The 230,686-nt window shown below is 68.0% G+C and carries 179 protein-coding genes, 1 pseudogene and 1 riboswitch (2 of these 181 only partly in view); of the genes and pseudogenes, 86 read left to right on the forward strand and 94 right to left on the reverse strand.

Translation table 11 applies throughout. The features are described 5' to 3' along the window. Both HAV22_RS03760 and HAV22_RS03765 read right to left on the reverse strand, forming a co-directional pair. Positions 1-219, reverse strand: the start of a protein-coding gene (locus HAV22_RS03760; RefSeq protein ID WP_166856661.1) for a sensor histidine kinase, YfiR-like protein-associated. Its footprint begins 1,671 nt before the window's first position; only the first 219 of its 1,890 coding nucleotides appear in the window; it begins with the start codon at positions 217-219; its stop codon lies off the left edge, out of view. Continuing rightward, on the reverse strand, positions 219-815 hold the full coding sequence (locus HAV22_RS03765) for a TOL_0243 family YfiR-like periplasmic protein (RefSeq protein ID WP_166856663.1): 597 nt from the start codon (positions 813-815) through the stop codon (positions 219-221). The genes HAV22_RS03760 and HAV22_RS03765 overlap by 1 nt, the downstream gene beginning before the upstream one ends. Before the next feature lie 775 nt (positions 816-1,590). On the opposite strand from HAV22_RS03765, the gene HAV22_RS03770 reads away from it, so the two are divergent. The 4 genes from HAV22_RS03770 (at position 1,591) to HAV22_RS03785 (ending at position 9,528) form a co-directional block, all read left to right on the forward strand. Then, positions 1,591-2,313 (forward strand): response regulator, encoded by a 723-nt coding sequence (locus HAV22_RS03770; RefSeq protein ID WP_371869524.1) that lies wholly within the window; start codon positions 1,591-1,593, stop codon positions 2,311-2,313. A gap of 230 nt (positions 2,314-2,543) precedes the next feature. After that, the gene (locus HAV22_RS03775; RefSeq protein WP_371869525.1) at positions 2,544-5,618 is read left to right on the forward strand and encodes a hybrid sensor histidine kinase/response regulator; all 3,075 of its coding nucleotides are present in this window, start codon (positions 2,544-2,546) and stop codon (positions 5,616-5,618) included. A gap of 157 nt (positions 5,619-5,775) precedes the next feature. Next, positions 5,776-6,801: a GGDEF domain-containing response regulator gene (locus HAV22_RS03780; RefSeq protein WP_166856667.1), complete on the forward strand. Its 1,026-nt coding sequence runs from the start codon at positions 5,776-5,778 to the stop codon at positions 6,799-6,801. 420 nt (positions 6,802-7,221) lie between these two features. Further along, positions 7,222-9,528 (forward strand): TonB-dependent receptor, encoded by a 2,307-nt coding sequence (locus tag HAV22_RS03785; RefSeq protein WP_166856669.1) that lies wholly within the window; start codon positions 7,222-7,224, stop codon positions 9,526-9,528. 114 nt (positions 9,529-9,642) lie between these two features. Here the strand turns inward: HAV22_RS03785 and HAV22_RS31050 are convergent, their stop codons facing one another. Then, the gene (locus tag HAV22_RS31050) at positions 9,643-10,089 is read right to left on the reverse strand and encodes a hypothetical protein (protein WP_229421059.1); all 447 of its coding nucleotides are present in this window, start codon (positions 10,087-10,089) and stop codon (positions 9,643-9,645) included. 260 nt (positions 10,090-10,349) lie between these two features. Between HAV22_RS31050 and HAV22_RS31770 the strand changes: the two genes are divergently transcribed. Further along, complete coding sequence (locus HAV22_RS31770) at positions 10,350-12,005, forward strand: response regulator (RefSeq protein WP_166856671.1); 1,656 nt, start codon at positions 10,350-10,352, stop codon at positions 12,003-12,005. Between the two features lie 12 nt (positions 12,006-12,017). Here the strand turns inward: HAV22_RS31770 and HAV22_RS03800 are convergent, their stop codons facing one another. Beyond that, positions 12,018-12,524, reverse strand: coding sequence for a hemerythrin domain-containing protein (locus HAV22_RS03800; RefSeq protein ID WP_371869527.1), 507 nt, complete (start codon positions 12,522-12,524; stop codon positions 12,018-12,020). Positions 12,525-12,669: 145 nt separating this feature from the next. Between HAV22_RS03800 and HAV22_RS03805 the strand changes: the two genes are divergently transcribed. Then, the gene (locus HAV22_RS03805; protein ID WP_166856673.1) at positions 12,670-13,383 is read left to right on the forward strand and encodes a sensor histidine kinase; all 714 of its coding nucleotides are present in this window, start codon (positions 12,670-12,672) and stop codon (positions 13,381-13,383) included. 40 nt (positions 13,384-13,423) lie between these two features. On the opposite strand, the gene HAV22_RS03810 is transcribed toward HAV22_RS03805, so the two are convergent. Together HAV22_RS03810 and HAV22_RS03815 are read right to left on the reverse strand one after the other, a co-directional pair. Further along, entirely contained in the window at positions 13,424-14,728 is a 1,305-nt protein-coding gene (locus tag HAV22_RS03810) for an NAD(P)/FAD-dependent oxidoreductase (RefSeq protein ID WP_166856675.1), read from the reverse strand. A gap of 65 nt (positions 14,729-14,793) precedes the next feature. Further along, complete coding sequence (locus HAV22_RS03815) at positions 14,794-15,303, reverse strand: hypothetical protein (protein WP_166856677.1); 510 nt, start codon at positions 15,301-15,303, stop codon at positions 14,794-14,796. Positions 15,304-15,491: 188 nt separating this feature from the next. Between HAV22_RS03815 and HAV22_RS31470 the strand changes: the two genes are divergently transcribed. The 4 genes from HAV22_RS31470 to HAV22_RS03830 all read left to right on the forward strand — a co-directional run bounded on the left by HAV22_RS31470 (position 15,492) and on the right by HAV22_RS03830 (position 19,554). After that, the gene (locus HAV22_RS31470) at positions 15,492-15,620 is read left to right on the forward strand and encodes a hypothetical protein (RefSeq protein ID WP_267874748.1); all 129 of its coding nucleotides are present in this window, start codon (positions 15,492-15,494) and stop codon (positions 15,618-15,620) included. 120 nt (positions 15,621-15,740) lie between these two features. Then, a riboswitch (TPP riboswitch) is annotated at positions 15,741-15,846 on the forward strand. Positions 15,847-15,979: 133 nt separating this feature from the next. Next, positions 15,980-17,230, forward strand: coding sequence for a D-amino acid dehydrogenase (locus tag HAV22_RS03820; protein WP_166856680.1), 1,251 nt, complete (start codon positions 15,980-15,982; stop codon positions 17,228-17,230). A gap of 165 nt (positions 17,231-17,395) precedes the next feature. Continuing rightward, complete coding sequence (locus tag HAV22_RS03825) at positions 17,396-18,154, forward strand: PEP-CTERM sorting domain-containing protein (protein ID WP_166856682.1); 759 nt, start codon at positions 17,396-17,398, stop codon at positions 18,152-18,154. Between the two features lie 134 nt (positions 18,155-18,288). Beyond that, complete coding sequence (locus HAV22_RS03830; RefSeq protein ID WP_166856685.1) at positions 18,289-19,554, forward strand: DEAD/DEAH box helicase; 1,266 nt, start codon at positions 18,289-18,291, stop codon at positions 19,552-19,554. Positions 19,555-19,556: 2 nt separating this feature from the next. On the opposite strand, the gene HAV22_RS03835 is transcribed toward HAV22_RS03830, so the two are convergent. Together HAV22_RS03835 and HAV22_RS03840 are read right to left on the reverse strand one after the other, a co-directional pair. After that, positions 19,557-19,997 carry a hypothetical protein gene (locus HAV22_RS03835; protein WP_166856687.1) on the reverse strand — a complete coding sequence of 147 codons (441 nt, stop codon included), beginning with the start codon at positions 19,995-19,997 and terminating at the stop codon, positions 19,557-19,559. A gap of 43 nt (positions 19,998-20,040) precedes the next feature. Continuing rightward, complete coding sequence (locus tag HAV22_RS03840; protein ID WP_166856689.1) at positions 20,041-22,731, reverse strand: bifunctional acetate--CoA ligase family protein/GNAT family N-acetyltransferase; 2,691 nt, start codon at positions 22,729-22,731, stop codon at positions 20,041-20,043. Positions 22,732-22,819: 88 nt separating this feature from the next. Between HAV22_RS03840 and HAV22_RS03845 the strand changes: the two genes are divergently transcribed. Further along, the gene (locus HAV22_RS03845; protein ID WP_166856691.1) at positions 22,820-23,791 is read left to right on the forward strand and encodes a cation diffusion facilitator family transporter; all 972 of its coding nucleotides are present in this window, start codon (positions 22,820-22,822) and stop codon (positions 23,789-23,791) included. A gap of 13 nt (positions 23,792-23,804) precedes the next feature. Here HAV22_RS03845 and HAV22_RS03850 read toward each other — a convergent pair whose 3' ends face one another. Beyond that, positions 23,805-24,140, reverse strand: a complete 336-nt coding sequence (locus HAV22_RS03850) for a hypothetical protein (RefSeq protein ID WP_166856693.1) — start codon at positions 24,138-24,140, stop codon at positions 23,805-23,807. A gap of 128 nt (positions 24,141-24,268) precedes the next feature. Here HAV22_RS03850 and HAV22_RS03855 point away from each other — a divergent pair, with 128 nt between their 5' ends. From HAV22_RS03855 to HAV22_RS03875, 5 genes are all read left to right on the forward strand, one after another. After that, a complete protein-coding gene (locus HAV22_RS03855) occupies positions 24,269-24,628 on the forward strand; it encodes a hypothetical protein (protein WP_166856695.1) in 360 nt (119 codons plus the stop codon). 85 nt (positions 24,629-24,713) lie between these two features. Further along, positions 24,714-25,184, forward strand: coding sequence for a hypothetical protein (locus tag HAV22_RS03860; protein ID WP_166856697.1), 471 nt, complete (start codon positions 24,714-24,716; stop codon positions 25,182-25,184). Next, positions 25,184-26,587, forward strand: coding sequence for a TolC family protein (locus HAV22_RS03865; RefSeq protein WP_166856699.1), 1,404 nt, complete (start codon positions 25,184-25,186; stop codon positions 26,585-26,587). The genes HAV22_RS03860 and HAV22_RS03865 overlap by 1 nt, the downstream gene beginning before the upstream one ends. Next, complete coding sequence (locus tag HAV22_RS03870) at positions 26,584-27,960, forward strand: multicopper oxidase family protein (protein ID WP_166856701.1); 1,377 nt, start codon at positions 26,584-26,586, stop codon at positions 27,958-27,960. The genes HAV22_RS03865 and HAV22_RS03870 overlap by 4 nt, the downstream gene beginning before the upstream one ends. Before the next feature lie 103 nt (positions 27,961-28,063). After that, the gene (locus HAV22_RS03875; protein WP_166856703.1) at positions 28,064-30,142 is read left to right on the forward strand and encodes a TonB-dependent receptor; all 2,079 of its coding nucleotides are present in this window, start codon (positions 28,064-28,066) and stop codon (positions 30,140-30,142) included. Here HAV22_RS03875 and HAV22_RS03880 read toward each other — a convergent pair whose 3' ends face one another. From HAV22_RS03880 to tssF, 3 genes are read right to left on the reverse strand one after another with little or no spacing between them, the layout of a single operon-like run. Then, positions 30,143-32,647, reverse strand: coding sequence for a heavy metal translocating P-type ATPase (locus HAV22_RS03880; protein WP_166856705.1), 2,505 nt, complete (start codon positions 32,645-32,647; stop codon positions 30,143-30,145). A 51-nt stretch (positions 32,648-32,698) separates the two neighbouring features. Beyond that, the gene (gene tssG, locus HAV22_RS03885) at positions 32,699-33,700 is read right to left on the reverse strand and encodes a type VI secretion system baseplate subunit TssG (RefSeq protein WP_166856707.1); all 1,002 of its coding nucleotides are present in this window, start codon (positions 33,698-33,700) and stop codon (positions 32,699-32,701) included. After that, the gene (gene tssF / locus HAV22_RS03890) at positions 33,691-35,559 is read right to left on the reverse strand and encodes a type VI secretion system baseplate subunit TssF (protein WP_229421060.1); all 1,869 of its coding nucleotides are present in this window, start codon (positions 35,557-35,559) and stop codon (positions 33,691-33,693) included. Before tssF ends, tssG begins: the two co-directional genes overlap by 10 nt. A 103-nt stretch (positions 35,560-35,662) precedes the next feature. On the opposite strand from tssF, the gene HAV22_RS03895 reads away from it, so the two are divergent. Continuing rightward, positions 35,663-36,373 carry a glutathione binding-like protein gene (locus tag HAV22_RS03895; RefSeq protein ID WP_166856710.1) on the forward strand — a complete coding sequence of 237 codons (711 nt, stop codon included), beginning with the start codon at positions 35,663-35,665 and terminating at the stop codon, positions 36,371-36,373. Between the two features lie 6 nt (positions 36,374-36,379). On the opposite strand, the gene HAV22_RS03900 is transcribed toward HAV22_RS03895, so the two are convergent. Then, on the reverse strand, positions 36,380-37,108 hold the full coding sequence (locus tag HAV22_RS03900; RefSeq protein ID WP_166856712.1) for an SDR family oxidoreductase: 729 nt from the start codon (positions 37,106-37,108) through the stop codon (positions 36,380-36,382). A gap of 215 nt (positions 37,109-37,323) precedes the next feature. On the opposite strand from HAV22_RS03900, the pseudogene HAV22_RS03905 reads away from it, so the two are divergent. From HAV22_RS03905 to HAV22_RS03920, 4 genes and pseudogenes are all read left to right on the forward strand, one after another. After that, positions 37,324-37,833 (forward strand): annotated as a pseudogene (locus HAV22_RS03905) (SDR family NAD(P)-dependent oxidoreductase); the annotation flags it as partial. Positions 37,834-37,844: 11 nt separating this feature from the next. After that, positions 37,845-38,741 carry a LysR family transcriptional regulator gene (locus HAV22_RS03910; protein WP_166856716.1) on the forward strand — a complete coding sequence of 299 codons (897 nt, stop codon included), beginning with the start codon at positions 37,845-37,847 and terminating at the stop codon, positions 38,739-38,741. 70 nt (positions 38,742-38,811) lie between these two features. Beyond that, positions 38,812-40,731, forward strand: coding sequence for a putative bifunctional diguanylate cyclase/phosphodiesterase (locus tag HAV22_RS03915; protein ID WP_166856718.1), 1,920 nt, complete (start codon positions 38,812-38,814; stop codon positions 40,729-40,731). Between the two features lie 189 nt (positions 40,732-40,920). Then, positions 40,921-41,529, forward strand: a complete 609-nt coding sequence (locus tag HAV22_RS03920) for a TetR/AcrR family transcriptional regulator (RefSeq protein WP_166856720.1) — start codon at positions 40,921-40,923, stop codon at positions 41,527-41,529. 16 nt (positions 41,530-41,545) lie between these two features. Here HAV22_RS03920 and HAV22_RS03925 read toward each other — a convergent pair whose 3' ends face one another. Further along, complete coding sequence (locus HAV22_RS03925; RefSeq protein WP_166856722.1) at positions 41,546-42,535, reverse strand: aldo/keto reductase; 990 nt, start codon at positions 42,533-42,535, stop codon at positions 41,546-41,548. 115 nt (positions 42,536-42,650) lie between these two features. Here HAV22_RS03925 and HAV22_RS03930 point away from each other — a divergent pair, with 115 nt between their 5' ends. Together HAV22_RS03930 and HAV22_RS03935 are read left to right on the forward strand one after the other, a co-directional pair. Then, positions 42,651-43,547 carry a LysR family transcriptional regulator gene (locus HAV22_RS03930; protein ID WP_371869529.1) on the forward strand — a complete coding sequence of 299 codons (897 nt, stop codon included), beginning with the start codon at positions 42,651-42,653 and terminating at the stop codon, positions 43,545-43,547. A 9-nt stretch (positions 43,548-43,556) separates the two neighbouring features. Further along, positions 43,557-43,754, forward strand: coding sequence for a hypothetical protein (locus tag HAV22_RS03935; protein WP_166856724.1), 198 nt, complete (start codon positions 43,557-43,559; stop codon positions 43,752-43,754). Here the strand turns inward: HAV22_RS03935 and HAV22_RS03940 are convergent, their stop codons facing one another. The 3 genes from HAV22_RS03940 to HAV22_RS03950 all read right to left on the reverse strand — a co-directional run bounded on the left by HAV22_RS03940 (position 43,755) and on the right by HAV22_RS03950 (position 45,949). After that, positions 43,755-44,684 carry a pirin family protein gene (locus HAV22_RS03940; protein ID WP_166856726.1) on the reverse strand — a complete coding sequence of 310 codons (930 nt, stop codon included), beginning with the start codon at positions 44,682-44,684 and terminating at the stop codon, positions 43,755-43,757. A gap of 1 nt (position 44,685) precedes the next feature. Next, on the reverse strand, positions 44,686-45,069 hold the full coding sequence (locus HAV22_RS03945) for an OsmC family protein (protein ID WP_166856728.1): 384 nt from the start codon (positions 45,067-45,069) through the stop codon (positions 44,686-44,688). Positions 45,070-45,247: 178 nt separating this feature from the next. Continuing rightward, positions 45,248-45,949, reverse strand: coding sequence for a pirin family protein (locus tag HAV22_RS03950; protein ID WP_166856730.1), 702 nt, complete (start codon positions 45,947-45,949; stop codon positions 45,248-45,250). 238 nt (positions 45,950-46,187) lie between these two features. On the opposite strand from HAV22_RS03950, the gene HAV22_RS03955 reads away from it, so the two are divergent. The 4 genes from HAV22_RS03955 to HAV22_RS03965 are packed head-to-tail and all read left to right on the forward strand — an operon-like array spanning position 46,188 to position 48,731. Further along, positions 46,188-47,870 carry an AMP-binding protein gene (locus tag HAV22_RS03955; protein ID WP_166856732.1) on the forward strand — a complete coding sequence of 561 codons (1,683 nt, stop codon included), beginning with the start codon at positions 46,188-46,190 and terminating at the stop codon, positions 47,868-47,870. Beyond that, a complete protein-coding gene (locus tag HAV22_RS03960) occupies positions 47,867-48,253 on the forward strand; it encodes an NAD(P)H-dependent oxidoreductase (protein ID WP_208296044.1) in 387 nt (128 codons plus the stop codon). The genes HAV22_RS03955 and HAV22_RS03960 overlap by 4 nt, the downstream gene beginning before the upstream one ends. Further along, positions 48,250-48,402 (forward strand): hypothetical protein, encoded by a 153-nt coding sequence (locus tag HAV22_RS30775; protein ID WP_208296045.1) that lies wholly within the window; start codon positions 48,250-48,252, stop codon positions 48,400-48,402. Before HAV22_RS03960 ends, HAV22_RS30775 begins: the two co-directional genes overlap by 4 nt. Continuing rightward, entirely contained in the window at positions 48,399-48,731 is a 333-nt protein-coding gene (locus HAV22_RS03965) for an MmcQ/YjbR family DNA-binding protein (RefSeq protein ID WP_166856734.1), read from the forward strand. Before HAV22_RS30775 ends, HAV22_RS03965 begins: the two co-directional genes overlap by 4 nt. 294 nt (positions 48,732-49,025) lie before the next feature. Here the strand turns inward: HAV22_RS03965 and HAV22_RS03970 are convergent, their stop codons facing one another. The 3 genes from HAV22_RS03970 to HAV22_RS03980 all read right to left on the reverse strand — a co-directional run bounded on the left by HAV22_RS03970 (position 49,026) and on the right by HAV22_RS03980 (position 52,236). Then, entirely contained in the window at positions 49,026-50,072 is a 1,047-nt protein-coding gene (locus tag HAV22_RS03970) for a nitroreductase family protein (RefSeq protein WP_166856736.1), read from the reverse strand. A gap of 132 nt (positions 50,073-50,204) precedes the next feature. Next, entirely contained in the window at positions 50,205-51,008 is an 804-nt protein-coding gene (gene pepA, locus HAV22_RS03975; protein WP_166856738.1) for a flocculation-associated PEP-CTERM protein PepA, read from the reverse strand. 805 nt (positions 51,009-51,813) lie between these two features. Further along, entirely contained in the window at positions 51,814-52,236 is a 423-nt protein-coding gene (locus HAV22_RS03980; protein WP_166856740.1) for a toprim domain-containing protein, read from the reverse strand. A gap of 161 nt (positions 52,237-52,397) precedes the next feature. Here HAV22_RS03980 and HAV22_RS03985 point away from each other — a divergent pair, with 161 nt between their 5' ends. From HAV22_RS03985 to HAV22_RS04005, 5 genes are all read left to right on the forward strand, one after another. Then, positions 52,398-53,345 carry a LysR substrate-binding domain-containing protein gene (locus tag HAV22_RS03985; RefSeq protein WP_166856742.1) on the forward strand — a complete coding sequence of 316 codons (948 nt, stop codon included), beginning with the start codon at positions 52,398-52,400 and terminating at the stop codon, positions 53,343-53,345. Positions 53,346-53,464: 119 nt separating this feature from the next. Next, the gene (locus HAV22_RS03990) at positions 53,465-54,304 is read left to right on the forward strand and encodes an alpha/beta fold hydrolase (RefSeq protein ID WP_229421061.1); all 840 of its coding nucleotides are present in this window, start codon (positions 53,465-53,467) and stop codon (positions 54,302-54,304) included. 177 nt (positions 54,305-54,481) lie between these two features. Next, on the forward strand, positions 54,482-56,494 hold the full coding sequence (locus tag HAV22_RS03995; RefSeq protein ID WP_166856746.1) for a sensor histidine kinase: 2,013 nt from the start codon (positions 54,482-54,484) through the stop codon (positions 56,492-56,494). Between the two features lie 61 nt (positions 56,495-56,555). Further along, positions 56,556-58,418: an amidohydrolase gene (locus tag HAV22_RS04000; RefSeq protein ID WP_166856748.1), complete on the forward strand. Its 1,863-nt coding sequence runs from the start codon at positions 56,556-56,558 to the stop codon at positions 58,416-58,418. A 12-nt stretch (positions 58,419-58,430) separates the two neighbouring features. Continuing rightward, on the forward strand, positions 58,431-59,132 hold the full coding sequence (locus HAV22_RS04005; protein ID WP_229421062.1) for a YoaK family protein: 702 nt from the start codon (positions 58,431-58,433) through the stop codon (positions 59,130-59,132). Between the two features lie 444 nt (positions 59,133-59,576). Here HAV22_RS04005 and HAV22_RS04010 read toward each other — a convergent pair whose 3' ends face one another. The 4 genes from HAV22_RS04010 to HAV22_RS04025 form a co-directional block, all read right to left on the reverse strand. Then, positions 59,577-60,200, reverse strand: coding sequence for a response regulator transcription factor (locus HAV22_RS04010; protein ID WP_166856750.1), 624 nt, complete (start codon positions 60,198-60,200; stop codon positions 59,577-59,579). A gap of 62 nt (positions 60,201-60,262) precedes the next feature. Next, positions 60,263-60,658, reverse strand: a complete 396-nt coding sequence (locus tag HAV22_RS04015; RefSeq protein WP_166856752.1) for a response regulator — start codon at positions 60,656-60,658, stop codon at positions 60,263-60,265. Further along, the gene (locus HAV22_RS04020; protein WP_166856754.1) at positions 60,642-60,917 is read right to left on the reverse strand and encodes a XapX domain-containing protein; all 276 of its coding nucleotides are present in this window, start codon (positions 60,915-60,917) and stop codon (positions 60,642-60,644) included. Before HAV22_RS04020 ends, HAV22_RS04015 begins: the two co-directional genes overlap by 17 nt. A gap of 91 nt (positions 60,918-61,008) precedes the next feature. Then, positions 61,009-61,695, reverse strand: coding sequence for a hydrolase (locus HAV22_RS04025; protein WP_166856755.1), 687 nt, complete (start codon positions 61,693-61,695; stop codon positions 61,009-61,011). A gap of 171 nt (positions 61,696-61,866) precedes the next feature. Between HAV22_RS04025 and HAV22_RS04030 the strand changes: the two genes are divergently transcribed. Together HAV22_RS04030 and HAV22_RS31775 are read left to right on the forward strand one after the other, a co-directional pair. Then, the gene (locus HAV22_RS04030) at positions 61,867-62,739 is read left to right on the forward strand and encodes an AraC family transcriptional regulator (RefSeq protein ID WP_166856757.1); all 873 of its coding nucleotides are present in this window, start codon (positions 61,867-61,869) and stop codon (positions 62,737-62,739) included. A 145-nt stretch (positions 62,740-62,884) separates the two neighbouring features. Then, positions 62,885-63,013, forward strand: coding sequence for a DUF1993 family protein (locus tag HAV22_RS31775; RefSeq protein ID WP_208296046.1), 129 nt, complete (start codon positions 62,885-62,887; stop codon positions 63,011-63,013). Between the two features lie 8 nt (positions 63,014-63,021). On the opposite strand, the gene HAV22_RS04040 is transcribed toward HAV22_RS31775, so the two are convergent. After that, on the reverse strand, positions 63,022-63,357 hold the full coding sequence (locus HAV22_RS04040) for a hypothetical protein (protein WP_166856761.1): 336 nt from the start codon (positions 63,355-63,357) through the stop codon (positions 63,022-63,024). A 186-nt stretch (positions 63,358-63,543) separates the two neighbouring features. On the opposite strand from HAV22_RS04040, the gene ppk1 reads away from it, so the two are divergent. Both ppk1 and HAV22_RS04050 read left to right on the forward strand, forming a co-directional pair. After that, on the forward strand, positions 63,544-65,703 hold the full coding sequence (ppk1, locus tag HAV22_RS04045; protein ID WP_166856762.1) for a polyphosphate kinase 1: 2,160 nt from the start codon (positions 63,544-63,546) through the stop codon (positions 65,701-65,703). Continuing rightward, positions 65,669-66,142 carry a SixA phosphatase family protein gene (locus HAV22_RS04050; RefSeq protein ID WP_166856764.1) on the forward strand — a complete coding sequence of 158 codons (474 nt, stop codon included), beginning with the start codon at positions 65,669-65,671 and terminating at the stop codon, positions 66,140-66,142. Before ppk1 ends, HAV22_RS04050 begins: the two co-directional genes overlap by 35 nt. A 128-nt stretch (positions 66,143-66,270) precedes the next feature. Here HAV22_RS04050 and HAV22_RS04055 read toward each other — a convergent pair whose 3' ends face one another. Continuing rightward, the gene (locus tag HAV22_RS04055) at positions 66,271-67,491 is read right to left on the reverse strand and encodes an MFS transporter (protein WP_166856766.1); all 1,221 of its coding nucleotides are present in this window, start codon (positions 67,489-67,491) and stop codon (positions 66,271-66,273) included. 91 nt (positions 67,492-67,582) lie between these two features. Between HAV22_RS04055 and HAV22_RS04060 the strand changes: the two genes are divergently transcribed. Further along, positions 67,583-68,374 (forward strand): AraC family transcriptional regulator, encoded by a 792-nt coding sequence (locus HAV22_RS04060; RefSeq protein WP_166856768.1) that lies wholly within the window; start codon positions 67,583-67,585, stop codon positions 68,372-68,374. Between the two features lie 6 nt (positions 68,375-68,380). Here the strand turns inward: HAV22_RS04060 and HAV22_RS04065 are convergent, their stop codons facing one another. Both HAV22_RS04065 and HAV22_RS04070 read right to left on the reverse strand, forming a co-directional pair. Beyond that, the gene (locus HAV22_RS04065; protein ID WP_166856770.1) at positions 68,381-68,860 is read right to left on the reverse strand and encodes a RidA family protein; all 480 of its coding nucleotides are present in this window, start codon (positions 68,858-68,860) and stop codon (positions 68,381-68,383) included. Then, on the reverse strand, positions 68,850-69,512 hold the full coding sequence (locus HAV22_RS04070; RefSeq protein WP_166856772.1) for a GNAT family N-acetyltransferase: 663 nt from the start codon (positions 69,510-69,512) through the stop codon (positions 68,850-68,852). Before HAV22_RS04070 ends, HAV22_RS04065 begins: the two co-directional genes overlap by 11 nt. 156 nt (positions 69,513-69,668) lie before the next feature. Here HAV22_RS04070 and HAV22_RS04075 point away from each other — a divergent pair, with 156 nt between their 5' ends. Continuing rightward, entirely contained in the window at positions 69,669-70,310 is a 642-nt protein-coding gene (locus HAV22_RS04075) for a hypothetical protein (RefSeq protein WP_166856774.1), read from the forward strand. Positions 70,311-70,385: 75 nt separating this feature from the next. Here the strand turns inward: HAV22_RS04075 and HAV22_RS04080 are convergent, their stop codons facing one another. The 4 genes from HAV22_RS04080 to HAV22_RS04095 form a co-directional block, all read right to left on the reverse strand. After that, a complete protein-coding gene (locus tag HAV22_RS04080) occupies positions 70,386-70,838 on the reverse strand; it encodes a nuclear transport factor 2 family protein (protein WP_166856775.1) in 453 nt (150 codons plus the stop codon). Between the two features lie 85 nt (positions 70,839-70,923). After that, a complete protein-coding gene (locus HAV22_RS04085) occupies positions 70,924-72,369 on the reverse strand; it encodes a Ppx/GppA phosphatase family protein (RefSeq protein ID WP_166856778.1) in 1,446 nt (481 codons plus the stop codon). Positions 72,370-72,443: 74 nt separating this feature from the next. Continuing rightward, on the reverse strand, positions 72,444-74,123 hold the full coding sequence (locus HAV22_RS04090) for an alkaline phosphatase family protein (RefSeq protein ID WP_166856780.1): 1,680 nt from the start codon (positions 74,121-74,123) through the stop codon (positions 72,444-72,446). Between the two features lie 95 nt (positions 74,124-74,218). Next, complete coding sequence (locus HAV22_RS04095; RefSeq protein ID WP_166856782.1) at positions 74,219-75,142, reverse strand: LysR family transcriptional regulator; 924 nt, start codon at positions 75,140-75,142, stop codon at positions 74,219-74,221. A 110-nt stretch (positions 75,143-75,252) separates the two neighbouring features. On the opposite strand from HAV22_RS04095, the gene HAV22_RS04100 reads away from it, so the two are divergent. Then, positions 75,253-75,999, forward strand: coding sequence for an SDR family oxidoreductase (locus tag HAV22_RS04100; RefSeq protein WP_166856784.1), 747 nt, complete (start codon positions 75,253-75,255; stop codon positions 75,997-75,999). Positions 76,000-76,006: 7 nt separating this feature from the next. Here the strand turns inward: HAV22_RS04100 and HAV22_RS04105 are convergent, their stop codons facing one another. The 5 genes from HAV22_RS04105 to HAV22_RS04125 form a co-directional block, all read right to left on the reverse strand. Then, positions 76,007-76,735: a sterol desaturase family protein gene (locus HAV22_RS04105; RefSeq protein ID WP_166856785.1), complete on the reverse strand. Its 729-nt coding sequence runs from the start codon at positions 76,733-76,735 to the stop codon at positions 76,007-76,009. A 239-nt stretch (positions 76,736-76,974) separates the two neighbouring features. Beyond that, on the reverse strand, positions 76,975-77,418 hold the full coding sequence (locus HAV22_RS04110; protein ID WP_166856787.1) for a hypothetical protein: 444 nt from the start codon (positions 77,416-77,418) through the stop codon (positions 76,975-76,977). A gap of 128 nt (positions 77,419-77,546) precedes the next feature. Further along, positions 77,547-78,323 (reverse strand): hypothetical protein, encoded by a 777-nt coding sequence (locus tag HAV22_RS04115; protein WP_166856788.1) that lies wholly within the window; start codon positions 78,321-78,323, stop codon positions 77,547-77,549. A gap of 161 nt (positions 78,324-78,484) precedes the next feature. Beyond that, positions 78,485-79,060 (reverse strand): DUF6985 domain-containing protein, encoded by a 576-nt coding sequence (locus tag HAV22_RS04120; RefSeq protein WP_166856790.1) that lies wholly within the window; start codon positions 79,058-79,060, stop codon positions 78,485-78,487. Positions 79,061-79,729: 669 nt separating this feature from the next. Beyond that, positions 79,730-80,749, reverse strand: coding sequence for a LacI family DNA-binding transcriptional regulator (locus tag HAV22_RS04125; RefSeq protein ID WP_166856792.1), 1,020 nt, complete (start codon positions 80,747-80,749; stop codon positions 79,730-79,732). Positions 80,750-80,980: 231 nt separating this feature from the next. Here HAV22_RS04125 and HAV22_RS04130 point away from each other — a divergent pair, with 231 nt between their 5' ends. The 3 genes from HAV22_RS04130 to HAV22_RS04140 are packed head-to-tail and all read left to right on the forward strand — an operon-like array spanning position 80,981 to position 84,758. Then, positions 80,981-82,318 (forward strand): GH1 family beta-glucosidase, encoded by a 1,338-nt coding sequence (locus tag HAV22_RS04130; RefSeq protein WP_166856794.1) that lies wholly within the window; start codon positions 80,981-80,983, stop codon positions 82,316-82,318. A gap of 48 nt (positions 82,319-82,366) precedes the next feature. Then, the gene (locus tag HAV22_RS04135) at positions 82,367-83,407 is read left to right on the forward strand and encodes a glucokinase (protein ID WP_229421063.1); all 1,041 of its coding nucleotides are present in this window, start codon (positions 82,367-82,369) and stop codon (positions 83,405-83,407) included. Continuing rightward, entirely contained in the window at positions 83,394-84,758 is a 1,365-nt protein-coding gene (locus HAV22_RS04140; protein WP_166856798.1) for an MFS transporter, read from the forward strand. The genes HAV22_RS04135 and HAV22_RS04140 overlap by 14 nt, the downstream gene beginning before the upstream one ends. 216 nt (positions 84,759-84,974) lie before the next feature. Here HAV22_RS04140 and HAV22_RS04145 read toward each other — a convergent pair whose 3' ends face one another. After that, on the reverse strand, positions 84,975-85,742 hold the full coding sequence (locus HAV22_RS04145; RefSeq protein WP_166856800.1) for a hypothetical protein: 768 nt from the start codon (positions 85,740-85,742) through the stop codon (positions 84,975-84,977). A 125-nt stretch (positions 85,743-85,867) separates the two neighbouring features. Continuing rightward, positions 85,868-87,478 (reverse strand): MFS transporter, encoded by a 1,611-nt coding sequence (locus HAV22_RS04150; protein WP_166856802.1) that lies wholly within the window; start codon positions 87,476-87,478, stop codon positions 85,868-85,870. A gap of 187 nt (positions 87,479-87,665) precedes the next feature. Here HAV22_RS04150 and HAV22_RS04155 point away from each other — a divergent pair, with 187 nt between their 5' ends. The 5 genes from HAV22_RS04155 to HAV22_RS04175 all read left to right on the forward strand — a co-directional run bounded on the left by HAV22_RS04155 (position 87,666) and on the right by HAV22_RS04175 (position 94,122). After that, the gene (locus HAV22_RS04155) at positions 87,666-89,081 is read left to right on the forward strand and encodes a circularly permuted type 2 ATP-grasp protein (RefSeq protein WP_166856804.1); all 1,416 of its coding nucleotides are present in this window, start codon (positions 87,666-87,668) and stop codon (positions 89,079-89,081) included. After that, the gene (locus tag HAV22_RS04160) at positions 89,081-90,028 is read left to right on the forward strand and encodes an alpha-E domain-containing protein (protein ID WP_166856806.1); all 948 of its coding nucleotides are present in this window, start codon (positions 89,081-89,083) and stop codon (positions 90,026-90,028) included. The genes HAV22_RS04155 and HAV22_RS04160 overlap by 1 nt, the downstream gene beginning before the upstream one ends. Position 90,029: 1 nt before the next feature. Then, the gene (locus HAV22_RS04165) at positions 90,030-90,842 is read left to right on the forward strand and encodes a transglutaminase family protein (protein ID WP_166856808.1); all 813 of its coding nucleotides are present in this window, start codon (positions 90,030-90,032) and stop codon (positions 90,840-90,842) included. Positions 90,843-90,897: 55 nt separating this feature from the next. After that, positions 90,898-91,773 (forward strand): proteasome-type protease, encoded by an 876-nt coding sequence (locus HAV22_RS04170; protein ID WP_166856810.1) that lies wholly within the window; start codon positions 90,898-90,900, stop codon positions 91,771-91,773. 288 nt (positions 91,774-92,061) lie between these two features. Next, complete coding sequence (locus HAV22_RS04175) at positions 92,062-94,122, forward strand: glycoside hydrolase family 43 protein (protein ID WP_166856812.1); 2,061 nt, start codon at positions 92,062-92,064, stop codon at positions 94,120-94,122. An 86-nt stretch (positions 94,123-94,208) separates the two neighbouring features. Here the strand turns inward: HAV22_RS04175 and HAV22_RS04180 are convergent, their stop codons facing one another. From HAV22_RS04180 to HAV22_RS04190, 3 genes are all read right to left on the reverse strand, one after another. Beyond that, positions 94,209-96,551, reverse strand: a complete 2,343-nt coding sequence (locus HAV22_RS04180; protein WP_208296047.1) for a glycoside hydrolase family 31 protein — start codon at positions 96,549-96,551, stop codon at positions 94,209-94,211. A gap of 274 nt (positions 96,552-96,825) precedes the next feature. Further along, positions 96,826-98,235 (reverse strand): M20/M25/M40 family metallo-hydrolase, encoded by a 1,410-nt coding sequence (locus HAV22_RS04185; RefSeq protein WP_166856814.1) that lies wholly within the window; start codon positions 98,233-98,235, stop codon positions 96,826-96,828. A gap of 138 nt (positions 98,236-98,373) precedes the next feature. Further along, positions 98,374-101,418: a TonB-dependent receptor gene (locus HAV22_RS04190; RefSeq protein ID WP_166856816.1), complete on the reverse strand. Its 3,045-nt coding sequence runs from the start codon at positions 101,416-101,418 to the stop codon at positions 98,374-98,376. 504 nt (positions 101,419-101,922) lie between these two features. Between HAV22_RS04190 and HAV22_RS04195 the strand changes: the two genes are divergently transcribed. Both HAV22_RS04195 and HAV22_RS04200 read left to right on the forward strand, forming a co-directional pair. Continuing rightward, positions 101,923-103,182, forward strand: coding sequence for an ROK family transcriptional regulator (locus HAV22_RS04195; protein ID WP_166856818.1), 1,260 nt, complete (start codon positions 101,923-101,925; stop codon positions 103,180-103,182). Positions 103,183-103,204: 22 nt separating this feature from the next. Continuing rightward, positions 103,205-104,269 carry an oxidoreductase gene (locus HAV22_RS04200; RefSeq protein ID WP_166856819.1) on the forward strand — a complete coding sequence of 355 codons (1,065 nt, stop codon included), beginning with the start codon at positions 103,205-103,207 and terminating at the stop codon, positions 104,267-104,269. 12 nt (positions 104,270-104,281) lie between these two features. Here HAV22_RS04200 and HAV22_RS04205 read toward each other — a convergent pair whose 3' ends face one another. Next, on the reverse strand, positions 104,282-104,755 hold the full coding sequence (locus HAV22_RS04205; protein WP_166856824.1) for a MarR family winged helix-turn-helix transcriptional regulator: 474 nt from the start codon (positions 104,753-104,755) through the stop codon (positions 104,282-104,284). Between the two features lie 36 nt (positions 104,756-104,791). Between HAV22_RS04205 and HAV22_RS04210 the strand changes: the two genes are divergently transcribed. Then, positions 104,792-105,526 carry a siderophore-interacting protein gene (locus tag HAV22_RS04210; RefSeq protein WP_166856826.1) on the forward strand — a complete coding sequence of 245 codons (735 nt, stop codon included), beginning with the start codon at positions 104,792-104,794 and terminating at the stop codon, positions 105,524-105,526. A gap of 90 nt (positions 105,527-105,616) precedes the next feature. Here the strand turns inward: HAV22_RS04210 and HAV22_RS04215 are convergent, their stop codons facing one another. From HAV22_RS04215 to HAV22_RS04225, 3 genes are all read right to left on the reverse strand, one after another. Then, the gene (locus tag HAV22_RS04215) at positions 105,617-106,180 is read right to left on the reverse strand and encodes a PEP-CTERM sorting domain-containing protein (RefSeq protein WP_166856828.1); all 564 of its coding nucleotides are present in this window, start codon (positions 106,178-106,180) and stop codon (positions 105,617-105,619) included. A gap of 11 nt (positions 106,181-106,191) precedes the next feature. Beyond that, positions 106,192-108,537 carry a family 43 glycosylhydrolase gene (locus HAV22_RS31615; RefSeq protein ID WP_308789192.1) on the reverse strand — a complete coding sequence of 782 codons (2,346 nt, stop codon included), beginning with the start codon at positions 108,535-108,537 and terminating at the stop codon, positions 106,192-106,194. A 321-nt stretch (positions 108,538-108,858) separates the two neighbouring features. After that, positions 108,859-109,824, reverse strand: a complete 966-nt coding sequence (locus tag HAV22_RS04225; protein ID WP_166856832.1) for an MBL fold metallo-hydrolase — start codon at positions 109,822-109,824, stop codon at positions 108,859-108,861. 181 nt (positions 109,825-110,005) lie between these two features. On the opposite strand from HAV22_RS04225, the gene HAV22_RS04230 reads away from it, so the two are divergent. Both HAV22_RS04230 and HAV22_RS04235 read left to right on the forward strand, forming a co-directional pair. Continuing rightward, positions 110,006-111,115, forward strand: a complete 1,110-nt coding sequence (locus tag HAV22_RS04230) for a sensor histidine kinase (RefSeq protein ID WP_166856834.1) — start codon at positions 110,006-110,008, stop codon at positions 111,113-111,115. After that, positions 111,112-111,912: a LytR/AlgR family response regulator transcription factor gene (locus tag HAV22_RS04235; protein ID WP_166856836.1), complete on the forward strand. Its 801-nt coding sequence runs from the start codon at positions 111,112-111,114 to the stop codon at positions 111,910-111,912. Before HAV22_RS04230 ends, HAV22_RS04235 begins: the two co-directional genes overlap by 4 nt. Before the next feature lie 55 nt (positions 111,913-111,967). Here HAV22_RS04235 and HAV22_RS04240 read toward each other — a convergent pair whose 3' ends face one another. The 6 genes from HAV22_RS04240 to HAV22_RS04265 form a co-directional block, all read right to left on the reverse strand. Further along, positions 111,968-114,271: a beta propeller repeat protein gene (locus tag HAV22_RS04240; RefSeq protein WP_208296048.1), complete on the reverse strand. Its 2,304-nt coding sequence runs from the start codon at positions 114,269-114,271 to the stop codon at positions 111,968-111,970. Positions 114,272-114,409: 138 nt separating this feature from the next. Beyond that, the gene (locus HAV22_RS04245) at positions 114,410-116,749 is read right to left on the reverse strand and encodes a dockerin (RefSeq protein WP_208296049.1); all 2,340 of its coding nucleotides are present in this window, start codon (positions 116,747-116,749) and stop codon (positions 114,410-114,412) included. A 564-nt stretch (positions 116,750-117,313) separates the two neighbouring features. Beyond that, positions 117,314-119,617, reverse strand: coding sequence for a WD40/YVTN/BNR-like repeat-containing protein (locus HAV22_RS04250; RefSeq protein ID WP_166856838.1), 2,304 nt, complete (start codon positions 119,615-119,617; stop codon positions 117,314-117,316). A 379-nt stretch (positions 119,618-119,996) separates the two neighbouring features. After that, complete coding sequence (locus HAV22_RS04255; protein WP_208296050.1) at positions 119,997-122,297, reverse strand: dockerin; 2,301 nt, start codon at positions 122,295-122,297, stop codon at positions 119,997-119,999. A 539-nt stretch (positions 122,298-122,836) separates the two neighbouring features. After that, on the reverse strand, positions 122,837-123,736 hold the full coding sequence (locus tag HAV22_RS04260; protein WP_166856840.1) for an alpha/beta hydrolase: 900 nt from the start codon (positions 123,734-123,736) through the stop codon (positions 122,837-122,839). A gap of 289 nt (positions 123,737-124,025) precedes the next feature. Further along, positions 124,026-125,324, reverse strand: coding sequence for an ABC transporter substrate-binding protein (locus HAV22_RS04265; protein WP_166856842.1), 1,299 nt, complete (start codon positions 125,322-125,324; stop codon positions 124,026-124,028). Positions 125,325-125,456: 132 nt separating this feature from the next. Here HAV22_RS04265 and HAV22_RS04270 point away from each other — a divergent pair, with 132 nt between their 5' ends. From HAV22_RS04270 to HAV22_RS04280, 3 genes are all read left to right on the forward strand, one after another. After that, the gene (locus HAV22_RS04270) at positions 125,457-126,149 is read left to right on the forward strand and encodes a response regulator transcription factor (protein ID WP_166856844.1); all 693 of its coding nucleotides are present in this window, start codon (positions 125,457-125,459) and stop codon (positions 126,147-126,149) included. After that, entirely contained in the window at positions 126,133-127,638 is a 1,506-nt protein-coding gene (locus tag HAV22_RS04275; protein ID WP_166856846.1) for a sensor histidine kinase, read from the forward strand. Before HAV22_RS04270 ends, HAV22_RS04275 begins: the two co-directional genes overlap by 17 nt. A 76-nt stretch (positions 127,639-127,714) precedes the next feature. Further along, entirely contained in the window at positions 127,715-130,261 is a 2,547-nt protein-coding gene (locus HAV22_RS04280; RefSeq protein WP_166856848.1) for a putative bifunctional diguanylate cyclase/phosphodiesterase, read from the forward strand. Here the strand turns inward: HAV22_RS04280 and HAV22_RS04285 are convergent. Beyond that, positions 130,250-131,140, reverse strand: a complete 891-nt coding sequence (locus tag HAV22_RS04285) for an SDR family NAD(P)-dependent oxidoreductase (protein WP_208296051.1) — start codon at positions 131,138-131,140, stop codon at positions 130,250-130,252. The two genes, HAV22_RS04280 and HAV22_RS04285, sit on opposite strands and share 12 nt — an antisense overlap. A 292-nt stretch (positions 131,141-131,432) precedes the next feature. Between HAV22_RS04285 and galB the strand changes: the two genes are divergently transcribed. From galB to HAV22_RS04330, 9 genes are all read left to right on the forward strand, one after another. Next, complete coding sequence (gene galB / locus HAV22_RS04290) at positions 131,433-134,156, forward strand: beta-galactosidase GalB (protein ID WP_371869530.1); 2,724 nt, start codon at positions 131,433-131,435, stop codon at positions 134,154-134,156. A gap of 109 nt (positions 134,157-134,265) precedes the next feature. Next, positions 134,266-135,267 (forward strand): SDR family oxidoreductase, encoded by a 1,002-nt coding sequence (locus HAV22_RS04295; protein ID WP_166856851.1) that lies wholly within the window; start codon positions 134,266-134,268, stop codon positions 135,265-135,267. Positions 135,268-135,292: 25 nt separating this feature from the next. Continuing rightward, positions 135,293-137,080, forward strand: a complete 1,788-nt coding sequence (locus HAV22_RS04300; RefSeq protein WP_166856853.1) for a thiamine pyrophosphate-requiring protein — start codon at positions 135,293-135,295, stop codon at positions 137,078-137,080. Positions 137,081-137,343: 263 nt separating this feature from the next. Next, complete coding sequence (locus HAV22_RS04305; RefSeq protein ID WP_371869549.1) at positions 137,344-138,288, forward strand: hypothetical protein; 945 nt, start codon at positions 137,344-137,346, stop codon at positions 138,286-138,288. After that, a complete protein-coding gene (locus HAV22_RS04310) occupies positions 138,285-138,902 on the forward strand; it encodes a gluconate 2-dehydrogenase subunit 3 family protein (protein ID WP_166856855.1) in 618 nt (205 codons plus the stop codon). Before HAV22_RS04305 ends, HAV22_RS04310 begins: the two co-directional genes overlap by 4 nt. Beyond that, a complete protein-coding gene (locus HAV22_RS04315; protein WP_166856857.1) occupies positions 138,899-140,536 on the forward strand; it encodes a GMC family oxidoreductase in 1,638 nt (545 codons plus the stop codon). The genes HAV22_RS04310 and HAV22_RS04315 overlap by 4 nt, the downstream gene beginning before the upstream one ends. A gap of 11 nt (positions 140,537-140,547) precedes the next feature. Beyond that, the gene (locus HAV22_RS04320) at positions 140,548-141,705 is read left to right on the forward strand and encodes an alpha-hydroxy acid oxidase (RefSeq protein WP_166856859.1); all 1,158 of its coding nucleotides are present in this window, start codon (positions 140,548-140,550) and stop codon (positions 141,703-141,705) included. After that, positions 141,705-142,907, forward strand: a complete 1,203-nt coding sequence (locus HAV22_RS04325; protein ID WP_166856861.1) for a family 1 glycosylhydrolase — start codon at positions 141,705-141,707, stop codon at positions 142,905-142,907. The genes HAV22_RS04320 and HAV22_RS04325 overlap by 1 nt, the downstream gene beginning before the upstream one ends. Before the next feature lie 73 nt (positions 142,908-142,980). Continuing rightward, positions 142,981-143,790, forward strand: a complete 810-nt coding sequence (locus tag HAV22_RS04330; protein ID WP_229421064.1) for a YdcF family protein — start codon at positions 142,981-142,983, stop codon at positions 143,788-143,790. A gap of 1 nt (position 143,791) precedes the next feature. On the opposite strand, the gene HAV22_RS04335 is transcribed toward HAV22_RS04330, so the two are convergent. The 12 genes from HAV22_RS04335 to HAV22_RS04390 are packed head-to-tail and all read right to left on the reverse strand — an operon-like array spanning position 143,792 to position 155,617. Beyond that, positions 143,792-144,118, reverse strand: a complete 327-nt coding sequence (locus HAV22_RS04335) for a cytochrome C oxidase subunit IV family protein (RefSeq protein ID WP_166856863.1) — start codon at positions 144,116-144,118, stop codon at positions 143,792-143,794. 1 nt (position 144,119) lies between these two features. Beyond that, positions 144,120-144,785: a cytochrome c oxidase subunit 3 gene (locus HAV22_RS04340; RefSeq protein WP_166856865.1), complete on the reverse strand. Its 666-nt coding sequence runs from the start codon at positions 144,783-144,785 to the stop codon at positions 144,120-144,122. Next, on the reverse strand, positions 144,782-146,428 hold the full coding sequence (ctaD, locus tag HAV22_RS04345; RefSeq protein WP_166856867.1) for a cytochrome c oxidase subunit I: 1,647 nt from the start codon (positions 146,426-146,428) through the stop codon (positions 144,782-144,784). The genes HAV22_RS04340 and ctaD overlap by 4 nt, the downstream gene beginning before the upstream one ends. Beyond that, on the reverse strand, positions 146,409-147,353 hold the full coding sequence (gene coxB, locus HAV22_RS04350) for a cytochrome c oxidase subunit II (protein WP_166856869.1): 945 nt from the start codon (positions 147,351-147,353) through the stop codon (positions 146,409-146,411). Before coxB ends, ctaD begins: the two co-directional genes overlap by 20 nt. Then, the gene (locus HAV22_RS04355) at positions 147,350-148,123 is read right to left on the reverse strand and encodes an SCO family protein (protein ID WP_166856871.1); all 774 of its coding nucleotides are present in this window, start codon (positions 148,121-148,123) and stop codon (positions 147,350-147,352) included. The genes coxB and HAV22_RS04355 overlap by 4 nt, the downstream gene beginning before the upstream one ends. Then, positions 148,120-148,521 (reverse strand): hypothetical protein, encoded by a 402-nt coding sequence (locus tag HAV22_RS04360; RefSeq protein WP_166856873.1) that lies wholly within the window; start codon positions 148,519-148,521, stop codon positions 148,120-148,122. Before HAV22_RS04360 ends, HAV22_RS04355 begins: the two co-directional genes overlap by 4 nt. After that, a complete protein-coding gene (locus tag HAV22_RS04365) occupies positions 148,514-149,539 on the reverse strand; it encodes a hypothetical protein (RefSeq protein WP_208296052.1) in 1,026 nt (341 codons plus the stop codon). The genes HAV22_RS04360 and HAV22_RS04365 overlap by 8 nt, the downstream gene beginning before the upstream one ends. Continuing rightward, complete coding sequence (locus HAV22_RS04370; RefSeq protein ID WP_166856875.1) at positions 149,536-150,135, reverse strand: c-type cytochrome; 600 nt, start codon at positions 150,133-150,135, stop codon at positions 149,536-149,538. The genes HAV22_RS04365 and HAV22_RS04370 overlap by 4 nt, the downstream gene beginning before the upstream one ends. Beyond that, the gene (locus tag HAV22_RS04375) at positions 150,132-150,668 is read right to left on the reverse strand and encodes a DUF3341 domain-containing protein (RefSeq protein ID WP_208296053.1); all 537 of its coding nucleotides are present in this window, start codon (positions 150,666-150,668) and stop codon (positions 150,132-150,134) included. Before HAV22_RS04375 ends, HAV22_RS04370 begins: the two co-directional genes overlap by 4 nt. Further along, a complete protein-coding gene (gene nrfD / locus HAV22_RS04380) occupies positions 150,665-152,062 on the reverse strand; it encodes an NrfD/PsrC family molybdoenzyme membrane anchor subunit (RefSeq protein ID WP_166856877.1) in 1,398 nt (465 codons plus the stop codon). The genes HAV22_RS04375 and nrfD overlap by 4 nt, the downstream gene beginning before the upstream one ends. Next, positions 152,059-154,923, reverse strand: coding sequence for a 4Fe-4S dicluster domain-containing protein (locus HAV22_RS04385; protein ID WP_166856879.1), 2,865 nt, complete (start codon positions 154,921-154,923; stop codon positions 152,059-152,061). Before HAV22_RS04385 ends, nrfD begins: the two co-directional genes overlap by 4 nt. A gap of 10 nt (positions 154,924-154,933) precedes the next feature. Then, the gene (locus tag HAV22_RS04390; RefSeq protein ID WP_371869531.1) at positions 154,934-155,617 is read right to left on the reverse strand and encodes a cytochrome c3 family protein; all 684 of its coding nucleotides are present in this window, start codon (positions 155,615-155,617) and stop codon (positions 154,934-154,936) included. Positions 155,618-155,842: 225 nt separating this feature from the next. On the opposite strand from HAV22_RS04390, the gene HAV22_RS31620 reads away from it, so the two are divergent. From HAV22_RS31620 to HAV22_RS04460, 14 genes are all read left to right on the forward strand, one after another. Further along, on the forward strand, positions 155,843-157,444 hold the full coding sequence (locus HAV22_RS31620) for a methyl-accepting chemotaxis protein (protein ID WP_166856881.1): 1,602 nt from the start codon (positions 155,843-155,845) through the stop codon (positions 157,442-157,444). Between the two features lie 342 nt (positions 157,445-157,786). After that, a complete protein-coding gene (locus tag HAV22_RS04400; RefSeq protein ID WP_166856883.1) occupies positions 157,787-159,466 on the forward strand; it encodes a sodium:solute symporter family transporter in 1,680 nt (559 codons plus the stop codon). 268 nt (positions 159,467-159,734) lie between these two features. Further along, positions 159,735-161,597, forward strand: a complete 1,863-nt coding sequence (ilvD, locus tag HAV22_RS04405; RefSeq protein WP_166856885.1) for a dihydroxy-acid dehydratase — start codon at positions 159,735-159,737, stop codon at positions 161,595-161,597. 338 nt (positions 161,598-161,935) lie between these two features. Further along, a complete protein-coding gene (locus tag HAV22_RS31780) occupies positions 161,936-163,069 on the forward strand; it encodes a methyl-accepting chemotaxis protein (RefSeq protein WP_371869532.1) in 1,134 nt (377 codons plus the stop codon). An 8-nt stretch (positions 163,070-163,077) separates the two neighbouring features. Next, positions 163,078-163,446, forward strand: coding sequence for a response regulator (locus HAV22_RS04415; RefSeq protein WP_166856887.1), 369 nt, complete (start codon positions 163,078-163,080; stop codon positions 163,444-163,446). Positions 163,447-163,484: 38 nt separating this feature from the next. Further along, on the forward strand, positions 163,485-163,784 hold the full coding sequence (locus tag HAV22_RS04420; RefSeq protein WP_166856889.1) for an STAS domain-containing protein: 300 nt from the start codon (positions 163,485-163,487) through the stop codon (positions 163,782-163,784). Further along, positions 163,781-165,937 (forward strand): chemotaxis protein CheA, encoded by a 2,157-nt coding sequence (locus tag HAV22_RS04425; protein ID WP_166856891.1) that lies wholly within the window; start codon positions 163,781-163,783, stop codon positions 165,935-165,937. The genes HAV22_RS04420 and HAV22_RS04425 overlap by 4 nt, the downstream gene beginning before the upstream one ends. A gap of 38 nt (positions 165,938-165,975) precedes the next feature. Beyond that, positions 165,976-167,616, forward strand: coding sequence for a methyl-accepting chemotaxis protein (locus tag HAV22_RS04430; protein ID WP_371869533.1), 1,641 nt, complete (start codon positions 165,976-165,978; stop codon positions 167,614-167,616). A gap of 11 nt (positions 167,617-167,627) precedes the next feature. Continuing rightward, on the forward strand, positions 167,628-169,568 hold the full coding sequence (locus HAV22_RS04435) for a HAMP domain-containing methyl-accepting chemotaxis protein (RefSeq protein ID WP_166856893.1): 1,941 nt from the start codon (positions 167,628-167,630) through the stop codon (positions 169,566-169,568). A gap of 38 nt (positions 169,569-169,606) precedes the next feature. Continuing rightward, a complete protein-coding gene (locus tag HAV22_RS04440) occupies positions 169,607-171,769 on the forward strand; it encodes a HAMP domain-containing methyl-accepting chemotaxis protein (RefSeq protein ID WP_166856895.1) in 2,163 nt (720 codons plus the stop codon). A 15-nt stretch (positions 171,770-171,784) separates the two neighbouring features. Next, the gene (locus HAV22_RS04445) at positions 171,785-172,300 is read left to right on the forward strand and encodes a chemotaxis protein CheW (protein ID WP_166856897.1); all 516 of its coding nucleotides are present in this window, start codon (positions 171,785-171,787) and stop codon (positions 172,298-172,300) included. Positions 172,301-172,307: 7 nt separating this feature from the next. Beyond that, on the forward strand, positions 172,308-173,129 hold the full coding sequence (locus HAV22_RS04450) for a CheR family methyltransferase (RefSeq protein WP_166856899.1): 822 nt from the start codon (positions 172,308-172,310) through the stop codon (positions 173,127-173,129). Beyond that, positions 173,126-174,211 carry a protein-glutamate methylesterase/protein-glutamine glutaminase gene (locus tag HAV22_RS04455; RefSeq protein WP_166856901.1) on the forward strand — a complete coding sequence of 362 codons (1,086 nt, stop codon included), beginning with the start codon at positions 173,126-173,128 and terminating at the stop codon, positions 174,209-174,211. Before HAV22_RS04450 ends, HAV22_RS04455 begins: the two co-directional genes overlap by 4 nt. 57 nt (positions 174,212-174,268) lie before the next feature. After that, positions 174,269-174,889 carry a hypothetical protein gene (locus HAV22_RS04460; RefSeq protein WP_166856402.1) on the forward strand — a complete coding sequence of 207 codons (621 nt, stop codon included), beginning with the start codon at positions 174,269-174,271 and terminating at the stop codon, positions 174,887-174,889. On the opposite strand, the gene HAV22_RS04465 is transcribed toward HAV22_RS04460, so the two are convergent. The 4 genes from HAV22_RS04465 to HAV22_RS04480 form a co-directional block, all read right to left on the reverse strand. Beyond that, positions 174,876-176,123: a cytochrome P450 gene (locus tag HAV22_RS04465; RefSeq protein ID WP_229421065.1), complete on the reverse strand. Its 1,248-nt coding sequence runs from the start codon at positions 176,121-176,123 to the stop codon at positions 174,876-174,878. The genes HAV22_RS04460 and HAV22_RS04465 overlap by 14 nt on opposite strands. Before the next feature lie 117 nt (positions 176,124-176,240). Beyond that, the gene (locus tag HAV22_RS04470) at positions 176,241-177,131 is read right to left on the reverse strand and encodes an aldose epimerase family protein (protein WP_166856905.1); all 891 of its coding nucleotides are present in this window, start codon (positions 177,129-177,131) and stop codon (positions 176,241-176,243) included. 118 nt (positions 177,132-177,249) lie between these two features. Further along, entirely contained in the window at positions 177,250-178,449 is a 1,200-nt protein-coding gene (locus HAV22_RS04475) for a XylR family transcriptional regulator (RefSeq protein WP_166856907.1), read from the reverse strand. Between the two features lie 527 nt (positions 178,450-178,976). After that, complete coding sequence (locus tag HAV22_RS04480; RefSeq protein ID WP_208296054.1) at positions 178,977-180,200, reverse strand: helix-turn-helix domain-containing protein; 1,224 nt, start codon at positions 180,198-180,200, stop codon at positions 178,977-178,979. Between the two features lie 436 nt (positions 180,201-180,636). Between HAV22_RS04480 and HAV22_RS04485 the strand changes: the two genes are divergently transcribed. Next, entirely contained in the window at positions 180,637-182,763 is a 2,127-nt protein-coding gene (locus HAV22_RS04485; RefSeq protein WP_166856911.1) for a beta-galactosidase, read from the forward strand. A gap of 88 nt (positions 182,764-182,851) precedes the next feature. Then, positions 182,852-184,594, forward strand: coding sequence for a DUF1444 domain-containing protein (locus HAV22_RS04490; RefSeq protein WP_166856913.1), 1,743 nt, complete (start codon positions 182,852-182,854; stop codon positions 184,592-184,594). A 4-nt stretch (positions 184,595-184,598) separates the two neighbouring features. Here HAV22_RS04490 and HAV22_RS04495 read toward each other — a convergent pair whose 3' ends face one another. The 7 genes from HAV22_RS04495 to HAV22_RS04525 form a co-directional block, all read right to left on the reverse strand. Then, positions 184,599-185,519: an alpha/beta hydrolase gene (locus HAV22_RS04495; RefSeq protein ID WP_166856916.1), complete on the reverse strand. Its 921-nt coding sequence runs from the start codon at positions 185,517-185,519 to the stop codon at positions 184,599-184,601. 19 nt (positions 185,520-185,538) lie between these two features. Continuing rightward, positions 185,539-188,004, reverse strand: coding sequence for a glycoside hydrolase family 31 protein (locus tag HAV22_RS04500; RefSeq protein ID WP_166856919.1), 2,466 nt, complete (start codon positions 188,002-188,004; stop codon positions 185,539-185,541). A gap of 2 nt (positions 188,005-188,006) precedes the next feature. Continuing rightward, the gene (locus tag HAV22_RS04505; RefSeq protein WP_166856921.1) at positions 188,007-189,644 is read right to left on the reverse strand and encodes an alpha-L-fucosidase; all 1,638 of its coding nucleotides are present in this window, start codon (positions 189,642-189,644) and stop codon (positions 188,007-188,009) included. A 142-nt stretch (positions 189,645-189,786) separates the two neighbouring features. After that, the gene (locus HAV22_RS04510) at positions 189,787-191,316 is read right to left on the reverse strand and encodes a tryptophan halogenase family protein (protein ID WP_166856923.1); all 1,530 of its coding nucleotides are present in this window, start codon (positions 191,314-191,316) and stop codon (positions 189,787-189,789) included. A gap of 78 nt (positions 191,317-191,394) precedes the next feature. After that, positions 191,395-194,442 carry a TonB-dependent receptor gene (locus HAV22_RS04515; RefSeq protein ID WP_371869535.1) on the reverse strand — a complete coding sequence of 1,016 codons (3,048 nt, stop codon included), beginning with the start codon at positions 194,440-194,442 and terminating at the stop codon, positions 191,395-191,397. 213 nt (positions 194,443-194,655) lie between these two features. Next, positions 194,656-196,167: a tryptophan halogenase family protein gene (locus tag HAV22_RS04520; RefSeq protein ID WP_166856927.1), complete on the reverse strand. Its 1,512-nt coding sequence runs from the start codon at positions 196,165-196,167 to the stop codon at positions 194,656-194,658. Between the two features lie 125 nt (positions 196,168-196,292). After that, on the reverse strand, positions 196,293-197,501 hold the full coding sequence (locus tag HAV22_RS04525; protein ID WP_166856929.1) for an AraC family transcriptional regulator: 1,209 nt from the start codon (positions 197,499-197,501) through the stop codon (positions 196,293-196,295). A gap of 244 nt (positions 197,502-197,745) precedes the next feature. Between HAV22_RS04525 and HAV22_RS04530 the strand changes: the two genes are divergently transcribed. Beyond that, positions 197,746-198,645, forward strand: coding sequence for an alpha/beta hydrolase (locus HAV22_RS04530; protein WP_166856931.1), 900 nt, complete (start codon positions 197,746-197,748; stop codon positions 198,643-198,645). A gap of 111 nt (positions 198,646-198,756) precedes the next feature. On the opposite strand, the gene HAV22_RS04535 is transcribed toward HAV22_RS04530, so the two are convergent. From HAV22_RS04535 to HAV22_RS04550, 4 genes are all read right to left on the reverse strand, one after another. Next, positions 198,757-201,525: a TonB-dependent receptor gene (locus HAV22_RS04535; protein WP_166856933.1), complete on the reverse strand. Its 2,769-nt coding sequence runs from the start codon at positions 201,523-201,525 to the stop codon at positions 198,757-198,759. A 291-nt stretch (positions 201,526-201,816) separates the two neighbouring features. Next, positions 201,817-203,079 (reverse strand): DUF2264 domain-containing protein, encoded by a 1,263-nt coding sequence (locus HAV22_RS04540; RefSeq protein ID WP_166856935.1) that lies wholly within the window; start codon positions 203,077-203,079, stop codon positions 201,817-201,819. Positions 203,080-203,089: 10 nt separating this feature from the next. After that, on the reverse strand, positions 203,090-205,438 hold the full coding sequence (locus HAV22_RS04545; RefSeq protein WP_166856937.1) for a beta-galactosidase: 2,349 nt from the start codon (positions 205,436-205,438) through the stop codon (positions 203,090-203,092). 26 nt (positions 205,439-205,464) lie between these two features. Continuing rightward, positions 205,465-208,344 (reverse strand): TonB-dependent receptor, encoded by a 2,880-nt coding sequence (locus HAV22_RS04550; protein ID WP_166856939.1) that lies wholly within the window; start codon positions 208,342-208,344, stop codon positions 205,465-205,467. A 294-nt stretch (positions 208,345-208,638) separates the two neighbouring features. Between HAV22_RS04550 and HAV22_RS04555 the strand changes: the two genes are divergently transcribed. Continuing rightward, on the forward strand, positions 208,639-209,730 hold the full coding sequence (locus HAV22_RS04555) for a LacI family DNA-binding transcriptional regulator (protein WP_166856941.1): 1,092 nt from the start codon (positions 208,639-208,641) through the stop codon (positions 209,728-209,730). Here HAV22_RS04555 and HAV22_RS04560 read toward each other — a convergent pair. The 4 genes from HAV22_RS04560 to HAV22_RS04575 all read right to left on the reverse strand — a co-directional run bounded on the left by HAV22_RS04560 (position 209,672) and on the right by HAV22_RS04575 (position 215,814). Further along, positions 209,672-211,021, reverse strand: coding sequence for an MFS transporter (locus HAV22_RS04560; RefSeq protein WP_166856943.1), 1,350 nt, complete (start codon positions 211,019-211,021; stop codon positions 209,672-209,674). The genes HAV22_RS04555 and HAV22_RS04560 overlap by 59 nt on opposite strands. 363 nt (positions 211,022-211,384) lie before the next feature. Then, a complete protein-coding gene (locus HAV22_RS04565) occupies positions 211,385-212,560 on the reverse strand; it encodes a glycoside hydrolase family 88/105 protein (protein ID WP_229421066.1) in 1,176 nt (391 codons plus the stop codon). A gap of 22 nt (positions 212,561-212,582) precedes the next feature. Then, positions 212,583-214,634 carry a heparinase II/III domain-containing protein gene (locus HAV22_RS04570; protein WP_166856945.1) on the reverse strand — a complete coding sequence of 684 codons (2,052 nt, stop codon included), beginning with the start codon at positions 214,632-214,634 and terminating at the stop codon, positions 212,583-212,585. Positions 214,635-214,797: 163 nt separating this feature from the next. Further along, positions 214,798-215,814 (reverse strand): LacI family DNA-binding transcriptional regulator, encoded by a 1,017-nt coding sequence (locus tag HAV22_RS04575; protein ID WP_166856948.1) that lies wholly within the window; start codon positions 215,812-215,814, stop codon positions 214,798-214,800. A gap of 337 nt (positions 215,815-216,151) precedes the next feature. Here HAV22_RS04575 and HAV22_RS04580 point away from each other — a divergent pair, with 337 nt between their 5' ends. From HAV22_RS04580 to HAV22_RS04595, 4 genes are read left to right on the forward strand one after another with little or no spacing between them, the layout of a single operon-like run. Then, on the forward strand, positions 216,152-216,823 hold the full coding sequence (locus HAV22_RS04580; RefSeq protein WP_166856950.1) for an ABC transporter ATP-binding protein: 672 nt from the start codon (positions 216,152-216,154) through the stop codon (positions 216,821-216,823). Further along, positions 216,820-218,766 carry an HlyD family secretion protein gene (locus HAV22_RS04585; RefSeq protein WP_166856952.1) on the forward strand — a complete coding sequence of 649 codons (1,947 nt, stop codon included), beginning with the start codon at positions 216,820-216,822 and terminating at the stop codon, positions 218,764-218,766. Before HAV22_RS04580 ends, HAV22_RS04585 begins: the two co-directional genes overlap by 4 nt. Before the next feature lie 8 nt (positions 218,767-218,774). Then, the gene (locus HAV22_RS04590) at positions 218,775-220,010 is read left to right on the forward strand and encodes an efflux RND transporter periplasmic adaptor subunit (protein ID WP_229421067.1); all 1,236 of its coding nucleotides are present in this window, start codon (positions 218,775-218,777) and stop codon (positions 220,008-220,010) included. Then, a complete protein-coding gene (locus HAV22_RS04595; RefSeq protein WP_166856956.1) occupies positions 220,007-221,242 on the forward strand; it encodes an ABC transporter permease in 1,236 nt (411 codons plus the stop codon). The genes HAV22_RS04590 and HAV22_RS04595 overlap by 4 nt, the downstream gene beginning before the upstream one ends. 26 nt (positions 221,243-221,268) lie before the next feature. Here the strand turns inward: HAV22_RS04595 and HAV22_RS04600 are convergent, their stop codons facing one another. The 10 genes from HAV22_RS04600 to HAV22_RS04645 form a co-directional block, all read right to left on the reverse strand. Next, positions 221,269-221,583, reverse strand: coding sequence for an L-rhamnose mutarotase (locus HAV22_RS04600; protein ID WP_208296055.1), 315 nt, complete (start codon positions 221,581-221,583; stop codon positions 221,269-221,271). A 26-nt stretch (positions 221,584-221,609) separates the two neighbouring features. Then, entirely contained in the window at positions 221,610-222,437 is an 828-nt protein-coding gene (locus HAV22_RS04605) for an amidohydrolase family protein (RefSeq protein WP_166857269.1), read from the reverse strand. Positions 222,438-222,465: 28 nt separating this feature from the next. Then, the gene (locus HAV22_RS04610) at positions 222,466-223,380 is read right to left on the reverse strand and encodes a GntR family transcriptional regulator (RefSeq protein ID WP_166856961.1); all 915 of its coding nucleotides are present in this window, start codon (positions 223,378-223,380) and stop codon (positions 222,466-222,468) included. A gap of 91 nt (positions 223,381-223,471) precedes the next feature. Continuing rightward, positions 223,472-224,482: a zinc-binding alcohol dehydrogenase family protein gene (locus HAV22_RS04615; RefSeq protein WP_166856963.1), complete on the reverse strand. Its 1,011-nt coding sequence runs from the start codon at positions 224,480-224,482 to the stop codon at positions 223,472-223,474. A gap of 206 nt (positions 224,483-224,688) precedes the next feature. After that, complete coding sequence (lldD, locus tag HAV22_RS04620) at positions 224,689-225,819, reverse strand: FMN-dependent L-lactate dehydrogenase LldD (protein WP_166856965.1); 1,131 nt, start codon at positions 225,817-225,819, stop codon at positions 224,689-224,691. A gap of 7 nt (positions 225,820-225,826) precedes the next feature. Next, on the reverse strand, positions 225,827-226,591 hold the full coding sequence (locus HAV22_RS04625) for an SDR family NAD(P)-dependent oxidoreductase (protein WP_166856967.1): 765 nt from the start codon (positions 226,589-226,591) through the stop codon (positions 225,827-225,829). Next, a complete protein-coding gene (gene fucP, locus HAV22_RS04630; RefSeq protein ID WP_229421068.1) occupies positions 226,584-227,891 on the reverse strand; it encodes an L-fucose:H+ symporter permease in 1,308 nt (435 codons plus the stop codon). Before fucP ends, HAV22_RS04625 begins: the two co-directional genes overlap by 8 nt. Before the next feature lie 60 nt (positions 227,892-227,951). Continuing rightward, positions 227,952-228,818: a fumarylacetoacetate hydrolase family protein gene (locus HAV22_RS04635; RefSeq protein WP_166856969.1), complete on the reverse strand. Its 867-nt coding sequence runs from the start codon at positions 228,816-228,818 to the stop codon at positions 227,952-227,954. A gap of 42 nt (positions 228,819-228,860) precedes the next feature. Beyond that, positions 228,861-229,871 (reverse strand): aldo/keto reductase, encoded by a 1,011-nt coding sequence (locus tag HAV22_RS04640; protein WP_166856971.1) that lies wholly within the window; start codon positions 229,869-229,871, stop codon positions 228,861-228,863. Between the two features lies 1 nt (position 229,872). After that, a protein-coding gene (locus HAV22_RS04645) for a UxaA family hydrolase (protein WP_166856973.1) crosses the window boundary here: on the reverse strand, positions 229,873-230,686 show its 3' portion. Its footprint extends 416 nt past the window's final position; only the last 814 of its 1,230 coding nucleotides appear in the window; the start codon falls outside the window, past its right edge; its stop codon occupies positions 229,873-229,875.

Consider the following 230,686-nt stretch of genomic DNA (forward strand, 5'->3'; position numbering starts at 1 on the left):
CTGGCGCGCCGTCTCCTCGTCGTTGAATGCGAGCGCGGGCGCCGTCACGCGCGCCATGATGTCGGCCTGCGTCATCAGGTCGTCCGTCCAGTAGCGCTGGAACGCCCGCAGGTCGAACAGCAGCATCGCGACGGACGCCGCCAGCAATGCGACGAACGTCGTCGCGACCGCCATCAATATGAGTTTGCCGCGGACCGTGCCGCCGTCGCGCACCACCATCACTGCGCTCCTTTCTGCACCCGGTTCGCCACTGTCAGCAGGCGCGAACTGAGCTTGATGCCATTACGTTCCGCCGCATCGAGGGAGACGTCGAAGCGGACGCGCTCGTCGACGATGCGGAAATTGATCACACTGCCGAGCTGCAGGCCGTTCTCGCACTCGGTCACCACGAGCATCGCGCCGCTCGCCTGGCGCACGATGCGCCCCACGCGTTGCGGATCGCCACCGCCCACGAACAGCAGGTGCACGCGCGCGCCGGCGTCGGCTTCGCGCAGCTCGCGCACCTCGATGGGCCGGTTGTTGACGGTGCGTCCCGCGACGACGCGCGCCAGCTCGACGGCCAGGTCGTCCGCGCCGATCAAGCCGATCGTCAGCGGCACGGCCGCGTCGGCAAAGGCGCTGGCGGGAAAATCCGTGTAGCCGAGGAATTTATACAGGAAGGCCGCCTTCACGCGCCGCTCCAGCGGTACGGCGGGCACGGCGCTTTGCGCGCGCGCGGGCGGCACGAGCCCCCTGCCCACGCACAGCGCGGCCACGCAGGCCAGCGCCCAGGCGGCGACCGTGCGGCGCAGGCCGGGGTTCGTGGATCGGTTCAATGGAAGATGCATCGGCCGGTTGGCAAACCCACGGAAGTGAACGTTGGCAGGGCGCCCCCTGCGAAACGGCCGGATCGGACACGCCGCGCCTGCAGCACGCACGCCGGACGTGACGGCGGCGCCGCACATGGCCGGCGTCCGCCAGCGGGATGATAGCTGGGGAAGGTCGACAATGGCAACGCGCGGCAGGCCGGCGTGGATGGAAAATTCGGAAAGAACGTAAACGACAGCAAGGCGTCTTTAAACATTTTGCTATCGTAGAACATTTTCTTTTTTGCACCAAGAGCGTCCCGATCGGGATCGGCACTGCCGAGTCATTTATAAAATCAATGGCGGATATTGGAAATCTAAATTGGATTTCTTTTTTGCGATGCAGCATTATGAAGCTGTCTCCTCTATTCTCCTCCAAGGATAGATTCAGCCCGCTGCCAAAGCGGGCTTTTTTTTGCCCGCGCGCCGCGCCGGCGCCAGCGAGACATTTCAGCAGCGCATTTATACTGCACTGCACCATGGGCATGTCCGCATGTTGCTGTTTTGCGACCGCTCCTCTTGCCCCGTTTGCTTGTTTTTCTTCTGCGGAACGTATCCAGTCGTGCCGCCCCCGCCTTCCGATTTGGTGTACGATGCATCCTCTTTTCGTTTAGATAACATTATCGACTGCGCTATGCTTTTTCACGGCAGGTCCGCCCAATCCTCCAGTTCGTTCGACTGGTCCACTTCCCGGCTCGGCGATCCGCAGCAGTGGCCACAGGCGCTCCGGCTGGCAGCCGACTTGGTGTTCAATACCCCGCTCCCGCTGCTGCTCGTGTGGGGACGCGACATGACAATCCTGTTCAACGATGCCTACGGCGCGCTGGCCGGCCCCGCGTACGGACGGGTGCCGGGCGGGAACGTGCCGCCCGTGATGCCGCCGCCGCTGGCGGTCGGAGGCGCCGAACTGGAGCGGGCGTGGGACGGCGAAGCCACCTGCGCGGCCGATCGCGACCTCGCGTTCGCGGGCAGCGTGGGCGGCGGCCGCTACGACCTGCATTTCACGCCCGTGCGCGCGGACGACGGCAAGGTCGCCGGCGTGCTGTGCGCACTGGCGCCCGCCCCGGCCCCGGCGGAAACGGGCCTGGACGAAGCGGGCGGCCCCATGCGCATCCTCGTCGTCGAGGACAACGTCGATTCGCAATACCTCGTGTGCGAGATGCTGCGCGCCTTCGGCCACGAGGCGGACGGCGTGGGCCATCCGCACGACGCGCTGGCGCGGCTGGCGGCCGGCCGCTACGACGTGTTGTTCACGGACGTCAGCCTGCCCGGCATGTCCGGCGTCGAACTGGCGCGCCAGGCCGTCGCGCACGCACCCGACATGCGGGTCATCTTCGCGTCGGGCTACGGCGACACGCTGCTGCGCCACGTCGAATTCCCCTACCTGTCGCTGCAGAAGCCCTACGAGCTCGACCAGCTCCAGCAGGCCCTCGACAAGGTGGCGCACCCGCTGCCGGCGCGCACCTGAACGATGCGGCAAAGGTGTGCAACGCGGAGCCCGGGCTGGGCTAGAATCGATGTACGGCTCGTGACGCGCCGTGGCCCGACATACCCGCACGTTCCGCGCGGCGCGTCGGTGCTGCGCGCAGAGGCCGGACCAATGATCGAATTCGAGCCCACCGGCAACGCATCCCGCCCCTCCGAGCCAGGCGCGCTCGGCCTGGAGCCGTCCTCGGTGATCTCGCTGGGAGGCGTACGGTGAACGACGAGCGCGACGAGTTGCGGCAGCCGCAGGCGCAGCCCACTGCCGCCGTGTCCGCTGCCGCCTCCGATCCGACCACGGCCGCGCGCGAACTGCAGGAAGCGCGCGCCGCGCTGGGCCTGGCCAATGCGCGCATGGAAAACATGCTCGAGAGCCTGACCGACGGCTTCTGCGCCGTCGATCACCAGTGGCGCATCATGTACATCAACGGGCGCGCGCTGGAAATGCTCGCGCCGCTGCAAAAGACCCGCCCCAGCCTCATCGGCCACGACCTGTGGGCCACGTTCCCCGAACTGCGCGGCAGCCTGCTGGAAACCGTGTACCGGCGGGCGATGGTCAGCCGCGAGACCGCGATCCAGGAATTCTTCTGGCCCGCGCTGAAGCGCTGGTTCGAGGTGCGCGCCCATCCGTCGCCGGACGGCCTCACGCTGTACTTCCAGGACATCAACCGGCGCAAGGCCGACCAGCAAGCCCTGCAGCAAGGCAACAGCCGCCTGCAGGTGGCGCTGGCCGCGGGCCGCCTGGGCGACTGGCGCTGGGACGCCGCCAGCGACCGCGTGATGCTGGGCGAACGAGCCGCCGCCATCTTCGGCCTGCCCGCCGAGCAGCCGCTCGCGTGGAGCGAACTGCGCGCCCGCCTCGACCCGGGCGACCGCGAAAGCGTGCGCCGCGCCGTGCTGCAGGCGTTCGCCGGCCACAGCGACCTCGAACTCGAATGCCGCCTGCCGGGTACGCATGGCGAGGCGCGCTGGGTGGCGCTCGTCGGCCGCGCCGACTACGCCGACCCCGTGCGGCGCGAAGGCGTCCTGGGCATGACGGGCGTCGTGCAGGACATCACCGCGCGCCGCAGCGCCGCCGACGCCCTGCGCCAGAGCGAGGAAGTGCTGCGTGCCCTGGCCAACACGATCCCGCAGCTGGCCTGGATGGCGCAGTCCGACGGCGCCATCGTCTGGTTCAACGAGCGCTGGTTCGAATACACCGGCACGACCCCGGACCAGGTCGTCGGCTGGGGCTGGCAAACGACCGTCGAACCCAGCGTCCTGCCGGCCGTGCTGGAACGCTGGAACGCCAGCATCAAGACCGGGAATCCGTGCGAGATGGAATACCCGATCCGCGGCGGCGACGGTACGTACCGCTGGTTCCTGACCCGCGTGAATCCGGTGCGCGACCGCCACGGCAAGGTGTTGCGCTGGTTCGGCACGAATACGGACGTGGACGAGGTCAAGCGCGCCGAGCAGGCGCTGCGCGACGAGTCCCACGTGCTCGAGCTGCTCAACAGCACGGGCAGCGCGCTCACGTCCACGCGCGACCTGCGTTCCTTGCTGCAAGTCGCCACGGACGCCGCCTCCGGCATCGCGGGCGCACGCCAGGGCGCGTTCCTGTACCTGGGCCGCGACGACGGCATCGACGGCGACGGCAAGGGCGGCAGCCTGTTCACCCTGTACACCGTGTCGGGCGGCAGCCCGGCCGGCATCGAGGCGTTCGGCGCGGCGGGCCCCACCGGCCTGTTCGGGCCGGGCCTGGCCGACCGCCCCGCCGGCCTCGTGCGTTCGGACGACGTCACACACGATCCGCGCTTCCGCGAGGTGAAGCCGTTCGGCCTGCCCGCCGGCCACCCGGCCGCGCGCAGCTACCTGGCCGTGCCCGTCGTCGCCCACTCCGGCGAATTGCTCGGCATGATGTTCTTCGGCCATCCGGAACCGGGCGTGTTCGGCGAACGCACGGAACGCATCGTGAGCGGCATCGCGGCGCAGGCCGCCGTCGCCATCGACAACGTGCGGCTGTACGAAGCGGCGCAGCGGTCGGCCGAGGAACGCAAGGTCCTGCTTGAGAGCGAACGCCAGGCGCGTGCCGAGGCCGAGCGCACGAGCCAGATGAAAGATGAATTCCTCGCGACGCTGTCGCACGAGCTGCGCACGCCGCTGTCGGCGATCCTAGGCTGGGCGCAAGTGCTGCGCCGCGGAAGCCGCGACCAGAACGACCTGCAGAAGGGCCTGCAGACGATCGAACGCAATGCGCGCGCCCAGGCCCAGCTGATCGAAGACCTGCTCGACATGAGCCGCATCACGTCCGGCAAGGTGCTGCTCGACATGCAGTCGGTGGCGCCGGCCGGCTTCATCGACGCGGCCATCGAGACCGTCCGCCCCGCCGCCGACGCGAAGAACATCCGCATCGAGAAGCATTACGCGGCCGATCCGGGGCTCGTCGCCGGCGATCCGGCCCGGCTGCAGCAAGTGGTGTGGAACCTGCTGTCGAACGCGATCAAGTTCACGCCGCGCGACGGCCTCGTCAGCATCGGCCTGGACCGCAACGACACGAGCGTCGTCGTCACCGTGCGCGACAACGGCGTGGGCATCCGGCCCGAATTCATCACGCACGTGTTCGAACGCTTCCGCCAGGCCGACGCGTCGATGACGCGGCGCCACGGCGGCCTCGGCCTGGGTCTCGCGATCGTGAAGCACCTGATCGAACAGCACGGCGGCACGGTGCGCGCGGAAAGCGCCGGCGAAGGCAAAGGCGCCACGTTCACGATCGAATTGCCGCTCGCCAAGCAGCAGCCGGCCCCGTCGGGACGCAGCGCGCGCAGCGCCATGATCCTGCCCACGCCGGCCACGCCGGAAATGACGGTGCTCGACCTGGCCGGGGTCAACGTGCTCGTGGTCGACGACGATCGCGATGCGCGCGAACTGATGAAGCGCATCCTGAGCGACTGCGGCGCGTCCGTGCGCATCGCCGCGAGCGCGCGCGACGCGTTCGCGCTGTTCAAGGAGCGCGCGCCGGACCTCCTGATCAGCGACCTGGGCATGCCGGAAGTGGACGGGTTCGAGCTGCTCGACTGGGTGCGCCACCTGGGGCGCGAAGAAGGCAGCCATGTGCCGGCCATCGCCCTCACGGCGTTTGCCCGCTCGGAAGACCGGTTGAGTGCGCTGGAAGCCGGTTTCTCGGCACATATTTCCAAGCCGGTCGAGCCGAGTGAACTAATTGCAACAGTTGCATCGGTCGTCGGCCCATCCAGCCCCCTCGTTAATCGTGCTGCGGCCTCCGCTGCAGGCAGAAATGGCGTACGCTAGCGTCATGAAAAATAGTGAATAATGTTCCTACCCACGCACGCGGCGCTGTCCTACAAGAAATTCTTGGGGGTTTTGCTAGACTAAGGAATGTTGCGCTAGAGTCGGTTTATCGTTGAGAAATCAGCACAATGCCGGCCTTGATTTGATGAGATTACGCATGCCCAGCCGACAAGACATCCTGAACGCGAAGATCCTGGTCGTAGACGATTCCCCCGACAATATCGAGTTGATGGAAGAGATATTGCGCGAGGAAGGCTACACCGACGTCAGTTCGACGATGCTCCCGGAACAGGTATGCCCGCTGCATCGCGAACACAACTACGACCTGATCCTGCTCGACCTCCAAATGCCCGGCCTGAACGGCTTCCAGGTCATGAAAGGCCTGAAGGAAATCGAACAGGGCGGCTACCTGCCCGTGCTCGCGCTGACGGCGCAACCCAGCTTCAAGATCGCCGCGCTCGAAGCGGGCGCCCGCGACTTCATCAGCAAGCCGTTCGACCTGCTCGAGGTGCACAAGCGCATCCACAACATGCTGGAAGTGCGCCTGCTGTACAAGGAGCTGGCCCAGTACAGCCGCGCCCAGCAGGAGCTGGCGCTGCACGACGCCCTCACCGGCCTGCCGAACCGCCGCCTGCTGGAAGACCGCATCGAGACGGCACTGCAGCACGCCAACCGCAACCACCACAAGGCCGCGGTGATGTACCTCGACCTGGACGGTTTCAAGGCCATCAACGACACGTACGGCCACGCCTACGGCGACGAGATCCTCAAGATGGTGTCGCAGCGCCTCCTGTCGAATTCGCGCAAGGAAGACACGGTGGCGCGCCTCGGCGGCGACGAGTTCATCGTGCTGCTGGCCGACGTGCACAGCCTTGCCGACGCGCAAGGACCGGCCGCCAAGCTGGTCGAAGCGTTGTCCGAGCCGTTCTTCATCAACGACCTCACCCTGCAGCTGTCGACGAGCATCGGCATCAGCCTGTATCCGGACGATGCGGAGAACGTCGTCGACCTGATCAGCATCGCCGACTACGCGCTGTACGAAGCCAAGCGCGCCGGCAAGAACCGCTATTGCGCGAACGGCAGCGCCGCGCGCCAGGCCGCGCTGGCCGTCAAACCGGCCATCGCACCGTCGGCGCCCACGCCGGCCATCGTGCCGTCGCCGGAACTGGCGCAGCACCGCTGACAGCGTCGCTCCCACCCAGCGAACAGGGCTGCCGAGGCAGCCCTTTTTCATGTCCTTCGCCTGCCGCTTGTTGGGTATTAGCAACGCACCGTTTGTTGCTGAAAACATACGATATGTACAGACCGGATGCGCCCCGACTTCTTCGCAGACATTTCACGACCGTCTTGCCCCCTGACGCCCGACTGTGACACGGACTGACCGAACCGGCCACTATGCCCGAGCGCGCCATGAAATGGCAAATATCATTTACGTAAGTAATTTATCTGTTTTCCAAATAAATCCGCGGTAATCTTTTCCAAAACCTTTTGCTGTTAGGATGACTATTCTTTGCTAAAACACAAAGAAACAAAAACGAGAGAGTTTCGATTATCACAAGGTCGACTTACATCAATAGCTCCAACAAAGGAAGAGATGCGTAACATGCACGTACGTCCCAACAGACTGTTTGCCCGCACCCTGCTCGCTGCCGCGGTGACGAGCGCTTTCCCCCTGTACGCCCTGGCCGACGCGCCGGACCAGGCGACGGAACAGGATTCCACAGCCAAGCCCGTCCAGCGACTGGAAACGGTGATCGTGACCGCCCAGCGCCGCGCCGAGAACCTCAAGGACGTGCCGATGTCGGTCACCGCGATCAAGGGCGACAAGCTCGACGTGCTGACGTCCGGCGGCGCCGACATCCGCTTCCTGGCCGGCCGCTCGCCGTCGCTGAACGTCGAATCCGACTACGGCCGCTCGTTCCCGCGCTTCTACATCCGCGGCCAGGGCAATACCGACTTCGACCTGAACGCGTCGCAGCCGGTGGGCCTCGTCGTCGACGACATCGTGCAGGAAAGCCCGATGCTGAAGGGTTTCCCCGTGTTCGACGTGGACCAGGTCGAAGTGCTGCGCGGCCCGCAGGGCACGCTGTTCGGCCGTAACTCGCCGGCCGGCGTGATCAAGTTCGATTCCGCCAAGCCCGTGTTCAAGACGGAAGGCTATGCCGTCGTCGGCGCCGGCAACTACGGCACCGTGAACGCGGAAGGCGCGTACAACATGCCGCTGTCGGACACGATGGCGCTGCGCGTCTCGCTGCAATCGCAGCACCGCAACGACCGCGTGCACAACCCGCAGCCGAACGCGTACACGAAGGACTTCGAAGGCTACGACGACAACGCCGCCCGCGTGCAGCTGCTGGTCAAGCCGACGCGCGACTTCTCGGCCCTCTTCAACGTGCATGCGCGCGACATGAAGGGCAACGCGACCCTGTTCCGCGCCAACATCATCAAGAAGGGTACCAGCGACCTCGTCGACGGCTTCGACTACGGCAGCTACCCGACCGACGGCGGCAACAACCAGACCTTGCGCACGAGCGGCGCCAACCTGCGCCTGCGCTGGGACCTGGACGGCATGACGCTGCACTCGATCACGGGCTACGAGCACGCGTACTTCTACAGCCGCGGCGACGTCGACGGCGGCGTGGGCGCCGTGTACGCACCGCCGATGGGTCCGAACTATCCGGGCCAGCCGGCATTCATCCCGTTCACCGTCGAGACGGCGGACCTGCTGCCGGAACATCACCAGTACACGCAGGAAGTGCGCCTCGAATCGAACACGAAGGACCCGCTGCAGTGGATGGCCGGCGTGTTCTATTTCGACGAGCACATCCGCATCGATTCCATCAGCTTCAACACGCTGGCCCCGGGCAATCCGCAGAACGCCGCCTACGCGACGCAGACGCAGGACGCCAAGTCGTCGGCCGTGTTCGGCACATTGACGTACAAGCTGTCCGAGCAGCTGAAGGTCCGCGGCGGCCTGCGCTACACGAGCGACAAGAAGGACTTCGTGGCCCAGCGCTTCGAACCGCCGCAGACGAGCGGCCCGCTGCCGCTGCACAGCGATTCGCACAACATCAGCTGGGACGGCTCCGCCACCTATGCACTGGACGCCGACACGAATTTGTTCGCGCGCGTCGCCACCGGCTACCGTGCACCCTCGATGCAGGGCCGCCTGAACGGCCTGGCCGACAAGCCGTCGATGGCCGGCGCCGAGAAAGCGCTGTCGTATGAAGCGGGCATCAAGGCCGACCTGCTCGACCGCCGCGCGCGCGTGTCCGCGACCGCGTTCCAGTACCGCGTGAAGGACAAGCAGCTGACGGCCGGCAGCGGCACGATCAACATGAACCAGCTGATCAACGCCGACAAGGTCACGGGCCAGGGCGTGGAGCTCGACTTGCAGGCGATCCTGTCGGACGACTGGCGTGCGAGCCTCGGTGCCAGCTACAACGACACCGAGATCAAGGACGCGAACCTGTTCGTGCAGACCTGCGGCAACCAGCCCAACACGAACGGCGTGAACGGCTGCACCCCGACCGGCACGCCGGGCCCGTTCCCGTACACGCAGAAGCTGAATGGCCTGCCGCTGCCGCGTTCGCCGAAATGGCAGACCAACTTCACGCTGCGCTATTCGCACCCGCTGGCCGACGGCGAGCTGTACGCGTTCACCGACTGGTCGTACCGTACCGAGTACAACATGTTCCTGTACGAAGCGAAGGAGTACCGTGCGAAGGCCCTGCTGGAAGGCGGGCTGCGGGTCGGCTACAAGTGGGACAACGGCAAGTATGAAGTCGCCGCGTTCGCCCGCAACATCACTAACCGCATCCAGGTGGTGGCCGCGATCGACTTCGACAACCTGACCGGCATCGTCAATGAACCGCGCAACATCGGCGCGCAGTTCCGCGTGAACTTCTAAACCGCTCGGCACGCGCGAAGCACCGCGGGCCCGCGCCGGAATGTATCCGGACGGGCCCGCGGCCGTTAACGTGTCGTTGCGGGCACCCGGCCCGGCAATGCTTCCCGCGCGGGATCAGGCCGCGCCGGCCGTCTTCTCGCCGCCAGGGCCCAGCGCCCGGCAGCCGATCGCCTGCTCGTTGTGCGCCTCGATGGCGGCGGCGTTCTGGTGATCGGAACTCGCGTCCACTTTTTCCGGCGGCACCTCGATACGGGTGATGCTGGAGGTGACGGAGACGGGGTCGCTGGCCGGGAACGTCATTTCCACGGCGTCGTCCAGCAGCGTCTCCTTGGCGACGGCTTCGCGCGGCTCGGTCTCGGCGCTGGCCATCGTCCGGATCGCGCGCGCCCACTTGACCAGCTTCAGGTCGGCCAGCTCGGCGATGGTATTGATCCCGAACGCATCGCGCAGCGCATCGGCCTGCTGCTGGGTGACATGGCGCAGCGCCGTCACCGGCTCGTTGACCAGTTCGCGGAAACATTTATCGTGATGGGTGTCGTTGACAATGATCTGGATGTTCATGTCTGTCCTTTCAAGTTGGCGCCCGTCTTCCCTCGACACGGTCGTGCCGGACACGAACCCACTATCGCATAGGGCCTGGCCACGGTATGTGCGGCACCGAACGATGCCCTGACGGTTGCCCCGCACGATTGATTTTTGACGCCACCCGGGCCATGCTATCATGACGAATTGCAACAGTTTTTATTAACTTATTTTGCAAATCGGCATGCTCTGTTATTCTGAAGAGCTTGTGAATCGTGTCCCGACCCCGTACGAACGCCGTGTCCAACACCGACAAACCGAAGATTCTCGTCGTCAACGATGATGCCGCCAGCCTGCTTGCATTGACGAGCCTGCTGGAGCAATGGGCCGACGACAGCAACTACGAAGTCTTGTCCGCGCGCTCCGGGCAGGACGCGCTGCGCGAAGTGCTGCGCCACGATTTCGCCGTGATCCTGCTGGACGTGAACATGCCCGGCATGGACGGCTTCGAGACGGCCGAGGCGATCCACCAGCGTCCCCGCTCGGCCGACATCCCGATCATTTTCGTGACGGCGTTCCTCGCCGACGAGATCGACCGCCTGAAGGCCTACCAGCGCGGCGCCGCCGACTTCCTGTTCACGCCCGTCATCCCGCAGGTGCTGCGCGCGAAAGTGCAGGTATTCGTGGCGCTGGCAATGAAGAACGACCAGCTCAAGCGCCAGGCCGAGAAACTGTCGCAGCGCACGACCGAACTGGTCGCCACCAATAAACGCCTCGTGCGCGAGATGGAAGAGCGCCGCGCGGCCGAACGCACGAGCAGCGCGAAGGACGAATTCCTCGCGATGCTGGGCCATGAATTGCGCAACCCACTGTCCGCCATCAGCAGCGCGTCGTCGCTGCTGGGCATGCCCGGCGTCGGGCCCGATTCCGTCGGACGTGCCCGCGTCATCATCCAGCGCCAGAGCCAGCACCTGTCGCGCATCGTCGACGACCTGCTCGACCTGTCGCGCGCGATGTCGGGCAAGATCCTGCTGTCGCGCAAGCGCCTGGACATCGCGACGCTCGTATCGAGCTGCCTCGACACGTTCCGCGCCACGGGCCGCACGAAAGAGTACATCATCGATGCGCAACTGACGCCGGGCTGGGTCGACGGCGATGCGACGCGGCTGGAACAGATCGCGACGAACCTCATCGACAACGCGCTCAAGTACACACCGGCCGGCGGTCGCATCGAGATCACGGTGGCGGCGATCGGCACCGAGGTCGTGCTGCGCGTCAGCGATTCCGGCGTGGGCATCGCCCCCGACCTGCTGCCGCACGTGTTCGACGTGTTCGTGCAGGGCGCGATCTCGATCGACCGCTCGCAGGGCGGCCTGGGCATCGGCCTGTCGCTCGTGCGCCGCCTCGTCGAACTGCATGGCGGTACGGTGAGCGCGAGCAGCCCCGGCAACAGCAGCGGCAGCACGTTCGAGATCCGCCTGCCGCGCACGGAAGCCGCCGTGGCCGCGGACGCGCCTGCGCAGGCCGCGCAGGTCGACGCGGGCAAGCCGACCGTGCTGCTGATCGAGGACAACGACGACGGCCGCGAAATGATGGCGGCGATGCTGGGCACGTTCGGCTACCCCGTGCTGCAGGCCGGCGACGGACTCGAAGGCGTGCGCATGGCGTGCGCGCACATGCCGGACGTCGCGCTCGTCGACATCGGCCTGCCCGGCATCGACGGCTACGAGGTCGCGCGCCGCCTGCGCCAGGAAGCGGCGACGAGCGGCGTGCGCCTGATCGCGCTGACGGGATACGGCCTGGCCGAAGACCAGCGGCGCGTGCTGGAAGCGGGCTTCGACATGCACCTCGTCAAGCCCGTCGAATTGAACACCCTCCTCGACCAGCTGGCCGGCGTGACGGCCCGCCCGACGGGCCAGGGCTTGCCGCAAGCCCAGCCGGCAGCGGCCGGCTGAGCCGTCCCGGGCTTACAGCGTGTCCATCAATTCCTGCTTGCGCATGGCCATCTCCTGGCCCAGCGCGAGCAGGTCGAGGCCGCTCTTCTTCACTTTCGGGAACATTTCCTTTTCTTCTTCCTCGACGTGGTGGTCGATCTGCTCGCCGAGCACCTTCACCTTCGCATCGAACAGCTCGTCGTCCGGATCCATCTCCTGCAGCTGCTGGATGAGGTCCTTCGCCGCGGCGTGCTCGACGGTGGCCTCGTCGACCATGTCCTCGCCGTCCTCGATCTGTTCGCGCACGGCCGGATAAAAGATTTCTTCCTCGATCGTCGTGTGGGCGATCAGTGCCTTACAGATCTTTTCCTTCAGCTTTTCCTTGGTCGCGCGGGCGCGGTCGCCCAGCTGCTCGAACTGTTCGAACATCTCGTGGACTTCGCGGTGGTCCGCCGTCAGCAGGGCGACGGCATCCTGGCGCGCGGCCATGGCGTTCGACTGGGTGCCGGCCTGGGTGCCGGATTGCGATCTCGTGCTCATGTGAATCTCCTTGCGTGGGGGTTGTCAGCCTCCAGCTTCGCGCGAAATGCAACATCGGACTGTACGGGAACTCACAAAGACGATTCCTGCGCCGTCTTGGCGCAAGCTGTTGTATCATCCAGAGAAACATAAATTGGTTGCCTCCATGAAAGTTTCGGAACCTCATCCGCCGGATTCCGGAGAAGACAGCCAGCATGCGGCGCGCGCCGCCGAGCTGGCCGAACTCCTGGCCCACCTGACGACCTGTTGGGACGAAGAGCGGCGCCAGCTGGCCCGCCGACTGCACGACAGTCTGGGTTCGTCGATGACGGCGCTGACGATGCACCTCGGCCTGTTGTCGCAACACTTGCACGAACAGCCGCAGCGAGACCGCGCCGCGCAGATGAAGCAACTGCTCAACAACATCATCGAGACCAACCGCAAAATGCAGTTGGCGCTCTGGAACGACAAACTGGAATTCCTCGGCCCCAAGGCCGCCATTGCGGAACTCGTGCAGGACTGGGGCCGCGAACACGGCATCAAGGCCCGCGCCAGCATGCCTGACGACGATCCCGACTACACGCGCGCCCAGGGCGTCGCGCTGCTGCGCTGCGCCGAGGAAGGCTTGCGCAACGTCGCCAAGCACGCGCAGGCGAAGACCGTCGACGTCATCCTCGACGACGACGGCGACCAGGCCATGCTGACCGTCCGCGACGACGGCGTCGGCCCCGGCGCGGCCCCCTCCATGCCCGCGAGCTGCCACGGCTTGCGCATGCTGCGCGAACGGGCGCGCGTGCTGAACGGCACGCTCACGCTCGGCCCCGGCCCGGACGGCGCGGGGACGGCGCTGACATTGATCCTGCCGAAACAAGCCGCCTGAGCGCAGGCCGCCTGAACGACCTCTGCGCCGGCGCGCCGGCTCAATGGAGCTTCACGAGAGGTGTCGTCCTGCGGATCAGGAAACGCCCCATCACCATCAGCCCCGTGCGCAGCGCGCCGAGCACGGCCTGGTGATGCATCAGGTGCAGGCTCATGTACATGATGCGTGCCATGAACCCTTCGACGAACAGGCTCGCGCCGCGCAGCGAACCCATCAGGTTGCCGACCGTCGTCTCGCGGCCGATCGACACGAGCGAACCATAGTCGCGGTAGACGTACGGGTCCTTCTGCGGCGGCCGGCCGGCGGCCTCGCCCACGAATTCCTTGACGAGGTAGTCGGCCTGCTGGTGCGCCGCCTGGGCGCGGGGCGGGACGTGAGTGCCGTTGCCGTCCGTGCACGCGGCGCAATCGCCCAGCGCGTACACACCCTCCACGCCCGGCACGCGCAGGTGTGCGTCGACTTCGATCTGGCCGCCCTTGGCCAGCGGCAGGCCGAGCGAGCCGAGGAATTCGGGCGCGCGGATGCCGGCCGCCCACACGCACAGGTCCGCCGGATAGACATTGCCCTGGTTGTCGCTGACCTGTTTCTTGTCGATGCGGCTCACGCGGCAATCCGGCACGACGCGGATGGCGCGCTGGTCGAGCAGGCGCGCGGCCGCCGTCGACACACGTTCCGGCAACGGCGCCAGGATGCGCGATGCGCCTTCGAGCAAGGTGATGCGCACGTCGCGCTGTACGTGCAGCCGGCGAAAGCCATAGGCGGCGTAGGCGCCGGACGCCTCGCGCAATTCCGCCGCCAGCTCGACGCCCGTCGCGCCGCCGCCGATGATGACGATGTCGAGGCCGGACTCGGTCGCGCCGTCCTCCTTCTGCTGCTCGGCCTGGGCGAGCAGGCGCAACAGGCGCAGGCGGAACCGCTCCGCATCCTCGGTGGCATTCAGGGAAATCGTGTGCTCTTGCGCGCCAGGCACGCCGAAGTAGTTCGACGTGCTGCCGACGGCGATCACGAGGGAACGATAGCCGAGCGTGCGTTCGGGCAGCACTTCCTCGCCGTCGCCCGGTGCCGTCACGGGCGCGATCGTGATGTGCCGCGCCGCCGCGTCGAGCGCCGTCATGGCGCCGTACACGAAGGAAAAGCCGCGATCGTGCGCGAGCATCTGGTACGACAGGCCTTCCTGGTGAATGTCCAGCGTGCCCGCCGCCACCTCGTGCAGCGACGGCTTCCATACGTGGTACAGCCGGCTGTCGACGAGGGTCACTTTGTCCGGCCCCAATTTGCGGCCCAGCTTGCAGGCGAGCTCGAGCCCGCCCGCACCACCGCCCACGATCACGATATCGCTCTGCAATCCTGCCTCCGTCGGTCGCGCCCGCTGTCGGGCAAACGGAAACAGTCTACTACGGGGCGCCCGGATCAGTCGCGGTCGTGGCCGTGGCCATGGCCGTGACCGTGGCCCTCGCCATGGCCGGGGCCTTCGCCGCGGCCGTGCTCCCAGCCGTCGCGACCGCCGCGGCCCGGACCGTCACGATATTCCACACGCTCGACGACACGCACGTCGCGCGGTCCGCGGTATTCCTCGCGGTAGCCGACGTGCTCGCGGTAGCGCGGCACGTACGTGTTCGTATACCACTCGTCGCGCACGAACAGCACCGGACGGCCGCAGGCGCCGTAGCGACCGCAGAACTTGGCCCAGTGCTTGCGGTGGCCCGGCGGCACGCGCAGGTACACGGGTTCCGCGACGTATTGCGGCGCTGGCGTGATGATCACCGGCTGCGGCGCGTACACGACCGGACGGGGAACGTAGTCGCCGATGTCGATCCGGCCGTAGAAGCCGGGCTGGCCGACGCTGACGGAGACGTTTGTCTGGGCCAGCGCGGGGAACGCGGCGGCGCACAGGACTGCGCCGAAAATCAGGGATTTCATAGGATGACCTCGTTATAGTTCTATATGCACAGTAGTTTATCAAACGAAACGTTGCGCCCGATTGCCTGCAACAGTTCCTTACATTGTCGCCGACGCGGGAATGCGACAAACGCGGCGTGCGCGGGTGTCGTCCAGCGTGGCGCCGCCGGCGGCCATGTTGGGCTAAGCTGGCGCCAAAGGAGAGCGTCATGAAACATCGTGCACGCTGGAGCCTGCTCCTGCTGGCCTGCCTCATGCTAGTGGCCTGCCAGGACCGGCGCGAACCGGTGAAACCCACCGTCACCCTGGCCGCAGCCACTGCAGCCATCCCCGGCTGACGCGCACCGCGCGCGACCAGCCGCCCTGTTCCGGCCCGTCCGCGTGCCGGCGTCGTCGCACAGCCGTTCGACCGCGCTTTACCGCAACGCAGCGCAGCGGTTAGAATCGTCCCTGCCATAAGGCAACGCTAGGGGTCCTGCAGCCGCACACGCGGCCCGCGGGTGAGACACACCCTTCGAACCTGATCTGGGTAATGCCAGCGAAGGGAAGCATGCGGACACCGGTCACGTACCGGGTCCGGCCCTCCCTTGCCGGCTCCACCCGTCACCTAGACGCCAACGAGGAGCGGCATGCAGCACCACCCGGTTTCCACTGTTTCTACACGCGTACGCACACGCCCAGCCACGGTGGCGCGACCATGAACGTCATCGTCCTCGGTGCCGGCGTTGTCGGCACCGCCACCGCCTGGTACCTGAGCGAGGCCGGCCACGGCGTCACCGTCATCGAGCGCCAGCCCGGCCCCGCCCAGGAAACGAGTTTCGCAAACGGTTGCCAGATTTCCGTCTCGCATGCCGAGCCTTGGGCCACGCCGGCCGGCCTCGTCAAGGTGCTGCGGTCGCTGGGGCGCGAGGACGCTCCGCTGCTGTTCCGCCTGCGCGCCGATCCGCTGCAATGGCGCTGGTGCCTGCAATTCGTGCGCGAATGCGCGCCCGGGCGCGTGGCCGCGAACCTGCGGCAGATCGTCGCCCTGGCCGACTACAGCCGCCGCAGCCTGCAGGCGCTGCGCGTGCAGACGGGCATCGCCTACGACGATCTCACGCGCGGCATCCTGCATTTCTACACGGACGAACGGGAATTCGAGCACGCCAGCCGCGCCGCGGCCGCGATGCGCGAACTGGGTTGCCCACGCATGACGGTCGATGCCGACGAGGCCGTGCGCATCGAGCCGGCGCTGGCGTCCGTGCGCCGCCACCTCGTCGGCGCCGACTTCACGGCCAGCGACGAGTCCGGCGACGTGTACCGCTTCACGTCGCAACTGGCGGCCCGTGGCGCGGCGGCCGGCATCCGCTTCCTGTACAACACGACGGCGACGCGCCTGCGCGAGGCCGGGGGCTTTGTCGACGCCGTGGAAGTCATCGATGGGGCGGGCCGCCACAAGCTGCTGGAGGCCGACGCGATCGTCGTCGCGCTGGGCAGTTTTTCCGTGCAATTGCTCGCACCGCTGGGCATCCGGCTGATGATCTATCCGGGCAAGGGCTATTCCGCGACCTACCCCATCGTTGCCCCGGCCGCCGCCCCGACCGTGTCGCTGACGGACGACGGCCACAAGCTCGTGTTTTCCCGGCTGGGCGACCGCCTGCGCGTGGCCGGCACCTGCGAGCTGAACGGTTACACGCGCGACCTGAACCCCGTGCGCTGCGCTGCCATCACGCGGCGCGTGCGCGCGCTTTTCCCGGGCGCCTGCGACTACGACAATGCGACGTACTGGGCGGGCCTGCGGCCGCTGACGCCGTCGAACGTCCCGTACGTGGGCCGCACGCGCCTCGCGAACCTGTACCTGAACACGGGGCACGGCACGCTGGGATGGACGATGGGGTGCGGCTCGGGACGAGCGATCGCCGACATCCTGTCCGGACGCCAGCCGGAGGCGGATTTCGCGTTTTTGTGAACTAATGATTACTGGATATAACTTTCGGTATTTTTTACACCTCTTCCCGTCGTTACAAAGTGTGATGATCCAAGCCTTTGATTTATATCAAATCGTATGCGTTGGAACGCGACTTGCTTCACATAGGAATCGCACCGAATCCCGGTGTCTCTAGGAGCTAGCGCGATGAAATCAACAATACTGAAAGTGGCATTAACCACGGCAATCCTGACGGGAGCGTCACCGGCCTTCGCAGACCTCATCTACGCCGATGGCACGACAGTGAAGGGGACCGGCCTCGGCGCCGTCCAGACGGTCGTTACCGTCCAGGACAACAACCGCAAGGGCGGTACGGACAACGGCACCGAATCGGGCTGCGTAACCTACTCGGGCATTTTGGCCAACCCGACGTATGCCTGCCAGATGAGCTTGCAGGGCGGCGACAACACGGCCGGCAGCGCGGGCAACAACACGTACCTGCTCAGCAGTATCGCCGGCCTGACCAGCGCGGCGCAGCTCGGCCTCGTCGTCAACGTCAGCGAAGGCGCCCCGACCAATGACGCCACCCTGACCGACCTTTACCTCAGCTTGTACAACATGACGTTGGGCACGACGAAGTACTTCGCCTACACGGGGCCGGACCTGGTCCTCAAGGACACCGACGGCGTGGGCGTCTCCGGCAAGCACACGTTCATCCTGGACTCGACGCAGGCCCTGGCGGCCAAGGCGTTCTGCCCCGTGCTGAGCAATTGCGTGGTGGCGGGCGGCATCCAGTTCGCGTTCGGCACCACCCAGGCGACACCGGAGACGATGTACATCGGTGCGTTCAAGGGCGAAGGCGGTGGTGACAGCGGTGGCGGCGAAGCGCCCGAACCGGCCTCGATCGCCCTGTTCGGCGCCGGCTTGCTCGCCCTGCGCGGCATGCGCCGCCAGCCAAAGAAGTAACCGCGGCAGCGGCCACCACCAGGCGCCGTTCCGGCCAACACCGGACGGCGCCTGTTTTCCTTCGCTGAAGCGCATCTCGCGGCCAGGCGGCGCGGCAGGTTACACTGTCGCCTTTTACACACCGCCACCACGCCATGTCGTTCGCTTCGCTCGGCCTGATCGACCAGATCACGCGCACCCTCGCCTCGCTCTCGTACCACACGCCCACCGCCGTCCAGGCGCAGGCGATACCCGCCGTGCTGGCAGGGCGCGACGTCATGGCCGCCGCCCAGACGGGCACCGGCAAGACGGCCGGCTTCGCGTTGCCGCTGCTGCAGCGCCTCGTGATGGATGGCGGCCAGGTCGCGAGCAATGCGGCGCGCGCGCTGATCCTCGTGCCCACGCGCGAACTGGCGGAACAGGTGCACGAAAGCGTGCGCGCCTACAGTGCCGGCCTGCCGCTGCGCACGATGGTCGCGTACGGCGGCGTCAGCATCAATCCGCAGATGATGCGGCTGCGTAAGGGCGTCGACGTCCTCGTCGCGACGCCGGGCCGCCTGTTGGACCTGCAGCGCCAGAACGCGGTGCGCTTCAACCAGGTGCAGACGCTCGTCCTCGACGAGGCGGACCGCATGCTGGACCTCGGCTTTTCGCGCGACATCGACAACCTGCTCGCGCTGCTGCCGAAGCAGCGCCAGACCCTGCTCTTCTCCGCGACGTTCTCCGACCCGATCCGCGCGCTCGCCGCCAAGCTGCTGCACGACCCCGTCGGCATCGAGGCGGCGCCGCGCAACACGACGGTGAAGGCGATCCGCCAGTGGATCGTCCCCGTCGACAAGAAACGCAAGCCCGACCTGTTCCTGCACCTGCTGGCGCGCCACGACTGGCCGCAGGTGCTCGCGTTCGTGAAGACGCGCAAGGGCGTCGACCAGCTCGTCGAGCTGCTGGCGGCGCGCGGCATCGCGGCCGACTCGATCCACGGCGACAAGCCGCAGCCCTCGCGCCTGCGCGCGCTCGACCGCTTCAAGGCGGGCGAGGTGCGCGTGCTCGTCGCGACGGACGTCGCCGCGCGCGGCCTGGACATCGACGACCTGCCCGTCGTCGTCAACGTCGACCTCCCGATCGTCGCGGAAGACTATGTGCACCGCACGGGGCGCACGGGCCGCGCGGGGGCGTCGGGCGAGGCGGTGTCGCTCGTGTGCGCGGACGAGGTGCAGCAGCTCGCCGCCATCGAAGCGCTGACGAAACAGAGCCTGGCGCGCAACGAAGAAGCGGGCTTCGCACCCGAGCACCGCGTGCCGCAGACGACGGCGTCCGGCGCCGTCGTCAAGAAGCCCAAGAAGCCCAAGAAACCGAAAGGCGCCAGGGACGCCCGGGCCGATGCGCCCGTCGTGCAGGAAGACGTGCGCTTCCGGCGCTGACCCTACCAGTACGCCTGGACGAGGCGCCGGCCGGCGAGAATCACGAGCAGCGCGACGACGATGCCGCGCACGATCCACGTGCGTCGCTCCCGGCGGCGCCATCGGTCCGCCGAGGCGGCCGTCGCGCGGTGGTCGTCCTCGTCGTCGGGGTGGGTGTAAGCATCGTCCAGCGCCCGGTACGTCTCGCCTTCGTCGCCCCGCACGCGCGCACCCAGCGCATCGGCCAGCGCGATCATGCGGTCGAGCCCATCGTCGTCCGGGTTCTTCGTCCACAGCTGGCCATCCTGGTACCACAGCTGCAGCCCGCCATCCGCGTGGAGCGTACGCGCTGCGCGGTCGTGGCGCCCGCCGGGCAGCGTGGCCGCGGCCCTTTCGATCTCGTCTTCAATGATCGGAAGCGACGCCTTTCCCCGCGTGCGCAGGATCGTGACGTGGTAGCCCATGTAAGTTGCATCATTCGTCGGTTCGCACCGATTCTACGGTTTGTCACCGCAGGTCCAGCCAGAACTTGCGCACGCCCTCGTCCTCGTCGACGGGCCCCACCGTGAACCCGAGCTTCTTGACGAGGCCGATGACGGGCGCGTTCTGCGGCAGCGCCTCGCCGACGATCTCGCGGGTGCCGCGGGCGCGGCAATAGGCGATCAACTTATTCATCAGCATGACGCCGAGGCCCTTGCCCTTCAGGTCGGAGCGCACGGTGACGGCGAATTCCGCGCTCATGTTGTCCGGGTCGGCCACGACGCGGCTCACCGCGAGCGTTTCCGGGGCGCCGTCCGGCCCCGAGCGCGTGGCGATGAAGGCCATCTCGCGGTCGTAGTCGATCTGCGTGAAGCGCGCCAGCTGCGCCGGCTGCAGCTCGCGCACGCGCACGAACATGCGGTAGCGCACGTCGTCCGGCGTCAGGGCATTGAAGAACGCCACGTGCGCGGCGCCGTCCTCGGGGCGGATGGGGCGCAGCAGGATCGTCCCGCCCTGCCACGGCACCACTTCCTCCAGCTCGACCGGGTACGGACGGATCGCGAGCCGGTCGAGCGCATTGCCTGCGCGGTCGGGCGGCGCGACGCGCAGGCGCGCATCCAGCACGACGGCGCCGTTGCCGTCGGCCAGCAGCGGATTGATGTCCAGTTCGACGATCTCCGGCACCTCGGCCACGAGGCGCGCCACCTGCACGAGCACGGCGGCGATGGCGTCCAGGTCGGCGGGCGGATGGTTGCGATAGCCGGCCAGCTGGCGCGCCACGCGCGTGCGCGAGATCAGGTCACGCGCCAGCACCGTGTTCAGCGGCGGCAGCGCGACCGCGTGGTCGTTCACGGCTTCCACGGCGAGGCCGCCCTGTCCGAACAGGATCACGGGGCCGAACACGGAGTCCAATGCGGCTCCCGCGATCAGCTCGTGCGCTTCCGGATTCCGGGCCATCGCCTGCACGATGAAGCCGTCCAGGCGCGCGTCCGGCTTCAGTTCCGCGAGCCGCTTCGCCATCCGCTCCGTCGCGGCGCGCACGGCCTCCGGCGTGTCCAGGTCGAGCGAGACACCGCCCACGTCGGACTTCTGCACGACGTCCGGCGACAGGATCTTCACCGCCACCGGATAGCCGATCTCCGCGGCCATCGCCACCGCCTCGTCGGGCGTCGCGGCCGCGCGCGTGGGCACCGTCGGGATGCCGTAGGCGTCCAGGATGGCCTTCGTGTCCGGGTCGTCCAGCAGGTAGCGGCCGGTCCGGCGGCCCCGTTCCAGCGCGGCGCGCACGAGGGCGCGCGCCCGGTCGCGGTCCGGCTCGCCGTCGCCGATCGATGCCGGCACTTCCATCAGCAGCTGCTGGTTGCGGCGGAAGTGGACGATCTGCAGGAAGCCGTTCACGGCCGCTTCCGGCGTACGGTACGCCGGCATGCCGGCCTCGTACGCGATCGTGCGCGCCTCGCCGACGGACTGCAGGCCGAGCCAGCACGCGAGCACATTGCGCGACGACGCCTTCGCCAGCGGCGCCACGGCGCGCGCCACGTCGGCCGGATCGACGACGGCGTTCGGCGCGTGGATCATCACGACGGCATGCGCCTCGGGGTCGTGCAGCAGCACGTCGATCACGTCGCGGTAGCGCTCCGGCGGCGCGTCGCCGCGCAGGTTCAATTCGCCGCTGCCGCTCCACTCGGGCACGAGGTCGCGCAACCTTGCCACCGTCTCCGCCGCCAACACGGCCTGGTGACCGCCGCCGTATTGCAGCGCGTCCGCCGCGAGCACGACGGGCCCCGCGCCGTTGCCGATCAGCGCCAGGCGTTCGCCGAACAGTGGCTTGGCGCGCGCCAGCGTCTCGACGGCGGCGAACAGCTGGTCGGTCGTGTACACGCGCAGCATGCCGGCGCGGCGGATCGCGGCGTCGTACACGTCGTCCGGCCGCGCCAGCACGCCGGACAGGCAGGCGCCCGCCGTCGCCGCCTCCAGCGAGCGGCCCGCCTTCAGCATCAACGTGGGCTTGCTGCGGGCCGCGGCGCGCGCGGCGGACATGAACTTGCGGGCATGGCGCACGCTCTCCGCATGGACGAGTATCGCGGACGTGCCGGGGTCGCTGGCCAGGTAGTCCAGCACGTCGCCGAAGTCGACGTCGGCCGACTCGCCCAACGCGATGAACGTGGAAAAGCCCACGTTGCGCGTGCGCGCCCAATCGAGCACGCCCGCCATCAGCGCGCCCGATTCCGACACGAACGCGATCCGCCCCGCCGCCGCGCCGCCCACGGCGATGCTGGCGTTCAGGCCGATGCCGGGCGCCAGCAGGCCGGAGCTGTTCGCGCCCAGGATGCGCAGCAGGTACGGGTTGGCGGCATCCAGCATCGCCTGCTTGATGCTGCGCCCCCGCGCGTCGCGCGCCGTCGACACGCCCGCACTCATCACGATCGCGGCGCGCGTCCCCAATTCGCCCAGGCGGCGCACGATGGCGGGGATCGTCGCCGGTGGCGTGCAGATGATCGCGAGGTCCGGCGCCTGCGGCAGGTCGCCCACGTCGGCCCAGACCTGCAGGCCGTCCAAGGTGTCGTACTTCGGATTCACCGGGTACAGCGCGCCCTTGAAGCCGCCTTCGCGCAGGTTGCGCAGCATGGTCGCGCCCACGCTGCCCGGGCGCTCCGATGCGCCGACCAGGGCCACCGACGCCGGTGCAAACAGTTGCTTGAGATTACGTACGCTCATCGACGCTCCCAGCCGTGCAAGCCACCCGCGGCGGATTGGCTACACTTGGTTCGACATCCGGTTCGACATCCAACAACGACGACAGCCCATGACGGACACCGACAACGAACGAGGCGCCGACGCCGACGACAGCGGCAACAAGGAAAGCGGATCGCGCAAGGTGATCTACGCGGCCGTCCTCGCCAACCTGGGCATCGCCGTGGCCAAGTTCATCGTGGCCGCCATCACGGGCAGCGCCGCCATGCTCGCGGAAGGCATCCACTCCGCCGTCGACACGGGCAACGAGTTCCTGCTGCTGATCGGTGAACGTAACAGCGCCAAGCCCGCCGACAAGAGCCATCCGTTCGGGTACGGCAAGGCATTGTACTTCTGGGCGCTGCTCGTCGCGCTGTCCGTGTTCTCGCTGGGCGGCGGACTCTCGATCTACCACGGCATCAGCGCGCTGCGCCACCCGGATCCGGTCGAGGACCCGCTGTGGAACTACGTCGTGCTGGCCGTCTCCGCCTGCTTCGAGGGCTACAGCTGGAACGTGTCGCGGCGTGAACTGAACAAGCGGCGCAAGCCTGGCGCGTCGCTGTGGCAGACCGTCCATGCGAGCAAGGACGCGTCCGTGTTCACGGTCTTCATCGAAGACACGGCCGCGCTGCTGGGCCTCGCCATCGCGGCCGTGGGCATCACGCTGGGCTGGCTGTTCGACAGTCCCTACTTCGACGCGGGCGCGTCGGTCATGATCGGCCTGTTGCTCGTGGGCGCCGCGTTCGCCCTCGCGCGCGAGACGGGCGCGCTGCTCGTGGGCGAAGGCATCGGCACGGACGCCACGCGGCGCGTGTGCCAGATCCTGCGCGACGACCCGTCGATCGAGGACGTGGGCAAGGTGCTCAGCATGCAACTGGGGCCGGACGACGTGCTGCTGACGGCGGCCGTGCGCTTCAACCGCGGCATGCGCATCGACGAGGTGGAGGCCGCGATCGAACGGCTGGAAACCGCGGTGGCGGCCGCGTATCCGCCGATCCGCCACATCTATTTCGAATCGGGCGCGCTGCGCTCGGCGATGCGCTGACATCGGCCGGGTCCTAATCCGCGGACGCGGCGGGCAGTGCGCGAAAGCGCGCCGAACGGGCCTCGAACTCGCGCAGCAGGCCCGCAACGACGGCCGCCGTATGCGCCCGCAGCGCCTGCGGATCGGGATCGGCATGAGCGGCGGCCCGCAGCGCGGCGCATTCCGCCAGTTGTGCCAGCGCCACGACGACGTCGGCGCGGCCCCGGACGCCCTGCGCGCTGGAGTAATACGGGCGGCAGCGCCGGTCGAGCACGAACGTGCCCTGCACGAGGCGGTCGACCCCCATGTCGAAGATCACCCGCTCGATGACCTGCGCGGCACGTTCGCCCACCTGGCGGCGGCTGCGCATGGCCCGCGTCGCAAACAAGTGCCCCAAGATGCCCATACGGCGTCGTCCCTTTAGTCATTGTCGACATGCTACCACGCGCGTCGCGCCCGGCGCACTGCCAAGCAGCGGCACCGTGCTAGAATCGCGCCGTGAATACCGTCCTGCGCTCGCTGTTCGTCTGGTTGTTGTTGCTGGCCCTGCCCGTCCAGGGCGTGGCGGCGGCGGCGCGCATGCTGCCGTCCGTGGCTGCACCGGCCGCCATGGCGGCCGCGCACCATTGCCACGACACGGCACCTGCCGCGGATGCCGCCAAGGCCGCCGACGCGCATCACCCGGACAAGCATCACGGAGCGTGCGCCGACTGCTGCATCGCCGCAGCGCCCGTGCCGGCGACGGTCGTCGCGCCGGCGTGCGCGCCCCCGTCGGTCGCCATCCCCTTCCGCGCCGGCCACGTGCCCAGCGTCGACCCGGCGCTGCCCGAACGCCCTCCCCGCCTTTTCGTCGCCTGAACGGCGCGGCCACCGAGCCGCGTCCGCAGTCCGTCGCCCGCGCACTGAGCGCTGCGGCGTCCTTCACGCATTCGAACGAGACGATATGAAACGACACCACCTGACCTGTGCGCTGGCCTGCCTGCTGGCCGGCGCAGCCACGCACGCCGCCGCGCAGACCGCACCCGGCGGCGTCGCCGATCCGCAGGCACCGGCGCCCGCCACGCGCGCGCAGCCGGCCATCGACTACCACACCGAACCCGCGCCGGCCGCACGTCCCGACGAAGCCTGGCGCACCGCCAATACGACCGTCGGCGGACGCAATCCGATGCGACTGACCATGCCCGGCATGCAAGGCAGTCACGACCACCATGCCGGCATGGACATGGACGCGATGCAGTGCATGGGGGGCGGCGGCTGCGCGTGTTGCGACGGCAAGGACAAGATGCCGGCCCATGGCGACCATGGCGATCACGGCGCCATGCAGTGCAAACCGGCCGATGGCGGTTGCGGATGCTGCAGCGGCATGGCGATGAAGGACGGCGCCGGCTGCTGCGACCACAAGGAGGGCAAGTGATGCGGCGCCCTGGTCTCCGCACCGGCCCGCCCGCCGCGCTGGCCGCGCTCGCGCTGTTGTCCGGCTGCGCGACCGTCGCGCCGGATGGCGGCTTCGGCGACGTCGCGGCCACGACGCAGGCGCGCATCGGCGCGACGCCGGAACTCGCGCGTGACGGTGCCGGCGCCCTCGCCGCCTCGCTGCGCGACCTCCCGGTGTTCGCGCAAGGCGCGCCGCTCGACATGGACGCCGCGGTGCGCATCGCCGTCGTCAACCACGCTGGCCTGCAGGCCACGTACCGGAACGTCGGCGTCGCGCAGGCCGATCTCGTCACCGCGTCGCGGCCGCCGAATCCGAAGCTCGACTTCAAGCGGCTGGCGGGCGGTGGCGCCCTCGAGATCGAACGCGGCATCACGTTCGACCTCGTCGGCCTGCTGACGGCACCGCTGGCCGCGCGCATGGAAACGCGCCGCTTCGAACAGGTCAAACGCGACGTGGGTGCCGCCATCGAGCGGCATGCGCTGGAAACGCGCACGGCGTGGATCGAGGCCGTGGCGAGCCGGCAGGCGCTCGACTACGCGCGCCGCGTGCTGGCCGCGAGCGCCGCGGGTGCCGAACTCACGGGTCGCATGGCCAGCGTCGGTAACACGAACCAGCTGGAGCTGGCGCGCGAACAGGTCTTCCACGCCCAGGCCGCGGGCGACGTCGCGCGCGCGGCGCGGCGCGCGACGGCCGCGCGCGAACGCCTCACGCGCGCGCTGGGCCTGTGGGGCAAGGATGCAGATTATGCGTTGCCCGACCACCTGCCCGACCTGCCGGCCGCGCCGGCCGACCTGCCGGACGTCGAACGCCTCGCGCTGGCGCAACGCCTGGACGTGCAGGCGGCACGGGCGGACGCGGCCGCCACGGCGGCCGACCTGGGCCTCACGCGCACGACGCGCTTCATCAACGTGCTCGACGCGGGTTACGCAAACAAGTCGCAGACGGACGCGCCGACGGAACGCGGCTACACGCTGTCGCTGGAACTGCCGCTGTTCGACTGGGGCGGCGCGCGCGTCGCCCGCGCCGAGGCCACGTACATGCGGGCCGTGGACCGCGTCGCGCTCGCGGCCGTCACGGCGCGCAGCGAAGCGCGCGAGCGCTACCTCGCCTACCGCAACGCGTACGATGTCGCGCGCCACTACCGCGACACGATCATCCCGCTACGCAGGAAGATCGGGGACGAAGTCCTGCTGCGCTACAACGGCATGCTCGCGAGCCCGCAAGACCTGCTGGCCGACGCGCGCGCACAGGCCGAGGCGGTCACCGCCTACATCGAGGCGCAGCAGGCGTTCTGGGAAGCGCAAGCCGAACTGGAAGCCGCCCTGGGCATGCGGATCGCCCCGCAGGCCGCGCCCGCAACGCACAAGGAACACGCAGAATGACGAACCGCAGACATTTCATTACCGGCGCGGCCGGCGCCATGGTCGGCGCCTCGCTCGTGTCGAAGGCCGCCGCGGCCGCCATCCCGGAAGCGCCCGTGCAGTCGTCGCCCGCCACGCAGCCGCCGCTGCATCCCGCGAGCGGCCGGCCGTACAACCCCGTCGTCACGCTGAACGGCTGGAGCCTGCCGTGGCGCATGAAGGACGGCGTCAAGGAATTCCACCTGGTGGCCGAACCCGTCGTGCGCGAGATCGCGCCCGGCATGAAGGCGAACCTGTGGGGCTACAACGGGCAGAGTCCCGGCCCCACGATCGAGGTCGTCGAGGGCGACCGGGTGCGCATCTTCGTGACCAATAAACTGCCGGAGGCGACGACGATCCACTGGCACGGCCAGATCCTTCCCAGCGGGATGGACGGGGTGGCGGGTCTGTCGCAGCCCGCCATCGCACCGGGCAAGACGTTCGTCTACGAATTCGTCGCGCGCCACGCGGGCACCTTCATGTACCACCCGCACAGCGACGAGATGACGCAGATGGCGATGGGCATGATGGGCTTCTGGGTCACGCACCCGAAGGACCCGCGCCAGCACGCCGTCGACCGCGACTTCGTGTTCCTGCTGAACGCCTACGACATCGCCCCCGGCAACTACACGCCCAACGTGAACACGATGCTGGACTTTAACCTGTGGACCATCAACAGCCGCGCCTTCCCCGGCACCGACCCGATGGTCGTGCGCAAGGACGACCGGGTGCGCATCCGCATGGGCAACCTGACGATGACGAACCACCCGTTCCACATCCACGGCCACCGCTTCGAAGTGACGGGGACCGATGGCGGCTGGTTGCCGCCGGCCGCGCGCTGGCCCGAGGTGACGGTCGACATCGGCGTGGGCCAGATGCGCGCGATCGAATTCGTCGCGGACAATCCCGGCGACTGGGCGTTCCACTGCCATAAATCGCACCACACGATGAACGCGATGAGCCACGCCATGCCGAACCTCGTCGGCGTCGACCAGGCCGGCGTGGCGAAGACCATCAACGACCTCGTGCCCGGCTATATGGTCATGGGCGACAAGGGCGGTTCGATGGGCGGCATGCAGATGCCGCTGCCGGAGAACACGCTGCCGATGATGGCGGGCAGCGGGCCGTTCGGCGACATCGAGATGGGCGGCATGTTCACCGTCATCAAGGTGCGCGAGGGCCTGGCGCGGGGCGATTACCGCGACCCGGGCTGGTACGAGCACCCCGCCGGCACGGTGGCGCGCGAGTGGACGGGCGCGCTGCCCGACGCCCCGAGCGCGCCGCCCGCGCCCGCGCAGGGCGAGGTGATCGGCACCGCCAAGCGCGGCGGGCACGAAGGCCACGAAGGGCACTGAGCGCGCAGAGCCGTCACGCGCAACCGGCCGCCGGTCACACACCGTGACGCGGGCGGCCGCACCTCGCCGACAATCCCCTGCATCGGATTGAAAAGGACGTCACATGCAGAGGAAGATGGTGTGCGCGGCCGTGCTCGGGCTCGCGGCACGGGCGGCGCTCGCGGGCGACGGCGACGAACCGGCCGCGCCGACGGTGACGGTCACGGCGAAAAAAGAAGCCGTCGCGCGCAAGCTCGACCGCACGGTCTACGACGTGTCCACGCTGCCGCGCGCGGCCAACGGGTCCGCGCAGGACGTGCTGCAGGCGACACCCGAGCTTTCCGTCACGGCCGATGGCCGGATCGCCGTCAAGGGCAGCACGCAGGTCACGGTGCTGGTCGACGGCAAGCCGACGGCGCTGCTGGCGGGGTCCGCGGAAGACCGTGCCGTCGCGCTGCAGACGATGAGCGGTGCCGGCATCGCCAGCGTCGAAGTGATCACGAATCCGTCGGTGGCGCAGGACGCCAACGGCGGCGCGATCGTGAACATCGTATTGAAGCGCAACCGCAAGCCCGGTGCCCATGCGCAGCTGCGGTGCAGCGCGACGGACCAGGGCTTGTGGAATACTGGCGCATCGGGCGACATGACCCGCGGGCCGCTGAGCGTGCACGGCAGCATCGCGTACCGCCACGACGGCACGCTGAAAATCCGCGGCTCGGAGGTCGACTGGACCGACCCGCTGTCCGGGCTGCCCGCCCGCACGGTGCAGACGTCGCGCGTCTTCGTCCGCCGCGTCGTCGACAGCGCGGCGCTCGGTGCCGACTACGCGCTCGGTGCGGCGGACAGCGTGAGCGTCTCGGCCCGCCACAGCGGCCGCCACTCGCGCCCCCTGTTCGACGTGCTGTCCGCGGAGCGCACGGGCGCCGCCGACACGATCTACCACCGCATCTCCAACGGTCCCAACGAACAGTCCGACGACAGCGCGAGCCTGGCCTACAGCCGCCAGGGCAACGGCACGGCGCTCAAGGCCGCCTTCGAGCACAGCGCCACGCGCGCGCTGGTGGACAAATCGTATCGCGACGTGTTCGTCGAACCCCTGCGCGCGAGCACCTACAGCCACGGCGCGACGCGGTCGGCGCGCCGTCTCGACCAGGCCACCGTCGACTGGAGCGGCGCCGCGCCGCACGGCCAGTGGGGCGCGGGCCTCGACCTGCACGACCGGACGGACGACATCGGCAATGTCCAGGCGGAGCTCGATCCCGCGACCGGCGCGGAGAGGCCAGATCCCTCGACCACCAATGTCTACGCGGTGACGACGACCGTGCGCGCCGCGTACGTGACCGACAAGGTCCGGCATGGCGACTGGGAAGCCCTGCTCGGCGCGCGGGCCGAACGCATGGCGGTGCGCGTCGACGCGGTCCAGGGTGCCGCGCACACGGACCACTGGCAAGCCGTGAACCCGAGCGTGCACGTGCGGCGCGCGTTCGGGGACGACGCCGACGTGACCCTGTCCTATCGCGGCAGCCTGCAGATGCCCGACCCGCGCGACCTGAATCCGTTCACCACCTACGTCGACGCGCAGAACCGCAGCCGCGGCAACCCTGGCCTGCGGCCGCAGCGGCTCGGCGCCTGGGAACTCGGTGCCCACGCCCAGGGGGGCCGCGTGGATGGGACTGTCGGCGTGTTCTACCGGACGAGCCGCGACACGGTGGTCGCAGCGCACACCGTGTCGGACAACGTGCTCGTCACGTCGCAGCAAAACGGCGGACATGGCCGCTCGGTCGGCGTCACGGGCTCGCTCGACTGGACGCCGGCGGTAGCGCTGCACCTCGGTATCGACGGCGGCATGGTCCGCGTGGCACTCGACACGCCGGACGTGGCCGGCCCCGTGCGCCAGCGCGGCGCGGCGGGCTACCTGAACGTCAGGGCCGGTTACAGCGCCGGCCGCGACGACCTGTCGCTCGACGCGCACGCGCAATCGGCCGGCATCACGCCGCTCGGCCGCTACGGCCCGACGAGCAGCGTGAACGTGACGTGGAAGCATGCGCTGGGCAAAACACTCAGCCTGACCGTCAACGCCAACGACGTCTTCGACGGCAGCCTGCGCACCTACGGGACGGACACCGGCACGTTCCGCCAGGCCGGGTTCGACCACTTCGTCGCCCGGCGGGTCTACGTCGGCTTCGTCAAGACGATCGAGTGATCAGGCGCTTTTGGCCGTCACCGGATAGCCCGCCGCGTCGATCGCGCGTGCGATGGCGTCCAGGTCCGCCGTGCTGTCCACTTTGACCTTCTTCGTCGCCAGGTCGACGTCGACCTTCGCATTCTTGTCGACGGCCTGCACGGACTTCGTGACGCGGCCCACGCAGTGGCCGCAGCTCATGTCTTCGACGGTCAATTCATACATCGTGTGTGCTCCTTGTGCCGGGGCCGGTGCGGCCCCGTTGGTTGAGTGAGTGGCGAACAGCGGCACGTCCGGCATTGGGTCGGCCGCGACATCGACGGCGGGACGCGGTGCGGGCCGCCAGCGCCGCAGCAGCAGCGCGTTGGTGACGACGCTGACGGAACTGAGCGCCATCGCCGCCCCGGCCAGCACGGGGTTCAGCAGGCCCAGCGCCGCGACGGGAATGCCGACGACGTTGTAGACGAACGCCCATGCGAGGTTCTGGCGGATCTTGCGCCACGTGCGGTCCGAGATGTCGATGGCGTCCGCGACGAGCAGCGGATCGCCGCGCATCAAGGTGATGCCGGCCGTGTGCAGCGCGACGTCCGTGCCGCCCGCCATCGCGATCCCGACGTGGGCCGCGGCCAGCGCGGGCGCGTCGTTGATGCCGTCGCCGACCATGCCCACCTGGCGGCCCTCTTTCATCAGCCCGCGCACGACGTCCGCCTTGTCCTGCGGCTGCACGTGCGCGACCCAGCGGTCCAGGCCCAGCGCCCCGGCGACGGCACGGGCACTGCCGTCGTTGTCGCCGCTGAGCATCATGCTGTCCACCCCGAGCGCGCGCAGGCGGGCGATGGCGGCGGCACTCGTCGCCTTCACGCGGTCGCCGAACGCGAGCACGCCATCCACGACGACCTCCGCACCGCGCACGCGCACGAGCCAAGACACGGTGCGGCCATCCGCCTCGTGGCGCTCGGACGCCGCAAGCAGCGCGGCCGGCAACTCGACACCACCGCCGATGTCGTCCAGCAGGCGGCGGTTGCCGAGATAGACGACGTTGTCGCCCACGCGGGCGCGCACGCCGCGGCCGGGCAGCGCGGCGGCGTCGGCGGCCTTCGGCGCCACGACCTCGCGCGCCGCCGCCAACTCCGCCACCGCACGCGCCAGCGGGTGCGCGCTGCCCCGCTGCACGGCCGCTGCCAGTGCCAGCACGTTGGCTGGGTCATTGCCTTCCAGCGCGACGACACGCGGCCGGCCTTCCGTCAGCGTGCCCGTCTTGTCGAAGACGACCATGTCGAGCGCGTGCGCCGTCTCCAGCGCTTCCGCGTCCTTGATGAGGATGCCGTGGCGCGCGGCCGCGCCCGTGCCGACCATGATGCTCGTGGGCGTCGCGAGGCCCAGCGCGCATGGGCAGGCGATCACCTGCACGGCGACGGCGTTCAACAATGCCGCCTGCCAGTCGCCGGTCATGACGCCCCACGCGAGCAGGGTGACGAGCGAGATCGCCAGCACGACGGGCACGAACACGGCGCTGACCTTGTCGACGAGGCGCTGGATCGGGGCCTTCGCGGCCTGCGCGTCCTCGACCATGCGGATGATCCGCGCGAGCATGCTGTCCGCGCCGACGGCCGTGGCCTCGGCCAGCAGCAGGCCCTCGCCGTTGACGGCGCCGCCCGTCACCCGGTCGTCGACGCCTTTCGCGACGGGCAGGCTTTCACCCGTCAGCAGCGCCTCGTCGAGATGGCTTGCGCCTTCCACGACGCGGCCGTCGGCCGGCACGCGCTCGCCGGGCCGCACGACCATCAGGTCGCCGGCGCGCAGCGCGTCGAGGGCGATCGTCTCGTCGCGGCCGTTGCGGCGGACGATGGCGGTCGACGGACGCAGCGCTTCCAGCGCGCGGATCGCGGCGACGGTCTGGTGGCGCGCGCGTCCTTCCAGCCATTTGCCGAGCAGGACGAGCGTGATGACGACGGCCGCCGATTCGAAATACAGGTGCGGCATCGGGTGCCCGCCGCCCGCGCGCAGGAGCTGGTACAGCGACAGGAAGTACGCGGCCGACGTGCCGATCGCCACGAGCAAGTCCATGTTGCCGGCGCCGGCGCGCGCCGCCTTCCAGCCGGCGCGATAGAACCGGGCGCCGAGCCAGAACTGGACGGGCGTGGCCAGCGCGAGCTGCAGCCAGCCGGGCAGCATCCAGTCGATGCCAAACACGCGCAGCACCATCGGCGCGACGAGCGGTGCGCTCAGCACTGCGGCCGCCGCGACCGGCCACCAATCCGGAAGCGCACCCACCTGGACCGCCTCGCGCTTGCCCGCGCCCGACGGCCGCGCCTCGTAGCCGGCCTGCTCGACGGCAGCGACGATGGCCTGCAGGTCGAGCGCTGGCCCACGCACGGCCGCCCGTTCCGTGGCCAGGTTGACGCTCGCATCGACCACGCCCGGCACGGCCTTGATCGCCTTTTCGACGCGTGCGACGCAGGAAGCGCAGGTCATGCCCCCGATGTCGATGTCGAGGGCGGCATCGTCCGCCATTGTCGTGTCCATGGTTCCTCCTGTGATGACGACCACAGGATATGGCTTCCCACAATGGGAAGGTCAAGGGGATTGTAGCGCGGGCAGCGGATCCAGCGGGCGCAGTTCGTAACAGAGGTCGGCGCGGTCGGCCGGCGCCGGGGCGGAATAAAGATAACTGTCGAGGCCAAGGCGGCGGCCGGACGGGCCCAAATGCACGGCGCCGAGGTCCGCCTGGCGCAGCACGAGCACGACGTGGTAGGCGAGCGTCGGTACGGCAAACAGGCCAAGCAGGGTGCGCAGCGCGCGCGCGCCGGGCGCGCCGGGCAGGAAGCGGTCGTAGCGGGCACGGTCGAGGGGGCCGATGCGCACGCGCACGCGCAAGTCCGGCCGCCAGCTGCGCGCGCCCAGCAAGGCGCGCCGGCCGAGCTGGGAGTCCACGCCCAGCACGCTCTGTTCGCGGGGCGCGAGGCGGTCCCAGTGGCCGATGCCCTCTTCCACGCGCACCGCGACGCCGAAGTGACTGGACAGCACGCGCGCCAGCACGGCCGCCGACACGGGCCGCCGGCGCAGCAGGCCGGCGAAGGCGCCCAGCGCGGTGTCCGGGACGCCGTCCTGCGCGAACGCGTCGCGCGCGGGCAGGCCGGCCAGCGCCAGCAGCATGGGCAGGTAGGCGTCGCGCGGTCCGGCCACGAGATGCTCGACCCGGTAGATGCGCCACGCGCGGTACCACAGCGTGACCATGCGCGTGCTGAACATGTCGAGGAAGGCGCGGGCCGCCTGGCCCTCGGGCGCGTCGGCGGGAAGCGCGAGCAGGCGCTCCGTCACGTGCAGCGGCAGCGCGCCGTGCGCGCCCAGCAAGCCCATGAACGCGGGCGTGAGCCGATACGTGTCGCCGTCGCGCACCGCCGCCTCCAGCTGGCTGGGCGGGAACGCGAGCGCCACGCTGTTGGGAAAGCGCAGGTGGCGGTCGAGCGCGACCCGTTCGGGGATGCCCCGCTCGCCCAGCGCCAGCAGCAGCAGGCGCACGGCCTGGACGACGTCGAAGCGCTGGGGCTCGGCCAGCAGGCGGGCGATCAGGTCCATGGGCGGCCGGACTGCGCGCCGGACCCGCGCGGGGCGCAGGCGACGATTTCCCGGCCCGTCTGGTGCGACACGACCTGCAGCCGCGTGAAGCCGTTCAGTTGCCCATTCAGCGCGACGTAATGGTCGAGCACCTGCACGAACGGATACAGGCCCGTGCCCGCGAACGCGTCCTCGTCGACGGTGATCCGGATGCCGATGCCGGGGACCAGCGTGGCGACGGGCGCCGCGGCCAGCCACTCGCGCACGCTGCCGTGCTCCAGCCCCACGATGCCGGCGATCTGGCGCTGCGCGACGGGCGCGCGCGGCAGGTCGTACAGCGCGAGCATCCTGCGGAATTCGTCCAGGCCCGCCATCGACCACGCCGTGTGGTCCAGCGCCAGGTGGGCGATCACGCGCCAGTGCGTGCCGCGCGTGCCGGGGAAACGCCAGCCGGGCGACGGCTTGCGCAGCATGCGGACGGGCGCCAGGCCCGACAGCTCGTCGCTGCGCAGGTCGCCCTGCGGCTGGCCCCAGGCGAGGTGCGACGGCAGGTCGCGGTTGCTGCACGTGAGGTCCGTGGACAAGGTGGCGCCGGCCGCGTCGAGCGGGCGGAAATCGCCGTCGACGAGGGCGATGCGCATCTCGTGGCCTGGGCTGACGGCAGCCGTCGCCTCGTCGCGCCGCGCGACCCAGTAGTGCGCGGCGCCGGACGACGGGACGCCCGGCGTGGCGACGCCCGACGTGTACAGCGGCTCGAACGACGTGACGGTGCCCGTGTCCGCACGCACGAGGCGCACGGCGTCCACGCTGTGGATCTCGTATGCGGCCGCGTGCGCGCCGTCCGCCAGCAGCGGGTAGTCGGCGCTCGTGTACGCGAGCTGCAACGGCGCGCCCGCCTTGGGGAACAGGTTGACGACCGGGGTACAGCCGGGCAGCAGGTTGCTTGCATCCAGCCCGGCCAGCAGGCGCGCCGCGTCCGAGTCGGGCGCGATACCGGACAGCGCGACGTGCAACGTGAAGCCGCGGCAGCGCGGCGGCAGCAGGCCCGCGAGCGCCGCCAGGTCGACGTCGATGAAGTTGAATTTTTCCGGATAACAGAAATACTCGGTCAGCAGGCGCGGCGCGGGATGCGAGCGCGCGGGATACGGCAGCACCGCGTCCTCGTCTGCAAACCCCGCGAGACGCAGCGGCACGCGGGGCAGCGGCAGCCAACCCGTGTCGCCGTCCGGCTGCAGCCACGCGGCGGCGCAGCGCAGGAACAGCGCGTCGACGAGCATGGCGCGCAGCGACGCCTCGCCGTCGGCGAACAGGCGCAGCACGGGCGGGCAGTGCGGCGGCAGGCGGTCGAACGTGAAGCCCGAGCGGGTGGCCTCGACGGTGAGGCTGATGGTGCATGCGGCGCCGCGCGGCATCCTCTGCATGCGCGCGACGCCGTGCAGCGGCCCGAACGCCAGCCGCGTCACGGAGAGCGGTGCCAGCAGCACGTCGTAGACCGTGCGGAAGCGGCACGGGCTGTCGCTGCCGGCGCTCGTCCGCAGCATCGTGCCTCGTGCCAGCACGGACGGATGCGCGGGCACTTCGGCGGGCGCGCGGCCGCCGATCTGCACGATGGAATACGAGGGCAGCGGCCGCAGGTAATGGGGATACAGGCTGTCGAGCAGCGCTTCCGTGAAGCGGGGATAGTCGTCGTCGAGGCGCTTGTTGATGCGCGCGGACAGCAGCGCCACCGACTGCACGAGCCGGGCGACGCCGGGATCGTCCCACCCCTCGCCCGTCACGTGCAGCGCGCCGGCTGGCTTCGGATAGCGGGCGCGGAATTCGCGCGCGAAGTGGCCGAACAACCCCAGCTCTTCCTCGTAGTAGCGCAGCAGCTCGTCCATCGCTCCCCACCGATCGTTGCCCGAGACCAAGATGTATGCTCCCACCCTGCGCCGTCGCGTATCTTGAGTACAATCAACGCAATCCAACCGACAGGAGACGTCCGTGCCCGACCTGACCCCATTCCTCATCACGCAGCGATGGCCCGCGCAGCACCCCGACCGCCTGCAGCTGTATTCGCTGCCCACGCCGAACGGCGTCAAGGTGTCGATCATGCTCGAAGAGATCGGGCTGCCGTACGAAGTGCACCGCATCGCGTTCGACAAGAACGAGCAGACGACGCCGGAATTCATGTCGCTGAACCCGAACAACAAGATCCCCGCGATCATCGACCCCAACGGCCCGGGCGGCAAGCCGCTCCCGCTGTTCGAATCGGGCGCCATCCTGCTCTACCTGGCGGAGAAGACCGGCAAGCTGCTGCCCGCGGACCCGGCGCTGCGCTACGAGACGATCCAGTGGCTGATGTTCCAGATGGGCGGCATCGGCCCCATGTTCGGCCAACTGGGGTTCTTCCACAAATTCGCCGGCCGCGAATACGAGGACAAGCGCCCGCGCGACCGCTACGTGCACGAGGCGAAGCGCCTGTTGGGCGTGCTGGACGCGCACCTGAAGGGCCGCACCTGGCTCGTGGGCGACGAATACACGATCGCCGACGTGGCCACATTCCCCTGGGTGAACAACCTGGTCGGCTTCTACGACGCGGCCGAGATCGTCGGCTTCGACCGCTTCCCCGAAGTGGGCCGCGTGCTCGAGGCGTTCCGCGCCCGCCCCGCCGTCAAGGAAGGCCTGCAGATCCCGCGCGCGCCTGCCGCGTGACGGTGCTTACGACAGGGTGCGCAGGTCGGCGATGACCTCCGCACCGAAGCCCGCGCCGAGCAGGTAGTCGACGAGCTGTTCGGCGCACCTGTCCGGATCGAGCAGCGCCCCCGACTCCTTCAAGTCGATGAAGCGCTGGCGCATGGGGAAGCGTGACTCGGGCACGGCGCGGATCTCGGATTGCATCCCCGTGTCGATGACACCGGGCGCGAGGCTGCAGATGCGCACGCCCCGCTCGCGGTCGAGCGCGACGGCGCGCGCGTGCTGGTCGAGGGCGGCCTTGGTGGCGCAGTAGACGCTCCAGCCGGGATACGCGTTGCGGCCCGCGCCGCTGGAGATGTGCAGGATCCGCCGTTGCGCCCCATCGCTGGCGCGCACGACGGCCGCCGCCAGCGCCATCGGCGCCGCCACGTTCAGCTGCACGGCACGCAGCACGGCTTGCGGGTCCTGCGCGTCGAGCGGGCCGACGGGGCTCACCATGCCCGCGTTGTTCAACAAAAGGACGGCGCCCGTGCCGTCCAGGTAGTCGCCGAGCGCGCCGCCGGCCAGCCAGCCGGACAGCGCGACGCTGTCGGCCAGGTCCAGCTCGACTTCCTCGAACAGATCGGGATACGCGTCCGTCAGGTCGGCCGAACGGCTGCGCGCCAGGCCGAGCACGGGGACGCCGCGTGCCAGCAGGTTGCCGGCAAGCGCGGCGCCGAGGCCCTTGGTGTGGCCGGTCACTATCGCTTTCATGGTGGTCTCCAGGTGCCCGCCGCGGGCCGCTCACCCATGTTAGCGCAAGGCCGGGGCGCCAGCCAATCGTGCGCCGGGGACGGTGCGCCCGTCCGCCACCGCGCTTTGGGCCAATTGTTATTTCAAATGGAATTCATAAGCATTTTTAGCCTGGATTATCCGTAGAAAGAAATCAATCATCATGACCTCACCGTCAACCCATCCAGGAGATCACGATGACTACCCAAGCGAACCCCAGCACCCGCGTCGCCCTCGTCACCGGCGCATCGCGCGGCATCGGCGCCGCCGTCGCCGTCAACTACGCCGGCAATGAAGCCGCGGCGCACGCCACCGTCGCCGTCATCGCAGGGGCCGGCGGCCGCGCCATCGCCGTGCGCGCCGACGTGGCGGACGCCGCCGACGTGAAGCGCATGTTCACGACGATCGAAGAGACGCTCGGCCGCGTCGACGTCCTCGTCAACAATGCGGGCGTCCTCCCGTACGTGACCATCGCCGAGACGAGCGACGACGTGTTCGCCCGCGCGATGGCCATCAACGTCACGGGCACGTTCAACACGATGCGCGAGGCGGCCACCCGGATGAACGACGGCGGACGCATCGTCAACTTCTCGACGAGCGTGCTGCACATGGCGCCGCCCACCTACGGCGTGTACGTGGCCACGAAAGGCGCCGTCGAAGCGCTGACGCGCGTGTTCGCGAAGGAGCTGCGCGGCCGCGCCATCACCTGGCGACGCAGATGGATCGGTTCCAGGAGATGCAGATCTTCGTGCGCATCGTGGAGCGCAGGAGCTTCACGCAGGCCGCCGAGGACCTGTTGATCCCGCGCGCCACCGCCACCAATGCCATCAAGCGCCTGGAGAACCGCCTCGGCACGCGCCTGCTGGACCGGACGACACGCGCCGTCGCGCCCACGCAGGACGGCGCCGCGTACTACGAACGGTGCGTGCGCCTGCTGGCCGACCTCGACGAAGCGGAGGACGCGTTCCGCGGCAGCGAGCCCGCCGGCCTGTTGCGCGTGAACCTGCAGCCCACGCTCGCGCGCTACTTCGTGTTCCCCGCGCTGCCCGCCTTCCTCGCCCGCTATCCGCGCATCCAGTTGCACGTGGGGGAGGACGACCGCCTCGTCGACCTCGTGCGCGAAGGCGTCGACTGCGTGCTGCGCGCGGGCCAGCTGCACGATTCGTCGATGGTCGCGCGGCGCGCGGCCGACCTCGAACAGGTGACGGCCGCGAGCCCCGCGTATGTCGAACGCTTCGGCATGCCCGGGACGCTGGCCGATCTCGTGCATCACCAGGCCGTGCATTACGTGTCGACGGCGACGGGGCGCCCGTATCCGCTGGAATTCATGACGGACGCCGGCCTCAAGCTGGCGACGCCGCCGGGCGTCGTGTTCGTGACGGGCACGGAAGCCTATACGGCGGCCGCCCTCGCCGGCCTGGGTCTCGTGCAAGTCCCGCGCTACCGCATCGCCGACCGGCTGCAGGACGGGCAGCTCGTCGAAGTGCTGGCCGACGTGCCGCCGCCGCCGATTCCCGTCTCCGTGCTGTACCCGCGCGCGCGTCAGCTGTCCGCGCGGGTGCGCGTGTTCGCGGACTTCCTCGTGCAGCGGTTCCGCGACGCTGGGAGTGCCTAGCAGCAAGCTCGTGCCTCGGCTTTGCCGCCCGTGGCAGAATGTGTCTCAGCCGATCTCCACAAGACACGCCATGCAGACCCCATCGATTCCGCTCGACGAAGCGCGCCGGCTGACGGCGCTGCACGCCACGCGCCTCCTCCACACCGCCCCGGAAGACGCATTCGACCGCATCACCCGCATGGCCAGCCGCCTGCTCAAGATGCCGATCGCGCTCGTGTCGCTCGTCGACAAGGAAGACCAGTGGTTCAAGTCGCGCTGCGGCATCGACTTCACGGGGACGCGGCGCGCGGTGTCGTTCTGCGGCCATGCGATCCTCGACCGCGAACCGCTGATCGTCCCCGACGCCAAAGAGGATCCGCGCTTCGCCGACAACCCGATGGTCGTGAACCCGCCGCACGTGCGGTTCTACGCGGGCGTGCAGCTGTACTCGATCGACCGCATGCCGCTGGGCACCCTGTGCGTGCTCGACCGCGTGCCGCGCACGCTCGACGACGACGACCTCGACATCCTGCGCGACCTTGCGCGCATGACGGAACAGCTGATCCACTTCCGCCAGCTCGCGACGGCCGCGCAGTCGCTGCAGGCGCACGTGTACGTGGACAGCGACAATCCCGACCTCGCGGCGGCCGCGGGCCAGGTCGAGTTCCTGCTCACGCACGACGCGCTGACGGGGCTCGCGAACCGCCAGGTCCTCGTGCGCACGATCGGCGACAACCTGGAGACGTGGAAGCGCGACGGCCAGCACGTGCTCGTCGCGACGGTCAACGTCGACAAGTTCAAGCGCCTCAACGAACTGCTGGGCCACCACGCGGGCGACAAGGCCCTCGTGGACATCACGGGAAGCCTGCAGGCCCTGCTGCGCCCGGGCGACCTGCTGGCGCGCGCGGGCAGCGACGAATTCGTCCTGCTGCTGCCCGGCCTCGGCGACGACACCGTCGCGCGCGACCGCCTGCGCCAGCTGCTGCAGGCCGTCACGCGCGAATTCACAGCAGGCGGCGCCGGTGCCGGTGGGGCCGTCCCGCTCACGTGCAGCATCGGCTACGCCATCTTCCCGGAAGACGGCGCCGACGGCGACGTGCTCCTGAACGACGCGACGATGGCCGTGCGGCGCGCCAAGGCGCTGGGCGGAGGCCAGATCCAGCGCTATTCGGAAGAGCTGAGCCAGGCCATGCAGCGCAAGGTGACACTGGAAAATCAGCTCCGGCACGCGCTCGAACGGGGCGAGCTGTCGCTGAACTACCAGCCCAAGACCGACCTGCACGGCGGCGGCGTGGCGGGCCTCGAAGTGCTCGTCCGCTGGCAGCATCCGGAACACGGCGCGATCTCGCCCGCCGAATTCATCCCCATCGCGGAGGAGTCCGGCCTCGTCGTGCCGATCGGCGAATGGATACTGCGCACGGCCGTGGCGCAGCGCCGCGCCTGGAGCGACGCCGGTGTGCCCGACGTCCCGGTTGCCGTCAACCTGTCCGGCAAGCAGTTCCTGGGGACGGACGTCGTCGCGCTCGTCGACGGTGTGCTGCGCGAGTCCGGCCTGTCCCCGCGCCTGCTGGAACTGGAGCTCACGGAAAGCATCTCGATGGACGACCCGGCCCGCACGGCCGACCTGATGCGCCGGCTACGCGAGCTCGGCACCACGCTCAGCATCGACGACTTCGGCACCGGGTACTCGAGCCTCAGCTACCTCAAGCGCCTCCCGGTCGACAAGCTGAAGGTCGACCGCTCGTTCGTCCTCGACGTCCATCAAAGCGCCGATTCGCTGGCGATGGTCAAGGCGATCATCGGCATGGCGCACACGCTGCGGCTGGCCGTGATCGCCGAGGGCGTCGAGACGGACGAGCAGGTGGCCGTCCTGCGCAGCGCCGGCTGCGACCAGATCCAGGGCGATTACTTCAGCAAGCCGCTCGATGCCGACGCCTGCGCCGCCTACCTGCGCGAGCATGCGGCCCCGGCGGAAGTACCCCGGGGCGCCGCCGCCGGCGGGGCCGCGTAGCCGCTGTATGTACGGGAAGATGCAACACCAATTCCGGCAAATCGATGGCCGGAATTGTGGAATCCCATATGAAGGATTAAAATGATGACACGGGGCGTTGCCCAATTTCATTAAACGCACCGATGCCAGGCAGGTCCGTCGCACCCGGCCGCACGGACCGCATACAACAATTCCAAACCAACCAAGAGCATGCGTTACTCTAGTAACCATAAGGCCGAAACGCGGCAACGCATCATCGGCGAAGCCGCGCGCCGCTTCCGCAAGCACGGCATCGAAGGCACCGGTCTGGTGCCGCTGATGAAAGCGCTCGGCCTTACCCATGGCGGTTTCTACGCCCATTTCGAATCGAAGGATGCGCTCGTGCAGGCTTCGCTGGAAGCCGCCGCCGAGCAGACGCTGGAACGGTGGCAGGCGCCGCCTGCCGCCGCGCCTACCGCCGTGCCCATGCCCGAACCGGCCACCCCGGCCGGCGACGAACCCGTGCGCGCCGTCATCGACGACTACCTGTCCACGCGCCACCGCGACGAGCCGGGCGAAGGCTGCCCGCTGCCCACGCTGGCGGCGGAACTCGGCTTGCGCGGCCAGCCCAGCGCGACGGCGGACGCGATGATCGAGCACATGACGGCGCTGCTGGCCGATTGCCGCCTCGCGGCCGGCCCCGGCGACGGCGGCATCGTGGCGCTCGCCGCCATGGTCGGCGCCCTCACCCTGGCGCGCGCCGTGTCGGACCGGGCCGCGTCGGACGGCATCCTGGCCACCGTGCGCGCCGCGCTGCAGCCGGGGCCGCGGGAGGCGTGAGCGGCGGCAGGCTGCGTCAGCGGTCGACCATCGCCAGCGCCTTCTCCGTGTAGCGCGCACCCGCGACGCCGATCTCCTCGAGCGCCCCGTCGAGGCGGCGCATATCGTTGGCGTCGAGCCGCAGGTCGGCCGCGGCCACGTTCTGCTCCAGGTACGTGCGGCGCTTGGTGCCGGGGATCGGCACGATGTCGTCGCCCTTGGCCAGCAGCCACGCCAGCGCCACCTGGCCGGGCAGCGCGTGGTGCGCGGCCGCGATCTCCTTCACGAGGCCCGCAATGGCCTGGTTGCGGTCGAAGTTTTCCCCCTGCAGGCGCGGGTCGTTCTGGGCGCGGAAATCGTCCGCCGGATAGTCCTCGGCGCGCTTCGCGGTGCCGGTAAGGAAACCCCGGCCGAGAGGGCTGAACGGCACGAAGCCGATGCCCAGCTCGCGCAGTACCGGGAGCACGTCCGCCTCGATATTGCGCTCCCAGATCGAGTACTCGCTCTGCAGCGCCGTCACGGGCTGCACGGCGTGCGCCCGGCGGATCGTCGACGCACCCGCTTCCGACAGGCCGAAATACAGCACCTTGCCTTCGCGGATCAGGTCTTTCACCGTACCCGCCACGTCCTCGATCGGCACGGCCGGGTCGACGCGGTGCTGGTACAGCAAGTCGATGCGGTCCGTGCGCAGGCGTTTCAGCGACGCCTCGACCACCTCGCGGATGTGTTCCGGGCGGCTGTCGGCGCCGGCGAAGTGGCCCTTGCCGATGACGAAGCCGAACTTCGTCGCGATCTGCACCTGGTCGCGCCGGCCGGCCAGTGCGCGGCCCAGCAATTCCTCGTTCGTGAACGGGCCATACACTTCCGCCGTGTCGAGGAAGGTGCACCCCAGGCCGATGGCGCGGTGGATGGTCGCGATCGATTCCGCGTCGTCCGGCGTGCCGTACGCATGGCTCATGCCCATGCAGCCCAGGCCGATGGCGGAAACTTCCAGGCCCTGCATTCCAAGGCGTCGTGTCGTCAGCATGTCGTTGTCCTTTGCTCGTGATACCGCCCGCGGCGGCTTGATGACAATGTACGCGTTGCGTCTTGCAAAGAAAACACCAATAATCGGCGGATCATTTTCCAAAAATGGAAGACTCGTGGATTGGAACGACCTGAAATACTTCCTCGAAGTGGCGCGTGGCGGCAGCCTGACGCGGGCGTCGGACGTGCTGCGCGTGAGCCAGTCGACCGTGAGCCGGCGCATCGCCGAGCTGGAGACGCGCCTCGGCACCCGTCTGTTCGCCCGCCACCAGACGGGCTACTGCCTCACGGACGAGGGCCGCGAACTGCTCGGCCGCGCGGAAGCCGTCGAGGACAACATGCTCGCGTTCGAGCGGGGCGCGTCGGGCCTGGCGCCCGCCGTGTCGGGTCTCGTGCGCCTCGCCACGTCGGAAAACCTGGCGACGGACCTCGTGATTCCCGCACTGCCCGCCTTCGTCGCGCGCCACCCGCAGCTGCGCCTGGAAATCGTCACGACGACGGCCACCGTGGAACTGGGCCGGCGCGACGCCGACCTCGCGCTGCGCGTGGTCCGTCCCAGCCACGGCAACCTCAAGACACGCCGCCTCGGCGAGATGACGCACGGCGTGTACGGCAACCGCGACTATCTCGCGCGGCATCCGGCGCGCGGCGACGATCCGCTGGCCGGCCGCGCCGTCGTCACGTGGGACGAGGCGCACGCGCACCTGCCCGCGGCGCAATGGCTGGCGCGGCGCGCGCCGGACGCTCGCGTGGTGCTGGCCGCATCGACGTTGCGCGCGCAGATCGCCGCCGTGCGCGCGGGACTCGGGCTCGCCGTCCTGCCGGATTTCCTCGTCGCCGGGTCGGACCTCGTGCGCGTGCTCGCGCCGGACCAGGTGTTCAGCGACGGCGTCTGGCTCGTCATCCACGCCGACCTGGCGGCGTCCGCGCGCGTGCGGGCCGTCGCCGATTTCCTTGCGGAGGCGGTGGCGGGCAGCGCGCTGTCCGGCCGGCCCGTCGCGCCTTCGTGTTAGCATCTGGCGATGGAAAAACGAAGCGACTACAAGACCGCCTTGCTGATCGAGGCGGCAATCCACGAGGCCCAGGAAGAACGCCGCTCGCCCGCGCGCGCGCTGGCGGCCCTGGGCGTGCCGTTCGACGTCGCGATGCGCGTGCTCACACGCCCGGACGAGCGGCGCCACGTCGTCCCGCCGCCGCGCAGCGCGGGCGCGCAAGGATAGTCACGGATAGCGCACGGGCCGGCCCGGCAGGTCGGGCAGCGGGATGAATTCCGTCTCGCCCGGCACATGCGGGAATCGTTGGGCTTGCCAGTCTTCCTTGGCCTGCTCGATGCGGTCGGCGGAACTCGACACGAAATTCCACGTCAGGTAGCGCGGGCCGTCCATCGGTTCGCCGCCCAGCAGCATCACGCGCGCGCCGGCCTCCGCCGTCGCGGCCAGGGTCACGACAGCGCCCGGTTTCAGCACGAGTAGCTGGCCCTGTTCGAAGCGGCCATCGCGGCCCAGGTCGAGCGTGCCGGCGACGACGTACAGCGCCTGCTCCGGATACTCGGCCGGCAATGTGAGGCGCGCGCCCGGCTGCAGCGCCAGGTCGACGTAGAACAGCGGCGACTGCACGGGCACGGGCGACGTCTTGCCGAAATAGCTGCCGGCGATGATGCGCGCGGTGGCGCCGTCGCCGTCGAGGATCGGCAGTTGCTGCGCGCCCGTGTGCGAAAACGCCGGGTCGCATTCTTCCTTCGCCTGCGGCAGCGCCACCCAGCACTGCAGGCCGAACAGGTTGGAACCGGCGGCCCGGACGTCCGGCCCCGTGCGTTCCGAGTGAACGATGCCCTTCCCGGCCGTCATCCAGTTCACCTCGCCCGGCTTGATGTCCTGCACGGTGCCCAGGCTGTCGCGGTGGCGGATCTGGCCATCCAGCAGATACGTGACGGTGGCCAGCCCGATGTGCGGATGCGGACGCACGTCGATGCCCTCGCCCGCATGGAACACATGCGGCCCCATCTGGTCGAGGAAGACGAACGGGCCCACCATGCGCCGGTCCTTGTGCGGCAGCGCGCGCCGCACCTCGAAGCCACCGCCCAGGTCGTGCGTGCGCGGGATAACGACGGTGTCCAGGCCACTGCCGTACTCTTGGTCGAACGTGCTCATGTCAGCGTGCCTCCGTGGTGATCTGGATCGTGCCCGACAAGGTCTTGTGCACCGGGCATTTGTTGGCGATGTCGGTCAGGCGCGCCTTCGCATCACTATCCAGCGCGCCCACGTATTCGATCACGCGGTGCAGGCCGTACGCCGCGCCTTCCTGGCCGTGTTTGATGGACACCTTCACTTCGTCCAGCGCATAACCCTTGCGCTTCGCGTACAGGCTGACGGTGAGCGTCGTGCACGCGGCCAGCGCGGCCGCGAGGATGTCGTGCGGCTCGGGGCCGCTGTCCTCGCCGCCGAATTCCGGCTTCACGTCCGTCAGGATGCGGTGCTTGCCGATCTCGATCACCTGCTGCAGCGGCCCTTCGCCGCGATGCGTCGTCACTTCCATGGCTCGTTCTCCTCGTCTCTTTCGTTTGCGTGGATGTCCGCCACCCGTGCGCCAGGTCGCGGACTGATTGTACCCGTCTCAGGCCGTACGGCCGCGCAGCACGTCGACCCGTGCGGCGCCGCGTTCGCGCAGGCGCCCCGCAAAAATCGTCGCGTTGACTCGCTCATCGTTTGCCTGTTCAGGCCGGCAGATCGAACAGCAGCACTTCGGCGTCCTGTGCGTCCGACATAGTGACGACGGCTTCCTCGCCGATTTCGACGGCGTCGCCCGCGTCGAGGACGCAGCCGTTCACGGTCACGGTGCCGCGCGCCACCTGGACGTACGCCTGGCGGCCGGGCAGCAGCGCATGGTCGACGCGCTCGCTGCCGTCGAGGATCGTCGCGTAGATGGCGGCGTCCTGGCGCAGCGACACGGAACCGTCGCGACCGTCGTGCGACGCGATCAGGCGCAGCGCGCCGCGCTTGCTCGCCGTGTCGAAGTGCTTCTCTTCGTAGCCCGGCGCGCCGCCCGTCTCGTTCGGGATCACCCAGATCTGCAGGAAGTGCACAGGTTCCGTCGCCGAGTGGTTGTACTCGCTGTGCGTGACGCCCGTCCCGGCGCTCATGCGCTGCACGTCGCCATAGCGCAGCACGGAGCCGTTGCCCATGCTGTCCTTGTGCGCCAGCGCGCCGTCCAGCACGTAGGAGATGATCTCCATGTCCTTGTGGCCGTGCGGGTCGAAGCCGCGACCCGGGGCCACGCGGTCCTCGTTGATCACCCGCAGCGGGCCGACGTGCATGTGCGCCGGATCGTGGTAGTGGCCGAACGAGAAGGTGTGCTGCGAGCGCAGCCAGCCGAAACTGGCGACACCGCGATCCGCGCTTTTACGTACTTTCAGCATGTTGCTCTCCTTGTGATGGTGTTCGAACCGTTCGAACACGTTGCGCTCCACCGGCCTTGCGGCACCGCCGTCCCTGCCGGTGCAAGGGCGTTTCCATGGAAGGCATTATGGGTGCTGCTCAGCGAGAAGAAAAACGAGTTGTTTTATGGCCTGCGATCGATTTTTTCGATAATCGCGCAGCGCCTGGCGACGCTACACTGTGGCGAGAACGTCAACGCATCCGCAACGGGAGACCACCATGCAGCAGGCGAGCTACGTCCACGGGGCGCATCCGCTCCCCCTCATCGGCGACACGATCGGTGCCCACCTGGACCGCATCGCGGCGCGCTTTCCCGACCGCGACGCACTGGTCGTGCCGCACCAGGGCGTGCGCTGGACGTGGCGTGAGTTGCGCGAGCGCGTCGAGCGCCTGGCGGCCGGGCTGCTGTGCCTCGGGCTGCAGCCGGGCGACCGCATCGGCATCTGGTCGCAGAACCGCGCCGAATGGGTGCTCACGCAGTTCGCGACGGCGCAGGCCGGCCTCGTCATGGTCAACATCAACCCCGCGTACCAGCGCGCGGAACTGGAATACGCGCTGGCCAAGGTCGGCTGCCGCGCGCTGATCCTCGCACCCGGCTTCAAGTCCAGCGACTACCTCGGCATGCTGCGCGACCTCGCGCCGGAACTCGACGCCGCCACCGCAGGCGACCTGCATGCCGCGCGCCTGCCCGAGCTGCGCCACGTGATCCGCCTCGGTGACGAGACGACGCCCGGCATGCTGAACTTCGACGCGGTCGCGCAGTGCGCCGGCCCGGCCGACGTGGCCCATCTGCACGAGGTGGCGCGTACGTTGCAGTTCGACGACCCCGTCAACATCCAGTTCACGTCCGGCACGACGGGCGCGCCGAAGGGCGCTACGCTCACGCACCACAACATCCTCAACAACGGCTTCTTCATCGGCGAGGCGATGCGCCTGTCGGAACACGACCGCCTGTGCATCCCCGTCCCGCTGTACCACTGCTTCGGCATGGTGCTGGGCAACCTCGCCTGCATGACGCATGGCGCCGCGATGGTGTATCCCGGCGAAGGGTTCGACGCGGGCGCCGTGCTGGCCACCGTGCAGGCCGAGCGCTGCACGGCGTTGCATGGCGTGCCGACGATGTTCATCGCGATGCTGGACCATCCGGATTTCGCCTCGTTCGACCTGGCGAGCCTGCGCACGGGCATCATGGCCGGCTCCCCGTGTCCGACGGAAGTCATGCAGCGCGTGATGCGCCAGATGCACATGGACGAGATCACGATCGCCTACGGCATGACGGAAACGTCGCCCGTCAGCTTCCAGACCTCGGTCGACGACCCGCTCGCGTGCCGCGTGGGCACGGTCGGGCGCATCCATCCGCACCTGGAGGTCAAGATCGTCGACGCGGACGGCCGCATCGTCCCGCGCGGCGACACGGGCGAGCTGCTGACGCGCGGCTATTCCGTGATGCTCGGCTACTGGGGCGACGACGCCCGCACGCGCGAGGCGATCGACGACGCCGGCTGGATGCATACGGGCGACCTGGCCACGCTGGACGCGGACGGCTACTGCCGCATCGTGGGCCGCGCGAAGGACATGGTGATCCGCGGCGGCGAAAACATCTACCCGCGCGAGATCGAGGAATTTTTATATCGCCATCCGAAGGTGCTGGACGTGCAGTGCGTGGGCGTCCCGGATGCGAAGTACGGCGAAGAGCTGTGCGCATGCATCGTGCTGCGGCCCGGAGCGCAGGCGGATGCGGACGAGATCCGCGCATTCTGCCGCGGGCAGATCGCGCATTACAAGATCCCGCGCTACGTGCGCTTCGTCGAGGGGTTTCCGATGACGGTGACGGGCAAGATCCAGAAATTCGTGTTGCGCGACCGGATGGCCGATGAACTCGGTCTCGGGGACCGTGCATGAAGTGTCTCGTCGTGATCGCCCATCCCCTCCCCGACAGCTTGTGCCACGCGCTGGCGCAGCATGCCGTCTCCACCCTGATCGCGCACGGGCACGACGTCGTCGTCGACGACTTGCATGCCGCCGGCTTCGCGCCGGCATTGACCGCGGCGGAACGCGAGAGCTACTACGGCCCCGCGTTCGAAGGCGCCGCCACCGGGCCGTACGCCGGGCGCCTGCTGGACGCCGAAGCCCTCGTGCTCGTGTTCCCGACGTGGTGGTTCGGCTTCCCCGCGCTGCTCAAGGGCTGGTTCGATCGCGTCTGGGCAAACTGCGGCGGGCCGTGGCGATCACCACGCTGGGTTCGCCGTGGTGGGTCGACCGGTTCGTGCTGCGGCAACCCGTGAAACGCGTGCTGAAACTGGCGCTGCTGGGTACGTGCGCGCCGACGTGCCGCTTCGAGATGCTGTCGCTGTACCGGGCCGAGTCGCTGTCGCCCGACAAGGTGAGCGCTTTTCGCGCGCGCATCGGGCGGGCGTTGAAGGGCATGTCATGAAGGTCTCGACGGTTCGCACTTATGCGCTGTCGCTGCACGAGGCGACGGAGGCGCCGCACTTCACGTACCAGTCGTTTCGCGTGCGGGACAAGATCTTCGTCACGGTGCCGCCGGGAGAAGAGACCATCCACATCGTCTTGCCCGAAGCGCAACGCGAGCAGGCGCTGGCGCTGCATCCGCAATTCATCGAAAAACTCGTTTGGGGCAAGTCGGCGACGGGCGTGCGCGTCACGCTTGCCCGCGCCGAGGCGGCCGTCGTGAAAGCGTTGATCCTCGCGGGGTGGCAGAACAAGGCGCCGAAGGCCTTGCGTGACGCGCATTCTCGTTAATTGTCGCTGCAAACGTCCCGGTTGCGCTTGCAGGCGGCTGGATCGGAGAGGTCGACCGATCGGGACGCCGATGCCTTGTACATCTTCCCGTCGAATTTGTAATCGTCGCCGTATTGCAACGCAAGGCAGCCGCACGCGAGGATCGCTGCAGCCCATACCGCGACAGCGACGCCGACCGACACGATCAGCCATTTGGCGACGAAGTATGAAAAAACACGAACTGTCACACTCGGCCCCGTTCCCGAGAAACGCGCCAGATTGGCTCGTCGATGACGAGTTCGACGAACTGTGCAGTTACAGCTCGCTAACGAATACCTGCGACAAGGGAAGCCGGTGCGAGCGCGCCGGGGCCTTCGTCGGATAGCCCACTCGCAGGATCATGTGCAGCATTTCGCCCTGGGCCAGCCCTAACAGCCTGTGCAGCTCCTGTTCCACCGCCCCGATCTTGTCCTCGAACCCCGGCGCCAGTTTGCCTGTGTGCAGGCGATTGACCTGGTCGGTCACGACGTAATACGGTTGCACTGCCGCGCCGTGCTCGTTGAGCTGCGTCCAGACGCGTGTCAGCAGGCGTCCGGCGTCGATCGCGTTGCGCTCCTTTCCGCTGCCAACGACGCACAACAGCGCCGGCGCCGCCGAGATCAGCCCGGTTTCGGTCTTGGCCAGAAACTTGTAGGCGCCAAACCGGTTCAGTTTGGCCATCCGCTTCCAGTTCGACATAAAGTTGAGCATGGTCTTGCCGCCCGGTGGCAAGCCCAACGTCGCGACGTCGAGTCCGTCGCCGCTGGCGACCTCCTGCGGTGTTTCACGCAGGCTGCCGAACAGCCAGCGGTGCAGGTCGCGATTGCAGAAGCGCGCCTGGGAACTCAATTCGACGAGCCTGACCAGCGCCTTGCGCGCTGCATTGCCCTGCAGCACGACCATGCGTTGCTGGCCCTGCCGGGCCGCTGCGACCTTGTCCCGCAAACCCGGCTCGAGTGCATCGGTCCGATACGGGAGACGGTTCGTGTGGCGCGCTTCGAGCCCCGGAGGAATTGTAAAATTTTCCGGCAAGTCGTGTGGCAAATCCAGGCACCCGTACGGCTGTTTGCCTGGCCGGCTCCATTCCCATTTCCCTTGCACACCATTCGCCGCCAGTGTCATATCGATGTTTTCGGCCAGGGCGCCGATGGCAAGCAGCGTGCCATGACTGTCGGCATCGAACACATTCGTGCTCGGATGGCGCGACACATAATGCAGCTCGAGCGCATCGCCGGTCCAGCGCATCTGCCATGGCTGAGTGTTATCGGCCGACGGCGCCAGTGCGGCGCACGCGGCAAGGTGCTCGATGAAGGGCTTGGTCATAGAAATTGTATGGCTGCACAAGATAGCACTCACTTTGTGTACGTAAAAAAGCCCGTCGCAGGACGGGCTTCTTGCCATTAAGACACTACTTCCCGACCAGCAAGGCCGATCGGGAAAGCCAATTAGACACGATTACTTGGCGCGACGGCGCTTGCTAGCGGCCAGGCCCAGCATCCCCAAGCCCAGCAGGGACAGCGATGCGGGTTCCGGCACCTGGGAGTTGAAGTCGATCGAGCCGCTCGCCTGGTTGATGGCCACCAGGTTGCCGGAGATTTCGGCGCCTTGCGTCGTGTTGTTGAACTCATCGAACGCAATGTTGTAGAACGGATTAGGATCGACGAAGTAGGACTGGCCCAGAGCGGTCACGTTGAACGTCTGTTTCGAGTTCAGGTGGGCACCCAGCAGATCATTGAAACCTGCGACACCGGTGATCAGGCTGCCGCTGGCCAGCAGCAGGTCGTCGCCGGTGTTGCCAACAGTCGCCCCCGTTGCGGTTGCCGCATTCGCATTGGTATAGGTGTTGTCCATGTTCTTGTCGACGTAGAACTTGAAGTTCAGCGACGTCAGATCGTTGATGCTGTTCGGGGTGTTGATGCCCGAGCCCGTGCCAGCACGATACTTGTCGGTCAGGTCGAACGTGATGTAGAGCAGGTAGTCACTACCCAGGCCGGTGTTGAACTTGGGGCTGCCGTTCAGCGCGAAAGCGCTCAACTGCAGCCAGCCCGAACCGCTATGGGTGTTACCCGAGGTCGTCAGCAATTCGGACGAGGTGCCCGAGATCTGGTTGGCCGTGAACGTAGGCTTGCCGCTGCCCAGGGCCGACGGATCGACTGTGAAGATCGGCGCGGCGGCTTGAGCGAACATCGGCATCGCTGCGCCGGTGACCAGGGTCAGGGCGGCAACGGACTTGGCGATCAGGGACTTGTTCAGCTTCATAAGGTTCTCCTCAAGGAATACGTGTTGGACAATACGTTTGGTGCTACGACAGCTCATTCCCCATAAAGCATGATTCAGGCCAGAGTTCTTGCTTACTTTAGAATCAATAACTTATGAAAATGCTTTAATCGAGGTTAAACGAAATTGTAAGTTCTGCCGACAGTAATCCTCCACGATAAATTACTGCAGGAAATTGATTTTTAGAAAAATTTCTGATTGTTATCTCAAAATGGATCACGACAATAAATACGAGCCGGATACCATGTGATCATTCCTGAAGGCACTTTATTGCTTTGCAAGGCGTTCAATTTCCACTAATCAACCTACCGATCATTTGGCTGGTCGCAGTGGAAGGCGAAAACGTTCCCAGAAAACCGAGCAGACGTACGGGCAGCTTCGCTATCGCGACAACGGCCATGCCTGGTCTTCCAGCGGTGGGCCACTGCGCGGGCCTGCTCCGGGACGCGGTTGCCTTGACGGCCCCTCGGCGCCGGCTATCTGCGGGCCTCAAAGCGCATGGGGAAATAGAAAATAAATCGATTGAAGGAACCCGCGATATCGAATTTTATTTTATTTTGCGCTATATCAGTTCCGAGCGAGAAACTCTCGCGTATTTATTTCGAAAAATCAGGAGATATTGAAAGTGCGTGAAACTTGCAGGGGTAACGCGACAGGTTTGCGGAATAACCGCAGCACACATGCAGGTCATTTGTTGGCCGCCTTCACGATAATTGTCGAGTCAGTCGAAAACGGCAGATCCTGTTAAAGATTCATGGCCGGCACCCTATTCCTCCAGAGGCAATATTTACTGTCTTGCCCGCACCCGATATTCGATCGAAATGCCGTGGAACCGAGTGACGTTTTTTCCCGGACGAGCACGCGAGTCATCGTCATAAGCGATGACGAGGTGTCTCCCGTCCCGCCAATCGAGTGAAACCTCGTCGGGCGGATTTCCGGCCGAACCCATGTAGAAAACGGCCGACGCGGCGCGCTCGCCGTGACTGGAAATCGCTTCGCTCGGGCGACGAAGATGAACCTCATCGTACAGCCAACCCTGTCCGAAACCGAGGCCATTGTCGACCACCTCCAGTGTCGCGACCCATTCGCCGCCCGGCGACAGGTAGTCGACGTGCTTGCCGACGATCGGTCCGTCGTCGCCGGACGCATGCCATGCATACAGCCCGGTCAGGAACATCGACAAGACGAGCGCGACGCCGAGCGCAATCATGAATCGTCTTATTTGCATTTGCGTCGTTCCTTTTCAAAACCGGCGGTCGCAGCAGTGTACGGTCCCGATTGCGCCGAAGGCAATCGGCTCCCCGCCATGCACCGACGACGCGCCCCCGCTTTTTTGATACGATGCGCTCCCCGTCTTCACTCACCCCGCACATGCTCAGACTCAGCCTGGACGCCCTCCTCACCGTCGACACGATCGCCCGCCGCGGCAGCTTTTCCGCCGCCGCGAAGGAGCTGTACCGCGTGCCGTCGACGATCTCGTACACCGTCTCCAAGCTGGAGGACGACCTGGGCGTGCAATTGTTCGAACGCTTCGGGCCGCGCGTCGTCCTGACGCCGGCGGGGGAGGAACTGTTGAAGGAAGGCCGCTACCTGCTCAAGGCGGCGGGCGACCTGGAGAGCCGCGTGCGGCGCGTCGCGTCCGGATGGGAGACGGAATTCGCCATCGGCATGGATTCCGCGCTCGCCCCGCTGGGCCTGCAGGACGACATCCGCGCGTTCTACGACGTGGCCGACCAGACCCGCCTGCGCATCGTGCGCGAAGCGTTGTCCGGCACCTGGGAAAGCCTGCTGGACCGGCGCGTCGACCTGCTCGTCGGTGCGGCCGGCGAAGGCCCGTCCGGCGGCGGCTACACGGCGGAGCCGCTCGGCACGATGTCGTTCGTGTTCGTCGTCGCCCCGTCGCATCCGCTCGCCGCGGTGGGGCACCGGCTCGGCAAGGCGGAGCTGACGGCGCATCGCGCCATCTCCGTCGCCGACTCCGTCCGCGTGCTGCAGGCCCGCACGGTGGGCCTGCTGTTCGGCCAGGACACGCTCACCGTGCCCGACATGCAGACGAAGTACGAATTCCAGCTGGCTGGCCTCGGCTTCGGCTTCCTGCCGGAGGCGTGGGCGCGGGCCGACATCGCGGCCGGACGCCTCGTCGAGAAGGCCGTCGAGGAGCCGAAGCCGGACGAGACGCTGTACATGGCATGGCGCACGGGCGAGGAAGGCGCCGCGCTGAAATGGTGGCGCGAGCGCCTGCGCGCGAGCACGCCGCTGGCCCGCATGCTTGCACTCAACTGTCCGATCGAGCGGGCAACGGCCGATAGCACAGGGTAAGTACCTATACGTTCGTATGACTAGACCTCGGCCGCGCCCCTCCCGACAATGACCGGGTCCGGATGCGGCGGCCGAGCCGTCCCTTCCGGTCTCCAGCCACTCCACCGAAGGGACATGCCATGACCATCACCCGTACGAGCAACACCGTCACCACCCGCGACGGCACCACCATCTATTTCACCGACTGGGGCCACGGTCCCGCCGTCGTGTTCAGCCATGGCTGGCCGCTGCAGGGCGACGCGTGGGAAGACCAGATGATGTTCCTGGCCGAGCACGGCTACCGCGTCATCGCGCACGACCGCCGCGGCCACGGCCGGTCGAGCAAGACCTGGCACGGCAACCACATGAACGACTACGCCGACGACCTGGCCCAGGTGATCGAGGCGCTGGACCTGACCGACGTCACCCTCGTCGGCCACTCGACGGGCGGCGGCGAGGTCGCGCGCTACGTCGGCCGCCACGGCACCGGTCGCGTCAAGGGCGCCGTGCTGGTCGGCGCCGTCACGCCGCAGATGGGCCAGTCGGACGCCAACCCGAACGGCGTGCCGATGGCCGTGTTCGATGGCATCCGCCAGGGGGTCAAGGCCGACCGCGCGCAATTCTTCAAGGACCTCTCCGGTCCGTTCTACGGCTTCAACCGCGACGGCGCCAAGGCGTCGCAAGGCATGCGCGACACGTTCTGGCTGCAGGGCATGCAGTGCAGCCTGCGCGCCGCCTATGAGTGCATCAAGCAGTTCTCGGAAACGGACTTCACGGAAGACCTCAAGAAGATGACGGTCCCCACGCTCGTCATCCACGGCGACGACGACCAGATCGTCCCCATCGACACGACGGCACGCCGCGCCGTCGAACTGCTGCCGCAAGGCCGCCTGCTCGTCTACGAAGGCGGTTCGCACGGTCTCGCCTACACGCACAAGGACCGCCTGAACGCCGACCTGCTGGCCTTCCTGCGTTCCTGATCCCGCGGCGGCGCCGGCCCTGCCCGCTCCCCGAGCAACGCGATGGACGTCCACGCCGCCCTCCCCCCGTTCCTGCGCACAGCGATCCTCCTTTCGTATGAGGGCATCGCCCGGCAATGCCGCGATACTGGTTTCGCCCCGGCCCGACTCGCGCCGGTGGCGATACCGAGCGTGCAGATGAACCGACCGTACCTACCGATACCATCCGCTCCCGCGCCATACGCGCAGCCCGACGGCGCCCCGGCGTCCGAGCCAGACTTGCCCGCGTGCCGGGCCGCGTGGCGCCTCGTGTGCGACACGGGCCCGGCCACGCTGGCCGATGCGCCGCTGCTGCGCGCCGATCCTCTGCTTGCCGACGCGCTGCAGGACGCCTTCAATGCCGGCCGCCTGCCGGGCAGCCTGATCGAAACGGAAATCCGCCGCGCGCTGCTGGACGGCCCCACGGACGCCACCCTGCTGGCCGCCGTGCTGCTCGCGGCCGTCGCCCTCGACCGCTTCCGCGGCGGCCGCCGCGCCCTGCTGCTGGCCGATGCCTGCGCCCGGCGCGCGCGCCGGCCCGACGCGGGGCGCGTGGGCGGCGCCGTGCTGCGCGCCCACGCGACCCTCGTGCTGGCACGGCGCGCCCCGCTGCAGGACGCCGCGCTCGTGCAGGCCGAAGCCTGCCGCATCGAAGCGGGACGTCCGGATACGCTGGCGCGCAGCGCCGTGCTGTGGACGGGCGTGCGCCTGCTGTGCGGCGCGCCGCTCGCCGAATTGCAGCATTACGGCGAGGCCGTGCGGCTTGCCATCCCCGCCGGTACCGCGTCCGCCGCCACGCGCCAGCTGGACAGCCGCATCGCCCTGTTCCGTGCCCTCGCCGACGGCACGCACGCGCCGTTCGTCCCGGCCGTGGCGCCGGACGCGATGCAGTTCGGCTGCTGGCTCGGCTGCCTGCAGGCGGCGTGGCTGCGTGGCCGGATGGGCGCCGCGCGCGCGGCGCTGGCCGCGGCCCGCCAGCTCGTCACGCCGCTCACGCCGCCGTGCGAACTGCTGCCGTATCACCTGTTCGGCGCGCTGACACTGGCCCGCGTGCCGGGCGTGCCCGGCGCGACGGCGCAGTTGCGCGTGCACCGCCGGGCACTGCGCGACTGGGCCCGCCGTGCTCCCGACCTCGCCGGCGCGATGGCGCTCCTCGCGGACGCGGCCGGGCACGATGCCGGCGGCGGCGTGCGCGCCCTCGCCGCCTACGAGCGCGCAGCCGCGCTGGCGCAGGCCAACGGCCAGGCGTGGCTTGCCGCGCTCGCGTGGGAGGGTGCGGTCGGCCTGTGCGCCCGCGAGGCGCTCGCCGGCGCGCTGCCGGGCTACCGCCGCCTCGCGCTGGACACGTGGCGCGACTGGGGCGCGCACGGCCGCGTGCGCGACCTGGCGGCCGCCTGGGGCGCCGTCCCGGCCACGCTCGACCACGCCCAGCAGGCGCGCGCCGCGCGCGCGGACACGGTCGGCGAGCTCGGCATCGCCATCGCGCACGAAGTGAATCAACCGCTGGCGGCGATCGTGCTGCACGCGGCGGCCGCGCGGCGCTGGCTGCGCCGCGCCCAGCCCGACACGGCACGCGCGCTCGAAGCGCTGGAACAGATCAGCACGTGCGGGCGCCAGGCCGGCGACATCGTGCGCAGCGTGCGCGGACTCGCGCGGCGCGAGGGCGAGGCCGCCAGCGCGTTCGCGCTCGACGCGGCCGTCGCCGAGGTGGCCCAGTTGCTGCGCGCGCTGATGGTGCGCCAGAACGTGCAACTGGACACCCGCCTGCAGCTGCCGGACCGGCAACTCCACGCGAGCCGTGCGCAGATCCAGCAAGTGCTCATCAACCTGCTGCTGAACGGGATCGAGGCGCTGGCCGGCGTCAGCGACCGGCCCCGCCGCATCGTGCTCGAATCGGCGCCCGCCGGCCCCGCCCTCGTCGAACTGCGCGTGCGCGACAACGGCCCCGGCATCGCGCCCGCCGATCGCGAGCGCATCTTCGACGCCCTGTATTCCACCAAGCCGCAAGGCACGGGCGTCGGCCTGTCGATCAGCCGGGCCATCGTCGCAGCGCACGGCGGCCGTATCGAATGCCTGCCCGCCGAGCCGCACGGCGCCCTGTTCCGCGTCGTGCTGCCCGTGCGCGGCGCCGAACGCGCGGCAGCGCCGTCCGCGACCCGGGACCATGCATGAGTCGCAGCGGGGCGCGCACCAACGCCACGGATATGTCAACATACCTACCTGGAGAGACCCCATGAACACACCTGCCGTCGCCGACCTGATCCTCACCAACGGCCGCTTCCACACGCTGGACCGGTCCAACCCGCAGGCCGACGCGGTCGCCATCGCCGACGGCCGCTTCGTCGCCGTCGGCTCGGCGGCCGACGTGATGCGCCACCGCGCCGACAGCACGCGCGTCGTCGACCTTGACGGCCATACCGTGATCCCCGGCCTGAACGATTCGCACCTGCACCTGATCCGCGGCGGCCTCAATTACAACCTCGAACTGCGCTGGGAAGGCGTGCCGTCGCTGGCCGACGCGCTGCGCCTGCTGCGCGCGCAGGCGCAGCGCACGCCGAGCCCGCAATGGGTGCGCGTGGTGGGCGGCTGGAACGAGTTCCAGTTCGCCGAGCGGCGCATGCCCACGATCGAGGAGCTGAACGCGGCCGCGCCGGACACGCCCGCGTTCGTGCTGCACCTGTACGACCGCGCGCTGCTGAACCGCGCCGCACTGCGGGCCGTCGGCTACGACAAATCCACGCCCAACCCGCCCGGCGGCGAGATCGTGCGCGACGCCGCGGGCAACCCGACGGGCATGCTCATCGCGCGCCCGAACGCCATGATCCTGTACGCCACGTTAGCGAAAGGCCCGAAACTGCCCCTCGACCAGCAGATCAATTCGACGCGGCACTTCATGCGCGAACTGAACCGCCTGGGCCTGACGAGCGCCATCGACGCCGGCGGCGGCTTCCAGAATTATCCCGAGGATTACCAGGTCGTCGAGCAGCTGGCCGCGCAGGACCAGCTGACGATCCGCATCGCCTACAACCTGTTCACGCAGAACAAGGGCCGTGAGCTCGACGATTTCAAGACGTGGACGGAGATGGTGACGCCGGGCCAGGGCGACGACTGGTATCGCCACAACGGCGCCGGCGAGATGCTCGTGTTTTCCGCCGCCGACTTCGAGGACTTCCTGGAACCGCGCCCCGACCTGCCGGCCGGGATGGAAGCGGAGCTGGAGCAGGTCGTGCGCCACCTCGTCGCCAACCGCTGGCCGTTCCGCCTGCATGCGACGTACGACGAGTCGATCTCGCGCATGCTGGACGTGTTCGAGAAGGTCGACCGCGACATCCCGTTCGCCGGCCTGCGCTGGATGTTCGATCACGCCGAGACCATCACGCCGCGCAACATCGAGCGTGTGAAAGCGCTGGGTGGCGGCATCGCGATCCAGCACCGCATGGCGTTCCAGGGCGAGTACTTCGTCGAGCGCTACGGCGCCCGGGCGGCGGAGACCACGCCGCCGATCAAGCGCATGCTGGACGCGGGCGTGCCCGTCGGCGCCGGCACGGATGCGACGCGCGTGGCCAGCTACAACCCGTGGACGGCGTTGTACTGGCTCGTGTCCGGCCGCACCGTCGGCGGATTGCGCCTGTACGATGCGGGCAGCCGCCTCGATCGCCACACGGCGCTCGAACTGTGGACGGCGGGCAGCGCATGGTTCTCCAGCGAGCAAGGTCACAAGGGCCGCATCCAGCCTGGCATGCTGGCCGACCTCGCGGTGCTGTCGGCCGACTACTTCCGCGTGGACGAGGAGGCGATCAAGGCGATCGAATCCGTGCTGACCGTCGTCGGCGGACGCATCGTGTTCGGCCAGGGAGCATTCGATAAACTGGCGCCGCCCGCGCTGCCCGTGCTGCCCGAATGGTCGCCCGTCGCGAAGGTGCCGGGCCATTACCGCCCCGTGCCGCAAGCGGCCGTCGCAAAGCTGCCGCACCAGTGCCGCGGCGCGTGCGCCGTGCACGCGCACGCGCACGACCGCGCGCGCAAGTCGGACGTGCCCGTGTCGGACTTCAGCGGCTTCTGGGGCGCGTTCGGCTGCAGCTGCTTCGCGTTTTAAACGGAGGCGAACATGTCCATGAAACCTTCCGACCTGATGCTCGGCGTCGGCCTGGGCCTCCTGGCCGGCTACATCGACACGTCCGCGTTCGTCGGCCTGTACGGCCTGTTCACGGCGCACGTGACGGGTAACTTTGTCCTCATCGGCAGCGAGCTCGCGCGGCCGTCGCATGCCGGCGTGCTGCCGCTGAAATTCCTCGCGATCCCCGCGTTCGCGGCCGGCGTCGTCACGGCGCGCCTGATGGACGTGCGTTGCGCGCGTCTCGGCCACAATCCGGCGCGGCCGCTGCTGGGCATGCAGCTCGCGCTGCTGACGTTGTTCATGGCGGCTGGCATCGCCGCGTCGCCGCTGGCCGGACCGGAGGCGCCGCTGGTCCTCGCGACGGGCATGTTCGGCACAGCGGCGATGGGCGTGCAGAACGCCGTCGGCAAGCTGCAGCTGGGCCGCGTCGCGCCGACGACGGTCATGACGGGCAACGTGACGGAACTGCTGATCGACATGACGGACCTCGCCTGCGGCCGCGCCACGCCGGCCGTCAAGGCGCGCTTCGCGAAATTCTTCTGGCCCGTGCTGGCGTTCGCCGCCGGCTGCGTCGCGGGCGGCACCGCGTGGATGACGTTCGGGTTCTGGTGCCTGCTGCCGGCGCTCGTGCTGCTCGCGTGGCTCGTGCTGCTCGACTGGCCGGCAGTCGAGGCGGCGCCCGCGGCGGCTTGATGCCTGCGCCACGCGCGACGCTTGCATCTACGCGACGTTACGCGTGGGCGGAGGGCCGCCCACCCTACGCAATAACGCCGGGCCTGCGCCGCGGGCCACGGGCCAGTAGGGTGGGCACCCCGTGCCCACGCGGGCCGCGTGCATCGACGCGACGTTACGCGTGGGCGGAGGGCCGCCCACCCTACGCAATAACGCCGGGCCTGCGCCGCGGGCCACGGGCCAGTAGGGTGGGCACCCCGTGCCCACGCGGGACGCGTGCATCGACGCGACGTTACGCGTGGGCGGAGGGCCGCCCACCCTTCGCAATAACGTCGGGCCTGCGCCGCGGGCCACGGGCCAGTAGGGTGGGCACCCCGTGCCCACGCGGGACGCGTGCATCGACGCGACGTTACGCGTGGGCGGAGGGCCGCCCACCCCAACGCATTCGCGACGGCCGCCTGCGTTCTAACGCCGGCGCGCGCTCTCGATGCCGAGCCGCTCGGCCATGCGCACCAGTTCGGCCAGTGTACGCGTCTGCATCTTCTGCATCAGGTTGCGCTTGTGCACCTTGGCCATGATCTCGCTGATGCCCATCGCGTCGGCGATCTGCTTGTTCAGGAGCCCGCCGATCGCGAGGCCGAAGACTTCGCGTTCGCGCGGCGTGAGCTGGGCGTGGCGGCGCGCCAGCTCGTCGGCCTCGCGTCGCGCGTCGATGCGGCTCGCGTCGCCGGCCAGCGCCTCGTCGACGGCCGCGAGCAGCGCATCCGGATCGACGGGCTTCGTGAGGAATTCATTGGCACCCGCCTTCATCGCCGCGACGGACAGCGGGATCGTGCCGTGGCCGGTCAGGAAGATCACGGGCAGCGCGAGGTGGCGCGCGGCCATGTGCTGCAGCACGCTCATGCCGTCCAGGCGCGGCATCTGCATGTCGAGGATCAGGCAGGCCGGCACGGACGGCGCGGGTTGCGCGAGGAACTCGGCCGCGTCGGCGAACGCGTGCACGGCGTGGCCGGCCGCTTCGAGCAGGTCCGCGACGCCCTGGCGCACGTGCGCGTCGTCATCCACCACGATCACCATCCGCTCGCTCATGCCTGCCTCTCCTTGAGGCGCAAGCATAGCGGAAAACGTGCGGTCCTGCGGACGGCCCGGCATCAATGCTGCAGGTCGGGCCGCGCCGGGATCGCATCGATCAGCGCCAGCAGGCGGTCCGGATCGACGGGCTTGTGCAGCAGCGACAGCGCGCCCGCGGCGGCGGCGCGCCGGGCCAGCGCAGGATCGTCGTCGCCCGTGACGAAGATGACGGGGAGGCACGGCGCCAGCGCGTGCAGGCGTTCGCACAGTGCGAAGCCGTCCGGCTCGCCGATGTGGATGTCGAGGACGGCGCAATGGACGTGCGTGGGGTCGGCGCCGCGCAGCACGGCGGCGGCGCCGGCATACCCCAGCGCCGCGTAGCCGGCCGCGCGCAGCAGCCCGAGCAGGCCGCCGCGGACGGTGTCGTCGTCGTCCGCCACGAGCACGATCTGGCCGGCCTCAGGCGGCGCGGTCATCGTGCGCCCGCGCCCGGGGTGCCTCCGGCGGCGGTGCGATGCCGCTGATCCGGCTCACGCATTCGGCGCGGAACCACGACACGGTGACGGGCTCGCCGGACATCAGGCGCTTGGCGATGGGCACGGCCTGCTCGCCGACGAGCATGCCGAACAGGCCGATGAGGGCGATCGCCGGCGGCGCGGGCGACCGCACCTGTAGCAAGGCATAGATGCAGCCGACCAGCAGGCCGGCCGCCAAGGACACGAGGTAGAACTTCATGCTTCCCCCTGGTGGTTGAATGACGGGAGCGGCCTCGCGCGGGTGGGCGCGGGCCGCGGAGACGCGCGCGGGCTTGCCGCGCGCGCTGAAATCAGCGCGCCGGGACCGGCGCGAGCGTCTCGTGGCTGGCGGTGCCGCGCTGGGGCGCGTTGTGCACCATCGTGTACGCGTAGTCGATGCCCATGCCGTACGCGCCCGAGTGTTCCTTGGCAATGCCGACGACGGCGTCGTACGTGTCCTTGTGTGCCCAGTCGCGCTGCCACTCCAGCAGCACCTGCTGCCAGGTGACCGGCACGACGCCGGCCTGGATCATGCGCTGCATGGCGTAGTCATGGGCTTCCTTCGACGTGCCGCCCGACGCGTCGGCGACCATGTAGATCTCGTAGCCGCCTTCCAGCATCGCGCACAGGGCGAACGTGGTGTTGCAGACTTCCGTCCACAGGCCGGCGACGACGACCTTCCTGCGGCCGTTTGCGGCCAGCGCGTCGCGCACTTTCTGGTCGTCCCACGAGTTCATCGACGTGCGCTCGAGGATGGGCAGGCCGGGGAAGACGTCCAGCAGTTCCGGGTAGGTGTAGCCGGAGAAGCCCTGCGTCTCGACGGTGGTGATGGTTGCCGGGATGTTGAACGCGGCGGCGGCCTTGGCCAGCCCCACGGTGTTGTTCTTCAGCGCCTGGCGGTCGATCGACTGGACGCCGAACGCCATCTGCGGCTGGTGGTCGATGAAGATGATCTGGCTGTTCTGCGGCGTCAGCACTTCGAGTTTTGGATTGTTCATGGGACGATCCTCTGATGGTGATGGGCATGGGTGGATGGGCGGTGGTGCACCGGCAAGCCATGGTAGTCCCGCCCTCTCCCCGTCGCCAGTATCCGAACGTATAGGCGCGGGGCCCTGCCATAGGGCATGCATATGTGTCTTCGTGGCCACGAACATGTTACGATCGTTGCCATGATGACTCTCCACGACCTCAGACACCTCGCCATGCGCCACGCCGGCACCGGCCCGGACTGCGTCGTGCCCGGCCTGCGCATCCGTGCCGTCACGGCGCCGACGATGCCGATGAGCGGCATCGAGGAACCGATGTTCGCGCTGATCCTGCAGGGCCGCAAGCGCTCGACGATCGGCGGCCGCACGTACGAATACGGCCCGGGCGATTGCGTGATCGTGTCGCTGACGATGCCGTCGACGGGCCAGGTCGTCGTCGCCAGCGAGGACGAGCCGTATGTCGGCGTCGCCCTCACCTTGCGCCCCGCCGAGATCGCGGGCCTGATCGTCGAGGCGCAGGCCGAGGCGCCGCCGGACGCCGTGCCGATGGCAGTGCATGCGGCGTCCGCGCCGCTGCTGGACGCGGTCGGGCGCCTCGTCGCGCTGCTCGACCATCCGGACGACGTGCGCATCCTGCGTCCGCTGCTGGAAAAGGAGATCCTGTGGCGGCTGCTGTCGGGCCCGCACGGTCCGATGCTGCGCGAAGTGGGCCTGGCCGACAGCCGCGCGTCGCGCATCGGCCGCGCGATCCGCTGGCTGCAGCAGCACTACGCGGAACCCGTGTCGACCCAGCAGCTGGAAGCCGTGAGCGGCATGAGCGCGTCGTCGCTGTTCCGCCACTTCAAGGACTTCACGTCGCTGAGCCCCCTGCAATACCAGAAGCAGATCCGCCTGCACGAGGCGCGTGCCCGACTCGCCGCCGCCAGCTGCGACGTGGCAGCCGTCGCGTACCAGGTGGGCTATGAAAGCCCGTCGCAGTTCACGCGCGAGTACAGCCGCATGTTCGGGCGGCCGCCGCGCGATGATCTTCGGCGCGTGCGCGAGCCGGCCGTATGACGGGCGCCCTGCCCGTCACGCCGGCCCGGCTCTTCCTGCATTACCTGAACAGGCTCGACGCCTTGCTGGAAGCGGCCGAGGCGTTCGACGCGGGCGGCGCGGCGCGGCGCCTCCATCCCGACATGTTCCCGCTGCCGCAGCAGCCGTGCCCAACTTCTTTTTCCACTATTCGATGGTGTACGCGATCGCGCGCCAGGCCGCCGTGCCGGTCGGGAAATCGGAATTCGACGGCTATCACCGCTACCCGTCAGGTTTCACGTTCGCGGCGCAGTGACGATCCCGTCATCGATGGGCCAGCAGCGGAAAAGGCAGGGAGGCCCAACCCATCACCAGGCAGAGCAAGAGAAAACCGGCAGCCTTGTTCCTGACGTGCTTGCCGACGCCGACCAGGTACTCGATCACGAACGCACACGTGATCCCGGCCGTGAGGATCCCGACGGCCAACAGCAGCGGCAACGATGCGATCGCAAGACCAGGACTGAACCGGGCCAGCGCATTGAACGCGTTCCTCGACGGTTCGAGGAAGAGATAATCCTGCACGGGCACCAGGATGGCGACGACCAGCCTGCGCCGGAGCGCCGGAATGGACACGTACCAATCCCACAATGCGTTGAGCATGCCTGGACCTTTCACGCGGCGATGCGCCCCGGGGATCGGGCGCCCATCGGCAAAGAATACCGCCGTGGCGCTCCATTGTTCATTACACAATGTACAGGCGAATGGGCTTGCCGGAGCATTCCATGTCACAATGTTGTCATAATCGGCTTCTACACTCCGTTGCCACGAGTGAAATATTTCCCAAAAATGGATATGAAGTTGAAAACGGACGAGGCCCTCGCCACGCTTCCGGCCGATAGCCCTCACCTGTTCCTCAACCGCGAGCTTTCGCTGCTCGAATTCAACCGCCGCGTGCTCGAACAAGCGGAAGACGAATCCGTGCCGCTGCTCGAACGGCTGCGCTTCCTGACCATCGTCTCGAGCAACCTCGACGAATTCTTCGAGGTGCGCGTCGCCAGCCTGCTGGCGCAGCACCAGGCGCACGGCGGGCCCGATCCCGGCCAGGCCGACCTGGACGGCGCCGCCGACGAGTGCCGCCAGATCATCGGGCGCCAGTACGCGCTGCTGAACGACCAGATCCTGCCGCAGCTATCCGCCAACGGCATCCACCTGCTGCGCCGCTCAGACCGCAACGCGGCGCAGAAGGCGTGGGTCAAGCAGTACTTCGACAAGGAGGTGCGGCCGCTGCTCACGCCGGTCGGCCTCGACCCGGCGCACCCGTTCCCCCGGGTGATCAACAAGAGCCTGAACTTCATCGTCGAGCTTTCCGGCAAGGATGCGTTCGGGCGCGGCACGGGCATCGCGATCATGAAGGCGCCGCGCGTCCTGCCGCGCATCATCCGCCTGCCGGACGAACTGTCGGACAAGCCGGGGGCGTCGTATTGCCTGCTGACGTCCGTGATCGAAGCCCATATGGCCGACCTGTTCACGGGGCGCGAAGTCGTGTCGTACTCGCAGTTCCGCGTCACGCGCAACAGCGACCTGTGGGTGGACGAGGAAGAAGTCAAGAACCTGCGCCAGGCGCTGCAAAGCGAACTGCACAGCCGCAACTACGGTTTCGCCGTGCGCCTCGAAGTGGGACGCAACTGCCCGAAGCACCTCGCGGACTTCCTGCTCGACCAGTTCTCGATCGACCGCTCGCGCCTGTTCACCGTCGACGGCCCCGTGAACATGGGACGCCTGCTGGAGATCGTCAACAGCAACGCGCGCCCGGAACTCAAGTTCACGCCGTTCGTGCCGGGCTTCCCGGCCAAGCTCGTGAACGGCCACGACATGTTCGCCCTGCTGCGCAAGCAGGACGTGCTGCTGCATCACCCGTACCAGTCGTTCCAGCCCGTGATCGACTTCGTGCGCTGCGCCGCCGCCGATCCGAACGTCGTCGCGATCAAGCAGACGATCTACCGAGCCGGCTCGAATTCGGAGCTGATGGATTCCCTGATCAACGCCGCCCAGCGCGGCAAGGAAGTGACCGTCATCGTGGAATTGATGGCGCGCTTCGACGAAGAGGCCAACATCAACTGGGCCGAGCGCCTGGAGGAAGCGGGCGCCCAGGTCGTGTACGGCGTCGTGGGCCTCAAGACGCACGCCAAGATGGCCCTCGTGCTGCGCCGCGAGCCGGACGGCCTGCGCCGCTACGCCCACCTCGGCACCGGCAATTACAACCCGACGACGGCGCGCTTCTACACCGACTTCGGCCTGCTCACGTCGGACGAGGAAATCACCGCCGACGTCAACGAAGTCTTCATTCACCTCACGAGCCTCACGCGCCCCACGCAGCTGTCGGCAATGTGGCTGGCGCCGTTCACCTTGCAGAAGGAAATCGTGAAGGCGATCCGCCAGGAAGCGTCCATCGCGCGCGAAGGCAAGCCCGCGCGCATCATCGCCAAGATGAATTCGCTGACGGACGAATCCGTGATCCGCGCGCTGTACGAAGCGTCCGGCGACGGCGTGCGCATCGACCTGATCGTGCGCGGCGCATGTTCGTTGCGGCCCGGCGTGCCGGGGCTGTCCGAGAACATCCGCGTGCGCTCGATCGTGGGCCGGTTCCTCGAGCACACGCGCGTCTACTACTTCCGCAACAATCTCAAGAACGACATCTACCTCGGCAGCGCCGACTGGATGAACCGCAACCTGTTCCGCCGGGTCGAAGTCGCATTCCCCGTCCGTTCCGCCGCGCTGAAGAAGCGCGTGCTGCGCGAGGGCCTGCAAATCTACTTGAAGGACAACGTCAACGCCTGGGAACTGGGCAGCGACGGCCGCTACCGGCGCCGCAGGACGCGCGGCAGCCAGCCGTCCTTCGGCGCCCAGCAGTTCCTGATGGAGACGCTGGGCGCGCAGAGCACCGCCCACGTGCATAACAAGGAGAACGACCATGGAACTGATCCTGTGGCGCCACGCCGAGGCTGAGCCGCACGTCCCCGACCGCCAGGGCGATCAGTTGCGCGAACTGACGGCGAAAGGTGCCCGGCACGCGTCGCGCGTGGGCGCGTGGCTCGACCGCCAGCTGCCGGCGCACTGCCGGATCCTGTCCAGCCCGGCGGCCCGCTGCGTGCAGACGGCCGAAGCCCTCGGGCGCAAGTTCACGACGGTCGAGGCCCTGAACACCGATTCGACACCGCAGCGCATCCTGGAAGCGGCCGGCTGGCCGGACAACAAGCACACGGTCGTCGTCGTCGGCCATCAACCGCTGCTGGGCCAGGTGGCGTCGCTGATCTTCGCGGGCACGGCGCAGGACTGGAAGATCCGCAAGGCCAGCGTGTTCTGGATCGCGAGCAAGGGCGAGGACGATCCGGCGCCGTTCGTCAGGCTCGCGGTGGGGCCCGACATCGTCGGAAAGTTGCGCTGATAGTGCCTTGCCTGCCCGGCGCATTGGCACGCTGCTTTTCGTAGGGTGGGCTCCCCGAGCCCACGCGAACGTTTGCGTTATGAACGCTACGCGTGGGCACGAGGTGCCCACCCTACCATGAAGCGGCCTCACGCGTTCTGCAAGCGCGCGCTGCGCGTCCCGCCGCCGACACCCACCGCCGTGCCGATCGCCAGCGCCTGGAACAACGCGATCCCCGCGAACAACCAGCCCGGATGCCCTGCATCCATCACGAGCCCGAACAGGACCGGGCCCACGGACAGCCCGGCATCCAGGCCCGAATAGACGACGCCGTACACGCGCCCCGTCGCATTCTTCGGCGCCGCGGCGCGGATCATCAGGTCGCGCGACGGTCCCGCCACGCCCGAGAAAAAGCCGATCAGGGCCATCAGCGGCAGCGCGAGCCACCCCGGCACGACGGCCGCGCCCAGCAGCACGGCCAGCGCGGCGGCCAGCGCGAAGGCGATGGCGACCGTGCGATCATGGTCCTGGCGTCCGGCCCCCACGAAGCCGCCCAGCAGCATGCCGACCGCCGACGTCAGCATGTACGCCGTGTACGACCCCGTCGCCAGCTCGCGCGAGATGCCGTACAGCTGCATCAGCCCGATCGACGCAAACGCCTGGATGCCGCCCAGCGCCACGGCCGTCAGCAGGAAGAATGCGAAGCACATCCACACGGCCGGCAGGCGCAGGAACGCGAGCGTGCCGGCGCCCTCGCCCGCGGCGTGCGCGGCCGCTGCGGGCGGCTTCGGCTCGGCGCGCAGGTGCGACCGGTTCAGCCAGAGGATGCCCAGCACGGCGAACGGCAGGATCGCGGCGCACGCGAGCGCCGTGCGCCAGCTGGACGTCGCGGCCACCGTCGTCATGAACAGCGGCGCCGCGGCCCATCCGATATTGCCGCTGATGCCGTGCACGGAAAAGCCGTGCGCCAGCCGCGCGCGCGACACGCGCTCGTTCAGCAGCGTGTAGTCGGCAGGATGAAAAATGCTGTTGCCGACGCCGGCCAGCAGCGCGCCCGCCATCAGCGCCGGATAGCTGCTTGCCGCCGCCAGCACGAGCGCCGACACGCCCAGCATCGCCACGCCGAAGAACAGCACGCGCCGCGCGCCGACCTTGTCGACGACGAAGCCGGCCAGCGTCTGGCCGATGCCGGAGACGACGAAGAACGCCGTCAGCAGCAGGCCAAGCTCTGCATAGCTGAGGCCGAACGCGGGCTTCAGCCACGGGAACAGCGCGGCCAGGATCAGGTGGTAGAAGTGCGACGTGCCGTGGGCGACGCCGACGAGGGCGATCACGCGCGCGTCGGCGCGCAGGGTGGGGTCTCGGGACATGGTGGCTCCTGGAAAAAGCCCAGTGTAGGCAAATCGATCACGACTGAATTACGATAGCAGGACAAACTTTGTCGAGAATCGGACAGCCCTCATGAGCATCCCCGTCGTGCACCACACCCAGCCCTTCCCGGACTGCTTCGACCCGACACCGGCACGCCCCGTCACGCTGACGGCGCGCGACCTGGAAGCGGCCGACAGTGTGGCACCGCACACGCACCCCTTCGGCCAGCTCACGTACGCGCGCGAGGGCGTGATCCGCCTGACGGCCTCGGGCAGCAGCTGGATCGTGCCGCCGTCGCGCGCCATCTGGACGGCGCCCGGCGTCGTGCACGCCGTGACGGTGCTGGAACCCGTACGGCTGCGGCCCGTGCGCGTCCACGCCGCGCGCACGCCGTTCCCCGGCGAGGATTGCCGCGTGCTCGACGTGTCCACGTTGCTGCGCGAGCTGATCCTCGCGCTCGAACAATTGCCGGCGCTGGAAGTGTCGCCACGCGCGACCTTGCTGTCGGAACTCATGCTGGACGAACTGGCCCGCGCGCCGGCGCTGCCGATCCGCATCCCGCTGCCGCGCGACAAGCGCCTGCAAAGCCTGTGCGAGCGCCTGCTCGATGCGCCGGGCGCCACGGAGACGCTGGCGGGCTGGGCGCGCCGGGTGGGCGCCTCCGAGCGCACGCTGGCCCGCCTGTTCGAACGGGAACTCGGCATGAGTTTCGGCCAATGGCGCCAGCAGGCGCGCCTGGCGCACGCGGCGCCGCTCATCGCGCGCGGCATGCCGCTCGCGCGCGTGGCGGAAGAACTGGGCTACACGAGCCAGTCCGCGTTTTCCCACATGTTCAGGAAGACGTTCGGCTGTTCGCCGTCGGCGTTCTTCGCCCGGCGCTGACTCGATCTATTGCGCCGGCGCCGGCGCCGGCACGGCCGCCACCGCGTCGATCTCGACCAGGTACTCGGGCCGCGCCAGTCCGGCCACCTGCACCCACGTGCTGGGTGGCGGCGCCGTCCCCGCGAACATTTCCGTGCGCTTGGCATTCAGCTTCGCGAGCGACGCCGGCTTCGCCGCCACGTAGAACGTCAGCTTGACGATGTCCTGCGGCCGCGCGCCCTCCGCGGCGAGGATCAGGCGGATGTTCTCCAGCGCCTGCACGGCCTGGTCGTCGACAGATTCCGGCAGCGAGCCGTCCGGCCGGTTGCCGACCTGGCCCGCCAGGAACAGCAGGCGCGTGCCCGGCGGGACCTCTGCCACGTGGCTGTACGCGGCGACGGGTTTCGCCACCGTGGGCGGGTTCGCCTTGCGGATGGCCTGGCCGTGTGCCGGCGCGAACGCGAACGCGGCCGGCAACGTGACCAGCATGATGGATTTACGGTGCATGTCCTGCGTCCTCCGCGGGGTGGATGCCGAGCCGCCGTTCGAGCCGCGCCCGCACGTCGGGCCAGTCGAGGTCGGTCACGGCGAACAAGACACTGTCGCGCACATGGCCGGTCCAGGTGACGCGCTCGCGCCGCAGCACGCCTTCCCGGACGGCGCCCAACTTGGCGATGGCGGCCTGGCTGCGGACGTTGCGCGAGTCCGTCAGCAATTCGACGCGCCGGGCGCCGCAGGCGAATGCATGGGCCAGCATCAGGTATTTCGCCTCGGCGTTGGCGAGCGTGCCGCGCACGTCCGGATGCAGGAAGGTGCCGCCGATCTCGACGCATTGGCGCGTGCGCTTGAGGCTCAGGAAGCTCGTCGTGCCGACGATCGTGTCCGTCGCGCGGCTGCGGACGGCGTACGCGACCCACTCGTCCTGCGCCACCAGGGCGTTCACGGTGCGCCACCACGTGTCGAAATCCTGGCCCTGCCCGTTGACGGCAAACAGCCGCCATGCGTCGGGGTCGCAGTCGAGGGCGGCACGCACGTCTTCGCGCAACCCTTCCGCGTACGGCTCGAGGCGCACGTGGCGTCCGGCCAGCACGCGGCGCGCCAGGTCCAGCGACGCGGGTGGCACGGGACTCCTCGGGCCGACGGGGATCGATTCGTTCATGGCAAAATGATAAAGGTTTTGCGAAGTTAAGGGAAGCAACCACATACTGAGCGCGCGCGTGCACGGCCGCACGCGCACGCGCAATGGCTGATCGGCGCCGGTCCCGGCCTGCGTCACGCCGTCCACGCCGAATACGACGCGGCGGGCCGGCGGCTCGTGCGCGAGTCCGGCTGGCTGCCGGGGGTGGCAGTCCAGGCCGCGTACACGGCGGGCCCGCTGACCTGGCGCGGCGGCGCCGACTGGTACCGGGGCGACATCGACTACGCGGGACGCACGCAGGCCGGCGTGCCCGCCTCGTCCACGACGTCGACGACGTTGGCGTCCGTCCACGCCGGCGCGGCCTATGCGCTGGCCGGCGGCGTGGCGCTGCTCGCCTCGGTCGAGGTCGACCGCTGGCGGCGCGACATCGCCGGCACCGCGTCTGCCGCGGGCCTGCAGGAAACCTACCGTTCCACCCGGCTGTACGCGGGCGCGGCCAGGACGTGGCGTCCCGCCATCGGTCCGCTGGCGCTCGAGGCGAGCCTGTTCCGGTCGACGCCGGAGCACATGCGGGTCGGTTTTTCCGGCGTGTTCGCCCCGGCGAGCGTCGACGGCGGCCCCGCGCGCGGCGTGCGCCTGGGCCTCGCGCTGCGGCCCGTACGGGCGCCGTGGCTGGAACTGCGCACGCGCTTCGACCACGCCCGGGTGCCGCGCAGCGGCAGCGCCCCGTTGACGGCGGACGGGCAGTTCCGGGGCACGATCACGCAACCGGAACACACGCGGCAGGCGTTGACGTTCGAGGTCGCTGCCACGTACTGACCTTGAAGCCGCGCGCGTGGAAAACGGGACAATGCCCCGTTTCCCATCGCGGCGCAACGCCGGAAGAATGACGGGTTAGTGGACGGCAGGACGCGTCGCGGCCTTGCCGGCTGCGGCGCCTGCGCCCTGCGGTTGGTAGGCCTGCGCGGCCCGATGGGTGTCGTCGTATTCCTTGAAGCTGGCGATCTTGCCGCCGGCGACGCGGAACACGTGGCACCAGTCGTTGCTGTACTCGGCGCCCGTCGCCTTGACGGTGAACGTGCCGTGCCCGAGCACGACCACCTGGTCACCCTGGCCGATGAACTGGTCGGGCTTGAATTCGCGCGGTTCCTGGCTGTCGGCCAGCACGCGGAAGAAGTCGGCGACCTGGTCCACGCCATGGCGCTTGCCGGTGAACGGGATGCCTTCGATTTCCGGCAACTCCCACGTAATGTCCTGGGCAAACAGGCCCAGCAAGCGCTGGATGTCGCCCTTGTCGTACGCGTCGTACGCCTGTTTGAGCAGGCTGATGTTGGCTTGCTCGTTCATGATCTCTCCCTGAAAGTCCGATGATCGGACTTCCAGTATCGCGCCCGCCCCGAGGAATGCAATGGTGGCCAGGCAAGCGCGCGAACTACGTCGTCACGCTGAACGGCACGCCCACGTCGTTCCAGGCCGCCGCTTCCTTCTCGAACCACGCGGCCACGGTCGGATGCTGGCGCAGCCAGCCGCGCGGCGTCTCGATGTCGATGCGGCCCTTCATGCGCACGCGCACGGCGTCCGCGTCCACGCGCGCGTGCATGAACACGGCGGCCAGCCGCAGCGCCAGCACGGCCTTGGCGAGGTCGGGCACGCCCAGCACCTCGCGCACCTTGCGCAGATTGCCCTTCTGGCCCAGCACGATCAGGCTCATCAGGCGTTGCTCGCGCGCCGTGAAGCCCGGCAGGTCGGCGTGCTCGACGATGTACGACGCGTGCTTGTGCGCGCCCGTGTGCGAAATGGCCTGCCCCACCTCATGCAGCATGGCGCTGCGCAGCAAGTGGTGGACGATGGCGTCGTCCTGCGGCGCCAGCTTGTCGAACAGCTTTTTCGCGATCGCGGCCGTACGCGTCGCGCGCTGGGTGTCGACGCCGAAGCGGCGCATGCAATCCTGGATGGCGAGATCGCGGCGGTCGTGGCGGTTCGCGCGCAGCTCCAGGTCGGACAGCACGCCGAGCCGCAACCCGGCATTAATCGCCGTCATGGCGGGCACGCCCAGCTCCTGCATCACGCCGATGAGGATCGAGAGGCCGCCCGTCATCACGATCACGCGCTCGCGTTTCACACCGGGCAGGTCGAACGCATCGACGTGGCCCAGCTCGATGAGCTTGTCGCGCAGCGCCAGCAGGCTCGCCAGCGACATCGTGCCGTCGCCGAGGCGGTTGCGCGAGATGACCTCGTTGATCGCGCGCATCGTGCCGGACGAGCCATAGACGGCGTCCCAGCCGTGCCCGCGATACTGGTCGGCGAGATCCTCGACACGGGCGCGCGCCGCGTTGACGGCCGTTTCGAACGCGTCCGCGCTGACGTGGCCGCCCTGGAAATACGTGGCGCTCTGCGGGTGCGTGCCGATGCTGAACGATTCGACGAGGTGGATGTCGTCGCCGTGCGCCGCGATCACTTCCGTCGAGCCGCCGCCGATATCGATCACGAGCCGGCGCTCGCTGCGCCGCCCCAGCGCGCGCGCGACTCCCATGTAGATCAGCCGGCCTTCTTCCTCGCCGGAGATGATCTCGATGGGATAGCCGATCGCTTCTTCCATCCGCGGCAACACGTCGTCCGCGTTGCTGGCGACGCGCATCGTGTTCGTCGCGACGACGCGCACCGCGGCGAGCCGGTACTGGCGCAGGATGGCGCTGAAGTCGCGCAGGGTCTGCAGCGCCGTCTCCACGGCGTCGTCGCGCAGCGCGTTGTCCGGGCCGAGGCCGGCCGCGAGGCGGATCGGGTCGCGCGCCGTGCGCACGATGTGGATCTGGCCCGCGATCGGTTCGCCGATGTGGAGGCGGAAGGAATTGGAGCCGAGGTCGACTGCTGCGTACATGGCTGGGCTGGGTTCAAGTGGCGTTGACCGCAGTATAGCGGGCACGGGACGCATCGCGTCTCCCTGCTGCGCCGTCAACGCAATGCCTCCGTCAGCACGCGCCCTTCGGAGCCCGCCGGACGGCGCACGTGCAGGACCTGGGCGAGCGTCGGCGCGATGTCGACGACTTCCGCGTAACCGGCCTGCTCCCCCGGGCGGATCCAGCGCGGACCCATCACGACCAGCGGCACGGACGTGTCGTACTGCCACGGCGTGCCATGGCTCGCGCCCGAGGTGCCGCTGCCGAAGATCGTGTACGGCGTCGTCACCACGAGCAAGTCGCCGGACAAGGTGCGGTTCCAGGCCCGCTGCATCAAGGTGCCCAGGCGCGACTTGGCTGCCACACCCTGCTCCAGCTGCGTGCGCGTGAACACCTCCGAGATGCCGGGCTGTGCCAGCAGGAAGTGCGCGGCGGCATTCTCCACGTCGGCCCGCGCGAGGCCGCGGCGTTCGATCTCCGCATCGTCGAGATGGACATCGGGCAACAGCGAGGTCTTGACGAGCTTGGCGCCGCCGAAACGCTTGGCCAGCGCGCCATCGAGTTGTTCGAGCAAGGTCTTCGGATTCACGCGCAGCGCGTCCGCATGCTGCGTGCTCGCGAACTCGGCCGTGTTGGCGAAGCCGTGGTCGGCCGTCAGCACGACGAGCACATTGTCCATGCCGACGCGCTTGTCGAGGAACGCGAAGAATCTCGCGATCCGGCGGTCGATCTGCTGCAGGTGGTCGTGCGACATGCGGCTTTCCGGGCCGTACGCATGGTTCACGTAATCGTGGCCGGACAGGCTCACGCCCAGCAGGTCCGTGGCACCGGTCGGGTTGCTGCCGAGATGCTCGCCATCGACGGCGGCCTCGGCGAATTCCAGCGTGAGCTCGTCGATGGCGGGACTCGTCTTCAGGCGGGCGTAATAGTCGGCGGCCGGCGCGCCGCTCTCGCTGTAGAACGTGAACGGAAAGCGGTTCGGGTTCGCCGTCGTCGCCTCGGGGTAAGGCGCATCGTCGGCGTACGCGCTGTCGGCCAGCAGCGGCGTCCACGACTTCGCGTAATAGCGATCCTGCGGCTTCGCGGCGCGGAAGCGCTCGGCCCACGCGGGGTAGCTGTCCATGTAGTAGGTGCTGGTGGCAAAGTCGCCCGTCTTGTCCATGTACATGTACGCGGTGCCCGTCTTCCCGGCCAGCAGGATGGCGCCGCGGTCCTTGCCGGACACCGTCACGACCTTGCTGCGGTTGCCGGTCGCGTAGCGCAGCTGGTCGCCCAGCGTATCCACGCGCAGGTTCGCGGGCGACGTGCCGTCGTGCTCGTCGGTCGCCTCGCCGACGTAGTGGTAACGGGTGTCCTCTGTGCAATAGACGTTGCGGCCGTCCGCGGCGATCCAGTTGTTGCCGATGATGCCGTGGCGGTAAGGATACGCGCCCGTCAGCACCGCGGAGTGACCGACGGCGGTGACCGTGATGCCGTGCGCCTGGTGCGCATCCGTGAACGACGCGCCCTGCTCGAGCAGGCGGCGCAGGCCGCCGGGGCCGAACTGGTCGCGGTAGCGCTGCACCTGCTCGGACGGCAGGCCGTCGATGACCATCACGACGACCAGCTTCGGCGGTTTCACTTGCGCGGCGACGGCGGCCGGCTTGGCGGCCGCGGCCGTGCATGCGGGGCCAGGCAGCCACAGCGCTGCGCAGGTGATCAAGGTGAGCGACGTCGTGCGCCAGGTCGGTGTCATGCGGTGCGTCCTTCTGTCGGATTGCTGGTTATTGGCAATCGTACATTGTATGAAGGACACATGTCAGTTCCGTGACACGGTGGCGGACGCTGAAGTCAACCGGCGAAGTGGGCGGCGAGTCCCTGCTCGCGGAAGCGCTCGACGACGAAGTCGACGAACACGCGCGTCTTCGCGGGCAGCAGTCGGCGGTTCGAGTAGTAGAGGAACAGCGGGCCCGTCTCCGCATACCAGTCGGGGAGGATGCGCACGAGCCGCCCGTCCGCGAGCAGCGGCCCCGCGTGCGGCGCCGGCAGCAGCGCGATGCCAAGCCCGGCCGCAGCCGCATGCGCCATCGCTTCCGGATCGTCCAGCACGGCCACCGGACGGCAATCGTACGGGGCGACGCGGCCGGCGTCGTCGCGCAACGTCAGCGTCTGCAGCCGGCCCGTACGGATCGAGCGGCGCGCGATGCCGTCGTGCGCGGCCAGGTCGTCCGGGTGGGCCGGCGTGCCGCGCCGGGCAAGGTAAGCGGGCGACGCGGCGAGCACGATGCGCACCCGCGTCAGCTCGCGCGCCACGACGCCTTGCGGCAGCTCGACGCCACCGCCGATCGCGACGTCGAAGCCTTCGGCGATGAGGTCGACCTGGCGGTTGTCGAAGTGCAGGTCAGGCAGGACTTCCGGATACCGTTCGCGGAACGCCGCCAGCATCGGCACGAAATGCATGCGCCCGACCGCCGGCGCCAGCGCCACCTTCAGCGGCCCGGCGGCGTGGTTCGCGCCCTGGCGCACGACGGCCATCGCGTCCTGGATGCGGTGCCAGGGCTCTGCCACTTCGCGCAGCAGTTGCTCGCCCTCTTCCGTCAGGCTGAGCTTGCGTGTGCTGCGCCGGAACAGCCGCACGCCGAGGTTCGCCTCGAGCCGCGCGACGTTCTTGCTGACGCCGGCCGGCGTGAGGCCGAGGCGGCGCGCCGCGGCGGAAAAGCCGCCGTCCTCGGCGCTGTGAATGAAGGCATCGAGGTGCACGAAGGGGTCGCTCATGATGAGACCTTTAACTCCTGGTTGAAAGTCTTGTGCTTTTACACCCGCTAGTTTCAACGGACAGTCCGGATGATACTGCACACATCGCCCCACCACTAAAGGAGCACATCATGGCAAACAGCAACCTCGAACAAAAAGTCGCGTTCGTCACCGGCGGTTCGCGCGGTATCGGCGCGGCGATCGTGGAACGGCTCGCCCGCGCAGGCGCGGCCGTCGCATTCACGTACCAGTCGTCGGACGCCGCCGCGCAAGCGCTGGCCGGACGCATCGAAGCGGCCGGCGGCCGGGTACTGGCGCTGCGCGCCGACGTGGCGGACACGGACGCGCTGACGGCCGCGATCGACGCTGCCGCCGCGAAGTTCGGCCGCCTGGACATCCTCGTCAACAACGCGGGCGTCTTCCTCGGCGGCCACGTGGCGGAATTCCCGCTGGCCGATTTCGACAGGACCGTCGCCGTCAACCTGCGCGCCGTGTTCGCCGCCACGCAGGCTGCGGTGCGCTACCTGCCGGACGGTGGGCGCGTGATCAACATCGGCAGCACGAATGCGCTGCGCGTGCCGTTCGCGGGCGCCGCCGTGTATGCGATGAGCAAGTCGGCGCTGACGGGACTGGTAAAAGGTCTCGCGCACGACCTGGGCCCGCGCGGCATCACCGTCAACAACGTGCTGCCGGGCCCCGTCGACACGGACATGAACCCGGCCGACACGGACTTCGGCAAGTCGCTGCACGCCTACATGGCGCTGCCGCGCCACGGCCGCCCGGACGAGGTCGCGACCATGGTGACGTGGCTCGCGAGCCCCGAAGCAAGCTTCGTGACGGGCGCCGACCTGGCGGTGGACGGCGGTTTCGCGGCTTAATCCTGCCTCACGGTTCCTCGGCGCGGTGCACGTCGCGCCACGCGAGCATCGCGCCGAGGCGTTCTTCCTTGTCCGCGTCGAAGCCGCACGTGGCGTCGAAACGGGCCGGGTTCTCGTACGTGCCGAACAGCCAGTCCCACCACACGATGTCGCCGTAGTTGTTGCGATGACGGCCGTACTGGTGGTGCACGCGGTGCATTTCCGGGCGCTGGAAGAACCAGCCGATCCAGCGCGGGGTGCGCACGCTCGTGTGATAGAAGAATTCGCCGAGCGCCGTGCACAAGGTGTAGACGGCGCCGGCCGCGGGCGACAGTCCCAGCACCGCATACACGAGCAGGCTGCCGATGATGGAATTCACGACCATCTCGACGGGGTGCTTGTAGAACGACGTGATCACCTCGATGCGCTGCGGGCTGTGGTGGATCTGGTGGAACAGGCGCCACAGCAGGTCGGATTCGTGGCGCGCCCGGTGCCACCAGTAGAACACGAACGTGGCGATGAAGTACGCGACCATGCCGCCGGCCGCGGGGCCGACGTGCTGCGACAGGTGGAACAGCGAACCGCCGGACAGCCAGCGCTCCCACGTGAAGCCGGCCAGCAGCACGACGCACAGCTGCACGGCGTTGATGGCGAGGACGCGCAACGGCCATGTGCGCACATGGGGCAGGCGCCAGCCGGGGATCACGCGTTCGAGCAGGAAGCAGGCGAAAAATACGATGAAGATGGTGGGCAGCATGGGATCCTCGTGGGTTGTCGGAATCCCATCTTGGCGGCGCTGGTGGCCAGCCGCCAGCGCCGGGTCGCGCGGTCTGCGTAGGTGCTACCGGTGGTCGCGGATTGCGCTACTTCAGGCTGTGGACAAACAATAAAATGCGTCATAGCCTGGAGGCCACGCGGGTGGCGCGACGGTCCGCTTTCGACCCAGAGCGGACGTTGTGACCGTCGAATGGCGGCGCATCAGAACTGGGACGTGAACTACGCTTTTTGCTCGAATGCTTCAGTTAGCGTTTGCAGACACGCCCGTTCATCATCCGAGATCGCACTTGCATGGTCCACCAAGATGGTATTGACGACGTGGTATTCCGTTTCATTTTTTATGAAACCGCGCTTCACAATGCGTTTGTAACTCGCGGAGTATCTGCGGGTTATCTCTGACAAAGTGACTACACCGGCCGCTCTAAACGCTTCGTCGACAACAGTCCTCGCTTCAGAATTCCAATTTCTTGTTTCTTCGACAGTATCGTTAGCGGCTTGGCGTAGTCCAGCAAGCGCTTTTGACTTGCCGAATTGCTGGACAATTCCCTTAATCACGTTCGCAGGGTGAACAGCAGAAGCAGGGTCAATTTGCCATACAGTGGTTGCAAAAAGTTCTACATAACCAAGTAGCTCGTTATACTCGCTTTCACGCCCAGGTGTCATCGGGGCCTTTCATTTTTGACCGTCCGCTTCTGGCTGACCTCGGCCGGTCGAGCCAGCATAGCAGGTTGTCGAAGCGCAAAGTTCACGGACTGTCACGACAGGCTGCTGTCGCCCCGTTGCCGAAGTTACTACCGATTTCTGAGTTCCGCACGCAATCTCGACATAAATACACACTGAAGAAAGAACGAAAATATTGTCATATCAAAGCCATCATTCGACAGCTGATAAAGATACGCCCCTGGAATAAACTTATTGAGACCAAAAACCTTATCAGGAACTTCCGAAAAAACAAACTGAACCAAAACGTCTCCGTTCTTTTTCAAGGCACGAAGATCGATCACGCGCAATGATGAGTAGCATTCCCCGTCAATTTCATCACACAAGACCATTAACTTGTCGGACGATTTAACCGGCCGCTTCACATGATAACCGAATGTTTCGGCAATGCATTGAATCCCAGCAATTATCGAGCCACGCGCACCAGAAACAAACTGCTTCAGTTCTGGAGCAAACATATGCTGTTCGGATTGCTTTTCGCTCCTGAATTGACTCAGCAGACGCAGCCAAGCGTCAGGCTTCTCGAATTTACAAAACCTATCGAAATTAGGATCAAGCGATAACGTTGCCCCCCAGTCGTTGGCTTTACTCTCCAAAAACTCCAAGTAGGGAGATCGCTGGTTTGCATTTAACTGTGTGCGAACGGATGCTTGCCAGGGATATTTGAGGAAAAATGACTCGTATAGGACCTCATCCATGTAATATTGATAGTCATTTTCCCCTTCCCCCCGCTTTCTGACTGACTCAACAGCCTCTAAATATTGGCAGGGCAAACCAAAACCTCGTTCGTAGAAATCTCGCCGGACAGTTGGCAGACTCTCGCGCAACCTTTCAATCCAACCATTCATTCATTCACCTCAATATCCTGCACCTAAAGGATGCGCCTTCTTCTTTATGACCGGGAAAGGAACTAACATCGGAACATTCGGAGTAGGGCTATGATCGTATCGTGTGTAGTCAACTAGGCACGGGCGGTAACGTCCGTGTTCGCCCCGAAGCCGACGTTCATTCACGCACAGAAGCTCTTGAATATTACGTTCTTCAAATTTGGATCTGCATATGCATCAGAATTAGTCAGATGTCCGTCATATGGCCCTACCTTCGTGACTTCTAAACCGTCGCGCAAGACCAACACCAGACCGTGTTCCGGCTCCCAATCACAGTTGCATTCAAGCGAAAAATATATTCCATCTTCGTCATCACCGTGCGCCCGACGTGAAATATGCACCTCTGTGCCAAACTGAACGTATTTCCACACATCAGAAGGCTGTTGAATGCTGACGTGTGGACGATCCTGGTCGTCGTAAAGATCAAGTGTCTCATTGCAGTACTGAGTTACATAGGGCTCCACAGCCGCTAGAACGGAACTATCCAGGTCTATCAGGTTTTGAAGTGCTCGGTGATAGTCTGCCTTTCGATCATCATCGATGTAACCATCAAAGACAAACTGAACCACGTGCCCAAGCAGACATTTTATTTGATGAGGTTCAGATATGAACCATTCGTTGACATCAGGATGAGCCGCTATAGGCCCAATTGGCGGAACGTTCACAATACTCTCCTGAAGTTTTCGATCAATAGTCATGTCAATGACCGCTTGTGGCCGATCCTGGCCGTTCGAGACAGCATACCAAGTTGCGGAGTTGGAAAAGTCACGAAGAGTCACGACCGGCAGCATCCGACCCATAGCAGTCATACATTCCCAGCCTATATCTTTGCTAAAAGATGCCGCGTGATGAATAGGATGATGGCACTACCTACCAGCCATGCCAGCATGAACGAGAGATAGCGAATGGCGAGTGGATCAAGTGCCGGCTTCGGCGTTACAGATAGATTACCGGTGATGCCAACGTCGGAAAGTGCCCACGTAAGGCACGTCGCCATCAACACGTATGACGCTACTCCTCCAATCCCAATGAACCACCAAAAATGCTGGAGGGCGCCGCGCCACAAATATGCGAAAACCCCTACCGCAAGCGCTGGACCAATGAGTCCAAAAGGGATCGCCATACTAAACGGATTCATCGTAGAAATATTCCAATGTAGTTGAAAAGTCGTAGCTTAACGATTTGCAGTGTCCGCTTTTGGCCGAAAGCGGACGGTCGATATGGCTCAGCGCACGAAATTGCCGCCAATAATGGCAAGTCGCGTTGTGCTTAGTACTTGGTCCGTGTTGCAGTCGTTTTTGTTTCGTGCCGGACTTCATCAGTTTGCGGCGAACTTTATTAATGCTCGACACGGTCCCGCGCCGGCATCAATCGATGCGCTTGACCGACTCGCGCACGACGAGGTTCAGTTGCGGCACCTCGATGTCGAGCGTCTCGTGCCCGATCATCTTGACGATCGCGCGGCCCAGGCATTTGCCGACGTCGAACAGCGGCTGGCGCACGGTCGTCAGCGGCGGCGTCGTGTACATGGAGCTGTGCAGGTCGTCGAAGCCGATGACGGAGATGTCTTCCGGCACGCGGATCCCGCGGCGGTACAGCGCGAGGCGCGCGCCGTATGCCGTCAGGTCGTTCGCGCAGAAGATCGCGGAAAAGCGCTGGCCCGATTCCAGCAGCCGCTCGACGGCCAGCAGGCCGCTCGATTCCTGGAAGTCGCCGCCGACGATCAGCTGCTGCTGTTCCTTGATGCCGTGCTTGGCCAGGGTATCGCGGTAGCCGGCCAGACGCGCGAGCGCATCCTGGTGGTCTGACGGGCCCGTGATGAACGCGATGTTGCGGTGGCCCTGGTCGATCAGGTACCCGACCGCCTCGCACGCGCCCCAGTAGTTGTCGAGGCAGAAGCCGTACGCGCGCGGCGAGCTCAGGTCGCGGCCGAAGGCGACGATGGGCACGCGCTGCGACAACTTGAGGATCTGCGCATCCTTCAGTTTCCCGCTCAGGATCACGAGGCCGTCGACGCGGCGCGCGATCAGCAGTTCGATGCGCTCGGCCTCTTCGTCCGCGTGCCAGTGGCCGGAGACGATCAGCGGCGCGTAGCCCGTGCCCTGCAAGGCCTCGTCGATGCCGGCCATCGCATCGGCGAAATAGCCGGAGACGAGCGACTGCGTCAGCACACCGATCGTGCGCGAGCTTCCCATCTTGAGGTTCTGCGCGAGGACGTTCGGCTTGTAGTTGAGCTTTTCGATGACGCTCTCGATGGCCTGGCGCTTTTCCTCCGACACCTTGGCGGTGCCGTTCAGGAAGCGCGAAACCGTCGCCGCCGACACGCCCGCCACCCGGGCGACTTCGTGGACGGTGACCATCGGTGTGCTGCTGGAATCCTTTTTCATGCGTCGGCCTGCGTTATCGAGGCGGCGGTGCCGCGAAGCTCGTGAATATACACCAGGACATGCCGGTTTGACATGTTACGGAACGACTTGAGGGGAAAAAATCTATTTGACACCCGGGCGATCGCACATGTACGATGAAATCGATTTCAAACAATTTGAAACTGGATGCGTCGCGCGCTCGCGGGCGCCGGCTGCGCATCGCTTTCACCCACAACGACTACAACCCGCACCATGACCGATTCCATCCGTTTTCCTTCCAACTTCACGTGGGGCGTCGCGACCAGCGCCTTCCAGATCGAAGGCGCCTTTGACGCCGACGGCAAGGGCCCTTCGATCTGGGATACGTTCTCGCACAACCCGGCCAACATCATCGACGGCACCAATGGCGACGTCGCCTGCGACCACTACCACCGCTACCGCGACGACGTGGCGATGATGGCGTCGCTGGGCGTGGACGCCTACCGCTTCTCGATGGCGTGGGCGCGCGTGCAGCCGACGGGCAAGGGTGCATGGAACGAGGCGGGCTTCGACTTCTACACGCGCCTCTTGGACGCGCTGGACGAAAAAGGCATCGCCGCGCACATCACCTTGTACCACTGGGACCTGCCGCAAGGCCTGCAGGACGATGGCGGCTGGATGTCGCGCGACACGGCACACCGCTTCGCCGACTACGCGGCCGAAGTCGCGCGCCGCTACGGCAACCGCGTGGCCAGCATCGCCACGCACAACGAGCCGTGGTGCACGGCGAACCTCGGCTACGGCAACGGCCAGTTCGCGCCGGGTGTCGCCGATAAAAAACAGGCCATCCAGGTATCGCACCACCTGTTGCTGTCGCACGGTTTGGCCATGCAGGCGATGCGCGCCGTGAACCCGACCTGCCAGCTCGGCATCGTGCTGAACCAGTGGACGGCGGAACCGGCCACGGACAGCGCCGCCGACAAGCGCCTCGCCGAACTGGAATGGGCCAACTCGATCGAGTGGTTCATGGACCCGATCTTCAAGCGCCGCTATCCCGCGCTGTCGCTGGAAGCGCACGGGGACAATGCGCCCGTCGTGCACGCGGGCGACTTCGACATCATCGCCCAGCCGCTCGACTTCCTCGGCGTGAACTACTACCGCCGCGAAGTGATGAGCGCGGAAGTCCCGCCGCGCAAGCCGGAAGGCGGCCTGGGTTTCACCGACATGGGCTGGGAGATCTACCCGCAGGGCCTCACGGACCTGCTCGTGCAGCTGAAACAGGAATACCCGGACCTGCCGCCGGTGTACATTACGGAAAACGGCATGGCCTCCGTCGACACGGTCGAAGGCGGCCAGGTCGACGACGCGCAGCGCCTGGAATACGTGCGCACCCACCTGATCGCGCTGAAGGCCGCGATGGATGCGGGCGTGGACGTGCGCGGCTACTTCCTGTGGAGCCTGATGGACAATTTTGAATGGAATTCCGGCTATGCGAAGCGTTTCGGCATCGTGTACGTCGACTACGCCACGCAGCAGCGGATCCCGAAGGCGAGCGCCCTATGGTACCGCGATTTCATCGCAGGCCAGCGCGATACCCTGCGCGCAGCCTGACCGCCGCGGGCACAAGAACAGGAGACCGAGGAAGACATGAGGGACAACATGGATGATGTGCTTTTCGGCGGCGCCCGCCTGCTGGCCGATATCGGCGGGACGAACGCCCGCTTTGCCTTGCAGCGCGGCCCCGGCCGCATCGAGGAAATCGCGACGCTCGCGTGCGCCGCGCACGCGACGTTCACCGACGCCGTGCGCGCCTACCTGGCCGGCCATCCCGGCGCGGCGCGCGAGGTCCGCCACGCCGTGATCGCGATCGCGAACCCGGTCGAAGGCGATTTCGTCAAGATGACGAACCACCACTGGCAGTTCTCGATCGACGCGGCGCGCCGCGACCTCGGTCTCGACACGCTGCTCGTCGTGAACGACTTCGCCGCACTCTCGATGTCCGTGCCCGGCCTGCCGGACGCGGACCTGCAGCAGGTCGGCGGCACGCGCGTGAATCCCGACGCCGTGATCGGCGTCGTGGGCGCCGGTACTGGGCTCGGCGTTGGCGGCGTTATTCCGGACGGCGGCCGCTGGACCGTGCTGCCCAGCGAAGGGGGCCACGTGGCCTTCTCGCCGTCGAACGCGCGCGAACAGGCGATCCTCGCCTACTGCTGGACGAAGTGGCAGCACGTGTCGGCCGAACGCCTGATCTCGGGGCCAGGCCTGGCGACGATCCACGAGGCGCTGTGCGCCATCGACGGCATCGCGACGGAGGCACTGGAACCTGCGCAAGTCGTCGAACGCGGCCTCGCGGGCGACAAGGTGTGCGCGGAAGTGCTGGACGTCTTCTGCGGCGCGCTGGGCACGATGGCCGCGAACGTGGCCGTCACGCTGTGTGCGCGCGGCGGCATCTACATCGGCGGCGGCGTCGTGCCGCGCCTGGGCGCCTTCTTCGCGCAGTCGTCGTTCCGCGCCCGCTTCGAGAACAAGGGCCGCTTCACCGACTTCTGCAGGCAGATCCCGGTGTACGTGATCCACGCGCCCTACCCGGCCCTGGCCGGCGCCGCCGCGATGCTCGACCAGCAACTGACCGACGCCCGCGCCGCCGCGCAGCGCGCGCCGATCGATTCCGTCACGGCAGCCGGCCATGCGCACGCCTGACCGCACCCGCCACCCGCTGCTGTGGGTGCCCACGGGCTACTTCACGATGGCGCTCGGCTACGTCATGTTGACGAGCGTCACCGCCATCATGTTCAAGAACATCGGCATGGACAACGCCCGCGCAGCCGCGTATTCGAGCATGCTGATCTTCGCGTACACGGCCAAGCCCCTGTTCGCGCCGATCGTCGAGATGTACCGCACCAAGAAATTCTTCGTGTTGTGCATGCAGGTGCTGATCGCGGTGGGCTTCGCCGGCGCGGGCCTCGCGATGAGCATGCCGCACTGGATGGTGCTGATGCTGGCGCTGTTCGTGCTGATGTCGTTCATCGGCGCGACGCAGGACATCGCCAGCGACGGCGTCTACGTCACGTCGCTCGACACTCGCACGCAGGCGCTGTACTGCGGCGTGCAGAGCCTGTCGTGGAACGTGGGGCCCATCGTCGCCTCCGGCTTCCTCGTCTACCTGAGCGGCCGCCTGCACACGGAAGTGTTCCACCACGACCCGAAGGTGTTCGGGCCGGACTGGATGGACGCGTGGCGCGTGATCTTCTTCATCGTGGCCGCCATCGTCATCGTGATGGCCGCGTGGCACGCGCGCGTGATGCCCGACGGCGCGCGCGCGGAAAACACGCCGACGAATTTGCGCGGCGCGGGCTACATCCTGTGGGACTCGTTCGTCACGTTCTTCCAGAAGCGCGACGTGTGGAAGATGATCGCGTTCGCGTTCCTGTTCCGCGTCAGCATCGGCATGCTGGAAAAGATCGGGCCGTTCTTCATGGTCGACTCGGCGGCGAAGGGCGGCCTCGGGCTCTCCAACGAGCAGCTCGGGATCATCTACGGCACGTGGGGCCTGATCGCCGTGCTGGTGGGTTCCCTGCTGGGCGGCATGTTCGTCGCGAAGCGCGGCTTGAAGCGCACGCTGTTCATCCTGTGCTGCGCCGTCAACATCCCGAACCTGACGTTCCTCGCGATGGCCATCGCCCTGCCGTCGGACGCGTGGACGATCGCGGCCGGCGTCATCATCGAAAAATTCTTCTTCGGCTTCGGATCCGTCGGCTACATGATCTACCTGATGCAGCAGCTCGCACCGGGCAAGTACACGACGACGCACTACGCGTTCGGCACGGGCCTGATGGGGCTGTGCATGCTCGTCACGGGCATGGTCAGCGGCGTGCTGCAGGAGTACCTGGGTTACGTCAGCTACTTCGTGGCCGTCATGATCGCGACGATCCCGTCGTTCCTCGCGACGTGGTTTGCGCCGTTCCACCACGACGACGGCATGGGAGCAGACAGCGGCGTCAAGGCGGCTGCGGCGGCGAACGATCCGAACGTGAATCACCACGCGGCCTGACCACCGCGGCATCATCACCGGCCGGGCATTGCCCGGCCTTTTTTCAGCCCCAAATTCGAGGTCAGAGCACGTTTCGCCTGAAGTTCGGGGTCAGAGCAAATTTCGGATCAATGTGCAGGAACACAACAAGCCGCCCCAAGGATCGCGGCGTCTACGCGCGCCTCTGGGGAATCAGGCCGGGCCGCCGTCCGTAAAAATTCCTTTGAAGATCGTGCCTCAGAAAGTGCTCTGACCCCGAATATTCATCAAAACATGCTCTGACCCCGAATTTTCAGGCGGCCAGCCGCCGCACGCGGTCGTCGTCCGTGCGGAAGACACTCGCGGTGCGCGCCAGGTTGCGCGTCTGTTCATCGAGGCCCGCCGCCGCAGCTGCGGTCTGTTCCACCAGGGTCGAGTTCTGCTGGGTGGTGTCCTCCACGTGCACGACGGTGTCGTCCGCTGCGCCTGCTCGCGCACATCGCGCATCGGAGCGTCCAGCGCCGCCGCCAACGCGGGATTGGCGCGCGCGGGCTTGGCGAACTGCCTCGTCGTCAGGTGCAGGCGGTCGGCGACGCGCGCGACGATCGCGGACAGGGCGAGCCGGTCCTCCGCGGCGGCGCGGTGCGTGGCCAGCAGGCCTGCGCCCTTCGCCCGCATCTTGCCCGGTTCTTTCGACAAATAAGGCAGCCGGTAACAGATGGACTGGATCAGCTGGTAGGAATCGGCGTCGGGGTCCAGGTTCAGCCCATGGTGGTCGGCCATCTGATCGTCGACCTCGAGCAGCTTGGGCACGAGGGCCGTGCGCATGGCGTAATTCTCGGGAACGGTGATCGTTCCCGCGGCGAGGCGCGCGTCGCTGATGCCGGCCACGGTGTCGGCCAGCTGGCCCACTGTCGTCGTCGGCGCGACGGCGCACTCCGACTTGCCGTACAGTGCCCACATCGCGACGCCGTCCTCCGCGCGTGCCCGCCGGATCGGCATCGAGTTTCCCCTCGTGTTGTCCATGGGTCGAAACCCCGGTTTACCTCTGTCGTCCGCACGATCGTAGTGCGGGCGCCCGCGATCTACCGAACAGCCGTGCGTGTGCAGGACTATGCCGAGCATCAGCGCATGCGCTGCGCCGACGGGTCTCAGCGGGCCGGTGCGGCCGCCTCGCCCACCAGGCCCTGGATCTCTTCCAGCCGGCGCCCGCGCGTGTCGATGCCGTTCCGCGCCAGCAGCAGCGCCGCGACGGCCATCGGCAGCGCGATCACGAGCGCCGCCAGCGCCACGTTGCCGAACAGTCCGACGACGCCGAACCCGGCGCCCAGGATGCCGCCCAGCTTGGACCCCGCGGCGATGACGCCGGAGCCCGTCGCGCGCAGGTGGACAGGATAGATTTCGGACGCGTACGGGATCAAGGTGGCGATGACGCCGCTGGCCGAGACGAGCAGCGCGACGGTCGCGACGACCATCGCCGCGGTCGACGCGACGCCCGTATGGCCGAGCAGGAAGAAACCCAGCAGGCTCGCACACGACAGGCCGATGAACGTGACGAGCGTCTTGACGGTGCTCCAGCTGTGGTACAACCAGATCACGACGAGCGTGCCGGGCAGCGCGAACAAGGCGGATTTCGCGAGCAGGCTCGTGGCGGTGGCCGCGTCCATGCCCATCGCGCGCAGGTTCGTCGGCAGCCACAGGAGGAAGCCGAAGTTGACGAGGCCCCAGGCGACGCCGGCGACACCCATGCCGATCGTCAGCGGGCCGTAGCCGCCTTGCAGCAATGCGCGCATGCCGACGGGGCCGTGATCGCCGGCCGGGCCGTGATCCGCCGCGGCACCATCGTCCGCATCGACGACACCCGCGAATTTCGCCAGCACGGCGCGGGCCTCCGCATGCAGGCCGTTCGTCGCGAGGAAGCGCGGCGATTCCGGCAGCAGGCGGCTCAACAGGATGATGATGGCGCCCGTGGGCAGGCCCAGCAGCCACAGCACGCGCCAGCCGTAGACGGGTTCCAGCAGGCTCGCGGCCCAGGCGGCGACAAGGTAGCCGGCCGAGTTCCCGAGCCCGCCCAGCGCGACGAGCAGCCAGCCGCGGTGCGCGGCGGGGATCATTTCGGCCATCAGGGTGAACGTGATCGGCAGCAGGCCGCCGGCCGATGCGCCCATCAGGAAGCACATGGCGAGGTTCCAGTTAAACGACGGCATGGCGCCGCAGATGGCGGTGCCGATGAACATCAGCGCGGACAGCAGGATCGTCGCACGCCGCCCGAAGCGGTCGGCGACAACGCCCCAGACGACGGAGCCGACCGTCGTCCCCGTCAGCGCGACGAAGGCGAGCATGCCGGCCGACTGCTTGGCCAGTTCGTATTCGCGCGTCATGCCGGGCATGACGAAGCCCAGCGTGGCCGGCTTCATCACGTCGATCGTCAGTGCTATCACGAGCACGGCGACGAGATACCAGTGCTGGCGGTTCAGCGGGACGCCGTCGGCGACGTGGAAATGCAGGCCGCCGCGCGCGCCCGTGCCCGCGCGCAGGCGCGCCATGCGGGGCATCAGGCCGTAGGCTGCCAGCAGCAGCCCGATGGGGATCAATGCCATCCCCGCCAGCATCATGGCGTCCATCTCCATGCCGACCATCCGGTACCCCATGTGCGAGGCGCACACGAACATCGGAACGTGCGCCAGCACGCCGGCCACGATGGCGGCCGTACCGGCCCAGAATGCGAAGGGATGATGCAGGGAGAGACCGTTCGATTTCATGCTGTGCTTCTGGACGAGAGGGGCAGCGCTGCGGGGCACCGGATAACCTCCGAGTATGCCCCGGTCCCTTGGTAAACACAAGCTCGGGCGGAGAACGCCGCCCGCACCACGATCGGGCACGGCACCCCTTATTTTCCTGGCACGCTTCTTGATACGTCTACCGTGTCGACACTCACGGAAGGCGGCAATGGAAAAATATTTCAATGAGATGACGGCCGGCGACTCCGGCGCGGTGCGCGAGCACTACCGCGCGTTCGAGGCGTGGCTGCAGCACCAGCCGGCGGAACGGATCGCCCGCAAGCGCGCGGAGGCCGACCTCACGTTCCGCCGCGTCGGCATCACGTTCGCCGTGTACGGGGACGGCGCCGGCACGGAGCGGCTGATCCCGTTCGACACGATCCCGCGCATCATTCCCGCGCGCGAGTGGGCCGCGTTGCAGGCAGGGCTCGCGCAGCGCGTGCAGGCGCTGAACATGTTCGTGCACGACATCTACCACGACCAGAACATCGTCCGCGCGGGCATCATCCCGGCGCAGCAGATCTACCAGAACGCCCAGTACCGCCCCGAGATGCAGGGCATCAGCGTCGCCTCCGACATCTACGCGCACATCGCGGGCGTGGACATCGTGCGCGCTGGCGCGGGCGAGTTCTACGTCCTCGAAGACAACCTGCGCGTGCCGTCGGGCGTGTCGTACATGCTCGAGGACCGCAAGATGATGATGCGGCTGTTCCCCGAGCTGTTCGCGCACCACCGCATCGCGCCGGTCGAGCACTATCCCGACATGCTGCTGGAGAACCTGCGCTCCGTCGCGCCGGCCGGCGTGCTCGACCCGACCATCGTCGTCATGACGCCGGGGATGCACAACTCCGCGTACTTCGAGCACGCCTTCCTCGCCCAGCAAATGGGCGTGGAGCTGGTCGAGGGCAAGGACTTGTTCGTCGACGCGAACGCGGTGTACATGCGCACGATCCGCGGACCGCGCCGCGTGGACGTCATCTACCGCCGGCTGGACGACGACTATCTCGATCCGCTCGCTTTCCGCGCCGATTCCACGTTGGGCGTGCCGGGCCTGTTGTCCGTCTACCGCGCGGGGCGCGTCACGCTGGCGAACGCGATCGGCACGGGCGTGGCCGACGACAAGTCGATCTACCCGTACGTGCCGGACATGATCCGCTTCTACCTGGCGGAAGAGCCGCGCCTGAACAACGTCCCGACCTGGCAGTGCCGGCGGCCGGAAGACCTGTCGTACACGCTCGCCCACCTCGAGCAGCTCGTCGTGAAGGAGGTGCACGGCGCCGGCGGCTACGGCATGCTGATCGGGCCCGCGGCGACCAAGCAGGAGATCGAGGACTTCCGGCGCCGCCTCGTCGCGCGCCCGGACGGATACATCGCCCAGCCCACGCTGGCCCTGTCGGCCTGCCCGACCTATGTCGAGAGCGGCATCGCGCCGCGGCACATCGACCTGCGCCCGTTCGTCCTGTCGGGCAAGACGATCGCGATGGTGCCCGGGGGCCTGACCCGCGTCGCGCTGCGCGAGGGATCGCTGGTGGTGAATTCGTCGCAGGGCGGCGGCACCAAGGACACCTGGATACTGGAGGAATGATGCTGAGCCGCACCGCAGACCACTTGTACTGGATGGCGCGCTACACCGAGCGCGCCGAGAACACGGCCCGCATGCTCGACGTGGCCGTGCAGACGGCCATGCTGCCGCAGTCGGCCGGCGACATGGAGCAGGCCTGGCGCGCCATGCTCGGCATCTCCGAGCTGCAGGCTGCGTTCGACGCCGCGTACGGCACGCTCGACGCGAAGAACGTCCTCGCGTTCATGGCGAGCGACCCCGCGAATCCGTCGTCGATCGTGTCGTGCCTCACCGCGGCGCGCGAGAATGCCAGGGCGGTGCGCGGCGTGCTCACGACGGAGGTGTGGGAAACGCAGAACGCCACCTGGATCGAGTTGCGCGACCGCGTGCACGGGGGCCTCGACAACGACCCGGGCGAATTCTTCGACTGGGTCAAGCACCGCTGCCACCTGGCGCGCGGCGTCACGCTCGGCACCATGCTGGACGACGAGGCCCTCGTGTTCATCCGCCTCGGCGCCTTCCTGGAGCGCGCGGACAACACGGCACGGCTGCTGGACGTGAAGTACCACGGCGCCGGCGACGGCGCCACGCACGACATCCTCACGCAGCGCGAGTTCTACTACTGGGCGGCGCTGCTGCGCTCCGTGGCCGGCTTCGAAATCTATCGCAAGGTCTACCGCGACTCCATCACGCCGGCGCGCGTGGCCGAACTCTTGATGCTGCGCGCCGACATGCCGCGCTCCCTGCTCGCCTGCATGGAGCAGGTGGTCGCGAACCTGAAAGCCGTACGCAACGACGTCTCCGCCGGCACGGAACGGCTGGCGGGCCGCATGCACGCCGAGCTGCAGTTCGCGCGCATCGAGGACGTGCTGGCCGCCGGCATGGACGAGACGCTCGGCAAGTTCATGGAAAACATCTACGCGCTGGGCAATGGCATCAGCCGCGATTTCCTCGTCCCACTGGGAGCCTGACATGCACCTGTCGATCCGCCACGAGACCCTGTACCGCTACACCGAGCCGCAGGCCTACAGCATCGAGCAGCTGCACCTGACGCCGCGCGCCGAACCGCAGCAGCAGGTGCTGTCCTGGCACATCGCGACGCCGGGCCATTGCGCCGCTTACGTGGACGCCTACGGCAACGCGTCGCACATGCTCACGTTGAACGCGCCGCACGACGCCGTCCGCATCGTGGTCGAGGGCATCGTCGCGACGGTGCCGCTGCCCGGTGGCCGCCTGCGCGCGCACGACAGCCTGCCCCCGCTGATCTTCACGGTGCCGACGCCCCTGACGCGGCCGACGCCCCTGCTCGCCGAATTCGCGGCGACCTGCCTGCCGGCCCTCGGCAATCGTGTCGGCACGGACGACCTGCTGCGGCTCGCCGCGCACATCCACGGTGCGGTCGCGTACCAAACGGGTGCCACCCACGTCGCCAGCACGGCCGCCGAGGCGATGGCGCTCGGCGCCGGCGTCTGCCAGGACCACGCCCACATCTTCCTCGCCTGCTGCCACGCGCACGGGATACCCGCGCGCTACGTGTCCGGCTACATCGACCCCGGCTCGACGGGCCATGCGGCCAGCCACGCCTGGGTCGACGCGTGGGTCGAGGATCCCGACTTCACGGGCTGGGTCAGCATCGACGTCACGCATGCGCACCTGATGACGGAGGGGTACTGCCGCCTCGCGATCGGACGCGACTACGAATCGGCGGCGCCCGTGCGCGGCATGCGGCGCGGCGGCGGCGCCGAGATCATGCGCGTCGAAGCGCAGATCGTCCCCGTCCAGTGAGCGCGTCGCGAGCATGTAGAATGGCGCCTTTCCCGAACCGCAACGGATATCGTCGATGACTTATTGTGTGGGCATGCGCCTCAACGCCGGCCTCGTGTTCCTGGCCGATTCGCGCACCAACGCCGGTGTCGATCAGGTGGGCACGTTCCGCAAGCTGAGCGTCTTTGAACATGCGGGCGACAGGCTGATGGTCATGATGACCGCCGGGAACCTGTCGATCTCGCAGGCCGTGCGCCAGATCGTGTCCAGCCACGTCGGTGCCGACGGCATGACGATCTGGAACGCGCCGGACATGTTCGAGGCCGCGCGCATCGTCGGCGAAGCCGTGCGCACGGTGCACCGGCAGGAAGCCGGCAAGCTGGCGGAGCACGGCGTCGACTTCAACATCAGCATCGTGTTCGGCGGCCAGATCCGGGGCGAACGCTGCCGCCTGTTCTACGTGTATTCGGCGGGGAACTTCATCGAATCGCACGACGAAAACCCCTATTTCCAGATCGGCGAGGCGAAGTACGGCAAGCCGATCATCGATCGCGTCGTCACCCCGCGCACCTCGCTGGACGACGCGGCAAAATGCGCACTGATCTCGATGGATTCCACGTTGCGCTCGAACGTGTCCGTCGGGCTGCCGCTCGACATGCTCGTGTACGAAGACGGCAGCCTGGCCGTCACGCGCTTCGTCACCATCGACGAGAACAACCAGTACTTCCAGCTGCTGCGCAACACCTGGGGCCAGCAGTTGAAGTCGGTGTTCGAGGGCATCGCGCCACCCGTGTGGGACGCGGTGCCCGGACCGGCAAGCGACGCGCCCTCGTCCGCCAACCTGCACAGCCGCCCCGTGCGCGTGGCGCCGCCACCCGGTGTGGCCGCGGCCGCGACGGCGGCGCCGCTGCAATCACTCGCCGAGCAGCCCGTCCCGCCCGTCCAGCGGTGATCCGCCGCCGCCCCGCGCCCACCTGATCGCGCGGGAGCGATGAATTTTTCATCGCGACCGATATCGGGTTCGGCATCGCGCGCGTCGGTTAGTTGCAGATTTCCAAGTACCGACCGTGTGCAGGCCAGCCGTTTTTGCTCTGCGGTGCGAAAAATCCCTGCAATAACAGGCACTTGCACTCCCAACCCTGAAAGCACACCCGGCGGCGCCCGGCGGCACCCGGCCGTTTTGACAGCGCTATCACGCATGCCCTACATTGCCGGATGACCTGAACGCCACCGGACCCACATGACCCCACCTCGCCCCCGTCTTGCCGCAGCGGCCCTCGCCGTGTGCACCGCCCTCGCCTGCCTGTGCGCACCCACGCGCGCACAGGAAGAACCCCGCCCTGCCACCGGCCTGTCGACCAAGACATGGACACCCGACAACGGCAACGGCACCTTCACGAACCCGCTGTTCTACGACGAGTTCTCCGACCCGGACCTGATCCGCGTGGGCGACTGGTTCTACCTGACCGGCACCACGATGCACGCGATGCCGGGCCTGCCGGTCCTGCGCTCGCGCGACCTCGTGAACTGGGAATTCCTGAGCTATGCCGTCGACAAGCTGGACTTCGGCCCCGCCTACCGGCTTGAGGACGGCAAGAGCATCTACGGCCAGGGCATCTGGGCGCCGAGCCTGCGCTACCGGAACGGCACGTTCTACATCTTCAGCAACGTGAACGGCCGCGCCACGCAGGTCTTCTCGGCCACCGACCCGCGCGGGCCGTGGACGCGGCGCGAGATGAAGCGCAGCCTGCACGACCTGTCCGTGCTGTTCGACGACGACGGCACGGCGTGGGTCGTGTGGGACCACCAGCGCATGCACGTCGCCCGGCTGACGGACGACCTCACGGACATCGTGCCCGGCACGGAAAAGATCTTGTTCGCGCAGGACGCGGGCATGGGCGAAGGCGCGCACATTTACAAAATCCAGGGCAAGTACTACATCCTGTCGGCCAACTACGCGGGAGGCTTCCGCATGCCGGCCGCGCGCGCGGACAAGGTGGACGGACCGTACGAAGTAAACCAGGCCATCAGCCGCGACGAGGACTTCGGCATGGCCAAGGGCTACCGCCTCGCGGACAACAAGACGCCGACGGCGATCGTGCCGCCCGACCCGTCCGCCCGCAACGCCAACTCGCTGCACCAGGGCGGCATCGTGCTGACGCCGGCCGGCGAATGGTGGGGCTTCTCGATGCAGGATTTTAATTCCGTCGGCCGCCTGCTCAGCCTCGCGCCGATCACGTGGAAGGACGGCTGGCCCTACTTCGGCCTGCCCGGCAACCTGGGACGCAATCCGCGCACGTGGGTCAAGCCGAAGACGGCGGCGCCCTCGCCGGTCACGGTGCCGTATGCGCGCAGCGACGATTTTTCGGCGTCGATCCTGCAACCAGTCTGGCAGTGGAACCACGTGCCCGTCGACGGGCAGTGGTCGCTGACGGAGCGGCCCGGCTTCCTGCGCCTGCACGCCCTGCCCGCGACGTCGTTCTGGCAGGCCCGCGACACGCTGACGCAACGCGCCATCGGCCCGCGTTCGTCACCGACGGTGACTCTGGATGCATCCGGCCTCGCCGACGGCGACGTCGCCGGTCTCGCCCTCCTGAACCTGCCGTATGCGACGCTGGGCGTGGAAAAGACGGCCACCGGCCTGCAGCTGGCGCTGTACGACCAGGCGCGCGACCGCACCGTGCGCGTGCCGCTGCCCGCGCTCGCCACGCGCGTGATGCTGCGCGCAGACTGCGATTTCCTCACGGAGCAGGCGCGCTTCTCGTGGTCGGTGGACGGCAGGGCGTTTACGCCGATCGGCGAACCGTTCACGATGGTGTTCCAGCTGAAGACGTTCCAGGGCGTGCGCTATGCCCTCTTCAATTACAACCAGGCCGGCAAGGCCGGCGGGTACGCGGACTTCGACAGCATCGACGTGTACCAGCCCAATCCGCACGGGCTGATGCGCGCGATCCCGGCGGGCCGGCGTATCCAGCTTGCGGCATTCCCGTCCGGCCGCAAGGTGGCGTCGTATCGCGTGAAGGACATGGGGCTCGGCCGCGTGGCGCTGCAATCGGGCGCGGCCTGGGCCAGCGTCGATGCGGGCGGCCGCGTGGGCGCGCGCAACGGGCAGCCCGGCAACGCGGAGAGCTTCCAGTGGGTCGAGACGCCGACGGGGGAACTCGTGCTGATGTCGCTCGTCACGAACCGCTTCCTGCGCGTCGATCCGGTCTCGCATGCGATGCGCGCGGACAGTCCTGGGCCAGTGCCGGATGGGAGCGATGGGGTGCGGTTCACGTGGACGCTCGCCGGCGCCAATTGACGTTCGTGCCGCAGTATCCCGTGCCACGCAAATAAAAAAAGCCGTCCCGGCATCACCGGGACGGCGTTTTACGTGAAGCGCTGCGCTTACTTGCCCGCGACCTTCACGAGGCTGGACACGTTCTTGGCCACGTTGGCATCGCCACCGCTGGCCGTCAACTTGCCGGCGCCGTCGTTCCACTGCAGGCGCGTCGTCGTGCCCTTGCCCTTCTCGTAGTCGTACGAAACGCCGTCGTCGTCGTACAGGTCGAACGCGCCGTCGCGGCCCGGGTAGACCTTGATGTGGGCGATGCCCTGCTTCGTCGCCGTCGACTGGACGTCGGTGCCGAACGGGACGATCGAGCCGGCCTTCACGAACACGGGGATGCGGTCGATCGGCGATGCGACCTTGACCCACTGGCCGCCGGCGACCTTTTCATCGGTCCAGAAGTTGTACCAGTCGGTGCCCGCCGGCAGGTAGACGTTCTTCTCCGTCTGGCCCTGCTCCGTCACCGGCGCCACGAGGAACGCGGGGCCGAACATGTATTCGGTGCCGATGTTCGCGACGTTCGGATCGTGCGGGAAGTCCATCCACAGGGCGCGCATGAACGGGGCGCCCGTGTCGTGCGTGAACTTGGCCTGGCTGTAGATGTACGGGATCAACTGGTAACGCAGCGTGTCGTAGCGGGCCATGACGGCTTCCGCCTCCTTGCCGAACGCCCAGATCTCGGTGCGCTTGCGGTCGCCGTGCAGGCGCAACGTGGGCAGGAAGGTGCCGTACTCGAACCAGCGGGTCAGCAGTTCCGGATAGTCGTTGTACTGGCCGACGACGTCACGCGCGTCGGACGGGTCGAGCAGCGGGGGCTTCGTGGCGGTCGTCGACCCCGGCAGGCCTTGCCAGCCGCCGATGTCGTTGCCCCACAGGGCGATGCCGGACGCCGTCATGTTCAGGCCTGTCGGGATCTGGCGCTGCAGCGCTTCCCACGTCGGGTTGACGTCCGACGACCAGAACAGCGCACCCGTGCGCTGCGAGCCGAGGTAGGCGGCGCGCGACAGGATCAGCACGCGCTTGTTCGGCTTCCAGGCACGCATATTGTCGGCCACGCCTTCCACGTGCAGCAGCGGGAACAGGTTGTGGAAGCGGTCGCCCGAACCGATCGAGTAGAAGAAGCCGTCCGGCACGAGGTCCGGTTCCGTCTCGTCCAGCCACGGATAGTCGAAGCCGTGCGACAGGATGTTGTCGCGCGACTTCTCCCAGAACCACTGGCGCGCCTTCGGATTCGTCGCGTCGATCAGGCCACCGGTGCGATCGGAACGGAACGGCAGGCCGTCGACGGTCTTGCCGTCCTTGTCCTTCAGCAGATAGCCCTTCGCATCCAGTTCATTGAAGTAGCGGCCCGCCGTTTCGAAGCGCGGCCAGATCGAGACGATCGACTGCATCCCCATGTCGTGCAGCTTCTTGTTCATGCCGTCCGGGTCCGGGAACTCGGCCGGGTTGATGTCCATCTGGCCCATGCGGGTCCAGTAGAACCAGTCGACGACCATCACGTCGAGCGGGTATTTTTTCTGGCGATAGGTGTTCGCGACGTTCAGCACTTCGTCCTGGCTGGAATAGCGCGCCTTCGACTGGATCAGGCCGAACGCGGCCTTCGGCGGGATCGGCGTCTTGCCCGTCACGCGCGCGTAGCCCGAGTAGATCTCGTCGGCCGTGTTGCCCGTGATGATGAAGAACGACACGCGCTCGCCCACTTGCGACTGGAAGCTCGTGCGGCCGTGGATGCCTGCATTGAAGCGCGTGGCCGACGGGTTGTCCCACACGATGCCGTAGCCCTTCGACGACACCATGAACGGCACGCACACGGTCTCGCCCGCGGGCGCGTCGTACCAGTGTTTGCAGTCGAGCGTACGGCCGCGCAGGTCCAGCGGGCCCGTCGACTCCTGGTTCTGGCCCATGCCGTAGTAGTGCTCGTCGGGGGCGGCGGCGAACGTGGCGCCGACCTGGTACGTCTTCTCGCCGGAGACGGTCTGCGGCGACATCTCCCAGCCCTGCATGTCGAGGACCTTCTCGCCGCGGGCGTTCTTGACCTGCAGGCCCACCGACGCCAGCGACGGCGCGAAATACTTCTCCGGCTGGCTCGGCGTGCGTGCCGGCGGTGCCGCGTTCACGTGCACGGTCATGCCGTTCGACGTGAACGTGTCGCCGTCGTTGCCCGCGCTGTGGCGGAACGCGCCGTTGTCGGCATTCTTCTTCAGGATGCCGTAGCCCGGACCCTTCAAGACCTCGTCCTTGTCGACGGCGATCGTCACGTGGACGACGTTCGGGCCGTACGCTTCCACCGACACCCAGGCGCCATTACGGTCCAGGGTCGTCAACGGGGCGGCGAAGGCAGCGGGTACGAAAGCGAGCGCCGATGTTAGCGCAATCAGCATGCGGTGCGGGGTAAGTCTCATCCAGTCCTCTATCGCAGGGGGTGAATCGGGCGACGCTTGAGCGCGGAGCGGCGACGGGCCGGAGAGACTGTCTTTACGGGCTTTATGGCCCGCGGCCGCGCGCGGCGGACGGATGGAGGCGTCTCCTCGGCACGGTGCCGGCCGACGGCCGCGGCGTGCGCATTATTGTTGAAGCGTTATTGTCGCTGTTAGCGTTCACATGCGCAATCGCTAAAACCGCCAAAGCAAGGAAAATAATGGTGAATTCGCGTTGCTACACGCTACCATCGGCCGCCTATTCCGTCGCCAGCCGTTTGCCGAGCCGGTACAGGAACTCCTGGCCGTCATACAGCGACTTGACGCGCAGATGCTCGTTCAGGCCGTGCGCGCCGGAGGGTTCCGGACCGCCGAACATGCCGCTGATGCCATACGTCGGAATCCCGGCATTGTTCAGGAAGCGGCCGTCCGTCCCGCCGGGCAGCAGCGTAGGGATGACCGGCACGCCGGGCCACAGGTCGTTGCTGATGTCTTCCACCGCGTTCATGAGCGTCGGCGTCAATGGCGGCATCGGGCTGGCCACGCCCTCGCCGATGCGGGTGATCTTGATCGCGTCGTCGGCCACGACGCGTTCCAGCGTCCGCTGCACGTCGCCGATGGATTCGTCGGGCAGGATGCGGCAGTTGACGGTCGCGCGGGCGCGCTGCGGCAACGCATTGTCCGCATGTCCCGCCTCGACCTTCGTCGCCACGCAGGTCGTGCGCACGGTCGCGTTGTGCATCGGATGCACCGCATACAGCCGATCGAGCGCCGCCCGGTCGGGCGGGTCGGCGAGGATCGCTTTCATATCGGCGGCGACCTGCCCCTGCTCGACCTGCGCCGACTTCTCGTAGAACTTGCGCGTGACGTCCGACAGCCTGAACGGGAACTCGAATTTCCCCAGCCGGGACAAGCCTTCCGCGAGTCGATAGATGGCGTTGTCGCGCATCGGCAGCGAGCTGTGGCCGCCCCCGTTCGTCACCTCCAGCTGGAAGCTCTGGTAGATCTTTTCGCCGGCCTGGATGCCGTGACGGAGCGGCTTGCCGTCCTTGTCGAGGTAACCGCCGCCCCCTTCGTTGAGCGCGATCTCGGCATCGATCAGGTCGCGATGGTGCTTGACGAGGTACTCCGCGCCGTCGAACTGCGACGGCACCATCTCTTCGTCGCAGGTGAGCGCCAGGATGACGTCGCGCTTCAGCGCCAGCTTTTCGTTCTTGTAGCGGATCATGTTGGCGACGAACACGGACGCCATCGCCTTGTCGTCGGACGCGCCGCGCGCGTAGAACACGCCGTTTTCCTCGACGAGCTTGAATGGATCGCGCGACCAGTCCGCGCGGTTGGCTTCCACCACGTCGATATGGGCCAGCATCAGCAGCGGCTTCCTGCTGCCGTCACCCTTCAGGCGCGCCACCAGGTTGCCCTTGGCAGGGCCGCCCGGCGGCACGATGATCCGCACGTCCTCGTCGCGATAGCCGGCGGCCTTCAGGCGTTTCGCCATCTTCGTCGCGGCCACGGTGCACGACCCCGTGGAATTCGTCGTGTTGGTCTCGACCAGTTCCTGATAGATGCCGCGCAGCTGCTTCTGCGGCGGCGTCAGGTCGGCACCCTGCGCCAGGGGACTGGCGCTGCCGAGGGATGAGAAAACCAGTAACCAGTGCGCGCGTTTCATATCGTCCCTATCGATGAGTGAACATACCGTCGACAGAGTATCTGATTCGACAACAACGGCGTCAACGAAAAAAGGGGCGCCCCGCAGGACGCCCCTTCGATCCGGCGGCGCATGGCGCGCCGCTGCGTCAGTACATCGTCAGAACTTGTAGCGCGCGCCCAGCATGTAGCGCGGGCCGCCGGTCGTGACGGTCAACACCTGCATGTCGGTACGGCCATGCGTGCGCTGCGTGGAGTCGGTCAGGTTGATCGCCTCCAGCGACACGGACAGGTTCTTGTTCACGTTGTAGCCGATCGACAGGTCGGTCTGGCCGTACGGCTCGACGTAGCGCGGGTTCGGCTTGCCGTTGTCGGCCACGCTCGCGAGGAACTCGCCGCGCCAGTTGTACGCCAGGCGGATCGACCACTTCTGGTCTTCGTAGATACCAACCAGGTTGGCGGAGTTCGACAGGCCGACGAGCGCGAACTGGTTACCCATGCCCATGTTGTCGTACTTGAGGCTCGACTTCACGTACGTGTAGTTGGCCTGGAAGCCGAGGCCGTTGCTGAACATGTGCTGCCAGTTGACTTCCGCGCCTTTCAGCGATGCCTTGTCCTGGTTGATGAACGTCGTCACCTGGTACGGCAGCGCCGGGTCGCCCGCGATGCCGCTGATCGTGCCCGTCAGGTTGCCCGCCGCGTTGGTCCCGGTCGCCGTCACGCCGGGCTGGCCGGCGAAGTGCGACAGGATGTAGTTACGCATGCAGTTCGTGTCGGTCGCCACGCAGCCCGACGCGAGCGCCGCGTTCCAGTACGCGCCGCCCACCGGCGTCGTCGCCGTCGTCGACGGTTCGTTCACGACGGTCTGGCCCGCGTAGTCGGACAAGTCCTTGTAGAACAGGCCCAGCGAGACCATGCTCTGCTTCGTGTAATACCACTCGGCCGACAGGTCCAGGTTCTTCGACTTCACCGGCGACAGGCCCGGGTTGCCGCGGTTCGCCGTCGTGCCGGTCACGCCCGCCGTCGCGCTGTACGTCGTGCCGCCCTCGATCTGGTCGTAGCGCGGGCGGCCGATCGACACGCCGTAGCTGGCGCGGACCTTCAGGTCGTCACGCACGTCCATGTCCCAGTCCAGCGTGGGCAGGAAGTTGCTGTAGCTGCCCGACTGGGTCTGGAAGGTCTGCGTACCGAACACGATCGGCAGCTCGTTCTGCGAGATCCAGTTGACCTGCGTCGGCTGCTTCAACAGGCCGGTCGACGAGACGTCCGTCTTCTCGTAGCGGAAGCCCACGCCCGTGTGCATCGGCATCGCCGTATCCCAGTCCGTGTTGAACTGCATGTACAGCGCCTTCGTCTTCTCGATCGTCGTGCGGTTGAAGCTCGGGTTGGACAGGCTCGGGGTGTAGCCGGCCTGGTCGCCCGTGACCTTGATCGCGTTGTCGCGCACGGCGGCGAAGTCGAACAGGTTGTAGCGGTTGTACATGCGCGGATCGTTCGAGCCGCCCAGCTTGCTGAAGTACTGGCTGATGGTGTCCGCGAACCACAGGTTCTGGTTGTAGTCGGTGCCCGGGGTCTTCGACGTGCCGCCCCACGAGTCGCGCTGCACCTGCTGGAACACGGAGTGGTTGTTGACCTTCGAGTGCGACAGGCCGAAATTCAGGTTCGACGATTCGAACAGCTTCAGGCTGCCGCCGGCCTGGATCTGGTCGATCTTCATCTTGTTCAGGCCATCCTGGAACCACGAGCCGGACACCTGGTTCGGCGCGGCCGTGTAGTCGGCGCCGGCCGGGATGACGAGGACCGGCATCTCGTGCGTGAAGTCGACGCCGGTGGTGTTGCGCGAGAAGCTGACGGTCGCCAGGTCGTTGTTCGAGCCGAACGGGCTGTCCTTCTTCGACTCGGCCACCGAGTGGTGCATGTCGAGCGACAGGCGCAACGCGGGTGACACGCGCCACTGGGTGTTGAAGCCGATCGAGTCCAAGCTCGACTTGGTGGCGAAGTCGCCGCCGTTCATCGCCATGTCCTGGTTCGTCACCTGCTCTTCGTAGTACAGCGGCGAGGCGATCGGGCCGTTGGTCCAGCTGCTCGTCTGCGCGTTCAGCGGGTGGTTGAACCAGACCGACAGCTCGTGGTACTTGGTCTGGATCTTGTTCTGCGCGTACGTGTAGTCCAGCGTGGTCGTGATGTCCTTCACGGGACGGAACTGGAACGTCAGCTGGCCGTTCGTACGCTGGCGCTGCGAGCCGCGCACGAAGTACGACAGGTTCTGCGGCGTCAGGTAGATGTCGCTGGCCTTCGGCGGATTCGTCACGCCCACCCCCGACACGGGGATCGGCCCCGGGTCCTGGCTGACGGTGTTGCCGTGGAACGGGCCGAGCCAGCCGTTGGTGACGGCCGCCTGGTTCACGCCGAGGTTGCGCTCCTGGTAGCTGCCCGTGACGGCGAAGCCGAACATGCCGTCGTTCCACGTCGTGCTGTACAGGCCCGAGACTTCCGGCGTGACCTTCTTGCTCGCCGCGTCGATCTTCGGCAGGTTGTTGTTGGACTTGTCGTACACGCCCTTCACGCCGAACGTGGCGCGATTGCCCATGTCGAGCGGACGGCCCGTCATGATGTTCAAGGTGGCGCCGATGCCGCCCGGCGGCGTGTCGGCGCGTGCGCTCTTGTACACCTGGATCTGCGACACGGCTTCCGACGCCAGGTTCGAGAAGTCGAACGCGCGGCCGGCCTGGTCGCCCAGGTTCGCCGTCGGCATCTGGCGGCCGTTCAGCAGGACCATGTTCAGGTCCGGTCCGACGCCGCGCACGGTGACGTTGGCGCCTTCGCCGCGGTTGCGGTCGATCGACACGCCCGAGATACGCTGGACCGCTTCGGCCAGGTTCGTGTCGGGGAACTTGCCGATGTCGTCCGCCACGATGCCGTCCACGATGCCGTCAGAGTTACGCTTCAGGTTCAGCGTGGACTGCATGCTGGCGCGGATACCGGTCACCACGACGGTGTTCGTCGCAACGCCTTGCACCGGCGTGGTGCCGGCGGCGTCCGCCGGTGTAGCGATGCCGTTGGCGGCGCCGTTGCTCGTGCCGGTGCCGGCGTCCTGCGCGTAGGCCGGTCCGACCAGGGCGGCGCAGGCGCTTGCGACGGCAAGGCTGATCAGGCGATGCCTCGTGTTCAGGTGATGGGAAAAAACCCTCTTGGTGTGCTGCACTGTGTCTCCTCTCGTCTCTCGAAAAATCGTCGCCGCGCCCGACGGCGGCGGCGTCGTGGTGGTGGTACGACTCCTTGCGCTCCCCGCCGGTCTCTGCCGGCGCGGTGGTCATCCGCCGACGCAGGCCCTCGGACCGTTGCGTGAATGACTCTCTGGTCATTGATAGCGGACATCATTTGCTCAAGATTAAAGAAGATTCCATGGATTGGTCAATCGGTCGAACCAACCGTATGCACGTCGAACGTGCGCTCTCGCACCATTCCGGACGGGACTGCGAGCGCGAAAACGGCCGTTACGTAACGCACGTATAAAAGTATTCGGGAATGTTAAAGAAATCGATTTCATAAATAAATCAATCACTTCGTTCCAACCCGCTGCGCAAGCGGCGCCGTTATACTTTTCACCAGCCAACGCCTGCGTCATCATATTTATGCTTAATGCATGATGTACAAAATTTTCCAATCTGTTGCATAATCATCACACTCCACTTGATTTTCTCCGCCCATGCCCGTAACCGGTGACCAGCAACTCCTCAAGCAACTGAACCGCATGGCACTGGTACGCCAGGTCAGCCTCCAGCCCGGACTGTCGCGCGCGGCGCTCGCCGACGTGCTGGGCCTGACCAAGTCGACCATCAGCCTCCTCGTGCGCGAACTCGTCGACGAAGGCTGGCTCACGGAAAGCGAATTGCTCGTGACGGGGGAAGTGGGCCGGCGCGCCACGCCGCTGCACCTCGACCCGTCGCACCTGGCCCTGCTCGGTGCCGACCTGGGCGTGGACGAGGCGCGCGTCGTCGCCACCAACCTGCTGGGCGAGGTGCTCGACACCCGGATCCTCACGTACGAGGACGCCGGCGACGCGGAAGCCTGCATCCGCCAGGCGACGCTCGCGCTCGTGAAGCTCGCGAAGCGGCTGGGGCGTCCGGGCGCAAACGCGCCGGGACGGCGCGTGCTCGGCGTGGGCTTCGGCCTGCACGGCGCCGTCGACGAAGCGCGCGGCATCCTGCACCACGCGCCACACCTCGGCTGGCGCGACGTGGACGTGGCCGGCGTCGTGCACACCCACGTCGCCGGTTCGCCGCTGGACGGGCTGCCGCTGTACATGCAGAACGAGGCGAACGTGGCGGCACTGGGCGAGTTCGAATTCGCCGACCAGTCGGGCACCGACCCGCTGATCTACTTGTCGATCGGGTATGGCGTGGGCGCCGGCGTGATCGTCCACGACCACCTGCTGACGGGCCTGTCGGGCTTCGCCGGCGAAGTGGGCCACACGATCCTGCAAGCCGGCGGCCCGCTATGCTCGTGCGGACGGCGCGGCTGCGCCGACGCGCTGATCGGCCTCGATTCGCTGCTGGGCCGCGAGCGCCCGAGCCATCCCGCGCTGGAGCACCTGTTCCGGCGCGTGGCCGAGGGCGATGCGGCCAGGTGCGCCGCCGTCGATGCGGCCGGGCGCCAGCTCGGCATCCTGCTCAACAATCTGTGGGCCGGCTTCGATCCGATGGCGATCGTCATCGGCGGTCCGGCGCTGCAGCTGGGCGACGCGTTCATCGCGCCCGCGCGCCACGTGCTGGCCGCGTACGCGCACGCGGCGATGCTGCAGCCGCCGGCCATACGCACGTCGCACTTCGGCGTGCAGGCCGTGGCCGTGGGCGCCGCCGCGCTGGCGCGCTACCGCGTCACGCGGCCCCTGGACGTGCAAACGATCGCCCGCAGCAGCGCGCGCGGAACAAGCCCCCGTCCTGCCGGGCTCGCGCTGCCGCACTAACCTGCTCTACTACAAGGAACACATGACCGCTGACACGATCAACGTTGGACTCATCGGCTACGGCTTCGCCGGCCAGGTCTTCCACGCGCCGCTGCTGCGCACGACGCCTGGCCTGTCCATCGCCGCCGTCGCGAGCCGCAACGGCGACAAGGTGCGCGCCGACCTCGGCCCCGTGACCGTCCACGCCGACCCGGCCGCCCTCCTCGCCGATCCGGCCGTGCAACTCGTCGTGCTCGCGAGCCCGAATGCGACGCACTTCCCGCTCGCGCAAGCCGCGCTGGAAGCGGGCAAGCACGTCGTCGTCGACAAGCCGTTCACGGACACCGCGGCGCAGGCCGCCGCGCTCGTGCGCCTGGCCGACGACAAGGGCCTGCTGCTGAGCGTCTACCACAACCGCCGCTGGGACAGCACGACGCGCACCGCGCTGCGCCTGCTGGCCGCCGGCACGCTGGGCCAGGTGCGCCACGCGTCCATGCATTTCGACCGCTTCCGCCCGCAACCGCAGGCGCGCTGGAAGGAAGACGCTGACGCCGGCGGCGGCATCTGGATGGACCTGGGCCCGCACCTGCTGGACGAAACGCTGCTGTACTTCGGCGAACCGCTGGCCATCGAGGCCGACCTGCCGCTGCTGCGCCCCGGCAGCCGCTGCGAAGACCAGTTCCAGGCGCGCCTGCGCTACGCGGACGGCCTGCGCGTGGACCTCGGCGCCAGCATGGTCGCCGCCATCGCGCGCCCGCGCATCGCGCTGCACGGCTTGCAGGGCAGCTGGGTCAAGCAGAGCCTCGACCCGCAGGAGGCCGCACTGATCGCGGGCCACCGTCCGACCGGCGCCCCGGCCACGTGGGGCGTCGACACGGAAGCGGGCACCCTGGCCGTGCTGCGCGACGGGACGGTTGCGACATCCAGCCTGCCGACGGAAAACGGCGCCTACCCGGCCTATTACGCGGGCATCCGCGACGCCCTGCTCGGCACGGGACCGAACCCCGTGCCGGCGCGCGAGGCGCTCACGGTGATGCGCCTGCTGGACGCGGGCCGCATCAGCGCGGCCGAACGGCGCGAAGTGCCGCTGGCCGAACTGCCCGCCTGACCACTTCTCGGGTCAGCCCTGGCCCGCCTCCAGGTTCGCGTGCACGCGCGCGAGCAGGTCCAGCAAGGTCGCGCGATCCGCGTCCGGGATGCCGTCCAGCGCCGCCTCGGCCAATGCGCCGTCGTGGACGTGCAGCGCGGCGAACATCGCCTTCCCCTCATCCGACAACGACAAGCGCGTGCTGCGCTTGTCCGCCTCGTCGGTCACGGCCTTCAGCAGGCCCCGGTCGCGCAGGCCGCGCACGAGGCGCGCCAATTGGGCCTTGTCGCGTCCCGAATGCGCGGCCAGGTCGCTCTGCGTCGCCCCGGGCCGGCGCGCGAAGAACCCCAGCACCTTGATCTCCATGTGCGCCAGGTCGTGCGGGCCCGCGCGCAGGCTGCGCTGCTGCGCGGAACGGTACAGGTGCATGATGTCATGCACGCGCTCGAGCACCTCCAGCGCGGGCGACGGAGGCTTTTGGTTGACTTTATCAACTTTGTTTCGCATAATAGGGGACATTATCAACTAGTTTTCGGAGCGACGATGCCGCCAGCAGATCGACAAGACACGTTTGTACGCCGCGTGCGCCATGAACTCAAGCTGCGCGAGCTCACCGTCGCGCGCGTCGACCGCCTCGGCGACGGCTTCGCCGCCATCACGTTCACGGGCGAGGCGCTGGCCGACTTCGTGTCGCTGTCGTTTGACGATCACGTCAAATTCATGTTCACGGCCGCGGACGGCGCGCAGGTGAGGCGCGACTATACCCCACGCCGCTTCGACCGCGAAGCCCGCGCGCTCGTCATCGAGTTCGCGCTGCACGGCGACGGCAAGGCGTCGACGTGGGCGCGCGAGGCGGCGCCCGGCCAGCGCGTCGTCGTCGGCGGGCCGCGCGGGTCGATGATTTTGCCGCCCGATCTCGACTGGCAGCTGCTGGTCGGCGACGCCACCGCCCTGCCCGCGATCGCGCGCCGGCTGGAAGAGCTGCCGCGCGCCGGCCGCGTGCTCGTGCGCGCACACGCGGCGCGGGAAGACCGCCGCGCCTTCGCGGGCGCGGCCGACGTCGACGTGCGCTGGTTCGACACGGCGGAGGATCTCGTGGCGGATGTGCGGGCGCTCGCCCTGCCGGACGGGCGCGGGTTCGCGTGGGGCGGTGGCGAAGCGGCGCTGATGGCGCAGGTGCGCGCCGTGTTGAACGACAAGGGCGTGCCGCGCGAGGCGACACGCGTGTCGGCGTATTGGAAACGCGGTGTGGCGGAGCACCACGAACATCTCGAATGACGCGGTGAATCATGTGTTTGGTGGGCGGAGGCCGCCCACCCTACGCAACGCAAGCGTGGCGGTAGGGTGGGCACCCCGTGCCCACCGATGTCACGACACCCGGCTGCGCTTGCGCCGCCGCGCGAACATCAACCCGGCCAGCGAGGTGCTCATCAGCGCGAGCGACCCCGGCTCCGGCACCGTGAACTCGTCCATCGCCCACTGTGTCGGGCTGCTGTTGTAGACGACGAGCGTGTCGATGCCGGCCCAATCGAGCTCGATCCAGCGCGGCCCCGTCGTATCGATCGTGTACGCGCCGGACGCAAACAGCTGCGTGCCGCTGCGCCAGCCCTCGAACGAGATCTCCTGGTCGACCCACGCCGACGTGAAAAACGCGCCCGTGAACTGCCATGCGTTGCCGTCCGCCGACGAGATCGCCGCCGGCGCGCCGTACGCGTTGAACGCCGTGTTCAGCGACGAAACGGTGCCCGTGTCGAAGCCGCTGCCCGGATACGTGTCGGCGCGCACGGTCCCCATATTGTCCCAGTTGAAGCCCGCGTAGCCGGCGGCGATAGGCTGCGTCTCGTCGCCGGACAGGTCGTCGAAGTGGATGACGGCCGCGTTGGCCAGCGTGCAGGCGGCCAGCAGCGCGAGGCCGATGATGGTCTTTTTCATGCTCGTCCCTTTCAGTGCGCGAGGCCGGCGACTTCGGCGTCGGAGAGCGCGGCGTTATAGATGCGCAGTTCGTCGATCGCGCCCTTGTACGGCGTGTCCCAGTAGTTCACGCCGAGCGCGAACGTGCCGGTCGTCGTCGTGAACACGTTCGGGAAGCCCGTGCCGGCAAAGCGCTTGACGCCGTTGACGTACACGTTGACGGCGCCGTTGTTGACGCTGAACGCCACGTGCGACCACTGGTTGACGGGGATGTTCATCCCGAGGCCCGCGTCGTACCATGCGGTGCCCGACCACAGCATCGTCGCGCCGTTCACGAAGCCATGGCCCATCGGCAGGAAGCTGATCCAGGAATCCGTCGTGCGCGCGCCGAAGAACGTGGGCGTGAACGCCGTCAGCTGCGCGGGCTTCAGCCACATCGCCACGGTGTACGTGTTCGACGAGATCAGGCCGTTCGGCAGGCGCACGCCCGTCGCGCCGTCGAACACGGCCGCGTTGCCGCGCACGCCGGCGCCGTACGCCAGGCTGCCGCCCGCCACGTCGATCTTGTTGCCGATGACGGCGCCGGGCGCGAACGCGCCGTTCGAGTCGGACAGGTTGCCGTCGAAGGCGTAGTAGGCGACGAGGCCGCCCAGCTTGCGCACGGTGACGGTGAACGTCTTCGTCAACGTGATCGCGCCTTTCGTGATCCGTGCCGTCAACGTGACGTTGATGGCGCCGCTCGCCGGCGTCGTGACGACGCCCGTGTTGCTGACGACCGAGGGGTTCGAGGAGGTCCACGTGATGACGGCGTTGCGCGCGGCCGTCGTCGGCAGCGTGAGGTTGCCCGTCACGGCCGTCGTGGCGCCCAGGCTCAGCTCATTGTAGATGGCGGTCGCCACCTGCATGTCGGTGCGCGGGATGAGGCGGCTGCCGAAGATCGCGACGCCTTCGCGCGACGACGCGGTGAACGTCGTCACGTACGACTTCGACGTCTCGTCCCATTCCGTGAGCAGCACGCCCTTGTACGTGGAGGCGCCCGGCAGGTTGATCTCGACCTGGTTGCCGCCCAGCCGGCGCCACGTGCCCGTCACCGCGCCCGTGATGCTGCCGTTGGCGTTCAACGTGATCAGCTGCGACTTCTTGATCGTCGCGGTGATATCCTTGCCGTGGTTGACGTACAGGTAGTCGCCGAACACGAACTCGGGCCGCAGGAACGCGGGTTGCGTCTCGTTGGCGTAGCGGTACGGCGCGACGACGGGCCAGCCGTCCGCGTTCATGAACATCTGGTGCACGCGCACCTCGTGCTGCTCGCCCCGTTCCGGGAAGCGCGTGTGGAAGATCAGGAAGTGCTTGCCCGTCGCCGGGTCGTACCACGCGGAGTTGTGGCCAGGCGAGACATAGCCCGTGCCGATGCCGGTGCCCGCCTCGCCCAGCTTGCGCTCGAACAGGAAGTTCCCCATCAGCTTGACGCCGTACGGCGTGATCGACGCGTCGTCGAACAACGGCTTCGACGGATCGGCCTTCACGTTCGCCATCGCGTTGCCTTGCGCGTCGTAGTACGGACCGTCCGGATTCGTCGAACGCGCCACGCGCATGTTGTAGCCGCCGTTCGCATCGAGGCCGCCGAACGACGTGAACAGGTAGTAGTACGCCGTGGCCGGGCTGTACATCACGTACGCGCCTTCGATGCGCGCGTGATTGCCGCCCATGAGGCGCTTGCCGTAGCCCTGGTTCGGGTACGGCATGCCCGTGGCCGGGTTCATCTGCATGATGAAGATGCCGCCCGAATACGAGCCGTAGATCATCCACAGCTTGCCCGCGTTGTCGAAGAAGACGTTCGGGTCCACCGTATTCGGATGCTTCTGCGCGTCGTAGATCGTGCCGTCGTAGCTCGCCTGGCCCCACATGCCGGACTTCAGGATGACGCCCTTGTTGACGTACGGGCCCTCGACGTTGTTCGCGACCGCCACGCCCAGCGCGGACCGGGGTGCGTCGCCCTCGCACGCGTCGTAGTACATGTAGTACTTGCCGTCCGCGAGCTGGCGCACGTCCGGGGCCCACAGCGTAGACGAATTCGCCCACGCGAACGTCTCGGCCAGTTCCGTGTAGACGTTCTTCGAACCGTTCAGGAACAGCGGGTTGGTGGCGCTGACGCTGTCGGTCATCTGCGTCCATTTCATGAGGTCCTTCGACTTGGCCGACGCCAGGTGTGAGCCGAACACGTAGAACGTGTCGCCGACCTTGATCACGGACGGGTCATGCACGGAGGCGTTCTGGAAGGTGGGCAAGGTGGCGCCGGCCTGGGCGCCGGCATCGGCGGCGATGAAACAGGAAGCGAGCAACGCTCCCCATCCCGCGCGGGATAGCAGATTGTTCAAGGTAATCTCCGTCGTAATAATTATGCGTGCGGCGATACGGTCATCCATATCACGGGCGGAGAATGAGGTATTTTCGAATGCTTTGCAACCGGGGTGACGGCGCGCCTAAGTGCCTGATTCGACCGGAAAATTTACAGATTTCAACCAGGAAATGCTTGCGATTCCAAAAAACGGGAATTCATCCGAGAAACGAAAAATATCGATATCGATGAGCCTCCGCGCGATAACTTTTTTGGAAAAGAAATCGATTCGAAAATAAAAACCGATATCGCAGGTTTTTTCGCGTGTTACAAAAAATATTTGCGGCAGCGGCCGCTGGATTCAGGCCGGGACGTGCAGCCGGCACGCCCCGTCGCGCTCCAGCACATAGCGGTCGAAATCGCGCGCGAGGAACAGGTTGCCGCCGTACGCGCCGCGCGCCTCCGCCTCGAGCGCCGCCAGCGACAGCGGCCCGTCGCCGTCCTGGTAGCGCGGGCTGAAGTGCGTGAGCACGAGATTCGGCACCCCGGCCGCCGCGGCCGCGCGCGCCGTGCGCAGCGCGGAACTGTGCATCGGGCCCGGTCCCACTTTTTGCAGGATCTCTTCCGTGTACGTCGCCTCGTGGACGAGCACGTCGGCCGTGCGCGCCGCGTCCAGCAGCAGGCCGGGGTCGTCGTTGTCGCCGCCCACGATGATCGTGCGCGCCTTGCGCGGCGCCAGCAGCCAGTCGTCCGCACGCAGCACGCGGCCGTCGGCCAGCATGACGTCGACGCCGCGCTGCAGGTCTCCCCACGCTGGCCCGGGCGCGATACCCGCCGCGCGCAGGCGCGCCGCATCGAGCCTGCGCTCCACCGCACGCTCCGTGAAGCGGAACGCATACGACGGCATCCGGTGCGACAGCGCGATCGCGTCGACGGCCAGGTCGGGCAGCACCGCGTTGCCGGCCAGGTCGTCGATGGGGATGAACTCGAGCGCATACGGCAGCCCCAGTTCCGTCGTCGCCATCACGCCTTCGAGAAAGCGCCACAACGGCGGCGGGCCGACGATCGCCAGCGGCGCCGTGCGGTTCTGCATGCCCGCGCTGGCCAGCAGGCCCGGCAGGCCGTAGCAATGGTCGCCGTGCAGGTGCGTGACGAAGACGGCGCGCAGGTCGTGCAGCGACAACCTGGTCTGCAGGATGCGGTGCTGCGTGCCCTCGCCGCAGTCGACGAGCGACCAGCCGCCGGCGGGGCCGCGCAGGGCGAGGCCCGTCACGTTGCGCGTCTTCGTCGGGGTGCCGGACGAGGTGCCGAGGAACTGGAAGTCCATGTCGTGGGAAGAGAGTGGATGGTGGTGCCATTATCGCCGACGCGGACCGCGGGCGGCGTGCAGGCTCCGGTCGCCGCCAGCCCCGTTTCGCGCCGCCGGCACGCCGTTTCGTCGCACGCGCCTTGCCGCCGCCGGGGCGCGGCGGCACAATGCCCGCAATCGCACAGCACCGCAGACCGCCATGACCGCCCTCGCCCCGCTCCACCCGCCGTCCGCCGGCGTCCGCCCCAAATGGCGCCGGCTGGCCGACGACTTCGGCCTCACGATCGCCGTCAGCGCCCTCGCCGCCGTCCTCATCACGCTCGTCAACGGCAAGACGTACGAGATGTACGACCAGATGGTGTACTCGATCGCCATTGGCGTCGTCGCGATGACGATCCTCGACGGCGTGCGCCTCGCCTGGCTGGACGACCCGGCGCGGCGGCGGCGCTGGCTGGTGCCCTACCTCCTGCTGCTCGTCGTGACGGCACCCGTCGCGCACTACTGCGGCATCGTGATCGGCGGCGCGATCCTCGGGACGGGCTGGCCCGACCTACACGACTACCCGAACGAGCGCGGCCAGCGCAGCATGATCCTGTTCACGTTGATGGGCATCAGCGCGATGGTGCTGATGATCCTGAACCGCGAACGCATCGAGCGCATGAAGCTGGAACGCACGGAAGCCCGCGTGCGCGCCGAGACCATCGAACGCCAGGCGCTGCAGGCCCAACTGCGCTTGCTGCAGGCGCAGATCGAGCCGCACATGCTGTTCAACACGCTCGCGAACCTGCAGGGCCTGATCGCCATCGACCCGCAGGCGGCGAACCGGATGCTGGACCATCTGATCCAGTACCTGCGCGCCACCTTGTCCGCCACGCGGGCCGAGACGACGACCCTGGCGCAGGAGTTCGACGCGGCCGAGGCCTATCTCGGCCTGATGGCCGTGCGGATGGGCGCGCGGCTGTCGTACCGCTGCATCCTGCCCGCCGCCCTGCGCGCCGCGCGCCTGCCCGCGATGCTGCTGCAGCCGCTCGTCGAAAACGCCATCATCCACGGCCTGGAGCCGAAGATCGAGGGCGGCACCGTCACCGTCGAAGCCGGCGCGTACGACGGCGTGCTCGAGATCTGCGTGACCGACACGGGCCTCGGCCTGAACGACACCGAGCCGGCCGCGAAAGGCACGGGCGTCGGCGTGACGACGACGCGCGAACGCCTGCGGGCGCTGTACGGCGCGCGCGCCGCGCTGACCCTGATTCCCGCCCAGCCGCACGGCGTGCTGGCCCGCCTGACGCTTCCTTTGGAGACCGCATGAACCCATCCACGCCGCGCGCCCTCATCGCCGAGGACGAACCGATCCTGGCCGCCACGCTCGCCGCCACGTTGCGCCGCCTGTGGCCCGAACTGGACATCGTCGGCACCGCGCCGAACGGCGTCGCCGCCGTCCAGCAGGCGCTCGAGCTGCACCCCGACATCCTGTTCCTCGACATCAAGATGCCGGGCCAGACGGGCCTGGACGCCGCCCAGGAGCTGGCCGAGCGCTGGGACGACGCGGGGCCGTTCCCGCACATCGTGTTCGTCACCGCGTACGACGACTACGCCGTGCGGGCGTTCGAGCAGGCCGCCGTCGATTACGTGATGAAGCCGGTGACTGACGCGCGCCTCGCGCGCACCGTCGAACGCCTGAAGGCGCGCCTGGCCCCCGCCGCGGACGGCGCTGCCGGCGACGGGCTCGCGGGCCTCGTCGAGCAGATGCGCGCCCTGCTGCCGGCCAGCGCGGCGGCCGAGCGCCTGACGATGATCCGCGCGGCCGTCGGCAACGTCGTGCGCATGATTCCCGTGCAGGACGTGGCGTACTTCCAGGCGCTCGACAAATACGTCAACGTGGCCAGTGGCGACGGCGACGCGCTGATCCGCCTGAGCCTGAAGGACTTGCTGCCGCAGCTCGACCCGGACCAGTTCCGCCAGGTCAGCCGCGGCGCCATCGTCAACCTGCGCCACGTGGCGAGCGCCAGCCGCGACGACGCGGGCAAGCTGACGCTGCACCTGCGCAACCGGACCGACAAGGTGCGCGTGAGTCCCTTGTTCGCGCACCTGTTCCGGCAGATGTAAAAAAACCGCCGCGGCCCCGTTTGCGGCGCCGCGGCGGTCGTCGGCTACGTCGTCGTCAGTTCGTGTAGACGATCCCCCGTCCCGTGCCGCTGAAGTAGATGCGGCCGTACGTGTTCCAGTCCGCCGCCAGCGCACCGATGCCGCCGTACTGGTGCGTGTCGTCGTTGAAGCGGGCCCAGGTGGCGCCGCTGTCATCCGAGTGGTAGACGCCCCACACGCCGTTCATCGTGCCGACGACGTAGATCGCGGCCGAATACGGCGAGCCGGCCTGCGCCTTGCCCAGCGCGATTGCGCTGGCGCCCTGCAGCTGTGCGGTCGAGCCGGTGGCCGCCACCGATGCGAATCCGTTCAGCCGCGTCCACGTGGCACCGGAATCCGTCGAGTGGTACACGGCGTTGCCGTCCGCGAGCCAGAGGTCGCCCTCGACGTTCGGGTTGACCGCCATCGACGTGATCCAGTACGCGTTGGGCGCGAGGTTCGCCGACACGGAACCCTGGCTCAGCGTGAACGTGTGGCCGCCGTTCGTCGACACGTAGACCTTGCCCGGCGTACCCCAGAACGCGCCCCCCGAATCGTAGGCGTACACCTTGTTCGCGTTCTTGCGGTCCGCGACCAGCCGGTAGCCACGGTCCCAGCCGAGGCTTGCGAGCGCCGGCAGGTTCGTCGACGTCCAGCGGGAGCCGTTGTTCGTCGAGTAGGACGGCACGGAGTTCGCCGGTGCCCACACGATGTTGCTGCGCGACGTGGCCACCATGCTCGCCGTACCGCCCTTGTTGGTCGATGCACCGGATGGCAGCTTCGCGAAGTTCGACCACGTGTTGCCGCCGTCGCCGGACCAGAAGCCGAACGCAGTGCCGGACGAATTCAGCACACCGCTGCCGACGATGAACGTGGGATCGGACCACAGCACGTCGGCGGCGATGCCGTTGCTCCAGGCGGTGCTGGGGCCCTTGGTCGGACGCACGGCGAGATCCGTCTGTAGCCACGTGCCGATGTCGCCCGCGCTGTCGACGAACTTGTACGACGCGCCCGCCGGTGGCGTGACGATCGCATTGGTGGCCGTCTCTTCGAGGTTGGCGACGTTGTCGCTCCAGGCCGGGGTACCGGCCGACGCGTTGCGCGTTTCGATGACGCCGCCGCCGGTGACGTGCGAGATGTGGTCGGGGTTGCTGGGATCGATCTCGATGTCGTCGACCCAGCCGCCGGCGCCGCCGGCCGGCGTGTGCGGCATGCCCTGCTCGATTTCGCGCCAGGTGTTGCCGCCGTCGACCGACAATTGGACGACCTGCCCGGAGCCCCACGTGTTCGAGACGCCCAGTGCGATGCGGGCCGTCGAACCGGAGCCGTACACGGACACGCCGCCGTAGCCCGCGGACGAATTGCTGGCGAGCAGGCTCCACGTGCCGCCGTTGAATTTGTACAGGTAGCCGGGACCGGCGACACCCGGGCCGCCGCCCGCGCTGAACGCGACGTAGAACGTACCGTCCGCCGCGTGCGCCGTATGCGTGACGTAATAGCCGGCCACGGGCGACGGGACCGTCACCGGCGTCCATGTCGCGCCGGCATCGACGGACTTGTACATGGTCGACGCCAGGCCCGCCGCGTTCGCATAGTCCTGGGCGATGGCCACGTACAGCGCGGAGGTCGGCGTGCCCGTGCCCTTCGTCGACGTATCGAACATGACGGATTCGACACCTGCCACCCAGCCGCCCATCGTGTTGACCTGGTCGTTCGTCAACTGCAACGTGGACAGCGACGTGACCTGTGCCCACGTGCGGCCGGCGTCCGTGCTCTTCCACAGGCCGGCCGTGCGCGAGCCGTAGAACAGCGTGGACGGACTGTTCGGGTCGACCGACAGGCGTTCGCCGATCGCGCGGGCGGGATTGTTGCCGCCGACGGGGAACGGCACGTCGTAATGGGTCCACGTGGTGCCGCGGTCGTTGGACACGTAGATGCGGCCGTTGCCTTCGAACGTGTACATGCCCGTGACCATGTACACGAGCTGGTCGTTGTTCGGATCGAGCGCGATGCTTTCGGCGCCGTGGAAGCGGCTCTCGCCGCCATTGAAGCCGAGGCCGTCGGTGATGGGCGTCCACGACGACGTGGTGGCATTCCAGCGATACGCGCCGCCGATGTCGGTGCGCGCATACAGGACGTTCGCCGTGGTCGGGTGATAAACGAGGCCGGTGACGTAACCGCCTCCGCCCCATTTCACGCTGGTGAAACTGGTAGCCGAGCCGGTGGTGGCTGCAAGGACGGGCGCGGTGCCGGGGGTGCCGGGCGTCGAGCTGCCGCCGCTGCAGCCTGCAAGCAGCGCCGCGAGCAGCGCCGGGATGACGAAGTTGTGGTTCCGATTCATGCTGTCTCCTCGAAAACGAAGGTCTTGCCGCTTGTCGTGATGGGTAGTCGGGATTCGTCCGGCCGAGCGCCGGCACGAAAGACCGCCGCGGTCCGTTGCCGGCGCCACGGCGGTTCGCTGACGTCAGCGAGGCCCGAATCAGTTGGTGTAGATCAGGCCGCGGCCCGTGCCACTGAAGTAGATGCGGCCGTAGGTGTTCCAGTCACCCGCCATCACGCCGATGCCGCCATACTGGTGCGTGTCGTCGTTGAAGCGGGCCCAGGTGGCGCCACCGTCGTCCGAGTGGTAGACGCCCCAGACACCGTTCATCGCGCCCACGACGTAGACCGCGGCCGAGTACGAGCTGCCCGTCTGCGCCTTGCCCAGGGCGACGACGCTGGCGCCCTGCAACTGGCCCGTCGAGCCGCTGCCCGCGATCGTCCCGAACCCGGACAACTTCGTCCAGCTCGCACCCGAATTCGTCGAGTGATAGACGGCATTGCCGTCGGCCAGCCAGACGTCTCCCTCGACGTTCGGATTGACCGCCAGCGAGGTGGCATACCAGGCGTTCGGCGCCAGATTCGCCGACACCGAACCCTGGCTCAGCGTGAAGTTGTGGCCGCCGTCGGTCGAGACGTAGACCTTGCCGGCCGTGGCCCAGGAGGCGCCGCCGGAATCGTAGGCATAGACCTTGTTCGGATTCCTGCGATCGACCGCGAGGCGGTAGCCACGATTGAGACCGACGCCGGCCAGCGCCGGCAGGTTGGTCGAGGTCCAGCTCGCGCCATTGTTCGTCGTGTACGACGGCACCGAGTTGGCGGGCGCCCAGATCGCGTTGTTGCGGAACGGGGTCACGATGCTCGCCGATTCGGCGGTGTTGGCCGAAGCGCCGGCAGGCAATGTGGCGAAGTTCGACCACGTGTTGCCGCCGTCGCCGGACCAGGCACCAAAGGCGGCCGCGTTGCTGTTGATGACGCCGGCACTGACGATGTAGGTCGGATCGGACCACAGCACGTCGGCGGCGTTACCGTTGCTCCAGGCGCTCGTCGGCGCCCTGGTCGGCGTCGCCGCGAGGTCCGTCTGGACCCAGGTACCGATATCGCCCGCGCTGTTGACGAACTTGTACGACGCGCCGGCCGGCGGCGTGACGAGCGCCAGCGTTGCGGTTTCCTCGAGGTTGTTGACTGGAGCGTCCCAGCTCGGGTTGGCGGCGGACGCGTTCCAGGTTTCCCAGACACCGCCGCCGTGGATGTGCATGATGTGATCCTTGTTGGCCGGATCGATCTCGATGTCGTCCACCCACCCGCGATACCCGCCGCCCCAATGCTGCATGCCGTCCGCGATTTCGCGCCAGGTGACGCCACCGTTGTCGGACAGCTGGACGACCGGCTGGCCGGCGCTCCATGTACCGGTCACCGCGAGCGCGATGCGGGCCGTCGACCCGTTACCGTAGACGGACACGCCGCCATAGCCGCCCTGCGTGGTGGTGGCGAGCTGGGTCCACGTCTCGCCGAAGGTCACGCCGCCGAACCGGTAGAGGTAGCCCGGACCGCCTGCGCCCTGCCCGGCGGTCTTGTTGAACGCGATGTAGTAATTGCCGTCGCTGGTGCGCACCGCATGCGGGACGTAGTAGCCGGCCACGTTGGACGGCACGGACACCGGGGTCCACGAGGAGCCGCCGTTGACGGACTTGTACAGGGTCGAGGTCAGGCCCGCCTTCTGCACGTAGTCCGGCGCGATGGCGGCGTACATGATCCACGTCGTCGCGCCGCCGCCCACGTTCGAGTTGTCGAAGATGATCTGCTCCACGCCCACCGGCGCGTTACCCAGCGCCTGGATCTCGCTGGCGGACAGCACCTTGCTCGACAATCCGGTCTGGGTCCACGTCTGGCCCGAGTTCGTGCTCTTCCACAGGCCGGCCGTGCGCGACGCGTAGAACATCGTCGACGGATTGGTGGGATCGAGCTTCAGGCGTTCGCCGACGGCACGGGCGTTCTCGTTGCCGCCCACCGGAAACGGCAGGTCGTAGTGCGACCACGTGTCGCCGCGGTCGCCGGAGACGTAGATGCGACCGTTGATCGGGTTGCCTTGCCAGTCGTGCGAATACATGCCCGTGACCAGGTACACCTTGTTGTCGTTGGTCGGATCGAGGGCGACGCTTTCCACGCCGTGGTAGGTACTTTCGCCCGCGTTGAAACCGATGCCGTCGGTGACGGGCGTCCACGATCCGTTCGAGTTGTTCCAGCGGTAGGCGCCGCCGATGTCGGTGCGCGCGTACATGACGTTCGCACTGGTCGGGTGGTAGACGAGGCCCGTGACGTAGCCGCCGCCGCCCCACTTGACGCTCGTGTAGGCGGTCGCCGAGCCGACGGTGGCGGCCATGACGGGACCGGCCGTGGCGACGGGGCTCGATGCGCCCGGGGTGGAGCTGCCGCCGCTGCAGCCTGCAAGAAGCGCCGCGAACAGCGCCGGGATGACCAAACTGTGCTTCCGATTCATTGTGTCTCCTCTAAAAGGAAAGGATGATTGGCTTGCCGTTTTCCGGTCTGAATCCACGTAGTCCCACCGCGCCGGCCCTGCCGCATGCCGAAGTCCGTCCGGCAAGGCGACAAGGAAGACCGCGCCTGACCGGCGCGCAGCGCGCTTCCTGTCGTCGACGTCGTGGCAGGCGTACCGGGGCGACGTATTCGATCGCAATCCGGCAGCGTGCCTCGCATTAACGTTTTTTATATATTAGAAACCATACTCGCCGTACCCGGAAACCGCGATGGCGTCACGGCAGCGTACGGCGTCGAACATGGAACATTGAACCACGCCCGCCCGGCCGACCTTCCGTCGACTGGGCAGCGCTCGTTGGCTTTACCGTCCTGGGCAAGCAGCACACACGGTCCGGTATTGGGCACCCGCTCGCATTAATGGATATGCGAGCAGAATGAATGAGTATTTAATATAGTTTAATACTCGCATTTTTTCACTGTCAACAGAATTCACAATCTTGAAAAAAACCGCTGCGGCCCGGTTCCGGTACCGCAGCGGTCTTGATCCACGTCAGGGACAAACTGCTCAGTTGGTGTAAAGCACTCCGCGGCCAGCGCCGGCGAAGTAGATGCGGCCGTAGGTGTTCCAGTCGGCCGCCATCGCGTCGACACCGCCGAACTGGTGCGTATCGTCGTTGAAGCGGGCCCACGTCGCGCCGCCATCGTCCGAGTGGTAGATGCCCCACACGCCATTCATCGTGCCCACGACGTAGATCGCGGCCGAGTACGTGCTGCCGGTCTGTGCCATGCCGAGCGCGATCATGCTGGCGCCCTGCAACTGGGCGGTGGAACCGTTGGCCGGAACCGTCGCGAAGCCGGAGAGCTTCGTCCAGCTGGCCCCCGAATCGGTCGAGTGGTACACGGCATTGCCGTCGGCCAGCCACAGGTCGCCCTCGACGTTCGGATTGACCACCATGGACGTGGTCCAATACGCGTTCGGCGCCAGGTTCGCCGACACCGAGCCCTGGCTCAGCGTGTAGTTGTGGCCACCATCGGTCGAGACATAGACCTTGCCCGTCGTGTTATTCCACGGTACGCCCGCCGAATCGTAGGCATAGACCTTGTTCGGATTCTTGCGGTCGACGACCAGGCGGTAGCCGCGATCCCAGCCGACGGCCGGAAGCGACGGCAGGTTGGTCGAGGTCCAGCTTGCGCCATTGTCCGTGGTGTACGACGGCACCGAGTTGGGGACTGCCCATACGATGTTGTTGCGGGCCGTGGTCACGATGTTCCCCTGGCTGTGCAGGTTGGTGGCGGCGCCGTTGGGGAGGGTCGGGAAGAACGACCACGTGGTGCCGCCGTCGCCGGACCAGAAGCCGTAGGCGGTGTTGGTCGAGCTGTTGGAGCCGCTACCGACGATGTACGTCGGATCGGACCACAGCACGTCGGTGGAATAGCCGTTGCCCCAGTCGGTGCTGGGCCCCTTGGTCGGGTGCGCCGCGAGGTCCGTCTGGAGCCACGTGGCGGTATCGCCGAAGCTGGCGGCGAACTTGTACGACGCGCCTGCAGGCGGCGTGGTGAGTGCCGAGGTGGTGAGCTCCTCGAAGTTGTTGAGCGGAACGTCCCAAGCCGGCGTGGTCGACGATGCCCCCCAGGTTTCCCAGATGCCGCCGCCGTGCACGTGCAGGACGTGATCCTTGTTGGTCGGATCGATCTTGACGTCGTCCACCCAGCCCCCGGACGTTCCGGTGCCCCAATGCGTCATGCCGGCCGCGATTTCGCGCCAGGTGCCGGGAGCGCCGGCGTTGTCGGACAGCTGGATGACGGGGTCGGTGGTATTCCAGACACCGGTAATGGCCAGCACGACGCGGGTGGTCGAGCCGGTGCCGTACACGGACACGCCGCCGTAGCCGTAGTTGCTGCTGGCGAGCTGGCTCCAGCTCTCGCCGTGGCCGCTGCCGCCGAACTTGTAGAGGACGCCGGGACCGCTGGCGCCCTGTCCGGAGCCTTCGGTGAACGCGATGTAGATATAGCCATCGCCGCTGCGCGCAACGTGCGGGACATGGTAGCCGATCACGTTGGACGGGACGGTGACCGGCGTCCACGACGTGCCGCCGTCGGTGGACTTGTACAGGATCGACGTCAAGCCCGCTGCCTGCTGGTAGTCCGGTGCGATGGCGGCATAGATGGTCGAATTGTCGAAGATGACCTGCTCGACGCCCCTTACGTTGCCGATGGACTGGATCTGGGCGTCGGTGAGCACGGTGCTGGACAGCCCCGTCTGGGTCCACGTCTGGCCCGCGTTCGTGCTCTTCCACAAGCCGGCCGTGCGCGAGGCGTAGAACATCGTCGATGGATTATTCGGGTCGACCTGCAGGCGTTCGCCGATGGCCCGGGCGTCTTCATTGCCGCCCACCGGGAATGGCAGGTCGTAGTGCGTCCAGGTGGTGCCGCGGTCGCTGGAGGCATACAGACGGCCATTTTGCCTGTGGCCGTTGCCGTCGAGCGTGGTCAACCCGGCGACCAGGTACACGAGCTGGTCGTTGCTCGGGACCACCGCAAGGCTTTCGATGCCGTGGTACATGCTCTCGCCGCCGTTGAAACCGATACCGTCCGTGATGGGCGTCCACGCGCCGTTTCCTTCCCAGCGGTAGGCGCCGCCGACGTCGGTACGGGCGTACATGACGTTATAGCTGGTCGGATGGTAGATGATGCCGGTGACGTAGCCGCCGCCGCCCCACTTTGCGCTCGTATAGCTGGTGGCCGAGCCGACGGTGGCGGCGAGGACGGGCGCGGTGCCCGACGCGCCCGGGGTCGTGCTGCCGCCGCTGCAACCGGCCAGGAGGCCCGCGACCAGGGCCGGGATGATGATGTTGTGCTTGCGAACCATAATATCTCCTCTGTAAGGGCTTGACGTTTTCCGATTGGAATGTAGCTCCGCCGCGCTGACCTTGGCGGCAAGGTCCCGCGATCGGTGTCGCCGCCGGCGTCACGTGGCGATGGTTCTCCACCCGTCGAGACCGGCGTGAAACGCACCGTTGTTGTTATGTGTGCAATCAGCCCTACGGTTCCCGATTCCAGATTAATGAATTCTGAATCAATATTAGTGAGAATCAATTCAGTCTAATTCCCACACTTTCTCACCGTCAATATGCTTTTTGAATATCAGATATAACAAAAACGCTGCGGCGCCTTCCGGTGCCGCAGCATTCGTCAACTACGTCAGCTAGGTACTGCCCCGCTCGTTGGGTACGTCAACACCGTCCTGTTCAGTTACTGTAGATCAGACCGCGCGCGGCGCCGTTCACATAGATGCGACCATAGGTGTTCCAGTCGCCCACCATCACGGCGTTGCCGCCGAATTGGTGCATGTCATCATTCCAGCGCGACCAGGTGACGCCGCCATCGTCGGAGTGGAAGATGCCCCACTGTCCGTTCAGCGTGCCTTCCACGTAGATCGCGGCCGAGTACGAGGATCCCGCCTGCGCCTTGCCCAGCGCGACCTTGGTGGCGCCCATCGTGCCATTGGCGGACGCGAAGGAGCCGACCTGCACCCAATTCCAGCCCGAGTTGACCGAGTGGTACAGGGAATTGCCGTCAGTCACCCAGATGTCGCCCTCGGCGTTCGGGTTGACGACCATCGACGTGTCCCCCCAGCCGTTCGGCGTCATGTTCTGGGCTCCCCACATCCCGCTCAGCCCGAAGCTATGGCCGCCATCGTAGGAGATGTAGACCTTGCCCGGCTGCCCGCTCCAGTTTGCGCCACCCGAATCGAAGGCATAGACCTTGCTCGGGTTCACGCGGTCCGCGGCCAGGCGGTAGGCGCGGAAGTAGCCGTTCCAGGTGGCGGTGAACGCCGGCAGGTTGGTCTGCGTCCAGGTCGCGCCGCTGTTCGTGCTGTACGATGGCACCGAGTCTTGCGGTGCCCAGACCAGGTTGTTGCGAGACGTGACCGCCACGCTCTGCACCTGGCTCGAGCTCGCCGAACCGCCGGTGGGCAGCGACGCGAACTGCGACCAGGTATTGCCGGCGTCCCCGGACCAGAAGGCCTTGACGACATGGCCGTTGGCATTGTCGACGCCGGTCGCGGCGATATAGCTCGTATCGGCCCACGCCAGGTCGGCCGCGTTACCGCTGCTCCACCAGTTCATGGGCCCCTTCGTCGGCCGCGTCGTGAGATCCGAGACGAGCCAGGTGCCGATGTCGCCCGCGCTGTTGATCAGCTTGTACGGTGCGCCGGCCGGGGCCGCGACGGCGGCCAACGTGGCCGTCTCTTCCAGGTTGTTGACCTTGGGACTCCAGGTCGGCGTCGCCGAGGAGGCGTTCGTGGTCTCGCAGATGCCGCCACCGTGGATGTGCATGATGTGGTCGCGGTTCGCCGGGTCGATCGTCACGCCCTCGATCCAGCCCTTGCAGTCGTCAGAGGTATGCGGCATGTTCGCCTCGACTTCATGCCAGTTGAGGCCGGCGTCGTCGGACACCTGGATTTGCTTGCTGCTGTCGGACCAGCTCGTCATGCCCACCGCGATGCGGGTGGTCGAGCCGGTGCCGTTGACCGCCAGGCCGCCGACGCCCATGCCGGTCGTGCTCAGCAACTGGGTCCAGGTTCCGCCATGAGCCCCGCCGCCGAACTTGTAGACAAAGCCGGGACCGGGCCTGCCCTGGCCGCCGGTCTGGTTGAACGCGAAGTAGAAATAGCCGTCGGCGGCGCGCACGACGTGCGGGATGTAGTAACCGGACACCGCGGACGGTACCTCCACCGGCGCCCACGTCGCACCGCCGTTGGTGGACTCGTACAGCGACGAGGTCAGGCCCGCCGCCTTGGCGTAGTCGGGGTTGACAGTGGCCCACATGACCCAGGTCTGCGTCCCCGTCCCGCGGTTCGAGGTATCGAACACCACCTGCTGGGTGCCGTACACCTGGCCGCCGTTGGTCAGCCTGATGCTCGAGAGGCTCGTGACCTGGTTCCAGGTGTGGCCCGAATCCGTGCTCTTCCACAGGCCGTCCTGGCGCGTGGCATAGTACATGATCGACGGCAGTTCGGGGTCGATCGACAGGCGTTCGCCGTAGGCCCTGCCGTCATCGTTGCCCCCCACCGCGAACGGCAGGTCGTAGTGCGTCCAGGTAGTGCCGCGGTCGCTGGAGATATAGATCCGGCCTTTCGGAGCCGGGTACGACGTCGCGCCATCGCCGGTGACCATGTAGACGAACTGGTCGTTGTTCGGGTCGAGGGCCAGGCTCTCCACTTCGTGGAATTGACCTTCGTTGGGGCCCCAACCGATGCCGTCGGTGATCGGCGTCCACGTCGAATCGGTCGCGTTCCAGCGGTAGGCGCCGCCGACGTCGGTGCGTGCGTACAGCAGGCTCGAATTGACCGGATGGTAGATCACGCCGGTAACGTAGCCGCCACCGCCCCATTTCGCGCTCGTCCAGGTAGTGGCCGAGCCGACGGTTGCCGCGGTCATGGCCGGTGCCGTGCCCGCCGCGCCCGGCGTCGTGCTGCCGCCACTGCAGCCTGCGAGAAGGCCGGCGACGAGTGCCGGGATGATGAAGTTGTGAGTCCTGTTCACGATTTCTCCGCTCTGAAAGGAAAATGGTTGTGCTCGGTATCGGGCGTGTTCAGCCGCGCCGGACTCGACCGGCAAAACGGTGGAAAACACGCTTTCTGTTACTCGGGTTGGTTCCGGTGTCCCAGCCTGCCCTGCCTTGCCGATCGGGCCCGGATGCACGCGCCGATCTGTGTCGGCCGTCGTGCGGATTCGGCAAGGCTTCGTCGCCCGTCCACGGTGCCGGCGCAGGCCTGCACTGGTGACGGTTGCGTTGTCCGCGCTCGGTTGGCAGCCGAGTCGGCAACGACATTAACGAAATATTCCGTGAGAATTAATGAATATGAACGCAGTCTAAACCTCAATGTTTCCCACTGTCAATAGTGTGGAAGAGTGAACGAGGTCAAGGTAGCGGGCCGAAAAATGTGCTGGAAAGGGTCGCCCAACGCGGCGGACGCGGGGACTGCTGGCGGAGGGGACGCGGACACGGTCGTGCCAGCGGGGGAAGGCTAGATGGCGGTGAAGCCTGCGGGGGCCGGCTTCACGGAGGTTGGGGGAAGTGGTTATTGCACGATCAGATGGCGGTCGCGCAGCCAGTCCTCGGCGCGCTTCGGCCAGTTCGACGCATTGCCGAGGCCGGGGTTCATTCCCATGCCGTGACCGCCCCGCTCGAAGAAATACATCTCCGCCGGCACGTGGGCGCGGGTCAGCGCCTGGAAGAAGAGGATGCTGTTCTCGATCGGCACGGCGCCGTCGTCCTGGGAATGCATCAACAGCGTGGGCGGCGTCTGCGCGGTCACCTGCTTCTCCACCGACATCAGCCGGACCAGTTCCGCCGACGGATGCGCGCCCAGCAGCGCCTGGCGCGACCCCATGTGCGCGGCAGACGGGTCCATCGTAATCACCGGATACATCAGGATCGCGAAGTCGGGCCGCGCGCTGACTGCATCGAGCTGCGCGCCCGTGCGCCCGGCCGGCTGGTCGTACAAGGTGGCCGCGCTGGCCGCCAGGTGGCCGCCGGCCGAGCTGCCCATCACGCCGATGCGGTCCGGCGCAACGCCGTATTTCGCCGCCTGCGCGCGCACCGTGCGGATCGCGCGCAGCACGTCCTGCAGCGGCGCCGGATGGCCGTAGTCGCCCAGCCGGGACTTGAGGACGAACGCGGTGATGCCAAGGCTCGACAGCCACTGTGCGTACTGCCGCCCTTCGCGCGTGAACGAGAGGAATTCATAGCCGCCGCCCGGACAGACGATGACGGCGGTGCGCGCGGGCCGGTCGATCGCGGCCGGATACACGGTCAACGTGGGCCGCGAGACGTTGCTGATGCGATCGCCGTCGACACGCTCGGGCCCCGGATTCGCCCGCACGTTCGGCACGCCTTCCGGCCAGAGGTCGATGACGTCCGTTTGCGCATGCGCGCCCGCGGCGACGAGGAACAGCAGTGAAAGAAGCAGTTTTCGCATGGCGGTGATCCTCCCGGTGATGATGGATGCGTCCGCCGTGGCGCCGGGCGCGCAGGATGAAAAAAGGGGCAAGCCGAGGCTGCCCCAAAATCTGCGTTAGCAGAGGAGATAAACTGTAGGCGCGCCGTTCCGGATCCCTTCGGGCATTGCGTCGATGACGCCACGTCATTAACGCGAATTCACGTTGATTAATTTATCGTTAATGAAGTCTACGCTTGATGCTTACGCAATGTCAACGACATCACGTTCATGATTTTTTACAACAGGCAAGAAATATTGAGTAGGAAACTCAGCGACCGCCCGCAACGGACTTGCCGTCCTGGCGCAGCCGGGCGGCCGCGACGAGGCGCTGCATCGTCGCCTGCGCGGTGATGCGGTCGTCATGCCAATAGGCGCTGACGGCGTCGCGCATGGCGTCCTCGATCGGGGGCGGCAGCGACATGGAGACGCTGGGCACGAGGGTGTTCGCGCGCGCGGCGGCATCGAACGCGGCGCCCGACAGCTTGGCGCACTGGTCGAAACCCGCCAGGTCGAGGCCCAGGCGGACGGGAATCGACCCCTTGGCGAGGTTGAACGCCTGCTGCACGGCAGGGGAAAGCAGGTCCGACGCGAAGTCCTTCTGCGCCTTGATCTTGGCGGGACTGTTCACCTTGAACAGCGCGAACGAATCGACGGCGAACGAATACGCCTTCGCCGTGCCGGGTGCGGGCACGCAGGCGAACTCCATCCCGGCGTTTTTCTGCGCGGCCTGGAACATGGGTTTGGCCCAGTCGCCCATCAATTGCATGCCGGCCTCCCCTGTGACGACCGTCGCCGACGCGACGAGCCAGTCGCGGCCCATCGCCGCCGGGTCGGTGTAGGCCTTGATGCGGCGGAACGTCTGCAGGGCGCGTTCCATGTCCGGCCCCGCCAGTGCGCCCGGCTCGAGCGCCACGAACGCCCGGCGATAGAAGTCCGGCCCGCCCACGCCGAGCGCGACGCTTTCGAACAGGAGGAAATCCTGCCATGGCTGCCCGCCATGCGCGACGGCCACGAAGCCCGCCCGCTTCATCGCGTCGGCGGCCGCGAAGAATTCGTCCCACGTGGCCGGCACGCGTGCGCCCACCCGCTTGAGGACGCGCAGGTTGATCCACAGCCAGTTGATCCGGTGGACGTTGACGGGCACGGCGACGTAGCTGCCCTTGTACTTCATCGCGTCGCCGACGGCCTTCGGCAGGATCGTATCCCAGTGTTCGGCGCGCGCCACGTCGTCCACGTCGGCGAGGACGCCTTCGCGGGCCCATTGCTGGATCACGGGTGTCTTGATCTGGGCGGCGGACGGGGGATTGCCCGACAACACGCGGGACCGCAGCAGCGACAGCGGGAAGCCGTTGCCGTCGGCGGACACGGCGAAGTCCTTCCACGTATGGCCCTGGCGCCGCAAGGTGGCCTTCAAGACCTGCGCCGCCTTGGCGTCGTCGCCCACGTCCCAGTAATGGAGCACCTCGAGCTCGCCCGCGCGCGCGACCGCGGTGGCGGCCAGGCAGGCGGCCGCCACCGCGATCGCGGCGTCCCATCCGGCCGGACGTCGAATGGAAATGAATGCCATGACTCGCTCCTGCAACGCGCGCACCCCGCCGTGCCGGCGAAGCCTGAAGAGCGCCATCTTAACGCGACGGGGCGGCCGTGTGAAGGCGGCGAGCCGATTGTTCCCCCGTCCGTTATCCGTTAATATCGAGAAATGCAACTATTACTCGCCGAAGACGATCCCATTCTTGCGAACGGTTTGACTGCCCAGTTGAACGCGGCGGGTTTTACCGTCGAGCATGCCCCGAACGGCCCGGTAGCGGAATTCCTCCTCGCCAGGCAGGAGTTCGACATCGCCATCCTCGACCTGGGCCTGCCCATGATCGACGGGCTCACGGTGCTGAAGAAGCTCAGGGCGACGAAGCCCGATCTTCCCGTCGTCGTGCTCACGGCGCTCGACCGGCTCGACAGCCGCGTCGCGGGCCTGAACGCCGGCGCGGACGACTACATGACGAAGCCGTTCGACTTCCCGGAACTGGAAGCGCGCCTGCGCGCCGTACTGCGCCGCGCACGCAAGGACCCGGCCAGCGGCGTCGTCGCGGAGGCCGGCGTGCACGTCGACCGGGCCGCGCGGCGGGCCGTCATCCACGGCGAGTCGGTCGAACTCAGCCCGCGCGAGGCGACGTTGCTCGAACTGCTGCTGATCCATGCCGACAAGGTCGTCACGAAGGAGCAGATCGCAGCCGCCTGGGCCGGCGACGGCACCGAGGTCGGCGCCGGCAACACGGCCGAAGTCCACATCCACCGCCTGCGCCGCAAGCTGGAAGGGTCGGGCATGGAAATCCGGACCGTCCGCGGACTCGGCTACCTGCTGGCCGTCGAGCGCCCCGATGGACGACCGGCCTGAACGGGGCTCGCCGCGCCCGTTCCGGCTCCGTCCCCGCACCCTGTCGCTGCGCCGCCAGCTCGTCGCTTGGGTGCTGCTGCCCCAGCTCGTGCTGTGGGGCGCGGGCGGCTGGGCCACGTACCGGCTCGCGGTCCGCTACGTCAACCAGGCGGCCGACGCCACGCTGTCCCAGGCCACGCGGGCGCTCGCGCGGCGCGTCAAGCCCATCGAGAACGGCCTCCTGATCGACTTTCCCCGCGCGGCACAGGAAGTGCTCGAGACGGATCCGAACGACCGCCTGTTCTACATGGTGAGCACGCCGCCGGGTGAATTCATCCTGGGGAACAACAGCATCCCGATGCCCCCGCCCGCCATGCGGCCCCGCCTGAACGATCCGTATTTCTACGACGGCGAGCTCCTGCCTTCCGGCGCGGCCGCGCAGCGCCAGGCCGGGCCCGCGATCAAGGTCAGGATCGCGGCGCTGTACCTGCCCTACGACGAACCGGGCGGCAAGCGGCAGTGGATGCTCGTGCAGGTCGCGCGCAACATGGCGCACCGCGAGGACATCTTCAAGATGATCCTCATCGACACCCTGCTGCCGCTGTCCGCGCTGATCCCGCTGATGACCCTCATCGTCTGGATCGGCACCGGCGCCGGCTTGGCACCGCTGGTGCGGCTGCGCAAGGAGGTCGAGGGCCGCTCGCCGATCGACCTGGCGCCGCTGCACATCGAATCGGCGCCGCAGGAAGTGAGGTCGCTGGTGCGGGCGCTGAACGAACTCCTCGCGTCCGTGCGCCAGAACGTCGACACGCAAAAGCGCTTCATCGCCGACGCGGCCCACCAGCTGCGCACGCCGCTGGCGGGATTGAAGAGCCAGACGGCGCTTGCGATCGCCGCGACCGACGACCCGGCGCTGGTCGCCCGCCTGAAGCTGGTCGACCAGAGCGCCTCGCGCGGCGCCCACTTGATCAACCAGCTGTTGATGCTCGCGCGCGCCGACCCCGACGTCGTGGCGCCCGCCGACCGGGCGCCGCTGAACGTGCAGGCGTTCGTGCAGGACATCGTCGCCGAATGGGTGCCGCGGGCGATGCGCGCGCACGTCGACCTGGGCATGGACGACACCGCCCTGCCCGGCGCCGACGCGCCGCCGCACATCAAGGCGAACGCCCTGCTGCTGCGCGAGGCGCTGACGAACCTGATCGACAACGCGATCAAATACTCGGGGCAAGACGCCGCACACGGTACAAGACATGGCGGCGAGGTCACGGTCGGCGTCGCGACGGATGATGCCGACGTGCTGATCGTCGTCGCCGACAACGGCCCGGGCATCCCGCCTGCCGACCGCGCGCGCGTGTTCGAGCGCTTCGTGCGCGCGACGGACCAGGGCGAAGGCTGCGGGCTCGGGCTCGCCATCGTGCGCGACATCGTCGCCCAGCACGGCGGCACCGTCGACCTGCAGGATGCCGAGCCGCACGGCCTGAAGGTCGTCATCCGCCTGCCGCGACTGTGACGTCGCGGCACGGGCCGAGCCCCGCGGGCGCGCCGCCCGGTTTATACTCGCGCCTACCCTCATCGTATTGACGACCGTGTCCGAACCCACGCCTTCCCCGCCACCTGTCGGCCTCCGCAACACGCGCCCGCTCGCGGCGGCCGCCGCGCTGATCGTCGCGATCACGCTGACCCTGGCCGGCCTCCTCGTGTCGAGCTACCACGACACCATCGCGCGCGAACAGACGAACCTGCGCAACCTGGCCGAAGCCTTCGCCGCCCAGACGCACTACGCGACGCTCGCGCTCGACCTCGCGCTGGCCCGCGCCGCCGAGCGCGCCCCGTTGGACGGCACGGTGGCGGCCATGCCCGGCGGCGCGCTCGAGGACATCCCAGCGCGCGTGCACCGCTTCGACACGGATGCGGCGGGCGCACCGTACGCCGGGCCGCGCATCGGCATCGCCCTGGCGCCGCGCGGCGGGCACGCGACCATCACGCTGGCGCGCGCGCTGCCGGCCGGCCGCGCCGTCATCGAGACGGACGCCGCGTACTACCAGCGCATCTTCGATTCGGCCGACCTGGGACACGGCGGCTCCGTCACCCTGCACCAGCGCGACGGCACCATGCTCGTGCGCAGCCCGACCCTGCCCGCGATGATCGGCCGCTCGTTCGACCGCACCCCGCTGTTCCGGGTGCATTTGCCGCGCGCCGCGGTCGGCGCGTTCGAGGCGACGAGTCCGATCGACGGCGTGCGCCGCCTGTACGGCTACAGCGCCGTCGCCGACTATCCGCTCGTGATCGTCACGGGGCGCGACCTGTCCGACACGCTGGCCGTGTGGCGCGGCTGGTTGTGGGTGGGCGTGCTCGCGTGGGCCCTGCTGTCGGCGACGCTCGCGCTGCTGGCCTGGCGCACGAGCCGCGCGGCGGCGCGCGAGGCGGCGCTGATCGCCCGCCTGCAGGCCAGCGAAGGCCGGCTCGCGCACAGCTTCGCCTACCTGAATGCCATCCTCGATGCGGTGCCCACGCCGCTGTGGGTGCTCGACGGGGCGCGCCGCATCGTCCTGTTCAACCGCGCCTTCGCCCAGTTCACGGGACGCGGCGACGGCACGGTGACGGGCCACCTCGAAGCGGAGGTGCTCGACCCGGCCGGCGCGCCCGCGCGCGATGCGTTGTACGCCACCAGCGCCGCGGACGGCGTGCACGCGCTCGAAACGGAAGTGCGCGACGGCAGCGGCGCGCCGCGCACCGCCATCCAGCTCGCGGCGCGCCTGGATAGCGAGGGCGACGCCGTCCAGATCGTCAACAGCCTCACCGACATCACGGAACGCAAGCAGATCGAGCTGCGCCTGGCCTACCTGGCCGACCACGATCCGCTCACGGGCCTGCCCAACCTGAACTGCCTGCGCCGCGTGCTGGCGGACGCGCTGCGCGACGCGGCCATGCGGGGCGAGCAAGTGGTGCTGCTGCTGATCGCGCTGGAGCGCCAGCAGGAAGTGGCCGACCTGCTCGGCATCGAGGCGGGCGACGACGCCGTGCAGCAGGTGGCCGCGCGCCTGGCGGCGCTGGCGCCCGCGCCGCTGTGCGTCGCGCGCGTGAAGGCGAACGAATTCGCCCTCGTCCTGCCCGCCGGCCCCGCGCACCCGCCGGCCGACGGCGTCGCGCTGGAACTGTACGCGACGATGTCGGAACCCGTGCGCGTGGGCGGGCGCGAGTTCCACCTGGCGCCTGTGATCGGCATCGCCGTGTACCCGCAGGACTCGGCGTCCGCCAACGAATTGATGCGCCTGGCCGACATCGCCAAGCACCGCGCCCGCAGCGACGCGGGCGAACCCGTGCACTTCCATTCCGAATCCACGCACATCCAGCTGGACGAACGGCTGACCATCGAGGAGCAGCTGCGGCACGCGCTCGCACGGGACGAGCTGACGCCGCACTACCAGCCGAAGGTCGACATCGCGACGGGCAAGGTGACGGGCTTCGAGGTGCTGCTGCGCTGGCACAACCCCGTGCTGGGCGCCGTCCCGCCCGACCGCTTCATCCCGATCGCGGAGCAGACGGGCCTCATCGTGCCGATCGGGACGTGGGTGCTGCGCACCGCGTGCGCGCAGGCGGGCCGCTGGGCGCGCGAGCACGGCATCGCGACGCGCATCGCCGTCAACCTGTCGATCCGCCAGTTCTACCAGAAAGACCTGCTGCAGGTGATCGCCGCCGCGCTGGCCGACGCCGACCTCGCGCCCCAGGCGCTCGAGCTGGAGATCACGGAGAGCATCGCGATGAGCCGGGTGGACGTCGTCGAGCGCGTGCTGGGCGGCATCCGCGACCTGGGCGTGGAACTGTCGATCGACGATTTCGGCACAGGCTATTCGAGCCTCGCCTACCTGAAGCGTTTTCCCGTGCAGCGCCTGAAGATCGACCGCGCGTTCGTGCGCGACCTGGGGCGCGACGCCGACAGCGCGGCGATCGTGGCCTCGGTCGTCGCGCTGGGCCATGGCCTGCAGATGCGCATCGTTGCCGAAGGCGTGGAGACCGAGGCGCAACTGGCGCTGCTGCGCGCGCTCGGCTGCGACGAATACCAGGGCTACCTGTTCGCGCGGCCGATGGGCGCCGCCGCCGTGCCGCCGCTGCTGCTGGCGTCAGGCCCGTGAGCGCACGGCGCGCCGCGTCCGCCCGCCCGGCGGCGGCTGCGGATGGGCCGGACGCACGGGGGCCGGCACGTCGGCCGATGCCGCGAGGTCGGCCCACGCATCGAAGCCCACCTTCAGCACGCGCAGCCGGTCGTAGGCACGCTGCAGCGCCGCCCGTCCCAGCACGAGGCGCAGCGGACCGCGGCCGGCGGCGACGGCCTGCATGACCGCGAGCGCGGCGCGCTCGGCATCCACGCGCGCGGCGGCGCTCCCGCGCGCGGTGCGGCCCGCGAGGCCGTCGTAGTCGGCGATGCCGGCGGCGCGCGGCGCGAGCGTGTCGGCATCGTCGCCGCTGCCCGGGTCGACGAGCGTGACGCCGATGCCCAGCGGTTCGACCTCATAGAACAAGGCTTCCGCGAGCGCTTCCAGCGCGGAGCGCGCGGCCTGGCCGAAGCCTTCGAACGCGGGCGCCGGCACGGAGGCGCGCGCCAGCATCACGACGTGGCCGGCGCGGCGGGCGCGCATGCCGGGCAGGACGCGGCGGGCGAGGTTGACGGGGCCGAACACGTTTTCGTCGAACAGCGCGCGCATGGCGCCGTCCTCCCCCTCCTCGATCGCGCCGGGATAGCACTGCGCGGCGCTCGTCGCCAGCACGTCGATGCGGCCGAAGTGGCGCTCGGCGGCGGCGACGGCCATGTCGATGCTGGCCGTATCCGTCACGTCCAGCGCGAGCGCCAGCGCGCGCCCCGGATGGCGCTCGACGAGCGCCTGCAGCCGCGCCGGCGTGCGCGCCGCGACCACGGCGTGCTGGCCGGACGCCAGCACGGCTTCGGCCAGCGCGGCGGCCAGGCCGGCCGTCGCATCGGCGATGAACCAGATGGGTTGCTTCGTATCGGACATCATTCCTCCTCGCGTCGTGCGCGGTGCCGCTTTGGCGCTACCGCAATAAACGATTCTAGATGCAGGCTGGATACGGTTCCATAGGCGATTTTCCGAAACTCTTGCCTAAAATTCCAAGCGTCATCCCATCGCCGGCACGGCGCACGCAACGATCACGAACTTGATCGCGGGCGCGGCGGCGCCGTCCCGCTCATCCATTGACCCCGGCCGGGTTTGCGCCTACACTCGTCGATGGTTGCGCTACCATTCAAATATGTTATAACAAGCGCGACCTTCCCGCCAGGAGGAGATCGTGCAAATCACTCGTCACACAGCGCTCGTCTGCGCGCTCGCGGCCATGCTGCTGTCCGCCGCTGCGTTCGTCACAGGAGACGCCCGGGCCGCAACCACCCGCCTCGCGCCGCGCGAACGCATCCTGCTGGACGACGGCTGGCGTTTCCATGCCGGCGACCCGGACGGCGATTCCGCGCCTTACCTGTACGACGTCCGGCCCGCCGTGACCGCGTCGGCCGACGGCAAGGTGGCCGATGCCGTGCCCGAGGAGGCCGCGCGCGTGGCCGGCGCAGGCGTTCCCGTGCTGAAACCCTGGATTCTCCCGACCGGCAACGCGTTCATCGCCGACCCGGCGCGGCGCCACGCGCGTCCCGCCGCGGAACCGGCCGTCGACGCACCGTTCGCCCGCGCCGCGTTCGACGACACGACGTGGCGCGCCGTCACGCTGCCGCACGACTGGGCCATCGCGGGGCCATTCCTGGCGACGGGGCCGTACGGCGGCATGGGCCGCCTGAAGACGTGGGGTCCCGTCTGGTACCGGCACAAGCTCGACATCCCCGCGACGGACCGCGGCAAAAAGATTTTCCTCGACGTGGGCGGCGCCATGTCGTATGCGAGCGTGTGGGTCAACGGCCACCTCGCCGGCGGCTGGCCGTACGGGTACAACGCGTTCCGCATCGACCTGACGCCGTGGCTGCGCCCGGGCGCGCCGAACCAGCTGGCGATCCGCCTCGACAACCCGCCGGAATCGGCGCGCTGGTACCCGGGCGCGGGCCTGTACCGCGACGTGTGGCTGACGAAGACGGCGCCCGTGCACGTGGGCCAGTGGGGCATCACGGTGACGACACCGGAGGCGACGACAGCGTCCGCACGCGTCGCCTGGCGCATCGCGCTCGACAACGACGGCGCGGCGGCGGCGGCGGCCACCGTGACGACGGACCTGTATGCGCTCGACGACGACGGCCACGCGGTCGGCAAGCCCGTCGCGACGGCCGTGTCGGCACCCGTCGCCGTGCACCCCGGCAGGGGCGCCACCGTGAGCGGATCGGCGATCGTCGCGCGCCCGCGCCTGTGGGGCCCACCGCCCACGCAGCGGCCGCACCGCTACCTCCTGGTCGCGACCGTGCGCCAGGACGGCCGCGTCGTCGACCGCGAGGAGACGCCGTTCGGCATCCGCACCGTGCGCTTCGATCCGGACCGCGGCATCGTCGTCAACGGCGAGCACATTCCGATCAAGGGCGTGAACAACCACCACGACCTCGGCGCGCTGGGCGCCGCGTTCAACGTCCATGCGGCCGAGCGCCAGTTGCGGATCATGCGGGCGATGGGCGCCAACGCCCTGCGCATGAGCCACAACCCGCCCGCCCCGCAGCTGCTGGACCTCGCCGACCGCATGGGCTTCCTCGTGATGGACGAGGTGTTCGACTCCTGGCAGCGCAAGAAGACGCCGCTCGACTTCCACCTGATCTTCCCCGACTGGCACGAGCAGGACCTGCGCGCCATGATCCGGCGCGACCGCAACCACCCGTCGATCATCCTGTGGAGCGTGGGGAACGAGGTGGGCGAGCAGTACACGGGCGAGGATGGCGCCGCCGTCGGCCGCGAGCTCGTCGCGATCGCACACGACGAGGATCCCACGCGCCCCGCCACGACCGCGATGAATTACGCGAAGGCCGACATGCCGCTGCCGCGCGTGATGGACGTCGTCTCGCTGAACTACCAGGGCACCGGTATCCGCACCCTGCCCGGCCAGTTCCCCCGGTTCCGCGCCGCGTTTCCGGACAAGGTGATCCTGCATAGCGAGAGCGCGTCGGCGCTGTCCTCGCGCGGCGAATACCAGTTCCCCGTCCCGGGTGTGCTCAGTGCCGCCGTGCGTCCCGGCGTCGGCGGCGATCCGGCCACGCGCCAGGTCAGCGCCTACGAATTGTTCGCGGCGGATTTCGGCGCGTCGGCCGACCGCGCGTTCGCGTCGCTGGACGAGAACCCGACCGTTGCCGGCGAATTCGTCTGGACGGGCTTCGACTACCTGGGCGAACCGACGCCCTACTACGACGCGCGCAGCTCGTACTCCGGCATCGTCGACCTGGCCGGCTTCCCGAAGGACCGCTACTTCCTGTACCAGTCGCGCTGGCGCCCGGAGGTGCCGATGGTCCACGTGCTGCCGCACTGGACGTGGCCGGAGCGCGTTGGGCAAGTGACGCCCGTGCACGTGTTCACGTCGGGCGACGAAGCCGAGCTGTTCGTCAACGGCAAGTCGCGGGGCCGCCAGAAGAAGGCCCCATATGCCTATCGCCTGCGCTGGGACTACGTGACGTACGAACCGGGCGAGATCACCGTGGTCGCGTACAAGGACGGCCGCGCATGGGCGCGCGAGACGGTCAGGACGGCCGGCGCCCCGGCCGCGCTGCGGGCCGAGGCGGACCGCACGGCGCTGGCCAGCGACGGGCGCGACCTGGCGTTCGTCACGGTGCGCATCGTCGACAAGGATGGCGTCCCGGCGCCGCGCGCACACGACCGCGTGCGCTTCACCGTCGACGGACCGGCGGAGCTCATCGCCACCGACAACGGCGATCCGACGGACCTCACGTCCTTTCAGTCGCCCGAGCGGGCCGCGTTCAACGGCCTCGTGCTGGCCATCGTGCGCCCACGGGCCGGCGCGGGCGGAACGATCACGGTGCGCGCGGCCGGCGCCGGGCTGGAGTCTACGGTCGTGACCTTGCGCAGCGCGCCGCGACCCGACTGATCCACAGGCCCATGCATTTGTTCAAAAACTTTTGCACAAACATAACGTGACGAGGCTCATCGACGCCTGGTGCTAAGCTTGCCCTGCAACGCATCGTCTGAGGGCCACCATGTCGAAAGCACGCCACGAAGTCGTCGTGATCACGGGTGCCAGCGCGGGCATCGGCCGCGCGGCCGTCCAGCAATTCGCCCGCCGCGGCGCGCGCATCGCCCTGATCGCGCGCGATCCCGAGCGGCTGGAGGCGGCGCGCGCGGAGGCCGAGCGCCTCGGCTCGCCGCACGCCATCGCCATCTCGGCCGACATGGCGGACCACGCCCAGGTCGAGGCGGCCGCCGAGCGCGTGGAAACGGAGCTGGGGCCCATCGACATCTGGGTCAACAACGCGATGGCCACCGTGTTCGCGCCGTTCGCCGACATCGCCCCGGAAGACTTCCGCCGCGTCACCGACGTCACGTACCACGGCTTCGTGTGGGGCACGATGGTCGCGCTGAAGCGCATGCGGCCCCGCGACCGCGGCACGATCGTGCAGGTGAGCTCCGCGCTCGCGTACCGCTCGATCCCCCTGCAATCGCCGTACTGCGGCGCGAAGCATGCGATCAAGGGCTTCACGCAATCCGTCCGCACGGAGCTGGAACACGACCACAGCAACGTGCACGTGGCCGTCGTCGACATGCCGGGCGTGAACACGCCGCAATTCGAGTGGTGCAAGACGACGCTCACGCATCACCCGAAACCCATCGGCACGTACTACCAGCCGGAGCTGGCGGCCCGCGCCATCTACTGGGCCGCGCATGCGCGCCGGGCCGAAATCTGTGTCGGCTACCCCACGTTGGCCACGATGCTGGCCGAGAAATTCGTCCCGCGCGTGCTCGACCGCTACCTGGCGCGCAAGGGCGTGGCGGGCCAGCAGCGCGCCGACACGATCCCGGCCGACCGGCCCGACAACCTGTGGCGCCCCGTGCCCGGGCCGTATGCGGCGCACGGCACGTTCGACGCGGGCGCCAGTACGAGAAGCCTGCAGCTGTGGGCCACGACACACCGCGGCTGGCTGCTGGCCGGCATGGGCGCCGCCGGCATCGCGCTGGGCCCGCGCCAGCTGCGCCGCCACTGACCAACCATCGAAGCGAGGACACGACATGAGCAAGACCGTAGGCGACTTCTTCGTCGAACGCCTGTACGAATGGGGCGTCCGGACCATCTTCGGCTACCCGGGCGACGGCATCAACGGCGTGCTGGGCGCCCTGCAGCGCTTCGGCGGCAAGATCGAGTTCATCCAGGTGCGCCACGAGGAGATGGCCGCCTTCATGGCCGCCGCGCACGCGAAGTTCACGGGCGAACCGGGCGTCTGCCTGTCGACGGGCGGCCCCGGCGCGGCGCACATGGTGACGGGCCTGTACGACGCGAAGATGGACCACGTGCCCGTGCTCGCGATCTGCGGCCAGGCGCCGACGACGGCGCGCGGCGCCCACTACCAGCAGGAGCTGAACCTCGACCGCCTGTTCCAGGACGTGGCCGACTACGTGTACGAGGCGAGCCAGCCGTCGCAGGTGCGCCACCTGCTCGACCGTGCGATGCGCACGGCGCGCGGCCGCAACGGCGTGAGCGTCCTCGTCCTCCCGAACGACCTGCAGGAAAAGGCGTACGAAGACCCGCCGCGCAAGCACGGCAACGTGTTTTCCGGCATCGGCTACACGAAGCCCCGCATCGTGCCGTACGAGGCCGACCTGCAGCGCGCCGCCGACGTCCTCAACGCGGGCAGCAAGGTGGCGATCCTCGTCGGGGCCGGCGCCTTGCAGGCGACCGACGACGTCATCGCCGTGGCCGAGCGCCTGAAGGCCGGCGCCGCGAAGGCGCTGCTGGGCAAGGCCGCCCTGCCCGACCACCTGCCGTGGGTGACGGGCTCCATCGGCCTCCTGGGCACGAAGGCCAGCTGGGAAATGATGAGCGACTGCGACACGCTGCTGATGGTCGGCACCGGGTTTCCGTACTCGGAGTTCCTGCCGAAGGAAGGCAAGGCACGGGCCGTCCAGATCGACATCGACCCGTCGATGCTGAGCGTGCGCTACCCGGCCGAAGTCAACCTGCACGGCGACAGCGCCGAGACCCTGCGCCTGCTGCTGCCGCTGCTGAAGGAAAAGACCGACACGGACTGGCGCGAAAAGATCGAGCAGGAAGTGCGCGACTCGTACAAGCTGCTGGAGGAACGGGCGCTCGCGTCCGCGAACCCGATCAACCCGCAGCGCGTGTGCCACGACCTGTCGCCGCTGCTCGCGCGCGATGCGATCGTCACGAGCGATTCGGGCTCCTGCGCCAACTGGTACGCGCGCGACCTCAAGGTGCAGCGCGGCCAGATGTATTCGCTGTCGGGCGGCCTCGCGTCGATGGGCGCGGCCGTGCCTTACGCCATCGCCGCGAAGTTCGCCCACCCGGACCGGCCCGTGATCGCGCTCGTCGGCGATGGCGCCATGCAGATGAACAATATGGCGGAGCTCATCACCGTATCGAAATACTGGAAGCGGTGGAAGGACCCGCGCTGGATCGTCTGCGTCTTCAACAACCAGGATCTGAACCAGGTCACGTGGGAACAGCGCGTCATGGAAGGCAATCCGCGATTCGAGGCGACGCAGCAGATTCCCGACGTGCCGTACCACCGCTTCGGCGAATTGATCGGCCTGAAAGGCATCTACTGCGACGACCCGGATCAGGTGGGCGAGGCGTGGCGCACGGCGCTCGCGGCCGACCGTCCCGTCGTGCTCGAATTCAAGACCGACCCCGAAGTGCCGCCGCTGCCGTCGCACATCACGCTCGACCAGGCCAGGCACTTCATGACCACCATCGTCAAAGGCGACCCGAGCGAAGGCTCCATGCTGGCCGGCGTGGCGCGCCAGGTGCTCAGCGCGATCCTCCCCGGAGACAAGCCGTGAGCGCGGCGGCGCCCGCGGACGCGCGCCCGCTGGCGCGCGCACTCGGCGCCGCCACCTTCGGCCTGGCGCTGGGGGCATTGCTGCTGGCGCGGCGCGGGCCCTCCGCTGCCGTGCCCCCTCCGGCGATGCGGCGACGGTTGCCGTCGGCGCCGGACAACACCGGCCAGGGGCACACGGGCCGCGACCGCGCACTGCCCACCGGCACGATCGGGCGTTCCGACCTCGGCACCGACACCGCCGGTAACGACCGCGCGACGTCCGCGCTGCAAGCCCGCCGGTTGTACCAGGCAGCCGCGCTGCTCGCGGCGTCCGTGCTGAGCGACAGCGCGCTCGAACACTATCGCGGCAACTTCGAGAACCCCGGCATGTTCACGCCGCTCGCCAGCGCGGCCGTCGTGCTGGCCTGCGCGTTGCGTGGCGCGGGACGGGACGCCGGCACGGCAATCCGCGCACACGGCAGTGCACGTGCACGCGCCCGCGCGTCCGCACACGCCCGCGTCCATGCGCAACGCACCGATTGGACGGACGACGCCCGGCTGGCCACCACGCCACGGTATGCCACGACGCGCCCGGCCGGCCCGGACGCCACGGTGCCCTACGCCACCGCGTGCGCCGTCGGCGCCGCGGGCCTCGGCTTCCACGCGTACAACGTGTTGCGCCGGCCCGGCGGCCTGTCGTGGGCCAACCTGTTCTACGCGGCGCCCCTCGGCGCGCCGGCCGCGCTGCTGCTGGCCGGCGTGATCGGGCTCGCCGCGCGTCCCGTCGCCGCGGGTGCGCCGACGCTGGCCGGCCTGCCCAGCGGCCGCGCGCTGTGCGGCCTCGCGGCGTTCGGCCTCGCCGGCACGAGCGCGGAGGCGGCACTGCTGCACTTCCGCGGCGCGTTCCAGCATCCCGCGATGTGGGTCCCGGTCACCGTGCCGCCCGTGACGGCCGTGATGCTGGCCGGTGCGGCGCTGCCCGGCGCGCCCGGGCCGCGGCGCCTGACGCATGCGCTGCTCAAGGCGTGCACGTGGCTGGGCATGCTGGGGATGGGTTTCCACGCCCGCGGCATCGCGCGCCAGATGGGCGGCTGGCGCAACTGGAGCCAGAACGTGCTCGCCGGCCCGCCGCTGCCGGCGCCGCCCAGCTTCAGCGCGCTCGCGCTGGCCGGCCGCGCCGCGCTCGCATTGCGCGCGGCACAAGCGGGTCCGCAGCGGGAGGCCGCATGACGCGCGACACGGATGCCCCGCCGCCCCGCTTCCCCGGCTACGACGTGCTGGCGAAATGGGACAGCCCGTCGTTCGACGACACGACGCGCGGCGTCCTCGCGGCGCGCCTCGATGCCGTGCCCCCGCGCCGCTGGCTGACGGAAGCCGAGTGGGCCCTGCTGGACGCCATCAACGCACGCCTGCTGCCGCAGCCGGAGCGCGCGCATCCGATCCCCATCACGCCCTGGATCGACGCGATGCTGCACGACGATCGCGGCGAAGGCTTCCGCCATCCGGACATGCCGCCGCTGCGCGCCGCCTGGCGCCAGGGTCTCGCCGCCGTCGACGACGAAGCGCACCGCCTGCACGACCTGCCGTTCGTGCGGCTCGGTGCCGACGCCCAGGACGCCGTGCTGCAGGCCATCGCCGACGGCCGTGCCGTATCGCCCCGCTGGCAAGGCCTGGAAGTAAAACGCTTCTTCATCCACCACCTGCTGAAGACGGCCGCGGGCATCTATTACGCCCATCCGCTCGCGTGGAACGAGATCGGCTTCGGCGGCCCCGCGAGCCCGCGCGGCTACGTGCGGCTCGGGTTCGACAGCCGCGACCCGTGGGAAGCGACGGAGGCGCCATGAGCGGGCGGCACGCACCCCGCACGGGCGCCGGCCGCGCGCCCGACGTGTTCGAGCGCGGCGGCTGGGTCACGATGTGCGAATACGATGACGACGAGGCTGTCGATTTCGCCATCGTCGGCGCGGGCGCGGGCGGCGCCACGCTCGCGTGCAAGCTGGCGGAGGCCGGCTTTTCCGTCGTCGTGCTGGAGGCGGGGCCGTTCTGGCGGCCGCTGGAAGATTTCGCCTCCGACGAGGAAGCGCAGCAGCAGCTGTACTGGCTCGATGAACGCATTTCCGGCGGCGCCGATGCACTGGCCCTCGGCGGCAACAACTCGGGCTGGGGCGTCGGGGGCTCGACCGTCCACTTCAGCATGATCTCGCTGCGCTTCCGGCCCGAATGGTTCCAGGCGCGCAGCCGGCTGGGCTACGGCGTCGACTGGCCCATCACGTACGCCGAGCTGGCGCCCTATTACGAGGAGGCGGAACGGGCGCTGGCCGTGTCCGGGCCCGTGCGCTATCCGTGGGGCCCGCCGCGCGGGCGCTATCCGTACCGGGAACACGAGATGAACGCGGCCGGCCTCGTGCTGGCGCGCGGCGCGGAGAAGATGGGCATCCCGTGGGCCGCCGTGCCGCTGGCGACCGTGTCCGCGCCGCGCGGCAAGTCGCCACCGTGCGTCTACCGCGGCTTCTGCAACTTCGGCTGCGCGACGAACGCCAAGCAGAGCGCGCTGATCGTCTGGATCCCGCGCGCGCTGGCGGCGGGCGCGGAAGTCCGCGACCTCGCGATGGCCGGCCGCATCGAACTGGGCGCGGACGGCCGTGCGACAGGCGTGCACTATCGCCGCAACGACCAGTGGCGTTTCCAGCGCGCGCGCAACGTCGTCGTGTCGGGCTATGCGATCGAGACGCCGCGCCTGCTGCTGAATTCCGCGTGCGACCGCTTCCCGCACGGCCTCGCGAACAGCTCGGGCCTCGTCGGCACCCATTTGACGACGCACGCCGGCCCCGGCATGTGGGCCGGCTTCGACGAGGACATCCGCTGGTACAAAGGGCCGCCGAACATGGCCGTGTGCGAGCACTGGAACTACACGGACGACGGCAAGGATTTTCATGGCGGCTACGCGTTCATGAGCCAGGGGCCGCTGCCGCGCGCATGGGCCCAGCTCCTGGTCACGGAGCGCCACCGCTGGGGCATGGCGCTGCGCCGCGAGATGACCGACTACAACCACATGGCGGGCTTCGTCGCCGTCGCCGAGACCGAACCGCGGCCCAGCAACCGGGTCGAATTGTCCGACGTGCGCGACCGCCACGGCCTGCCCGTCGCCCACGTCACGTTCGCATACTCCGACAACGACCGCCGCCTGCAGGACCACGCGCGCCGCTTCATGGGCGAGATGCTGGAAGCGGCCGGCGGCGCCACGCCCTGGACGAGCGACGACACGAGCCACATCCTCGGCACGTGCCGCATGGGCACCGACCGCGAGACGAGCGTCGTGGACGCGGACGGGCGCAGCTGGGATGTTGAGAACCTGTGGATCTGCGACGGCTCGCTGTTCCCGACGGCGGGCGGCGTGAATCCGTCGCTGACGATCCAGGCCCTCGCCTGCCGCATGGGCGCGCGCATCCGCGCGCTGGCGGCGCGTGGAGAACTGTAAAAGGAAGCGCCATGAGCAAGGTAGCCAGCATCTTCGACCTCGAATGCCTCGCTCGGGAGCGCCTGCCCGCCGTCGTGTTCGACTACATCCACGGCGGCAGCGAACAGCAGCTGACCGTCCAGCGCAACCTCGACGACATGCGGGCGCTGGCGCTGCGCCAGCACAGCCTGCGCGACGTGTCGCACCGCGACATGAGCGTCACGATGGTGGGCGACCGGGCGCGCATCCCCCTCGCCCTCGGACCGACGGGGCTCGCGGGCCTCACGTGGGCGAACGGCGAATGCGCGGCGGCGCGTGCTGCGGTCGACTTCGGCGTGCCGTTCTGCCTCTCGACGTGCTCCATCAATTCCATCGAAGACGTGGCGGAGGCGATCCGGGCGCCGTTCTGGTTCCAGCTGTACCTGATGAAGGACCACAAGGTCAACGAAAGCCTGATGCGGCGCGCGCACGACGCGAACTGCTCGGCCCTCGTGCTGACGATCGACCTGCACACGCAGGGCAAGCGCTGGGCCGACGAAAAGCACGGCCTCGCCGTGCCGCCCCGGCTGACGCCATCGAACATCATGCAGATGGTGAGCCACCCGCGCTGGCTCGCGAACATGGTGGGCAGCAAGCGCCACACGTTCGGCAATTTCGAGCACGAGATCAAGGAAGGTGGCTCAATCGGTTCGCTGTCGAAGTGGATCGAGGACCAGTTCGATCCGTCGTTCGACGTCGGCACGGCCCGCTGGGTGCGCGACCAGTGGCAGAGAAAGCTGATCCTGAAAGGCGTCATGAACGCGGACGATGCACGCACGGCCATCGACATCGGCGCGGACGCCATCATCGTGTCGAACCACGGCGGGCGCCAGCTGGACGGCGCGCCGTCGTCGATCTCCGTGCTGCCGGAAATCGTCGACGCCGTCGGCGACCGCATCGAAGTGCTGTTCGACGGCGGCATCCGCACCGGCGGCGACATCGTGAAGGCCATCGGCCTCGGTGCGCACGCCTGCCTGTCGGGCCGCGCATGGCTGTACGGCCTCGCCGCGCGCGGGCGCGACGGCGTCACGTGCGCCCTCACCTTGCTGGAACAGGAACTGCAGGACTGCATGCTGCTCACGGGGCTCGACAACCTGCACAGGATCGACGCCGGCGTCGTCACGGCGCAGCCGCCGCTGGGGAGGCGTTGATGCTGCCTTTCATGTTCGCGACGGGTATCGAGAGCAGTTCGCCGACGATAGGCAACGGCCGCATCCGGCGCGACCAGATGGAGGAATGCGGGCATTACCGCCAGTGGCAGGCGGACTTCGCACTCGTGGCGCAGCTGGGCATCCGCACCCTGCGCTACGGCGTCCCGCTGCACCGCACGTGGCTGGGGCCCGGCCGCTACGACTGGGAATTCGCCGACCAGGCGTTCGGCGAACTCCGGCGCCTCGGCATCGAACCCATCGCCGATCTGTGCCACTTCGGCGTTCCGGACTGGATCGGCAATTTCCAGAACCCCGACTTCGCCACGCTGTTCATCGCCTACGCCCGCGACTTCGCCACGCGCTACCCGTGGATCCGCCTGTACACGCCCGTCAACGAGATGTATGTGTGCGCGAAGTTTTCCGCGCTGTTCGGCTGGTGGAACGAGCAGGCACGCGACCACCGCTCGTACGTGACGGCGCTGAAGCACCTCGCCAAGGCGAACGTGCTCGCGATGCGCGCGATCGTCGCGCTGCGGCCGCACGCCGTGTTCGTGCAGAGCGAGTCGAGCGAATACTTCCACGCCAGCAGTCCCGACGCCGTCGACGAGGCGGAGCGGCGCAACCAGCTGCGCTTCCTGTCGCTCGACTTCAACTACGGCCGCCCCCTCGATCCCGTCCAGCGCGAGTTCGTGCTGGACGGCGGCATGACGCCGGACGAATGCCGCTTCTTCGAGGAGCATGCGCTGTGCGGCCATTGCGTCCTCGGCAGCGACTACTACGTGACGAACGAGCACCACGTCGAGCCGGAAGGCGGCTCGCACGGCGCCGGCGAGACGATCGGCTACGCGATGATCGCGCGCGAGTACGCGCAGCGCTACGGCCTCCCGATGATGCACACGGAGACGAACCGCGACCAGGGCCCGCACGGCGACGAGGCCGTGCACTGGCTGCGCCGCCAGTTCGCCGTCGTGCGCGCGCTGATGCGCTGCGGCGTGCCCGTCGTCGGCTTCACGTGGTATTCACTGGCCGACCAGGTCGACTGGCACATCGAGCTGCGCGAGGCGTGCGGCAGCGTCAATCCGCGCGGCCTGGTCGACCTGCAGCGCCACATCCGGCCGGTCGGCGTCGCGTACCGCGACCTGATCGCCGCGTGGGACGGGCGGATCGCGGCCGTCGACCCGGCGGCGCGGCCGGGCGCCTGACGGCGGCGTGCCGCCCTTGACGCGCGGTGCCGCCTGGGGTCTACTTTGGCCGCCCGCATTCCGAACACAGCCCATGACCCTCTCACCCGTAATTGACCTGCTCGCCCTGCTCAACCTGATCCCGCGCGGCCTGATCCTCCCGCCCGCCAGCCTGTTCGTCGTCATCGCCATCGGCCTCGCGCTGCTGCGGCGCCGGCCCAGGACCGGGCGCATCGTCGCCGGCACGGGGCTCGCGTTGCTGGCGTTCCTGTCGACGCCGGGCGGCGCGCGCCTGCTCGTCGCGCCGCTGGAACGGATGACGGCCCCCGTGCAGGCGCCCGAACGCGCGGGCGCGCAGGCGATCGTCGTACTGGCCGCGGGCCGGCTGCGGCGCGCGCCGGAGTACGACGGCCGCGACATCCCGGACTATGTCGGCCTCGCGCGGCTGCGCTACGCGGCGCACCTGCAGCGCCAGACCGGGCTCCCCATCCTCGTCAGCGGCGGCAGCGGCACGAGCGACACCGATCCGGATGCACGCCGCACGTCCGAAGCGGACAGCATGGCGGCCGCGCTGCGCGACGACTTCGGCGTGCCGGTGAAGTGGCTGGAAGGCAGCTCGCGCGATACGGCGGAAAACGCCGCGTTCAGCGCCGCCATCCTGCGCGCGGAAGGTGTCAAGCGCATCCTGCTCGTGACGGACGCCATGCACATGCCGCGCGCCAGCGCCGTGTTCACCCGCGCCGGCTTCGACGTCGTCAGCGCCCCCACGATGTTCTTCGGCCAGCAGCCTGTGTCGATCTTCGGCTGGATCCCGAGCGCGGAAGGCATGCGGCGCTCGTGGTACGCGTCGTATGAGCTGATCGGCATCGTGTGGTACCGGCTGCGCGCCGCGGGCGGGCGCTGACCTATTTGCTGCCGAACCGGGGCGTCACCGTGGTCGGTTGCTGCCACGGCGCCTTCAATTCCGTGCGCGTCGTGTAGTCGGACAGCGACAGCCCGAACAACAGCACGAGCGTCACGGCGCCGGCGACGGCCGCGAGCCGCAGCAGCGCCGGCGCGCGCTTCAGGCGCATGAACACGATCACGACGAGCAGCGCCTTCGCCAGCGCGATCGCGAGGCTGATCGCCGTGTTCAGCCACCCGAGACGCAGCAGCGCGCTGCCGGCCGTCAGCGCCAGCAGCGCGAGCAGCGCGAGCCACGTGAGCACGAGCGGTCGGATCGGCTTGTCCACGTCACCCTCCCGAGCGCGCCGTCAGGTACAGCAGCGGATACAGCACGATCCACACGACGTCGACGAAGTGCCAGTACAGGCCGACCAGTTCCACCGCCTCGTCGCCCGGCCCGCGCGGCGGCGCCTTCCGCAGCACGACCATCAACCACACGCAGGCGGATACGCCGATGAACAGGTGCAGCGCATGCAGGCCCGTCGCCGCGAAGTACAGCAGGAAGAACAGTTCCATGCCGTAGAGGGCAGTCGGCGTGCGGGCGTCGGAGGGATGGAAGCCCGTGCCGGGGAACAGGTGCTCGTCGAATTCCTGGTGCCATTCATAGCCTTTGATCGCGAGGAAGACGACGCCCAGCAGCGCCGTCAGCGCGAGCAGCCGCGCCGCGCGCCGGCGTCCCTCGGTGCCGCCGCCCTGCGCCGCGTGGCCCGCGAGGGCCATGCAAAAGCTGCTCGTCAGCAGGACGGCCGTGTTGACGGTCCCCAGCAGCATGTCCGTGTGGCGGCTCGCCATCCCCGTCGCGCCCGGATGATGCATGCGCAGGTACAGATACCCCAACAGCAGCGGCCCGAAGAACAGCAGCTCGCTGGACAGAAACACCCACATGCCGAGCGAACGGGCGAAGTCCTGCTGCGCGTGGTCGCGGAACTGCGGTTCGAGGACCGGTGCGTTCATGGTCCCTCCGGCGTGTAGGCGTACGGCTCGCGCACGACGACGGGGGGCGTCGTGAAGTTGTGTTCGGGCGGCGGCGAGTCGGTCTGCCATTCGAGGCCCGTGGCGCGCCACGGGTTCGCCGGTGCGCGCGCGCCGTAGCGCAGCGACCACGCGAGGTAGCCCAGCGGCAGCAGGTAGCCGACCGCGAGCGTGACGGCGCCGGCGGACGACAACACGTGCAGCAACTGGAATTCCGGCGGATAGCTGTGGTAGCGGCGCGGCATGCCCGCATAGCCCAGCAGGTATTGCGGGAAGAACGTCAGGTTGAAGCCCGCGAAGATGACGAGGGCCGCGATCTTCCCCCACGTTTCGGAGTACATGCGACCCGTGACTTTCGGCCACCAGAAATGGATGCCGCCCAGGTAGGCCATCACGGAACCGCCCACCATGATGTAGTGGAAGTGGGCGACGACGAAATAGGTGTCTGAAAGGTGCACGTCGAGCGCGAGCGCCGCGAGGAACAGCCCCGTCAGCCCGCCGATCGTGAACAGGCCGACGAAGCCCAGCGCGTACAGCATCGGCGCGGAAAAGCGGATGCTGCCCTTGTACAGCGTCGCGGTCCAGTTGAACACCTTGATGGCGGACGGGATCGCGACCAGGAACGACAGCAGCGAGAACACGAGGCCCGCGTACATCGACTGGCCGCTGACGAACATGTGGTGGCCCCACACGAGGAAGCCGATGACGGCGATGGCGAGGATCGCGTACGCCATGAAGCGGTAGCCGAACACGGGGCGGCGCGCGAAGCACGGGATGATCTCGCTGGCGACGCCCATCGCCGGCAGCACCATGACGTACACGGCCGGGTGCGAATAAAACCAGAACAGGTGCTGGAACAGCAGCGGGTCGCCGCCGAGCGCCGGGTCGAAGATCCCCACCTGGAACAGGCGTTCGATCGCGACGAGCACCAGGGTCATCGCCAGCACGGGGGTCGCCAGCACGAGGATCAGCGCCGTGGCGTAGTTCGCCCACACGAACAGAGGCAACCGGAACCAGCCGAGCCCCGGCGCGCGCAAGGTGTGCACGCTGACGATGAAGTTCAGGCCCGTCAGGATCGACGAGAACCCGAGCACGAGCACGCCGGACAGCGCGGCCACGACGTGCGAATTCGAGAACATCGACGAGAACGGCGTGTAGAACGTCCATCCCGTGTCGACCCCGCCCGCCAGCAGCGCCCACAGCACGATGGCGCCGCCCGCCATGTACAGGTACCAGCTGGCGAGGTTCAGCCGCGGGAACGCGAGGTCGCGCGCGCCGATCATCAGCGGCATCAGGAAATTCCCCAGCACGGCGGGGATCGACGGGATGAGGAACAGCCACACCATGATGATGCCGTGCGCCGTGAACAGCTTGTTGTACGTGTCGTCGCTGACGAGGTCACCCTGCGGCGTCGCCAGTTCGAGCCGGATCAGCGCCGCAGCCACGCCGCCGAGGAAGAAGAAGAACGTGATCGAGATCGCGTACAGCACGGCGATGCGCTTGTGGTCGCGCGTCGTCAGCCAGTCGACGAGCCGGTAGCCGCCGTGCAGGTAGCTCGGCTCGCGCCGCTCCGAGGGCGGCGTGCCCACGCCCTCGATGGTCGCGTCATTTTGCGCGCTCGTCATGCCCGCTCTCCCTGATGTATTCGATGATGGCGAGGATGTCTTCCTCGCCGACCTGCCCCGCGAACGACGGCATGATGGGCGAGTAACCGGCGACGACGTCCTTCTCCGGCAGCAGGATCGAGTCGCGTATGTACGGTTCGTCCGCCGTCAGTTCGCGGCCGTCCGCGAGGTGCACGCGCCGGCCCAGCAACCCCGTCAAGTCGGGCGCATGGACGCTCGAGCCGGGATCGTGGCAGCCGCTGCAGCCGTAGCGGCGATACAGTTCGTAGCCGTGCGCCGCCATGCCCGGCTGGCGCGGCCCCGCTTCCAGCCACTGCGCGAACGCCGCGGGCGGCATGACGACGACGCGGCCCAGCATCATCGCGTGCTCCGTGCCGCAGAACTCCGCGCAGTACAAGCGGTATTCCCCGGTGCGGCTCGGCGTGAAGACGATCGATGTGTAGCGGCCCGGGACGACGTCCTGCTTGATGCGGAAGTCCGGCACGAAGAAGCTGTGGATCACGTCCTGCGACGTCATCACGAGGCGCACCGGACGGCCCAGCGGCACGTGCAGTTGTCCGATCTCGCGGCGGCCGTTCTTGTGCTGCGTTTCCCACATCCACTGCTTCGCCACGACGAACACCGGCATCGCATTCGCCGGCGCCTGGTACAGCTTGACGTAGTCGACGGCGCCCCACGCATAGATGCCGAGGAAGAGCAGCAGCGGGATCACGGTCCACGCGATTTCGACGGGCAGGCCCTGCTTCGGCACGTGCGTGCGGTCCGCCTTCGAGCCGGCCCGGTAACGCACGGAAAAGCCGATCATCAATGCGAGCAACACAACGGCGACGGTGCCCGTCAGCAGCAGCAGGCACAGGGCGAGGCTGTCGAGGCGCGCGGCCGACGCGGCGGCGTCCAGCGGGAGCAGGCGGAAATCCGTGTTCACGTCCGCCCTCCCCGCCGGCGCCACAGCCAGCACAGGAACAGCAGCGGCAACAGCAGCACGCCCGCGCGCACGCCGGCCAGCGCGGCGCCCGTGTGGCGGCCGGACGTGGGCGCGTAGTGCGCGCACAGCAGCAGCACCAGTTGGCCGAACGACGGCGCCGGCGCATCGTGCCCGGCCGCCTTCACGGCGGCGCGCAGGCCGGCAGGGTCGAAGCGCACGCCGGAAAACGCGTGGGCGATGCGGCCGTCCGGCGCCAGCACGACGAAGCCGGCCGCGTGCGCGAGCTGGCCGCTCGCGGCGTCGGGCACGGCGCGGTAGCCGAGCGCCGCTTCGAGTTGCGCCAGCGTGGCCGCGTCCCCGGTCAGCAGGGTGAGGTCGGCCGCGCCGCCGGGCAGCAGCGCCGCGTACGCCCGCTTGCGCGTGGCCGCGGCCGCGGCGCCGTCGCGTGGATCGACGGACAGCCCGACCAGGCGGTAGTCGCCCGCCGCGAGGCCGGACAGCGCCAGCGCCTGAAGCACGCCCTCGAACAGGGTGCTGCACAGGTTCGGACAGGTGTAATAGCCGGGCACCAGCACGATGGGACGGTCGAACAGTGACGCCAGCTTCACTTCCCGTCCCTCGTCGTCGCGCAGTATGGCATCGAGGGGCAGCCGCGTGCCGGGAACGGGCTCGAAACGCGCGGGCGGCGGTGACGGCAGGCGCAGCGCCTGTGCGGCGGCCGGACTGCAGCCCAGCACCACCGCCAGCAGCAGGATGACGACGGCGTTCATCGCGCCTCCCTCGCCGGCGTGAGCACTGGCGGCGTCCGGCCCGGCGCCGCGGGCGCGACCTGGCCACGCGCGGGCTGCGCCGCGCCGCCGCGTGCGGCCAGCAACGCCATCGCGTCGTCCAGCGGGATGCGGGCGATGCCTGCCTGGCGGTCGACCCAGCCATAACTCGCGAGCAGGCGACGCTTTTCCGCGAGGTACGCGACGCGGTCCGGCTGCGGCGCGGGCTGCAGCTGCGGCGCGTTGCCGGCGAACGCATGCGGCGGCGTGTTCGCTGCAGGCCCGTTTTCGCGCAGCATCAGCGCCGCGGCGCCGAGCGCGCACACGATGCCGCCCAGGATGACGTACGCGCCGCGGCGCAGGCCGCGCAGGTCCAGGTCGTCCCCGTTGTAGTCAGGCATGGGCGCCCTCCTTTCCGCCATGCGCCAGCGCCATCCACGCCAGCAAGCCGAATCCGGCCGCGACGAGGGGCGCGAGCCACAGCCAGTGATGCGTGACGAACGGGACGGACGGCAGCACGAGCCACCAGCAATCGAGCAGGTGCGCGGCGAGCAGCGCGCCCGCCAGCACGCCCATCAGCGCAGGCGCGGCCTTCGCATGGCGCGACAGCAGGATGCACAGGGGGCCGGCAAAGTGCCCGGCCACGAGCACCCACGCGACGGCCTGCCAGCCGGGCGCGCCCCGCCGCAGGTACCACGCGATCTCGTGCGGCAGGTCGGCCGCCCAGATGATGAGGAACTGCACGTACGCGAGATAAGCCCACGTCAGCACGTACATCATGAGGAGGTTGCCGAGGTCCGGGAGGCGCCGGCGCGCGGCGCCGCGGTCGATCAAGAGCACGGCGAGCGCGAGGCCCGTTAACATCTGCCCCGTGCCGGCCAGCCAGCCGAACACGCTGGAATACCATTCCGGCTGCAGCGACATGATCCAGTCGACGGAAGCGAGGCCCACGGACAACCCGTACGCGATCAGGCAGACGGCGGCACGGATGGCGGACCGGGTGCGGGCGCGCGTCTCGACGATGGCGAGCACGCTCCACAGCAGCAGGTAGCCGATGCTGCGCACGGTGAAGAATACGGGCGTGAGCCACAGGTGGCGGAACGCGGCGTCCGGCTCGCCCGGCACGCCGTGCTGCCACGGGTACAACAGCGGTGCGCCCACCAGCACGGGAAGGAACAGCAGGCAGGCGAGCGGCAGCCAGCGCGCCGCACGCAGCAGCGGGCCGCGGATCGTCTCGCCCCACGCGCCGCCCGTCAGCTGGTGCAGCCACACGTTCGCGAGGCCGCCAAGCAGCGCGCCCGCGACGAACCACCACGCGGCCAGGTAGCACGCGAGCAGCGCGCGCAGGTCGAGCCGCCAGCCCGCCAACGCGGCGGCAAGCAGCACCAGCGCGGGCAGCGCGAACGTCCGCCGCTTCATGGCTGCCCTCCCAGGCGCGCGCGCACGTGCGGCGGCAGCGCGGCGGCGTCCGCGTGCTGGCTCAGTTGCAGCGCGCGGATGAAGGCGACGATGGCCCAGCGGTCGGCCGGTTCCACCCGGTCGCCGTACGGCACCATCACGCCGTAGCCGTTCTTGATCACGTCGTAGATGTGGCGGTCGGGCGCGTTGCGCAGCCGGTCCTGGTGGTACGACGGCGGCGCCGGGAAGCCGCGCCGCACGACGAGGCCGTCGCCGTCGCCGGCCGGGCTGTGGCACGGCATGCAATAGATCATGTAGCGGTCCTGGCCCCGCTTCAGCAACGTCATGTCGACCGGGTACGGATTCGTCTGCGCCTCGTCGGCGCCCAGGTCGCGCTGCACGAGATCGACGCCCTGGCGGCCGCCGGAACTGTCGGCGAACGCGCCGCGCGCGCGCGGTTCCGTGCCCGCGACGGGCGCGCGCGCGGAGGCGCCGTCCTCAAACAATGGGCTCGGCGCATACGTCTTGTAGCGCGGCTGGTCGTACATGTCCTGCTTGGCGCGCTCGCAGCCGGCCAGCACGCACAGCGCGATCATGGCGACCACGACGCGCCTCATGCCGGCACCTCGCGCAGCAGCAACGGATGCAGTTCGCCGAGCAGGTCGCGCGCGAAGCCGGGCGCGAACACGGGGTCGCGCGCGGGCAGGCACAGGAAGAAGCGGTTGCGGCTCGCCAGTTCGAATTCCTCGACCTCGAACAGGGGGTGGTACAGGCGCGGCAAGCCGTTCAGCACGAGCATCGTGACGACGGCCGCGATGGCCGCGCCGAGGATCGTGATCTCGAACGTGGCGGGGATGAACGCGGGCCAGCTGTTCAGCGGCCGTCCGCCGATGTTGATCGGATAGTCGACGACGGCGGCATACCATTGCAGGAAATACGTGGCGGCACCGCCCACGATCCCGCCCAGCAAGGTCAGCGGCGCGATCCACCCTTTGTCCGCGCCGATGATCTCGTCCAGGCCCTCGATGGCGAACGGCGTGTACGCCTCCACGCGCGTCCAGCCCCGCGCACGCACGTGGCGCACCGCGGCGCACAAGGCCTCCGCGCTGGGGAATTCGGCCAGCAGGCCGTACAGGGGCAGCTCGTTCATGCCTCCCCCTGCGCGGATTCGCGTACGAGCTCGCGCATCTCGGCGATCGAGATCGCCGGAAGGAAGCGCACGAACAGCAGGAACAGCCACACGAACAGCGCAATGGAACCGAACAGCGTGATCCAGTCCCAGCGCGTCGGGTAGAACATGCCCCAGCTTGAGGGCAGGTAGTCGCGGTGCAGCGACGTCACGACGATGAGGAAGCGCTCCATCCACATGCCGCAGTTGATGACGAGGCTGAGCAGGAACAGCAGCGCCACGCTGTGGCGGACGCGCCTGAACCAGAACAGCTGCGGCACGAGCACGTTACAGGCCAGCATGGCCCAGTACACGGACGCATACGGTCCCGCGAAGCGGTTCACCGTCATGTAGCGCTCGTACACGTCGCCGCTGTAGAACGCCGTGAAGATCTCGGCCAGGTAGCCGTACGCCACGAGCCAGCACGTGGCCAGCAGCACCTTGGCCGCGTTCGCGAGGTGGCGGCCCGTGATGAAGTCGTGCAGCCCGAACGCGTGGCGCAGCGGGATCGCGAGCGTCAGGACCATCGCGAAGCCGGAGAACAGGGCGCCGGCGACGAAGTATGGGGGGAAGATCGTCGAGTGGTAGCCGGGCGTGTTCCCGACGGCGAAGTCGAGCGACACGATCGTGTGCACGGAAACGACGAGCGGCGTCGCCAGCCCCGCCAGCAGCAGGTACGCCCACTCGAAGCGGGCCCAGTGGCGCGCCTCGCCGCGCCAGCCCAGCGCCAGCAGGCCGTACACGACCTGGCTGGTGCGCTCGCCCCGCTGGCCCGCGCGGTCGCGCAACGTGGCGAGGTCGGGGATCAGCCCCACGTACCAGAACAGCAGCGACACCGTGAGGTACGTGGCGATGGCGAAGAAGTCCCACACGAGGGGGCTGCGCCACTGCGGCCACACGTTCATCACGTTCGGATACGGCACGAGCCAGTAGAAGAACCACGGCCGGCCCAGGTGCAGGATGGGGAACAGGCCCGCGATCGATGCCGCGAACAGGGTCATCGCCTCGGCGAAACGGTTGATCGAAGTGCGCCATTTCTGGCGCAGCAGCAGGAGGACGGCGGAGATGAACGTGCCCGCGTGGCCGATCCCGATCCACCACACGAAATTCCCGATGGCGAAGCCCCACGCGACGGGGATGTCCACGCCCCAGATGCCGATGCCCTTCACGAACAGCCATGTGACGGCGACGAGCAGCGCGCACACGCCGGCCGACGCGACGAGGAACGCCGTCCACCAGCGCCAGCCGAACTGGTCGGTGAGGACGATGTTCGCGATCTTGTCCGTCACGCTCGCATAGCCCCAGCCGGGGCGCAGCACGGCGCTGTCCCGAGAATGCAGGGTGTCCGAGTTCGCGCGCGTGTCGGGCGTGCTCATTCGAGCTCCGGATCGGGGTTCAGCACGCGCGTGACGTAGCTCGTGCGCGGGCGGGTGTTGAGCTCCGCCAGCAGGTCGTAGCCGAGCGGCGTCGCCTTCGCGGCGACGACGTCGCTTGCCGGGTCGTTCAAGTCGCCGAAACGGATCGCGCGCGTGGGGCACACGGCCTGGCATGCGGTGACCATCTCGCCGTCCTGGATGCGCCGCCCGGCCTTCTCGGCCTCGACGCGGGCGCGGGTGATCCGCTGCAGGCAGTAACTGCATTTTTCCATGACGCCGCGCCGGCGCACCGTCACTTCCGGATTCTGCTGCGCCTTCAGGCTCTCCACGTTCTGGTTCGAATACTGCAGGAAGTTGAAGCGCCGGACTTTGTACGGGCAGTTGTTCGAGCAGAAGCGCGTGCCGATGCAGCGGTTGTAGACCTGTACGTTCAGCCCCTCGCTGTCGTGCATCGTGGCACCGACGGGGCACACCTCCTCGCACGGCGCGTGCTCGCAATGCATGCACGGCACGGGCTGGAACAGGGTGCGCGCGCCGGCCTGGTAGCGGTCGACGCGGATCCAGTGCATGCTGCGTCCGCGCGCCACTTCCTCCTTGCCGACGACGGGGATGTTGTTCTCCGCCTGGCACGCGACCGTGCACGCCGCGCAGCCGATGCACGCGTTCAGGTCGATCGCCATGCCCCATTTATAGCCGCCGTGGTCGCGCTCCGGGTACATCGACGCGTGCTTGTCCCCCTCGTGCTCGCGGGGCGCGGGCCGGCCGTCGGCGCCGCGCGCGAGCTCGCGCACGCGCATTGCGCCGGGCGGGGCGGCGGCCTGCGTGCGGTCGGCCAGTGCGGCCACGTGGACGGGTTCGCGCCCGTGCATGTCGACTTCCTTCTGGCGCAGCACGAGGTCGTGCGTGCGGGAAGTGCGCTCCAGCGCCAGCGCGGGCGGTGCGGCCAGCGCGGCGCGCGTGCGCAGGCGATACGCGTCGAAGCCGACGCCCTCGCCCACCCCGCCCGCCGCGCGTCGGCCATACCCGAGCGGCAGCGTGACGACGCCCTCGGCCTGGCCCGCCACGACGAGCACGGGCGCCTCCACCGTGCGGCCGTCCACGCGCAGCCGGGCGACGACGCCGTCGGCGAGATCCGCGCGCGCCGCCGTCGCGGGACCGACGAGGGCCGCGTTGTCCCACGTGAGCGACGTGAGGGGCCGCGGCAGTTCCTGCAGCCACGCGTTGTTCGCGAACGCGCCGCCGTCGACGGCCGGATCGGGCGCGAACACGACGACGAGCGGGGGCGCCGCCACGACAGCCGGCCGCCCGACGGGCTTCGCCGCAGGCGGCGCGACGAAGACCGCCGTGCTGCCGTCGACGATGCCGCGGCGCAGGCTCGCGCGCCACGCGCGGTCCGTGCCGTCGCTTCCCTGCCACGTGGCGCGCACGAGCGCGTGGCCGTCGCGGCTGTCGGCACCGGCCAGCTGCGCGAGGATCTCGTGCGCGGAGCGGCCGCCGTACAGCGGCGCGATCAGCGGCTGCACGATTGTCGCCGTGCCGTCGTGCGCCCGCGCGTCGCTCCACGCCTCGTAGCCGTGCGCCATCGGCAGATGCCAGCGTGCCGCGCGCGCCGTCTCGTCGCGGTACAGGCCCAGGTGAGCGCTCAGCGGCACGCGCTGCAGCAGCGCGGCGAAGTCGACGTCGGCCGGCGCATCGTACGCCGGGTTCACGTCCAGCATCAGCAACGTGTCGACCTGGCCGGCGCGCATGGCGTCGGCCAGCGCGGCGAGCGACGCGCCGTGGTCCAGCGGGCTGCGCTCGACGGGTTCGATGAAGGCGAGCGGGCCGCCGGCGCCGTTCAGGCGCGCGTTCAACGCGTACGCGAGCGCACGGCCGGCGGGGCTTAACGTGGCTCCGGCGACGACGAGCGCCTGGCCGCGCGCGCCGTCCAGCGCTTGCGCGACGGCCGCTTCCCAGCGGTCCAGCACGCGGTCGGCCGCGCGGCCCACATCCGGCGCGGCCCCCAGGCGCGCGGCAATACGCCACAGCGCGGCCTCGATCTCGTGCGGCGCGCGCGCGAGGCGCGCGTCGGCATAGGCGCCCGTCAAGGTGGGCGTCGCTTCCAGCACGTACAACCGGTTGGCGTCGGCGCTGGCGCCCAACCGGCGCGGTGCCGTGAACGTCCGTGCGTGCGCGAGGCTGCCGGGCAGCGCGCCGAACAGATCGGCGTCCAGCGCGACGACGACGCGCGCCTTGTCCAGCCGGTACAGCGCGTCGAGCGGGCGGCCGAATGCCAGTTGCGCGGCCTGCGCGGCGCCGTCGTCGTGCAGCGGGTCCCACGCGTGCCAGCGCACGTTCGGCAGGCGCGCGCGCAGCGCGGCCAGCTGGTTCGCCAACGTGGGCGACGTGACGGTGCCCGTGAGGATGGCGAGGCCGGCGCCGCCGTCCCGTTCGAAGCGGGGCCGGCGCGCATGCAGCTCGGCCTCGAACGCGCCCCACGTGGCCATCTCGTCGCCGCGGAACACGGCTTGCGAACGGTCCGGGTCCCACAGTTGCAGGATCGACGCCTGCGCGAACACGTCGGTGGCGCCGGCCGACACGGGGTGGTCGGGATTGCCCTCGACCTTCGTCGGCCGTCCCATGTTCGATTCCACCAGCACGCCGTGCGCGAGTCCATGGCGCACGAACGCGGTCGCGTAGAACATCGGGAGGCCCGGCACGCCCTGCTCCGGCATCGTCACGTACGGCACGATGGGTTCGGCGGGCGGCCCGCTGCAGCCGGCACCCGCCAGCGCCGCCGACGCGGCCATCAGCTTCAGGAAGCGGCGCCGGGCCGACTCGTCCTGGGCGATGGGAATGATCGGATGGTCGTGGCGCATCATCGGTAGCACGTCATCGGTGGCAGGTCGAGCAATTGGTCAGCGCCTGGGCATCGCGCAGCTTGTACAGGCGATTCAGCTGGCGGATCTCTTCCGCGCTCAAGGGCTTTTGCGGCGCCATCGACAACACTTCGTTCAGCGGCCGCACGTGGCTCGGCGCGTCGCGGTGGCAGCGCAGGCACCATTGCATCTCCAGCGAGGCCGTGCGCCACGTGATGGGCATCTGGTCCACGCGGCCGTGGCACTCGATGCAGGCGACGCCCTTGTTCACGTGGATGTCGTGCTCGAAATAGACGAAGTCCGGCAGATCGTGCACACGCACCCAGTGGATCGGCTTGCCCGTGCGTGCGCTCTCGTGCAGCTTTGCCAGCAGCGGCGAATCGAGGAACAGCTGCGAATGGCAGCTGAGGCAGACGGACGTCGACGGCATGCCCGCGGTGGCCGAGTTTTCCACCGCCGTGTGGCAGTAGCGGCAATCGATACCGTCGTCGGCCACGTGGTGCTTGTGGCTGAACGGGATGGGCTGGGGCACGGGTGCGTAGGTCACGTTGCGGGGCGTCATTGTCCAGCGGGCCAGTGCGATCCATGTTCCGACCGCGACCACCAGACCCAGCAGGATCAGCTTGACGAACAGGACCGCGGGACGTGAAAACGGTGGCGCCATCGATTCGTGGATGCGGGTTGAACGGGTCTGCACCGGACGCGACGGGTGGCGCACCGGTTCCGGAACACAGAGGCAGTATAGGCTGTCATTTCTACAACTCCGCGCACGTTACCGCTGGGCAGCATCCATTCGTAGCAATATAGTTTCCAGACAGAATATGCATATTGCGTCATTGAATTACGGAAACGTAGAATGTCGGTTATCATAATTGGTTTTTGGGAACAAATTTCCCTACTCATGACGACACGGACACCACCGATGAACTGGTTCAACCGCCTCCGCCTGGCCACCAAGCTGGGCCTCACCTTCGCCGCCGTCCTCGCCCTGACCGTCCTGGTCGGCATCATCTCCGTCCACCAGCTCGCCAAGGTCAACGAGACGTCGCTGCGCCTCTCCTCCCACTGGATGCCGGGCATCCGTGTGATCGAGGACATCAAGTCGCAGATCGCCCGCATCCGCACGCGCGAGCTGCAGTACATCATTTCCAGCGATGCGTCCGAGATGGACAAGTACGACAAGGTCATCGAGAAAGACCTCGAGGACCTGCACCGCATGCAGGACGACTACGTCAAGCTGCTTGAGTCGCCCGAGGAAAAACAGGGCTACGCCGAATTCCTCGACCTGTGGCAGCGGTATATGGCGGAAAGCGTCAAGGTCCGCGCCGCCGCGCGCCAGAACGACGACGCGCTGGCCAAGACGCTGATCCGCGGCGAATCGAACAAGCTGATCGTCGCACTGCGCGCGCGCGTGGACAAGACGGTCGACATGTACACGGAAGGCGGACGCGCGGCCGCGCGCGAGGGTGCCGAGCGCTATGCGCGGTCGCGCGTGCTGATCGTCGCCCTCGTCGTCGGCTGCGTGCTGCTGGGCGCCGCCGGCGCCGCGCTGCTCACGCGCTGGCTGATGCGCCGCCTGGGCGGCGAACCGGACTACGCCACCGACATCGTCAAGCACATCGCGGCCGGCGACCTGTCGCTCCACGTCCAGACGCGTCCCGGCGACGACACGAGCCTGCTCGCGGCGATGAAGGCGATGCAGGCCAGCCTGTCGCACATCGTCGGCAACGTGCGCGCCGCCACCGGCACGATCTCCAGCGCGTCCACGCAGATCGCGGCCGGCAATATGGATCTGTCCTCGCGCACCGAACAGCAGGCCGGCGCGCTGCAGCAGACGGCCGCCTCGATGGAAGAGCTGACGACCACCGTGCGCAACAACGCCGAGCACGCGCAGCAGGCCAACGCCCTCGCCGACACGGCGGCCGGCGTCGCCCAGCAGGGCAGCACCGCCGTCGCCCGCGTCGTGGAGACGATGGGCTCGATCCACGCATCGTCGCAGAAAATCGTCGACATCATCGCCGTCATCGATGGCATCGCGTTCCAGACCAATATCCTCGCGCTGAATGCCGCGGTGGAAGCGGCGCGCGCGGGCGAACAAGGCCGGGGCTTCGCCGTCGTGGCGGGCGAAGTCCGTACCCTCGCCCAGCGCTCGGCCGCCGCCGCCAAGGAGATCAAGGCCTTGATCGGCGCGTCCGTCGAGCAGGTGGAAAGCGGCGCGGGCCTCGTGTCCGAAGCGGGCGCCACGATGCGCGAGGTGCTGCAGACGGTGCAGCAGATGCACGAGCTGATGGTGGAGATCAGCCACGCGGGCCGCGAGCAGAGCGCCGGCATCCAGCAGGTGCACGACGCGATCACGCAGATGGACGGCGTGACGCACCAGAACGCCGCCCTCGTCGAAGAGGCGGCGACGGCCGCCCAGAGCCTGCACGAGCAGGCCGAGGCCCTCGACCGGCTCGTCAGCGTGTTCAAGCTGGACGGCGAGCCGCGCCGCGCCGCGGGCAGCCGGGCCCTCGTCGTCCGCTGACCGACTTCCTCCGCGTGGCGCCGCCCTGGCGCCACGCCCCTTCCGCGCTCTCCGCGCCGGTCCTTCCCCCCGAGCCTTTGAACGTCGCAGTGCCCGCCTGCGGCCCGCTTCCCGCGCCGTCGCGCTGCTATGTTTGCGCAAACAAAAACTGTTATAAAACTAGTGAAAAAGCATTTTTCGGAATAGCATTTCTTCTGCATTTCCGCTACTCTCTTGCAAATCGGCAGCCCGACGGCCGTGCCGGACCGCCAGGAACAGGCCCGGATCGGCGTCGGCGGACGATATAACAAACCAGCGGAAAGCGGCTTCGTTCAAGCGCCTTTTGCCATACGAGACACTCTCATGAACCTGATCTCCAGCCTAGACTCCATTGTCTTCCTTGTGTATTTCGTCGTCGTCGCCGGCTATGGCCTGTGGGTCTACCGCCGCAAAAATTTCCACAAAAGCGGCGCGAACACCTCGGCCTCGCACGACTACTTCCTGGCCGAAGGCTCGCTCACGTGGTGGGCCATCGGCGCATCGCTGATCGCCTCCAACATCTCCGCCGAGCAGTTCATCGGCATGAGCGGTTCGGGCTTCCGCATCGGCATGGCGATTGCCGTGTACGAACTGATGGCCGCCGCCACCCTCGTCATCGTCGCCGTGTTCTTCATGCCGGTCTATTTGAAGAACCACATCTACACGATGCCCCAGTTCCTCGAGCAGCGCTACGGCAAGGCCGTCGCCACGACGATGGCGCTGTTCTGGCTCGGCCTGTACGTCGTCGTCAACCTGACCTCGATCCTGTACCTGGGCGCACTCGCCATCGGCAGCGTCACCGGCATCGGCGTATTCCCGTGCATGCTGTTCCTCGCCGTCTTCGCCGCCATCATCACCCTGGGCGGCATGAAGGTCATCGGCTACACGGACGTCATCCAGGTGACCTGCCTCGTCATCGGCGGCCTCGTGACCACGTGGCTCGCCTTGGACCTCGTCGCGAAACTGGGCCACGGCCACGGCGCCATGCAGGGCTTCACCACGTTGTACGACACGACGCGCGACCACTTCCAGATGGTGCTGGGCCGCGACAACAAGAACTACATGGACCTGCCGGGCCTGTCGACGCTGATCGGCGGCATGTGGATCGTCAACCTGAACTACTGGGGCTGCAACCAGTACATCACGCAGCGCGCCCTCGGCGCCGACCTGCCGACCGCCCGCAAAGGCCTGCTGTTCGCCGCATTCCTGAAGCTCCTGATGCCGATGATCGTCGTCATGCCGGGCATCGCCGCGTTCGCGCTGGACCGTGCCGGCGTGCTGGGCGACGCCATGCGCGTCGGCGGCGAACTGAATCCGGACCGCGCCTATCCGACCCTGCTGGCCATGCTGCCGTCGGGCCTGAAAGGCATCGCGTTCGCCGCGCTGACGGCCGCCGTCGTCGCGTCGCTGGCCGGCAAGGCGAATTCCATCGCCACCATCTTCACCCTCGACATCTACCAGAAGCGCCTGCATCCGGACGTCACGGAGAAGAAAATGGTGTGGATCGGCCGCGTCACCGTCGTCGTGTCGATGCTGCTGGCCGTCGTGATCGCCCCGCTGATGGGCATCGACAAGAAAGGCGGCTTCCAGTACATCCAGGAATACACGGGCTTCGTCTCGCCGGGCATCCTCGCCATGTTCCTGCTGGGCTTCTTCTGGAAAAAGACGACGTCCAGCGCGGCGATGTTCGCCACCATCGGCGGCCTCGTGTTCTCGATCATCCTGAAGTTCCTGCCGACGATGATGGACCTGTCGTTCCTGGCGCCCATCGGCTTCGCCCACGACAACGGCAGCGGTGTCTACGAGATCCCGTTCCTGGACCGCATGTTCATCGTGTTCTGGCTCGTCGTTGCCGGCATGGTGCTGCTGTCCACCGTGTTCGCTCGCGGTAAAGTGAAAGCGCTGATCGTCGATACGAAGCTGTTCAAGGTCGACGGTGCGTTTGCGCTCGGCTCGGCTGTCATCTGCGTCGCGCTGGCCACGATCTACGGCATGTGGTGGTGATACGCCATGGTGGGCGCGGGGTGCCCACCCTACGCCAGCATCATACGCATCAAGACAACGCCGTAGGGTGGGCATTCGAGGCCGGGGCCTCAAATGAGACGAGCCCACCAAACGTCCAGGTTATCCGAAACATCAAGGCAGCCTCCGGGCTGCTTTTTCATTGCCAGACTGTGATATGAAACACATATCACAGCCCACCGAATCATATATTGGACAACTTGCCGCCGAGACGGCACTCTAAGGTTTTTAGGATTACCAAGGAGACACCATGCCGACTTACCGTTCCCATACCACGACCCAAGGCCGCAACATGGCGGGTGCGCGCGCCCTGTGGCGCGCGACCGGCATGAAGGATGGCGACTTCGACAAGCCGATCATCGCCGTCGTCAACTCGTTCACGCAGTTCGTGCCGGGCCACGTGCACCTGAAGGACCTGGGCCAGCTCGTCGCGCGCGAGATCGAAGCGGCGGGCGGCGTCGCCAAGGAATTCAACACGATCGCCGTCGACGACGGCATCGCCATGGGCCACGGCGGCATGCTGTACTCGCTGCCGTCGCGCGACCTGATCGCCGACTCCGTCGAGTACATGGTCAACGCCCATTGCGCCGACGCGATGGTCTGCATCTCGAACTGCGACAAGATCACGCCGGGCATGCTGATGGCCGCCATGCGCATCAACATCCCGACCGTGTTCGTGTCCGGCGGTCCGATGGAAGCGGGCAAAGTGGTCAAGGTCGTCAACAACGACAAGAAGATCATCAAGCTGGACCTCGTGGACGCGATGATCCAGGCCGGCGACGCCAACATCTCCGACGCCGACGTGGCCGAAGTCGAGCGCTCGGCCTGTCCCACGTGCGGCTCGTGCTCCGGCATGTTCACGGCGAACTCGATGAACTGCCTGACCGAGGCGCTGGGCCTGTCGCTGCCGGGTAACGGCACGATCGTCGCCACGCACGCCGACCGCAAGGAACTGTTCCTGCGCGCGGGCCGCCTGATCGTCGACCTCGCGAAGCGCCACTACGAAGGCGACGACTACAGCATCCTCCCGCGCAACATCGCCACGAAGGCCGCGTTCGAGAACGCGATGGCGCTGGACGTGTCGATGGGCGGTTCCACCAACACGGTGCTGCACCTGCTGGCCGCCGCGCACGAGGCGGGCGTCGAGTTCACGATGGCCGACATCGACCGCATCTCGCGCAACGTGCCGTGCCTGTGCAAGGTCGCGCCGATGACGAACAAATACCACATCGAGGACGTGCACCGCGCGGGCGGCATCGTCGCGATCCTCGGCGAACTGGCGCGCGCCGGCCTGCTGGACACGTCGCTGCCGACGGTGCACTCGCCCACGCTGGGCGCCGCGATCGAGAAGTACGACATCAAGCGCAGCGACGACCAGGCCGTGCACACGCTGTTCCGCGCGGCGCCGGGCGGCGTGCCGACGCAGGTCGCGTTCTCGCAGGCCGAGCGCTTCGACAGCGCCGACCTCGATCGCGCGCAGGGCTGCATCCGCGACCGCGCGCACGCGTATTCGCAGGACGGCGGCCTCGCGGTCCTGTACGGGAACATCGCCGAGAAAGGCTGCATCGTCAAAACGGCGGGCGTCGACGAAAGCATCCTGAAGTTCTCGGGTAAAGCACGCGTATTCGAAAGCCAGGACGCCGCCGTCGAAGGCATCCTGGGCGACACCGTGCACGCGGGCGACGTCGTCATCATCCGCTACGAAGGCCCGAAAGGCGGTCCGGGCATGCAGGAGATGCTGTACCCGACGTCGTACATCAAGTCGAAGGGCCTCGGCAAGGCGTGCGCGCTGTTCACGGACGGGCGCTTCTCGGGCGGCTCGTCCGGCCTCGTGATCGGCCACGCGTCGCCGGAAGCGGCCGAAGGCGGCGCCATCGGCCTCGTCGAGGAAGGCGACACGATCGACATCGACATCCCGAACCGCACGATCAACCTGCGCGTGACGGCCGAGGAGCTGGCGCACCGCCGCGCCGCGATGGACGCCCGCGGCGACGCCGCCTGGCAGCCCGTGAACCGCGAGCGCGCCGTGTCGCAAGCGCTGCGCGCGTACGCCGCGCTGACGACGTCCGCCGACCGCGGCGCCGTGCGCGACCTGTCGCAGCTGAAGCGCTGATCAGCCTTCGTCCCCCCGCCGGCGCCCGTTCGTGGCGCCGGCATCCGTCTTCCCTCGTTCTCCGCCGTCCGCCCCGCGATTTGTTAAATAATGACCCGACAACATTGCTGATCGGGCCATTGACACACTCGCAACGACTTGGCCGGATAGACAAAAAGGCCATGAATAACAATGGCTTAGCGAATCACCGCGACTTGTATCGTTTCCGCCACCAACGCTCAAAATTGTGTCGACGAAAGCTTGCGGCACGGCAACTCTTTCTGCAATGATCTGTTCCAGCGGTGTCACTACGCACCGCCGCCTCATACCGAACATCGACCGACCGAACGGAGCGCCGCGTGCCGCACTTACGCACCCTGCACACATATTCCCCGCTGATCGTGGCCTGCGCCGCGGCGTGCATCATCGTCCCGCTCGCGGGCTGGCAGTGGCACGGCTGGCTGCCGTCCGCCGCGCTGCTGGCAGGCGGCGCGATCGCCGTGTGGCGCACGGCCGCGCCGCAGACCACCGCCGCATCGACCCACGACGACTACCTGGCCAGCCGCCGCGCGTTCAGCGCCGACGTCGCCGACGTGTGGACGTCGCACATCGACGCGTCGCGCGACCAGATGGAAACGGCCGTCGTCACGCTCGTCGGGCGTTTCTCCGGCATCGTCACGCGGCTGGAACAAGCCCTCGCCGCCTCGGGCGCCGCGCGCCACGGTGGCAACGGCGCCGACATCGTCGACGTGTTCGCCGCGAGCGAGAAGGAATTGCGGTCGCTGCTGGACATGCTGGCCGGCGCCGCCGTCAGCAAGCAGCAGATGCTGTCCAAGATCGAAGGCCTGCAGGCAGTCACGGCGCACTTGCAGGCGATGGCCGCGGACGTCGCGAGCATCGCCTGGCAGACGAACCTGCTGGCGCTGAACGCCGCGATCGAGGCGGCCCGCGCGGGCGAGGCCGGGCGCGGATTCGCCGTCGTCGCGAACGAGGTGCGCATGCTGTCGAACCGTTCGGCCGACGCGGGCAAGCACATCGCGGAACAAGTGGGCCGGATCAGCGCCGCCATCGACACGACGTGCCGCGCGGCCGGCGAATCGATGCGCGAGGAAACGCGCGCCGTCGAAGCGTCCGGCCAGATGATCGGCAACGTGCTTGGGTCGCTGCGCGGCGTGACGGATGCCCTCGTGACGTCGTCCGACCTGCTGCAGCGCGAGAGCGCCGGCATCCAGGCGGAAGTCGCGGACGCACTCGTCCAACTGCAGTTCCAGGACCGCGTGAGCCAGATCCTGTCGCACGTGCGCGAGAACATCGCCCGCCTGCCTTCGTGGCTCGACGAGCAGGCGCAGGACGGCCCGGCGCCGCGGCCGCTCGACGCGCGCACGCTGCTCGCGGAACTGGAAAGCACGTACGCGATGGCGGAAGAGCGCACGCTCCACAAGGATGGCGCGCGGCCCGCCGCACAGCCGGCCGAAGAGATCACATTTTTCTAGGAACACCCATGGCAAAAACCATCATGGTAGTGGACGACTCCCTGTCGATCCGCCAGGTCGTCGGCATCGCGCTCAAGCAGGCCGGCTATGACGTCATCGAAGGCGTCGACGGCAAGGATGCCCTGGCCAAGCTGACCGGGCAGAAGGTCAACCTCATCATCAGCGACGTGAACATGCCGAACATGGACGGCATCTCGTTCGTGCGCGAACTGAAGACGCGTCCCGCGTACAAGTTCACGCCCGTGCTGATGCTGACGACGGAATCGCAGGAAGACAAGAAGGAACAGGGCAAGGCCGCCGGCGCGAAAGCGTGGATGGTCAAGCCGTTCAAGCCCGAGGCCCTGCTGGCGGCCGTGCAGAAGCTGACCCTGTCCTGATCCCGCCGCCGGCCCTGCCGGCATTACTGGAGTATCCGATGAATATTGGCGAAACGTGCCAAGGGGCCGTCGCATGCCTGGCGGTCGAGGGCGAGCTGACGATCTACCGCGCCGCGGAACTGAAACCCGTGCTGCTGGACGCCGTGCGCACGATGGACGCGCCCGCGTTCGACCTGTCCGGCGTGACGGAATTCGACTGCGCCGGCGTGCAGTTGCTGCTCGTGGCCCGGCGCGACGCCGCGCGACTGGGCAAGACGCTGACCCTGCCGCACGCCGCCCCCGCCGTGCGCGACACGTTCGCGCTGCTCGGCCTCTCGCCCGACGGAGACACCGCATGAGCTTCGACATCGACCAGGTGACGCACACCTTCATCGCCGAGAGCCGCGAGTTGCTGGAGCAGATGGAAGGCGCGCTGCTCGCCGTCGCGCAGGACGGTCCGGAAGCCGTCAACGCGATCTTCCGCGCGGCGCACACGATCAAGGGCTCGGCCGGCATGTTCGGCCTCGATCCCGTCGTCGCATTCACGCACGTGGCCGAGAGCGTCCTCGACAAGGTGCGCGACGGCGCGATTCCCATCGGCGACGACCTCGTCGCGCTGCTGCTCGCCTGCCGCGACCACATCGGCGCGCTCGTCGATGCCGTGGAGGGCGGCACCCTGGACGGCAACGCCGCCCTCGCCGACGCGGGCGCGCCGCTGGTCGCCGCGCTGCAGGGCTACCTGGGCAGCACGGCAGCACCGCCAGCCGATGCTGCGGCAGCCGATGCTGCGCCAGCCGATGCTGCGGCAGCCGATGCGCAGTCGGCCGGCGGCGCCGGCCACTGGCACATCTCGCTGCGCTTCGGCCGCGACGTGCTGCGCAACGGCATGGACCCGCTGTCGTTCATCCGCTACCTGGGCCAGCTGGGGACCATCACGGGCGTCGCAACGCTCGCCGACGACCTGCCCGACGCGGACTCGTTCGACCCCGAGTCGTGCTACCTCGGCTTCGAGATCGGCTTCGTCAGCTCCGCCGACAAGGCCACCATCGACGCCGTGTTCGACTTCGTGCGCGACGACTGCGCCATCCGCATCCTGCCGCCCGAAAGCCGCGTCGCGGAATACCTCGCGTGGCTCGACGAAGCGCCCGCGCAGCGCGAGCGCCTGGGGCAGATGCTCGTACGCTGCGGCAGCATCACGGCGCACGAGCTGGAGCAGGCGCTGGCCGCGCAGCAAGCAGCCGGTGCGCAAGCGGCGCCGATCGGCGCAATCCTCGTCGACCAGCGCACGGTGCACGCGCCCGTCGTCGAAGCGGCCCTCGCCAAGCAGCGCCAGGCGCCGGAAGCGCGCCCGCAGCAGGAAAACCGCTCCGTGCGCGTGGACGCGGACAAGCTGGACCGCCTGATCAACCTCGTGGGAGAGCTGATCATCGCGGGCGCCGGCGCCAACCTCGTGGCGCGCCGCACGCAGATTCCCGAACTGCTCGAGTGCACATCGACCTTGTCGGGCCTCGTCGAGGAAGTGCGCGACAGCGCGCTGCAGCTGCGCATGGTAAAGATCGGCGCCACGTTCAACCGCTTCCAGCGCGTCGTGCACGACGTGGCGCGCGAGCTGGGCAAGGACATCCGCCTCGACGTCAGCGGCGAGGACGCGGAGCTGGACAAGACCGTCGTCGAGAAGATCGGCGACCCGCTCACGCACCTCGTGCGCAACGCCATGGACCACGGCATCGAGCCGGCCGACGTGCGCGCCGCGCGCGGCAAGCCGGCGCAAGGCTCCGTGACCTTGAACGCCTACCACGACTCCGGCAGCATCGTGATCGAAGTGTCGGACGACGGCGGCGGCCTGAAACGGGACCGCATCCTCGCCAAGGCGGTCGAGCGCGGCCTCGTCGAGCCGGGCCGCCAGCTGTCCGACAAGGAAATCTTCAACCTGATCTTCGAACCCGGCTTCTCGACGGCGGAGCAGGTCACGAACCTGTCCGGCCGCGGGGTCGGCATGGACGTGGTCAAGCGCAACATCGTCGCGCTGCGCGGCAGCGTGGACGTCGCCAGCACGGAAGGCGTCGGCACCACCGTGACGGTGCGCCTGCCTCTCACGCTCGCGATCATCAACGGTTTCCAGGTCGGCGTCGGCAAATCCGTGTTCGTGATCCCGATGGAGATGGTCGAGGAATGCGTCGAGTTCCACGAGCAGCCCGGCCGCGACTGGGTCGACCTGCGCGGCCAACCCCTGCCCTTCGTGCGCCTGCGCGAGCGCTTCGGCATTGCCGGCGCACCGGCCCGGCGCCGCAGCGTCGTCGTCGTGCGCTACGGCGGCCGCAAGGCGGGCCTCGTCGTCGACACGCTGCTGGGCGAATTCCAGACCGTCATCAAGCCGCTCGGCAAGGTGTTCGCCGGCGCGCGCTTCCTGTCCGGGTCCTCGATCCTCGGCAACGGCGACGTCGCGCTGATCCTCGACATGGCGGCGCTGCTGGCCGGCGTCGAATCCGAAAGCCAGGCCGCGGCGGCCTGACGCACCGCTGTTTTACTCATCCGAAGTGGAGAGCCATCGTGCTTAAGAATCTGAAAATCGGTATCCGGCTGGGCCTCGGCTTCGGTGCGGTACTCATGCTGCTGCTCGCGCTTGCGCTGCTGGCCACGAACCGCATGGCCGCGATGCACCAGGCCACCGCCTACATCACGGCGGACGCCTATCCGAAGGTCGCCATCGCCAAGGACCTGATCCGCGACGTCGTCGACGTGCCGCGCCAGATGCGCGGCATGCTGCTGACGAACGACGAGGCGGAAGTCGAACGCTACCGCAAGGTGGTCGAGCAGCTGCGCGGCGACACCAATGCGCGCATCGCCGACCTGACGAAGCTCGTCGCCAGCGAGACCGGCAAGAAGCTCCTGAAGCAGATCACCGAGAAGCACGCTGCGCTGGAATCGACGTATGCGACGTTCTACGGCTTCGTGCGCACCGACCGCCAGCGCGCCATCGACTATGTCGGCAAGGACTACATCCCGCAGAACCGCGCGCTGATCGAGGCCGTGGACGAACTGGCCAGGCACCAGTCGGAGAAGATGCAGACGGTGGCCGACGAAGCGGCCCGGAACTACGAAGAAACACACCGCCTCCTGCTGGCCATCACGGCCGGCGCCGCGCTGCTCGCCGTGTGCGTCGCCACCTTGATCACCTTGTCCGTGACCCGCCCGCTGCGCGTGGCCGTCGCCGCGGCCGACCGCCTCGCGGCCGGCGACCTCACGGTGGACATCCCCGCCACCGCGCGCGACGAGGCGGGCCAGTTGCTGGCTGCCATGAAGAACATGGTAGCGAAGCTGACGCAGGTCGTCGGCGACGTGAACGGCGGCGCGCAGTCGCTCGCATCCGCCTCCGAGCAGGTCAGCGCGACGGCGCAGGCGCTGTCGCAGGCCGCCTCGGAACAGGCGTCCGGCGTCGAGGAAACGAGCGCCTCGCTGGAACAGATGACGGCATCGATCGCGCAGAACACGGAAAACGCCCGCGTCACGGACGGCATGGCCGCGCAGGCCGCGCGCGAAGCGGCCGAAGGCGGCGACGCCGTCAAGGCGACGGTGGCCGCGATGCGGCGCATCGCCAAGCAGATCGGCATCATCGACGACATCGCGTACCAGACGAATTTGCTGGCGCTGAACGCCGCCATCGAAGCGGCCCGCGCCGGGGAACACGGCAAGGGCTTCGCCGTCGTCGCGGCCGAGGTGAGGAAGCTTGCGGAACGCAGCCAGGTGGCGGCGCAGGAAATCGGCGAAGTGGCGACGAACAGCGTGGAACTGGCGGAGCGCGCGGGCACCCTGCTCGACCGCATGGTGCCGAACATCCGCAAGACGTCCGACCTCGTGCAGGAAATCACCGCGGCGTCGGAAGAACAGTCGGCCGGCGTCGGCCAGATCAACGCAGCCGTCGGCCAGATGAGCCAGACGACGCAGCAGAACGCGTCCAGTTCCGAAGAGCTGGCGGCGACGGCCGAGGAGATGAGTTCCCAGGCCGAGCAACTGCAGCAGGCCATGGCCTTCTTCAAGCTGGCCGGCCAGCCCCGCGCCGGTACGATGGCCGGGCACCGCGCCCCGAAACGGCAGGCGTCGGCGACGACGCTCGCTACGCGCGCGGCCGGCCACGGCGCCCTCGCCTTCGCCACCGAGACGGTGGATGACACGAATTTCACCCGGTTTTAAAGGAAACCACCATGTTCAATAATGTGAAGATCGGCGTCCGCCTGATCGGCGGCTTCGTGGTCGTCGCGGCCATCAGCGCCGTCGTCGGCGTCATCGGCATCACCAACGCCAGCAAGATCAACGACATGGCGGACCAGATGTACGTGCGCGAGCTGCAGGGCGTGTCGTACACGAAGGAAGCCAACATCGACCTGATCTACCAGGCGCGCGCCATCCGCAACTACCTGCTCGCGCAGACGATGCCGTCGGTCGAAGCGGCGCCCTACCTGGACGCGCTGATGAAGGCGCGCGAACTGATGCGCACGAACCTGGACAAGGCGCGGCCGCTGTTCTACACGGAAGCCGGCAAGCAGAAATTCGCGACGCTGGAAGCCGACTACAAGGTCTACCTCGAGGCGCAGGACAAGATCATCGCCATGGCCAAGAAGGAGGAGGCGTCCGGCCAGCTGCACCAGCAGGACCGCCAGTCCGCCGAATATGCGATGAAGGACGTGCGCGTGATCGTCGACAAGCTCGACGACGCGATGACGGAGCTCACCAACCTCAAGGAAGACAACGCGAAGACCACGGCGGAAGAGACGTCCGTGCTGTACAAGACGAGCCGCACGTTCATGCTCGCCGCCATCGCGGCGGGCCTCGCGCTCGGCGTCGCGCTCGGCTATGCCATCAGCCGCAGCGTCACCCGCCCGCTCGACACGGCCGTGCGGGCTGCCAACAGCCTGGCCGAAGGCGACTTGGCGATCAAGATCGACGCGACGTCGACGGACGAGACGGGCCAGTTGCTGCGCTCGATGAAGGACATGATCGCCAAGCTGTCGCAAGTGATCGACGGCCAGAAGCGCGTCGTGGAAGCGGCCAACCGCGGCAACTTCGACGTGCGTACCGACCTCGCGGGCCTGCAAGGCTTCCAGAAGGAGATGGGCGAAGGCCTGAACCAGCTCGTGGCGACGACGCGCGATTCCATCGACGACGTCGTGCGCGTGATGGGCGCCCTGTCCGAGGGCGACCTCACGCGCCGCATCGACAAGCACTATGAAGGCGAATTCGGCAAGCTGAAGGAATACGCGAACGATACCGTCGACAAGCTGGCGCAGGTCGTGTCCGAAGTGAACTGCGCGGCCGACGCCCTCGCCAGCGCGTCGGAAGAAGTGAGCGCCACCGCGCAGTCGCTGTCGCAGGCGTCCAGCGAACAGGCGGCCGGCGTCGAGGAGACGAGCGCGTCGATCGAGCAGATGACGGCGTCGATCGCGCAGAACACGGAGAACGCGAAGGTCACCGACGGCATGGCGACCAAGGCCGCGACGGAAGCGGCCGAAGGCGGCGCGGCCGTCAAGGAGACCGTGGCCGCGATGAACCAGATCGCCAAGAAGATCGGCATCATCGACGACATCGCGTACCAGACCAATCTGCTGGCACTGAACGCCGCCATCGAGGCGGCGCGCGCCGGCGAACACGGCAAGGGCTTCGCCGTCGTGGCGGCCGAGGTGAGGAAGCTGGCCGAACGGAGCCAGGTCGCGGCGCAGGAAATCGGCGAAGTGGCGACGAACAGCGTGGCGCTCGCCGGGCAGGCCGGCAAGCTGCTCGACGAGATGGTGCCGAGCATCCGCAAGACGTCCGACCTCGTGCAGGAAATCACGGCCGCGTCGGAGGAACAGTCGTCCGGCGTCGCCCAGATCAATGCCGCCGTGGGCCAGCTGTCGCAGACCACGCAGCAGAACGCATCCAGTTCCGAAGAGCTGGCGTCCACCGCCGAAGAGATGAGTTCCCAGGCCGAGCAGCTGCAGCAGTCGATGGCGTTCTTCAAGCTCGACGCCGGACAGCGCATGCAGGACGGCGGGGTCGCCCAGCCGTTCAAGGGCAGCCCGGCGAAGCGGCGCAGCGCGAAATCGCTCGCGGGACAGGTCCTCGCCGCCGCAGCAGCACCCGATGAGGCCAGCTTCACGCGGTTCTGATCGGACCATCGATACACCAAGAGAGATAGAGGAACACCATGACAGTCGTAAAAAGGATGACGCTGCTCGTGCTGGCGGCGCTCGTCGGCATCGTCGCGCTGGCGGCCATCGGGCGCTACCAGATCGCCCGCGTCTACGACGCCGCGAGCTACGGCACCGTCAATTCCGTGCCCAGCTTCATCGCGCTCGACGAGGCGTTCGAGCACCTGGCCCTGATGCGGACCCGCGTCTGGCAGCACGTCACGCAGACCGACGCCACCAGGATGGCGGCGATCGACGAGCAGATCGCCCTCCATCGCAGCAAGGTCGACGAGGCGCTCAAGAAGTACGAATCCCTGCTGTCCGACGACAAGGACAAGAGCCTGCTCGCGGCCGACCGCGAAGCCTTTACGGCGTATTCGAGGATGGTGGACGACGCGTTGAAGCTTTCGCGCGCCAACAAGAACGTGGAAGCCCGCGACATGCTCTTCGCGAACGGCCCGGTCGCCGACAAGAACTGGGACGCGTTCCGCGAGCATCGCGGCTACAACGAGCAACTGGCCAAGCAGGGCGGCGCGACCGCCGTTGCCATCCAGAGTGCGGCGGAACTGACGTCGCTCGCGTTTGCCGTGGTCACGCTGGCAGCGGTGGGCCTGCTCGGCTTCTTCATCACCCGCAACCTGCTCGCGCAGCTCGGCGGCGAGCCCGCCTACGCCGGCACCGTCATGGCACGCATTGCGGGCGGCGACCTGGACGTCGCCATCGACACGAAGGCAGGCGACACCGGCAGCATGCTCTTCGCCGTCAAGAGCATGGTGGCCAAGCTGCAGCAAGTGATCGAGGGGCAGCGCGCCGTCGTGGAAGCGGCGAACCGCGGCGATTTCGAAGTACGCGTCGACCTGGCCGGCTTGCAGGGCTTCCAGAAAGAGATGGGCGAAGGCCTGAACCGGCTGGTGACGACCACCGGCGCGACCATCGGCGACGTCGTGCGCGTGATGGGCGCCGTGTCGCAAGGCGATCTGTCGAAGCAGATCGACAAGGCGTACCAGGGTGCGTTCGGCGAGCTGAAGGAATACACGAACAACACGGTGGCCAAGCTCGGCCAGGTCATCGACGGCCAGCGCCGCGTGGTGCAGGCGGCGAACCGGGGCGACTTCGGCGAGCGCGTCGAGCTGGCCGGCCTGCAGGGCTTCCAGAAAGAGATGGGCGATGGCCTGAACCAGCTCGTCGCGACCATCGACGCCGCCATCGAGGACGTCGTGCGCGTGATGGGCGCCCTGTCCGAGGGCGACCTCACGCGCCGCATCGACAAGCACTATGAAGGCGAATTCGCGAAGCTGAAGGAATACGCGAACGATACCGTCGCCAAGCTGGCGCAGGTCGTGTCCGAAGTGAACTGCGCGGCCGACGCCCTCGCCAGCGCGTCGGAAGAAGTGAGCGCCACCGCGCAGTCGCTGTCGCAGGCGTCCAGCGAACAGGCGGCCGGCGTCGAGGAGACGAGCGCGTCGATCGAGCAGATGACGGCGTCGATCGCGCAGAACACGGAGAACGCGAAGGTCACGGACGGCATGGCGACCAAGGCCGCGACGGAAGCGGCCGAAGGCGGTGCCGCCGTCAAGGAGACCGTGGCCGCGATGAACCAGATCGCCAAGAAGATCGGCATCATCGACGACATCGCGTACCAGACCAATCTGCTGGCACTGAACGCCGCCATCGAGGCGGCACGTGCCGGCGAACACGGCAAGGGCTTCGCCGTCGTCGCGGCCGAAGTGAGGAAGCTGGCCGAACGGAGCCAGGTCGCGGCGCAGGAGATCGGCGAAGTGGCGACGAACAGCGTGGCGCTCGCCGAGCAGGCCGGCAGGCTGCTCGACGAGATGGTGCCGAGCATCCGCAAGACGTCCGACCTCGTGCAGGAAATCACGGCCGCGTCGGAGGAACAGTCGTCCGGCGTCGCCCAGATCAATGCCGCCGTGGGCCAGCTGTCGCAGACCACGCAGCAGAACGCATCCAGTTCCGAAGAGCTGGCGTCCACCGCCGAGGAGATGAGTTCCCAGGCCGAGCAGCTGCAGCAGGCGATGTCGTTCTTCACGCTCGCGGGCGACGCGCGCGGCGCGGCCGCGCGCCCTCGCGCGCCGCGCACGCCCAAGCGCAGCACGCTGCGCCTGGCCGGTGCCGCCGCCGCGCAGGCCGAGCCGGACGAAGCGAACTTTACGCACTTTTGATCGCATGGTGAACGAATGAAGCACACGAACCAAGACACGAGCGCGGCGGCCGCCAGCCAGGCCGCGCAATACCTGACCTTCATGCTCGGCGGAGAAGCCTTCGGCATCGGCATCATGGCCGTGAAGGAGATCATCGAATTTGCCGGCATCACGGAGGTGCCGATGATGCCGGAATCGATCCGCGGCGTGATCAACCTGCGCGGCGCCGTCGTGCCCGTGATGGACCTCGCCGCGCGCTTCGGCCGCGCGCAGACGGTGCCCGGCAAGCGCACCTGCATCGTCATCGTCGAGCTGGAAGCGGACGGCCAGCGCCAGCTGACGGGTGTCGTCGTCGACGCCGTCAGCGCCGTGCTGGACATCCCCGCGTCCGACATCGAACCTGCGCCGTCGTTCGGCACGCGCATCCGCGGCGACTTCATCGCCGGCATGGGCAAGGTGAACGGCAAGTTCGTCATCCTGCTCGACGCCGACACGGTACTGGCGCTCGACGGCCTGCCCGACCTGGCGCCCGCCGACGCCGCGCTGGCCTGAAGCGCCCATGCAGCCCGTTGCGATCAGCCAGGGCGAGTTCGCACGCTTCGCGCGCTTCATCTTCGACATCGCCGGCATCTCGATGTCCGATTCGAAGAAGGCGCTCGTCAGCGGCCGCCTCGCGAAGCGCGTCCAGCACTTCGGCCTGCCCTCGTACGACGCCTACTTCCGCCTGCTGACGGACGGCGCGCACAAGGACGAGGTGCAGGTCGCCGTCGACCTGCTGACGACGAACGAGACCTATTTCTTCCGCGAGGCGCGCCACTTCGAACTGTTGCGCGAGGCGGCGGACGCGGCGCGGCGCAGCGCGAAGGCGGGCACGCCGTTCCGCGTATGGAGCGCGGCCTGCTCGTCCGGCGAGGAACCGTACAGCATCGCGATGGTGCTGGACGACGTGCTGGGGACGGCGCCGTGGGAGATCGTGGCGTCCGACATCAGCACGCGCGTGCTGCAGCGCGCCCGCGCGGCCCACTACCCGATGGAACGGGCGACCCACGTTCCGCAGGATTACCTGCGCCGCTACTGCCTCAAGGGCGTGCGCGACCAGCAGGGCACGCTGCTCGTCGACCGCGCCCTGCGTGCGCGCGTGCAGTTCCGCCAGGTGAACCTGAACACGCCGCTGCCCGGCGACCTCGGCACGTTCGACGTCGTCTTCCTGCGCAACGTGATGATCTACTTTAACGGCGACACCAAGCGCCAGGTCGTCACGCGCGTGGCGGGCCGCATGAAGCCGGGGACGCACCTGTTCATCGGCCACTCCGAGAGCCTGCAGGAACTCGGTGACGTGCTGCGCCCCGTGATCCCTTCCGTGTACCGCAAACCCGCATGAAGACGATCGACGTGATGGTGGTCGACGACTCGGCCGTCGTGCGCAAGGTCGTGGGCGAGATGCTGCAGGCCGCGCCTGGCGTGCGGCTGCTGCATGCCGTGTCCGATCCGCTGCTCGCGATCGAGCGCATGAAGCTGGCGTGGCCCGACGTGATCGTACTGGACGTGGAAATGCCGCGCATGGACGGCATCACGTTCCTCAGGAAGATCATGGCGGAGCGGCCGACACCCGTCGTGATCTGCTCCACCCTGACGGAAAAAGGCGCCGAGACGACGATGGCGGCGCTGGCCGCGGGCGCGGTCTCGATCATCACGAAGCCGAAGCTGGGCCTGAAGGACTTTCTCGCCGACAGCGCGGCCGAACTGGTCGCGGCCGTGCGCGCCGCCGCGCAGGTCGACGTGCGCCGCCTCGCCGCGCGCGTCGCGCGCCCGAGCGCGCCCGTGCCCGCGAAGCTGACGGCCGACGCCGTGCTCCCGGCGGCGGCGGAAGGACGGGGGCTGCTGCGCACGACGGAGCGCGTCGTCGCGATCGGCACGTCGACCGGGGGCACGCTGGCGCTGGAAGAAGTCCTCACGCAGCTGCCGCGCGTCACGCCCGGCATCGTCATCGTCCAGCACATGCCGGAAAAATTCACGGCCGCATTCGCCGAGCGCCTGAACGGCCTGTGCCAGATCGACGTGCGCGAGGCGCGCCACGGCGACCGCGTCCTGCCGGGCCGCGCGCTGATCGCCCCCGGCGGCAAGCACATGCTGCTGCGCCGCGACGGCGCGCAATACTGCGTGGACGTCATCGACGGCCCGCTCGTGAACCGCCACCGCCCGTCCGTCGACGTGCTGTTCCGCTCCGTCGCCAAGCACGCGGGCGCGAACGCGCTGGGCGTCATCATGACGGGCATGGGCGACGACGGCGCCGCCGGCCTGCTCGAGATGCGCAAGGCGGGCGCGCGCACCGTCGCGCAGGACGAGGACAGCTGCGTCGTCTACGGCATGCCGAAAGAAGCCGTCAAGCGAGGCGGCGTGGAGAAGTCCGTGCCGCTGAAGCTCATCGACCGCGAAATCCTGCAGCAACTGGCCGTGCGCTGAGGCGCGGTATCATGCATCCCTGAACGGCGAATCGACGAGCCGAAACGGGAGATGAGTATGCGCAACATGATATGCACCGCCGCGCTGGCGCTGCTGCTGGCCGCCTGCGGGGGCGGCGGCGGCAATGCCGGGTCGTCATCGAGCCCACCCTCGCCGACGACGACGGCCGGCAACCTCGACGTGTACGCGGGCACGTGGACGTCCGCCTGCGCGTCGCACGCGATCGACGCCGTCTCGATCAAGCGCGCGGCCGGGACGAACAATGCGCTGACGATCGGCGTCACGCGCACCTACTATGCCACCACGACGTGCACGGGCGACGCGATCGCCACGCAGACGTGGAGCGCCGACGCGACGGCGACCTATGTCGGCACCGTCACCTCGTCCATCAATCCGGGGCCCGGCCTCGCGCTGCTGCCGGCGACGATCGACAAGATGGTGGCCCAGCTGCCCGACCGCACCGTCACGCTCGTCGGCACCTTCGTCACGCACAAGACCATCGACGGCCAGGCCAACTGGTGCATCGACTACGCGGGCGGTTCCGTGTGCGTGCCCGACCGCTTGTACGTGGCCGAGGCGGCACCGTTCGACGGCCTCGTCGTCCAGGGCACCGACTTGTACGAAGTGAAGGCCAACGGCACCAACTACGACGCCGTCGAGCGCCTCACGAAGCAGTGACTGGCAGCGCCGCCAGGCCGCGCAGGCCCGCGATGCCGTTCCAGCGCAGGCTTGACTCGGCCAGGCGCAGGCCGGGCCAGCGCCGCAGCACGGCGCGCAGCACGACGTCTGCCTCGAGCAGCGCCAGCCCGGCACCGATGCACACGTGCGGACCGCTGCCGAACGACAGGTGGCTGCCCGCGCGGCGCGCGATGTCGAACGTGTCCGGATCGTCGAAGCGGTCCGGGTCGCGGTTGGCGGCGCCGATCATCGCGACGACGAGATCGCCCCGGCGCAGCCGGGTGCCGTGCAACGTGAACTCCGCCGCCACGCGCCGGCCCGTGTACTGCACGGGGCTGTCGTAGCGCAGCAGTTCGCGCACGGCCAGCGGCACGCCGTCCGCGTCCGCGCACAGGCGCGCCCACGCGTGCGGGTGCGCGAGCAGCGTGGTCAGGCCGTTGCCGAGCAGGTTGCGCGTCGTCTCGTGGCCCGCGAACAGCAGCATCGCGCATTGGGCCAGCAGTTCGCCGTCCGCGCGCAGCTCGCCCGCCGCCTCGGCCTGCGCGAGCCGGCTGACGAGGTCCGAGCCGGGCTCGCGCCGCCGCGCCGGCAGCAACGCATCGAAATAGCGCACCATCTGCAACAGGCTGCGCTGCGCGGCGCGCAGCTGGTCGGCCGTCGGCTGCAGCGCGCCGATGAACGCGGCCAGGTCGTCCGACCATGCCATGAACTGCGCCTCGTCCTTGCGGTCGACGCCCAGCATCAGGCCGATGACGCGCGACGGCAGCGGGCGCGCGACGTGCGCGATGAAGTCGAAGCCGGCATGCGCATCGAGTCCGTCCAGCAGCTCGTCCGTCAGGCGCTCGACGTCGGCGCGCAACGTGCGCACGAGCGTCGGATGGAACCCGGCCGCCATCGCCTTGCGCACGCGCAGGTGGTCGTCACCGTCGAGGAACACCATGGCGCTGCCGAACAGGCGCTGGAACGCGTCCAGCCCGGCCTGCGCGCGCCGCCCCCGCAGGCTGGCGTCGACGCCGGGGATGCGCTTGACCCAGCCGCCCGTGCGCGCCGACGACAGGCGCGGATCGCGCAGCGCCAGCTCCACGTCGGCGTGGCGCGTCAGCACCCACGCACCCTGGAACACGTCGTCGCGCCACAGCACGGGTCCCGCCGCGCGCAACTGGCGGTAGACGGGGTAAGGATCGTTCAGGAAGGCGGCGTCGAACGACGGCGGTGCGGTCGCGAAGTCTCTCATGCGATTCATTGGATGACGGTGTGCCGGCACATGCCGGGGCCGCACTTTACCATTTTTCGGGCCGCGGGTCCCGACCGGCCGCCGGACCGCCACCGCCGGCCGACGGCTCCAGCTGGGCTAGCCCTCCAGCGAGAGCCGGTAGACGGTCGTCTGGCGGTACACCTGGCCGGGGTGGAGCATGACGCGGGGCCAGGCGGCGCTCATCAGGCCGGGACGCGCGAGCGATTCGACGCGGAAGCCTTCCATGCGCGCGAGCGCGGCGGCCGGCGGGCTGCGCGGGACGCCTGCCGCATTCGGGCCGCTGGAAAAGCGCACCGCGGACTCCGTCGTGTAGATCTGCAGGCGCCGGCCCGACGCCGGGTCGACGACGCGCGCCACTTCGCGCACGGCGCCCTGCCCGCCCGCGAAATGGTTGCGGACGCAGAAGCAGTGGTCGAATCCGCCGCTGCGGTGCAGTTGCGTGTCGGTCCAGCGCAGGCGCGGGCCGATGGCGGCAGGCTGGCGGAAATCGAACGGCGTGCCACCGACGGCTGCGACACCGGCCGGCTCGCCGCCGATGCCCGTTTCCTCGAAATAGTCGGCGTCGATCTGCACCATGTGGTCGCCCACGTCGGCCTGGCCACCGTTCAGGTTGAAGCACGGCGCCGTCAGCGCCGCGAGCGGGATCGGCACGCCGGCGACGGCCTGGTATTCGATCGTGAGCCCGCCCTCGTCGTCGAGGCGGTAGTGCACGAGCATGCCGGCCCCGTCGCCGCCGGACGTCAGCGCCAGCGAGACGACGCCATCGGCCTGGCGGCCTTCCCAGCGCGCCGCGCGGCCGCCCTGCACGGTGGGCACGCCGGGGCGCAGCACGTCGGCCATGCGGCCGTAGCGGTCGGGCGCGTGCCAGGCACGCACTTGCGCGCCCCGCTCGCCGATGGTCACGGTCATGCCGACCGCATTCTCGAGCGTGAACGAGCGCTCGCCGGCCAACCCGGCCGGGGCGCCCGGAATGAGATGGATCGTCATTACATCTGGCTTCCTGATTTCCGATATGAAGCCATTCTCCGGGCGCGGGCACGGCGTTTCAATTACGAAAATCACCAATGGGGCGAACGATTCTCGCCGATGCCCCTTCGCTGCCCGTCTACGCGGCCGACAATGTCGGCCGTTCGCCCAGCGCCCGGTCGCGCCACGCGCGGGGCGTGCAGCCCAGCTCGCGCTTGAACACGAGATGCATGTACTGCGTGGACGTGAAGCCACAGCCCAGCGCCACGTCCGCGATGCTGCGTTCGCCGCTTTCGAGCCCGGCCTTGGCCGCATCCAGCTTCGCGCGCAGGATCATGTCGTGCACGCTGCAGCCCAGCTCCTGGCGGAAATACACTTCCAGCGACGAGCGCGACACGCCCACGTACTCGGCCACCTGGTGCGTCTTGATGCCCTGGCACGCATATTGGCGGATGTAATGACATGCACGCATCACGTGCGGATGCTTGACGGCCTGGTAACGGCTCGACGCGAGCACGTTGATGCCGGCCGGCGGCACGAGGATGCGGGTATTCGCCAGGCGCACGCCGTGCAGCATCTGCTCCAGCAGGTGCGCCGCCGTGCGGCCCATCTCGTGCGCGCCCTGGATCACGGAACTCAGGGGGATGCGGGTCAGCATGCGCACAAGGGGGTCGTTGTCGATGCCGATCAGCGCGACCTGCTCGGGCACCGAGATGCCGGCGATGGCGCAGGCCTGCAGCAGCTGGCGCGCGCGCGCATCCGTGACGGCGATGACGCCGACGGGCTTCGGGAGGCTGCGCAGCCACTCGATCTGGCCCTGGACGGCCGCGTCCCACGACGCCGCGTTCGTCTCGCAGCCGCGGAAGATCTCCGGCTCCATGCGGTCGTCTTCCATCAGCGCACGGAACGCCCGTTCGCGCTCCTGCGCCCAGCGGCATTCCTGCGCCTCGGGCAGGCTGAACATGGCAAAGCGCTGCAGGCCCACGTCGATCAGGTGGTCGCGCGCCAGCTTGACGAGCTTGTGATTGTCGGTCGCGACGTAGGGCACACCGGCAGGATACGCGGACTCGCTCGCATACGAACCACCCACCGCCACGACGGGCACGGTGCAGCCCGTCAACGCCTTGGCGACGGCCGGGTCGTCGAAATCGGCGATCACGCCATCGCCCTGCCAGCGGTCCATGCCGGATAACCGCAAGCGGAAATCTTCTTCGAGAAATAAGTCCCACGCCACTCGCGTTCCGCCCAAGTGGGCCGCAATTCCGGAAATGACTTCGCGATCGAACGTCTTGTTGCCGTTGAAAAGCAATGCGATCCGATAAGCTTTCGTCGTCTTCATGCCGCGCCTCCGCCTACCGGTCCACCGTCATCGGAATGGGCGTGCTGCACAACTGCTGGCGTTTTTGTTCCAAATTCATTTGTCGTCTCCTTGTGATACTTTTTTAGTTTTATTAACGGGCATTAACGGGCAAACCGGCCCGCCGCGGGTATTTAGTCAACAAAACCGGTCAACGGCGCCGCAATATTGGCGAAAGCGGCGCGCCGGTTTACATAAGCCATTAATTAATCCGCTTGCGCAGCGCGCGCGGCATGCGCGGCGGAGCGGTAGCGGGATTCAACGTTGGAGGGTGCGGGATATTCCAGCGGCAAGGCCATTGCGCTCATTGCGAGCGCGCGACTGGAAGTGGAAAAGCACGGGACAGGCACGGTCATGAAATCGGTTCCTCGTAGCGTGACGGGGGCACCGGCGGCGGCCCCCTTCAGCTCAAGAATAGGCCGCCACCCCGGAACGCTCTAACGTACGTACCGGGATTTCTATCACCGTGCAGAAATTGCGATCAGTTTTGCAGGGAGTGCAAGGCAGGATCAGCCGCTTCCCACCATTCCCGGCGGGGACGTTGTATCCGCGTCGGGTTCGGCCGGGACGGACTGCTGGGCCGCCAAGGTGCGGAATGCCTTCGGCGTGCAGCCGTATTCCTCCTTGAACAGCTTGTTGAAATACGACACGTTGGCATAACCGACCGAATAGGCAATCTCGGCCACGGTCGCCGCGCTTTTCTCGGTCAGCAGCCGCGCGGCCTCCGTCAGGCGCAATTTATTCACATAACCGGTGAACGTCATGCCGAGCTCCGTCTTCAGGACCTCGTTCACTTTATTCCGGTTCGCGCCGGTCCCGGCCACGACCCCGTCCAGGTCCAGTTCCGTATTCGTGTAATTCGTCGCAATGAATTTCAGCACGGACGCCTTTTCTTCGTCCGGATACGGCGCCAGCGTCAATTGGCGATAGGCGACGAGCGGCAAATCCTTTTTAAGCTTGGAATTCAGGCTGGCGCGCAATGTGCGCGCATGCGTCCGGAAAAACCACATGGTAAATACGATCAGGCTGCCCGTGACGACGATCGCCAACGCGACGAGATAACGGTAATCGTGGCCGCGTAAAACGATATTGCTGATTTCCACGTGCGCATCGACGTCGAATGCGGCCTGCGACGTGGATCCGAACGAAAACTGCGTTACCTTGTCAAGATAATAATCCTGCGACGACAGGTTCAGATGCATCATGTACAACCACCACGCCGGGATCGTCATCCGTCGCAAGTCGAGGGAGACGGGAACGCCGTGCTGGTTGCAAGAAAAGAACGTCTCGGGCGAGCGGTAGGTGATGAAGTTGCCCCGCGTCGAAATCTTCTCGTCGAACGTCGACACGCCCAGCAACATCGGATAGGCGGGCTTGCAGCGCGCGACGAAGGTGATCGTATCGTAGCGGCGCAGGTCGCCGTGGGCCGGCTTGCCCTGCGCGTCCTTGGCCACGAGGTGAGCGCCGGCGAACGGATAGGGCCCCACCCGCGTCAACTTGTAGTCGAACGCCACCGCATCCGGCGGCGCGTCGAGCAGGCGGATGGTCGACGTCCCCTTCATGACGGCGTCGGTCATCGTGGAGCGCTCCCACCGCACGCCGCTGTGCGCGTTCGACGACAGCGTGTACGTCGGCTGGCTCAGCAACACGAACAGCGCGGCCAGCAGTCCGTCCACGAGCAGGACCGCAATCAGGATGAGCAGGGACTTCTTATAAAACTCTTGCATTGTCATACAACCGGTTGATGTCTCCATGCACCCCGCGCGGGATGCTACGAGGATCATAACCGCGCCCGTCCGCGATGTCGAAAAAAAGGGGCGGCCGCAGCCGCCCCGAAAAACCTACCATGCCAGGCGGTAGGAGACTACTCGGTAACCCGGGATGCCGGACCCGCCGGTCCGGCATCCCGTCGTGGGATTGGGTGTTGCATGGAGCGGATCGCCCGCCCCTCGCGCCGCACGTCGTCGACGTCAGCAGATGGACGCCATTGTGTTATCCACGCTGCGACGCGGCAATTGTGAAAATCGCCAGGATGGAACATGAAATTACGCAGCGGCGCACTTGGGACAAATCGTTGGCGCCGACGGTGTTTTTCGTAATTGCTCCCGCTTGCCATTCTTGTTCACAATGGCTTACTGTCCCGAACCATACCCAGAAGAAAGGCACCGAATGTTCACACGGAGACTCCTCCCCTACGCGGCCGCGTGCATCGCCGCGGCGTGCGCGCCGGCGTGGGCGGCCGCCGCGCCGGCGCAGGCCGAATTCCCGACCGTCCTCTACGGTGCGGCCTACTACCACGAGTACATGCCGTACGAGCGGCTGGACAAGGACGTCCAGATGATCAAGGCGGCCGGCTTCAACGTCGTGCGCCTGGGCGAATCGACGTGGAGCCTGTGGGAGCCGGAAGACGGCCGCTTCGAGTATGCGTGGATGGACCGCGTCGTCGACGCCATGGGCAAGGCGGGCATCAAGGTCATCATGGGCACGCCCACCTATTCGATTCCCGCGTGGATGGCGCACCAGCACCCCGAGATCCTCGCCACGAAATTCAACGGCGCGAAGAACACGTACGGCATGCGCCAGAACATGAACACGGACGCGCCGGCCTACCGCTTCTACGCGGAACGCCTGATCCGCCGCATCGCCGCGCACTACAAGGACAACCCGAACGTCATCGGCTGGCAGGTCGACAACGAGACGGCCACCTATGGCGCCGCCAACGACGACGTCTTCGTGCGCTTCCAGCACTACCTGGAAAAGAAATTCGGCACGCCGGAGAAGCTCAGCCAGGCCTGGTTCCTGAACTACTGGGGCCAGAACCTCCACACCTGGGAAGACCTGCCCCGTCCGGACGGCGCCCAGAGCACGGGCTACAAGCTGGAGTGGTCGCGCTGGGGCCAGATGCGCGTGACGGACTTCCTGCACTGGCAGGCGCAGCTCATCCGTGAAAACGCGGGACCGCGCCAGTTCGTCACGCACGATTTCGCTGGCTCGCTGCACGGGGACGTCGACGAGGGCGCCGTCGCGCGCGGGCTCGACGTCGCCGGCGTGAACATCTACCACTGGGGCACGCAGGACCAGTACGACGGCGCCGCGCAGAAGCTGGACGGCGATTTCACGCGGTCGCTCAAGCGCGGCAACTTCCTCGTCACGGAAACGAATGCGCAGACGACGGACTGGAGCTCCTCGTTCCAGTATCCGCCGTACGACGGCCAGTTCCGCGAGGACGTCTACACGCATTTGTCGAACGGCGCCAACATGGTGGAATATTGGCACTGGGCGTCGATCCACGGCAACCAGGAGACGTATTGGAAAGGCGTGCTGTCGCACGACCTGGAGCCGAACCGCGCCTATGCCGAAATGAGCCGCACGGGCAAGGAGCTCCAGAAGATCGGCCAGCATCTCGTCGACCTGCGCATCCATAACGACGTGGCAATCCTGTGGAGCCGCGACTCGCTGAACGCCGTGGGCGACATGCCGTTCGCGAAGCAGACGCAATGGGGCTCGGCCGGGACCAACGCCGACTACGCCTCGGAAGTGCGCCAGATCCACCGCGCGCTGTACGACCTGAACGTCGGCACGGACTTCGTGTTCCCGGACACGCAGGACCTGTCCGCGTACAAGGTGCTGATCGTGCCCACGCTGTACATCGCCGACGACGCCCTCCTCGCGCGCATCGCCGACTACGTGCGCAAGGGCGGCCACGTCGTGGTGACGTTCAAGAGCGGCTTCGCGAACGAGAACGCGGCCGTGCGCTGGACGATGGCGCCGGGCCCGCTGCGCGCCGCCCTCGGCTTCCACTACCAGGAATTCTCGAACCTGGCGCAGCCCCTCGCGCTTAAGGGCGATCCGTACCAGGTGGGCGACGACAACAAGGTGAAGCACTGGGCCGAGTTCCTGCAGCTGGACACGGCGCAGGCGCTCGCATGGTACGACCACCCGTTCTTCGGCCGCTGGCCCGCCATCACGGCGAACCAGTACGGCGCGGGCAAGGCCGTCTATGAAGGCACGTATTTGTCGGACAAGCTGCAGAAGGCCGTATTGCGCACCGTGTTGCAGGAACGGGGCCTGATCGGCACCGACCAGCAACTGCCGGCGCACATCCAGGCGCGCACGGGCGTGAATCGCTTCGGCAAGACGATCCGCTACTACTTCAACTACTCGGGCGCCCCGGTCACGTTCGCGTACGGCCACAACGCGGGGACGGACCTGCTGACGGGCCGTGGCGTGAAGGGGGGCGAGACGGTCAGCCTGGCGCCATGGGATCTCGTCATCGTCGAGGAGGACGGGCGCTGACACGGGCGTGGGACGTCGTTTTTTATTGCACGGCTGCAACGTTTTCTGTGCAAGAATAGAGCCTCTTTCATAAGACGACAGGTTCGCGATGACCTCTCCCACGTTTCGCGTCACGACACAGGGACTGCGGCCCGGCTACGCGGCCGGGCTGGCAGCCGACCAGCTGGCCGCGCTGTTCAAGCGCAGCAAGGAGGAGATCGCGCCCCTGCTCGGCAGCAAGCCGGTCGTCGTCAAACGGGGGCTGACGCGGGAAGCGGCCGAGCGCTACGCACGCGCGCTGGAAGGTTGCGGCTGCGTGTGCGCGATCGAAGCGGAGTCCACCCCGGCCGCCGCTGCGCCCTCCCCGCCACCGGCTGCGCCGCTGAGCGCGGACCAGCTGGGCGCCGTCTTCCCGATCCTGCGGCGCGCGGCGGTGCAGGCGCCGGACGCGGATCCCGCCGTCGTGCAGGCATTCGCCGGCGACCTCGAGATCGTCTTCCGGACGGTGACGGACGGCGTGCTCCTGCGCCAGTCCGTGCTGCGCGCGACGATGATGGACATGGACAGGCTGTACGCACTCGCGGTGTGGAACCTGTATAACTGGGTGCACTCGCGCATCACCTTCAAGCAGATGGCGATCCAGGCCCCCGAAGGCGGTACGGTCGGCGCACGTTTCTTCTCGTACGTCGAGCTGGGCGATGGCCTGGCGGCGTCCTGCCTGCTGCTGCAACCCATCTGGGAAGCGCTCGCGGCGCACCTCAAGGGGCCGGTGCGGGTCGCCGTGCCGCATGCGAACTTCTGCATGTTCTGCAGCGCCCATGACGACTTCGTCGCCGCGATGATGTGCGACCTCGCGGCCGAGACGTGGGCAGAAGCGGGTGACGCTGCCCTCTCCGGCCTGACGTATTCTGTCGATGGCGCTGGCCGGGTCGACGTCGTGCCGGGCGCGCATCTGCTGCGCACGGCGCCACCGCCGCCCACCGTGCCCGTGACGGCTTCCGCGCAACTGGTCGTCCCGAAGCTGCACGCCCACGCCGGCAATGCGGCATTGCTGGCCTTGTCGGACGACCGGTTGCGCAAGGTCCAGCCCCAGTTGTTCGACACTGCACAATGGTCCCGGGAAGACGTCCGCGTGCGCTGGCTGAGCAACATCGGCGACACGCTGGCGCGCGGCGACAGCCGGGCCGCCGTGGTCGTCGATGCGGCCAACGCGATCGTCGCGTCGTACACGGACGAACTGGATTGCGTCGTGCTCCTCAAATTCGATCCAGCGCTCGCGCTGGCGCACGGCTGGCGCGACGGCACCCGTCTGCTGTCGGCAAACTCGTACCTCGACCGCGATAACGGCGTCGCACCCGACCTGCGGCCGGGCCCCGGCGACGAAGGCCGCTGGGGCAACCTCTGGCCGCTGATTGCCGACCTGCTGACGGACGATGCCGCGGGCCTCGCCGCGCGCAAGGCGACGATCGCGGAGGCGGAGTGGAACCGCGCGTGGGACCTGGGCCTGCGCGCGCTGGCCAACAACGACACCCCGCGCGATGGGCGGCCGGTGACGAGCATGGCGCCGGCGCGCAAGCCCCGCGCGGCAGCATCGGCCGCTGCACCGGGTGCAGCCACGCGCACGCGCGCGGCGCCGCGCAAGCCCGCGCGCGCGCAAGGCACGTTCGGCGCGTGCGTGAAAAATGCCGCCATCGGCGGCGTGTGCGCCTGGGCCGTCTGGGGCGCGGGCCTCCACGTGGCGGAGATGCCGCACGACGGCCTGTTCTACGTGGCCTGCTTCGGCATCGCCGTATTCGGCGCCATCGGGCTGGGTTGCCTGTGGAGCGCCGCGAACTACCTGCGCGGCGCCTGAGTCCTCAACGGAACAGCTGCTGGGCGTAGTGGTACAGGTTCTCCGCCCAGCTGTCGCGGTCGTGGCCATACTCGTCCACGTTCCACTTGTGGGCCACCCCCTGCTCCCGCAGCTTGCGGTGGACGCCCTGCGCGACGTTGATCAACCCGTCGCGGTTGCCGCACGACAGATACACGAGCTTCAGCCGGCTGCCCGACTTCACCGCCGCACCGGCCAGCCTGGCCGGATCGTCCGTGTTCGGCGCCGGCGAGAACCCCGCGACCCAGGCGAACGCCTCGGGATGCGCCAGGCCGAAGTTCAATGACTGCCCGCCGCCCATCGACAGGCCGCCGATCGCGCGGTGCGCGCCGTCCGCCTGCGTCGGATACGCGGCGTCGACGGCGGGAATCAGCGATTCCAGCAGGTCGCGCTCGAAGCGCGCGAAGCCGGCCGCGTTCTCCTGCGTGAAGACCTTGTCCTGCGGCGGCGCACGGTCGTCCGCCAGCGCGCGGCCGTTCGGCATCACGACGATCATCGGCACGACCTTGCCCGCGGCCATGAGGTTGTCGAGGACCTCGCTCGAGCGCACGTACCCGCGCCACTCGTCCTGGTTGCCGCCGATGCCGTGCAACAGGTACAGCACCGGATAGCGGCGCGCCTTGTCGTAGCCGGGCGGCAGCCACACGTTGGCAGCGCGCCGCGTGCCCGTGACGATGGATGCGTACGTGAACGGTTCCACCGTGCCGTGCGCGCTGCCCGGCTGCGCGTCGGCGAAGCCGGCCGGCGGCTTCGGATACGCGCGCACGTCGTCGGCGGCGAGCACGATGGGACGGGCGAAGTTGGCGCGCGCCTTGTCCGCATTGACCTCGGCGTCCTGCGCGTGCGCGCCCGCGCCCAGCGCGCACAGGACGGCGGCGGCCAAGGTCGAAGCGAAGCGAATCTTCATGGTTCGGTTCCTGAGTGGTTCAAGGTTGGATGGTCATGGCCCGGCCATCGTAGACGACATCGACGGCCTTGTCTTCCCGTCCGACGACGACGACCCGGAATCGGCGCTGCGCCCGCATGCCGGGGAACGTGCCGCGCCGTCCGGCGATCGTGAGCTTGTGCGCCGCGTCGTCCCAGCGCATGTCGGTGAGCGCGTATTCGCCCCGTTCGTAGCCCCAGCCCTCGCCCGCGTCCTCGTACAACGTATAGGTGCCGTCGGCGCCGGGATAGATGCGCAGTTCGAGCGGCACGTCCGTCGGTTCCGATGCGTACTGCACGACGGGGCCCAGCGGGACGATGCTGCCGGCCCGCACGTGCAGCGGGATGCGGGCGAGCGGCGCGGCCGTGGCGATGGTGCGGCCGCCGGCCAGGCGCTCTCCCGTCCAGAAGTCGAACCACGTGCCCGCCGGCAGGTAGACGTCGCGCGTGCGCGCCGCGGCCTCGATCGGCGTGGAGCCGGGCCCGTAATACATCGGCGTCGTGACGGGACTGACCATGAGCCCCTCGCCGAACAGCATCTGCGACTTGAGGTCGTGCGTATGCGGATCGTCCGGGAACGCGAACGCCACCGGCCGGATGAACGACGCGCCGCGCAGGTGCACGAGGCCGGCCTGCGAATAGATCGCCGGCAGCAGGCGGTAGCGCAACTGGATCGCGTCCACGATCGCGTCGTAGAACGGCGTGCCCGGCGCGCCGAAGTGCCAGGGCTCGCGCGGCGTGTCAGTGCCGTGGCTGCGGAACATGGGCAGGAACACGCCGAACTGCAGCCAGCGGGCGTACAGCTCGCGATAGCCCAGGTCCGCCACGCCCTTGTCGAAGTCGCCGGCCATGAACCAGGGCTGGCCGCGCCCCGTGAAGAACGCACCCACGTCGAACGTGACGTACGGATTGCCCGACGCGCTGTAGCGCTGCACGGCCGCGACCTGTTGCGCGAACACGGGCCACGTGGCCGAGATGTCGCCCGTCCATGCGACGGCACCCGCCGCCTGGCTGCCGGGATAGGCGGACCGCGTCAGGTTCACGAGGCGCTTGTCCGGCACCTGCCGGCGCCAGTTGCGCATGAAATGCTGCGCATCGACGAGCGCGTACGCATTCAGGTATTGCGGATCCATGACGCGCGCCAGGCCGTCGACGTTGACGTCGTCGGCGTGCGCCGTCCGGCGTGGATCCCACGTCCAGTCGGCGACTTCCGGCTCGGTCGAGTCGCACCACCACGCATCGATGCCGTGCCGCCCCAGATAAGTCCACACGTTGCGGAAATAGGCGTCGGCCGCGTCAAGCCGGAAGAAATCGACGTACGGCGTCCCGCCGCTCAGGTAGCCCGCCTCCTTCAGTTCGCGGCCGGGCGCGTCGAGCGGCGTCGGGTTCGGCCAGATGGAGATCATGACGTGCGCGTTCTCGTCGTGCACGGCCCGGGTCATCGCGCCGAGGTCGGGATAGCGAGAAGGGTCCGGCACGGGGCTGCCCCAGTGGTCCGGCGTCCAGTAGTTCCAGTCCTGGACGATGAGATCGAGCGGGATGCGGCGCTCACGGAATGCCTTCACCGTGGCGACGACTTCGTCCTGCGTCTTGTAGCGTTCCTTCGACTGCACATAGCCGTACGCCCAGCGCGGCAGCATGGTCGCGGCGCCCGTCAGCTGGCGGTAGCCCTCGATCGCGCCGTCCATCGACGGCCCGACGATGACGTAGTAATCGAGATCGTCCACGACGTCGCTCGTGACGGACATCCCCGTCTTCCCGTCCGCGAACGTCATGGCGCTGTACGTATCGAACAGCACGCCGTAGCCGCGCGTCGACACGACGAACGGCAGCACGATGCGCAGGTTGTGCTGGTACAGGCGCTTCGTCTTGCCGCGCAGGTCGAGGTCGGACGTCTCGTCGAAGCCCAGGCCATACAGCGCTTCGTCGCCGGCGAGGCGGAAGCGCGCCGTCGCCTGCCACGCGTCGCGGTCCTTCGTCCGCACGTAGCGGTCGGCCACCTGGCGGTCGCCGTCGACCGTCTTGACGGTGGCCACGGAGGCAGGATCGGGCGCAGACTTGAACACGGCCACCCGCTCGAACGCACGGGGCGCCGCGGCGTCCTCGCGCAACAGGACGGTGCCTGCGGCATCGCGGAACACGAGCGCGCCCGTCGTCCGGTTCACGGCGACACTCGCCCGCGCCGAGCGCAGCACGCGGTCCTTGCCCTGGTCGCCCGCCGTGACGGGCCCCGGCCGCTCGGCGACCGGTACACGCATGAGGTGCGCGGACGCGGACCACGCGGCGTTGCGCGTCGCGGTGACGTGCACGATGCGGTCGGTGACGAAATCGACCTTGACCCGCGTGTCGCCCACACGGTATTCGATCCCGCTGGCGGACTCGCGCACGTCCTGGACCGCGGCGTGCGCCGCGTCCACGCACGACAGCAGCGCGAACGCCGCCAGCACGGCCCGCAGTCGGCGTGGCACGATCACGCCACCCTCAGCGCGAATGCATACGGCAGTGCGGGACGCTGTTGCGGCAGGGTCACCGAGAGGCCATCGGCCGTCTGCTGGAACGCGAGCGCGCCGCCGCCCACGAGCTCCACGCGCGCCACCGGCTTGGGCAGGTGGTCGCCGCCGGCACGCATCGCCTTGATGTTGACCTTCCCGTCTTCCGGCCACCCCATCACGAACGCGTACACGGCATCCTTGCCGGACGTGAAGCGGATGTCGGCGCCGGAGAACGGCCGGCCCTTGCCCTCGTTGAAGCCGGGGCCGGACAACGGCGCGGCCGCATCGTCGGCCACGGGCCCTTCGCCGTACAGCACCCAGGGGCGGCTGTCGAAGATGCCTTCGCCGTTGGCGGCCGTCCAGCGGCCGATCTCCTCGACGATGGCGCGTTCCTGCTCGTCGATGGTGCCGTTGCCGCGCACGGGCACGGACAGCAGCAGGTTGCCGTTCTTGCTGACGACGTCGATCAGCGTGTGCACGACCGTCTGCGCGCTCTTGTACGCCTTGTTGTCGTAGATGCGGCGGTCGTAGTGCCAGCTGCCGATGCAGGTGCACGTCTGCCACGGCAGCGGCTCGATGCGCGGGCTCTGGCCCCGCTCGATGTCCCACACCATCGAATGGCGCTGGACCTCGTCGAGGATCTTGCCGTTGACGACGACGTCGACCTTGCCCCGCTTGGCGACGCTGCGGTTGTACATATGCGCGAGCAGTTGCGAGCCGACGTCGCTGACGGGCCACAGCGGCAGCACGGTGTCATCGTAGTAGACGAGGTCGGGGTCGTAGCTGTCGATCAGGTCGACGGTACGGTTGTACAGCTTGTCCGCATACGCCTTGCTCGGGGCGACCACGCCGCCGCCCCACGCCCAGCGCTGGTCGGTGCTGCCGCCGTCCTTGCTGAGCGGGTGGGCCTGTGCATACAGGGCCTGCGGATCGTGGCCGTTCCACCACTGGCCGCGGCCATCGGCCTTGGTCAGGCGGCCGTCGTACGGGACGCCGGCCAGCGGGCCCGTCTTGTCCGCGCCCTGCGCCGTCTCGTACCAGTTCCACGCGTGCGCCGCGTGCACGGACACGCCGAAGCGCAGGCCGTGCTTGCGGGCCGCGTCGTGCCAGCCTTTGATCAGGTCCTTGCCGGGTCCGAGCTTCGTCGAGTTCCACTCAGGCTGGTAGCGGCTGTTGTACAGGTCGAAGTTGTCGTGGTGGTTGGCCAGCGCGACGAAGTATTTCGCGCCCGCGCTCTTGTACAGGCCCACGAGTTCGTCCGGATTCCAGCGCTCCGCCTTCCAGCGGCGGATGATGTCCTTGAAGCCGAACTTCGACGGGTGCCCGTATTTCGCCACGTGGTACTTGTAGTGGTCACTGCCCTCCTCGTACATGCCGCGGGCGTACCAGTCGCCGTGTTCGGGTTCGCACTGCGGGCCCCAGTGCGCCCAGATGCCGAACTTCGCGTTGCGGAACCAATCGGGCGTCTCGTACTTCGACAGCGATTGCCAATTCGGCTCGAACGGGCCGGTGGCCATGGGCACGCGGGTGGCGGCCGCCTTCGCGGCGGCATAGGGGGACAGGGCCAGCGCGGGCAGCGCGGAGGCCAGGTGCTGCAGGAGTTCACGTCGTTTCATCGGCATCTTTCCAAGGTAGGTATCGGGGCGGCCATTGTGCGAAGGGCTCTTGTCGATCGACGAAATAGTGCCCGTCGACTCCTACCCCGGCAATTATGAAATCCGCCAGGCGGCCTCATATTTTCGTGAGGCCGCGGCGCCGTCAGGCGGCGCGCCTGCCCGCCGGGTCGTCGCCAACCACGTGCTTGACGAATGCCGCATGGTCCGGCATCGCGTCGACGGCCCGCCGGATCGAATCGCGCACCTTGTGGAAGTGGTCGAGCAGGTAGCCGGGATCCATGAGGTCGATGAAGGGGTCGTTCTTCTCCGGGAAGATCCCGTGCCCCATCAGGATCGACACCCACGAGTCTTCCAGGAAGCCCTGCTGGTCGAGGATCGCGACGCGGCTCGAGTCGCGGAACAGGTCGATCTGGTGCTGCAGGATGTCCGGAACGGCCATGTTGCGGCAGTAGCGCCAGAATTCGGAATCGTCGCGGTTCGTGAGCTTGTAGTGCAGGATGATGAAATCGCGGATGTATTCGTAGCGCTGCGACAGCAGGCGGTTGAACTCGTCGGCCAGCGCGGGGCTGCAGTCGCGGTCCGGGAAGAATTGGACGATCCACCCCACCGTCATCTCGATCATGTTGATGCTCGTCGATTCGAGCGGCTCGATGAACCCCGTCGACAGGCCGACGCCCACGCAGTTCTTGATCCACGACTTGCGCCGGCGGCCCGGCGTGAAGCGCAGCTGGCGCGGCGCGTCGATGGCCGCGCCTTCGAGCACGCCTTCCAGCACGCGCGTCGCTTCCGCGTCCGTCGTGAAGCCGTCGCAATACACGTGGCCGTTGCCCATGCGGTGCTGCAGCGGAATGCGCCACGTCCAGCCCGCGCTTTGCGCCGTCGACCGCGTGTAAGGCACCAGCGGGCCGTCCGGGTTCGTGCACGGCATGGCCTGCGCGCTGTTACAGGGCAGCATGGCGCTCCAGTCCTCGTAGCCGGCCTTGTAGACGCCTTCCAGCAGCAGCGCCCGGAACCCCGTGCAATCGACGAACAGGTCGCCTTCGAAGCGGCGGCCGTCACGCAGCTTGACGGCCGTGACGAAGCCCGTCTCGGGGTGTTGCTCGACGTCGACGACCATGCCTTCGATGCGCGTGACGCCGCGCGCGACCGCGTAGTCGCGCAGGTAGGCCGCGTACAGGCTGGCGTCGAACTGGAAACCGTAGGAATACGAATTGGTGACGGACGGCTGGTCGCCGTACGGCGGCACGAAGCGGTGCGCGCGCGACATGGCGTCGGCCGTCGACCATTCCTCGTACGACGGCATGTCCTTGACGTCGCGCTTCAGGCGCAGCCAGTACATGTACGCGGGACGGCTCTCGATCATCGGCCCGAAATTGCCGAAGGCGTGGAAGAACCGGCTGCCCACATGGCCCCAGTCGCGGAACTCGGTGCCGAGCTTGAACGTGGCCTGGGTCTTCTTGATGAAGTCGGCGGCATCCAGGCCCAGCGCCTGGTTGTAGTAGCGGATGGTGGGCAACGTCGCTTCGCCCACGCCCACTGTGCCGATCTCGGGCGATTCGATGAGGACGATCTCGCACGCCTTGCCCAGCTTCTGCGCCAGCGGCGCGGCGGTCATCCAGCCGGCGGTGCCGCCGCCCACGATGACGATTTGTCGGATGGCCTTGTCGGACATGATCTCTCCAATCACAAAAACGCGAACCTCCCGCAACCGGCCGGGCTTGCGGGAGGCGTACTACATGCTACACGACGATCAGAACGAGTAACCCATGCGGACCGAGTAGCTGCGGCCAGTATAGAACGCGCCGCGCTCCATCAGGCCGATATGCTGCTGCATGTACTGGCGGTAGATGGCATTGGTCAGGTTCGACGCTTCCACAGACAGCTTCAGGTTGGGGGTGATTTCGTACTGGAAGCTGCCGTCAAGCTCGCCATACGCACCGCCATACGTCGGCAGCGCGTAGTTGACCGAGTAGCCCTTGCCGAAGTTCGGGCTGTCCGGGTTCGCGTCGATGCCTTCGCCGCCGTTCGTGCCGTACGCATTGACCGCCTGCAGGTACTTCGAACGCCAGCTGTACGCCAGGCGCGCGGACACCGGCCCCTTGTCGTACAACAGGGCAAGGTTGTAGGCGTTCTTCGACAGGTTGGTCATCGGCAGCCCGCCCAGGATGCGGCCGTCGGTGTCGCAACCCGCCAGGTCGCGCGCCGTGTTCGCGGCAGGCGTGTCCTTCGGCGTGCACCATACCACGCCCGGCGGCGCGTTCAGGTTCAGGCGGCTGTCGAGGTAGGTGTAGTTCGCCGAGATACCGAAGCCGGACCAGAAACCGGGCAGCTTGTCGAAGTACTGCTGGTACGCGATTTCCGCACCGTTGGCACGGCCCTTGGCGCCGTTCGTCGGCCCGGTAACGTTGAAGTCGTAAGGCTTGCCCGTCAGGTCGTTCATCGTGTAAGTCGACGTCTGGCCGATGACGATGTCCTTGATGCGCTTGTTGAACACCGCCAGCGTCAGCGAGCCGCCATGGCCGAAATAGTATTCGGCCGTGAAGTCGAGGTTGTCCGACGTCGTCGGCTTCAGGGCCGGATTGCCGCGGGCGGAGCCGGTGAAGGTGATCGAATCGAGGGTCGTGACCTTCGTCGCCGTGTCGGTGGTCGTCTTGATGTTCTCGCTCAGCGTCGTGTAGGCCTGCAGCTGGTAGAAGTCCGGACGCGTCATGCCTTTCGAGTACGCGCCGCGGAATTGCAGGCCGTCGTTGACCTTCATGCGCACGTTCAGGCTCGGCAGCACGTTCGTGTACGAGTTGTCGAAGTCGCGCTTGGCGGACAGGTCTGCGAACGCCGGCACGCCGCCTCCCGAGATCTTGGAGATGTCCTGCTGCGTGTACAGCAGATAGCCCGTCGCTGCCATATTGGTGCGGACGACGCGCACGCCCACGTTGCCGTCGATCGGGTAACGCAACGTGTCGACGTTGAAGCGCAGCTGGCTGTACGCGGCCTTGGTGCGCTCGCGCTGCTGGTTCAGGCCCTCGGCGTCGCCGAACGGCGCGGGCTTCCAGTTCATCGCGCACGGCGTGCTCGTGCACAGCAGGTTCGCATAGCCATGGATCAGGGCGAAGCCGGATGGCGCACCGTCAGGGTTCGGCGTGTTCAGTGCCGGATCGGCGATGATGACCGGCGGCGGCGCCGTCATCTGGCCACCGAAGAAGTTCGGGAAGCCCATCGTCATGACCGGCTTCGAGAAACGCGGATCGTTCAGGTAGGGGTAGCCGTTGATCGCCCAGCCTTGCATCCACGGCTGCGCGATCGCGGTCCATTCGCTGCCGTGCGTCGAGCGCGTGTCGGCCTTGCGGTCGGTGAAGCGCACGCCGAACCGCAAGTCGTTCAGCACCGGGCTGTCGAACGTAAACTTGGCGTCCAGGCGTGCCGCGTTCAACGTGCCGGTGGCCTTGTCGCGGTGCTCCTGGCTGGTGCCCCAGTAATACGTCTTCGGATCCGTCAGCAAGGCGCGGTCCGCAGCGTCGAAATGCAGCTCCGCCGGCGACTTGGTCAGATCCCACGTCATTTTCGGCAGCGTGCCCTGCATGCCGACCAGATTGTCATAGCCGGTGGTGGTCGCGCGGGTGTGCTGCAGGTCGGAACTGACCGTCCACTGGTCGCTCGCGCGCCAGTCCGCGTGCCACGCGACGTCGCGGGTGTCGGACTTGCGGCCCGCCGCGCGCGACGAGCTGCTCAGGCTGATCCCCGTTTCGTTCGGCGAACGCAGCGTGCCGGTCAGCAGCGCGCCGTTGTCGGCAAAAGTGGCGCCGGGGTCGAGCATGCTGGTCGACGGGTTTGCCGTGCCCGTGTTCATGCCATATTCCGTCGTGTTCATGTCGTACTTCGAACGGAAGAACGTCAGGTAGGACGACAGGTTGTCCTTCTTCCACTGCAGTGCGCCATACAGGCCGTCGCGTTCGCGCTCGAAATTGTTCGACGTCCAGTAGCTGCCGTTCGGGATCCAGCGTTGCGTGCCGCTCGTGTCGCCCGTGACCGCGTTGGTGCGCGGGATGTACGGGGAAATCTGCATGCCGTCACTGCGCGTATTGATGCGCGAACGGGCCACGTCGATCAAGGCGCCGAACTGGCCGAAGGGTGTGTTCCAGCGGTTCGACAGCAGGCCGGACACGCCGGGCGACGTCTTGCCGCGCAGTTGCGAACGGCGTTCCTCCACCGACAGCGCACCCTTGGCGCCCTTGAAGTCGAACGGCAGCGCCGTGCGCAGATTCACCAGGCCGCTGATGCCGCCCTCGATCTGCTCGGCCGACGGGTTCTTGTACACGTCCAGGCCGCTCATCAGTTCCGGCGGCACGTCCTCGAAGCTCAGCGAGCGGCCACCGTTGGCGGAAAACGCGTCGCGGCCGTTGAGTTCCGAACGCACATAGGTCAGGCCGCGCACCGACACGCCGGTGCCTTCCGCGGCGTAGTGGTTGACGCCGTCGCCCACGCCCTGCTGCGGATCGACGCGGTTCAGCGTACGGTCGATGGTGACGCCGACCACGCGCTGCAGGACTTCCGTCACCGACTTGTCCGGCAGCTTGCCAATGTCGTCGGCGACGATGGAATCGACGATCTCGTCCGCGTTGCGTTTGCGGGCCGACGCCGATTCCAGCGCGGCGCGCTGGCCCACGACCACGACGGTGGCCGTGCTACCGTCGTCCTTCTTGCCGGTGTCTTGGGCGAAGGCACTGTGCGCCATCATGGCGCCGCTCGCCATCAATACGAACTGGGCGGCGCCCACGGCGATTGCTGTTCTCTGAAACCTCACTGGCGTTCTCCTCATTCAGCCTGTCTGTTCTTGTGGATCCCTGGCCGCGACGCCGGACGGTCACGGTGGAAACCTCATTTTGAGCAGGTACCGGGCGAGGGACAATTCATAAATTTGCCAAACCGAACATTAATTTGATTAAAGTAGTATGAACGCAACAGTTCCGAATATAAACGTTTGATTATTATCTGAACGAAAAATGAACGAACCGGTTCACGTGTGCGCCGTTCCCGTCACCTGCGCGAGGAACGCCCCGTGGTCGGGCATCGCGCCGACGACCTGCCGGATCGCCGCGTGGACGTTCTGAAAGTGCTCGAGCAGACTGCGCGGATCCATGCGCTCGATGATCTGGTCGCAGCGCTCGGGTCGCAGGCCGTTGCCCAGCATGATCGCCGCATGCGAATCGACCTGGAACCCCTGCAGGTCATAGATGGCGACGTGGCCCGTGGCGCGGAACATGTCGATCTGGTGCTGCAGCGCGTCGGAGACGGGCATGTTCGCGCAATAGCGCCAGAATTCCGAGTCGGTGCGCTTGGTCAGCTTGTAGTGCAGGACGATGAAGTCGCGTACGTACTCATAGCGCTGGCCGACCAGCCGGTTGAATTCGTCGGCCAGTTCCGGACTGCAGTCGCGGTCCGGGAAGAACTGGACGAGCCAGCCGACGGCCAGCTCGATGATGTTGATGCTCGTCGATTCCAGCGGTTCCAGGAAGCCGCTCGACAGGCCGATCGCCACGCAGTTCTTGACCCACGACTTGCGCCGCTGTCCCGTCGTGAAACGGAGCTGGCGCGGCGTGTCGAGCGGCGCCGTATCGAGGCCATCCAGCAGCACGCGCCCCGCCTCCTCGTCCGACATGAAGCCGTCGCAGTACACGTGGCCGTTGCCGTTGCGGTGCTGCAGCGGGATGCGCCATTGCCAGCCCGCGCTCTTCGCCGTCGAGCGCGTGTACGGCGTTTTCACGTCCGCCAGCGCGCTCGGCACGGCCTGCGCGCTGTTACAAGGCAGCATCGCGCTCCAGTCCTCGTAGCCGGCCTTGTACACGCCCTCGATCAGCAGGCCGCGGAAGCCCGTGCAATCGACGAACAGGTCGCCCTCGACGCGGCGGCCGTCGGCCAGCTTGACGGCCGTGATGAAGCCCGTTTCCGGATGCCGCTCGACCTCGCCCACCGTGCCTTCGATGCGCTTGACGCCGCGCGCCGTCGCGTATTCACGCAGGTACAGTGCGTACAGGCCCGCGTCGAACTGGAACGCATACGAATACGCATTGGTGGGGCTTTGCGCGTCGCCGTGCGGCGGCACGAAGCGGTTCGCGTGCGCCATCGTCGCCGTGAGGGACCAGTCCTCGTACGGCGGCAAGTCCTTGACCTCGCGCGCGAGACGCTGCCAGGCCATGAACGCGGGACGGTTCTCGATGGGGGGACCGTAGTCGCCGAAGCCGTGGAAGAACCGGTTGCCGAGGTGGCCCCAGTCCACGAAGTCGATACCGAGCTTGAACGTGGCCTTCGTCCGGCGAACGAACTCCCCGGCGTCGATGCCGAGCGCGTGGTTGTAGTACGTGATGGTGGGCAGCGTCGATTCGCCGACGCCGACGGTGCCGATCTCGGGCGATTCGACGAGCACGATCTCGCACGTCGGGCCCAGCTTGAGCGCCAGCGGCGCGGCGGTCATCCAGCCGGCGGTGCCGCCGCCCACGATGACGATTTTACGGATGGCCTTGTCGGACATGAAACTCCAATCATAGAAACGCGCAGTCCAGCCAATTCTGGTGAGCGGTATCCGGCGGGACAATTACAAAATTGATCAACCGCGCCCATGAAATTGATGAGGAGTTTCGTCCGCGCGGACGACGGTTACGGCGCCGCGGCTTCCTGGACGGGGCTGTCCGGCTGTTCCTGCTGCACCGCCAGCGCACGGAACGCCTTCGGGGTGCAGCCGTATTCTTCCTTGAACAGCTTGTTGAAGTACGAGACGTTGGCATAGCCGACCGAGAACGCGATCTCCGCGATGCCCGTGCCGCTGTTCTCCGCCAGCAGCCGGGCCGCTTCCGTCAGGCGCAGCTTGTTCAGGTAGCTGGTGAACGTCATGCCGAGTTCCGATTTCAGCACGTCGTTGACCTTCGTGCGGTTCGTCCCCGTCCCGGCGACGACGCCTTCCAGGTCGAGCTCCGGGTTCGTGTAGTTAGACGCGATGAAGCGCAGCACCGACACCTTTTCCTTGTCCCGGTACGGCTCCAGCGTGAGCTGGCGATAGGCGACGAGCGGCAGGTCGGTCTTCAGCGTGGAGCCTACGCTCGCGATCATCGCGCGCGCCTGGGCCCGGAAGAACCAGATGCCGAAACCGGCCCACCCTGCCGCCACGAGCGCGGCCAGCCAGGCGAGCCAGCGATAATCGCGGCCCCGCATCGTGAAATTGCTGATCTCGACGTGGGACGGGACGCCGCGCGGGCTCTGCGACGTGGCGCCGAACACGAAGCGCGCTACCCGGTCCAGCTTGAAGTCCTGGCGCGACACGTCGCGGTGGAACGCGTCGAACCACCATTGGGGCACCGACAGCCGCGTCGTGTCGATGGACACGGGCACGCCGTCCTCGTTGCAGGAGAAATAGGTCAGCGCCGGCGGATAGGTGAAGAAATTACCCGGCTTCGAGACCCGTTCGTCGTGGATCGAGATGATGAATACCATCGAGTTCGCCGGCGCGCATTTGGCGAGGAAGGACACGGTGCCGTACCGGGACAGGTCGACCAGGGCGGGCGCGCCCTTCGCATCGGCGGCGATCAAGTCGGCGGAGACGTTGATGTCCGGCGTGCCCGGAGGGAGGTTCATGTCGAAGCGCAGACCGTCGCGCATCGTGTCGTCGACGCGGATCACGGGTGCGCCGGCCGGCCACGGCGAGACGGTATAGCCGCGATGCCATTCCACGGCGCGTCCGTCGACGCCCTTCTGGCCCGGCAGGATCGGCAGCGAGAGATAGCTCCGTTCAATGAATACGACCGCGAACAGCGCATCCGCGAGCACGATGACGATGAACGCGAGCAGCGCCTTCTTATAAAACTCTTGCATATGGCACGGTGGTGAATGTCTCCAGTCGTCACCTCTGGCGGGGACGTCACCGGAATCATAACAGCCCACCCATGCGGGGTCTTGGTTTCGGCCCGTTCGCGCCGCTGCGTTGCAAGTGCGCAACGGGGGCGCCAAGCCCCCAGCCCTGCCGGCACAAATCATTGGCGGCATCACCTAATTTCATAATTGCGCCGGTCGGGCCCGCTGTTCACACTTTCAACCGTCGATTTTTCCAGGATCCTCCATGCGCAAGCTGCTGCTCACCCTGTTCTTTTTCATCGCCGCCGGCGCGCAAGCGCAGACGACCGTGATTCCGCTCTGGCCGGAAGGCGTGCCGGACGCGAAACCAAATCCCGTACCCGAGCGAATCGAGAACGACATGATCAGCCACGTGTCCGAGCCGACGCTGACGTATTACCCGGCCGCCTCCGACCGACCGGCGCACACGGCCGTCATCATCTGCCCGGGCGGGGGCTACCAGTTCCTCGCGTTCGCGCACGAAGGACGGCGCTACGCGGAGTGGCTGTCCAGCCTGGGCATCGCTTCCTTCGTGCTGAAGTACCGTATGGTGGACGCCGGCCATCCGGCGCCGCTGCGCGACGTCCTGCGCGCGATCCGCACGGTGCGCGCGCACGCGTCGGATTACGGCGTGGCGCCGGACCGCGTGGGCGTGATGGGCAGTTCGGCCGGCGGCCACCTGGCCGCCAGCGCGGCCACGATGTACGACGATCCGGCCGGACGCACGGGCGCGCCGCTCGACACGGTCAGTGCGCGGCCCGACTTCCTGCTGCTGATGTACCCCGTGATCACGTTGATGCCCCCGTACGCGCACGAAGGCTCGCGCTATTCGCTGCTGGGCGTGCACCCGGCGCCGGAACTGGTGAAGCAGATGTCGGTCGAGACCCGCGTCACCGCGCAAACGCCGCCGACGTTCCTCGTCCACTCGGAAGACGACAACGTCGTCCCCGTCGACAACAGCATCATGTTCTTCCAGGCCCTCGCGCGCGCGCACGTGCCGGCCGAGCTGCACATCTACGAACACGGCGGCCACGGCATGGGCATGACGCCGGGCCACGGCGACGCATCGCTGTGGCCGCGCCGCGCCGAGGAATGGCTGCGCGACCGGAAGCTGATCGCGCAGTAATTCGGTGATTCGGGGTCGGTAATTCGGGGTCAGAGCACCGCCGCGCTGCGGCGGCGCACTGACCCCTGCGGCTCGACCCCTGCGGCTCCGACCCCTGCGGCTCCGATCGCGTCAGAACGACATCCGCAGGCCGAGGTTGATGCGGCGGCCGTCGTTTTCCAGCGTCAGGAACTGGCTGTCGTTGTTGGCGTACTCGTGCACCTTCGCGTTCGTCAGGTTGATGGCGTCCAGGTACAGCGACACCGTCTCCGTCAGGTTGTAGCGCAGGCTCGCATCCGTCTGTCCGTAGGCCGCACGGTTGCGCGGCAAGGTGCTGCCGCCGCCGCAATCGATGGAGAAGTGATTGCGCCAGTTGTAGCTGGCCCGTGCCTGGAACTTGCTGTTCTCGAAGAACAGCGACGCGTTGTACGACTGGCGCGACAGGCCCGGATAACCGCACGACACCGGCCCCTCGGACGAATCGCGGTTCGCTTCCGCATCCACGTACGTGTAGTTCGCCGTCACGCCGAAGCCCTGCAGCAGCGGGCTGATATTGTCGAACGCATACTGGCCCGCCAGTTCCGCACCCTTGATCGTTCCCGTCTGGCCGTTGCGGATGCGGCTGTCGTGCACGATCTCGTTCGGGTACTGCGGCACTTTCGTGTCCTGCAGCGACGTCTCCAGGAAGTCCGACACCTTCTTCATGAACAGGGCGCCGCTGACGTAGTTCGTCTTCGACAGATACCATTCGTACGACACGTCGAAGTTGTTCGAGCGCATCGGCTTCAGGTACGGGTTGCCGCCGCCGCTCGTCACATAGCCGGTACGGCCGCCGTACCAGTTGCTGACGCCCATCTGGTTCAGCGTCGGACGGGTCAGCGTCTTCGACGCGCCGAAGCGCAGCAACATGTCGGACGTGAGGTCGATCTTCAGGTTGGCGGACGGCAGCCACGCGCCGTAGCTGTTGCCGACCGTGTTCGTCTGCATCGGGCCCCAGTTCTGGATGTACGTCGTGTCGTTCGGGCTCTGCGTGGCCGACAGCAGGATGCGGCTCGTGCCGGACGACTCCGACTTCACGTGCATGTAGCGCAGGCCCAGGTCGCCGGACCAGCTGTCGCCTTCCCATTTCGACTGGACGAAGGCGTTGGCCACCTTTTCGCGCACGGCCCACAGCGACGGCTTCGTGTAGTCGATCGCCATCGGACCGTTCGGGAAGATCGACTTGTCGGCGTAATGGGCCGGGTCGTTCGACTGCGGGATCACGGACGGCTGGTTCAGGTACGCCATGTAGGCATACGGATCGAAGCTGAGGAAGTTCGCCGGCACGCCACCGCCGCCGCCGAACGGATTGCCCAGCGGCGTCACGGTGAACAGCGACGACGGCAGCGACAGGTGGTAGCCGGAGTAGGCGTTCCACGAATCGGCGCTCCACGAAATGTGCTCGACCTTGCGCTGCGAGTACGCGGTGCCCATCTGCAGGCCCTTGAACCAGCCCATGTCCGTGCTCCAGGCCGCGTTCAGGCGGCCTTCGTGCAGGTTGTCGTGGTTGGTGGCGATGTTGTTGCCGACAGCGTGGGCGCGCACGGCCGTCGGGTCCGCGATGCCGTCGCCGAAGGTCACGGTCGGCGTCGAGCCGAAGGTCAGCACGTCGCCGTTCTTCGGTACCATGCCGGCCACGATCCACAGGTCGGGGTAGCCGATCGCCGTGCGCGACGTCGCCAGGTCCGCTTCCAGCTTCCAGTCCGGCGTGAGGGCCCATTTCGAATTGATGCCATAGGCCAGCGTCGTCGACAGGCGGTCGCCGCCCTTGACGATCATGTCGTTCGAATTGGCGTCGGTCAGGATGCCGGCCGCGGCCAGGCCCGGATTGTTGGCGACGAAGGTCGAACCGGGACGGTCGAAGCCCGTCACCTGGCCGTTCGCGTCATACTTCACGTTCAACTGCGTGGGATTCATCCAGTCGCTGATGGCGATGACCTTGTTGCGCTGGTTCAGGCGCGAATACAGGGCGTCGGCCGAGAGCTTCCACGTGGACGACGGGTTGTATTGCACCGTCGTGCTGGCGACGAGGCGCTTGCGGCTCTCGTCCTCGTTCTGGAAGCCGTAGCTCTGCGGCATCAGGAGCTTGCGCGTCGTGACGTCGGCGGCCGTCAGTCCCGTGGACGCCAGGTTGCCGTTGATCGTCTTCACGTCCAGCAGGTTCCACGCATCGTTCAGCGCCTTGTACTGGCGCGATTTGCGGTCCGTGTACGACAGCGAGCCGGCCACGCCGAAATTCTTTTCCGCGTTCGCGTAGGAGTACAGGGCGGACAGGTTCGGCGTGTTCTTGCGCGAATTCGAGTCCCACGAATCCGACACGTTGACGACGGTCGACTGGCCGGCCTTGCCGGACAGCGGGCGCGTCGTCTGGATGTCGACCGTCGAACCGATGCCGCCCTCCGGCAGGAACGCCTGCGACGTCTTGTACACGATGGCTTTCGAGATCAGGTCGGACGACAGCACGTCGAACGAGAATTCGCGTCCGCCCGTATCGCTCGTGATCGTGCGGCCGTTGAGCAGCACGTTGTTGAATTCCGGGCCCAGGCCGCGCACCGAGATGAAGCGGCCCTCGCCGTTGTTGCGCTGGATTTGCACGCCCGTCACGCGCTGCAGGGACTCCGCGATGTTCGTGTCCGGGAACTTGCCGGCATCCTCGGCCGACACGGCATCGACGATACCGTCCTGCAGCCGCTTCGTCGTCAGCGACGACTGCAGCGACGCGCGAATGCCGCTGACGACGACCTGCTGCACCTCGCCACTCGGCGGTTGTTCGTTCGTGGTCTGCGCGCCGGCATATGCCGTCACGCACAGTTCGGCGATCAGCGTCGCCAGCAGGGTCTTGTAAATTCGTTTGTTGTCCATCTTGTCTCCCAATCTCCGTTTTTGACTGCTTGCTTGCCGATCGACCTGCGCCCCGCGCGCTGCGGCGGTAACGTTGTCGCAAAACAACGTAAAACGGGGGCGTTTTGCGCCGTCGCCGTTCCTGGTCAGGACACGGTGCGGTGCGAAGGTCGTCGCGGAAGTACGATGCCGTCCATGTCTAGACATCCGTACCAAACCATTTTACGTAGAGGTGCGAACGTTACCACTATGGCTTCTTTACTGTCTGGCATGCCATAAACATATAGGACGATCCGCACCGCATGACTTGGCTCAGTAGCCGACGGCGTAATCCTTCGGGAACGGACGTCCCGCGAAGGCCTTCTTCTGGGTCCAGTCCAGCGCGGGGCTGGTCCAGTAGGCATCGCCGGGCGGCAGGCCCAGCGCCAACAGGCTTTCCGACGCGATGTACATGCTCCCGTTGTTCGAGTAGATGTCGGCCAGTTCCGGATGGTGGCCGACGAAACCGAGCGTCAGCCAGCCGTCCGGCGTGAAGTTCGTCGGGTCCGTCCACACGGCTTCGTGCACGGCCTGCAGCGCGGCGCGCACCTGGCCCTCCGGCAGGCTGGCGGGCAGCTGCTTGCGCCACGCGAGCAGGGCCAGCGGCTGGAACACCGCCGTGCGGTACGTGAGCGAACGCCCGATCGGCGGGTACGTGCCCGTGGGCGACACGAAGCGCTCCAGGTGCTCGCAATAGCGCTGCATGCGTTTCAACGCCTGCGCGCGCAAGTCGGCCGGCTTGCCGTTCCAGAACGGCGCATCATGCTTTTCCAGCACCTCGAGGATCTCGAGCAGCATCGGATACATCACGTACGAGTTGTAGTAATCGAAGTGGAACGTCTCGCCGTCCTTGATCCAGCCGTCGCCCACGTACCACTCGTTCACCTTGCGGATGGCGACATTGGTCCGCATCGGGTCCGCGTCTTCCCCGACCGACAGCAGGAACGCCTCGTTCATCGCGGCGAACAGCATCCAGTTGATGTACGGCGGCTCGATGCGACGCAGCCCCCGGATCTCGGCGACGATGCGCCGTTTCGTGACCGCGTCGAGCGGGTCCCACAGGGCGTGCGGCGCGCGGATCAGGGCGTTCGTGAAATACGACGAATCGACGAGCGCCTGCCCGCCCGCGCGCCAGCCAAGATAGTCCGGGCTCGCCGGATCGACGGCGTGCGCATAGCTTTGCAGCGCCAGCTGGCGCAGGCGCGCGCGCAAGCGCCCTTCCGGCGTCGCATCGTCCGGCAGCGCGAGCCACGGCGCGATGCCGGACATCAGGCGGCCGAAGCATTCCAGGTACGCGACGTCCCGGCTGCGGCCGTCCCACGTGGGACTGAGCTCCAGCGCGAAGCGTTTTTTCAGCTCGCCGCGCGCCATCGCCGTCAGCACGGGTTCCGCCATCCTTTGCAGGAGGCCCAGCATCCACGCGCGCTCGCCGCCCGCACGCGCGGGGGCGAGCGCAGGCGCGGGCGCGGCGGCCGCGCCGCGGGCCGCGATGGTGCCGGCCGCCGCGACGGCGCCCATGAAGTGTCGTCGTTTCATGCGTCCCTCGTCACTCGACCACCAGCGCGTCGCCCACGTAGGCGCGGAAATGGCGGATGCGTCCCGCGACGCCGTCCGGGCCCTGGCGCGGCACGTAGCGCAGGCCCGCGACGTCCATCGTGCGGCCCAGGTCGATCACGAGGCGGTGCGGATAGGCGCTCTTCTCCGCCGTGATCCAGTAATCGCTGTTCTGGCCGTTGATCGCGTTCAGCGCGCCGCCGTCTTCCTTCGTCGCTTCCTCGCTGTCGACATAGGCGATGGTCCAGTTGGACTGGTCCAGCGTCTTGCCGTCCTTGTCGAGCAGCGACAGTTCCGCGATGGCCGCATGCGGCTTGCCGTCGAACGCGTCCAGCGCCTCCAGGCAGAACTGGCGGCCCGTGTGCGGGGCCGCGAAGCGCACGTCCTGCGTCTGCGAGCCCGGCGCGAACTCGCCTTCGTGCGCAGGCTCCGCGCCGTCCAGTTTGGGGCGCACCGTGCTGGGCGGCCGCGGGAAGTCGCGTTCACGGTGCAACTGGTCGAGGATTGGCGTGGCGAGGCCCGCGATCTTCGGCACGTCCTGGCCGCGCGGCCCCGTCAGGTCCAGCACGACGACCTCGTTGCGGCCCTTCCTGATCCACGGGCCCGGCAGATACATCGTCTGCGTGGGACCGATGCTCCAGAAGCGCCCGAGGCAGCGGCCGTTGATCCAGACGACGCCCTGCCCCCACGCGGACATGTCGAGGAACGTGTCGTCCGTGCGCGCCGCGTCGAAGCCGCCGCGATAGAACGCCGCGCCCTTGCCGCGGCCCCGCTTGAACGCGAGCGGCGGCAGTACGCCGTCCGCATCGAAATCGATGGCGCGGATTTCCCACTGTTCCAGCGCCTGCGCGGCACCGCCCTTCGGCGTGAACGTGACGGGGCCGTGGATGCCCTTGCGGTCGTGGACCTCGGGTCCGAAGTTCACGCGCGCGATCGTGTATAGCAGGATCTCGAGCACGGCCGGCTTGGCGCGCGCCGGCACGTCGACCTTGTAGCGGCGGTAGCGCGTGTCCAGGGTGCCGATCGGCTTGCCGTCCAGGCGCACCCACGCGAGGTCGCGCGCGCGCGCCACTTCCACGACACCGGCCGGGCCGGCCGGCAGCGTGACGCGGTACGACACGAGGCCGCGGCTGATGTCGTACTGCTCGATGGGCCGGGGCGACTTGTCCTTGATGACGCGTGCCGGCAGCGCGGTCGTCACGGGCACGGATTCGCCCAGCGCGAACGGCGCGATCGTCATCACGGGCATGCGCGGCGGCGGTGCCGGCAGCTTTTCGCCGGGTGCCAGGAACGGCGTGATGGCGGCGCGGTAGGCGTCGAACTTGTCGCCGATCCAGCCCGCCTCGCCGATCGGCGCGTCGTAGTCGTAGCTCGTCGTGTCGGGCCGGAACGGACGGTCGCAGCCGCCCCACAGGCCGAAGGTCGTGCCGCCGTGCGCCATGTACAGGCTGAACGAGCCGTTCACCTTCAGCATCGCGGCGATGTCGGCCGTCGCGCCCTCGACGCCGCCGCGGCGGTGCGGCGAACCCCACGTGTCGAACCAGCCGGAATAGTATTCGCCGCACATGCGCGGGCCCTTCTGCACGGCGTCCAGCGCCTTGAAGCCGGCGGCCGGATCGCTGCCGAAGTTCGCCACGTTGAACAGCTCGGGGATCGCCGTGCGGGCGACGGCGTTCGTCGGATTGCACTGGAACAGCGGGACGTCGAAGCCCGCGTCCAGCAAGGCCTGGCGCAGCACGCGCAGATAGCCCACGTCGTCGCCGTAGAAGCCGTACTCGTTCTCGACCTGCACCATCAGGATGTTGCCGCCGCGCGTGACCTGCTGCGGACCGAGCACGCGCCCCACTTCCTTCAGCCAGCGGCGCGCCGGCGCGAGGTAGGCCTCGTCGCGCGTGCGCAGGAACGCGTCGCCGTCATGCTTCAGCAACCACCACGGCAGGCCGCCCATCTCCCATTCCGCGCACGCGTACGGACCCGGACGCAGGATCACCCACAAGCCTTCCTGCTGCGCGAGCCGGCAGAATTCCGCCGCGTCGCGCTGCGCGGCCCAGTCGTAGCGGCCTTCGCGCCATTCGTGGTAGTTCCAGAACAGGTAGGCGCAGACGGCGTTCAGGCCCATCGCCTTGATGGTCTTCAGCCGATGCGTCCAGTACTCGCGCGGCACGCGGGCGAAGTGCATCTCGCCGCAGCGGATCTGCAGGGGTTTCCCGTCCAGCAGGAAGTCGTGTTCGTCGATCGCGAAGCGGTGCGAAGCCGCCGCGTGCACCGTGGCGCTCAAGGGCAGGAGGGCTGCGGCGGCGCTGCCTTGCAGCAGGCGGCGGCGTGGGAAACTGATGGTCATGTGGTCGTCTTCTTCAGGTTGAAAGATCAGAGCTTGCCGCGCAGGCCGAACTTGATGGTACGCCCATCATACTTCGCGTAGTCCATGCGGGTGCGGTGGCCATCGCCGTACTGGCCCGTGGCGTCCTCGAAGTAATCGTACGAAAGCGTGTTGGTCAGGTTCAGCGCATCGAGGCGCAGTTCCAGGTTTTCCGTCAGCTTGTAGCTGATGGTGCCGTCCAGGTAACCGCGGGCGGCGCGCCAGCGAATCAGGTCGTCGCCGTTGTTCTTCGGGTTGTCCGGATGCAGGAAGCGGCCCTTGTAGTTGTACGAGAGGCGCATCGCGAGCGGCCCCCGCTCGTAATACGTGGTGAAGCTGTACGCGTACTTCGGCACCGAGTTCACGGCGATTTCCTTGCCGGCCGTCGTGATCCACTTCTGGCTGTTGAACGGGTCGATGTGCGTGTAGCTCGCCAACGCGCCCAGGCCCTTGAACGGATCGGGCAGGAAGGTGAAGTCCTGCTGGTAGGCGAGTTCATAACCCTTGAGAGTCTGCTGGCCCGCGTTGCCGTAGGTGCGCAGGGTCATGGGCAGGTTCGGGTCGACCTTGCCGTTCGCGTCGTGGAAGATCGCACCGAGCGCCGTGTCGGGCAGGCCCAGCGCGCCGAACGTCGTCTGCGTCGTGCTCGAGACGGTGGCGTCCGTGAGCTCCTTCTTGAAGTACGCGGCCGACAGCAGGCTGCCCGGCTTGAAATACCACTCCAGGCTCGTGTCGAGGTTCTTCGACTGCTGCGGCTTCAGGTTCGGGTTGCCCGCGGTGGCCGTGTTGTCGAACGGGTTCGGGATGACGGTCTGCGCGGCGATGATCGACAGCGATGCGCGGCTGATCGTCTTGCCGTACGACGCCCGCCAGATCAGGTCGTCAAGCACGTCGTAGGCGGCGCTGACGGCCGGCAGCACGTTCGTGTACTTGCCGTGTTCCTGGTTCGGCAGATAGGTATTGCCCGCGCCCGACTTCTTGTAGTTGTCGATGCCGAGCTTCGTCTGCGCCCAGCGCACGCCGGCGTTGATGCGCAGTTCGCGCGCCAGCACCTCGCCCTTGAAGTCGGACTGCACGAAGCCCGTCGTCACCTTCTCTTCCGCGCCGAAGCTCTGTGCCGGCGTGAATGCAGCCGGCGTGTTGAAGGCCAGCGGATCGTACGTCGAATACGTGTAGCTGCGCGTGAAGGTGCCGAACTGGTGCGGCCAGCCGTCGCCCATGTCCAGGTTCGAGACGGGCAGCTTGGACACCATGTTGCTGCGCAGGCCCGCATCGCCGAACCCCTTCAGCTTCGCAACCATGGCGGCCGTGCCGTTGCGCTTCTCGACGGTCTTCGTCGTGTCGACGTAGACGAGGCCACCCTTGAAGTGACCGGTCCAGTCGTCCCACAGGTCGTAGTCCTGGTCCAGCACGAGGCGCGCCTGGCGGCCCTTGTCCGTCTCGCGCGTCCAGCCGGTGTTGATGTCGAAGCCCGTGAAGTTGGCGGGATTCGTGAAGTCGACGGGCGACGACAGCGACGGGTACACGTGGTCCGCGCCGTAGTCGATCGTGGAATCGACGCCGAAGACCTGGCCCGACAGCGTGTCCTGGTAGCTCTTCGCGTCGCTGTTGTTCGCCGACAGCTGGCCCGTGAGCACGGTGCCTTTCTTGACTTCCCAACGGCCGTTCAGCGCGAGGTAGCCGAACTTCGTCTTGTCCTCGCCGTACGTGACGCCGCTGCTGTACGACGTATTGCCGAAGGTGCCCGTGAGGAGGTTCGACGCCGGATCGATGTGCACGTCGAGCGGCACGAGGCCGTTGTGACCCGCCTGGCCGGGAGGCGCGCTGCGGTTCGTCGTCTTGCTGTTGCGGATCAGGATGCCGTAGTACAGCTCGTCGCGGCTGTTCTGCAGCTGCGACGCGAGGCCGTCCAGGCTGATGTTCAAGCCGCCTTCCTTGTACTGCAGCGACGTCACGAGGCCGTCGCGCGTGCGCCGGTTCTGCGAGCCGTAGAAGCGGTAGATGCGGGGCAGCAGCGCATTGTCGACCTGGTCGCGCGTATAGCCGGACAGGTTCGCGCGCGGGTCGTCGTAATCGAGTTGCAGCGCGAAGTTGCCCAGCACCGGGTTCGCGCTGCCGCGGCGCGAGCTGTTGTAGCCGCCCGTCGCCTCGAAGCCGGAGCGGTTGTTGACGGCCTTCGAATGCGACGCGCCGGCCAGGAAGCCCCAATTGCCCCACGTGTTCGAATACAGCGCGAACAGGTTCGGGTCGGTCTTCTCCGACATCGTGTTGTACGCGGCCGACACGCCGTAGCGCACCGTGCGCTTCGGGCTGTCGAACGGGCGCGGCGTCTGCAGGTCGACGACGCCGCCCATGCCGCCTTCCGTCAGTTCGGCCAGCGGTGTCTTGTAGAAGTCGACGCGGCCGAACAGCTCGGACGCGAACACGTCGTAGTTGAAACCGCGCGCCGCGCTGCCGATGGTGCTGGTCGACGTCGTGTTGACGGGCGCGCCGTTCAACGTCGTCACCGTGTATTCGGTCGGCAGGCCGCGGATCGAGATGCGCTGCCCTTCCGCCGAGCTCTCGTCGCGGTTCAGGATTACGCCCGGCACGCGCTGCAGCGATTCCGCGACGTTCGCCTCGGGGAATTTGCCGATGTCCTCGGCCACGATGGAGTCGCGCACGCCGATGGCCTGCTGCTTCAGGTTCAGCGCCTTCTGCAGGCTGGAACGGAAGCCCGTCACGACGACCGTCGTGGTGACCGGCGCATCCTGGAACGGCGGGGGCGGCTCGGCGGCCGCCGCGTCGGACGGGACGGTTGGCGTGGTCGTGTCCTGGGCCAGCGCCGGATGCCCATAGGCGGCGGCGAGCGCCACCGGCAGCAGCGCGGCGAGCAACTTCTTGTTCATCTTGTCTCCATTGTTGTGTCGTTATCGGAACCCTGATGCCGGTCTGGCGCTGTGTCGCGGTAGTCTTTACGCCGGCTGGTGGTCACGTTACCACAGCCGATTATTAGATAGCAATAGTGCACGACCGGCTAAAAATTTGTCCTAACATGTTGTTTTTAAAGGAAGTTTCCGCCGGTTTCGGCAAATTTTGTGTCGTTCCGCTACGACATCCATGCCAAACAGTCATACCTTTGACGAAATTTGTGATGTACGTTGTCTCATTAATCCGTCACACTTCGTGTTTTTCGGATGCCTATGCGCAAAGTCAGCAAACTCAGTGAGGTCGCCCGGCTCGCGGGCGTCGCGCCGATCACGGCCTCGCGCGCCATCCGCGGCACAGGCTATGTGTCGGCGGAGGCCCGCGAACGCATCATGGCCGCCGCCGCACAGCTGCAGTACACGCCCGACCCGCTGGCGCGGCGCATGCGGGGCGACCGGAGCCGGCTGCTCGGCGTGTTCGTCAACAACTACGGTCCCGTCGTGCTGCACGAGATCATCCGCGCCCTCAGCACGCATGCGCGCGCCAAGGGCTACGACCTGCTGCTGTTCAACGCCGAGCGCTTCGACAGCCCCGACCGCATGGCCACGTGCGACCTGCTGGGCAAGCTGTGCGACGGGCTGCTGCTCGTGATGCCCAGCGCCGACGACGGCTTTCTCGACGCCATCGAACGCCAGCAACTGGCCAGCGTCGTGATCTGCTTCGATGCGAGGCCCGTCGCCGTGCCTGTCGTGGCGGCGGAAAACCGCCTCGGGGCGCGCGCGGCCGTCGAACACCTGCTGGCGCTGGGCCACCGCCGCATCGCCTACATCGCCGGCAATCCGGGCACGGGCCAGAGTGCGGAGCGCGAACGCGGCTACGTCGACGCGCTGCTGGCGGCCGGCATCGCGCCCGATCCCGCGCTCGTCGTCAATGGCGCCTTCGTCCAGCCGGGCGGCTACGCGGCCACGGAACGGCTGCTTGGCGCGAGCGTCCCGCCGACGGCGATCTTCGCCGCGAACGACGAGATGGCGTTCGGCGCCATCGACGCCATCAACAGCCGCGGCTTGACGGTCCCGGACGACATCTCCGTGATCGGCTTCGACGACATCCCGACCGCGAGCTGCGTCTTTCCCAAGCTGACGACGATGCATCAGCCGTTCGATGCCATCGCCGCCTACGCCGTGCGCGAGGTGGTCGGCATGATCGACGGCCAATCCACGGCGGCTGCGCGCATCGCCTTCCCCGCGAAGCTCGTCGTGCGCGGGTCGACGGCGCCCGCGCGGCAAGTGGAGACCGATACTGCGGCCGTCACGCCGACACCGCGCCGACCCGCCCGCGCGCGACGCGCGCCAGCGCCCGGAACGTGACGACGCTGGCCCCCGCCAGCAGTGCGCCGAACAGCAAGGTCAAGCCGTAGACATGGCCCGACGCATCGAGCAAGGGGCCGAGCAGGAAGCTCAGCGCGATATTCGACGTGGAGAAGATGACGCGCTTGGCCGCGTCGAACTGCAGAAAGCGTGCACGCGGGAACAGCACCATCGGCAGTGACGCGGCCGCCGTGTAATACGTGCCCGACACGACGGCGTGCAGCACGTAGACGATGGCAAAGCTCTGCAGGTCGTGCACGGCGAGGAAGCCGCCGCATGCCACGCACAGGTACAGCCCCATTGTGCACACCGTGACGGTCGCGGCGCCGTAGCGGTCGACCATCCACCCGACGACGGACGACAGCCCGATCGACAGCGCGTACGACGTGGCGAGCAGGCGCCCCAGCTGGCCCTTGTCCATGCCGATCGAGTCCGCGTACAACTGCGAGAACGTGTTGAACGGCATGAACGTCAGCTCGGACGCCGTCAGGGCGAGGAAGACGAGCAGGAAGTAGCGGTCGGCGAAGCATTCGCGCCAGTACGCGCGGCCCATCGCGCGCCACGTCACGGTGCCCTGCCCCGCCTGGGCGTCCATCGGCGCCGGCGGGCCGTATTCGCCTTCCTTCAATCGCACGCACATCAGCACGCAGGCGACGCCGAAGAACAGGCCGATGCCGAGGAAGACGTCGCGCAGGTGGTGTTCGGTGAGGTGGAATATCCACAGGTTGAACAGGATGCCGGCACCGAGGCTGACGATGCGGAATCCAGCATAGAAGCGGCCGAGGATGGGACGGGGCACGATGTCGTTCACGAGGCCCGCGTACAGCGCCAGCGTGACGAGCGCGAGGCCCTCGAACACGGTCCACAGCACGCAGAACCACGCGAGCACGCACGCATCGACGCCGGGCGACGCCGCGCCCAGCAACGCATCGGTACCGCGGCCGATGGCCGTGCAGTTGCCGAGTGCGACGAAGACGAGCGCCGCGACCGGTGTGACGCCGACGAGGAACGGCAGCCGGCGCCCCCAGCGGCTGCGGAAGCGGTCGGAGCGGAAGCCGACGATGGGCACGAGCACGCTGCCCAGCAGCGCGGGCAGCGCCGAGACGAGCACGGCGATCATCGTATCGCTGGCGTGGTGCTGGCGCAGCAATTCCATGACGCCCGGGATGGCCGAACGGTCGCGCAGGGCGATGGCGAACTCGCCGAACAACAGCCAGAACAGGACAATGCCGAGGCCCGCCGCCGTGTAGCGCAGCGTGCCGGCGGCGTAGGCGCTTTTGTCTTCCAACATGGACGCGTTTCCGACTAACAAGACCTAAAGCATCGCCCCTGCTTAAAGAAACCGCAAGCTTTTAATTCGGGGTCAGAGCATTTTTCGATCGGAATTCGGGGTCAGAGCACGTTTCGGTGCATGTTCTTTACAGCATCCCTGCGTACGTGGTTGGCACCTGGCCGCACGTTCAAACAGCGATCTGCAGACAGCGATCCGTAGCCTGCGGTCTCACTTCCTGTGCTAACAGGACATTGTTCGGAAACGTGCTCTGACCCCGAATCTAGAAATAACTGTGCTCTGACCCCGAATTGCGCAGGAAAAAAAAGACCTGCCGTTCCGAGGCAGGCCGAACGTGGGCCCAGGGGCCCCCGAAGGAGAGAATCAGTGGCCGGCGGCGCCCAGGCGCGCCATTTCCGCCGCCGCCAGCAGCACGGCGCCCACGCCGAAGTGCGCCGTCGAATCGCGGTCGACTACCTGGCCGGGGATCGCGCGGTCGCCGATGGGCTGCACATAGCCCACCTTGCCGTCCGCCTGGATGGCCACGTGCGTCAAGTAATCCCAGCCTTTCAGCGCCGTCGGCAAGTAGTCCGCGCGGTCCAGCACACCGTTGTTGATACCCCACAGCATGCCGTACGTGAAGAACGCCGTGCCGCTCGTCTCGGGGCCGGGCGAGTGGGCCGGGTCGATCAGGCTGCGCGTCCAATAGCCTTCCGGGTCCTGGATCGTGCGCAGCGTCTGCGCCATCGCGCGGAAGCGATCCTCGAACAGCGGGCGGTACGGGTCGGCCGCCGGCAGGTCCGCCAGCACCTTCGCGAGCGCGGCGAATACCCAGCCGTCGCCCCGCGCCCAGAAATCCTTCTTGCCGTTGACGCTCTTGTGCTGCGGGTAGACGTAGCGCGCATCGCGGTAGTACAGGTGCGCCTCGGCGTCGTACATCAAGCCGTTCGCATACTGGAAATAGTCGACCATCTTGTCCAGGTAACGGCGGTCGCCCGTCAGCCGGTACATCTTCGTCATCACGGGCATGACCATGTACAGGCCGTCCGCCCACCACCAGTAGTCGTCGCGCGCCGTGCCGATCTCGTAGCCCATCACCTCGCGCGCGCGCGCCACGCGGCGCGGGTCCTGCGGGCCCAGGCGGTACAGGTCGAGGTAAGTCTGGAAGCAGGCCTGCCAGTCGCCGAACAGCACATGGTCGTCCGTCTCGCCGTACGTGAGCTTCCACTCGGCCTTGTTGTCGGACTTCGCGCCGCGCCACCCGTTGTAGTCGGCCCACCGTTCGGAATACTGGCGGTAAGCCTCGTTCCCGGTGACCTCGTACGCGGCGATATTCCCCGTGTGGTAGACGGCCACGTTCCAGAACGCCCACTCCGTCGCCGGCGTCGTGCGCTGCCAATGGCCGTTCACCTTGTCGATGACGGCCAGCGCCTCGGCCCGCGACGGGATGGCCGCGGCCTGCGCCTGCGCCGGTGCAACCGCGCGACTTCCCATATCCGCGCAGCCACCCAGCAAAAGCAATCCCCCCGCCAGTACGCTCGCCATCACTCGCTTGTTCAATTCGACTCCTTCAGGTTTCGGTTCATGCCGCCAGCGCGACGGCCAGGTCGCCGGCGGCCAGTGGCTGCATCGACGCGAGCCGGATGCGGTACAGCGCGTCTCCCCATTCGTGGCGCAGGCCCGGATCGGTGAGCGCAATGCGCTCGACCTCCGCGCGCAGCACGCGCGCGTCGAAGCGCAGGCTTACCGTGCGGCCGCCGGCCACCGGCAGCGCGAGCACGCCGCCCTGCGCGGGGTCGGGCCGGCGCGGCGTCATGAAGACGAGTGACACGGGCGCGGGACGGGACAGCGCGAACGTCTCGCGCAAGTTCACGACGCCGGCGCCCGCCCCTCGATCGAGCGCGACACTGCGCACCCACGTCCGGATGCCCGCCTCGGGACCGAACGCCGTCGCCAGTTCCATCGTCATGCCCGTGCGCGCGGTGTCGTCGTCGACGCGCACGCGGCTCGCCCGGTCACGCGCGTCGCGCCCCCGCTCCATCCGCCCATCCACGAGCGGCACGTTGTGGAAGGCCGACTGCATGGTCCAGATGGTGTAGCGGTCCTTGCCGAACGTCTTCGCCGTATAGGCTTCGACACCCGGGTCGACGAACACGGGCAGCCCGTCGTGGAAGACGATGAAGCTGCCGGAATCGTGGTGCCCGTGGCTGCGCGCGTTCGACGCGGCCTGCACGGCGACAAAGAAGCCCTGCGCCGATCCGCCCTGCGCCCGCGCCGTCATCAGGCCGAGGTCCGGATACCACGCCGCGCGCGGCAGCGCGTCGCTGCCGACCGTCGCACGCATGCGCGCGACTTCCAGCACGTCGGCGACGTCGCGCGCGAGCCGGCCCTGGTCCGACAGCGTGATGCCGCGCGCCCCCGCGCGGAACGCGCCGAACGCGGCCAGGTCGGCATCGCCGGTCGCGCGGCCGAAGCGGTGCAGCAGCGCCGGCGAATGATGGACCTGCGCATGCGCGTCGCCATAGTTCACAAACCAGTCGCCGGCCACGTGCACGTCCAGCACGTAATGACCCATGCGCCGCACGAACGGATCGGACGTGAGACGCACGGCGCCCGCCAGCGCCGAGGTGAGACGCACGGCGCCCGCCAGCGCCGAGTCGAGCGCCATCAGACAATCGAGATAAGGCCCGGCGGACATCGTCCAGTAGCTGGGGCCCTCCTCGCACGCGCCGTCGTCCGAATAATCTTCCAGGAAGCGATCGAGGCAGCCGCAGATCTTCAACGTCGCGGCGATGCGACGTTCCGGGTCCGGCTCCAGCAGCAGGTTCGCCTCCAGCCAGCTCGATGCGATCCACGACGTCCAGTTGTTCAGCGGTTCCTTGCGGTCCTTCAGCCCCATCCACTTGAAGTCGTCGCGCTGCCAGCCGGGATCGAGGAGGCGGCGCTTCACTTCCGCCGCGATGCGCTCCTGGACCTGCGGCGACACGGCGCGCAGTTGCGTCCCGACGAGGTAGTGGACGTAGGCCAGCGTCACGCCCGTCTCGGCCGCGAACAGGTCGATGACGGGCTCCGCCGCATCGGGCAGCCCGACGCCGCGCTTCTGCATGCCGGTGTGGGCCGGCAGGCCCCAGAAGGTTTCCTCGCACACGTGCCAGACGCCGTCCGCGATCGCGTGCAGGTAGCGGCCCTGCCCCTGCACGCACTCGGCCAGCACGAGGCCCGCCAGGCGGCTGCGCCGCTCGAAATAGCGCTGTTCGTAATGCGTGCGGTTGCCGGTGTCCGCGAACTCCAGGAACAGGCTCGCGGGCAACTGGGGCCAGTCCGCGCCCAGCCATGCGTCGGCCCGGGCGACCAGCGCCGCGGCCACGTCGGCCGGCACTTGCGCCCACGCGGCGCGGTCGCCCGCCTGCGGGTAGGGACGCCATGCGGACGCCGGCAGCAGGCGGCGCCTGAGCAGGCCCTCGTCGACGACGGTGCGCAGGTAGCGCTTGGGCACGCGCGCCGGCTGTGCCGCGCCGGCCGGCGTATCCGGCGTATCCGGCGTGGCCGCGAGCGGGACGGCCGCCCCCGGACGCGCCGCGCCCAACGCGGCCAGCGCGCCGAAGCCGCGGGCCAGCGCCTCCCTTCGGTTCATGTCGTCTCCCTGGTGTGGTCATGTCCGGCTTCGCGTTCTTGCCGGGTGAGACAACGTTACCACTCGACTTAGCAAATGACAATAGCTTTTCGATCAAGACGATGGTCGAATGAGAGCGGGCACCCGGCGTGGTAACGATGCCATGGCGGCACCGCGGCGGCCGTTACGCTGCCGGCGCGGGTCCCGTGGAGTCTCGCACGACGAGGCGTGCGGGCAATTCGATGCGGAAGCCTTCGGCACGGCCGCTGCGCATCGCGTCGACCAGCTCCGCGACGGCCCGCACGGCGATCTCGTTCAACGGCTGGCGTACGGTCGTCAGCTTCGGATGGACGACGGCGGCGCGGATCACGTCGTCGAAGCCGACCACGGACACGTCGTCCGGGACCTTCAGGCCGGCGCTGGATATGGCGTCCATCGCGCCGAACGCCATCGCGTCGTTGGCGGCGAAGATGGCGGTGGGCGGCGCGGGCAGTTTCAACAACGCCTGCGTCTGCTCGAAGCCGCTGGCGTCGTTGAAGTCGCCCTGGCGCACGTACGCGGGGTCGACGGCGATGCCCGCGCCACGCAAGGCATCCTCGTAGCCGCGCTGGCGCTCCTCGCTCTGGCCGGTGAACGACGTGCCGGCGATGAACGCGATGCGACGGTGGCCGAACCCGAGCAGGTGGTCGACGGCGCTTTTCGCCGCGAGCCGGTTGGAGCCGAGGACGACGGGCAGGTCGATGGGACGGGCGGCAAAACTCACCAGCACGCACGGCGCATGGGCCCTCTCCAGCTTGACGAGCAGGCCGTCGTTCGCATCGGGCAGGATCAGCAGCAGGCCGTCGCACAGCTTGCGCAGCATCTCGGCCGTGCCGGCGCGGCGCGCGTCGTCGAAATGGTCGGCATTGAAGACGATGAGGTCGAAGCCGAGGCGCCGCGCTTCGTCGTTGATGGCGGACAGGAGCTCGTGCATGACGAGTGAGCGGAAGCCGTTGACGAAGACGCCGATCAGGCTCGAATTCCCGCCTCGCATCTTCTGGGCGATCATGTCCGGCGTATAGTCCAGTTTCGCGGCCGCCGCGAGCACGCGCTCGCGCGTCTCCTTCGCGACGCGCCCCACGCCGCGCAGCGCGCGCGACGCCGTGATCAACGACACACCCGCCTCTTCGGCCACTTCCGTCAACGTACTGGTTTTGCCCATCCCGATCCCGTTCCCCCGCCCTGCGGGCGCACGGGTTCAACGTTACCTCATCGATGTCGAACAGGCAAGGCCAACGGCCGCTGGGGCGTCGTTGGCAGTGGTGCCTGGCGCTCGGTTCCGCGGCGTCGCGAGCCGCTACCTGATCAATTACTCGGGCTGGCAACGAGTGCTCGACGTGAGACGACTGACGACGCCGGCGCACCTGCTCTGCGCTGCCGTTCAGCTCGGCTAAATGGCGGCGTCACCGAATTATCGCGAACACAGGCGTTAAAAAATATATACGCCCCCACACTTTTAATAATTGACAAGTTGTTGTTATGCAGGAAATACTTTCCACATGATCGAACTCAGCGCCATCCGCAAGACCTACCGCCTGGGCGGCACCGACATCCACGCCCTCGACGGCATCGACCTGCACGTGGCGCAGGGCGAATTCGTCGCCGTGATGGGGCCGTCCGGTTCCGGCAAGTCGACGCTGCTGAACGTCCTCGGCGGCCTCGACCGCCCCGACAGCGGCCGCTACCGCCTCGCGGACGACGAACTCAGCGCCCTCGACGACGATGCCGCGTCCGCCGTGCGCAACCGCCGCATCGGCTTCGTGTTCCAGTCCTTTCATTTGCTGCCCCGCCTCACCGTGCTGGAAAACGTGCTGCTGCCCCAGCGCTACGCGCGCCAGCCCGACCCCGCGGCACCCGCGCGCGCACGGGCGCTGCTGGAACGCATCGGCCTGGGCCGGCGCCTCGATCACCTGCCGGGCCAGTTGTCCGGCGGCCAGTTGCAGCGCGCCGCCATCGCCCGCGCCCTGCTGAACGAACCGGACGTGCTGCTGGCGGACGAACCGACGGGCAACCTGGATTCGGCCAGCGCCGCCGACGTGATGACCCTGCTGCGCGAACTGCACGCGGGCGGCCAGACCCTCGTCCTCGTCACCCACGATCCGGCGATCGCGGCCAGCGCACAGCGCACGATCCACCTGCGGGACGGCCGCGTGGCCGCGGACCAGCCGTGACGCGCCGCACGCTCATCCTGCTCGGCGCGGCCCCGGTGCTGGCGCTCGCCCTCGGCGCCGTCGCGACACGTGCCGGCACGGCCGCGCCGCCCGCCGCCGCCCGTCCCGTGCTGGTGACGGGCGAAGTGGAAGCCGTCGATTCGCAGACCATCTTCGTGCCGCCGTCGAACAGCTCGCCGCTGATCCTCCGTAACTTCCCGCCCGAAGGCACACAGGTCAGGAAGGGCGACGTCGTGCTGCGTATCGAGTCGGGCGGCGCCACCAACGTCGACCAGTTGCGCACGGACCTGGAGCGTGCCCGCGCCCGCGCCGACAGCGAGGTCGCGACCCTGGAAGTCGCCGCCGTCGAAGCGGAGAAGGCGCTCGTCAGCGCGCAGGCCGCGCTGGACAAGGCGAAGGTCGACGCGGCCCTGCCCCGCCAGCAGATCGGGGCGCTCGACTACGACCGCCACCAGGCCGAACTGGACCACGCCACGCGCGACCTCACGATCAAGCGGGACGGGCTGCGCAATGCCCGCGACGCCGTCGCGCGCCGCAAGGAGGACGGCGCGCTCGAAGTCAAGAAGCTCCAGATCAACGAGGCGTTCCAGCTCGCGCAACTGGCCCAGGCCGAAGTGCGCGCCACGCGCGACGGCGTCGTCGTCCACGGCTACGGCATGTTCAACGGCGAGCGCCTGGACGAAGGCTCGACGGCCTGGCCGGGCAACGCGGCCGGCACGGTGGCGGGCGACGGCCGCATGGTCGTCACGGCGTGGGTGCTCGAAGCGGACCGACCGTACCTGCGCGAAGGCCAGGCAGTCGGCCTGCGCTTCGACGCGCTGCCCGGCGTCGCGCTGGCCGGCAAGGTCGCCACGATCACGAGCGCGCCGGAAGCCCGTCCGCGCTGGGGCCAGGGCCGCTATTTCCGTGCCACGGTCGCCCTGCCCGACGGCCATGGCCTGCCGCTCGTCGCGGGCATGAGCGTGCTGGTCGAACCGCTGGCGACGGGCGCGCGCGTCGCCGCGGCGGCGCCTGCGAAGACGAGTACGGCCGCGCTGACGATCGAAGGCGAGATCGCGTCGCGCCGCACGATGCCGATATCGCCGCCCTCGATCCCGCACGTGTGGCAATACAAGCTGGCGCTGCTCGCGCCCGAAGGGATGATGGTGCAGGCGGGGCAGCCCATCGCCGTGTTCGAGTCCATCGAGGTGATGAACCGCCTGATGACGCTGCAGGGCACGCTGAAGGAACGCGAGCGGGCGCTGGACAAGCTGCAGCTCGACCAGGCCGAGGCCGACCGCGCCGGCGCGCTGGCACTGGCCGAGGCCGCGAGCAATGCGGACAAGGCGGCGCGCAAGGCCAGCCTGCCGAAGGAATTGGTCCGCCGTGTCGACTACGACAAGTTCGTCATCGAGCGCGCGGAAAAGGCCCGGCTAGCGCAGCTGGCGCAGACCCAGTACGAAGCGCAGCAGCGCGCGCGCAAGGCCGAGCGGGCGGGCCTGCTGTCGGAAGCGGCGCAGATGCGCAGCCAGATCGCCGCGCTCGCGAAAGGCCAGGCCGCGCTGACCGTCACGGCGCCGCGGCCGGGACTCGTGCTGCACCGGATCGGCTTCGACGGCGCCAAGTTCAGCGTCGGCAGCCAGGTGTGGATGGGCCTGTCCGTCGCCACCTTGGCCGACCCGACGCAGCTCGGCATCGACGCCAAGGTCCCGGAAGCGCAGGCGGCCGCCGTGCAGGTGGGCCAGGCCGCCCGGGTCACCGTGACGGGCACGCGCCAGGCCCTGGCGGCGCACGTCACGACGCTGGGACGTGCCTTTCACGGCAAGTCGGCGACGCAGGCGGCCGTCGTGCGCGACGTCCAGCTCGAATTCGACACGCCGCCGCGCGACCTGAAGCCGGGCGCCGCCGTCCAGGTGGAATTGCTGCCCGGCGCCGTACGCCGACTCGCGAGTACCCAGCCATGACCGATCCGATGCCACGCCTCCGCCCGCGCACCGCCGCCGCCCTGGCCGCGTACCTTTCCGCGTACCTGGCCATCCTTGGCCTGCTCTCCGGTTGCGACAGGTCGGCGTCGTCCGCCGGTCCCGCCGAAACCCTCGCCCCGCGCGCGTGGCAGGAAACGCTGGAAGCCGACGGCGAGATCAAGGCCGCCGCCAGCACGCCGCTCACGGTGCCCGGCAGCGGCTGGACGAGCCGGGTGCTCGTCGACATGGTTCCCGACGGCAGCAGCGTCAGGAAGGGCGAGGTCGTCGCCCGCTTCGACGCGCCGCAGGCTAGGTCCGACCTGTCGCAGGCCGACCTCGAACTGCTGCGCAAGACGCTGGCCGAGGAAGCCAACCGCGCAAGCGCGGCCGTCGAACAGGGCGTCCTCGCCGGCGACCGCGCGAAGGTCGAGAACGACCTGGCCCTGTCGCGCCGCTATGCCAACGTCGACCTGTCCGTGTTCGCCCGCAACACGATCCTCGACGCGCTGGCCGACGTCGGTTTCCTCACGCAGAAACGCACGTACCTGGACTGGAAAGGCGGCCAGGTCAAGGCGCGCACCGCCGCGCAGGACGCCGTGCTGCGCTCGCAGCGCGACAGCGTGCTGCAGAACGCCGCGCAGCAGCGCAGCAGCCTCGCGGCGCTGGCACTGGTGGCGCCGCACGACGGCGTGTTCCTGCAGGCGGCGCGCTGGGACGGCGCCAAGGCGCAAGTGGGCGCGCCGCAGATGGCGGGCGAGCCGTTCGGCACCCTGCCCGACCTGGACCAGCTCGTGGCGCACTTCAGCGTCGCCGAGCGCCAGGCCGATGGACTCAAGCCGGGCCTGCCCGTGCGCGTGCGGCTCGCGGGCACGGGGACGGAGCTCGACCTCGTCGTGACGCGCGTCGGCAGCAGCGCCAGCATCGTGTCGCAGGAGTCGCCCGTGAAGTACAGCGACTTCGACGCCGCCATCGCGACGGACCAGGCGCGCAAGCTGGGCCTCACGCCGGGCCAGGCGCTGCACGGCACGGTGCGCCTCGTGTCCCGCGCGTCCGCGCTGACGGTGCCGAACATCGCGCTCGTGCAGGACGGCGGCGCGTATGCCGTGTACACGGACGACGGGGGCCGCAGCGTGAAGCGCAAGGTCGAACTGGGCCAGCGCGGCCCCGTGCGCAGTGAAATCAGGAGCGGCCTCGCGCCCGGCGCACGCGTCGTGCTGCTGCCGCCGAAAGAGAGCAAGTCATGAACCGGGCACTCATCCTGGAAGCCGTCGCCGAACTCCGGCGGCGCAAGCTGCGCACGGGCCTCACCTTGCTGGGCATGATCTTCGGCGTGGGCGCCATCGTCGCGATGCTGGCCGTCGGCGAAGGCAGCAAGCGCGAAGCGCTGCGTCTCGTCGCGGAACTCGGCCTCGACAACGTACTCGTCGAGAGCAAGGGCATCGATGCCGAACAGTTGAAGGACGTGCGCACCCGCTCGCTGGGCCTGTCGGCGGCCGACGGCGCGGCCGCGCTGGCCGTCGTGCCGGGCGCGCGCTCCGTGGCGCTGAAAAAGGAGATCAAGGTCGACCAGCTCGTCGTCGGCGACCGGGTCGTGAGCGGCCGCGCGTTCGCCGTGTCGCCCGCCTATGCGGACCACGGCGGCCTGGCGCTGAACGCCGGCCGCTGGCTGAATCCCGCCGACGCCGCCACGCTGGCCCCAGTCTGCGTGCTGGGCGCGCGCCTCGCGCATACGCTGTTCGGCGCCGTGCCGGCAGTCGGCCAGCACGTCAAGGTGAACCACGTGTGGCTGCAGGTCGTGGGCGTCCTCGCCGACCGCACGCCGAGTAAGGCCGAATTCGAGGGCGTCAAGCTGGGGCTCGACGACGAGCGCCTGTTCGTGCCGTGGGAAACGGCGCGGGCGCGCTTCAACTTCCGCCGCATCGAGGACGAAGTGGACGGCATCAGCGTGCGCCTGGACGGTCACGTCGCGCCGGACGCCGCGGCCCGCGTGCTGCAGGCGCTGATCAACCAGCGCCACGGCGGCGTCGACGACACGAACCTCATCGTGCCGATGGGCCTGTATCGCCAGAACCAGCAGACGCAGCGCATCTTCACCATCGTCATGAGTTCGATCGCCGCCGTGTCGCTGCTGGTGGGCGGCATCGGCATCATGAACATCATGCTCGCGAACGTGCTGGAACGGCGCCGCGAGATCGGCCTGAAGCGGGCGCTCGGTGCGCGCCGCCGCGACGTCGTCGAACAATTCCTCGCCGAGGCGCTCGTGATCGCCGTCAGCGGCGCCGCGCTGGGCCTCGTGCTGGGCGCCGTCGCGGCGTACAGCATCGCCGCACTGGCCGGGTGGTCGGTGGCGTGGTCGCCCCTTGCCCTGCTGTCGGCCGTGCTGCTGTGCGTGGCGGTGGGACTCGGTTTCGGCGTGTATCCCGCGCGCCAGGCGGCGGCGCTCGATCCGATCGCCGCGCTGCGCAGCGACGGTTAGCCCGGCCGGGCGGCCGGGCCGGGACGTCAATCCATGTGGAACACTTGTTCCATCATGGCCCAATGCTCGCCTTCCGCGCGGCTTGCCAGCGGCGCCTGGCACGGGCTGCAGAACGTCCACCAGCGCTGCGTTTCCGGATCGGCCGCGATGTGGCGCATGTCGGCCTCGAAGTCCGTGCCGTGGTATTCCCAGTAGCCGAACATCACGTTTTCCGGCTCGCGCAGGAAGATCGTGTAGTTGCGCACGTTCGCCTCCGCGAGCCGCGCGAGCACCGCGGGCCAGACGGCCGCGTGCAGCGCTTTGTACTCGGCGATCTTTTCCGGCACGATGCCGATCATCATTCCCATTCTTTGCACAGGTTCGCTCCTCAGTCGATACGATAAAAACGCCGGGCATTGCGCCCGAAGATGGCCTGCCGGTCCGCCTCGGCAAGGCCGGCCAGCAGCGCGTTGGTGGCGGCGATCCAGCCCGCGTAGTCGGACGCCAGGTCCAGCACGGGCCAGTCGCTGCCCCAGATGAGGCGTTGCGGGCCGAAACACGCCAGCAGGTGGTCGACGTACGGGCGCAGGCGCTCGATGTCCCAGCCGGCGCCCGCCTCCGTGACGAGGCCCGACAGCTTGCAATGCACGTGCGGCAGCGCGGCGAGGCGCGCCATGTCGTCGCGCCACGGGTCCGTCACGCCCGCCGCGATCAACGGCTTCGCGCCATGGTCGATCACGATGGGCAGGTCGCGGTGGCGCTGGGCGAATGCATGCAGAGCGCCCAGGTGGCGCGGCAGGACGAGGGCGTCGAACGACAGGCCGTGCCGCACCATCGCCTTCACGGCCGGTGCCAGCGCGGGGTCGTCGATCCAGCCGTCGTCCGGCAAGTCCTGCAGCATCGGGCGCAAGCCCTTGAGCAGCGGGTCCGCGGCAAGGTTCGCGATGCGCGCGGGCGCGTCTGGCGCCTTCATGTCGACCCAGCCGACGACGCCGCCGATGAACCGATGGCGGCGCGCCAGGTCGAGCATGAAGTGCGTGTCGTCCTCGTTGGGCATCGACTGCACGAGCACGGTCTTCGCCACGCCGTGCTGCGCGAGCAGCGGCGCCAGGTCGCCGGGCAGGAAATCGCGATAGATCGGGGCCAGTTCCGGTGGCGGCCAGGCGCCGTTGCGGTCGGCCAGGCGCCAGAAATGCTGGTGGGCGTCGACGAGCATCACGCGCCCTCCTTCGCCGGCTGCGCCGTCAGGCCGGATGCGCCTTCATTTCGCGCACGCGGATCGCCTGCAGCAACGAGCTGCGCGCGGAATTCAAGTGGATGCGCATCGCCTCGCGCGCTCCCGTCACGTCGCGCCGCGCCAGCGCGCGCAGGATGTCCAGGTGCTCGTGCACCGCGTACTCGTTGCGCACCATTTCCTGCGACTTGTCCCATTGGTAGTGGTAGTGGAACACCAGCGACACCAGATCGAAGAAGCCCTGCGCGAAGCGGTTGTTCAGGCGCCCCATCAGGAACGCGTGGAAGTCGCGGTCGAGCGCCGGAAAATCCTTGTGGTGCGTGGGCATCACGGAACCCAGCCGTTCGTGCCGTGCGATGAGCTGCTGCAGCTCCGCGAACGCCGGATCGTCCGGCGGCAGCGCGGCGAAGTTGTCGATCGCCGCGAACTCGAACATCTGCCGCACGTCGGCCAGTTCCATGGCAAACGAGCGGTCGAACGCGCACAGGCGCCAGCCGCCGCGCGGCTTCTTCTCGATCAGTCCCGAATGCGAAAAGCCGATCAGGAACTCGCGCACGCTGATGGTGCTCGTGCCGGCCGCGCGCGCCAGCTCCGTTTCCGAGAACTCCGCGCCCGGCGGCAGGTCGCTGTGATAAATCCTGTCCATCAGCACTTCGCGGATGCGATCGGCGCCCGTCCGCAATTCGTCCAGGTCGAAGTAGTCCCCGCGCTCCGGCTTGCGCAGCAGCCGGCGCTCCTTCAGGTCGCTGATCAGGCCCCGGTCGTGGAAGTGCGCCAGCGCGCTGCGGACCGCCGTGCGGCTGCCCTCGCCCAGTTCGGCCATGTGCTGCTCGGTCGGCAACGGGTCGCCGACCGCCACGTGGCCGGCAATATGCTGCAGCAGCAGGTTCGCGCTGCGCTTGAAGATGGTGGGTGGTCTGGCCATGTAGTCTGGATGCAGCCGCGTTCGCGGTCAGTCCGTGTCGACAATCCGTCATTCTAACGGATGTACGTGCCTCTGCGGGAGCCGGCGCCATTCAAACCTCGACGATGGCCTTGATGACGCCGCTGGCGGGGTCCATCCACTGCGGCAGCACGTCGACGAATTCGTCGAGGGTCGCGCGGTGCGTGTTCATCGCACGCGTCGGCACGAGGCCCGCCTTCATCGCCGCCAGCACCTCGCGGAAGTCTTCCACGGTCGCATTGCGGCTGCCCAGCAGCGTCGTCTCGCGCTTGTGGAACTCGGGGTCGGAAAACGAGATCCGCTCCGGCACGATCGACACGAGCACGTAGGTGCCGCCGTGCGCGACGAAGTCCAGGCCCCGCTCCATGGCCTTGATGTTGCCGGTGGCGTCGAACACGGCGTCGAAAAATTCGCCGTCCGTAACGCCCTGCAGCACCTCGCGGTCGCTGTCGCCCACCGTCACCACGTGCGCCACGCCCAGCGCGTCCTTGCAGAAGCCCAGGCGGTCCGCGCGCGCATCCAGCACGGTCACCTCGGCGCCGCGCAGCTTGGCGAACAGCGCGACCGCCACGCCGATCGGGCCCGCGCCGACGACGAGCACGCGCTGCCCCGCCGCGACGGCCGCGCGGCGCACCGCGTGCATGCCGATCGCGAGGAATTCCAGCATCGCGGCGTCGTCGAGCGAGATGCCTTCCGTCTTCAGGACGAACTGCGCGGGAATCGCGAGGTACTCGGCCATGCCGCCGTCGCGGTGCACGCCCAGCACCTGGATCCGCGTGCAGCAGTTCGTCTTGCCCTTGCGGCATGCGACGCACTCGCCGCACGACAGGTACGGCATCACGAACACCTGGTCGCCGGCCGCGAGGCCGGAGCCCCCCGGCGCCGTGACGATCTCGCCGGACAGCTCGTGCCCCATCACGCGCGGGTATTGCAGGAACGGCTGGGTACCGCGGAAGATGTGCATGTCCGTACCGCATACGCCGATGCGCCGCACGCGCAGCAGCACGTCGCCCTCACCGGCCGTGGGGATCGGTACCTGCCCAAGACGGAGTTCGCCGGGGGCTGCGCATACGACACTTTTCATCTGACTCATTGTTGATTGCCTTCTCGGTTGGTCATCGGCCGCCGCGGGCATGGGACAGCCCGCGCGCGGCGCATTGTATTCTATAAATTTAAAACACTTTTGGCCGCGATGCAAACATGAATACGCTCGACGAGGGCCTGGGGACCGTCGCAGGCGTTATGCAAACCGCCAGCGCCGTGAATGAAATTTACCGCGGGGGGCGCCGCTCAGGCGAGGCAGGCGGGCCCGATGTCGCGCACGGACTGCACGCCCGTCAGCACCATGCTCGTGCGGATGTCCTTCTCCAGGATGGCGAGCAGGTTGCGCACGCCGGCGGCGCCGTGCGTGGCGAGCGCGTAGATGAAGGCGCGGCCGATCAGCACGCCATCCGCGCCGAGCGCCAGCAGGCGCACGACGTCCAGTCCCGTGCGCACGCCGGAATCGGCGAAGATGGTCAGGTCGCCCTTCACGGCCTCGGCGATGGCGGGGAGCGCCTTGGCCGTCGACAGCGCGCCGTCGAGCTGGCGTCCGCCGTGGTTCGACACGACGATGCCGTCGGCACCGAACGACTTCGCGTCGCGCGCATCGTCCGCGTCGAGGATGCCCTTGATGACCATCGGGCCCTGCCACTCGTCGCGGATCCACTGCAGGTCACTCCAGCTGATGCCTGGGTCGAAATTGGCGGCGAGCCAGCCGATGTAGTCCGCGAGGCCGGTCGGATTGCCGCGATAGGCCGAGATGTTGCCCAGGTCGTGCGGCTTGCCGAGCAGGCCCACGTCCAGCGCCCAGCGCGGATGCAGCATGGCCTGCAGCACGCGGCGCAGCGGGCCGTTGCGGCCGCTCATGCCGGAATGGGCGTCGCGGTAGCGCGCACCCGGCACCGGCATGTCGACGGTGAACACGAGCGTGTCGATGGAGAGCTCGCGCGCGCGGCGCAGGTAGTCGCGCATGAAGCCGCGGTCCTTCAATACGTACAGCTGGCACCACAGCGGTTGCGACGACTGCGTTGCGACCTCCGCCAGCGGGCACACGGACACGGTCGACTGGATGAACGGGATGTTGCGCTCCGCCGCCACGCGGGCCGCCTGCACTTCGCCGCGGCGTGCATACATGCCGGCCAGGCCGATCGGGGCCAGCGCCAGCGGCAGCCCGCGCTTGACGCCGAACCACTCGGTGGACAGGTCGAGCGTCTCGGAACCCTTCAGCACGCGCTGGCGCAGGCTGACGGCCTGCAGGTCGTCGACGTTGGCGCGCAGCGTGGTCTCGGTGCCGGAACCGCCATCGAGGTAGTGGAACAGGAACGGCGGCAACCGGCGCCGCGCGGCTTCGCGGTAGTCGGTTGCGGAAGAAATGATCATGGTCGCTTTACGTGTTCAGGGTAATGAAGCCCCCGTCGATCGGATAATCCGTACCCGTGATGAAGGCCGCCTCGTTGCTGCACAAGTATAGCGCGAGCGCCGCCACCTCTGCCGGTGTCGCCATGCGGCCGATCGGCTGCGTCTTCGACAGTTGGGCGAACATCTCCGCCTCGCGGCCCGGATAATTCCGCGCGAGGAAGCCGTCGACGAACGGCGTGTGCACGCGGCCCGGCGAGATCGAATTGCAGCGGATGCCGTCCTGCAGGTAGTCCTTCGCGACCGACAACGTCATCGCCATCACGGCGCCCTTCCCCGTCGAATAGGCGAAGCGCTCCTTGATGCCGACCCACGCGGCGACCGACGCCATGTTGACGATGACGCCGCCGCCGTTCGCGCGCAGCTGCGGGATCGCGGCGTGCAGGCAGTTGTAGACGCCCTTGACGTTGACGCTCATGACGCGGTCGAAGTCTTCCTCGCTCGTGTCGTCGGCCTTGCCGATGTGGGCGATGCCGGCGTTGTTGACGAGGATGTCGATGGGACCGATCCGCTCCATCAGCGCTTTTACGTCGGCCTGGCGCGACACGTCGCACGCGTGGCCGACGGCCTGGCCGCCCTGAGCCCGGATCTCTTCGACGACGCCGGCGCTCGCCGCCTCGTTCAGGTCGACGACGTGGACGATTGCGCCACGCTCGGCGAACAAGGTGGCGATGGCCTTGCCGATGCCGCTGCCGCCGCCCGTGACGACAGCCTTCTTGTCATTCAATTCAAACACGCTTGGTGACTCCCATGGAAGTTTGCGCGGCGGCGCTGGCGGCGCGGCTGTCCTGGCGCAGCGACGCGCGCGCGAACCACGCGACGACGACGTAGCACACCAGCGGCACGGCGTAGCCGAACTGCACGTTGTCCGTACGGTCGCTGATGAAGCCGAACAGCGGCGGCAGCAGCGCGCCGCCGACGATGGACATGATGATGAGGCCACTGCCCATGTCGGCATGCTGGCCGGCCCCGTTCAGGCCCAGCGAGAAAATGGTGGGGAACATGATCGACATGAAGAACGCGATGCCGATCACGGCGGCGATGCAGGCGAAGCCTTGCGCGAACATCGCCACGGCCGCCAGAACGATGCACGCGAGCGCGTACATCCACAACAGGCGCGCCGGCGCCACGATGCGCATCAGCGCGGTGCCGACGAAGCGGCCGACCATGAACGCGACGCCATAGCCCAGGCCCAGGTAGTCGGCTGCCGTCACGGACGACACGCCGGCCGCCTTCGTCGCGTACAGGATGAAGAAGCTGGACACGCACACCTGCGCGCCGACGTAGAAGAATTGCGCGATGGCGCCGCGGCGGATCGACGGCACGCCCAGCGCCTGGCCGATCGTGCTCTTGGCCGGCGCGGCGTGGCCCTGCGCGTGCGTGCCGACTTCCGGCAGCTTCAGGAAGTAGAACACGATGGCCATCGCGAGGATGACGAGACCCAGCACCGTGTACGGGCCTTTCACGCTGGCCGCTTCCATCGCCAGCGCCGCGTGGCGCGCCGCCTCGGGCATCGCGGCCAGCTGCTTGTCGTCCGCGCCGTGCACGAGGATCAGGCGCGCGCCGATGAGCGGCGCCACCGTCGTGGCCAGGCCGTTGAACGACTGGGCCAGGTTGAGGCGCTGCGCGGCCTTGTCCGGGCTGCCCAGCAACGTCATGTACGGATTCGCCGCCGTCTCCAGGATCGTCAGGCCGCAGGCGATGGTGAACAGCGCGCCCAGGAACACGACGTACAGCTGCGTGTTCGCGGCGGGCACGAACATGAACGAGCCGATCGCGAACAGCAGCAGGCCCGTGATGATGCCGGCCCGGTAGCCCGCCCGCCGGATCAGCATCCCCGCCGGCAACGCCATCACGAAGTAGGCGATGAACACGGCCGAATCCACCAGCGACGACTGCAGCACCGACAGGCTGAACGACCGCCGCAGGTGCGGGATCAGGATCGGGTCGAGGTTATGGACGAATCCCCACATGAAAAACAGCGAGGTGACCATCACGAGGGAAAACCGGTACTGCCGCGAGGATGAATCGTTCATGTCTGCAAAGTCTCCGTGTCGGCGCTCGCGGCGCCTGTTTGTTTGGTGTGCCGGCGGCCGTCAGCCGTCGATCAGTGCCTCGTTCCAGGCATGAACCGTCTGGCTTTGCTCGCCCAGCCCGGCGATGCCCAGCTTCATGCGGTCGCCCGGTTCCAGGTAGACCGGATCCGGCTTCTGGCCGAGGCCCACGCCCGGCGGCGTGCCCGTGCTGATCACGTCGCCCGGCTGCAGCGTCATGAAACGGCTGATGTAACTGACCAGGTGCGCGACCGTGAACACCATCGTGCGCGTGTTGCCCGTCTGGTAGCGCTTGCCGTTCACTTCCAGCCACATGTCCAGGTTTTGCGGGTCGGGCACTTCGTCCTTCGTCACGAGCCACGGACCCACGGGACCGAACGTGTCGCAGCCCTTGCCCTTGTCCCACTGGCCGCCCCGCTCCAGCTGGTACTCGCGCTCGGACAGGTCGTTCACGACGCAATAGCCGGCGACATAGTCGAGGGCGCTGGCTTCGTCGACGTAGCGCGCGCGCTTGCCGATGACGACGCCCAGCTCCACTTCCCAGTCGCTCTTGACGGAGCCGCGCGGCAGCACGACGGCGTCGTTGCAGCCGATGATGGAACTCGTGGCCTTCGTGAACAGCACCGGTTCGGCCGGCACGGCCATGCCCGATTCGGCCGCGTGGTCCGAGTAGTTCAGGCCCACGCAGATCAATTTGCCGATGTCGGCGACGACCGGTGCATAGCGGACCGGTTGCTCGACGGCCGGCAGGCGGCTCGGATCGACGTCGGCCAGGCGCGCCAGCGCGCCGGCGGCCAGCTGGGCCGAGGTCAGGTCGGGCAGCACGCCGGACAGGTCGCGGATCACGCCGGCGGCGTCCATCAGGCCAGGTTTCTCGGCGCCCTTCGGGCCGAATCGCAGCAATTTCATGTCATTCCTTCGGTACGGGTTGCAGTATTAAATGGTCGAGCGTTACGGGGCCGGGACGGGCGCGGCCGCGTCCAGCAGGCCGGCGCGCCGCAGCGCGTCCCACAGTCCGGCGGGCAGCGGCTGGCCAAACCACGCCGCGTTCTGGCGCAGCTGGGCGGGATGCTGGGCGCCGGGGATGCACGACACGACGGCCGGATGGGCCATCGGGAATTGCAGCGCGGCGGCCTGCAGCGGCACGTCGAACTCGCGGCACACGGCCGCAAGGGCCTGCACGCGCTCGACGACGGCGCGCGGCGCGTCTTCGTAATTGAATTTGTTCGTGCCCGCGAGGATGCCGGAATTGAACGGGCCGCCGATCACGACACTCGTGCCCGCGCGCGCGCAGCGGTCCATCAGCGGCGCGAGCGACGCCTGTTCCAGCAGGGTGTAGCGTCCCGCCAGCAGCACGCAGTCGAGTGCGCACACGTCCAGCGCGTCCGCGATCGCTTCCCACTCGTTGACGCCCAGGCCGAACGCCTTGATCGCGCCCTCGGCGCGCAGGCGCTCGAGCGCACGGAAGCCGCCGCCCTCGGTCAGCTGGTTCCAGTAATGGGCGTGCATGTCGCCGTGGGTGAGGCGGCCGATGTCGTGCACGTACAGGATGTCGACGCGGTCCATGCCCAGGCGCTGCAGGCTGTCCTCGTGCGAGCGCAGGACGGCGTCGTAGGTGTAGTCGTAGTGGGGACGGAACGGCAGCGGCGCGGCCCAGCCGCACTCGCCCGGCCGCACGCCCGGATCGGGGCGCATCAGGCGGCCCACCTTCGTGCTGATCACGTACGCGTCGCGCGCGCGGGCACGCAGCGCGGCGCCGAGCCGGCGCTCGGACAAGGTGAAGCCGTAGTACGGCGCGGTGTCGAAATAACGGATGCCGAGGTCCCATGCGGCGTCGACGAGCGCCAGCGCATCAAGCTCCGTCATCGGGTCGTACAGGCCGCCCAGCTGGGCGCAGCCGAGGCCCAGCGCCGAAACGGGCAGGCCGCCGTGCGGCAGGCGTCGCGCTTGCGTGACGTCCATGTCAGGCCACCTTCAACGGCAGGCAGCCCGGCCCGATCGGCTCGAACTGTTTGTAGGTCAGGATGAATTCCTGGTGACCCAGGTCTTCCGATTTCGTGCAGGCGCCGTTCGCCACGCGGGCGATGAGCTCGACGATCTCGCTGCCGACGTCGTCGATGCTTGCCAGCCCCGCCAGGATGCGGCCGGCGTTGACGTCCATGTCTTCCTCGAGCCGTTCGTACGTGGCGGGGTTCGCGCACACCTTGATGACGGGCGAGATGGCCGAGCCGACGACGGAACCGCGCCCCGTCGTGAACAGGGTGACGTGCGCGCCGCAAGCGATCAGCTCCACGATTTCCGCGTTGTCCGAGATGTTCGGGAAACCGAAGCGCGGCTCGCCGTCCGGCACGACGTCCAGCAGGTACAGGCCGCCGGTGGGCGGCAGGTCGCCCGGCTTCAGGATGCCGCTGATCGGCGACGCGCCGCTCTTCGCGTACGCGCCCAGCGATTTTTCTTCCAGGGTCGTCAGGCCGCCGTCCGCATTGCCGGGGGCGAAGCTGCCGTGACCCATGATCGTGTAGTAGCGCGACGCCTTTTCGACCGTGCGCACGATCTCGTCGCCCAGTTCCGGCGTCACCGCGCGGCGCTTCATGTGGAATTCGCAGCCGACCAGCTCACCCGTTTCCTCGAACACGCAGGCGGTGCCGGCCGCGATCAGCTGGTCGAACGCCGCGCCGACGGCCGGATTCGCCGTGATGCCGCTCGTGCTGTCCGAGCCGCCGCAGATCGTGGCGACGACCAGTTCGTCGACGCGCATCGGCACGCGCTCCTGGCGC

The organism is Telluria antibiotica, assembly GCF_011682055.1.
In the GTDB taxonomy this organism is placed as follows: domain Bacteria; phylum Pseudomonadota; class Gammaproteobacteria; order Burkholderiales; family Burkholderiaceae_D; genus Telluria; species Telluria antibiotica.

Coding starts and splice junctions, on each gene's coding strand:
- HAV22_RS04295 (WP_166856851.1), top strand. CDS start 134,266: ATGTCGAAAGCACGCCACGAAGTCGTCGTGATCACGGGTGCCAGCGCG.
- HAV22_RS04300 (WP_166856853.1), top strand. CDS start 135,293: ATGAGCAAGACCGTAGGCGACTTCTTCGTCGAACGCCTGTACGAATGG.
- HAV22_RS04325 (WP_166856861.1), top strand. CDS start 141,705: ATGCTGCCTTTCATGTTCGCGACGGGTATCGAGAGCAGTTCGCCGACG.
- HAV22_RS04470 (WP_166856905.1), bottom strand. CDS start 177,131: ATGACGATCCATCTCATTCCGGGCGCCCCGGCCGGGTTGGCCGGCGAG.
- HAV22_RS04240 (WP_208296048.1), bottom strand. CDS start 114,271: ATGAATCGGAACCACAACTTCGTCATCCCGGCGCTGCTCGCGGCGCTG.
- HAV22_RS04445 (WP_166856897.1), top strand. CDS start 171,785: ATGAAGCACACGAACCAAGACACGAGCGCGGCGGCCGCCAGCCAGGCC.
- HAV22_RS04600 (WP_208296055.1), bottom strand. CDS start 221,583: ATGATGATCGGCATCGTGCCGGAAAAGATCGCCGAGTACAAAGCGCTG.
- HAV22_RS04160 (WP_166856806.1), top strand. CDS start 89,081: ATGCTGAGCCGCACCGCAGACCACTTGTACTGGATGGCGCGCTACACC.
- HAV22_RS04270 (WP_166856844.1), top strand. CDS start 125,457: ATGCAACTATTACTCGCCGAAGACGATCCCATTCTTGCGAACGGTTTG.
- HAV22_RS04605 (WP_166857269.1), bottom strand. CDS start 222,437: ATGCTCGTCGACGCCCACCAGCATTTCTGGCGCCTGGCCGACCGCAAC.
- HAV22_RS04205 (WP_166856824.1), bottom strand. CDS start 104,755: ATGCGAAACAAAGTTGATAAAGTCAACCAAAAGCCTCCGTCGCCCGCG.
- HAV22_RS04275 (WP_166856846.1), top strand. CDS start 126,133: ATGGACGACCGGCCTGAACGGGGCTCGCCGCGCCCGTTCCGGCTCCGT.
- HAV22_RS03910 (WP_166856716.1), top strand. CDS start 37,845: ATGGATCGGTTCCAGGAGATGCAGATCTTCGTGCGCATCGTGGAGCGC.
- HAV22_RS03805 (WP_166856673.1), top strand. CDS start 12,670: ATGAAAGTTTCGGAACCTCATCCGCCGGATTCCGGAGAAGACAGCCAG.
- HAV22_RS03825 (WP_166856682.1), top strand. CDS start 17,396: ATGAAATCAACAATACTGAAAGTGGCATTAACCACGGCAATCCTGACG.
- HAV22_RS04285 (WP_208296051.1), bottom strand. CDS start 131,140: ATGTCCGATACGAAGCAACCCATCTGGTTCATCGCCGATGCGACGGCC.
- HAV22_RS04005 (WP_229421062.1), top strand. CDS start 58,431: ATGTCCATGAAACCTTCCGACCTGATGCTCGGCGTCGGCCTGGGCCTC.
- HAV22_RS03980 (WP_166856740.1), bottom strand. CDS start 52,236: ATGATTGCGCTCGGCGTCGCGCTCGTCTTGTCGATGTTCCTGACCGGG.
- HAV22_RS03850 (WP_166856693.1), bottom strand. CDS start 24,140: ATGCGCAGCCGCCGCCAGGTGGGCGAACGTGCCGCGCAGGTCATCGAG.
- HAV22_RS31050 (WP_229421059.1), bottom strand. CDS start 10,089: ATGAACATCCAGATCATTGTCAACGACACCCATCACGATAAATGTTTC.
- HAV22_RS04010 (WP_166856750.1), bottom strand. CDS start 60,200: ATGAGCGAGCGGATGGTGATCGTGGTGGATGACGACGCGCACGTGCGC.
- HAV22_RS04385 (WP_166856879.1), bottom strand. CDS start 154,923: ATGATGCGCCACGACCATCCGATCATTCCCATCGCCCAGGACGAGTCG.
- HAV22_RS04195 (WP_166856818.1), top strand. CDS start 101,923: ATGCCCGTAACCGGTGACCAGCAACTCCTCAAGCAACTGAACCGCATG.
- HAV22_RS04130 (WP_166856794.1), top strand. CDS start 80,981: ATGACCGATTCCATCCGTTTTCCTTCCAACTTCACGTGGGGCGTCGCG.
- HAV22_RS04375 (WP_208296053.1), bottom strand. CDS start 150,668: ATGAACGAGCTGCCCCTGTACGGCCTGCTGGCCGAATTCCCCAGCGCG.
- HAV22_RS04590 (WP_229421067.1), top strand. CDS start 218,775: ATGCCACGCCTCCGCCCGCGCACCGCCGCCGCCCTGGCCGCGTACCTT.
- HAV22_RS04135 (WP_229421063.1), top strand. CDS start 82,367: ATGGATGATGTGCTTTTCGGCGGCGCCCGCCTGCTGGCCGATATCGGC.
- HAV22_RS03945 (WP_166856728.1), bottom strand. CDS start 45,069: ATGGAAGTGACGACGCATCGCGGCGAAGGGCCGCTGCAGCAGGTGATC.
- HAV22_RS03920 (WP_166856720.1), top strand. CDS start 40,921: ATGCGTTACTCTAGTAACCATAAGGCCGAAACGCGGCAACGCATCATC.
- HAV22_RS04050 (WP_166856764.1), top strand. CDS start 65,669: ATGGAACTGATCCTGTGGCGCCACGCCGAGGCTGAGCCGCACGTCCCC.
- HAV22_RS04355 (WP_166856871.1), bottom strand. CDS start 148,123: ATGAACGCCGTCGTCATCCTGCTGCTGGCGGTGGTGCTGGGCTGCAGT.
- HAV22_RS04480 (WP_208296054.1), bottom strand. CDS start 180,200: ATGACAATGCAAGAGTTTTATAAGAAGTCCCTGCTCATCCTGATTGCG.
- HAV22_RS04420 (WP_166856889.1), top strand. CDS start 163,485: ATGAATATTGGCGAAACGTGCCAAGGGGCCGTCGCATGCCTGGCGGTC.
- HAV22_RS04060 (WP_166856768.1), top strand. CDS start 67,583: ATGAGCATCCCCGTCGTGCACCACACCCAGCCCTTCCCGGACTGCTTC.
- HAV22_RS04485 (WP_166856911.1), top strand. CDS start 180,637: ATGTTCACACGGAGACTCCTCCCCTACGCGGCCGCGTGCATCGCCGCG.
- HAV22_RS04330 (WP_229421064.1), top strand. CDS start 142,981: ATGACCCTCTCACCCGTAATTGACCTGCTCGCCCTGCTCAACCTGATC.
- HAV22_RS04095 (WP_166856782.1), bottom strand. CDS start 75,142: ATGAGCGACCCCTTCGTGCACCTCGATGCCTTCATTCACAGCGCCGAG.
- HAV22_RS03870 (WP_166856701.1), top strand. CDS start 26,584: ATGACGAACCGCAGACATTTCATTACCGGCGCGGCCGGCGCCATGGTC.
- HAV22_RS04315 (WP_166856857.1), top strand. CDS start 138,899: ATGAGCGGGCGGCACGCACCCCGCACGGGCGCCGGCCGCGCGCCCGAC.
- HAV22_RS31620 (WP_166856881.1), top strand. CDS start 155,843: ATGAACTGGTTCAACCGCCTCCGCCTGGCCACCAAGCTGGGCCTCACC.
- HAV22_RS03960 (WP_208296044.1), top strand. CDS start 47,867: ATGAAGTGTCTCGTCGTGATCGCCCATCCCCTCCCCGACAGCTTGTGC.
- HAV22_RS04320 (WP_166856859.1), top strand. CDS start 140,548: ATGAGCAAGGTAGCCAGCATCTTCGACCTCGAATGCCTCGCTCGGGAG.
- HAV22_RS04555 (WP_166856941.1), top strand. CDS start 208,639: ATGCGCAAAGTCAGCAAACTCAGTGAGGTCGCCCGGCTCGCGGGCGTC.
- HAV22_RS04580 (WP_166856950.1), top strand. CDS start 216,152: ATGATCGAACTCAGCGCCATCCGCAAGACCTACCGCCTGGGCGGCACC.
- HAV22_RS04245 (WP_208296049.1), bottom strand. CDS start 116,749: ATGAATCGGAAGCACAGTTTGGTCATCCCGGCGCTGTTCGCGGCGCTT.
- HAV22_RS03950 (WP_166856730.1), bottom strand. CDS start 45,949: ATGCTGAAAGTACGTAAAAGCGCGGATCGCGGTGTCGCCAGTTTCGGC.
- HAV22_RS04570 (WP_166856945.1), bottom strand. CDS start 214,634: ATGAACCGAAGGGAGGCGCTGGCCCGCGGCTTCGGCGCGCTGGCCGCG.
- HAV22_RS04525 (WP_166856929.1), bottom strand. CDS start 197,501: ATGCAAGAGTTTTATAAGAAGGCGCTGCTCGCGTTCATCGTCATCGTG.
- HAV22_RS03900 (WP_166856712.1), bottom strand. CDS start 37,108: ATGAAAGCGATAGTGACCGGCCACACCAAGGGCCTCGGCGCCGCGCTT.
- HAV22_RS03915 (WP_166856718.1), top strand. CDS start 38,812: ATGCAGACCCCATCGATTCCGCTCGACGAAGCGCGCCGGCTGACGGCG.
- HAV22_RS04100 (WP_166856784.1), top strand. CDS start 75,253: ATGGCAAACAGCAACCTCGAACAAAAAGTCGCGTTCGTCACCGGCGGT.
- lldD (WP_166856965.1), bottom strand. CDS start 225,819: ATGATCATTTCTTCCGCAACCGACTACCGCGAAGCCGCGCGGCGCCGG.
- HAV22_RS04415 (WP_166856887.1), top strand. CDS start 163,078: ATGGCAAAAACCATCATGGTAGTGGACGACTCCCTGTCGATCCGCCAG.
- HAV22_RS04490 (WP_166856913.1), top strand. CDS start 182,852: ATGACCTCTCCCACGTTTCGCGTCACGACACAGGGACTGCGGCCCGGC.
- tssG (WP_166856707.1), bottom strand. CDS start 33,700: ATGGACCTGATCGCCCGCCTGCTGGCCGAGCCCCAGCGCTTCGACGTC.
- HAV22_RS03865 (WP_166856699.1), top strand. CDS start 25,184: ATGCGGCGCCCTGGTCTCCGCACCGGCCCGCCCGCCGCGCTGGCCGCG.
- HAV22_RS04340 (WP_166856865.1), bottom strand. CDS start 144,785: ATGAACGCACCGGTCCTCGAACCGCAGTTCCGCGACCACGCGCAGCAG.
- HAV22_RS03780 (WP_166856667.1), top strand. CDS start 5,776: ATGCCCAGCCGACAAGACATCCTGAACGCGAAGATCCTGGTCGTAGAC.
- HAV22_RS04215 (WP_166856828.1), bottom strand. CDS start 106,180: ATGAAAAAGACCATCATCGGCCTCGCGCTGCTGGCCGCCTGCACGCTG.
- HAV22_RS04265 (WP_166856842.1), bottom strand. CDS start 125,324: ATGGCATTCATTTCCATTCGACGTCCGGCCGGATGGGACGCCGCGATC.
- HAV22_RS04550 (WP_166856939.1), bottom strand. CDS start 208,344: ATGAACAAGAAGTTGCTCGCCGCGCTGCTGCCGGTGGCGCTCGCCGCC.
- HAV22_RS04540 (WP_166856935.1), bottom strand. CDS start 203,079: ATGAAACGACGACACTTCATGGGCGCCGTCGCGGCGGCCGGCACCATC.
- HAV22_RS04185 (WP_166856814.1), bottom strand. CDS start 98,235: ATGAAACGCGCGCACTGGTTACTGGTTTTCTCATCCCTCGGCAGCGCC.
- HAV22_RS03840 (WP_166856689.1), bottom strand. CDS start 22,731: ATGAGCGTACGTAATCTCAAGCAACTGTTTGCACCGGCGTCGGTGGCC.
- HAV22_RS04210 (WP_166856826.1), top strand. CDS start 104,792: ATGCCGCCAGCAGATCGACAAGACACGTTTGTACGCCGCGTGCGCCAT.
- HAV22_RS04505 (WP_166856921.1), bottom strand. CDS start 189,644: ATGAAACGACGTGAACTCCTGCAGCACCTGGCCTCCGCGCTGCCCGCG.
- HAV22_RS04155 (WP_166856804.1), top strand. CDS start 87,666: ATGGAAAAATATTTCAATGAGATGACGGCCGGCGACTCCGGCGCGGTG.
- HAV22_RS03815 (WP_166856677.1), bottom strand. CDS start 15,303: ATGAAATCCCTGATTTTCGGCGCAGTCCTGTGCGCCGCCGCGTTCCCC.
- HAV22_RS04460 (WP_166856402.1), top strand. CDS start 174,269: ATGCGCAACATGATATGCACCGCCGCGCTGGCGCTGCTGCTGGCCGCC.
- HAV22_RS03820 (WP_166856680.1), top strand. CDS start 15,980: ATGAACGTCATCGTCCTCGGTGCCGGCGTTGTCGGCACCGCCACCGCC.
- HAV22_RS04175 (WP_166856812.1), top strand. CDS start 92,062: ATGACCCCACCTCGCCCCCGTCTTGCCGCAGCGGCCCTCGCCGTGTGC.
- HAV22_RS04200 (WP_166856819.1), top strand. CDS start 103,205: ATGACCGCTGACACGATCAACGTTGGACTCATCGGCTACGGCTTCGCC.
- HAV22_RS04250 (WP_166856838.1), bottom strand. CDS start 119,617: ATGGTTCGCAAGCACAACATCATCATCCCGGCCCTGGTCGCGGGCCTC.
- HAV22_RS04510 (WP_166856923.1), bottom strand. CDS start 191,316: ATGTCCGACAAGGCCATCCGACAAATCGTCATCGTGGGCGGCGGCACC.
- HAV22_RS04440 (WP_166856895.1), top strand. CDS start 169,607: ATGACAGTCGTAAAAAGGATGACGCTGCTCGTGCTGGCGGCGCTCGTC.
- HAV22_RS04025 (WP_166856755.1), bottom strand. CDS start 61,695: ATGAACAATCCAAAACTCGAAGTGCTGACGCCGCAGAACAGCCAGATC.
- HAV22_RS03880 (WP_166856705.1), bottom strand. CDS start 32,647: ATGGACACGACAATGGCGGACGATGCCGCCCTCGACATCGACATCGGG.
- HAV22_RS04475 (WP_166856907.1), bottom strand. CDS start 178,449: ATGAAGACGACGAAAGCTTATCGGATCGCATTGCTTTTCAACGGCAAC.
- HAV22_RS04360 (WP_166856873.1), bottom strand. CDS start 148,521: ATGCCTGACTACAACGGGGACGACCTGGACCTGCGCGGCCTGCGCCGC.
- HAV22_RS04170 (WP_166856810.1), top strand. CDS start 90,898: ATGACTTATTGTGTGGGCATGCGCCTCAACGCCGGCCTCGTGTTCCTG.
- HAV22_RS04400 (WP_166856883.1), top strand. CDS start 157,787: ATGAACCTGATCTCCAGCCTAGACTCCATTGTCTTCCTTGTGTATTTC.
- HAV22_RS04000 (WP_166856748.1), top strand. CDS start 56,556: ATGAACACACCTGCCGTCGCCGACCTGATCCTCACCAACGGCCGCTTC.
- HAV22_RS04120 (WP_166856790.1), bottom strand. CDS start 79,060: ATGACTATTGATCGAAAACTTCAGGAGAGTATTGTGAACGTTCCGCCA.
- HAV22_RS04020 (WP_166856754.1), bottom strand. CDS start 60,917: ATGAAGTTCTACCTCGTGTCCTTGGCGGCCGGCCTGCTGGTCGGCTGC.
- HAV22_RS03875 (WP_166856703.1), top strand. CDS start 28,064: ATGCAGAGGAAGATGGTGTGCGCGGCCGTGCTCGGGCTCGCGGCACGG.
- HAV22_RS04370 (WP_166856875.1), bottom strand. CDS start 150,135: ATGAGGCGCGTCGTGGTCGCCATGATCGCGCTGTGCGTGCTGGCCGGC.
- HAV22_RS04080 (WP_166856775.1), bottom strand. CDS start 70,838: ATGAACGAGCAAGCCAACATCAGCCTGCTCAAACAGGCGTACGACGCG.
- HAV22_RS04435 (WP_166856893.1), top strand. CDS start 167,628: ATGTTCAATAATGTGAAGATCGGCGTCCGCCTGATCGGCGGCTTCGTG.
- HAV22_RS04085 (WP_166856778.1), bottom strand. CDS start 72,369: ATGTACGCAGCAGTCGACCTCGGCTCCAATTCCTTCCGCCTCCACATC.
- HAV22_RS04015 (WP_166856752.1), bottom strand. CDS start 60,658: ATGACCGCGCCGCCTGAGGCCGGCCAGATCGTGCTCGTGGCGGACGAC.
- HAV22_RS04560 (WP_166856943.1), bottom strand. CDS start 211,021: ATGTTGGAAGACAAAAGCGCCTACGCCGCCGGCACGCTGCGCTACACG.
- ilvD (WP_166856885.1), top strand. CDS start 159,735: ATGCCGACTTACCGTTCCCATACCACGACCCAAGGCCGCAACATGGCG.
- HAV22_RS04495 (WP_166856916.1), bottom strand. CDS start 185,519: ATGAAGATTCGCTTCGCTTCGACCTTGGCCGCCGCCGTCCTGTGCGCG.
- HAV22_RS03860 (WP_166856697.1), top strand. CDS start 24,714: ATGAAACGACACCACCTGACCTGTGCGCTGGCCTGCCTGCTGGCCGGC.
- ppk1 (WP_166856762.1), top strand. CDS start 63,544: ATGGATATGAAGTTGAAAACGGACGAGGCCCTCGCCACGCTTCCGGCC.
- HAV22_RS04425 (WP_166856891.1), top strand. CDS start 163,781: ATGAGCTTCGACATCGACCAGGTGACGCACACCTTCATCGCCGAGAGC.
- HAV22_RS04545 (WP_166856937.1), bottom strand. CDS start 205,438: ATGACCATCAGTTTCCCACGCCGCCGCCTGCTGCAAGGCAGCGCCGCC.
- HAV22_RS04595 (WP_166856956.1), top strand. CDS start 220,007: ATGAACCGGGCACTCATCCTGGAAGCCGTCGCCGAACTCCGGCGGCGC.
- HAV22_RS04610 (WP_166856961.1), bottom strand. CDS start 223,380: ATGGCCAGACCACCCACCATCTTCAAGCGCAGCGCGAACCTGCTGCTG.
- HAV22_RS04235 (WP_166856836.1), top strand. CDS start 111,112: ATGAACCCATCCACGCCGCGCGCCCTCATCGCCGAGGACGAACCGATC.
- nrfD (WP_166856877.1), bottom strand. CDS start 152,062: ATGAGCACGCCCGACACGCGCGCGAACTCGGACACCCTGCATTCTCGG.
- HAV22_RS04150 (WP_166856802.1), bottom strand. CDS start 87,478: ATGAAATCGAACGGTCTCTCCCTGCATCATCCCTTCGCATTCTGGGCC.
- HAV22_RS04030 (WP_166856757.1), top strand. CDS start 61,867: ATGATGACTCTCCACGACCTCAGACACCTCGCCATGCGCCACGCCGGC.
- HAV22_RS04535 (WP_166856933.1), bottom strand. CDS start 201,525: ATGGACAACAAACGAATTTACAAGACCCTGCTGGCGACGCTGATCGCC.
- HAV22_RS04310 (WP_166856855.1), top strand. CDS start 138,285: ATGACGCGCGACACGGATGCCCCGCCGCCCCGCTTCCCCGGCTACGAC.
- HAV22_RS03835 (WP_166856687.1), bottom strand. CDS start 19,997: ATGGGCTACCACGTCACGATCCTGCGCACGCGGGGAAAGGCGTCGCTT.
- HAV22_RS04110 (WP_166856787.1), bottom strand. CDS start 77,418: ATGACACCTGGGCGTGAAAGCGAGTATAACGAGCTACTTGGTTATGTA.
- HAV22_RS04065 (WP_166856770.1), bottom strand. CDS start 68,860: ATGCACCGTAAATCCATCATGCTGGTCACGTTGCCGGCCGCGTTCGCG.
- HAV22_RS03925 (WP_166856722.1), bottom strand. CDS start 42,535: ATGCTGACGACACGACGCCTTGGAATGCAGGGCCTGGAAGTTTCCGCC.
- HAV22_RS04530 (WP_166856931.1), top strand. CDS start 197,746: ATGCGCAAGCTGCTGCTCACCCTGTTCTTTTTCATCGCCGCCGGCGCG.
- HAV22_RS03965 (WP_166856734.1), top strand. CDS start 48,399: ATGAAGGTCTCGACGGTTCGCACTTATGCGCTGTCGCTGCACGAGGCG.
- HAV22_RS04520 (WP_166856927.1), bottom strand. CDS start 196,167: ATGTCCGACAAGGCCATCCGTAAAATCGTCATCGTGGGCGGCGGCACC.
- HAV22_RS04575 (WP_166856948.1), bottom strand. CDS start 215,814: ATGGGCAAAACCAGTACGTTGACGGAAGTGGCCGAAGAGGCGGGTGTG.
- HAV22_RS04615 (WP_166856963.1), bottom strand. CDS start 224,482: ATGAAAAGTGTCGTATGCGCAGCCCCCGGCGAACTCCGTCTTGGGCAG.
- HAV22_RS03940 (WP_166856726.1), bottom strand. CDS start 44,684: ATGAGCACGTTCGACCAAGAGTACGGCAGTGGCCTGGACACCGTCGTT.
- HAV22_RS31470 (WP_267874748.1), top strand. CDS start 15,492: ATGAAACATCGTGCACGCTGGAGCCTGCTCCTGCTGGCCTGCCTCATG.
- HAV22_RS04125 (WP_166856792.1), bottom strand. CDS start 80,749: ATGAAAAAGGATTCCAGCAGCACACCGATGGTCACCGTCCACGAAGTC.
- HAV22_RS04090 (WP_166856780.1), bottom strand. CDS start 74,123: ATGACACCGACCTGGCGCACGACGTCGCTCACCTTGATCACCTGCGCA.
- HAV22_RS04465 (WP_229421065.1), bottom strand. CDS start 176,123: ATGAGAGACTTCGCGACCGCACCGCCGTCGTTCGACGCCGCCTTCCTG.
- HAV22_RS03785 (WP_166856669.1), top strand. CDS start 7,222: ATGCACGTACGTCCCAACAGACTGTTTGCCCGCACCCTGCTCGCTGCC.
- HAV22_RS04040 (WP_166856761.1), bottom strand. CDS start 63,357: ATGCTCAACGCATTGTGGGATTGGTACGTGTCCATTCCGGCGCTCCGG.
- HAV22_RS04640 (WP_166856971.1), bottom strand. CDS start 229,871: ATGGACGTCACGCAAGCGCGACGCCTGCCGCACGGCGGCCTGCCCGTT.
- HAV22_RS04260 (WP_166856840.1), bottom strand. CDS start 123,736: ATGCGAAAACTGCTTCTTTCACTGCTGTTCCTCGTCGCCGCGGGCGCG.
- HAV22_RS03985 (WP_166856742.1), top strand. CDS start 52,398: ATGCTCAGACTCAGCCTGGACGCCCTCCTCACCGTCGACACGATCGCC.
- HAV22_RS03995 (WP_166856746.1), top strand. CDS start 54,482: ATGAACCGACCGTACCTACCGATACCATCCGCTCCCGCGCCATACGCG.
- HAV22_RS03935 (WP_166856724.1), top strand. CDS start 43,557: ATGGAAAAACGAAGCGACTACAAGACCGCCTTGCTGATCGAGGCGGCA.
- ctaD (WP_166856867.1), bottom strand. CDS start 146,428: ATGACGAGCGCGCAAAATGACGCGACCATCGAGGGCGTGGGCACGCCG.
- HAV22_RS04365 (WP_208296052.1), bottom strand. CDS start 149,539: ATGAAGCGGCGGACGTTCGCGCTGCCCGCGCTGGTGCTGCTTGCCGCC.
- HAV22_RS04140 (WP_166856798.1), top strand. CDS start 83,394: ATGCGCACGCCTGACCGCACCCGCCACCCGCTGCTGTGGGTGCCCACG.
- HAV22_RS03955 (WP_166856732.1), top strand. CDS start 46,188: ATGCAGCAGGCGAGCTACGTCCACGGGGCGCATCCGCTCCCCCTCATC.
- HAV22_RS04230 (WP_166856834.1), top strand. CDS start 110,006: ATGACCGCCCTCGCCCCGCTCCACCCGCCGTCCGCCGGCGTCCGCCCC.
- HAV22_RS04635 (WP_166856969.1), bottom strand. CDS start 228,818: ATGAAATTGCTGCGATTCGGCCCGAAGGGCGCCGAGAAACCTGGCCTG.
- HAV22_RS03990 (WP_229421061.1), top strand. CDS start 53,465: ATGACCATCACCCGTACGAGCAACACCGTCACCACCCGCGACGGCACC.
- HAV22_RS04450 (WP_166856899.1), top strand. CDS start 172,308: ATGCAGCCCGTTGCGATCAGCCAGGGCGAGTTCGCACGCTTCGCGCGC.
- HAV22_RS04180 (WP_208296047.1), bottom strand. CDS start 96,551: ATGAGACTTACCCCGCACCGCATGCTGATTGCGCTAACATCGGCGCTC.
- HAV22_RS04165 (WP_166856808.1), top strand. CDS start 90,030: ATGCACCTGTCGATCCGCCACGAGACCCTGTACCGCTACACCGAGCCG.
- HAV22_RS03845 (WP_166856691.1), top strand. CDS start 22,820: ATGACGGACACCGACAACGAACGAGGCGCCGACGCCGACGACAGCGGC.
- HAV22_RS03830 (WP_166856685.1), top strand. CDS start 18,289: ATGTCGTTCGCTTCGCTCGGCCTGATCGACCAGATCACGCGCACCCTC.
- pepA (WP_166856738.1), bottom strand. CDS start 51,008: ATGAAGCTGAACAAGTCCCTGATCGCCAAGTCCGTTGCCGCCCTGACC.
- HAV22_RS03970 (WP_166856736.1), bottom strand. CDS start 50,072: ATGACCAAGCCCTTCATCGAGCACCTTGCCGCGTGCGCCGCACTGGCG.
- fucP (WP_229421068.1), bottom strand. CDS start 227,891: ATGAACGATTCATCCTCGCGGCAGTACCGGTTTTCCCTCGTGATGGTC.
- HAV22_RS03800 (WP_371869527.1), bottom strand. CDS start 12,524: ATGAGCACGAGATCGCAATCCGGCACCCAGGCCGGCACCCAGTCGAAC.
- HAV22_RS04455 (WP_166856901.1), top strand. CDS start 173,126: ATGAAGACGATCGACGTGATGGTGGTCGACGACTCGGCCGTCGTGCGC.
- HAV22_RS04105 (WP_166856785.1), bottom strand. CDS start 76,735: ATGCTGCCCACCATCTTCATCGTATTTTTCGCCTGCTTCCTGCTCGAA.
- HAV22_RS04225 (WP_166856832.1), bottom strand. CDS start 109,824: ATGGACTTCCAGTTCCTCGGCACCTCGTCCGGCACCCCGACGAAGACG.
- HAV22_RS04070 (WP_166856772.1), bottom strand. CDS start 69,512: ATGAACGAATCGATCCCCGTCGGCCCGAGGAGTCCCGTGCCACCCGCG.
- HAV22_RS04055 (WP_166856766.1), bottom strand. CDS start 67,491: ATGTCCCGAGACCCCACCCTGCGCGCCGACGCGCGCGTGATCGCCCTC.
- HAV22_RS04115 (WP_166856788.1), bottom strand. CDS start 78,323: ATGAATGGTTGGATTGAAAGGTTGCGCGAGAGTCTGCCAACTGTCCGG.
- HAV22_RS04145 (WP_166856800.1), bottom strand. CDS start 85,742: ATGGACAACACGAGGGGAAACTCGATGCCGATCCGGCGGGCACGCGCG.
- tssF (WP_229421060.1), bottom strand. CDS start 35,559: ATGGACGAGCTGCTGCGCTACTACGAGGAAGAGCTGGGGTTGTTCGGC.